Annotated in this window: 174 protein-coding genes, 2 pseudogenes, 2 riboswitches and 2 other annotated features; of the genes and pseudogenes, 125 read left to right on the forward strand and 51 right to left on the reverse strand. The window is 40.6% G+C overall.

What is annotated here, in order from left to right; all coding sequences use genetic code 11:
• Positions 1-48: 48 nt before the first annotated feature.
• The 16 genes from ACWF5P_RS15865 to ACWF5P_RS15940 all read left to right on the forward strand — a co-directional run bounded on the left by ACWF5P_RS15865 (position 49) and on the right by ACWF5P_RS15940 (position 18,254).
• Positions 49-1,458 (forward strand): GH1 family beta-glucosidase, encoded by a 1,410-nt coding sequence (locus tag ACWF5P_RS15865; protein WP_434168946.1) that lies wholly within the window; start codon positions 49-51, stop codon positions 1,456-1,458.
• 511 nt (positions 1,459-1,969) lie between these two features.
• Positions 1,970-3,610 carry a sulfate permease gene (locus ACWF5P_RS15870; protein ID WP_434168948.1) on the forward strand — a complete coding sequence of 547 codons (1,641 nt, stop codon included), beginning with the start codon at positions 1,970-1,972 and terminating at the stop codon, positions 3,608-3,610.
• An 85-nt stretch (positions 3,611-3,695) separates the two neighbouring features.
• Positions 3,696-4,109: a MerR family transcriptional regulator gene (locus ACWF5P_RS15875; RefSeq protein WP_157831082.1), complete on the forward strand. Its 414-nt coding sequence runs from the start codon at positions 3,696-3,698 to the stop codon at positions 4,107-4,109.
• A 228-nt stretch (positions 4,110-4,337) separates the two neighbouring features.
• Positions 4,338-5,852: a carboxylesterase family protein gene (locus ACWF5P_RS15880; protein ID WP_434168949.1), complete on the forward strand. Its 1,515-nt coding sequence runs from the start codon at positions 4,338-4,340 to the stop codon at positions 5,850-5,852.
• A 32-nt stretch (positions 5,853-5,884) separates the two neighbouring features.
• A complete protein-coding gene (kynU, locus tag ACWF5P_RS15885; protein WP_434169627.1) occupies positions 5,885-7,171 on the forward strand; it encodes a kynureninase in 1,287 nt (428 codons plus the stop codon).
• Positions 7,172-7,185: 14 nt separating this feature from the next.
• Entirely contained in the window at positions 7,186-8,535 is a 1,350-nt protein-coding gene (locus ACWF5P_RS15890; protein ID WP_101224059.1) for an amino acid permease, read from the forward strand.
• Positions 8,536-8,552: 17 nt separating this feature from the next.
• Positions 8,553-9,398, forward strand: coding sequence for a tryptophan 2,3-dioxygenase (kynA, locus tag ACWF5P_RS15895; RefSeq protein ID WP_452445067.1), 846 nt, complete (start codon positions 8,553-8,555; stop codon positions 9,396-9,398).
• A gap of 23 nt (positions 9,399-9,421) precedes the next feature.
• Positions 9,422-10,075 (forward strand): nicotinate (nicotinamide) nucleotide adenylyltransferase, encoded by a 654-nt coding sequence (gene nadD / locus ACWF5P_RS15900; protein ID WP_434168951.1) that lies wholly within the window; start codon positions 9,422-9,424, stop codon positions 10,073-10,075.
• 252 nt (positions 10,076-10,327) lie between these two features.
• The gene (locus ACWF5P_RS15905; protein WP_452445068.1) at positions 10,328-11,359 is read left to right on the forward strand and encodes a sulfate ABC transporter substrate-binding protein; all 1,032 of its coding nucleotides are present in this window, start codon (positions 10,328-10,330) and stop codon (positions 11,357-11,359) included.
• 67 nt (positions 11,360-11,426) lie between these two features.
• Positions 11,427-12,266, forward strand: a complete 840-nt coding sequence (gene cysT, locus ACWF5P_RS15910; protein ID WP_434168953.1) for a sulfate ABC transporter permease subunit CysT — start codon at positions 11,427-11,429, stop codon at positions 12,264-12,266.
• Positions 12,267-12,276: 10 nt separating this feature from the next.
• The gene (gene cysW, locus ACWF5P_RS15915) at positions 12,277-13,161 is read left to right on the forward strand and encodes a sulfate ABC transporter permease subunit CysW (protein ID WP_434168954.1); all 885 of its coding nucleotides are present in this window, start codon (positions 12,277-12,279) and stop codon (positions 13,159-13,161) included.
• A 10-nt stretch (positions 13,162-13,171) separates the two neighbouring features.
• Positions 13,172-14,236, forward strand: coding sequence for a TOBE-like domain-containing protein (locus ACWF5P_RS15920; RefSeq protein WP_434168955.1), 1,065 nt, complete (start codon positions 13,172-13,174; stop codon positions 14,234-14,236).
• Between the two features lie 513 nt (positions 14,237-14,749).
• Positions 14,750-16,126, forward strand: coding sequence for a C40 family peptidase (locus ACWF5P_RS15925; protein WP_311735923.1), 1,377 nt, complete (start codon positions 14,750-14,752; stop codon positions 16,124-16,126).
• Between the two features lie 196 nt (positions 16,127-16,322).
• A complete protein-coding gene (locus ACWF5P_RS15930; RefSeq protein WP_101224426.1) occupies positions 16,323-16,757 on the forward strand; it encodes a hypothetical protein in 435 nt (144 codons plus the stop codon).
• A complete protein-coding gene (locus tag ACWF5P_RS15935) occupies positions 16,745-17,044 on the forward strand; it encodes a YxcD family protein (protein ID WP_076366987.1) in 300 nt (99 codons plus the stop codon). Before ACWF5P_RS15930 ends, ACWF5P_RS15935 begins: the two co-directional genes overlap by 13 nt.
• A gap of 235 nt (positions 17,045-17,279) precedes the next feature.
• A complete protein-coding gene (locus ACWF5P_RS15940; protein ID WP_434168956.1) occupies positions 17,280-18,254 on the forward strand; it encodes an aldose 1-epimerase in 975 nt (324 codons plus the stop codon).
• A gap of 40 nt (positions 18,255-18,294) precedes the next feature.
• Here ACWF5P_RS15940 and ACWF5P_RS15945 read toward each other — a convergent pair whose 3' ends face one another.
• Complete coding sequence (locus ACWF5P_RS15945; protein WP_434168957.1) at positions 18,295-19,683, reverse strand: amino acid permease; 1,389 nt, start codon at positions 19,681-19,683, stop codon at positions 18,295-18,297.
• A gap of 524 nt (positions 19,684-20,207) precedes the next feature.
• Between ACWF5P_RS15945 and ACWF5P_RS15950 the strand changes: the two genes are divergently transcribed.
• From ACWF5P_RS15950 to ACWF5P_RS15960, 3 genes are all read left to right on the forward strand, one after another.
• Positions 20,208-20,375, forward strand: coding sequence for a YezD family protein (locus ACWF5P_RS15950; RefSeq protein WP_101224050.1), 168 nt, complete (start codon positions 20,208-20,210; stop codon positions 20,373-20,375).
• Positions 20,376-20,806: 431 nt separating this feature from the next.
• Complete coding sequence (locus ACWF5P_RS15955; RefSeq protein WP_434168958.1) at positions 20,807-21,592, forward strand: serine hydrolase; 786 nt, start codon at positions 20,807-20,809, stop codon at positions 21,590-21,592.
• Between the two features lie 84 nt (positions 21,593-21,676).
• Positions 21,677-22,282 (forward strand): YdcF family protein, encoded by a 606-nt coding sequence (locus tag ACWF5P_RS15960; RefSeq protein ID WP_452445069.1) that lies wholly within the window; start codon positions 21,677-21,679, stop codon positions 22,280-22,282.
• Positions 22,283-22,316: 34 nt separating this feature from the next.
• Here the strand turns inward: ACWF5P_RS15960 and ACWF5P_RS15965 are convergent, their stop codons facing one another.
• A complete protein-coding gene (locus tag ACWF5P_RS15965; RefSeq protein WP_101224047.1) occupies positions 22,317-22,577 on the reverse strand; it encodes a hypothetical protein in 261 nt (86 codons plus the stop codon).
• Positions 22,578-22,865: 288 nt separating this feature from the next.
• Here ACWF5P_RS15965 and cspC point away from each other — a divergent pair, with 288 nt between their 5' ends.
• Positions 22,866-23,066, forward strand: coding sequence for a cold shock protein CspC (cspC, locus tag ACWF5P_RS15970; RefSeq protein ID WP_034314312.1), 201 nt, complete (start codon positions 22,866-22,868; stop codon positions 23,064-23,066).
• A gap of 124 nt (positions 23,067-23,190) precedes the next feature.
• Here cspC and ACWF5P_RS15975 read toward each other — a convergent pair whose 3' ends face one another.
• Complete coding sequence (locus ACWF5P_RS15975; protein WP_164855016.1) at positions 23,191-23,358, reverse strand: hypothetical protein; 168 nt, start codon at positions 23,356-23,358, stop codon at positions 23,191-23,193.
• A gap of 715 nt (positions 23,359-24,073) precedes the next feature.
• On the opposite strand from ACWF5P_RS15975, the gene ACWF5P_RS15980 reads away from it, so the two are divergent.
• From ACWF5P_RS15980 to ACWF5P_RS16010, 7 genes and pseudogenes are all read left to right on the forward strand, one after another.
• A complete protein-coding gene (locus ACWF5P_RS15980; protein WP_452445070.1) occupies positions 24,074-24,577 on the forward strand; it encodes a hypothetical protein in 504 nt (167 codons plus the stop codon).
• 31 nt (positions 24,578-24,608) lie between these two features.
• Positions 24,609-24,932, forward strand: a complete 324-nt coding sequence (locus tag ACWF5P_RS15985; RefSeq protein WP_434168960.1) for a DUF4176 domain-containing protein — start codon at positions 24,609-24,611, stop codon at positions 24,930-24,932.
• Entirely contained in the window at positions 24,916-25,257 is a 342-nt protein-coding gene (locus tag ACWF5P_RS15990) for a hypothetical protein (RefSeq protein WP_148357100.1), read from the forward strand. The genes ACWF5P_RS15985 and ACWF5P_RS15990 overlap by 17 nt, the downstream gene beginning before the upstream one ends.
• Before the next feature lie 22 nt (positions 25,258-25,279).
• On the forward strand, positions 25,280-25,849 hold the full coding sequence (locus tag ACWF5P_RS15995) for a hypothetical protein (protein WP_434168961.1): 570 nt from the start codon (positions 25,280-25,282) through the stop codon (positions 25,847-25,849).
• A 251-nt stretch (positions 25,850-26,100) separates the two neighbouring features.
• Positions 26,101-26,427, forward strand: coding sequence for a tyrosine-type recombinase/integrase (locus ACWF5P_RS16000; protein WP_434169628.1), 327 nt, complete (start codon positions 26,101-26,103; stop codon positions 26,425-26,427).
• Between the two features lie 294 nt (positions 26,428-26,721).
• Positions 26,722-26,949, forward strand: a pseudogene (locus ACWF5P_RS16005) (class I SAM-dependent RNA methyltransferase); the annotation flags it as partial.
• Between the two features lie 683 nt (positions 26,950-27,632).
• Complete coding sequence (locus tag ACWF5P_RS16010) at positions 27,633-27,884, forward strand: hypothetical protein (RefSeq protein WP_057278949.1); 252 nt, start codon at positions 27,633-27,635, stop codon at positions 27,882-27,884.
• Between the two features lie 464 nt (positions 27,885-28,348).
• Here ACWF5P_RS16010 and ACWF5P_RS16015 read toward each other — a convergent pair whose 3' ends face one another.
• Both ACWF5P_RS16015 and ACWF5P_RS16020 read right to left on the reverse strand, forming a co-directional pair.
• Positions 28,349-29,581, reverse strand: coding sequence for an aminopeptidase (locus ACWF5P_RS16015; RefSeq protein WP_452445071.1), 1,233 nt, complete (start codon positions 29,579-29,581; stop codon positions 28,349-28,351).
• A gap of 293 nt (positions 29,582-29,874) precedes the next feature.
• Positions 29,875-31,362, reverse strand: coding sequence for an aldehyde dehydrogenase family protein (locus tag ACWF5P_RS16020; protein ID WP_101224044.1), 1,488 nt, complete (start codon positions 31,360-31,362; stop codon positions 29,875-29,877).
• 272 nt (positions 31,363-31,634) lie between these two features.
• On the opposite strand from ACWF5P_RS16020, the gene ACWF5P_RS16025 reads away from it, so the two are divergent.
• Entirely contained in the window at positions 31,635-32,840 is a 1,206-nt protein-coding gene (locus ACWF5P_RS16025; protein WP_101224043.1) for an MFS transporter, read from the forward strand.
• A 39-nt stretch (positions 32,841-32,879) separates the two neighbouring features.
• Here ACWF5P_RS16025 and thiE read toward each other — a convergent pair whose 3' ends face one another.
• From thiE to tenA, 5 genes are read right to left on the reverse strand one after another with little or no spacing between them, the layout of a single operon-like run.
• A complete protein-coding gene (gene thiE / locus ACWF5P_RS16030) occupies positions 32,880-33,512 on the reverse strand; it encodes a thiamine phosphate synthase (RefSeq protein ID WP_434168962.1) in 633 nt (210 codons plus the stop codon).
• The gene (thiM, locus tag ACWF5P_RS16035; protein WP_434168963.1) at positions 33,493-34,308 is read right to left on the reverse strand and encodes a hydroxyethylthiazole kinase; all 816 of its coding nucleotides are present in this window, start codon (positions 34,306-34,308) and stop codon (positions 33,493-33,495) included. The genes thiE and thiM overlap by 20 nt, the downstream gene beginning before the upstream one ends.
• A complete protein-coding gene (gene thiD / locus ACWF5P_RS16040) occupies positions 34,305-35,111 on the reverse strand; it encodes a bifunctional hydroxymethylpyrimidine kinase/phosphomethylpyrimidine kinase (RefSeq protein ID WP_101224040.1) in 807 nt (268 codons plus the stop codon). The genes thiM and thiD overlap by 4 nt, the downstream gene beginning before the upstream one ends.
• Positions 35,080-35,601 carry an energy coupling factor transporter S component ThiW gene (gene thiW, locus ACWF5P_RS16045; protein ID WP_434169630.1) on the reverse strand — a complete coding sequence of 174 codons (522 nt, stop codon included), beginning with the start codon at positions 35,599-35,601 and terminating at the stop codon, positions 35,080-35,082. Before thiW ends, thiD begins: the two co-directional genes overlap by 32 nt.
• Before the next feature lie 15 nt (positions 35,602-35,616).
• Positions 35,617-36,306: a thiaminase II gene (tenA, locus tag ACWF5P_RS16050; RefSeq protein WP_260356979.1), complete on the reverse strand. Its 690-nt coding sequence runs from the start codon at positions 36,304-36,306 to the stop codon at positions 35,617-35,619.
• 89 nt (positions 36,307-36,395) lie between these two features.
• A riboswitch (TPP riboswitch) is annotated at positions 36,396-36,501 on the reverse strand.
• Positions 36,502-36,658: 157 nt separating this feature from the next.
• A riboswitch (SAM riboswitch) is annotated at positions 36,659-36,763 on the forward strand.
• Positions 36,764-36,938: 175 nt separating this feature from the next.
• Between tenA and ACWF5P_RS16055 the strand changes: the two genes are divergently transcribed.
• The gene (locus ACWF5P_RS16055) at positions 36,939-37,127 is read left to right on the forward strand and encodes a Fur-regulated basic protein FbpA (RefSeq protein ID WP_034314291.1); all 189 of its coding nucleotides are present in this window, start codon (positions 36,939-36,941) and stop codon (positions 37,125-37,127) included.
• Between the two features lie 253 nt (positions 37,128-37,380).
• Positions 37,381-37,575 carry a Spo0E family sporulation regulatory protein-aspartic acid phosphatase gene (locus ACWF5P_RS16060; protein ID WP_434168964.1) on the forward strand — a complete coding sequence of 65 codons (195 nt, stop codon included), beginning with the start codon at positions 37,381-37,383 and terminating at the stop codon, positions 37,573-37,575.
• 68 nt (positions 37,576-37,643) lie between these two features.
• On the opposite strand, the gene ACWF5P_RS16065 is transcribed toward ACWF5P_RS16060, so the two are convergent.
• A complete protein-coding gene (locus ACWF5P_RS16065; RefSeq protein WP_260356980.1) occupies positions 37,644-38,150 on the reverse strand; it encodes a GNAT family N-acetyltransferase in 507 nt (168 codons plus the stop codon).
• Positions 38,151-38,371: 221 nt separating this feature from the next.
• Between ACWF5P_RS16065 and ACWF5P_RS16070 the strand changes: the two genes are divergently transcribed.
• Positions 38,372-39,073: a DUF459 domain-containing protein gene (locus ACWF5P_RS16070; RefSeq protein WP_434168965.1), complete on the forward strand. Its 702-nt coding sequence runs from the start codon at positions 38,372-38,374 to the stop codon at positions 39,071-39,073.
• Positions 39,074-39,115: 42 nt separating this feature from the next.
• Here ACWF5P_RS16070 and ACWF5P_RS16075 read toward each other — a convergent pair whose 3' ends face one another.
• Complete coding sequence (locus ACWF5P_RS16075; protein ID WP_434168966.1) at positions 39,116-40,933, reverse strand: ABC transporter transmembrane domain-containing protein; 1,818 nt, start codon at positions 40,931-40,933, stop codon at positions 39,116-39,118.
• A gap of 204 nt (positions 40,934-41,137) precedes the next feature.
• On the opposite strand from ACWF5P_RS16075, the gene ACWF5P_RS16080 reads away from it, so the two are divergent.
• The 3 genes from ACWF5P_RS16080 (at position 41,138) to ACWF5P_RS16090 (ending at position 42,902) form a co-directional block, all read left to right on the forward strand.
• The gene (locus ACWF5P_RS16080) at positions 41,138-41,620 is read left to right on the forward strand and encodes a DinB family protein (RefSeq protein WP_101224035.1); all 483 of its coding nucleotides are present in this window, start codon (positions 41,138-41,140) and stop codon (positions 41,618-41,620) included.
• 69 nt (positions 41,621-41,689) lie between these two features.
• Positions 41,690-42,229, forward strand: coding sequence for a M15 family metallopeptidase (locus ACWF5P_RS16085; RefSeq protein WP_434168967.1), 540 nt, complete (start codon positions 41,690-41,692; stop codon positions 42,227-42,229).
• 130 nt (positions 42,230-42,359) lie between these two features.
• Positions 42,360-42,902, forward strand: coding sequence for an acyl-CoA thioesterase (locus ACWF5P_RS16090; RefSeq protein WP_101224034.1), 543 nt, complete (start codon positions 42,360-42,362; stop codon positions 42,900-42,902).
• A 204-nt stretch (positions 42,903-43,106) separates the two neighbouring features.
• Here ACWF5P_RS16090 and ACWF5P_RS16095 read toward each other — a convergent pair whose 3' ends face one another.
• Entirely contained in the window at positions 43,107-43,742 is a 636-nt protein-coding gene (locus ACWF5P_RS16095; RefSeq protein ID WP_434168968.1) for a Bax inhibitor-1 family protein, read from the reverse strand.
• A 494-nt stretch (positions 43,743-44,236) separates the two neighbouring features.
• Between ACWF5P_RS16095 and ACWF5P_RS16100 the strand changes: the two genes are divergently transcribed.
• The 8 genes from ACWF5P_RS16100 to ACWF5P_RS16135 all read left to right on the forward strand — a co-directional run bounded on the left by ACWF5P_RS16100 (position 44,237) and on the right by ACWF5P_RS16135 (position 51,460).
• Positions 44,237-45,262 (forward strand): ABC transporter ATP-binding protein, encoded by a 1,026-nt coding sequence (locus ACWF5P_RS16100; protein ID WP_101224463.1) that lies wholly within the window; start codon positions 44,237-44,239, stop codon positions 45,260-45,262.
• Positions 45,240-46,166: an ABC transporter ATP-binding protein gene (locus ACWF5P_RS16105; RefSeq protein WP_101224464.1), complete on the forward strand. Its 927-nt coding sequence runs from the start codon at positions 45,240-45,242 to the stop codon at positions 46,164-46,166. Before ACWF5P_RS16100 ends, ACWF5P_RS16105 begins: the two co-directional genes overlap by 23 nt.
• Before the next feature lie 15 nt (positions 46,167-46,181).
• Entirely contained in the window at positions 46,182-47,147 is a 966-nt protein-coding gene (opp4B, locus tag ACWF5P_RS16110; protein ID WP_101224465.1) for an oligopeptide ABC transporter permease, read from the forward strand.
• A gap of 21 nt (positions 47,148-47,168) precedes the next feature.
• Positions 47,169-48,068, forward strand: coding sequence for an ABC transporter permease subunit (locus tag ACWF5P_RS16115; RefSeq protein WP_434169631.1), 900 nt, complete (start codon positions 47,169-47,171; stop codon positions 48,066-48,068).
• A 19-nt stretch (positions 48,069-48,087) separates the two neighbouring features.
• Positions 48,088-49,851 (forward strand): oligopeptide ABC transporter substrate-binding protein, encoded by a 1,764-nt coding sequence (gene opp4A / locus ACWF5P_RS16120; protein ID WP_434168969.1) that lies wholly within the window; start codon positions 48,088-48,090, stop codon positions 49,849-49,851.
• 109 nt (positions 49,852-49,960) lie between these two features.
• A complete protein-coding gene (locus ACWF5P_RS16125) occupies positions 49,961-50,149 on the forward strand; it encodes a hypothetical protein (protein ID WP_034314269.1) in 189 nt (62 codons plus the stop codon).
• 31 nt (positions 50,150-50,180) lie between these two features.
• Positions 50,181-50,318 (forward strand): hypothetical protein, encoded by a 138-nt coding sequence (locus ACWF5P_RS16130; RefSeq protein WP_348964387.1) that lies wholly within the window; start codon positions 50,181-50,183, stop codon positions 50,316-50,318.
• 95 nt (positions 50,319-50,413) lie between these two features.
• Positions 50,414-51,460, forward strand: coding sequence for a M42 family metallopeptidase (locus ACWF5P_RS16135; RefSeq protein WP_434168970.1), 1,047 nt, complete (start codon positions 50,414-50,416; stop codon positions 51,458-51,460).
• Between the two features lie 159 nt (positions 51,461-51,619).
• Here ACWF5P_RS16135 and ACWF5P_RS16140 read toward each other — a convergent pair whose 3' ends face one another.
• Complete coding sequence (locus ACWF5P_RS16140) at positions 51,620-52,042, reverse strand: pyridoxamine 5'-phosphate oxidase family protein (RefSeq protein WP_434168971.1); 423 nt, start codon at positions 52,040-52,042, stop codon at positions 51,620-51,622.
• Between the two features lie 184 nt (positions 52,043-52,226).
• Between ACWF5P_RS16140 and ACWF5P_RS16145 the strand changes: the two genes are divergently transcribed.
• Complete coding sequence (locus tag ACWF5P_RS16145) at positions 52,227-53,042, forward strand: cyanophycinase (RefSeq protein ID WP_402941566.1); 816 nt, start codon at positions 52,227-52,229, stop codon at positions 53,040-53,042.
• Positions 53,039-55,660, forward strand: a complete 2,622-nt coding sequence (gene cphA / locus ACWF5P_RS16150) for a cyanophycin synthetase (protein WP_434168972.1) — start codon at positions 53,039-53,041, stop codon at positions 55,658-55,660. The genes ACWF5P_RS16145 and cphA overlap by 4 nt, the downstream gene beginning before the upstream one ends.
• Positions 55,661-55,756: 96 nt before the next feature.
• Here the strand turns inward: cphA and yidC are convergent, their stop codons facing one another.
• Both yidC and ACWF5P_RS16160 read right to left on the reverse strand, forming a co-directional pair.
• Positions 55,757-56,542 carry a membrane protein insertase YidC gene (yidC, locus tag ACWF5P_RS16155; protein WP_232782986.1) on the reverse strand — a complete coding sequence of 262 codons (786 nt, stop codon included), beginning with the start codon at positions 56,540-56,542 and terminating at the stop codon, positions 55,757-55,759.
• Positions 56,543-56,570: 28 nt separating this feature from the next.
• Positions 56,571-56,858, reverse strand: a complete 288-nt coding sequence (locus tag ACWF5P_RS16160) for a hypothetical protein (RefSeq protein ID WP_101224472.1) — start codon at positions 56,856-56,858, stop codon at positions 56,571-56,573.
• 305 nt (positions 56,859-57,163) lie between these two features.
• Here ACWF5P_RS16160 and ACWF5P_RS16165 point away from each other — a divergent pair, with 305 nt between their 5' ends.
• A complete protein-coding gene (locus ACWF5P_RS16165) occupies positions 57,164-57,616 on the forward strand; it encodes a hypothetical protein (RefSeq protein ID WP_101224473.1) in 453 nt (150 codons plus the stop codon).
• A 1,015-nt stretch (positions 57,617-58,631) separates the two neighbouring features.
• Here the strand turns inward: ACWF5P_RS16165 and ACWF5P_RS16170 are convergent.
• The gene (locus tag ACWF5P_RS16170; protein ID WP_434168973.1) at positions 58,632-59,453 is read right to left on the reverse strand and encodes a glycerophosphodiester phosphodiesterase family protein; all 822 of its coding nucleotides are present in this window, start codon (positions 59,451-59,453) and stop codon (positions 58,632-58,634) included.
• Between the two features lie 205 nt (positions 59,454-59,658).
• On the opposite strand from ACWF5P_RS16170, the gene ACWF5P_RS16175 reads away from it, so the two are divergent.
• A complete protein-coding gene (locus ACWF5P_RS16175; RefSeq protein WP_452445072.1) occupies positions 59,659-60,975 on the forward strand; it encodes an MFS transporter in 1,317 nt (438 codons plus the stop codon).
• Positions 60,976-61,028: 53 nt separating this feature from the next.
• Here ACWF5P_RS16175 and ACWF5P_RS16180 read toward each other — a convergent pair whose 3' ends face one another.
• Positions 61,029-61,445, reverse strand: coding sequence for an organic hydroperoxide resistance protein (locus ACWF5P_RS16180; protein ID WP_434168975.1), 417 nt, complete (start codon positions 61,443-61,445; stop codon positions 61,029-61,031).
• Between the two features lie 191 nt (positions 61,446-61,636).
• Here ACWF5P_RS16180 and ACWF5P_RS16185 point away from each other — a divergent pair, with 191 nt between their 5' ends.
• From ACWF5P_RS16185 to ACWF5P_RS16195, 3 genes are read left to right on the forward strand one after another with little or no spacing between them, the layout of a single operon-like run.
• Entirely contained in the window at positions 61,637-62,020 is a 384-nt protein-coding gene (locus tag ACWF5P_RS16185; RefSeq protein WP_101224476.1) for a GntR family transcriptional regulator, read from the forward strand.
• On the forward strand, positions 62,017-62,916 hold the full coding sequence (locus ACWF5P_RS16190) for an ABC transporter ATP-binding protein (protein WP_101224477.1): 900 nt from the start codon (positions 62,017-62,019) through the stop codon (positions 62,914-62,916). The genes ACWF5P_RS16185 and ACWF5P_RS16190 overlap by 4 nt, the downstream gene beginning before the upstream one ends.
• On the forward strand, positions 62,891-64,858 hold the full coding sequence (locus tag ACWF5P_RS16195) for a DUF6449 domain-containing protein (RefSeq protein ID WP_452445073.1): 1,968 nt from the start codon (positions 62,891-62,893) through the stop codon (positions 64,856-64,858). The genes ACWF5P_RS16190 and ACWF5P_RS16195 overlap by 26 nt, the downstream gene beginning before the upstream one ends.
• Positions 64,859-64,962: 104 nt before the next feature.
• Here the strand turns inward: ACWF5P_RS16195 and ACWF5P_RS16200 are convergent, their stop codons facing one another.
• Positions 64,963-65,166 (reverse strand): cold-shock protein, encoded by a 204-nt coding sequence (locus ACWF5P_RS16200; RefSeq protein WP_061462203.1) that lies wholly within the window; start codon positions 65,164-65,166, stop codon positions 64,963-64,965.
• An 867-nt stretch (positions 65,167-66,033) separates the two neighbouring features.
• Here ACWF5P_RS16200 and ACWF5P_RS16205 point away from each other — a divergent pair.
• Together ACWF5P_RS16205 and nhaC are read left to right on the forward strand one after the other, a co-directional pair.
• Positions 66,034-67,608, forward strand: a complete 1,575-nt coding sequence (locus ACWF5P_RS16205; protein WP_076366909.1) for a peptide chain release factor 3 — start codon at positions 66,034-66,036, stop codon at positions 67,606-67,608.
• A gap of 477 nt (positions 67,609-68,085) precedes the next feature.
• Positions 68,086-69,486, forward strand: coding sequence for a Na+/H+ antiporter NhaC (nhaC, locus tag ACWF5P_RS16210; RefSeq protein WP_434168977.1), 1,401 nt, complete (start codon positions 68,086-68,088; stop codon positions 69,484-69,486).
• Between the two features lie 112 nt (positions 69,487-69,598).
• Here the strand turns inward: nhaC and ACWF5P_RS16215 are convergent, their stop codons facing one another.
• On the reverse strand, positions 69,599-70,792 hold the full coding sequence (locus ACWF5P_RS16215) for an FtsW/RodA/SpoVE family cell cycle protein (protein WP_434168978.1): 1,194 nt from the start codon (positions 70,790-70,792) through the stop codon (positions 69,599-69,601).
• A 633-nt stretch (positions 70,793-71,425) separates the two neighbouring features.
• Here ACWF5P_RS16215 and ACWF5P_RS16220 point away from each other — a divergent pair.
• From ACWF5P_RS16220 to ACWF5P_RS16235, 4 genes are all read left to right on the forward strand, one after another.
• Positions 71,426-72,985 (forward strand): aldehyde dehydrogenase family protein, encoded by a 1,560-nt coding sequence (locus ACWF5P_RS16220; protein ID WP_434168979.1) that lies wholly within the window; start codon positions 71,426-71,428, stop codon positions 72,983-72,985.
• Positions 72,986-73,244: 259 nt separating this feature from the next.
• The gene (locus tag ACWF5P_RS16225; RefSeq protein ID WP_434168980.1) at positions 73,245-74,027 is read left to right on the forward strand and encodes a TerC family protein; all 783 of its coding nucleotides are present in this window, start codon (positions 73,245-73,247) and stop codon (positions 74,025-74,027) included.
• A 354-nt stretch (positions 74,028-74,381) separates the two neighbouring features.
• Entirely contained in the window at positions 74,382-75,125 is a 744-nt protein-coding gene (gene sigI / locus ACWF5P_RS16230; protein WP_434168981.1) for an RNA polymerase sigma factor SigI, read from the forward strand.
• Positions 75,122-76,399, forward strand: a complete 1,278-nt coding sequence (locus tag ACWF5P_RS16235) for an anti-sigma-I factor RsgI family protein (RefSeq protein WP_434168982.1) — start codon at positions 75,122-75,124, stop codon at positions 76,397-76,399. The genes sigI and ACWF5P_RS16235 overlap by 4 nt, the downstream gene beginning before the upstream one ends.
• A gap of 56 nt (positions 76,400-76,455) precedes the next feature.
• On the opposite strand, the gene ACWF5P_RS16240 is transcribed toward ACWF5P_RS16235, so the two are convergent.
• Positions 76,456-76,647, reverse strand: coding sequence for an alpha/beta-type small acid-soluble spore protein (locus tag ACWF5P_RS16240; RefSeq protein ID WP_034314196.1), 192 nt, complete (start codon positions 76,645-76,647; stop codon positions 76,456-76,458).
• Positions 76,648-76,881: 234 nt separating this feature from the next.
• Here ACWF5P_RS16240 and ACWF5P_RS16245 point away from each other — a divergent pair, with 234 nt between their 5' ends.
• From ACWF5P_RS16245 to ACWF5P_RS16310, 14 genes are all read left to right on the forward strand, one after another.
• Positions 76,882-78,234: a TrkH family potassium uptake protein gene (locus tag ACWF5P_RS16245; protein ID WP_101224485.1), complete on the forward strand. Its 1,353-nt coding sequence runs from the start codon at positions 76,882-76,884 to the stop codon at positions 78,232-78,234.
• Between the two features lie 197 nt (positions 78,235-78,431).
• Positions 78,432-79,754: an ATP-binding protein gene (locus ACWF5P_RS16250; RefSeq protein WP_434168983.1), complete on the forward strand. Its 1,323-nt coding sequence runs from the start codon at positions 78,432-78,434 to the stop codon at positions 79,752-79,754.
• A gap of 105 nt (positions 79,755-79,859) precedes the next feature.
• Complete coding sequence (locus ACWF5P_RS16255) at positions 79,860-81,089, forward strand: acyl-CoA dehydrogenase (protein WP_452445074.1); 1,230 nt, start codon at positions 79,860-79,862, stop codon at positions 81,087-81,089.
• Positions 81,086-81,859 (forward strand): SDR family oxidoreductase, encoded by a 774-nt coding sequence (locus ACWF5P_RS16260; RefSeq protein WP_452445076.1) that lies wholly within the window; start codon positions 81,086-81,088, stop codon positions 81,857-81,859. The genes ACWF5P_RS16255 and ACWF5P_RS16260 overlap by 4 nt, the downstream gene beginning before the upstream one ends.
• A gap of 37 nt (positions 81,860-81,896) precedes the next feature.
• The gene (locus ACWF5P_RS16265) at positions 81,897-83,507 is read left to right on the forward strand and encodes a long-chain-fatty-acid--CoA ligase (protein ID WP_402942927.1); all 1,611 of its coding nucleotides are present in this window, start codon (positions 81,897-81,899) and stop codon (positions 83,505-83,507) included.
• A gap of 72 nt (positions 83,508-83,579) precedes the next feature.
• Positions 83,580-84,143 (forward strand): TetR/AcrR family transcriptional regulator, encoded by a 564-nt coding sequence (locus ACWF5P_RS16270; protein WP_260356997.1) that lies wholly within the window; start codon positions 83,580-83,582, stop codon positions 84,141-84,143.
• Between the two features lie 43 nt (positions 84,144-84,186).
• On the forward strand, positions 84,187-85,074 hold the full coding sequence (locus ACWF5P_RS16275) for a 3-hydroxyacyl-CoA dehydrogenase NAD-binding domain-containing protein (protein WP_434168985.1): 888 nt from the start codon (positions 84,187-84,189) through the stop codon (positions 85,072-85,074).
• Positions 85,071-85,850 (forward strand): enoyl-CoA hydratase, encoded by a 780-nt coding sequence (locus ACWF5P_RS16280; RefSeq protein ID WP_434168986.1) that lies wholly within the window; start codon positions 85,071-85,073, stop codon positions 85,848-85,850. Before ACWF5P_RS16275 ends, ACWF5P_RS16280 begins: the two co-directional genes overlap by 4 nt.
• A gap of 16 nt (positions 85,851-85,866) precedes the next feature.
• Positions 85,867-86,268, forward strand: a complete 402-nt coding sequence (locus tag ACWF5P_RS16285) for an acyl-CoA thioesterase (protein WP_101224492.1) — start codon at positions 85,867-85,869, stop codon at positions 86,266-86,268.
• A 19-nt stretch (positions 86,269-86,287) separates the two neighbouring features.
• A complete protein-coding gene (locus tag ACWF5P_RS16290) occupies positions 86,288-87,349 on the forward strand; it encodes a phosphotransferase (protein WP_434168987.1) in 1,062 nt (353 codons plus the stop codon).
• Between the two features lie 3 nt (positions 87,350-87,352).
• The gene (locus ACWF5P_RS16295; protein WP_434168988.1) at positions 87,353-88,111 is read left to right on the forward strand and encodes a 2-phosphosulfolactate phosphatase; all 759 of its coding nucleotides are present in this window, start codon (positions 87,353-87,355) and stop codon (positions 88,109-88,111) included.
• Between the two features lie 28 nt (positions 88,112-88,139).
• Complete coding sequence (locus ACWF5P_RS16300) at positions 88,140-88,919, forward strand: SDR family oxidoreductase (protein ID WP_434168989.1); 780 nt, start codon at positions 88,140-88,142, stop codon at positions 88,917-88,919.
• 17 nt (positions 88,920-88,936) lie between these two features.
• Complete coding sequence (locus tag ACWF5P_RS16305) at positions 88,937-89,716, forward strand: enoyl-CoA hydratase/isomerase family protein (protein ID WP_402941623.1); 780 nt, start codon at positions 88,937-88,939, stop codon at positions 89,714-89,716.
• 16 nt (positions 89,717-89,732) lie between these two features.
• Positions 89,733-90,710: a zinc-binding dehydrogenase gene (locus tag ACWF5P_RS16310; RefSeq protein WP_434168990.1), complete on the forward strand. Its 978-nt coding sequence runs from the start codon at positions 89,733-89,735 to the stop codon at positions 90,708-90,710.
• Positions 90,711-90,770: 60 nt separating this feature from the next.
• On the opposite strand, the gene ACWF5P_RS16315 is transcribed toward ACWF5P_RS16310, so the two are convergent.
• Positions 90,771-91,106 (reverse strand): DUF3905 domain-containing protein, encoded by a 336-nt coding sequence (locus ACWF5P_RS16315; protein ID WP_101224497.1) that lies wholly within the window; start codon positions 91,104-91,106, stop codon positions 90,771-90,773.
• 123 nt (positions 91,107-91,229) lie between these two features.
• Between ACWF5P_RS16315 and ACWF5P_RS16320 the strand changes: the two genes are divergently transcribed.
• Together ACWF5P_RS16320 and ACWF5P_RS16325 are read left to right on the forward strand one after the other, a co-directional pair.
• Complete coding sequence (locus tag ACWF5P_RS16320) at positions 91,230-91,388, forward strand: hypothetical protein (RefSeq protein ID WP_094246584.1); 159 nt, start codon at positions 91,230-91,232, stop codon at positions 91,386-91,388.
• Positions 91,388-91,534: a hypothetical protein gene (locus ACWF5P_RS16325; RefSeq protein ID WP_157831111.1), complete on the forward strand. Its 147-nt coding sequence runs from the start codon at positions 91,388-91,390 to the stop codon at positions 91,532-91,534. The genes ACWF5P_RS16320 and ACWF5P_RS16325 overlap by 1 nt, the downstream gene beginning before the upstream one ends.
• 37 nt (positions 91,535-91,571) lie before the next feature.
• On the opposite strand, the gene ACWF5P_RS16330 is transcribed toward ACWF5P_RS16325, so the two are convergent.
• Positions 91,572-93,332 (reverse strand): B12-binding domain-containing radical SAM protein, encoded by a 1,761-nt coding sequence (locus tag ACWF5P_RS16330; protein WP_452445088.1) that lies wholly within the window; start codon positions 93,330-93,332, stop codon positions 91,572-91,574.
• A gap of 193 nt (positions 93,333-93,525) precedes the next feature.
• Positions 93,526-94,551, reverse strand: coding sequence for an acyltransferase family protein (locus ACWF5P_RS16335; RefSeq protein ID WP_434168991.1), 1,026 nt, complete (start codon positions 94,549-94,551; stop codon positions 93,526-93,528).
• Between the two features lie 272 nt (positions 94,552-94,823).
• Between ACWF5P_RS16335 and ACWF5P_RS16340 the strand changes: the two genes are divergently transcribed.
• Both ACWF5P_RS16340 and ACWF5P_RS16345 read left to right on the forward strand, forming a co-directional pair.
• Positions 94,824-96,983, forward strand: coding sequence for a PAS domain S-box protein (locus tag ACWF5P_RS16340; RefSeq protein WP_434168992.1), 2,160 nt, complete (start codon positions 94,824-94,826; stop codon positions 96,981-96,983).
• 609 nt (positions 96,984-97,592) lie between these two features.
• Positions 97,593-97,832, forward strand: coding sequence for an aspartyl-phosphate phosphatase Spo0E family protein (locus ACWF5P_RS16345; protein WP_434168993.1), 240 nt, complete (start codon positions 97,593-97,595; stop codon positions 97,830-97,832).
• A 304-nt stretch (positions 97,833-98,136) separates the two neighbouring features.
• On the opposite strand, the gene ACWF5P_RS16350 is transcribed toward ACWF5P_RS16345, so the two are convergent.
• The 3 genes from ACWF5P_RS16350 to ACWF5P_RS16360 form a co-directional block, all read right to left on the reverse strand.
• On the reverse strand, positions 98,137-98,868 hold the full coding sequence (locus ACWF5P_RS16350) for a ZIP family metal transporter (RefSeq protein ID WP_101224502.1): 732 nt from the start codon (positions 98,866-98,868) through the stop codon (positions 98,137-98,139).
• 113 nt (positions 98,869-98,981) lie between these two features.
• Complete coding sequence (locus ACWF5P_RS16355) at positions 98,982-100,205, reverse strand: MFS transporter (RefSeq protein WP_452445077.1); 1,224 nt, start codon at positions 100,203-100,205, stop codon at positions 98,982-98,984.
• Positions 100,206-100,347: 142 nt separating this feature from the next.
• Entirely contained in the window at positions 100,348-101,841 is a 1,494-nt protein-coding gene (locus tag ACWF5P_RS16360; protein WP_452445078.1) for an ATP-binding protein, read from the reverse strand.
• A gap of 156 nt (positions 101,842-101,997) precedes the next feature.
• Here ACWF5P_RS16360 and ACWF5P_RS16365 point away from each other — a divergent pair, with 156 nt between their 5' ends.
• The 3 genes from ACWF5P_RS16365 (at position 101,998) to ACWF5P_RS16375 (ending at position 105,864) form a co-directional block, all read left to right on the forward strand.
• Positions 101,998-102,435 carry a MarR family winged helix-turn-helix transcriptional regulator gene (locus ACWF5P_RS16365; RefSeq protein ID WP_452445079.1) on the forward strand — a complete coding sequence of 146 codons (438 nt, stop codon included), beginning with the start codon at positions 101,998-102,000 and terminating at the stop codon, positions 102,433-102,435.
• Positions 102,436-102,651: 216 nt separating this feature from the next.
• On the forward strand, positions 102,652-104,346 hold the full coding sequence (locus tag ACWF5P_RS16370) for a M3 family oligoendopeptidase (protein WP_452445080.1): 1,695 nt from the start codon (positions 102,652-102,654) through the stop codon (positions 104,344-104,346).
• A gap of 477 nt (positions 104,347-104,823) precedes the next feature.
• Complete coding sequence (locus tag ACWF5P_RS16375) at positions 104,824-105,864, forward strand: YkvI family membrane protein (RefSeq protein WP_101224506.1); 1,041 nt, start codon at positions 104,824-104,826, stop codon at positions 105,862-105,864.
• Positions 105,865-105,916: 52 nt separating this feature from the next.
• Here ACWF5P_RS16375 and ACWF5P_RS16380 read toward each other — a convergent pair whose 3' ends face one another.
• The gene (locus tag ACWF5P_RS16380) at positions 105,917-106,531 is read right to left on the reverse strand and encodes a hypothetical protein (RefSeq protein WP_452445081.1); all 615 of its coding nucleotides are present in this window, start codon (positions 106,529-106,531) and stop codon (positions 105,917-105,919) included.
• Positions 106,532-106,720: 189 nt separating this feature from the next.
• Positions 106,721-106,897 (reverse strand): YkvS family protein, encoded by a 177-nt coding sequence (locus ACWF5P_RS16385; RefSeq protein WP_064505160.1) that lies wholly within the window; start codon positions 106,895-106,897, stop codon positions 106,721-106,723.
• Between the two features lie 454 nt (positions 106,898-107,351).
• Here ACWF5P_RS16385 and ACWF5P_RS16390 point away from each other — a divergent pair, with 454 nt between their 5' ends.
• A complete protein-coding gene (locus tag ACWF5P_RS16390) occupies positions 107,352-107,546 on the forward strand; it encodes a hypothetical protein (protein ID WP_101224508.1) in 195 nt (64 codons plus the stop codon).
• Between the two features lie 63 nt (positions 107,547-107,609).
• Here the strand turns inward: ACWF5P_RS16390 and ACWF5P_RS16395 are convergent, their stop codons facing one another.
• Positions 107,610-108,086, reverse strand: coding sequence for a sigma-70 family RNA polymerase sigma factor (locus ACWF5P_RS16395; protein WP_434168997.1), 477 nt, complete (start codon positions 108,084-108,086; stop codon positions 107,610-107,612).
• Between the two features lie 852 nt (positions 108,087-108,938).
• Positions 108,939-109,724, reverse strand: coding sequence for a thermonuclease family protein (locus ACWF5P_RS16400; RefSeq protein ID WP_434168998.1), 786 nt, complete (start codon positions 109,722-109,724; stop codon positions 108,939-108,941).
• Positions 109,725-109,900: 176 nt separating this feature from the next.
• Between ACWF5P_RS16400 and ACWF5P_RS16405 the strand changes: the two genes are divergently transcribed.
• The 7 genes from ACWF5P_RS16405 (at position 109,901) to ACWF5P_RS16435 (ending at position 115,947) form a co-directional block, all read left to right on the forward strand.
• The gene (locus ACWF5P_RS16405; protein ID WP_434168999.1) at positions 109,901-110,533 is read left to right on the forward strand and encodes an ATP-binding cassette domain-containing protein; all 633 of its coding nucleotides are present in this window, start codon (positions 109,901-109,903) and stop codon (positions 110,531-110,533) included.
• Positions 110,533-111,318: an ABC transporter permease gene (locus ACWF5P_RS16410; RefSeq protein ID WP_230177609.1), complete on the forward strand. Its 786-nt coding sequence runs from the start codon at positions 110,533-110,535 to the stop codon at positions 111,316-111,318. The genes ACWF5P_RS16405 and ACWF5P_RS16410 overlap by 1 nt, the downstream gene beginning before the upstream one ends.
• 213 nt (positions 111,319-111,531) lie before the next feature.
• Complete coding sequence (locus ACWF5P_RS16415; RefSeq protein ID WP_034314127.1) at positions 111,532-111,798, forward strand: phosphocarrier protein HPr; 267 nt, start codon at positions 111,532-111,534, stop codon at positions 111,796-111,798.
• Positions 111,798-113,516: a phosphoenolpyruvate--protein phosphotransferase gene (gene ptsP / locus ACWF5P_RS16420; protein ID WP_434169000.1), complete on the forward strand. Its 1,719-nt coding sequence runs from the start codon at positions 111,798-111,800 to the stop codon at positions 113,514-113,516. The genes ACWF5P_RS16415 and ptsP overlap by 1 nt, the downstream gene beginning before the upstream one ends.
• Positions 113,517-113,823: 307 nt before the next feature.
• On the forward strand, positions 113,824-114,609 hold the full coding sequence (locus tag ACWF5P_RS16425) for an SDR family oxidoreductase (RefSeq protein WP_434169001.1): 786 nt from the start codon (positions 113,824-113,826) through the stop codon (positions 114,607-114,609).
• A 38-nt stretch (positions 114,610-114,647) separates the two neighbouring features.
• A complete protein-coding gene (locus tag ACWF5P_RS16430) occupies positions 114,648-115,517 on the forward strand; it encodes an NAD(P)-binding domain-containing protein (protein WP_434169002.1) in 870 nt (289 codons plus the stop codon).
• A 64-nt stretch (positions 115,518-115,581) separates the two neighbouring features.
• Positions 115,582-115,947, forward strand: a complete 366-nt coding sequence (locus ACWF5P_RS16435) for a hypothetical protein (protein WP_452445082.1) — start codon at positions 115,582-115,584, stop codon at positions 115,945-115,947.
• A 98-nt stretch (positions 115,948-116,045) separates the two neighbouring features.
• Here the strand turns inward: ACWF5P_RS16435 and ACWF5P_RS16440 are convergent, their stop codons facing one another.
• A complete protein-coding gene (locus ACWF5P_RS16440; protein WP_434169003.1) occupies positions 116,046-117,194 on the reverse strand; it encodes an aminotransferase A in 1,149 nt (382 codons plus the stop codon).
• A gap of 156 nt (positions 117,195-117,350) precedes the next feature.
• On the opposite strand from ACWF5P_RS16440, the gene corA reads away from it, so the two are divergent.
• Together corA and ACWF5P_RS16450 are read left to right on the forward strand one after the other, a co-directional pair.
• Complete coding sequence (corA, locus tag ACWF5P_RS16445) at positions 117,351-118,325, forward strand: magnesium/cobalt transporter CorA (RefSeq protein WP_434169004.1); 975 nt, start codon at positions 117,351-117,353, stop codon at positions 118,323-118,325.
• Positions 118,326-118,678: 353 nt separating this feature from the next.
• A complete protein-coding gene (locus ACWF5P_RS16450; RefSeq protein WP_434169005.1) occupies positions 118,679-119,584 on the forward strand; it encodes a chemotaxis protein CheW in 906 nt (301 codons plus the stop codon).
• A 54-nt stretch (positions 119,585-119,638) separates the two neighbouring features.
• Here ACWF5P_RS16450 and ACWF5P_RS16455 read toward each other — a convergent pair whose 3' ends face one another.
• Together ACWF5P_RS16455 and ACWF5P_RS16460 are read right to left on the reverse strand one after the other, a co-directional pair.
• On the reverse strand, positions 119,639-120,145 hold the full coding sequence (locus tag ACWF5P_RS16455; protein WP_434169006.1) for a YkyB family protein: 507 nt from the start codon (positions 120,143-120,145) through the stop codon (positions 119,639-119,641).
• A gap of 290 nt (positions 120,146-120,435) precedes the next feature.
• Positions 120,436-120,747: a hypothetical protein gene (locus ACWF5P_RS16460; protein WP_434169633.1), complete on the reverse strand. Its 312-nt coding sequence runs from the start codon at positions 120,745-120,747 to the stop codon at positions 120,436-120,438.
• Between the two features lie 162 nt (positions 120,748-120,909).
• Between ACWF5P_RS16460 and ACWF5P_RS16465 the strand changes: the two genes are divergently transcribed.
• Both ACWF5P_RS16465 and crcB read left to right on the forward strand, forming a co-directional pair.
• Positions 120,910-121,290, forward strand: a complete 381-nt coding sequence (locus tag ACWF5P_RS16465) for a fluoride efflux transporter FluC (protein WP_101224518.1) — start codon at positions 120,910-120,912, stop codon at positions 121,288-121,290.
• Positions 121,287-121,649: a fluoride efflux transporter CrcB gene (crcB, locus tag ACWF5P_RS16470; protein WP_434169007.1), complete on the forward strand. Its 363-nt coding sequence runs from the start codon at positions 121,287-121,289 to the stop codon at positions 121,647-121,649. Before ACWF5P_RS16465 ends, crcB begins: the two co-directional genes overlap by 4 nt.
• Before the next feature lie 169 nt (positions 121,650-121,818).
• Here crcB and ACWF5P_RS16475 read toward each other — a convergent pair whose 3' ends face one another.
• Positions 121,819-122,682, reverse strand: a complete 864-nt coding sequence (locus tag ACWF5P_RS16475) for a metallophosphoesterase (protein ID WP_101224520.1) — start codon at positions 122,680-122,682, stop codon at positions 121,819-121,821.
• A gap of 163 nt (positions 122,683-122,845) precedes the next feature.
• On the opposite strand from ACWF5P_RS16475, the gene ACWF5P_RS16480 reads away from it, so the two are divergent.
• The gene (locus ACWF5P_RS16480; RefSeq protein WP_230177602.1) at positions 122,846-124,702 is read left to right on the forward strand and encodes an SLC13 family permease; all 1,857 of its coding nucleotides are present in this window, start codon (positions 122,846-122,848) and stop codon (positions 124,700-124,702) included.
• On the opposite strand, the pseudogene ACWF5P_RS16485 reads toward ACWF5P_RS16480, so the two are convergent.
• Positions 124,703-124,907, reverse strand: a pseudogene (locus tag ACWF5P_RS16485) (transposase); the annotation flags it as partial.
• 438 nt (positions 124,908-125,345) lie between these two features.
• Between ACWF5P_RS16485 and ACWF5P_RS16490 the strand changes: the two are divergent.
• From ACWF5P_RS16490 to ACWF5P_RS16500, 3 genes are all read left to right on the forward strand, one after another.
• Positions 125,346-126,551 (forward strand): EAL domain-containing protein, encoded by a 1,206-nt coding sequence (locus tag ACWF5P_RS16490; protein WP_241590442.1) that lies wholly within the window; start codon positions 125,346-125,348, stop codon positions 126,549-126,551.
• A gap of 74 nt (positions 126,552-126,625) precedes the next feature.
• On the forward strand, positions 126,626-126,853 hold the full coding sequence (locus ACWF5P_RS16495) for a hypothetical protein (RefSeq protein WP_101224523.1): 228 nt from the start codon (positions 126,626-126,628) through the stop codon (positions 126,851-126,853).
• 182 nt (positions 126,854-127,035) lie between these two features.
• Positions 127,036-127,521, forward strand: coding sequence for a DUF3993 domain-containing protein (locus ACWF5P_RS16500; RefSeq protein WP_452445083.1), 486 nt, complete (start codon positions 127,036-127,038; stop codon positions 127,519-127,521).
• Positions 127,522-127,612: 91 nt separating this feature from the next.
• Here ACWF5P_RS16500 and ACWF5P_RS16505 read toward each other — a convergent pair whose 3' ends face one another.
• Together ACWF5P_RS16505 and ACWF5P_RS16510 are read right to left on the reverse strand one after the other, a co-directional pair.
• The gene (locus tag ACWF5P_RS16505; protein ID WP_061462251.1) at positions 127,613-127,846 is read right to left on the reverse strand and encodes a glutaredoxin family protein; all 234 of its coding nucleotides are present in this window, start codon (positions 127,844-127,846) and stop codon (positions 127,613-127,615) included.
• Positions 127,847-127,938: 92 nt separating this feature from the next.
• Positions 127,939-128,898: an MBL fold metallo-hydrolase gene (locus ACWF5P_RS16510; protein WP_434169009.1), complete on the reverse strand. Its 960-nt coding sequence runs from the start codon at positions 128,896-128,898 to the stop codon at positions 127,939-127,941.
• Between the two features lie 183 nt (positions 128,899-129,081).
• Between ACWF5P_RS16510 and ACWF5P_RS16515 the strand changes: the two genes are divergently transcribed.
• From ACWF5P_RS16515 to ACWF5P_RS16530, 4 genes are all read left to right on the forward strand, one after another.
• Entirely contained in the window at positions 129,082-129,321 is a 240-nt protein-coding gene (locus ACWF5P_RS16515; RefSeq protein WP_034314086.1) for a YkuJ family protein, read from the forward strand.
• Between the two features lie 115 nt (positions 129,322-129,436).
• Positions 129,437-129,583 carry a hypothetical protein gene (locus ACWF5P_RS16520; protein ID WP_202190634.1) on the forward strand — a complete coding sequence of 49 codons (147 nt, stop codon included), beginning with the start codon at positions 129,437-129,439 and terminating at the stop codon, positions 129,581-129,583.
• Positions 129,584-129,705: 122 nt separating this feature from the next.
• Positions 129,706-130,146 carry a cyclic-di-AMP-binding protein CbpB gene (gene cbpB, locus ACWF5P_RS16525; protein ID WP_101224526.1) on the forward strand — a complete coding sequence of 147 codons (441 nt, stop codon included), beginning with the start codon at positions 129,706-129,708 and terminating at the stop codon, positions 130,144-130,146.
• A gap of 129 nt (positions 130,147-130,275) precedes the next feature.
• Positions 130,276-131,781 carry a DHA2 family efflux MFS transporter permease subunit gene (locus ACWF5P_RS16530; RefSeq protein WP_434169010.1) on the forward strand — a complete coding sequence of 502 codons (1,506 nt, stop codon included), beginning with the start codon at positions 130,276-130,278 and terminating at the stop codon, positions 131,779-131,781.
• 38 nt (positions 131,782-131,819) lie between these two features.
• Here the strand turns inward: ACWF5P_RS16530 and ACWF5P_RS16535 are convergent, their stop codons facing one another.
• A complete protein-coding gene (locus ACWF5P_RS16535) occupies positions 131,820-132,557 on the reverse strand; it encodes a sulfite exporter TauE/SafE family protein (RefSeq protein ID WP_452445084.1) in 738 nt (245 codons plus the stop codon).
• Between the two features lie 113 nt (positions 132,558-132,670).
• Between ACWF5P_RS16535 and ACWF5P_RS16540 the strand changes: the two genes are divergently transcribed.
• The 4 genes from ACWF5P_RS16540 to ACWF5P_RS16555 all read left to right on the forward strand — a co-directional run bounded on the left by ACWF5P_RS16540 (position 132,671) and on the right by ACWF5P_RS16555 (position 136,311).
• Positions 132,671-133,555, forward strand: a complete 885-nt coding sequence (locus ACWF5P_RS16540) for a LysR family transcriptional regulator (RefSeq protein ID WP_063231999.1) — start codon at positions 132,671-132,673, stop codon at positions 133,553-133,555.
• Between the two features lie 124 nt (positions 133,556-133,679).
• Positions 133,680-134,390 carry a 2,3,4,5-tetrahydropyridine-2,6-dicarboxylate N-acetyltransferase gene (gene dapD, locus ACWF5P_RS16545; RefSeq protein ID WP_230177595.1) on the forward strand — a complete coding sequence of 237 codons (711 nt, stop codon included), beginning with the start codon at positions 133,680-133,682 and terminating at the stop codon, positions 134,388-134,390.
• A 75-nt stretch (positions 134,391-134,465) separates the two neighbouring features.
• Entirely contained in the window at positions 134,466-135,590 is a 1,125-nt protein-coding gene (locus tag ACWF5P_RS16550) for an N-acetyldiaminopimelate deacetylase (RefSeq protein ID WP_427574172.1), read from the forward strand.
• A gap of 58 nt (positions 135,591-135,648) precedes the next feature.
• Positions 135,649-136,311 carry a potassium channel family protein gene (locus ACWF5P_RS16555; RefSeq protein WP_284702805.1) on the forward strand — a complete coding sequence of 221 codons (663 nt, stop codon included), beginning with the start codon at positions 135,649-135,651 and terminating at the stop codon, positions 136,309-136,311.
• Positions 136,312-137,049: 738 nt separating this feature from the next.
• Here ACWF5P_RS16555 and rnjA read toward each other — a convergent pair.
• Both rnjA and ACWF5P_RS16565 read right to left on the reverse strand, forming a co-directional pair.
• Positions 137,050-138,720, reverse strand: a complete 1,671-nt coding sequence (gene rnjA, locus ACWF5P_RS16560; RefSeq protein ID WP_034314071.1) for a ribonuclease J1 — start codon at positions 138,718-138,720, stop codon at positions 137,050-137,052.
• A gap of 3 nt (positions 138,721-138,723) precedes the next feature.
• Entirely contained in the window at positions 138,724-138,933 is a 210-nt protein-coding gene (locus ACWF5P_RS16565) for a DNA-dependent RNA polymerase subunit epsilon (RefSeq protein ID WP_034314070.1), read from the reverse strand.
• Between the two features lie 883 nt (positions 138,934-139,816).
• Here ACWF5P_RS16565 and ACWF5P_RS16570 point away from each other — a divergent pair.
• The gene (locus ACWF5P_RS16570; protein WP_434169012.1) at positions 139,817-140,584 is read left to right on the forward strand and encodes a Cof-type HAD-IIB family hydrolase; all 768 of its coding nucleotides are present in this window, start codon (positions 139,817-139,819) and stop codon (positions 140,582-140,584) included.
• A gap of 49 nt (positions 140,585-140,633) precedes the next feature.
• Here the strand turns inward: ACWF5P_RS16570 and def are convergent, their stop codons facing one another.
• Positions 140,634-141,188: a peptide deformylase gene (def, locus tag ACWF5P_RS16575; protein WP_434169013.1), complete on the reverse strand. Its 555-nt coding sequence runs from the start codon at positions 141,186-141,188 to the stop codon at positions 140,634-140,636.
• 239 nt (positions 141,189-141,427) lie between these two features.
• Positions 141,428-141,583, reverse strand: coding sequence for a YjcZ family sporulation protein (locus tag ACWF5P_RS16580; protein ID WP_063231991.1), 156 nt, complete (start codon positions 141,581-141,583; stop codon positions 141,428-141,430).
• A gap of 213 nt (positions 141,584-141,796) precedes the next feature.
• Here ACWF5P_RS16580 and ACWF5P_RS16585 point away from each other — a divergent pair, with 213 nt between their 5' ends.
• The 7 genes from ACWF5P_RS16585 (at position 141,797) to ACWF5P_RS16615 (ending at position 149,479) form a co-directional block, all read left to right on the forward strand.
• Positions 141,797-142,456 carry a YkyA family protein gene (locus tag ACWF5P_RS16585; protein WP_434169014.1) on the forward strand — a complete coding sequence of 220 codons (660 nt, stop codon included), beginning with the start codon at positions 141,797-141,799 and terminating at the stop codon, positions 142,454-142,456.
• A gap of 644 nt (positions 142,457-143,100) precedes the next feature.
• Entirely contained in the window at positions 143,101-144,216 is a 1,116-nt protein-coding gene (pdhA, locus tag ACWF5P_RS16590; RefSeq protein WP_434169015.1) for a pyruvate dehydrogenase (acetyl-transferring) E1 component subunit alpha, read from the forward strand.
• A 3-nt stretch (positions 144,217-144,219) separates the two neighbouring features.
• A complete protein-coding gene (locus ACWF5P_RS16595) occupies positions 144,220-145,197 on the forward strand; it encodes an alpha-ketoacid dehydrogenase subunit beta (protein ID WP_034314063.1) in 978 nt (325 codons plus the stop codon).
• Between the two features lie 120 nt (positions 145,198-145,317).
• Positions 145,318-146,676 (forward strand): dihydrolipoamide acetyltransferase family protein, encoded by a 1,359-nt coding sequence (locus tag ACWF5P_RS16600; RefSeq protein WP_101224535.1) that lies wholly within the window; start codon positions 145,318-145,320, stop codon positions 146,674-146,676.
• 3 nt (positions 146,677-146,679) lie between these two features.
• Entirely contained in the window at positions 146,680-148,092 is a 1,413-nt protein-coding gene (lpdA, locus tag ACWF5P_RS16605) for a dihydrolipoyl dehydrogenase (RefSeq protein WP_101224536.1), read from the forward strand.
• 257 nt (positions 148,093-148,349) lie between these two features.
• A complete protein-coding gene (locus ACWF5P_RS16610; RefSeq protein ID WP_306804763.1) occupies positions 148,350-148,607 on the forward strand; it encodes a hypothetical protein in 258 nt (85 codons plus the stop codon).
• A gap of 44 nt (positions 148,608-148,651) precedes the next feature.
• On the forward strand, positions 148,652-149,479 hold the full coding sequence (locus ACWF5P_RS16615; protein WP_452445085.1) for a polysaccharide deacetylase family protein: 828 nt from the start codon (positions 148,652-148,654) through the stop codon (positions 149,477-149,479).
• Positions 149,480-149,506: 27 nt separating this feature from the next.
• Here ACWF5P_RS16615 and ACWF5P_RS16620 read toward each other — a convergent pair whose 3' ends face one another.
• The gene (locus ACWF5P_RS16620; protein ID WP_230177589.1) at positions 149,507-149,941 is read right to left on the reverse strand and encodes a DUF1885 family protein; all 435 of its coding nucleotides are present in this window, start codon (positions 149,939-149,941) and stop codon (positions 149,507-149,509) included.
• Between the two features lie 375 nt (positions 149,942-150,316).
• Here ACWF5P_RS16620 and ACWF5P_RS16625 point away from each other — a divergent pair, with 375 nt between their 5' ends.
• Positions 150,317-150,442 carry a GapA-binding peptide SR1P gene (locus tag ACWF5P_RS16625; RefSeq protein WP_072272684.1) on the forward strand — a complete coding sequence of 42 codons (126 nt, stop codon included), beginning with the start codon at positions 150,317-150,319 and terminating at the stop codon, positions 150,440-150,442.
• A gap of 145 nt (positions 150,443-150,587) precedes the next feature.
• Here ACWF5P_RS16625 and ACWF5P_RS16630 read toward each other — a convergent pair whose 3' ends face one another.
• A complete protein-coding gene (locus ACWF5P_RS16630; RefSeq protein ID WP_434169016.1) occupies positions 150,588-152,045 on the reverse strand; it encodes an aminotransferase class I/II-fold pyridoxal phosphate-dependent enzyme in 1,458 nt (485 codons plus the stop codon).
• A 412-nt stretch (positions 152,046-152,457) separates the two neighbouring features.
• Here ACWF5P_RS16630 and ACWF5P_RS16635 point away from each other — a divergent pair, with 412 nt between their 5' ends.
• The 9 genes from ACWF5P_RS16635 (at position 152,458) to trpA (ending at position 160,921) form a co-directional block, all read left to right on the forward strand.
• A complete protein-coding gene (locus ACWF5P_RS16635; RefSeq protein ID WP_452445086.1) occupies positions 152,458-153,417 on the forward strand; it encodes an NAD(P)H-dependent flavin oxidoreductase in 960 nt (319 codons plus the stop codon).
• 56 nt (positions 153,418-153,473) lie between these two features.
• The gene (locus tag ACWF5P_RS16640; protein ID WP_063596342.1) at positions 153,474-153,749 is read left to right on the forward strand and encodes a UPF0223 family protein; all 276 of its coding nucleotides are present in this window, start codon (positions 153,474-153,476) and stop codon (positions 153,747-153,749) included.
• A gap of 69 nt (positions 153,750-153,818) precedes the next feature.
• Positions 153,819-154,049: a binding site (T-box leader), on the forward strand.
• A 35-nt stretch (positions 154,050-154,084) separates the two neighbouring features.
• Positions 154,085-154,321, forward strand: a binding site (T-box leader).
• A gap of 170 nt (positions 154,322-154,491) precedes the next feature.
• Positions 154,492-155,886: an anthranilate synthase component I gene (gene trpE / locus ACWF5P_RS16645; RefSeq protein ID WP_434169018.1), complete on the forward strand. Its 1,395-nt coding sequence runs from the start codon at positions 154,492-154,494 to the stop codon at positions 155,884-155,886.
• Positions 155,883-156,488: an anthranilate synthase component II gene (locus ACWF5P_RS16650; RefSeq protein WP_230177587.1), complete on the forward strand. Its 606-nt coding sequence runs from the start codon at positions 155,883-155,885 to the stop codon at positions 156,486-156,488. The genes trpE and ACWF5P_RS16650 overlap by 4 nt, the downstream gene beginning before the upstream one ends.
• Before the next feature lie 27 nt (positions 156,489-156,515).
• Complete coding sequence (trpD, locus tag ACWF5P_RS16655; protein ID WP_101224543.1) at positions 156,516-157,538, forward strand: anthranilate phosphoribosyltransferase; 1,023 nt, start codon at positions 156,516-156,518, stop codon at positions 157,536-157,538.
• Positions 157,538-158,314: an indole-3-glycerol phosphate synthase TrpC gene (trpC, locus tag ACWF5P_RS16660; RefSeq protein ID WP_434169019.1), complete on the forward strand. Its 777-nt coding sequence runs from the start codon at positions 157,538-157,540 to the stop codon at positions 158,312-158,314. The genes trpD and trpC overlap by 1 nt, the downstream gene beginning before the upstream one ends.
• 10 nt (positions 158,315-158,324) lie before the next feature.
• Positions 158,325-158,939, forward strand: coding sequence for a phosphoribosylanthranilate isomerase (locus tag ACWF5P_RS16665; RefSeq protein ID WP_434169020.1), 615 nt, complete (start codon positions 158,325-158,327; stop codon positions 158,937-158,939).
• Between the two features lie 4 nt (positions 158,940-158,943).
• Complete coding sequence (trpB, locus tag ACWF5P_RS16670) at positions 158,944-160,149, forward strand: tryptophan synthase subunit beta (RefSeq protein WP_230177582.1); 1,206 nt, start codon at positions 158,944-158,946, stop codon at positions 160,147-160,149.
• On the forward strand, positions 160,142-160,921 hold the full coding sequence (gene trpA, locus ACWF5P_RS16675; RefSeq protein WP_230177581.1) for a tryptophan synthase subunit alpha: 780 nt from the start codon (positions 160,142-160,144) through the stop codon (positions 160,919-160,921). Before trpB ends, trpA begins: the two co-directional genes overlap by 8 nt.
• A gap of 192 nt (positions 160,922-161,113) precedes the next feature.
• Here the strand turns inward: trpA and ACWF5P_RS16680 are convergent, their stop codons facing one another.
• Positions 161,114-161,734, reverse strand: a complete 621-nt coding sequence (locus ACWF5P_RS16680; protein WP_434169022.1) for a YktB family protein — start codon at positions 161,732-161,734, stop codon at positions 161,114-161,116.
• A gap of 194 nt (positions 161,735-161,928) precedes the next feature.
• Between ACWF5P_RS16680 and ACWF5P_RS16685 the strand changes: the two genes are divergently transcribed.
• Both ACWF5P_RS16685 and ACWF5P_RS16690 read left to right on the forward strand, forming a co-directional pair.
• On the forward strand, positions 161,929-162,126 hold the full coding sequence (locus ACWF5P_RS16685) for a hypothetical protein (RefSeq protein WP_034314018.1): 198 nt from the start codon (positions 161,929-161,931) through the stop codon (positions 162,124-162,126).
• Between the two features lie 410 nt (positions 162,127-162,536).
• Complete coding sequence (locus ACWF5P_RS16690; RefSeq protein WP_402941692.1) at positions 162,537-163,340, forward strand: inositol monophosphatase family protein; 804 nt, start codon at positions 162,537-162,539, stop codon at positions 163,338-163,340.
• Positions 163,341-163,452: 112 nt separating this feature from the next.
• Here ACWF5P_RS16690 and ACWF5P_RS16695 read toward each other — a convergent pair whose 3' ends face one another.
• Entirely contained in the window at positions 163,453-163,635 is a 183-nt protein-coding gene (locus ACWF5P_RS16695) for a YlaF family protein (protein WP_034314013.1), read from the reverse strand.
• Between the two features lie 124 nt (positions 163,636-163,759).
• On the opposite strand from ACWF5P_RS16695, the gene typA reads away from it, so the two are divergent.
• From typA to ACWF5P_RS16710, 3 genes are read left to right on the forward strand one after another with little or no spacing between them, the layout of a single operon-like run.
• A complete protein-coding gene (gene typA / locus ACWF5P_RS16700) occupies positions 163,760-165,607 on the forward strand; it encodes a translational GTPase TypA (RefSeq protein ID WP_241590418.1) in 1,848 nt (615 codons plus the stop codon).
• A 22-nt stretch (positions 165,608-165,629) separates the two neighbouring features.
• Positions 165,630-165,938 carry a YlaH-like family protein gene (locus ACWF5P_RS16705; RefSeq protein WP_034314008.1) on the forward strand — a complete coding sequence of 103 codons (309 nt, stop codon included), beginning with the start codon at positions 165,630-165,632 and terminating at the stop codon, positions 165,936-165,938.
• Between the two features lie 4 nt (positions 165,939-165,942).
• Complete coding sequence (locus ACWF5P_RS16710; RefSeq protein ID WP_101224732.1) at positions 165,943-166,227, forward strand: hypothetical protein; 285 nt, start codon at positions 165,943-165,945, stop codon at positions 166,225-166,227.
• 40 nt (positions 166,228-166,267) lie between these two features.
• Here ACWF5P_RS16710 and ACWF5P_RS16715 read toward each other — a convergent pair whose 3' ends face one another.
• From ACWF5P_RS16715 to ACWF5P_RS16725, 3 genes are all read right to left on the reverse strand, one after another.
• Positions 166,268-166,699: a hypothetical protein gene (locus ACWF5P_RS16715; RefSeq protein WP_101224548.1), complete on the reverse strand. Its 432-nt coding sequence runs from the start codon at positions 166,697-166,699 to the stop codon at positions 166,268-166,270.
• Positions 166,683-166,883 (reverse strand): YlaI family protein, encoded by a 201-nt coding sequence (locus ACWF5P_RS16720; RefSeq protein WP_072272690.1) that lies wholly within the window; start codon positions 166,881-166,883, stop codon positions 166,683-166,685. Before ACWF5P_RS16720 ends, ACWF5P_RS16715 begins: the two co-directional genes overlap by 17 nt.
• Before the next feature lie 173 nt (positions 166,884-167,056).
• Positions 167,057-167,656, reverse strand: coding sequence for a YhcN/YlaJ family sporulation lipoprotein (locus ACWF5P_RS16725; protein WP_434169023.1), 600 nt, complete (start codon positions 167,654-167,656; stop codon positions 167,057-167,059).
• Between the two features lie 266 nt (positions 167,657-167,922).
• Here ACWF5P_RS16725 and ACWF5P_RS16730 point away from each other — a divergent pair, with 266 nt between their 5' ends.
• Entirely contained in the window at positions 167,923-169,254 is a 1,332-nt protein-coding gene (locus ACWF5P_RS16730) for a PhoH family protein (RefSeq protein WP_434169024.1), read from the forward strand.
• A 64-nt stretch (positions 169,255-169,318) separates the two neighbouring features.
• On the opposite strand, the gene ACWF5P_RS16735 is transcribed toward ACWF5P_RS16730, so the two are convergent.
• On the reverse strand, positions 169,319-169,822 hold the full coding sequence (locus ACWF5P_RS16735; RefSeq protein ID WP_101224551.1) for a hypothetical protein: 504 nt from the start codon (positions 169,820-169,822) through the stop codon (positions 169,319-169,321).
• 221 nt (positions 169,823-170,043) lie between these two features.
• Between ACWF5P_RS16735 and ACWF5P_RS16740 the strand changes: the two genes are divergently transcribed.
• Complete coding sequence (locus ACWF5P_RS16740; protein ID WP_034313996.1) at positions 170,044-170,325, forward strand: YlaN family protein; 282 nt, start codon at positions 170,044-170,046, stop codon at positions 170,323-170,325.
• The last annotated feature ends 338 nt before the right edge of the window (positions 170,326-170,663 follow it).

Consider the following 170,663-nt stretch of genomic DNA (forward strand, 5'->3'; position numbering starts at 1 on the left):
ATATATTATTATAAATTTAATAAGAGGGTATGAAATGGAGGGTTATAATTGAAGTTTCCACACGATTTTTTATTAGGAGCAGCTTCCGCTTCTTTTCAAATAGAAGGAGCATGGGATGAAGATGGTAAAGGTATAACGAATTGGGATGTCTTCTCGAAGATACCGGGGAAAACATATGAAGGTACAAACGGTGATGTAGCGATAGACCATTATCATCGTTACAAAGAAGATATTAAATTAATGGCAGAGATGGGACTTGAATCATATCGGTTTTCCATTTCATGGGCACGTATTTTGCCAACCGGTGACGGGGAAATCAATGAAAAAGGTTTGGAATTTTATAATAATGTTATTAATGAATGTTTAAAATATGGGATTGTTCCATTTGTTACGCTGTATCATTGGGATTTGCCTTTGACGCTTGAACAAGATGGGGGATGGACGAATAAGCGAACAGCTGAAGCATTCGTCAAGTATGCGGAGATTTGTTTTCGCGCATTCGGAGACCGCGTCAAACATTGGATCACGTTTAATGAAACGGTTATGTTTTGCGGTTTAGGGTATTTAAAAGGAGCGCACCCGCCTGGAATCCAAAACGATGAAAATAAATACTTTCAAGCGACACATTACGTTTTTTATGCACATGCCAAAGCGGTAGAGGTATACAAGGCACTGAATCATTACGGTGAAATTGGGATTACCCATGTATTCCTGCCAGCTTATAGTATTGATGACAAACATGAGAATGTATTAGCTGCTAGGCATGCCAATGAATATGAAACTTTTTGGTATTATGACCCAATTTTAAAAGGTGAATATCCAGCTTATGTGGTTGAGCAATTAAAGGAGAAAGGCTGGACACCAAGCTGGACCGAAGAAGAACTGGATACGCTAAAAAGAAATGCGGGGAAAAATGATTTTATCGGACTCAATTATTACCAGCCCATTCGTGTGGAAAAAAATGGGGAAGTCATTTCAAACATGGAGCATTCAAGAGAAACATCCACTCTAGCTCCAGGAAACCCGTCTTTTGATGGCTTTTATCGGACCGTGAAAATGGAAGATAAAACATATACAAAATGGGGCTGGGAAATCTCACCTCAAGGATTCTTAGATGGGCTGCATATGTTAAAAGAGCGTTATGGTGATATTAAAATGTATGTTACAGAAAACGGACTTGGTGATGAGGATCCGATTATCGATGGTGAAATAGTGGATGTTCCCCGTATTAAATATATTGAGGAGCACTTAAAAGTGATTAAGCGGGCAATCAACGAAGGCATACATTTAAAAGGATATTACGCATGGTCTGTCATTGATCTATTAAGTTGGTTAAACGGGTATAAGAAGCAATACGGATTTATTTATGTGGATCATCATGATCAGTTAAACCGGAAAAAGAAGCTGTCGTTTCATTGGTATAAACATATTATCGAGACGAGAGGAGAAGAGCTGTAAACTGAAAGAAAACTTATATAGAGCCTTGAGTTTTTATAGAGCATGTTTTGAGCAATCTTTCTCAAAACATGCTTTTTCTATTGGCCATTAATCAAGTTTTCCGGTATGGGGAATTAGTCCAAAGTTCAAACCTCCTGATTCATAGTCTGAATCTCCGGCTTCAAATTAACTAGACTGGAAACATGGTCCCGGATTGTAATATAAATGTAAAAATATGCAAAAAGTTGTAAACAAATGTTAACGTTACTAACAATGTACAGTTTTACGTTTTACTGTATAATGTTGAAGCGTGGTAGAGGCCATGTCAAATAACTTAACATAAGGAGATTACATATGACGATTATTTCTTAGCTTTGAAAAGTCCCCCCGCATGGTTTGTCCCGTTGAAAAAACCTACAATAGTCAGATTAATTTTGATCAAGCAACTCCCTCTAAAATGAAAGAAAGTCATTTTTCCTGATGATGGTAGATCCCAACTAAAAAAACGACTAAGGATGTGAGTTTTAAAAAGATGATAAAAGATTCTAGATTTAAAGGGTATAATATGAAGGGTTTTCAAAAGGACGTAACGGCAGGATTGGTCGTAGGTGTTGTGGCCATCCCTTTAGGATTGGCTTTTGCAATTGCTTCAGGCGTCGAACCGATATACGGGTTATATACGACCATCATCGCAGGAATCCTCATATCGATTTTGGGTGGCTCCAAGTATCAAATTGGAGGGCCAACCGGGGCGTTCGTTCCTTTATTATTTGGAATCGTTATGCAATATGGGTATGAAAGCCTGCTAATTGCCGGGTTTTTAGCGGGGATTATGTTAGTCCTGATGGGTCTGCTTAAGTTAGGCAATTTGATGAAGTTCATTCCCCGTCCCGTCATCATTGGATTTACAACAGGAATTGCGATAATAATCTTTTCAGGGCAAATTGCCAACTTCTTTGGTATGAAAGTGGAAAAACATGAAGCGTTCATGGATAACATGAAGGAACTGGTGATTAAAGCAGACACGATCAATCTATATAGTGTGATTGTTGCGATTATATGTTTTGTCGTCATACTGCTGGCACCTAGACTTTTGCCACGAGTGCCAGGACCGCTTCTGGGTTTGCTGATTTCCACAATTGCAGCTTACTTTTTATTTCCCGATAAGGTGGCTACGATTGGTTCTACGTATGGAGCGATTCCGAAAGGTTTTCCGCAATTCCAAGTGCCGGAGCTATCAGTGGAAGTCATTATCACACTCCTTCCCGTTGCTTTTACGATTGCCTTGTTAGGCGGTGTCGAGTCATTGTTATCCGCTACCGTGGCCGATAACATGGGGGGGACCAAGCATGATAGTAATAAGGAATTGGTTGGGCAAGGAATCGCGAACATCGCGACCCCATTCTTCGGGGGGATACCTGCGACAGGTGCCATTGCCAGGACAGCTACCAATATAAAAAGCGGGGCAGCCTCCCCGATGTCCGGAGTCATTCACGGAATTGTCGTTTTACTGGTTTTGCTGGTGCTTTCTCCATATGCAGCGCATATACCTTTGGCTAGCATGGCGCCCATATTGATGTTTGTTGCCTGGAATATGAGTGAAAGAAAGGAATTCGCTCATGTATTGAAAACGAAGACGGCGGATTCTGCGGTTTTGCTAGTCACCTTCCTCGTCACAGTCTTCACTGATTTAATCATGGGGGTAGGAATTGGCTTATTGATTGCCTTCATCACCTTCATTGCAAAAATGAGCCACACGTTAAAAGTCAGGGAAAGAAGTCATGAGATTACCGAGATAGTCCCAATTGATAATTCGGATTCAAAGATCAATGTGTATAACTTGGAAGGTCCCCTCTTCTTTGGTTCGATAGACGTCCTGGAGTCTTCGATATTGGAGAACTTGGATAATAAGACGAAAGTGTTGGTAATAAGCATGCGCCGGGTAACATATATGGACACTTCAGCAGAGGCTGCACTATTGGCGATTGTTAATCGCATCGGAAAATATAAGGGGAAATTAATCATTTCCGGAATTCAGCAGCAACCCAAGGAATTGTTACTCAGCACTGGTCTGTATCATAAAATAGATAAACAGCACTTTTTTAATTCGAAGGAAGATGCCCTGTATTTTGCCAAGAAGCAGTTGAAGGGCAATTCGGATAAAGTAGTCTAATAGTTTCATCCTCGAAGTCACCTTTTTGGATAGTTATGTTATAGTATCGTTAACAGTAGATTTTTAAAAGAAGGTGACTATCTGGGTGAATATATATCGGATTGGCCAGCTTGCTGAACTTGCGAATGTTTCGAGAAGAACCATTGACTATTACACACAATTAGGAATGCTGAACTATGAAAAAACTGGGTCAAGATATCGGTATTACACAGAAGATGCTTTAAATCGTCTTCAAATGATTAATCGGTATAAAGAACAGAATATGCCTTTGACTGAAATCAAGGAACGGTTACAAGTCTGGTCTGAAACCACTGTTGATTCTGAGCAAGTGCTCTTGATGGTGGACAAGCTATCTACAGACCTTAAAGGACTGGAGAATGAATTGCTGGAATTAAAGCCTTTATTGGAACAGCTCGATGAACAGCAATTAACATATGCTGCACAACAGCTTTCCGTTCGGGGCAGCTCTTTATTGAGTATCCTTGCCATGCTCGCCTAAGCTTTTTGCCAAGTTCAACAAAAAAGACCTGATTGGGTCTTTTTTTGTTAACTGGCCATTTAATGAAAACTTCAAACTCATGAGGATAACCTGACTTTATATACGATAGCGGTACTTTATTTTGGAAGAACGGAGTCTATAGATCTTTTTTCAATAAAGATGAAGGATATAAGGGAATGGAAAAAGAAGAACTTAAGTATCTACTACTATATGAAGAGGTGAAAGGGAATGATTGGATCGATAGTTACGACGGTAAAAGGACATCTTCAAGGTACTATGGAAAACGATATATGCGTTTGGCGTGGAGTCAGGTATGCGAAAGCGCCGATTGAGGGTCTGCGTTTCCTCTCGCCGGAGCCAGTTGATAAGTGGAGCGGTGTCCTGGATGCTGTGGATTTTGGTCCGATTCCCCCGCAGCCGATGGATCGGGCGGTAAGGACAGGAATGACGGGAAATGAAAAAATGGATGAGGATTGCTTGTTCCTGAATATTTGGTCGCCTAGGGCAGATGATAAAAAACGCCCGGTCATGGTGTGGATTCCTGGAGGAGCATACATAACGGGAGCTGGATCCCTTGATATGTACAATGGACATTTACTGGCTAAGAATGGAGATGTAGTCGTAGTAAGCATCAACTATAGGCTGGGGGCACTGGGATATCTGGATTTTTCCGAGTTTGCAGTTGATGGGGAAATATTTGAAACCAATTTAGGTTTACGTGATCAAGTTGCGTCTCTGGAATGGGTTAATGAAAATATAGAAGCGTTTGGCGGCGACCCTGATAATGTTACGATATTTGGTGAATCAGCTGGTGGCAATGCGGTGACGACTTTACTTACTGTTCCTTCAGCTAGAGGTCTTTTTAAACAGGCCATTGCGGAAAGTCCTGCTCCGACATCTGTTTACGGAAAAGGATTTGCTCGCCAATTCAGTGAAAGGTTCCTTGAAATATTGGGCATTGGAAAGGATGAAATCCACCGCTTAAAGACGCTTCCAGTTCAAGAGATTGTCACGGCTTCCTACCAACTCTTGCAGGAAAATTCACAGGCCATGCCGGGCTCATTATCATTTGGACCTGTCGTAGATGGTGACTTCCTGCCCGATTATCCACTAGATTCGATTCGATCCGGAAAAGCAAAGGGAATACCCTTGCTTATAGGAACAAATAGGGACGAAGCGACGTTATTCGACCAGATGGATCCCCCATTAATTCCAACTAATTCGGTGATGATTCAGAAAATGTTCGATAACACTGATCCAGAGGCGAAAGAACGAATTACGAATGCTTATTTAAACTACCCAGAAAAGGAAGCTGTGCTTGGCATTGGCCGTGATGCGACTTTCCATATTCCCTCGGTTTGGTATGCGGAGGCATACAGCCGCTTTGAAAAAACATGGATGTATCGTTTTGATTATAAAACGGCGGCAATGCGCATAAGTAAATTAGGGGCGACGCATGGTATGGAAATCCCTTTTGCTTTCCAGACTTTTGACTCGGCATTTGGGAAACGGATTGTTTCATATGGTTCAAGGTCAGCTGCCCTGAAGGTTTCCCATAGAATGCAGGGCCATTGGGTCAACTTTGCGAAATATGGAAACCCCAATCCCCCGGAAGGAGAAATCTGGCCGAAATATGATGAAAGAAATCACTACACAATGATTTTTGATAAAAAGGATTATATTGAAAAAGATCCTGACAGAATGATAAGGTTGGCATGGGAAGGGGTAGGGATCTACAAGTGAAAAAAAGTGGCTTGGAAGGAAGCGGGGAGAACATGGATATCAATAATTTCATGTCAACGAAAGAGTATGCGAAAACTTTGGATCAGGAAGATCCATTAGTTTCTTACAGAGAGGAGTTCTACTTGAACCCCGGAATGATTTATATGGATGGCAACTCATTGGGACTTTTATCGAAGCGGGCTGAGAAAAGTTTAATGAAGTCATTGGAAGATTGGAAAAGGTATGGAATCGATGGGTGGACGGAAGGCACCGAGCCCTGGTTTTACTTTTCTGAGAGATTGGGTGAATTGAGTGCCCCGTTGGTAGGAGCTTTAGAGGATGAAGTGATAATGGGAGGGTCGACTACAGCTAATCTGCATCAGCTTGCGGCCACTTTTTTTGAACCGAGAGCTGGCAGGAATAAGATTTTGGCGGATGAACTAACCTTCCCGAGTGATATCTATGCACTTCAAAGCCAGCTCCGATTGCATGGGCTTGATCCTTCGGCACACTTGGTTCAGGTGAAAAGCCGAGATGGTAAATTCCTTGAAGAAGAAGACATCATTGAAGAGATGAACGAGGAAATAGCGTTGATTGTACTTCCGACGGTTTTATATCGAAGCGGACAGATCCTTGATATGGAGAGGTTAACAAAGGAAGCGCATGCGCGTGGAATCATGATAGGATTCGATGCCTGTCATTCCGTGGGGGCCATCCCGCATTTGTTTGACAACTGGGAAGTGGATTTCGCGTTTTGGTGTAATTATAAGCATTTGAATGGCGGACCAGGATGTGTAGCGGGGTTATATGTGAACCGTAAGCATTTTGCAAGGATGCCCGGGTTGGCTGGATGGTTTGGGTCGCGGAAAGATAGGCAGTTCGATATGGAACATACCTTTACCCAGGCAAATTCGGCAGGTGCCTTTCAAATTGGAACTCCCCATATATTAAGCATGGCCCCCCTTTTAGGCTCGCTTGAAATGTTTGCGGAAGCGGGGATAGAACAAGTCCGGAAGAAATCCTTGAAGCTGACTCAATATCTTATGGATTTAGTACATTCGGAATTGACGGGATATGGATTTGAGATTGGGAGCCCAAGGCATGAAGCAAAAAGGGGCGGTCATATCATCCTTGAACATCCAGAAGCTGCAAGAATATGTAAAGCATTGAAACAAGAGGCCATCATTCCCGATTATCGTGAACCGAATATGATTCGTTTAGCACCTGTTGCTCTTTATACCTCTTTTCAGGAAGTCTATGAAACTGTACAGGTGCTTAAGAAGATCATGGACGGCAGAATATATGAAAACTATGAAAATAAAAGGGGAATCATTGCCTAGAATGGGAGCAACATATGGAGAAAAATAAACTGCATCGTGAATTATCATCGAATCAAATCACCATGATAGCCATGGGATGTGCAATTGGCACCGGGTTATTCTTGGGTAGCGGCCTTGCGATTTCAACGGCAGGTCCAAGTGTACTTATCAGCTATGCAATAGGTGCATTCATTGTCCTTCTGCTGATGGGCTGTTTGGCGGAAATGACTGTAGCCTATCCAACATCGGGATCCTTTGGTACCATTGCTGAAAAATATATAAGTCCATTTGCGGGTTTTGTTGTGAGGTATTCATATTGGATAGCGAATGTTCTTGCCATTGGTGTCGAAGTGAGTGCCATCGCTGTTTATATGAAATATTGGTTCCCGGCTGTACCTGGAAGTGTTTGGATTTTCCTTTTTGCTGCACTGCTAATCTATGTAAATGCGACGAGTGTCAATACATTCGGGAATTTTGAGTATGTATTTTCAATGATCAAGATAAGCGCCATTGTCATATTCATTCTACTTGGCGCCTATGTGGTGATTGGCGCAGGACCTTCAAGCGGGATCGGTGTAGAGAACTATGCCAATGATGGAGGTTTTATGCCTTTCGGCTTTTGGGGGCTCTGGGTCGCCATATTCATTTCGCTCTTCAGCTTTTTAGGAACTGAGTTGATTGCGGTGACGGCGGGAGAAGCAAAGGATCCGGATATAGCCGTCCCTAAAGCTTTGAAGGCTACTGTCTTCAGGCTTGCCACTTTTTATGTACTGACTATCGGGATCATGTTAATGATTGTTCCCTGGCAATCTGCCGGTATTGACAAAAGCCCATTTGTTAAGGTAATGGAAATCCTGAATGTTCCCGGGGCATCGGGAATAATGAATTTCATTATTTTAACCGCTGCTTTATCCGCTATGAATAGTCAATTATATGCCTCCACCAGAATGATATTTTCGTTATCCGAGCAAAAGCAGGCTCCAGCCCTATTTCAAAAAGTGAGCAGGAAAGGTGTCCCGGTAAGGGCACTTCTCATATCCACTTTAGGAATATTTCTTGCTGCAGGAGTAAAGGTCCTGCTTCCGGATACTTCATATGCATTCATGATGGGGATATCAATGTTCGGAGCCATTTTAACCTGGTTCATGGTGTTCATTTCCCATTTATATTTCAGGAAGAGATGGGAGAAATCAGGTGGCCGCAAATTACCGGTTAAAATGTATGGATTTCCATATCTAACGATTCTTGGTGCATTACTTTTGTTTGCTTTGACGGTATCTACCTGGTTCACTGGCCCATTTAAAATCGTGCTCCAGTTCGGGGTTCCTTGGCTGATCTTTCTTTGCATCATTTATTTTTTGATGTCGAAATTCAAAAGAAAGTAAAGGGAAAGAGGGATAGTATGGATAAGGGTCCAAGAGATGAACATCGTTTGGAAGAAAGTATGGTAACTGATTTTGAAAAAGATATGTCCTATGAGGACTATCTGCATTTAAATCAAATTTTATCAAGTCAGCATCGACTTTCCGGCCATCACGATGAAATGCTGTTCATCATCATTCACCAAACAAGTGAATTGTGGATGAAATTGATAATCCATGAATTGACTGCGGCAACTGATCATATTGAGGCAGGACATTTGGAGCCTTCCTTTAAGATGCTATCCAGAGTGGCCAGGATCCAACAGCAACTAGTTCAATCTTGGAATGTGCTTTCGACCTTGACGCCATCCGATTATATGGAATTCCGGGAGAAACTAGGAAACTCTTCAGGGTTTCAATCATTTCAGAACAGGTTGATAGAATTTGCGATGGGTCAAAAGAATTCGCAAATATTGGCCGTTTTCCGTCATCAGCCCGAGCTTTATGAGTCGATGATGGCAGCCTTGAATAAACCAAGTATTTATGATGCGGCTTTAGGTGCTTTGGCTGCATTAGGGCTTCCTATTGATCAATCGGTCCTGAAGAGGGATTGGTCTTTAATTTATCAGGAAAATGCAAGTGTTGAAAAAGCATGGCTGACCGTTTACCGCGATGTGCATAACTACTGGGATTTGTATGAGCTGGCCGAAAAACTCGTTGATATTGGAAGTCAACAACAATTCTGGAGATTCAATCATATGAGTACTGTAGAACGGATCATCGGTAATAAAAAGGGAACTGGCGGATCGTCAGGTGTAAGTTATCTGAAGAAAGTGGTCGAACAGCCATTTTTTCCTGAGCTTTGGACATTAAGGACCAAACTGTAAGCTTTGACTGGGGGGATATCAGGATGGGCAAAATTGGAGTTTATGGATCTTCCTTCGATCCGGTCACGAACGTGCATTTATGGACAGCATCCACCATTGCGCATCGTGCTAAGCTAGACAAGGTGATTTTTTTACCTTGCTCAAATGGCCGTATCGATAAACAGATGAAAACGAGCAATGAACACCGTTGGGAAATGCTCAAGCTGGCAATAGGGGGCAACCCGTTATTCGAAGTCAGTGATTATGAAATTAATGAACGTGCCGGGACGAGTAAACAATATACTTGGTATACGATGGAATATTTTAAATCACGATTTCCAAAGGACGAAGTTTACTTCATAATGGGTGCAGATTTACTTGAAGATATTGATAATCAGGTGCTGCCGGTACACTTACGATGGAAATTCAGGGAAAAACTGATTGCAAATCATAAATTCATCGTCATGGCACGGGATGGGATCGATATGCTGAAAATCATATCCAAAAGTCCATTGCTAAGGAATTATGATGATGGAAATACATTTCACCTTATTGATAAAGGCCTTTCCATGGAAATCAGTTCTACATATATAAGGGATGAATTCGCGATGGGCGGGGAACCAAGGTATTTACTGCCTGATCAGTGTTATCAGTATATCTTGGACAATAGGCTGTATCAACAAGCTTCAGATTCATAATAAGTATAAAAAGGGCTCGATCTCCCCGTTGGATTGAGCCCTTTTCATGTGATGGAATTCTTAAACTTGCAAAATGTGAATGAATTTAAATAAAAGGACATGAAATACCTAGTTGACAACTGGGTAAACTTTGCTTTATGGTAATGATATACAAAAAAATACTTGCTGATCAGAGAACTGAAGGCATACTATCTCCTGAATAATTGAAAGGGAAATAGCATGCCTTTTTTGTTGTAAAAAAGGGGGAAGCTCATGAAAAAGGTAATGTTTTTAATAAGTTTGATTTTAGCATTCGGTGTACTTGCGGGATGCAACTCGGAAAAAACGGAAGGCGGCGGGACATCAAAGTCAGTCGAGCTTTTGAATGTATCATATGATCCGACAAGGGAATTGTACCAGGAATTCAATGAAGCGTTCGTGAAGCACTGGAAAGAAGAATCCGGTCAGGATGTAACGATTCAGCAATCACATGGCGGATCTGGTAAACAGGGCAGGGCAGTTATTGATGGATTGGAGGCGGATGTCGTTACATTGGCATTGGCTTATGATATTGATGCCATTTATGAAGCTAGTAATTTGTTAGCGAAGGACTGGCAAAAACGTTTACCGGAGAACTCGACACCATACACATCAACCATTGTGTTTTTGGTAAAAAAGGATAATCCTAAAGGCATTAAAGATTGGGATGATCTGATTAAAAAGAATGTATCCGTCATTACTCCAAATCCAAAGACAAGCGGAGGGGCAAGGTGGAATTACCTGGCTGCCTGGGCTTATGCGGAGAAAAAGTTCGATAATGACGAAACAAAAGTGAAGGATTTCATGAAAAAACTTTATCAGAATGTTGAAGTCCTGGATTCAGGGGCACGCGGTGCAACGACCACTTTTGTGGAAAGGGGAATTGGTGACGTATTAATCGCTTGGGAGAATGAAGCCTATTTAACCCTGGAAGAATTCGGTGATGACAAATATGAAATCGTCAATCCTTCAATCAGTATATTAGCAGAGCCGCCGGTAGCTGTTGTCGATGAAGTGGTCGAGAAAAAAGGAACAAAGGAAGTGGCTGAAGCTTACCTGGAATACCTCTATACGGATGCCGGTCAGGAAATTGCCGCGAAAAATTTCTATCGTCCGAGGGATGAGAAGGTTCTTGCCGAATATGAAGATCAATTTGCCAATATCGATATGGTGACTGTTGATGATACGTTTGGCGGCTGGAAAAAAGCCCAGGAAACACATTTTAATGATGGTGGCACATTTGACGAGATTTATCAACAGCAATAAGCATGAAGGAGAAGATGGCTTTAACATCTTCTCCTTCATAAATCAGAAAAAGGGTTGAGGCGAAGCGATGAATATAGTGACTGAAGGTAAACAGACGAAAAAGAGGACCATACCCGGTTTTGGATTGACGATGGGTTTTACGCTGCTGTATCTCTCCATCATCGTTTTGATCCCGTTATCGATGGTTTTTCTAAACACATTTTCAATGGGGTTCCGGGATTTTTGGGAGACCATAACTGAACCAAGGGTTCTCGCTTCTTATAAATTGAGTTTCATGACAGCGTTAACTGCGGCCTTTGTGAACGCAGTTTTTGGTGTGTTAATTGCCTGGGTGCTTACTCGTTATGAGTTTCCCGGCAAACGGATCATCGATGGACTGGTTGATTTGCCTTTTGCCCTCCCGACTGCCGTGGCAGGGATTACGTTGACCACCTTGTATTCACCGAACGGATGGATCGGGCAATTTTTCAGCTTTAAGGTCGCTTTCACTCCCGCAGGGATCATCATCGCCCTAATATTTATCGGTCTTCCATTCGTGGTGCGGATGGTTCAACCGGTGCTTGAAAATATCGAAAAAGGGATGGAGGAAGCATCTGCCTCTTTAGGGGCGAATCGAATGCAGACATTCATTAAAATTATCTTCCCGGAATTGATTCCAGCGATATTGACGGGTTTTGCACTTTCTTTTGCGAGGGCACTTGGAGAGTATGGGTCAGTTGTCTTCATTGCCGGAAATATGCCGTTTAAAACGGAGATTTCCCCGCTGATCATCATGACAAAGCTTGAACAGTATGATTATGAAGGTGCAACAGCTGTTGCAGCCGTCATGCTCATTATTACATTTATAATCTTATTCACCATCAATATCTTACAATGGTGGACCAGCAAAAGATATTCAGGGAAGTAGGAGGGATATGATGGAACATGATAATTCAGTTGTTGCAAATGCGAATCACCCAGTCATTACTACGAGAAACGCAACTAAAGAGCCTAAATCCATACAGTGGATCCTCATATCCATTGTATTGCTATTTCTCACTTTGTTTTTAGTCGTCCCATTAATCGCGATCTTTGTAAAAGCATTTGAAAAAGGTGCCGAAGCTTATTTTGCGGCCATTGTCCACCCTGATGCCGTGGCTGCGATTAAGTTAACATTGATCGTTGTCCTCATCACCTTGCCACTCAATGCCATATTTGGAGTGGTTGCCGCGTGGACCATAACAAAATATGATTTCAAGGGAAAAAACTTCTTAATAACATTGATAGATTTGCCTTTTTCCGTTTCACCCGTCATTGCCGGGTTGATTTTTGTCCTTCTGTTCGGCTTGCATGGAACACTTGGTCCACTGCTGCAATCTCTTGACATTAAAGTGATCTTTTCAATACCAGGGATTGTCATCGCCTCCATTTTCATTACCTTCCCATTCATTGCGCGCGAATTGATCCCGCTCATGCAAAACCAGGGGACGTCTGAAGAAGAGGCATCACTCACGCTGGGTGCGGGAGGGTTTAAGACATTTTGGTATGTGACGCTTCCAAATATAAAATGGGGACTTCTATATGGGGTCATCCTTTGCAATGCAAGGATAATCGGGGAGTTTGGAGCTGTATCGGTCGTATCGGGCCATATACGTGGCATGACCAATACGATGCCGCTACATATTGAAATCTTATACAATGAATATCAATTTTCGGCCGCTTTTGCCGTTGCATCCCTGATGTCCATTTTTGCAATCATAACCTTGATTATTAAGAGCTTCATAGAGTGGAAAACTGACTTTAAATCAACCAAAGCGAGATAGGAGGAATGAAATGAGTATCATCATTGAAAATGTTACAAAATATTACGGGGCCTATCAAGCACTCCGGAACATCGATCTGGAAATAAAGAGCGGTGAACTTGTAGCCCTGCTTGGCCCTTCAGGATCGGGAAAAACGTCATTACTGCGTATCATCGCGGGTCTTGAACAGGCTGAGAACGGAAAGATCCTTTTTAATGAAGAGAATTACACGCATAAACATGTAAAAGATCGAAATGTGGGTTTCGTCTTTCAGCATTATGCCCTTTTTCGCAATATGACCATTTTTGATAATATTGCCTATGGATTAAAGGTCCGACCTAGAAAAATAAGGCCGAGTAAAGAAGTTATTGCACAAAAGGTTACCGAATTGCTTCAACTCGTCAAGCTGGAAGGATATAAAGATCGTTATCCATCGCAATTATCAGGCGGCCAGCGCCAGCGTGTCGCTTTGGCAAGGGCACTTGCCGTTGAACCGAATATCCTCTTGCTTGATGAACCATTCGGGGCATTGGATGCCAAGGTTCGCAAAGAACTTCGGCGTTGGCTAAGAAGACTTCATGATGAATTCAATGTTACAAGTGTATTCGTGACGCATGATCAGGAAGAGGCGATGGATGTTGCTGATCGGGTCGTTATCATGAATGAAGGGAAAATTGAACAGATTGGAACTCCGGAAGAAGTTTATGATCACCCGGAAAATCCATTCGTTTATGATTTTCTTGGCAGTGTCAATCTTTTCAAGGGCAACGTTCACCAAGGGAAATTGGTAACTGGGAATGTGGAAATGAATGCCCCGGACAGTGAAGATGGAGCGGGAACTGGTTATGTAAGGGCGCATAACTTTATCATGGAAAGAGAACCAACGGAAAAGGGTTCGATCGCATCCATAATTGACCACATTCATACAATTGGCCCCATCGTCCGGATAGAAGTCATTCGTCAGGATACAAACGAACCGCTGGAAATTGAACTGACGAAAGAACAATATATGAATCTGGAAATAAGCAAAGGAGAAAGGGTATTCGTCCGACCGAAAGAATTGAAAGTATTTGTCGACTTTATGGCTGGAATTTAAGGATGGGTCGAATATTGACGGAAAAACCGCTGATGAGCGGTTTTTTTTGGTGAATGCTAGCAGCCCTTCCCGTATGAAGGGTAAATGAGCTGCAATCTGTTCCAAAAGGGCTACCGTGCATTCACAGTTGGTGAGTTTTTGCCTGCCAATAGTCTATGGTCCCTTGGTGCTAAACACTAGATAGAAAGTCTTGCATCAGATTACGAAGGTGATTATGTAAGATATTGGATGTTTTATCTCGTGGAAAAGTCGAATTTTTATGTTTAATGTTAAAATTGAAATATAATTGTAATATTGTTATTACGCATTTGACAAAATCTGATGATATACTACGACTTAGATGAAAACATAGTAGAGTTTAAGAAATGTATTTAATATTATCTCAACCTTAGAAGATTACATAAAGAGTAAAAAAAATAGAGAAGAGTTCCCAGCAATTTATTTTGACTAATCATTTTTCATAGAGAAAAAGAAGTGGGTCGATGGAAATGCAAGGGGAGGAAAGCAGGGGAAATGAGTTTGAAGAAAAAACTTATCGTATTGAACACGACAATTATGCTTGGATTAGGAAGCGCTTTTGCCATACCGTCTGTAAAAGCTGAATCTATCACGGATATTCAATCGCAACGCACAGGAATACAATCAGATATTTCAGAGGCAGAACAAGTTATTCAACAATTGAAAAAAGAACAATCGAAAATGAATGCCCAAATTGCCCAGATCGAATCGGCAATGAAAGAAAATGATCAAAAAATCAAAGATACTAAACAAGAAATTAAAGACACCGAAAAAGACATAGAATCTTTAAAGAAAGAAATTAAAGCGTTGGAAGAAAGAATCGCAAAACGCGAGGAAGTCTTGAAAGAGCGCGCGCTTTCATTCCAAGAGAGCGGCGGGGACGTTGAGTACCTAGAAGTTGTTTTAGGCTCTAAAAGCTTTGGTGAATTCGTTAATCGTGTTGGAGCGGTAGCCACTATCGTGGAAGCTGACCAACAGATTCTTAGCGAGCAGGAAGCGGATAAAGCTGACTTAGAGAAAAAACAAGCGACCGTTGAGAAAAAATTGCAAAGCCTTAAGGATATGGAAGTAGAGCTTAAAGGCATGCAATCCCAAATTAAAGATCAAAAAGCTGAAACTGTCAACATGAAGGCTAAGATTGTAAAGAAGGAATCGGAAACAGAAGCACTAAAACAATCTTTAGAGAATAAAGATGCCGGTTTAGAAGCACAAATAGCATCCATCCGTGAAAATATCAAAAAAGAGGAAGAACGTAAAGCAGCAGAGAAAGCAGATCTTGACCGTGCTGCTGAAGAAGTGAGTTCTTCAAATTCTTCCAGTGAAGGATCATCAAGCTCTTCTAGGGAAGAATCAACAAGTTCTTCTAAAGGCGAAGTTTCGGCAAAAAGCTCATCTAAAGGTGAATCATCTTCAAATTCATCTGAAAACAGTTCTGCTGCAAAACCTGCAGCCAGTAAAACTGAAACATCAAGCAAACCAAGCAGTGCAAATACAGGCTCTGCCATTACAGCAGGTTATAAATATATCGGTAACTCCACATATAAATTTGGTGGCGGAAGAACGGCATCCGATATCGCTAACGGTCTTTTCGATTGTTCAGGATTCGTTGCATGGGCTTATAAACAAGCTGGTGTGAACCTTCCAGCAAGTACGGATGCATTGAAAGGTGCAGGACGTCAAGTATCTAAGAGTCAAATACAACCTGGAGATTTAGTGTTCTTCAATACCTATAAAACTGATGGACATGTCGGTATTTATGTCGGCGGCGGCAAATTTATCGGTTCCCAAAGTTCAACAGGTGTTGCAATCGCCAATATGGAAAGCGGATATTGGGCAGGTGTATTCAACGGCCGTGTCGTTCGTGTAAACTAATAGTTCTATAATAAGCAGGGGAGAAAATGCCCCTGCTTATTTTTTTTGAAAAAAATCGAAAAAAATGAAACTTATTTTGAAATTCAACGTAAATACTATAAGATAAAATAAGGATAGGTGATGTGGACTTCAGTAACTCTGGGAAAACATATAAAGAAACATCATTCCATACTATAAACGGAGGCAAAAAAACATGATGAAAAAATTTATGGCTGCATTACTTACAATTACACTAGCATTCTCGCCAGTCGGCACTTATGTATTCCAGGATCATACGGAATCAGTCGATGCAAGGGGTTACAAGTCAGGAAAAAGAAGCTTTAACAGCAACAACAATAATAATTCGAATTTCCAAAATAAAGAAACGAAGAAGTCAGATGCTACTACTACTAATAAAGCTAAGAGTGGAAACACATTCACAAAAGGCGGCTTAATGAAAGGAATTATGCTAGGTGGATTGGCAGGTTTACTTTTTGGAAGCCTATTCGCCAATATGGGAATGCTTGGTTCTATACTTGGTCTATTAATCAACGTGTTGGCGGTTGTGGTATTAATCGTTGTAATCCGTAAAATATTCACATATTTCAAAGATAAGAAGAAGAAAGAGGATACAAACCCATGGAGAGGCTAAAGATATCCGAACAAGATATCATCAATGCGGTTTGTGTTTACATTGCCCGTAAAAAGCAAGTACAGCCCAATGAGGTGGAAGTGGAGTTAATGTATGATGATGATTATGGCTTTTCGGCGGAAGCGTTTGTCGATGGCCGAAAACAAGTGTTAATTACCATCAACTTGATAGAAGCGCTTCGCTTATGGCTGGATGAATATATGAATAAAGATCCATACTCGGGTATTGAACTTGTTTTGGATGATGAAGAAGGCATAGTGGCTTTAGTAAGTGAAAGTAATAGATAAATAAAAAAAGGATGCCGTAACGGCATCCTTTTTTTATTTAATAAGGTACAACTTGATCGATGTGAGGGAAAAAGATAATAGAGAAATAGAAAAATAGCAAACAAAGCATAATGCTAGATTGCCAACACATATTTTAAACACAGATAGATTATAATGAATTATATTTTCCATTTGTTGCAAAAAATGGTCTGCGGAAGTAGGATGGATATATGTTCAAGTCAAAGGAGGAGAATAAGTGACAGGTTACATGGAAGATATCACTTTTTTAAATGAAAAGGCCATAAAGTTCGGCAATGAAAAAGTGGAAGCGATACTTGCGCCATCTTTAGGAAGCAATCTGCTTTCGTTTAAGTACAAGCAAAAGGATATTGAGGTGCTGCGAACTCCGGTTAGTCTGGAAGAGTATAAAAAGGCTCCCATTTTATACGGAATGCCTATCTTGTTTCCTCCTAATCGAATTGAAGCTGGTCAATTTACATATAAGGGGACTGTGTATAGGTTTCCGGTCAATGAAACGGAAAAATTTAATCATATACATGGTTTTTTACATGACAAGCCTTGGAAAGTCTGCAAAAAGGAAGTGAACGGGAAAGAAATTGTCATTAATACTGAATTTTCAAGCAGTGAGTTTGATTTAAAAGATAGCTTTCCACATGATATCACTGTAAATATGTCTTTAACTTTAAGGGATGAATCATTGGATATACAATTGGAAATCACCAACAAGGGCAATGAACCCTTTCCGTGGGGGGCAGGTTATCATACAGTATTCAATTTTCCATTTGGACCAGGGGGGAAATTAGAGGATTGCAGAATATCCCTTCCCGTCAATAAACATTGGGAGTTGAATGAAAGGTCATTGCCCACTGGTGCAATTCATGAAACGGCCGATACACTGGAAATCCAAAACGGCTTTAGCTTGGAGGGCAGGCTGTTTGATGACCTATTTGGCTATGATGAGGAAAGAGCCCTCGAGAACGAGTGCATTCTCACTGACCAAGGGGCAGGCATACAGGTCATCTATCATGCTGATCAACACTTTAAGTTTTGGGTATTATTCAATCAGGAGGGGTTCGCCTGTCCTGAACCATATACATGGGTAACGAATGCTCCTAATTTGGATTTGTCTGCGAAATTGACTGGATTGAGGGAGCTAAGATCAGGTGATACGGTTCAGCTGAGAACTAGATTGGCAATAAAGGATATATAAAAAAACACCTTGGCACTTATTAATGCCAAGGTGTTTAAGGTTATGCTTTTTTTCTCATCCAGAGTGGGTATAGGACGATTCCGAATACATATAAGGCAATGCCAAGTATGAATGTATTCATATCGGCTGTACCTGTCTTGATGACCCAGATCGAGTAGATTAAAGCCAGGATGGTGATAATTCCATCACGTACCCTTGAGCCTTTCATGATGTCATAGGTTTCCCCAGTCATGATCAGTTTCAATTGATACAAAACGGATGCAAGATACGGGATCAAGTAAGCGAGTGTAGCGACGATCATCGAAAATTTATAAGCCTCCAAAATCGTACCCGAAATAGTGGAGAATAAGAATATCTGTGTCATGATATTTGTTATTGTCATAGAACGGACGGGTGTGCCATTTTTGTTCGCTTTCGCAAAGTAGGCTGGAAACAAATCCGATTTCGCTGCCTGGTAAGGAACTTCTGAGGCAACGACAATCCATCCGATTGTCGATCCCAATAAGGAAATGACGGCAAGAGCAGCCATTAAATACGTGCCGCTTGAACCAACTACTGCTTGTAGTGCGTCAACAAGCGGTTTTTGTGATATTTTCAACTCGTCTTGTGATATGGCACCCATCGTCAATAAAGTAATGCCGATATAAATGGCAACAGCGATGAGTAAACCAAAAATCGTCGCTTTCTTTACATCATTTTGTGACTTGGCACGGTTTGAAAGCATGACGGCAGCTTCGATACCGATGAAGGCCCATAATGTTGAAATTGCAGCAGCATTCACTTGATCACCTAAAGAGACGGCTGAACCTGCCTTATCATAAAATTCAGCTCCGTTTCCTAGATTGGAAGTATCGAAGATGAATATCGTGATAATGATGAAAAATAAGAATCCAAGCACTTTGGTAACTGTAGCAAAAAGATTCATTTTCCCAGCACTGTTAAAACTTCTTACCAAGATTGCCTGAATCCCCCAAAGGGCAATGGAACATACCGCAAACGTTAATGCTTTACCTAGTTCAAGTTGAAACGAACCTGCAGTATAAATCACTTTCGTACTATGCATCACCGGGAAAAACGTTGATAGGTAACCAGCAAATGAAATGATGACAGAAGCTGTCGCAGCCCAATTCGCAGCCCAATAGCCCCAAGCCATGCTATACCCTGAAACCCTTCCTTTAGCAGGAGATTTAAATAATGATTGAGCATAACTTTGTGGTCCAGCCTTCAAATCCGGTTTTCGGACTGCCAGGTTACCAAACACCAAAGCTATTAGAAAAACCCCCAGTCCAGTAACAATCCATGCCAATGTGGCCCCTAATGGACTGGATACCTGTGCTAATTGAGCAGGGAGCATGAAAATTCCGCCGCCGACCATATTTCCAATTACGAAAGTGGTCAAAATCAATAAACCCCATTTTTTATTTACCATTTATATCGAACCTTTCTTATATACAAAGTGTGTGTTTATACCGACAACTTATACTAAAATAGTATATCTCAAATAGTTTAGTTTGGTAAAGTGGTAAATAAGTAAAATATAAAACGCAGACTAATCAGAAAATTTAAAAGTGTTATTGACAATAGGAGAAAATTGGATTATATTAGTAAATACCAAGTTAATTGGTAAGAATAATATGGTTTGTTGCTTGAATTTTATTTTTCTATAACATAAGCAACTCCCGAATATTGCCGATTAGTCAACTAAAGGCACCCTTACATCTAATCTGTTAGATGGCGGGTGCCTTTTATTTTTTATAGTGAAGGGAGGGGAATATGGAGTTCCTATTAACTGGTTATTCTTATTCGGAAAGTAAAGTGATGAGGATATGATAGGTAAACCAAGTTCCTCAAGAAAACATTGAAAGTGGGAAGCACCTGCGTTTTTCATGGGATCACTTTTAACATTAGGCATGAAACGAAGCTTTATTACCAGTAGTGAAGGGGAGAGATATTATGGAAAAGAAAGAAGAAATGAAAATCAGGCATATCATTTCAAGCTTGGAAGATCTGCAATATGGATCAGTTTTAATAACCGTACATGATGGTAAAATCACACAGGTGGATACAACCGAGAAGAAACGATTCCCATTAGCGAAGAGCCGGGCAGTTAATGCCAGATGAATAATGGTTATTGAGGGAGCTTTCGATATGAAGGCTCTTAAACTATAGACAAAATCGATAATAATTAAGATTGGCTACGTTTTTTTGAGGGAGTGTAAAATATGTTCGTTGATTTCCTCTCCAGGCACTCGCTTTCCGCGGGCGGTCCGGGAGCCTCCTCGGCGCTCTTGGCGCCTGTGGGGTCTCCCTTGGACGCGCTTTTCCCGCAGGAGTCTCGCACCCTCCGTTCCAATCAACTAGTTTAAAAATTCAGACGGACCCCTTTTGTCAATAAACTCGGAGCTTTCGATATGAAGGCTCTTTTTTTATACAAAAAATCATTCAATTTGGAATTTATAAGAAGATTGTACTGCTTTTAACATGGTAGAATAAGTTAGGGTATAAGGATTTTTATAGGGATTATATGATATATAAGGGAGGAACAGGGATAGATGACCTTAAAGACTATAGAACATGATATCTTGGCATTAGTTGAAACATTTAATGGGAGAATCGCATATAAAATTGAAAATGGTCTTGGGGACACGATTGGATATCATGAGAATGAATCCTTTCAATCAGCGAGTTTAATCAAAATACCAATGATCATCGAAGGTTATCGTCAAAGTGAACAAAAGAAAATCTATTTGAACCAACCAGTGACCATCCCGCCTAATGAAGTGACTGGGGGATCCGGGGTGCTGCATGTATTATCGAACAAGGTATTTTTAACTGTAGAGGATTTATTGACATTGATGATAACTGTTTCCGACAATACATCCACGAATATGATGATGAACCTGCTAGGCTTTGAGGAAATCAATCAATGCATCAAGGAACTTGGTTTGAAAAATACTGTCCTCGAACGAAAAATGCAGGATTTTAAGGCACTAAAAGAAGGGCGCGACAATACCATATCGGCGCAAGATACGATCACCTGCTTAAAAGCCATACATACAGGCAACTTTTTAACGAAAGAAAGCCAGGAAAGAATCTTGCGTGTACTTGACAATCAGCAATTAAGGGATAAACTTCCATCACTGATGGGCAGAGGGGTCAAGGTCGCAAGCAAAACGGGCGGAATTCGAGGAGTTGCCCATGATTGCGCAATCATTCGGTCAGAAACACAAACTGTTTATGCTGCAGTTCTTACTGAAGATATGAAATCAGAGGAAGAAAGCCGTCAAGTAATCAGTAAAATTGGAAAATTGATATATGATGACATGGTTACAGAATAAGCTGTTGAATGCAATATTTTTGGAAGAGCGGGAAGTCATTCATGATTTCCCGCTCTGTATTTATGAGGGAGTCAGTCGGAAAGCATGATATATAAGGAAAGAAAAAAACGGGGAAAAACTTTAAAGAAATTTTGTGTAATTAGCGTTATTGCAGTACTGGGGTATTTTGGTTTTTTGCACATGAAAATTCAAGGAACCATTCACCAGCAAATTCCGGGAAATGCCGATTATCTCATTATTCTTGGAGCAAGGGTCAAAGGTTCGGTGCTTTCATTATCCTTACAATACAGGATTGATAAAGCTGCAGAGTATTTATCGGCTAATAAACAGACAGTGGCCATTGTATCTGGCGGCAAAGGGCCGGGAGAAGAAATATCGGAAGCAAAAGCCATGCAACAGGGACTAATCGCCCAGGGAATTGAAGAAGCACGCATCATGATGGAAGACAAATCTACAACAACTCACGAAAATATTGTTTTCTCAAAAGAACTCATTCCTGATACAGCAGCTTCAGGATTGATCGTTAGTAATGACTTTCATATCTACCGGGCAGTAGAAATAGCAAAAAGAGAAGGCTTGGACATGAAGGGACTGCCGGCAAAGACACCAAGAGTGTCACTATTGAAATCATATACCCGTGAATATCTGGCAATTACCAAATACTATATGACCGGTTTAATTGGGAGGTAAATTGGAATTCTTTTAAAGATGTGGGGTGGTTTCATTATTCGACTTCCACGACAACATTAGGCACTTCCCAAAAATCTTTCTCTTGATATAGCTCCTTAAGTGTTTTATAAACGGGATACCCGGTATAGGAAATCTCGACTCGTTCATCAGCATCCACTTCTTCCACATCTATATCATCAACAAAACCAAGTTGATCATCGATTTCCATTAAATAATATCCGAGTGCCTCATACCCGCTATAGGCTACAATAACCTTACTGTCAAAACCGCTATTAGAAACTTTGTAATATTTCATTGAGTGACCTCCTTGTTGTAATTCTTAAAGTGAAAATCGTACGGTTTGTTATTACTCTGATATACCCATTAATTATTATCTGAATCATTAAATTGGATAAATAAAGAAAATAGGAAGGCAAAAAGAATGTGAAGTCACCTTAAAATATCACTGGATAATTTGCTATCTGCATCAATTCATGTTAATCTAATAAAGAATTGTTTTTGGTTGTGGAAGAGGATACTCGTTATTTTCCAAATGATTAAAAATAGTAATACAATGTGTGTTATGCACTAGGAGGCAACAACAATGGAACAAGGTACAGTTAAATGGTTTAATGCAGAAAAAGGTTTTGGATTTATCGAACGCGAAAACGGAGACGATGTATTCGTACATTTCTCAGCTATCCAAAGCGAAGGCTTCAAATCTTTAGACGAAGGTCAAAAAGTAACTTTCGAAGTTGAGCAAGGTGCACGTGGAGCTCAAGCTGCTAACGTTCAAAAAGCTTAATTTTTAAATTAAATCGTAACCTATATGAACAGACTTCCTCGATGGGAGTCTGTTTTTTATTGTGCTATAAAATGAAAGCAAAAAAAATCCCACTCTGACTGAGTAGGTTTTTAGTGACTTGTCATTAAGCTTTTTTTAATTCTTCTTCAAAGAAAAAAGTAGTCGGATGTTCTTTAACAGTATAAGAATATCTTTTCATGTTTTTTACATATGCCCATTTATTAATGGTTACTGATTCATTAGTATCCTGAATAGTTACTGTTTCACCAGTATTATACTTATTGCTTTTCAATTTAGCCACCCTCTTTAATAATAGTATAACATATTTGGCAATGAAAGATGTGTTCAAGATATTCCAATGATATATGAGGTGTGTAAAATCATCAGGCTTTCATTATTTTGAATGATATAAAGAGGAAGTTAAAGTGTGATGTTTTAGCGATTGCAGAAGGAGAAGGGCGGATTGCGTTTTTTTTTGCTTGAACAAGGAATGGATGTCACAGTTTGGATTATGGAGAGTCAGTTTTCGGAAGTATATTTCATTTATCAATTACTGTAGAAAAGCGAAGGCTTTTTTGTATGACCCGGAAGAGTTTTTAGCGACTTTTGAGGGATTGGCGAAGCGAATGAGTCATATTCTCTTTATGGGGGAGGCTGTCCGAAACAAGAGGAATCTTCATAAAGGGGGGGATGACATGTCATTCAGTTTGCTGGACAAAAGCTCAACCCTGTTGGTGATTAAGAAAAGGGAAAATATGTGTGAAATCGTCTGAATAAAAGGAGCAATTGGGCAGGTTTTTACATAGAGAGATTGATTGGAACTAACAATTTTTTTAGGCGTATTTATATGCTTCATTAAAAAGAGGTTTAATATACTCTTAACGCTTTGTAATTTTTAAATGCGGAGGGTCAGAAAGCTATGACAACTATAAAGGTATACTACAGATAAGAAAGGAATAGAAGCTTCGGTAGGTAAAACAGAGAATGATTGGTCTGGGTTTGAAGGTGTGAAAAACGGTAGTGATCAAATTGGTGGAAGCAGCTCATTAACGGGAATCCATGTTAGCGTAGAACATGACACAAGCATAATTGATAGCAGTTTTAACCAAGATATTGGAATGGCGGAGGCTCAAGCCAGTGTAGGCGGTAAAAGTATTCTTCCTGTTGTAAAAGCTGGTGGAGCCGTTTATAATGCAAAAGTGAAATCGCAGCTTGATAAGGAAATTGATTACGTAGGCAGTACCGGGGTAGAAGCTAAAGGGGAAATTCTTAAAGCGAATGCTTACGCTGGAATAGATAATAGTTCTATCGGGTTTGGGGCAAAAGCGGCAGTAGCTGAAGGTGAAGTTTCAGGAATCTTTCCACTTCCTTTTACAGACTATACAATAAAGGGAACAGCTGGTGCTTCAGCATTCGGAGCAGGTGGCGAGGCTAAGATTGGGAAAGAAATTGTACTTGACCTTCGATTATTGATAGGAATTAAGCTTGGATTAAGTTTTGAAAAAGAATAAAAATAATTAGTTTGAAAGGAGCTATTTATTAATGACAAAAGAGGTTAATTCTTTAATTATTGATAAAGGAAATGAATTGTTACCAATAGGGACAATAGTTTTGCTTGATATATTTTCACAACCATTAATGGTTTATGGAAGAATGCAACAACAAGCTGAAAAAGATAGTGTATGGGAGTATGTAGCTTGCCCCTATCCTCAAGGCCACATTTCTGATGAAAGTAACGTTTTTTTTAATCATGAACAAATAAAACAAGTGATTTTTAAGGGATTCGAATCTGAGGGTGAAAAGCTAATGAAAGAAAAGCTAAAGTCACTAGATTTAAGGAAACATTCAGATGAAAAAAATCATTAATTGGTTCATAGAACCATACCAAATAGTAAAATTAGAGTTTCAGTATTTAGCGCAATTAAAAAAGAACGAAACAACCTCAAAAAAGGAAATTAATAGAATATATCAATTGCAAGTTTTTAACGCAATGATGTTCTTAGTGTATTCTTTATTTTTTATAGCCTTTTTTGTATATATAGTTTTGCTTTTTATTGTGAAATGGTATGCACTTTCGGGAATCTTCGTTGGACTTTTAATGATGAGCATCATAAAATTGATCCAAAAGAAGGGATACTTAAAACGTCGGGACGCATTTATAAAAAACGATCCAGCTTTAATAAAATCTTAGAACTAAGAGAGGACAGGTACTTTTGAAAAAATTCATATTAATCATATTTACAATTTCTTTGTTACTTGTAGGTTGTAGTGAGAACTCTTCTTTGGAAAATCAATCCGAAAAAGAAAAGACTAAAACTGAAGCCACATCAAATGGAAACAAGCAATCATTTGAGGATAAACAACAAGAAATTGTTAATTTTATAAACAAGGATATACAAGAAATAGTAAGTTATGAAACAGAAGCAAATCAAGTATTATCAACTGTATCGGGTGATAATTATCATAATGATGAAGAATTATATGAGGTACTTGCAAACAAGGTTATACCGACCTACCAAAAAGCAGTAAATAAAGCAAAAACACTAGTTGTAGAAGTTGAAGAATTAAAACCTTTAAAAGCTAAAATTGAAGAAGCTACAGGTATATATTATGATGCTTTAGTGCTTGAAAAAGAGGGCTTGGAAAAAAAGGATACGGAACTAATAAATCAATCAAATGCCAAAGGGCAAGAATATAAAAAAGTGATAACTGAGTACCATGTAGAGATGAAGAATCTTGCCAAAGAATACAATATCGATTATGAACAAGAATCGGCTAAGTAACTTTAATTTGATTCAAGCTGTGTAAAAAATGATTATTTACCTAGAAACATTAAAACCTAGTCTTTTTTTAAAGATAGAATTAGTAAGCCAAGACTTGTCGATTGTTGAATATCTATTTCATTAAAGAATTCAAATAGAGATTGTTTTGGTATTTAAATACATAAGATTGAACCTATAATAAGTAAATGTGGTTCTTAAAGACCTTGTCATAGAGTAATGCTGACAAGGTCTTTTAATATTGAGTAAATTCTATTAGGCAAGGTAAAAATAATGAAAAAGAGGAAATATTCGGCGGTACAATCTCCCTAACAAAATTCAGGATCAGGGTTTTTAGGTTAAATGATGATGTTGAAAACTTAGCAATAAAGCTAGGGTTACCTACAATTCGTTTTCATGATTTAAGGCATACACATGTTACGATGTTAATCAAACAAAATGTGAATGTAAAGGTCATCTCAGAGCGAGTTGGACATACATCCATTCAGATTACGCTAGACAAGTGTAGCCACGTGCTTCCTAGTATGCAGAAACACGTGGCTGATGAACTTGATAATTTGTTTAAAATTAAAGAAATGTGACCATTTTTGTGACCACTCAAGGTTTTAGACCTTCAAAACCCCTCTATAACAACACTTTATTTAAAACGCCCAATCCCCATTACGGAAGCCAGGTTCCGAAGATTAAAAGGATAAAAATAGAAAAATTAGGAAAAACTACTTTTTTGTGATCGCATGTGACCACTGTGTTACCAGAGAAAGTACAGTTATAATAAGATCTTCCAATCTTAGAGGGAGGCTTATTTGTATTCCTTTTTGTTTATCCAAAGCCATAGTATAAATAAGAAGCAATTGGCAAAGAAATAATCTGGTGAGAATCCTCCATATGGTGAGCGGATTGGGGAGCAGAAAGCGGTAGAGCAAATGTATAAAGAAATGGGTCAAGCTTTCGCTAAGCTTGATAATTGGACCGTTTATATGATTACGTCCCATCCAGATTTTGAAAGATTATATGGCAAATTGGCTACGAAAAAACGGAAGCTATTTAATAGGTTTATACGAACTGATTACTATCAATTTATTGGCTTATTCAAACGACCTTAAAATTCATATAAAAAAGAAGTTCCATTTATTTTTGGAACTTCTTTTTGTATTAAATGAATGGAAACCTTAAATCACGAACTTTCAGACCGACTTTTTAGTATTATTTATTTCATTACAGGAGCGGTCACATTTTTGGTCACTAAGCTGGTCACAACTCCTTTAATAACGCATGTTTTTGGGTTTCAAATGCGGTCACTAAGTTAAACGTCTTGATAACATCACATTCTCATTCACAACCCCTAATTACCTAAACCTTCTTACTAATCCGCCCCACAATCTCCATTAAATCATCAGGGCTATGAAATTCAATCGGCGAAAACCTTTATCGAAATGAATTGTATCAGTTTCTATCATTAATACATACTTCCTATTAATTTCCTTGAATGGAAGCTATCTCCGGAATCAGTTAAGAGTCCTTTGACAGATGTACTGCCAAGTTTCATTCGCAGCTCGGCTTCAGATTATTGCTCAACAATCTGGGCAGTGGCTTCGACGACTTAGTGGATTTCAAAGTGTTCCTGGATTTCCCTATTGGCGCTCGTTTCCTTTTGAATAAGTTGCTAGAATTTTTCTTGAATAATTAGATAATAAATTTGCCTTTTTTGTGTGTAGCATGACAAAAGAACGAACCATGCTGTCTGAAATTGCATTTAATATATTAACAATGAAAAGAGGTGAATTATATGTCTGATTCTGGTTCTAGATCTGTTGATGTAGTTACGATTCTTTGGGAAAGAGCTACGTTAATACCTTTAGCTCAGCGTACAATTGTACAAGCTACAACGATTGGAAGTGCTGCTCCTTGTGCTAACAATTTAGATCCTGGTGATTCCTACAGAGCTGCTGTACGTTGTTTACTTCGAAATAGATTTGTACAAGTATTGAACCTTGACTTCGGGCGAACCGGAGTTGCCGTGTTCATCCGTTTATTCTAGGATATTAATTGGGGGACAAAGTATTTTTGATTTAAAATACTTTGTCTTTTTTATAAATACACAAAAACCACCAGTCTTTAAGATTGGTGGTTTTATCAATTTTACTAATACAGGAATGTTAAGTAGGAAGCGGAACATTATCTTAGTGAATTTCTAGCTGGAGTTGATCCGATTAAATTACCATTTGATCAATTTATTCAAGATTTGTCGATTCAAATGAAATTGAATGTAGCGGTAGTACATATCAAAACTTATATTAGCTTTAATAAATGTTGTATTAACCCTAGACTTGGTAATATAGAATATTTTCAAAGCGGATTGGTTATACAACTATTCAAAATTACGTTATATCAATAGCCACGTGCTTCCTAGTATGCAGAAACACGCGGCTGATGAATAGTGACCATTTCTGTTGAACACTCAAGGTTTTAGACGTTCAAAACCCTAATAGATCAAAGCTCTTCTTAAAACGCCCAATCCCCATTACGGAAGACAGGTTCGGAAGTGCCGTCCTGTTTGATGCCGTCGATGTTCATTTTCTCCGATCCAATCATGAAATCGACATGTGTAAGGCTTTCATTGAGTCCATTTTCTGCAAGCTCTTCTGGACTCATATTTTTTCCGCCTTCAATACAGAAAGCATAGGAGCTGCCGATAGCGAGATGGTTTGATGCATTTTCATCGAATAATGTATTGAAGAATAAAACATTCGATTGAGAAATCGGTGAGTTGAATGGAACAAGTGCCACTTCCCCAAGGTAGTGTGAACCTTCATCCGTTTCAACCAATTGCTTTAGGATTTCTTCCCCTTCTTCGGCTTTTACTTCAATGATTCGTCCTTCCTTAAACGTCACGGAAAAATTATTGATGATGTTTCCGCCGTAACTAAGTGGTTTCGTACTGGAAACCGTACCGTTAACGCCTGTTTTCAATGGAACTGTAAACACTTCTTCGGTTGGCATGTTAGCCATGAATTCATGACCCTGTACGTTAACGCTTCCTGCCCCGACCCAAAGATGTTTGTCGGGTAACTCGATAGTCAAATCGGTTCCAGGAGCCGTGTAATGCAATTTTTGGTAATGCTTATCATTTAAGTAATCAACCTTTTCATGCAGGGTATCATCGTGTTTTTTCCAGGCATCTACAGGATCCTTAACATCAACACGAACTGCTTTGAAAATGGCTTCCCATAGCAGATCAACACGTTTTCCTTCTGCTTCTTCAGGGAATACTTTATCAGCCCAAGCCTTTGAAGGGACCGCAACTATGGACCAGCTTACTTTATCGGATTGCATATACTGACGCCACTTCTTAAGTGCCGTCCCTGATGCTTTTTGGAAGTTGGCAATCCTTTCAGGCTTTACACCTTTTAATAAGTCAGGGCTGGAGGAGATGACGGATAGATAGGCAGCTCCGTTTTCTGCAAGTTCGATCGTTTCTTCTGCGCGCCACTTTGGATATTCGTGGAACACCTCATCCGGAGCCAGTTCATATTTGGTGCGTGAAACAATATCATCATTCCAATTAACGATGACATTGCGCGCACCGTTCTCATATGCCTTTCTTACAATGAGACGCACAAGGTCAGCGCCCTCTAATGTTGTATTTACGACCAGGGTTTGATCTTGTTGGATGTTTACGCCGACTTTTACGGCAAGTTCTGCATATTTTTCTAAATTCGTTTGAAAATCACTCATCATTCAAAACTCCTTTTCCATTTTCTACATTTATAATTGTACTTATTGTGATATAAAAAAGAAACTTTTTACTCTGATGTAAAAATTAATAGTATACGAAGGGTTCATTTGCAACATAAGTTCGCTCAGGCTCCAGCAGCTATTTTGTCTATCTTGCATTTTACCAAAACTAAAGAAGGAAAGACTATTGAAAAGGTTTGAATAGTTGAATAATTCAAGGATTCTGTACAGTGGATCATTGGACTGAAAGAAAGAGGGCCTCTTTGAGACCCTCTTTCTTAATAGTCAAAAAATCACTTGCCCAAATTAATCCAGACGCTTTTCACTTCAGAATAGTTGTCCAGTGCATAAGAACCCATTTCACGTCCGATTCCGGATTGTTTGTAGCCGCCGAACGGGGAAGCTGCGTCGAACGCGTTATAACAGTTCACCCATACTGTACCTGCACGGAGTTTTCCTGCAACATAATGGGCATTGGCTATATCGCTTGTCCATAAGCCGGCAGCCAATCCATATTCACTGGCATTTGCACGGTTAATGACATCATCTAAATCCTCGAATGGCATTGCCGCTATGACAGGTCCGAAAATCTCTTCTTTGGCAATCGTCATATCCTCTTCAACACCAGCGAATATAGTAGGAGAAACAAAGTAGCCTTGTTCACCCGGTTTATTTCCGCCGACAAGAACTTCCGCACCCTCGTTTTTCCCTTTTTCTATATAACCCATTACCCGATTTTGCTGCTCCTCGGAAACAAGCGGTCCAATTTGTGTACTTGGATCCAGACCTATCCCTTGTTTGATGTTTTTTGCATGGCTGGCCATATCGGCAACAACATTATCATAATGTTTCTTTTGAATATAAACCCTTGAACCGGCACAGCATACCTGACCTTGGTTAAACATGACCCCATTCAAAGCTCCAGGGATGGCTTTTGAGAAATCAGCATCAGGCAGGATGATGTTTGGCGATTTCCCTCCAAGTTCCAATGTGACCCGTTTCAATGAATATGAAGCGGAGCGCATGATCAATTTTCCAACTTCGGTCGAACCGGTAAATGCAATTTTATTTACTTGCGGATGGTCGACAAGTGCTTGTCCGGCGGTTTCACCAAAACCGGGAACGATATTGACGACACCATCAGGGAAACCGGCTTCATCTATTAATTCAGCAAGGTAAAGAGCGGAAAGCGGTGTTTGCTCAGCAGGCTTTAATATGACCGTGCAACCTGTAGCGAGTGCCGCTCCCAGTTTCCACATCGCCATAAGAAGCGGAAAGTTCCATGGGATGATTTGGCCGACAACCCCAACAGCCTCGTGTTTTGTATAGTTAAAATAATTTCCGCTTACCGGAATGGTCTGCCCGACAATCTTGGTGGACCAGCCAGCAAAATATCTCATATGTTCTATCGCTAAAGGAATGTCGGCATTGGTCGTTTCATTGATTGGTTTCCCATTATCCAACGTTTCCAATTGAGCTAGTTCAGTTTTATTTTCTTCCATTAAATCGGCTAGTTTATACATAAGCCTACTGCGTGCAGCTGCGCTCATCCTTGACCAAGGACCTTCATCGAATGCTTTGCGTGCAGCTTTGACGGCTAAGTCGATATCTTCTTTATCAGCTTCATAAACATCGGCAAGTTTTTGTCCTGTAGCAGGATTAGGAGTGGAGAAGGTTTTTTTTGAAGCACTTTCTACAAACTGGCCATTAATATAGAGCTTTTTTGGTCCTGTTAAAAATTTTTGCAGCTTTCCACTTACTTCTAACGTTAGATTTGTCATTAATTACCCTCCTGAATAAAATGGTTATCTTGGGCAAAACATGATGACTTATTGTTAACGCTATGATCTATGCCAATTTTTATGATAAATGAAAAAAAGGGAATATTCAATCTATAACATTCGACAGAATATCCAAGGTTTCTTCATCATTTTAAAAATGAAGTATTTTTTTGTCATGACATGTGTATTTACTATAGCAAAAATGAAAGTTAATAGTTAAAATGAATAAGGATAAAATAACAAGAAGGTCTAAAGTTCTTCAGGAGGAATATATGGGAAATGATGCGAAAATGATATCGCAGCGTAAGTTACTTGGTGTTGCGGGTCTTGGATGGATGTTCGATGCACTTGATGTCGGTATGCTTTCTTTCATTATAGTAGCTTTAAGACAGGACTGGAACTTAACCAGTGAGCAGGTTGGCTGGATTGGGAGCATAAACTCCATAGGAATGGCTGTTGGAGCCGTATTCTTTGGTGCGATGGCCGACAGGGTCGGACGGAAGAATGTCTTTATCATTACATTATTATTGTTTTCAATCGCAAGTGGCCTGTCTGCAGCAGTCAGTACACTCAGCTTGTTCTTGATATTGCGATTTTTGATTGGAATGGGACTTGGAGGGGAACTTCCGGTTGCCTCGACATTGGTCTCTGAAAGTGTTGAAGCGAGTAAAAGGGGAAGGGTCGTCGTCCTTCTTGAAAGTTTTTGGGCGGTTGGCTGGATTTTGGCAGCGCTCATATCTTATTTCATCATACCGGCTTATGGTTGGCGGGTTGCATTGTTATTGAGCGCCGTACCCGCTTTATATGCGCTGTATCTGCGCTTGAAACTGCCGGATTCACCGAAGTATACGGAACTTGAAAAAAAGCAGAGACCATCTGTATTAAGCAATATGAAAAGTGTCTGGAAAAAGGAATACTCCCGTCAGACCCTTGTGTTGTGGGTGCTATGGTTTTGCGTGGTCTTTTCTTATTATGGGATGTTTTTATGGCTGCCAAGTGTGATGGTCCTAAAAGGGTTCAGCATGATCCAAAGCTTTGAATATGTATTGATCATGACGCTTGCACAGCTTCCGGGCTATTTTTCAGCTGCATGGCTGATAGAGAAGTTTGGACGTAAATTCGTTTTGATCACATACTTAATTGGAACGGCAGTCAGTGCTTTTTTCTTTGGGTCTGCAGAGGGGCTGGCACTGCTGATAGTTTCCGGAATGTTCCTATCTTTCTTCAACCTAGGGGCATGGGGTGCGCTTTATGCGTATACTCCTGAGCAGTATCCCACAGCAGTTCGTGGTACAGGTGCTGGTTTAGCCGCAGGGATCGGCAGGATCGGCGGTGTCCTGGGACCGTTGCTTGTAGGGTATTTAGTTGCTGCCGGCACCCCGATTTCATCGATTTTCACCATTTTCACAATTGCTATTTTAGTGGGGGCAGTTGCCGTAGCTTTTGGGAAGGAAACAAAGAATACTGTTTTGACATAAACAAAAAAATGGGGGCTGTATTCAGTCCCCATCCTTTTGTTATTTAAAGTCCTTTATGATTTTTATAAGGGATTCGGAGGCAGTCTTAGGACTTTCTGCATTCATGATGGCTGATACGACTGCGGTACCTGACAGCCCGCTAGCAGAAAGGGAGGAAATGTTATCGGCCGTGATACCCCCGATGGCTACGGCGGGAATTGATACGCTGCGGCAAATTTCCTCCAGATCCCCAATTGCCATTAAGGTTGCATCTTGTTTGGTCTTTGTTGGGAAAACGGAACCGACTCCGATATAATCTGCTCCATTTCGTTCGGCTTCTAGAGCCTCTTCAAGATTGGAAACAGATACACCGACGATCATATCTTCAGGAACCATTTTTTTGACGGCAGGCAGTGGAAGGTCATCTTGCCCAATATGAATTCCATCCGCTGCAACAGCAAGTGCTATATCCACCCGGTCATTGATGATAAGGGGAATGGACAGCTCGTTCAATAACTGTTTTAATGCAGAAGCTTTATTATAAAAGGAGAGGGAGGAATTATTTTTCTCTCTAAGCTGTACGATCGAGACTCCTCCTGAAACCGATTCTGAAATGATTTTGGTCAATTCTTCTATTGCCAGGGACTCTTCCGTAACTAAATACAGGCTTAAATCAATTTGGGACTTCTTCATTTATTTTCACCTCATGCATCCAGATTTCCTTATCCATTCTTGATATTGCATCGATTAATCGCACACGAAACGTTCCTGTTCCTTCATCCTCTTGAAGGTTTTTGGCAGCTAGTTCCCCTGAAATGCTCATGGTTGAGATACCGGCAATCGCCGCAGAATAGAAATCATCGGTGACTCCGGAAAAAGTGCCGATAAGAGCAGTGGACATACAACCGGTACCTGTAACATTAGTTAATAGCAGGTTCCCGTTATCGATGATGGACGTACGTTTTCCATCGCTGACCGCATCCTTCGCTCCGCTGACCACGACGATGCAATTCAATTTATTTGCGGCTCGAGCAGCCAGGTCTGCATTGCTGACCGCAAGCTCCTCCGAATCCACCCCGCGAGTAACGGTATCCCCACCCATCAATGAAAGGATCTCACTTGCATTGCCGCGAATGATTTGGAAAGTAACCTTACTTAGGAGCTCTTTCACTTGCTCTGATCGATAGGCGGTGGCACCAACTCCCACCGGGTCCAAAATGACCGGGATATCCAGGTCATTTGCCGTCTTACCGGCAATCTCCATTGCTTCCAAGGCTTTATCATCGATCGTACCGAAATTCAGGACCAATGCATCCGCTAATTTAACCATATCCGCCACTTCTCTTGGGCTCGATGTCATCACTGGTGAACCACCGATGGCAAGGGTGGCATTTGCACAGTCGTTGACCGTAACAAAGTTGGTGATTTGGTGGACGAGTGGTTTTCTTTCTTTTACCTTCACGAATAAATCGGCTGCGGAAACCTTCATATTAAGTCACTCCGTTCTTTTTTTGAATATGAATGAAAATGATGGACAGGACCATGACCTTTACCGATTGAAAAACTATTGCGTATCGCTTCAGAAATATAAGTCTTGGCCTGTTCGATCGACTCTTGCAAGGGCAGTCCATTTGCCAGGTTTGATGTAATGGCGGATGATAAGGTACAGCCCGTACCATGAGTGTTTTTTGTATGTATGCGCTCTCCCTTGATCCAGTGGAAGTCAGTCCCATCATAATAAAGATCATTTGGATTTCCCGCTGCATGGCCCCCTTTAAGTAAAACGGCTTTGGGACCCATTTCTTGTATTGAAATGCATGCCTTGTAGAAATCTTGTTTCGTTCGAATCGACAAGCCAGTAAGCACTTCCGCTTCCGGTACATTTGGTGTTACAAGTGTTGCAAACGGAAGTAAGTCCATTTTTAAGGCGGAGACAGCCTTTTCGTCGAGCAAATGGTGGCCGCTTTTGGAAATCATGACAGGGTCAAGGATAACGATGGCAGGCATGAAGGTTTTAAGGGACGCAGCGACTGTTTCCACGATTTCTTTTGATCCAAGCATGCCTATTTTTACTGCATCGACAGGAATATCTTCAAATATAGCTGCAATTTGGTCCGATATGATAGCTGTTTCAATTGGCTGTACTGAACGGACTTCCATTGTATTTTGTGCGGTTACGGCTGTTATGGCAGACATTCCAAAAACCCCATGTGCAGAAAATGTTTTTAAATCCGCTTGTATTCCAGCACCGCCTCCTGAATCAGAGCCGGCGATGGTTAATGCTGTTTTCATAAAAAAACCCCTTCATATAATTATTTTTTAGAAGTATTTTAAGTAATATGAAAGCTAGAATCGCACCTGCGAATGAACTGAGCATAAAAGCCGGTAAAAAACCAAAAAGAGCAGCTTTTTCTCCTAATAGGAGGATGGCAAGTGGATAACAGGCCATGGAACCGAGAATGCCGGTCCCGATCACTTCACCTAAACAAGCGAATTTTAAGCTTTGTGTTTTTCGATAAAGGATGGCAGCCAAAAGTGCACCGAACATGCTCCCGGGAAAGGCGAATATTGAACCGGTACCAGACATGTTTCTAATGATGGAAACTAGGAAAGCTTGTGTCACAGCATAAGCAGGCCCCAATAGAACGGCCGTGAGGACATTTGACAGATGCTGAATAGGAAAGACCTTTGCAAATCCTGCAGGGATGAAAATAAATGAACTGGTCAGTGTCGTTATAGCCGTTATCATGGCAGTCAACGTCAGTTTCTTGATAGGATTCATCATCATGTCTGCGACCTACAGCGGCCAATCCTGCTCATTTTGAACCATATCCCAGAATAAGTATTCATATCGGGAAGTAACCAAAAAGTGCTTTTCTAATCGAAGAAGTTCCTTTTCTGGCATGCCTTCCGTCAATTCTTCCAACAATGCGATCAGCCACTTGTGTGCTTCCCCGAATTCAGGTGATGAATAGGACCTTATCCAATCTGCGTAGCGATTGTTTTCCAATGCTGCTCCATTTTGTTCTTTTAATAGCAAACCGATTTCATAGTAATCCCAAGCGCATGGCAGGAGACAGGCGATCAAGTCTGCCAATGTCCCATGCTGAGCTGCATTTAGCATGTAACCTGTATAGGCTAGAGTGGTGGGAGTAGGTTCTGTTTCTTCCAATTCCTTGGAACTGATCCCGAATTCGGAAGCATACTGCCGATGGATATCCATTTCCACTTGAAGGGTTTCATTTAAAATACTCGCAAACTTTGCCATGGTTTCGATGTTATGGGCTTTGATGACACCTAAAGCAAAGAGCTTGGAATAATCCATGAGATAGATATAGTCCTGCTTCATGTAATAGGCAAATTTCTTTTCAGGAAGCGTACCATTTCCAATTGCCTGGACAAAGGGATGTGAATGATTCCTTTTCCAAATCTCTTTTGCCCGTGCATGAAGTCTATCACTGAATGTTTCTGTTTTAATATTCTCCATTGTTCATCCTCCTTTAGAATGTTTCCCCTAGATAATGAAAAACCCCGTTCCTGAATACGGAACGGGGTAGATGGATATAGTCTGTAAATGGACGATATCATCCACTTCCCTCCGCCGGTATGAGCCGGTTCAGGTTCAAAGGGTCCGGAAACTATTTCCATCTCAGTCTTAAAAAAGACTCCCCTAGTGGTGTGAATTGTATGTAATTACTGACATCATATCAGAAAGACAAGAAAATGCAACCCGTATTTGAAGAGGGAGCATGTAATGTCCAGGAAAAAAGGGAGAACCAGGTAATTGACTTTTGATAATTATTAGGGTAGAATCATTTCTACATCATTTATATATCGAATTCTTATCCAGAGAGGTGGAGGGACTTGGCCCAAAGAAACCTCGGCAGCGGACCCATTTTGGGAACTGTGCTAAATCCAACAAGCATATGCTTGGAAGATAAGAAGAGCCGTACGGACACAGTCAGCCTCTTCTTGAATTAGAAGGGGCTTTTATTTTTGGGAAATAACGTTTAGTGACATAATAGAAAAGGTATATATAATTTGGTGAAAATCAAACAAGTTGATAAAGTTAGCTAACTAGAAGCAGGCTCTAGGATGACTAGGAAAGGAGCCATTTACATGGCAGAATTATTTAAGAGGATTGAACAGAGGAAGGCAAAACTCATTGAAGAGCTATTGGCCAATGGAGTATACAAAACCTCTGATGAAAGGCACCTTTATGATGCCCCATTAAAAGTGCTTGAAGATGAATATAAGATTGTTATAAATAGACCTAATAACGAGTCACCTTCTGAATGGATGACATAGTAAGCGAAGGACTATATTTTGGGCTCTTGGATAAGGGATATGATGTAAGCATTCACAGTATACACTAGTGGATGCTTTTTTGCGTTTAATAGAAAATGACATAAAATATACATAATTAAAGAATAAAGTAGGTGTTTTGTCACATTTGTCCTATAAAATAACACATTTTATTTCTGAAAAATAGTTGATTTTAACTAGTAGTTTAATTATGATGAAAGTGTAAAAAAATTGAATAAATGGGAGGTGGCATATAATGCCTTACCGTAAAGTAACTATAGAAAGGGTAGAAGAAAAGAGACAGGAAATGATCAAATTGGCAGCAAGTTACGGCTTAACAAGTCTGCTTACTGTTCAGGCCAGTCAAGAATTGGATACGCTATTAAATGCGTTAGCAAGTAAAAGAGAGTCAGAATATTTTTCCCTCCAAAACGCATATCGGTATTTTTAAATTAGCATATTCGACCTGTATTAATTTGAAAAAGCTACTGCTCAAGGCAATAGCTCTAAAAAATTATATTAAATATCGACACGTTTACCAAGAATGATCAAATCCCGCTCAATGCCATCCAGCTCGGCAACTTGAGGTAAATGTGCCCATTCTTCAAACCCGAATTTGGAAAAAAGCTTAAGGCTAGGTATATTGTGGGCGAAAATGAAACCCAATATAGTCTTAATACCTAATTTTGGACTCAATTCAATTGCCTTTTGAATCGAAATTTGTCCGATTCCTTTTCCCCGGAAATAATCATCAATATAAATGCTGATTTCGGCAGTGGAATTATATGCCGGTCGGCCATAGAAGGATTGAAAGCTCATCCATCCAGCAGTTTTCCCTTCTATAGTAATGATATATAGCGGTCTACTTTCTGAATGATGTTCCTCAAACCATTTAACCCTCGATTGGACGGATACAGGCTCCGTATCTGCCGTGACCATTCTTGAAGCAATTGTCGAATTATATATTTCAACAATTCTAGGTAAATCAGATAGTTCTGCCTCTCTAAACTCTATGTGCTCTTCCATGATGTAATCTCCTAACTATCATTTATTCAATCTCCAGAATGAAGGGTAATCCCGTTTTTTTGTTTAAGGGACGGTGAATTGACATCCAATCCATTGAAAGTTTTTTATTATCATACACTTTTTACTCTTTATCTGACAATTCCTTTTTTATGTTAAGTCTGCAGATTTTTTGGGTATGAAAAGGATTAAATACTTCTAGTAAAAAGGCAGAGGAGAACCAAATGAAAAAATTGTCAGTTTTTTTGATTATAGTACTGGTTATATGTTTTGTTGCATATGAATTTCAGGCCTCGGAGTCGGAAGATGTGCAAAGGGTGATGGCTTTTGGAGATTCGTTAACCTATGGAAAAGGGGATAAGGATGGAGAAGGATATATAGAAGGCCTGGAGGATGAATTGAATAACCCGGAATCGGAACAAAAAGTGAGTTTTTGGAATTACGGTATAAAAGGCCAGGAAACGGATGGGGTGATGAAACAGCTTGATGATTACCGCATTAAAACGAAACTTGATGAAGCCGATACTTTCATCGTTTATATCGGAACGAATGACTTGATCAATAGTAACGGCGGGGACTTGGAGAAAATAAGTGATCGAAAAATCAATGAGGGTAAACGGGAGTATATCAGCCATCTGAAAAAGATTACGTCAACACTCATAAAGGCAAACGATAAAGCTGATATTTTGGTAGTGGGACTATATAACCCAATTAAAGGAAATCAAAAACTTGAAAAGCATATTCGCGATTATAACCAGTCAATAAAGGGAATAGCGGATAAAGACAATAGGATGTTATTCATTCCTACGAATGATCTTTTTGAAGATAAAAAGAAAACAGAGTATTTCAGTGATAAGTTACATCCGAATGAAAAAGGGTATCAGCTCATTGCGAATCGGGTTTTGGAAAGTTATGATTTCAAATGAAAGCAAAAATGCACAGGAAGGCATTCTGTGCATTCTTGCTTTCTAGGAATTTAATATGGCTTTTAGTTGAGGGAACTGCAAGTCATGGAGCTGCTTGTATCTGCCATTGTTTTGCAATAACTGTTCATGTGTTCCTTTTTCATGAACCTGCCCTTTTTCCAGAACGATTATTTGATCGGCATCATGAATGGTCGATAAACGATGTGCAATCACAATTGAAGTTCGGTTTATCAATAAACGTGACAAAGCTTCCTGTATCAAATGTTCGGATTCTGTATCCAAGGCCGCTGTTGCTTCATCGAGAATGATGATTTGCGGATTTTTCAAAAGTGCCCTGGCAATGGCAATGCGCTGTTTTTGTCCGCCTGAAAGCTTGACTCCGCGCTCTCCAATTTGAGAATCATAACCATCAGGAAAGGCACTGATAAAGTCATGCGCATTTGCCGCTTTGGCGGATTCGATGATTACATCATCTGTAGCATCAAGTTTTCCATACATGATGTTATCACGGATGGAACCGTTGAATAAAATGATATCCTGGGAGACAACCCCCATTTGTCCCCTTAATGATTTCAGTGATACATTTTTGATATCATGGCCATCCATTTTGATTGTTCCATCTTGCGGATCATAAAATCGGATCAAAAGGCTCGTGATGGTCGATTTTCCTGCACCAGAGGAGCCGACCAGAGCAGTTACTTGACCAGCTTTCATGGTCAGGTTTAAACTGCTAAGCACAGGAACATTCTCATCATAAGAAAAATTAACACTTTGAAATTCAATTTGCTTTTTTATGGAAGGGAGTTCAAGGGCATTTCCCTTGTCACTTATTTCAGGTTGTGTTTCCAATATTTCAGTTATCCGCTCAAAGGCGGCGGCTGATTGCTGGACAATGCTGATGACTCGGCTAAAATTGCGAACGGGACTCTGCAGTAACCTCAAATAGGCGAGGAAGGCCACGATTAATCCTATTGTAAATTCACCTTCCATCACTTGCCAAGCACCGAACACAATGACTGCTACAAGGCCGATATTGTTCAATAAATCAATAATCGGACCGAACATGGAACGTAGTCGAACGGACTTAATGTTTGCAGCCATATTTTCCTGATTACGCTCGGCAAACCGCCTTGATTCGAACTCTTCATTCGTAAAAGATTGAATGAGCCGCATTCCTGAAATGGAATCCTGTAACTGGTTGCTGACATCTCCTGCGGAACTTTGCACAGACCTAAATGACATCCTGATGCGTTTCCCGAATACCCTTGTGATATAGAACATGAAAGGGAATATAAAAAGAAGGACAATGGTCAGCTTCCAGTTAATGAAAAGCATATATACCGCCACGGCAATGAAAGTCACCGTGTCCGTCAATACTTGGAGCATGCTCGAAGAGATGAGCTGCTGCAGTAAATTGACATCATTGGTCAACCGGGACATTAAGTCACCAGTTCGATTTTTGTCAAAGAATTTCATATCCAGTGTTTGAATGTGGTCATACATGCTATTCCGTATATCCATAATAGCTCTTTGACCGACCTTGGAAACGATATAGCTGTTAAAGTAGTTCAGTAACGCCAATAAGATGCTGGCACAAAGAATTCCTGTGCCAATCCAGATTAACAAATCATATCTTTTTTCGGGAATGACTTTATCAATCGTAAACTGCGTCAACTGGGGGATGGAGAACTCAAGCAATGAAATGAAAAGCATGATACATAATATCAAAGTGCAAAACTTCCATTTGGATGGTACCCGATTGAACATTTGTTTGAGCATCAACCATATGCTTCCTTTTGAAGGTATTGCATGCATGGAACTGCGGCCTTTGTGGCTGAATGGAATATGTCCTCCACTCATAGCGATCACTCCTATTTAGACTATCTATGATGAATTTTGAAAGTCATTTGAATTTTACCTTAATGACTATGATAGAGCTTTTCAAAAAATAGACAACTTTTAATCGGTTCGTTTGTGTCAAAAAGTATTATTATTTTACACATTCCTATATGAAATGGAATAATTAAAGGAGATTAGCGAGGCTTATAAGAGGAGATGCTAAAAATGAATGAAAATGAAAAAATCAGGGAAGAGCTTTTAAATGCGGTCAACGGACTATCGGATGAACAGCTGAACGCCCATCCTGAACCTGGACGATGGAGCATCATCCAGGTATTGGATCATTTATATTTAATGGAGAGGGCCATAACAAAGAGCATATCCGATAAATTGAAAAGCAACGATAGCATTCCTGCTGTGGATAAACCGATCGAGCTTACTTTAAATCGTGAAGTGAAGGTCCAGGCGCCGCCATTTGTCATTCCGTCAGAATCATACCAAACTTTGAGTGAAGTTAAGGAAAAGTTGTCCGAATCCCGAAAAGCTTTTGTACAGGTCGTTGACCATGCAAAGGAAATTGATCTCGAACAAAAGTCATTACCACATCCTTTGTTTAAAGATTTAAGCTTGAAGCAATGGATCCCGTTCGTGGGACTTCATGAAAAACGGCATTTATTGCAAATTGAAGAATTGAAAGCAAAGTTATAGAAGAAACTCATCCGTCTTTGGTTGAGTTTTTCACTTTCAGACAGATATTCGTAAAGGAAGGATTTTTCAGTGAAAGCCACTTGGGTAAGGACATTTTTGGTATTGGGCTTTTTAGGATTGTTACTGGGGCTCTTGTTCAAGTATATGCTTCCTCCTGATCTGGATGAAATCGAACTGACTGACGAGCTGAATCCGATCGTCGCCGAAAAAAAGGACGAGCTCATTCAATTGGCTAATGACAAAGGCATCCCGGTTATCATTACGGCGGGGTTCCGGTCTTTAGCCGAGCAAAATGAACTCTATGAAAAGGGCAGATCAGACTCGGGCAACATCGTAACGAATGCAAGAGGTGGCGAATCGCTGCATAATTTCGGTTTGGCGATAGATTTTGCCCTCCTTAACAAACAAGGCGAGGCCATTTGGGATATGAGTTATGACGGCAACGATAATGGAAAGTCGGATTGGATGGAAGTCGTAACCATCGCTAAAGGGTTAGGTTTCGATTGGGGAGGGGATTGGGCAGGGTTCAAGGATTATCCGCATTTACAAATGACATTTGGCTTAAGCCTGCGTGAGCTGCAGCAAGGCAAGCAGCCAATAGGGCAGTGAAAGCGGTTGGCTTCATTATAAGCCGCATAATTTTGACTAATAGCAGGAAAATAAGCATGTGAATTGCTTTACAGGTAAGAATTCGATAAAGTGGACTAGTGAGAATCAGACATAAAGGAGTGCAGTCACCATGGAAGAAACAAAAAATTGCCGGGACTCTTTGGTCATAAAAACAAGCCTTGTCCTCCCGCCGGATACAAATAATATTGGTACGATGTTCGGAGGCAAATTAATGGCATACATTGATGATGTAGCGGCTATATCAGCCATGCGTCATGCTCGAAGCAACGTCGTTACTGCATCAACTGATTCTGTCGATTTCCTGCACCCTATTCACGAAGGAAATGCAGTTTGCCTTGAAAGCTTCGTGACGTATACGGGCAGAACATCAATGGAAATCATCGTAAAGGTGGTTGCAGAGGATTTAGTTACAGGAGCCCGGAATTTATGTGTCATTTCATTCTTGACATTTGTTGCCATTAATGAAGAAGGTAAACCAATTCCGGTTCCGCGTTTGGTTCCTGAAACAGAGATGGAAATGAATTTAAATGAATCAGCAAAACAACGGGCCCAAATTAGGAAAAAACGAAGGGAAGATACACAGTTCATTGCAAGCACTTTCGGTGTGAAACTGCCATGGACCGATCAATCAAATCCAGGATTATATAAATAAGATACGCATCCCTTCTGCCGTTCTTATTAATGATTGAGACCAAATTCATTGTGATTTGGTATTTTATTCATTGCCAGGAGTTTTGGGGAAATCACTACTACCATCTTACAGCTTAACTGTATGGGAAAGAAATGTGAAAAGACGCTTGGATAAGTCCAAGCGTCTTTCTTTTGTTATCTTGTTAGGATTTATACTATTAGCACTTTAGTCATCGCTTGCTAAAATACCAAAGAAGCGCAAGATGTTAATGAATAGGTTAATGAAATCAAGATATAGATTCAAGGCCATGAGCGGTACTTCTTCGGCTGTTACCCCGTAATGCTTCATACGATTGAAATCATATAAAATATAACCACTGAAAACTAAAATCCCGATAAAGGAAAAGACCAGCATGGCTGTAGAGCTTAATGGAGAGAAAATGTTGAAAATGCTAATGACAACTAAAGCTAGCAAGGCAGCAAATAACATTCCTCCCAAGAAAGAAAGGTCCCTTTTGGTGGTTGTGGCATAAATCGCCAGCCCTCCAAATACGACTGTCGTCGTAACACCTGCCAGGATCACCACATTTGCCCCTGCAGCAGCTAGGTAGTGTGCGATGATCGGATAGGTCGTAATTCCAGAAATCAACGTGAAACTATACAAAAATGTGTAGCCGATGGCTTTTTTCTTCCGCAATATAAATGCTCCAATCAACATGGCGATCTCAAGTATCGCTAACGGAAGAAACAACGATGGCGGTACAAGAGTGCCGAGAGCCATCCCTAAAACGGAAACGGCAAGTGATAAAGCGAACGTCCGCATGACCGACGGCATATAAGTTTGTACAGTTTGTGAATACATTCAATCACCTCATCATTTATTTTCTACCGTTTTCTACGAATCTGTTTTAAAAAGGTTTCATTGCATTACATCAAAATTTGGTGTTTTTTTTAAAGTAATGAAATATATATGAAGTAATTACCTTTTTTATGATATTCTTACAAATATACTAATTTTTCTGAAATATTAAAATACTTCTGTCGGAACCATTCCGCAGTACGTAAAAAGACAAGGTCAATAAATGGGCATAATCTTTAAAAAAAGATATCTTGAAATAATAAATTCAAAATTATTGATTCTATATATTTAATCGGACTTCAAAACTTTACTGTATAACAGTTATAAAGGAAATGATTTTTTATTGCAGAAAATTATTCCTAAAGTTATAAAAAATGAAAAAAATGTGATTATTTTCTATAAAAACTATTGTATAAATGTAAAAAATTGATTAAAATTCTAACTAATTATCAGAAGATTAATTATTTTCCCGATAAAATAGTTTAGGGGGAGCAAGGATGAAGAAAGCTATTTTACAAATAGAGAACCTAACTACCTCATTTCGAATCGGTAGCAAATATCATGCAGCGGTGGATGATGTTTCGTTTACGGTGAATGAAAATGAAATTGTAGCAGTTGTTGGAGAATCAGGTTGTGGAAAGAGTGCCTTGGCCTTATCTATCATGCAATTACATAATAAGCAGAGAACGAAATCCGAAGGAAATATCAATTATAAAGGTCAAAATCTACTAAAGTTGAATGATGTGCAAATGAATAAAGTCCGTGGTAAGGAATTGGGTATGATATTTCAGGAACCATTAACGGCTTTGAACCCGCTCATGACCATAGGAAAACAGATCGAGGAGAATCTTGATTACCATACTGAACTCTCCAGTGCTGAAAAAAAGAATAGGACGATTGAACTTTTGACACAAGTGGGAATTCCATATCCTGAACGGACGTACAAGCAATATCCGCATGAGCTCTCGGGCGGAATGCGGCAAAGGGCAATGATATCGATTGCCATTGCTTGCAACCCTGCACTGGTAATTGCAGATGAACCCACGACGGCACTCGATGTTACGATTCAAGCACAAATACTTGATCTGCTGAAGGATATCCAAAGCAGGACAAAAATGGGTATCATCTTAATTACACATGATCTGAGCGTCGTAGCAGAGGTCGCTGACAGGATCGTTGTCATGTATGCAGGTCAGGTAGTGGAAACGGGAAGTGTTAAAGAGATATTCAACAATCCGCTGCATCCATATACAAGGTCGTTATTAAATTCGATTCCTTCGGCTGCAAACGAGAAAAATCGTTTGCACGTTATCGAGGGAATCGTTCCATCGATAGCGAAAATGGATCGGATAGGATGTCGCTTCCAAGATAGGATTCCTTGGATACCTAAGCATGCGCATGAAGAGACACCCCGGCTTCACGAAGTGGGCAACGATCATTTTGTGCGCTGTACGTGCTATAAAGAATTTTATTTTCAAGCTGAAGGAGATGCATCGGCCCATGACATTACTCAAATTAGATAATCTGAAAGTGCATTTTCCAATAAGGGGCGGTTTTTTCAGAAGGGTGGTTGATCACGTAAAGGCCGTGGACGGTGTTTCCTTTGAGTTACAGCAAGGGGAAACATATGGTTTGGTCGGGGAATCCGGAAGCGGCAAGTCCACGACAGGCAAGGCAGTGGTCAAGCTGAATGATGTCACATCCGGACAAATCCTGTTTGAAGGCAGGGATTTAGCATCTTTAAGTAGAAAAGAAATTAAACCATTTAGAAAAGATATCCAAATGATTTTCCAAGACCCGTATTCATCATTGAATCCCAAGAAGAGGGTACTGGACATCATTGCCGAACCGCTGAGGAACTTTGAACGGTTATCACCTTCAGAGGAAAAGAAAATCGTCCAGGACTTCTTGGATAAAGTCGGACTCAGTCCGGAGTCGATTCACAAGTATCCTCATGAATTTTCAGGGGGGCAGCGCCAGCGTATTGGGATTGCCAGGTCTTTGACATTGAAACCTAAACTGATCATTGCGGATGAACCGGTGTCAGCACTGGATGTTTCCGTTCAGGCACAGGTATTGAATTTCCTTCAGGATCTCCAACAGGAGTTCAATTTGACTTATTTATTTGTCGGTCATGACTTAGGTGTAATCCGGCATATGTGTGACCGGATGGGAGTTATGTATCGCGGTAGATTGGTAGAGGAAGGCAAAAGCGAGGAAATCTATGAAAATCCGCAACATATATACACGAAGCGCCTGATTGCCGCCATTCCGGATTTAGAGCCGGAAGTTCGCGAAGATAAAGTGCAGCTTAGAAAAAAACTCACCTCGGAATATGAGTCTACCTACTCAAAATATTTCGATGAGGATGGACGTGCCTACGATTTGAAGCCAATCTCATCGACACATAGAGTCGCATTACAATAAGGAGGTGTAAGGAATATGTGGAAGTTTATCCTAAGGCGTTTATTAGTTATGATCCCGCAGCTCTTTTTATTGAGCATCATCGTTTTCATGATGGCAAAAGCAATGCCGGGAGATGCACTGTCAGGTCAGGAAATCAATCCTAGGGCCAACCCGGCCGAGCTTGATAGGATCAGGGAAGAACTGGGTTTGAATGACCCTTGGTACCAACAATATATAAGGTGGGCATCCAATGCAGTACAGGGGGATTTCGGTATTTCCTATACACATAAGACGCCCGTCATGGATGTTATAGAAGACAGGCTTTGGAACACGGTGTTCCTGGCGTTGGTCACGCTTATCTTTACATATATGCTTGCGATTCCATTAGGCATACTTAGTGGAAGGTATAACGATACCTGGGTGGATAAAACCGTTACGGGTTATAGCTATGTAGGATTTGGCACGCCGATTTTCATTTTTGCTTTAATCATGTTATTCATTTTCGGATTTGCCCTGGATTGGTTCCCGTCTGGCGGCAGTGTCGATTCAAAAGTGGATGAAGGAACATTTGCCTATGTTGTAAGCAAGATCAATCATTTGATTTTACCAGCTTTAAGTACAGCTTTAATTGCAACAACAAGTACGATCCAATATTTGCGAAATGAAATCATCGATAATAAAATCAAGGATTTCGTAAGGACTGCTCGTTCGAAGGGAGTGCCTGAATCAAAAGTATATTCACGGCATATCCTGAGAAATTCCTTTTTACCGATAGCGGCATTCTTAGGTTATGAAATTACCGGATTGATCGGCGGCGCGGTCATAATCGAGACCATTTTCAGTTATCCGGGTCTGGGGCAGCTTTTCCTTAGTTCAGTCAGCCTGCGGGATTTCAGCGTTGTCACGGCCATCGTCATGATGACGGGATTTGCCACTCTGCTTGGCACTCTTCTTTCGGACATCATACTTAGTGCGGTCGATCCGCGCATACGGATAGAATAGGAGCGGGGTGAGCGTATGGAAATGAAAGTAGAAACGGGAAAGAACATACAAGTGAAAGATGTGAGCCCTTCAGGAATCAAAATCATCTGGCAGGAAATCAAAAAGGATAAGCTTGCCATGGGCTCATTGATCATATTAGCAGCCATATTGATTTTTGTTTACGGTGCGTCGTTCTTCATGGACGCCAAGGAAATAGCCAAGGTCGATTTTCTCTCCATTTATATGGAACCATCTTCAGACTATTGGCTTGGAACCGATTATGGCGGCCGGGACGTATTCGGACAACTGATAATAGGTACCAGAAATTCATTCACGATCAGTTTATTCATTACATTATTCACGGCTATCATCGGTTTATCATTAGGGCTTCTGGCTGGCTACTTCGGCGGGGCAACCGATAATGTGATCATGCGCGTTATCGATTTCGTGATTGCACTGCCGCAATTGATGTTCATCATCGTTGTAGTCACGATTGTACCGATCTTCAATGTATATGTTTTCATTTTAATCATGACGATGTTTTTATGGACAGGCAAGGCCAGGCTGATTCGTTCAAAGGCTTTGTCAGAGCGTGAGCTGGATTATATCCACGCCTCACAGACACTCGGGACGCAACATTGGAAAATCATCCTGTTTCAGCTTCTGCCCAATGTCAGTTCACTGATCATCGTTAACTTCATTTTGAATCTTGCTGGCAATATTGGCTTAGAATCCAGTTTGACTTTCTTAGGGTTCGGTCTTCCGGAGAGCACACCGAGTTTAGGTACGCTCATCAGTTATGCTCGTAATCCAGATGTTCTGGAAAACAAGTGGTGGATATGGGTACCCGCATCACTCATGATTTTAGTGTTGATGCTGAGTATAAATTTCGTTGGTCAAGCGTTAAAACGCGCAGCCGATGCTAGACAAAGAAGAGCATAAAAAAAGGGGAGTGTATGATATGAAAATCAAAAGCTACAGTAAGGTATTAAGTGCATTGGCCATTTCGTCTCTACTGCTTGCTGCATGTTCGGATGATACGGAGAAATCGTCAACGAAAGAGAAAAAAGGGAAAGATGTCGAACAGGTCGATACCTCTAAATTCCCGACAAAGACGACGAATCAAGGAGAGCCGATTAAAGGCGGCCATTTAACATATGGTTTGGTATCCGATACCCCGTTTGAAGGGATATTAAACAAGGTTTTCTATCAAGGCGAACCCGATAACCAAGTTATCACATTCTTTGATGAGGATTTATTGGATACAGACGAAAACTATGTATATACAAATGAAGGTGCCGCTTCCTATGAGATTTCGGATGATCATAAAACGGTCACGCTGACGATTAAGGAAAATGTAAATTGGCACGATGGAAAACCAGTGACAGGCGCTGATTTAGAATATGCATACCTTGTCATGGGAAGCAAGGATTACAAGGGTGTACGCTATGATGAACAAATGGCTTTAATTGAGGGTATGGAAGAGTATCATGAAGGGAAAGCGGACAAGATTTCAGGCATTAAAGTCGACGACAAGAAAATCACTTTCACTTTCAAAAAAGCGAATCCTTCCGTCACGACTGGATTATGGACATACCCGCTTCATAAAGAATACTTAAAAGATGTTCCGATTGCAAAGTTGGAATCTTCGGATAAGATCCGTAAAAACCCGATTGGTTTTGGACCATTCAAAGTGAAGAAAATCGTTCAAGGGGAAGCGGTCGAATTCGAAGCTAATAAAGATTATTACCGCGGTGAACCTAAATTGGACAGTGTCACATTAAAAGTCGTGAATCCGTCCGTTGTCGTCAAGTCACTTGAAAACGGTGATCTCGATGTAGCGGAGGTCCTGGCTGAGCAATATGATCAGGCCAAGGAATTGGATAATGTCGAATTATTGGGGAAAGTTGAATTAGCCTATACCTATATTGGTTTCAACTTCGGTCATTATGATAAGGAAAAAGAAGAAAACGTTATGGATGAGAACCCGAAATTCGGTGACAAACGCCTTCGTCAGGCGATGGCTTATGCCATCAATAATGAAGAAGTTGGCGAAAAGATGTTCAAGGGACTTCGCTTCCCTGCCAACTCTGTCATTACACCGAACTTTAAATATAACAATAAAGATGTAAAACCATATGAATATAATCCTGAAAAAGCTAAAAAACTTTTGGATGAAGCAGGATTTGTAGATACGAATAATGATGGCATTCGTGAAGATGCAGACGGAAAAGAGTTCAAGATCAACTTTGCTTCCATGAGCGGTTCCGATGTTTCTGAGCCACTAGCAAGATATTATATCCAACAATGGGAACAAGTTGGTTTGGACGTAGAATTGCAGGATGGAAGGCTGCATGAGTTCAATTCATTCTACGACCTGCTGAAAAAGGATAATGATAAAGTGGATATTTATCAAGCTGCATGGGGTGTCGCTTCCGATCCGGATCCATCAGGAATATGGTCCAGATCTGCAGAATTTAACTATACCCGCTGGGTGAGTGAAAAAAATGATGAGCTTCTTGCTAAAGGGATTTCAGAGGAAGCCTTCGATGATCAATATCGAATCGATACGTATAATGAGTGGCAGGAATTGATCCATGAAGAGGTTCCGGTCATTCCGACATTATTCCGTTATCAATTGGCGGGAGTGAATGAACGTGTGACAGGTTATGATTATCTCGCTGGCCGCCAATATCAGTGGCATAATGTCGGGGTAACGAAATAATTTAATTGATGACAATCGGCTGCCTTTATGGGCGGTCGATTTTTTTGCGTTTCAATGTAGAGGATAAAGGTTATATAGATAATAGTAAGTAATTGGAAGGGTGATATTGATGGAAGTGAGAAATCCTAATGAAACAAAGAGAGAGTTAGAAATATTGTTTACTGAATCGGTTGGCCGTTTACTGAAACCTCTCGAAGAGGAAATCATTGCAGACATTGTAGCCTATCCAGACGAAAAGAGAATTGCCTTCTTGGAATATATGAAGGAAATGTCCAACAAACAAAGACAGTTGAAGTAAGTTGAACTTTCATCATGAAGGAGGTTTTTTTATGAGGAACGAAGATATGGACAGATACAAAGTATGGCGCGATAAGTGGAAAAGAAGAGTGAATATGGAGAACTTAGCGTTATATGGAATTTCAACATTAGTTATGGCCATGTTGCCTGTCCTGGCTTTTATGAGTTAAATCGATTAAAGGACCGCCTTTTGGCGGTCTTTAAATATGTTAAAAGTTGCCATGAAAAGATATAATGAAGCAATAGGAAAGGAGAGATGATACGCATGTGTGTGATCGAAGAAAAAGAAATTGTATCTTACATAAAAGAATTGGTGTCCATACCCAGCCCCTCCGGCTATACAGAGCAAGCCATTAAATACGCGGCTGATTTCATGGAGCAGAGGAAGGTTCCTTACAAGATCACGAATAAAGGGGCATTGCTTGCTTCATTGAAAGGCGAAAATGATGGCAAACATCGTTTGCTGACTGCCCATGTCGATACACTGGGGGCCATGGTAAAGGAAATCAAGGCGAATGGCCGCCTTAAATTGACAATGATCGGCGGTTTCCGCTGGAACTCAGTGGAAGGGGAGTATTGTAAAATCCATACAGCTGACGGAACCATTATCACCGGGACCATTTTAATCAATCAGACCTCTGTCCACGTATATAAAAATGCCGGCGATGCCAAGCGTGATGATGAGACAATTGAGGTCCGGATAGATGCTGTCGTGAAGACAAAAGCGGAAACAGAGGCCATTGGCATTTCTGTTGGAGATTTTGTCTCCTTTGAACCAAGAGTGGAAGTGACGGATACAGGCTTTTTGAAATCAAGGCATTTGGATGATAAAGCTAGCGTTGGCATCCTCCTTCATATCATTGACCTCATTTCCACAGGAAAAATAAAATTGGCATATACGACCCATTTCCTGATTTCCAACAATGAAGAAATCGGCTATGGCGGAAATTCCAATATCCCTGAGAAAACAGTCGAATATCTAGCAGTCGATATGGGCGCGATCGGCGATGGACAATCGACGGATGAATTCAGCGTATCCATTTGCGCAAAAGACTCCTCAGGTCCATATCATTATAAACTGCGTCAGCATTTAGTTTCACTTGCCCAAGCAAATGCCGTCGACTACCGCGTCGATATTTATCCATATTATGGGTCGGACGCTTCCGCTGCAATCCGGGCAGGATATGATGTCGTACATGGTCTGATCGGACCGGGAATCGATGCCTCACATGCCTTCGAGCGGACACATGTTTCTTCATTAAAGCATACAGCCAATCTGATTTTGCACTATATCCAATCAGAGCTGGTGTAATCGTGAAAAAAGCCCGCACTCATGTGCGGGCTTTTAACTGTTTTATAGCGCTATTTTTAGTATAGTACTGTGTTAGTGAAATGCACGTGAATTTCGGTCATTTACTCGTGAGTTTGAGCGTAATACTCGTCAATTGGCGTAAGTACAAAAAATAAAGATTTACAATGATAATTCTTGTGGAGGTTCACCGTTGTTGTTCATCAATCGGATGCTTTCCGGCTTAATTTGCAGGATTAAATAATTCGGATCTTTCGGACCTTCGAACCAATCTTCAAAGGATTCATTCCATAATTTATCCTTCAGATCCTGCGAATCGTTTATTTTCGAGGTACCTGAGATTTCCAGGTAAGAATCGCCCAATCCTTTATTATCATAGCCGATCAGGATATGAACATTAGGATTCTTTTCAATTTCATCAATTTTTTCCGTCTTTCCACTCGTTGGTGTGTATAAAGTTAAATCATCGTTAAAGAATGTCATATAGCGTGAATGTGGTTTGTTGTTTTCAACTGAAGATAAAACTCCTATTTTATGATCACGGATGATGTTCAATACTTTTTCTTTAATTTGGTTTTCGCTCATTTTTGCACACTCCTTTTATTTTTTTACTCTATTACTTTTCCTCTCTTTTCATTAAGTTAAACAAAATTCTACAGTTTCCCATTTTTATGAATGAAGATTGATAGAAGTTGCCATACTAGTCATTATGTGTTCTATTTTGAGCAATTTCATGATGTTAATCCATTTGTAAAGGTGAGTATGATGAATGAATTGTGGTGAATTACTTATCATTGGCGGGGCAGAGGATAAGTGCCTTGAAGGTGAAGTATTAAATAAATTTGTCGAACTTGCAACCCGTAATAGGGATGGCGGAATAGGAATATTGCCTACAGCGAGTGAAATTCCTGAGGAAGTGAGTACAGAGTATATCAAGATTTTCAGGGATTTAGGCGTGGGCAGGGTGGAAGTGATCAAGTTGGATTCAAGGCAGGATGCAGATGACCCAGCAATTTGTGAACAGCTGACATCTTTTTCCGCCGTTTTCATTTCAGGGGGAAACCAAAGCCGATTGTTTGAGCTGATTGGAAAAACCAAATTCCACGATGCCCTTTCTAAAGCCTGGCATAAAGGAATGGTGATAGCAGGGACAAGTGCTGGTGCTTCCATTTTAGGTAAGCATATGATCATTGCTGCTGACACGATGCTGAATGACAATAAGTTAAAGGTTGAGATTGGGATGGGTTTCGGCTTCCTTGACGATTTGATAATCGATCAACATTTTTCCCAGCGTGGCCGATTTGACCGCCTGTTAAGTGCGATAGCAGGGAAAAAGGAAATTATGGGTATTGGCATTGATGAAAATACAGCAATTTTAGTTAAAGACGGTCATTTTGAAGTAGTTGGCCAACATCAAGTATTGGTGCTTGATGGCAGCACAAGTGACTATATCAATATCACATCTTCTGATAATGGCAGTGAAGAGTTGACTCTTTCGGGATTTAACCTACATGCACTAACCAGAGGATACCGTTTTGACCTGCTTGCAAGGAAATTGTTGATGAAAAAGGGGATCCAACAATGATAATCAATCGAGTCCGTTATTTAAAAGGACCTAATTATTTTGCTTATACACCGACGATTTGCATTGAATTGGATATAGGGGAACTGGAACAGAAACCATCTGATTCAATACCTGGATTCAATGAAAAATTGTTAAAGGCACTCCCGAACCTGGGAAGCCACACATGTTCAAAAGGGTATCGAGGCGGTTTCGCCGAAAGGCTGAGAAAAGGAACATGGATGGGACATATATTGGAGCATATGACGATTGAGCTTCAAAACCTGGCCGGGATCGAAGCCATTCGTGGAAAAACGATAATGATGGAAAAGAAGGGCTTTTATTATGTGACCTTTGACTATCAGGAGCCTCACTCAGGTCTTCAAGCTTTTTTAGCAGCAAAAGATATAGCGGAAGCCATCCTGAATGGTGAAAAGCATATAAATGTACAATCTTATGTAAAACAAATAGAGCAGTTATATTATAAAAATAAACTGGGGCCAAGTACCGAAGCCATTTTTAAAGCAGCACAAGCAAAAGGTATCCCTGTCGAGCGAATGGGTGATGAAAGCTTACTGCGTTTAGGAACCGGTACAAGGCAGAAGTATGTCCAGGCGACAATTTCCAGCCAGACTTCGAATATTGCCGTTGAGAATTCATGTGACAAATCATTGACCAAATCAATTTTAAGAGGGTGTGGACTCCCTGTACCTGAAGGGGAAGTTGCCCATTCCATCGAAGATATCTTTGCCTCGGCGGACAGGCTGGGTTTTCCGCTGGTCATTAAACCGTACAATGGGAGGCAGGGGCAGGGCGTCATCACCCATATCAAAAATAAGGATGAACTATTCAATGTAATCAATTGTTTGGAGCCGCATGTGGAGAAGTACATAGTCGAACGGCATATTGAAGGACATGATTATCGGTTACTGATAGTCAACGGTGAACTTATAGCCGCTAGTTTGAGGCTTCCTCCCTTTGTTATTGGCAACGGTAAGGAATCGATACGTAAATTGATAGAAAAGGAAAATTGTAATGATTTGCGGGGAGAAGGACATGAGAAGCCAATGTCAAAGATCCCGCTTACACATACCGTGACGTGTTATTTGGAAAAATCGAATCGGACGCTCGATACCATTCCGAATCAAGGGGAATTGGTTCAAGTTGTCGGCAATGCAAATCTTTCGACTGGTGGAAAGGCAATCGATGTAACGGATCAGGTTCATCCCACCATTAAAAATATGTCGGTTGCTGCCGCGAAAGCGGTTGGTCTGGATATAGCCGGAATCGATTTTATCTGTGAGGATATATCCAAACCAATCGAGCATTCACGGACTGCGATTATTGAAGTGAATGCTGCTCCGGGAATTCGAATGCATCATTATCCGAGCGAAGGGAAAAAAAGGGATGTAGGCAAGGCCATTGTCGATTATTTATTTCCGACTCGGGAAGAGGCAGCTATACCGATCATCGCAGTGACCGGAACAAATGGAAAGACGACAACGACCCGATTGGTTCATTATTTTCTTTCTAATGAAAATACAAAGGTGGGTATGACGAATTCAGATGGAGTATATATCGGCGATGAGGTAATGGATCAGGGTGACTGCAGTGGCCCGGTCAGTGCAAGAATGGTATTGGCCCATCCTGAAGTTGATGTAGCCGTATTGGAAACGGCCCGGGGAGGGATTCTTCGTGAAGGTCTTGCTTTTCGTAAATGTGATGTGGGGATCATTACCAATGTAAGTGAGGATCACCTCGGCCATGATGGAATCGATACATTGGATGATCTCATTAAATTAAAGAGGCTGGTAGCCGAAGTCGTAATGAAAACAGGCTATTGTGTGCTGAATGCAGATGATCCGAATGTAGCAGCCATGAACGCTCATACAGATGGAGAGGTCATTTACACCTCTACTGATGCCACCCAGCCTCACGTGAAGGCTGCGATAAATGGGGGATGTAAAGTTTGGTACGTCAATGAACAAGGTGTAATCTGTCATTCATCTGATGGTGTCATCCGACAATTTATGGATTGCACCAAGATTCCAATAACGATTTCCGGCATGGCACGTCATAATATCGCCAATTTACTTCAAGCGTTAGCCGCAGCCGAGACTCAAGGCATTTCAATGGAAGAACTACGAAGGAAGGCTGCCACATTTATGCCTGATACGAATTTGTCCAAAGGACGTTTCAATTTAAAAAAGTTGAAAGAGCGCACGATCATCATCGACTATGCCCATAATGAAGCAGGATTGAAGGCCATATTCGAAACGGTCAGTGCCTATAACAAAAATCGTCTTATCACTGTTTTGGCAGGACCTGGGGACCGTATTGATGAAGAGCTAATCAGGCTCTCCAAGGAGGCGGCCATGAATTCTGATCTATTCATCATTAAAGAAGACGATGATTTGCGGGGCAGGGAGCCGTTCGAAGTAGCCAGACTGCTTCAGGAAGCTGCCGTAGAAGCAGGGTTACAAAAAGATCGGACCTTAATCGAACCTAATGAATTGGACGCATTCGTAAAAGCGTGGGAAACATCACAACCGGGTGACCTATTATTGTTCTTTTACACGGATTTCGAATATGTAGAGAAGTTTTTCGAAAAGGTTTCAACAAATCCATTGCCGAAGAAATAAAATAGTGAATTTCGCCCTGAAAATCCACTTTCCATCAAGGCTAGCAATTACTCGCGAAAATTTAACTTTATGAAAAAAAAAGCTAATCCAATTGGATTAGCTTTTTTTCATAACCGTTTCATTTGCAGCCGGAACAACGGCATGGTCTTTTTTATATATTCGCTGAAGCACGATGGACTGAACAATCATGAAAATACCTCCGATTGACCAGTATAACGGCAAAGCAGCAGGAGCGGAGAAAGAAATGAATAAAATCATTGCTGGTGAGAGCAGGCTCATCATCTTCATTTGTTTCTGCTGTTCCTCCGGCATTTGTCTCATGGAAATGACCGATTGGAAGTAATAAATGACACCAGCAATAATCGCCATGGCAATATTCGGCTGACCAAGGCTGTACCAAAGGAAACTATGGGTCGCAATTTCATGTGAGCCTTGGATCGCATAATAAAAGCCCATTAGAATCGGCATTTGAATTAAGAGCGGCAAACAGCCCATGTTTAAAGGATTGACTCCATGCTTTTGGTAAAGCTGCATCATTTCCTGTTGAAGGGCCTTTTGTTTAGCTGGATCTTTCGTCTCTTTGATTTTCTGCTGGATTGCAGTCATTTCCGGTTTCAGCCCATTCATCTTCGTTTTCATGCTAAGCTGTGTTTTATATTGCTTGGCAGTCAGTGGAAGCAAGACAAGGCGAATCAAAAATGTCATCATGATGATGCTTAAACCATAGTTGCCATTAAATAAATCAGCATTAAATTCCAACATTTTTGTCATAGGGTTAACCAATGCGGTATGAAATGGACCGCTCGTTGCTGCTGAGCATCCTGTCAATAGGGTCGTTGCCAGAAATAGTACGGCAATTAGAAACATGTTTTTCTTCTTCAATATAATTTCCTCCTCAAATTGTTAGTGGTTAAACAAAGAGAAGGAGGCTTGGCTCATCGGAATCATCTGGTGAATCCTTTTGCCGGATAAATGTGAAGAAGCGCTGTGCACCGCGCCAGTCAAAAATGCTGCCCGCATGAACGGGGGATTTACTTTTATCTGTATGAACGGAAGCTTGATATTTGTCGTTCAAGAGCGATTGCTTTTTATTTAAGAAGTAAAACGCAGCCAGTGGAAAGACAAAGGTAAATAAGTAACCTGCCCATACCGCATGGCGAACGGTCTGATAATCGAATTCTAATAATAATTCCCACATAGGAATCCCTCGTTTTTTCTAAGATAAGAAAATTTGGCCTCCCACAATGATTCAGGGCCTGAAATGACTTTTGACTTTATTGAGTTTAAATCATTAAGAACACTATATCAAATTCTAGTGCAAGAAAGCTAAAAAATACAGGGATTTTTTCAAAAAATAAACAGGGAATATTTTCTGACGCATTATTTTCCGTTTAAAGGTTCAGTAGAACCACAAAGTAGAGACAGTAATTAGGAATGAAAATGCACATATGGCCGTTCGTCTACATACGGATAAAAGAAAGTTCAATTATGAGGTGAAAAAGTATGAAACCATACAATTCATTCTATCAACACCATAACGGTACTGAAAATATCTATCAAAATGCACATCTCCGAAACATGGATAATGATTTCTTGGCGATTCCATATCCAAAACAGATAATGGATGTAAGGACTCCTCCTGGCCCGCCTGGCCCGTCCTATGGGGACCATCCGCCGCCGCGGCCGCCGCACGGAGGAGGCCCGCCTCATATAGCTCCGCCATTATTCACTCCACAACTTCACGATGGAATGTCTAAGGCAATGGACACTGATTCAATGAAAGGGTGTTTATACAAACATACGTATGTTTGGCTTAAAAATGGCCGCTCATTTTGGTTTTACCCCACATATGTCGGCTATAATTCCGTGGCAGGTTATCGATGGAGACGAAGTCAACAGCGATGGGCATATTATGGAACGGACGCGCATGAGATACAATTCTTTCATTGTTATTAAAATAACAATCCGCATTAGCGGATTGTTCAGTTGTGGACAAAAGGGGGTCGAATAAAATGGGTGTGGGTCGAATAAATGCGTGGATGACCGAATAAAGTGGGTCGAATAAAATGATGAACGGTCGAATAAAGTGGGGGGTAGGTCGAATAAAATGGGTGAACGGTCGAATAAAGTGCGGTGTAGGTCGAATAAAATGGTGAACGGTCGAATAAAGTGGGGTGTAGGTCGAATAAAATGCGTGAAGGGCCGAAAAAAGTGTGGTGTGGGTCGAATAAAATGGTGAACGGTCGAAGAAAGTGGGTTGTGGGTCGAATAAAATGATGAACGGTCGAATAAAGTGGGGTGTAGGTCGAATAAATGCGTGAATGGTCGAAAAAAGTGTGGTGTGGGTCGAATAAAATGGTGAACGGTCGAATAAAGTGGGGTGTAGGTCGAATAAACGCGTGAAGGGCCGAAAAAAGTGTGGTGTGGGTCGAATAAAGTGGGGTGTAGGTCGAATAAAATGGTGAACGGTCGAATAAAGTGGGGTGTGGGTCGAATAAAATGGTGAACGGTCGAATAAAGTGGGGTGTAGGTCGAATAAAATGGTGAACGGTCGAATAAAGTGTGGTGTGGGTCGAATAAAGTGGGGTGTGGGTCGAATAAAGTGGGGGTCGAATAAAATGGTGAACGGTCGAATAAAGTGGGGTGTAGGTCGAATAAAATGGTGAACGGTCGAATAAAGTGGGGTGTAGGTCGAATAAAATGGGTGAACGGTCGAATAAAGTGGGGTGTAGGTCGAATAAATGCTTGAATGGTCGAAAAAAGTGTGGTGTGGGTCGAATAAAATGCGTGAAGGGCCGAAAAAAGTGTGGTGTGGGTCGAATAAATGCCTGAACCCCAAAAAAAGTGCTCCGGCTGAAAACAACGGGGAAGTTTTTTTAAGAAGGAGGTTCGGAATGGTCTCACCCCGAACCATGATTATAAAAATTTCTGTAACCCTTATTAGATTAAGAAGGCAAATTCATTGAAAGATTCAATCAAAAAAATAATCAGGAAAATCAGAAATGATCCCATCTAACTGCATCTTTTTGAACATGCGGATTTGTTTTTTATTGTTGACGGTCCATGTATATACTTTCATTCCGTGCTTTTGGATTCGCATTTGCAGTTTCGTACTCAAAATCGTTTGCTTTGGATTCAAAAATGATGCAAACTCGGCAATCTCCTTTAATTTTTGGTCATTAATTCGCCGTTTTATCAAAACGCCCACTTGTATGTCTGGCATTAATTGATGAAACCTTTTCATGGATTCCATATCGAACGAATGAACCATTATCCTATTTTCACTTGTTGAATATTCTTGGAATTTTCCTAATTCTTCTGCAAGTTTCCGTTCAATGCCGGGATAAGCAGATGGATGTTTTAATTCGATTAAGATTCCGACTTTTGACCCGAAATTTTCCAATACCTCACTTAATAAAGGAATTTTTTCGTTTTTAAAACGGGAATGATACCAGCTTCCTGCATCCAGTTCCTTTAATTCGGCAGCCGTGTAATCACGGATGTTCCCTTTGCCGTTCGTGGTTCGATCCAGAGTTGGGTCATGATGAACCACAAGTACATCATCTTTACTAAGATGGATATCCACTTCCAGGAAATCAGCTCCCAATTCAATAGCTTTATTATAAGATGCCATTGTATTCTCGGGGCAATATCCAGATGCACCGCGATGTCCAATTTTAAGTGGTGAATGCTGCATTTTGAAGTCCTCAGGGAAAACACCCTTTGTTCGATTAGAATAGATGGCGAACAGGACAAGTATGGCTACCAAGATAATAAGAAAAAATGCAATCATCTTTCACACTCCTTTTAGGAATTAAAATTCTTAAATATTCTTTAGAAAGAATATAAAGAAGTTTTCAGGACAGCCTCATTTCACAATTTTACATGTTAGCCAGGGAAAAATCATGTTTTACACAATGTTATAATCCCGACTTAAAGGATTTATTGGAAAGGTATGGAATACATATAATTTAAGTATCAATAAGGGGGGAAAGCAGATGGAGTTGCAGGTGAAACCGAAGTCTAAAAAATCGAGGGGGAATTTTGGTTTATATTTTTCCCTGCCCATTCTGTCTTGGGCGTTTTACGATTTTGCCAATACGATTTTTTCTTCTAATATCAATACGATTTTCTTTCCATTCTTCCTCCAGGAACAGATTGGGGAAAATGCCGTTCTTGATCAGATTGCCAGTACCTTCATCTCCTACGCAAATGCGATTGCCAGTTTGTTTCTAGTTTTGTTTTCCCCGCTGTTCGGTGTCATGATCGATCGAACGGGAAAAATGAAAAAATACATTATGATTTTCACACTCATTTCCGTTGTAAGTACATTTTTTATGGGGGTATTTGGAGGGGCGCCGTTCGATGGGAAGCTTCTTGGCATTCCAATTTCCTTGGCGATCGTCATTCTTTTATTTGTGATAGCAAAGTTTTTCTATCATTCGAGTCTTGTTTTCTATGATACGATGATGAGTGATTTAGGCACGAAACAGCAATTGCCGCTTATATCAGGATTTGGCGTGGCGGTAGGCTACCTTGGAACGTTAGTGGGCCTGTCCATCTATCCATTCATAAGTAAAGGGAGTTCACATGAAGCCTTTATTCCCACGGCCATTTTATTTCTGGTTTTTTCCCTTCCATTGTTCTTTTTTTTAAAAGAGTCTCCAAAACAGCAAAAAGCGAAACAATCTTTTTTATCCGGTTATAAGGAAATTAAATCCACATTTAAAGAGATGAAATCCCATCGATCGGTTTTTACATTCATGATTGCTTATTTCTTTTTAAATGATGCAATTGCGACCACTATCGGCATGATGGCCATATATGCCAAGACTGTTGTTGGATTTTCCTCAAGCGGATTCATTTTGCTTTACTTGGTTTCGACAGTATCGAGTATTGCCGGATCGTTTCTGTTTGGATACATCACGCAGTCGAAGGGGCCGCGGCTAGCTGTGACATATGTGGGTGTTCTGCTTTTGGTTGCTTTATTTATAGCGGTCTTTGCACAAACCGCTCTATGGTTCTGGGTTGCCGGAAGTATGTTCGGCATTTCGCTTGGTTCGATGTGGGTGACATCACGGACATATATCATTGAATTGACCCCGGATGAGAAGAGGGGGCAATTTTTTGGACTATTTGCATTCTCAGGAAAAGTCTCTTCAATAATCGGTCCGCTTTTATATGGAACAATAACGTTGGTATTCCATGACCTCGGTACATTGGCGAGCAGGATGGCATTGGGCTCATTGATCATCATGGCGGTAATAGGACTGGGCTTTCTTTTGAAAATGAAGGGATTGGAAGAAGTGAACTAAGAAAAAAGGGAATGGAGCCGGCCTTAATGCCGTATCCATTCCCTTGCATAATCTTATACCAAAATCAAGGTAACATCGACGTTCCCGCGAGTCGCTTTTGAATAGGGGCAGGTCATATGTGCTTTTTTGGCGAAGTCTTCAGCCTCTTCCCTGCTTAGGTCGGGAATAGAAACATCCAATCTTACAGCCAATTTAAAGCCGCCGTCATCCTCATCTTTACCGATCGTGACATTTGCCGTCACGGAAGTATCGACATTTTTCTTTTCTTTTTGCAGAACAAGATTCAAGGCACTGTCAAAGCAAGCCGCGTAACCGGCTGCGAATAACTGTTCAGGGTTTGTGGCGCGCTCACCGGAACCACCTAATTCCTTCGGTGATCTCACATCGAAGTCCAAAATCCCGTCCTCTGATTTAACATGTCCCTCACGACCGCCTTGTACGGCAACTGTAGCTGTGTATAATGGTTTCAATGAAAACAACTCCTTTGTTTATTCTTACTATCATTAGTTCCCTCCTGTAAGTCTTGTTAAACAAAATGAAAGCGAGTTTATGAAGAGTATTGTGTGAAAATGGTTTTAAATTGGTTTTAAATTGGAAGATATTGTTTTATAATTTACTGTATTAGGAGATGTAATACACCCATTTGCAAGGAGGGTTTATGATGTTTGAGCTGGATGTTCAAAATGGAAAGCCGATATATGAGCAATTGATGGATAAGTTAAAGGAACTAATGATCAATGAAGTTTTACAGGAACATAATCAGCTACCATCTATTCGAATATTGGCTCAGGAATTGACCATCAATCCAAATACGATCCAGAAAGCGTACAAGCAGCTTGAATCTGACGGGTTTATATATACATTACCAGGCAAAGGGAATTTCGTAGCTCCTCCTAAATCCTTGAAAAATTCATTGAAAGAAGAAAAGATCAGAAACGAGCTTTCAAGGGTACTCGCTGAAGCTCTTTATATCGGAATCGATAAACATGAAATTTATAGGTTGATAAAGGAAATCAGTCCATTGGCAAAGGGGGGAGATTCATGATTGAAATAAAACAGGTGAGTAAATTATATGAAGGAAAAGAAGCGATCAAAAACGTCACCTTGGTCATACAAAAAGGCTCCATATTCGGGTTATTAGGTTCAAATGGGGCGGGGAAAACGACTTTATTAAAAATGCTTTCAGGCAATCTGATACAGGATGCAGGAGAAGTTCTAATTGATCGATCATACGTGTTTGAAAACCGTGAAGTGAAAAATCGTTGTTTCTTCCTTCCTGATACGCCTTATTTCCTGGCTAACTATACGATCATGCAAATGGCAAGTTTTTATAGTCATATTTATAGTGAATGGAATCAAGACCGTTTCTATCAATTACAGGAAGTATTTCCGATACCCGTACAAAATAAAATTCATAAACTATCGAAGGGTATGCAAAGACAGGTTGCTTTTTGGCTCGCACTCTCGACGATGCCGGAAGTTCTCATCCTGGATGAACCGTTTGATGGGTTAGATCCGGTCATGCGTAAAAATGTGAGGCAGTTGTTGATTCAGGATGTATCGGAAAGGGATATGACGATTTTACTATCGTCCCATAATCTCCGGGAAATTGAAGATTTAGCCGATCATGTAGGGATTTTACATAGGGGTGAGCTTGTGATCCAAAAGGATTTGAATGACTTAAAAGCTGATGTACACAAAGTGCAAATCGCCTTTAAACATAAAATTCCCCACGGTTTATACCGCGGAATTCAAATTCTCAACAAGGAAAGACGCGGCAGCGTGATCGTTTGCATCGTTAAAGGTAAAGAATCCATGATTAAATCGCACTTTAATCAGTTTCAGCCAGAAATACTAGATATTCTCCCCCTTACTCTAGAGGAGATATTCATTTATGAAATGGGGGATATCGGTTATGTCATCCAGAATAACCTGGTTTAATAGAGAATTGATTATCTATATTTTCAGAAGCACTGGCTGGATTGGTTTCCTGTATCTCGTCGGCCTCATATTTGCGCTGCCTTTGGAAATGTTAGCGAATATCTTGAATGAGAACAATGAATATGTGAAATTTGAAAACCTCTTTTCCTGTCAGCAGATGATACAGTTTGTCTTGGTCATCGTTATTCCAGTATTACTTGCCATCTTCCTTTTTCGGTTTTTACAAGTGAAACAAGCCTCTGACTTTATTCATAGTTTACCGATTACTAGACGCAGCATCTACATTCATATGATTGGGACGGGAATTGGCTTCTTGGGTTTGCCGATATTATTTACAGGTTTAATTTTGATACTATTCCACTCGGCAATTGATATAGAAACGCTATATACCATGCCTGATATATGGTCATGGATGGGGACTACATTTATTTTGGAAGCTTTGATCTTTTCTGTTGCCGTTTTAATTGGCATGGTGACGGGATTATCTGCCTTTCAAGGACTGCTGACCTATATTTTTCTTGCTTTGCCGGTGGGGTTGTTTGTACTGTTTGCAGCCAATGTGAAGTTTTTGATAGCAGGATTTTCTGCAGATTATTATCTAGGCTCCAATATGAATGGCATCTCCCCCTTATTAGCAGCAACAGAGATGGAAAAAATAGACTTTTTATCTGTTAATACTTTAATTTATAGTATATTAACCTTACTTTTTCTGATTAGTTCTCTTTTTCTCTATGAGAGGAGAAAACTGGAGCATGTATCGCAGGCATTTGTTTATCCGAAGATTAAGCCATTATTTAAATTCGGCCTGACATTATGCATGATGCTGTTTACAGGACTGTATTTTAGCGAAACGACAAGCCAACCAGGGTGGATTTTCTTCGGATATACCATCGGTTCTTTACTTGGATATTATTTAGGGGAAATGGTCCTGCAAAAGACTTGGCGAATACGGGTCAACAAGAAAGGTTATGCAGCATTTATAGTGGCTATCATTGTGCTGGCACTCATTATAAAAATAGATCCCCTTCAGTATAAGGCCAAGATTCCTGATGAAAAAATGATTAGCCAAATTTATATTGGCAATTCTCCTTTATTTTTTGAAGATGGTGACACATCGGATAACGCTTCCAATTATCTTAAAGAGAAGGAAAATATAGAAGCGATCAGGTTATTGCATCAGGAAATTATCGATAAGGGTAAAAAGGTTTCCATTGGTGAATTGAATGATGGACAATCCGTATTCCTGCTGTATGAACTCAAGAATGGAAAACGGTTAGCAAGGGAGTATCATTTGCAAAACTACGACTCATACAAACCGCTATTGGCTAAAATTTATGAGTCGAATGAATATAAAAAAATGGTTAATGAGTTATTGAATGTTTCTGCTGATGACGTATCTAAAATCAAGATAACGGCGAGCGGACAAGTGGACAAATCAATAACGATCACGGACGGTCAACAGCTGGAAGCAGCCGTAAACGCATTGTCGGAGGATCTGAATAATCAATCGTTCGACCAAATGACATCTTCTTTTGGTACTTATGCCTCCATCGACATTCTTTTGCATAATGACAAAACCATTTATATGAATTGGGACTCTTCATATACTCAGTTTTCAAAATGGATGGAAAGTACCGGACAATCGGAAAAAGCAAGGTTAATGGTTGATGATGTCTCTTATATACTGGTTGCGAAGACCGATTCGAAAGTTTATCATTCGTTTTCTGAAAGTGAAATCGCACAGCAGATTGAACAACAGCCAAACCGCTTGAAAATTAAGACCGCTTCGGAAATCGAGACGGCCATTGATAATGCCCAAATCGATTGGGGCGGGGAGTACTCAGCTGCCTTTTATTATAAAGAAAGCAGAGATGTGGACATCAAGAGTTTTTCTGGTGAACATGTTCCCGGCTTCATTTTGGATCATTTTAATGAAAGATAACGTGAATATGCCGCTTGTACATATAACATATAAAGGAAAGGATGCCGCCCAATCTGGGCGGCATCCTTTTCCATTGTCCATCAATATGTTTGTGTATCTATGCTTTAGAGTTTTACGACGTTTTTAGCTTGGGGTCCGCGGTTTCCTTCTTCGATTTCAAATTCAACCTCTTGACCTTCATCAAGGCTCTTGAAACCTTCTCCTTGAATGGCGGAAAAATGTACGAAAACATCGTCTTCGTTTGGTACTTCGATAAATCCAAATCCTTTGTCACTATTGAACCATTTTACTTTACCTGTTACTGTCATTCGATGAATCCTCCTAAAAAGTTAAAAAATATTAATGGTGATGATTTTACCGTGATGGAAAAATCAATTTCACACATTATCCAGCACCCTCATTCAAGTTAAAATCATCATACGAAGATGCTTGATAATATGTGAAAGCCTCTTATGAGGCAATTTCCATTTTTTTAATATATACCCACCTTTATAAAGGATAAAACAAATGGAATTAATTTATACATTCCCATTAGGGAAAATATTATTAGACAGGTTTTATAAGGGGAAGCATAACGGTATTGTCGCACAGGAGTTTCCTGGATTGAAATTTGACCGGGCCAATAGGAAAAGCCTTTAGAGTGGAGAATAGGAAAACAATTTGGCATTAAAGTTTTTCACGAAAATAATCGGGTATAGGATAAGTAAGAAAGAAAGGACTGATGAAAAATGAAGAAATTATTAAAAAGGGCCCTCATTTTTGCTGCTCCAATCATATTCAAGGAAGTAAAAAAACGCTGGAAGAACAAGCGGAATCAAAAAGCGATTAAACCTGCAAGGTAAATAAGTTAAACCATGAATAAATGAACTGTAACCATATGGATTAAGATAAGGGGCGCTGATTAAGCGTCTTTTGTTTTGCCATCTGAACAAAACCCCTTATGGTGATTCATTCACCTCTACATCTTTCCTTCATATCGTGTTAAAATAGAAAGGTTGATTGAAATGAATGCAGGTAGCCAAGGTTTAAGCCTTATGATATATTTCTTCTTACATATATTGTGTATGATCAGGATTTTTGCATACAAAGAAAGGTTGCCATTCCAATGTAAATAATACAAATGAACCCCCTATAAATTTTTTTATTGATGACTCCAATAATGAAAGGAACATTTTATGACTACTTTAAAAGACGAGGTTCAATCCCGACGGACCTTCGCAATCATCTCTCACCCGGATGCAGGGAAAACGACTTTGACAGAAAAATTATTGCTGTTTGGCGGCGCGATCCGTGATGCCGGAACAGTTAAAGCTAGAAAAACAGGGAAGTATGCAACAAGTGACTGGATGGAGATTGAAAAGCAACGGGGAATTTCCGTTACATCTTCAGTCATGCAATTCGATTATGATGATTTCCGTGTCAATATTCTCGATACACCAGGCCACCAAGATTTCAGTGAAGACACATATCGTACACTGATGGCTGTTGATAGCGCCGTGATGATCATCGACTCGGCAAAAGGTATCGAGGATCAGACGGTTAAATTATTCAAAGTATGCCGGATGAGGGGTATCCCGATTTTCACTTTTATCAATAAAATGGACCGACAAGGTAAAACGCCGCTAGAATTGCTTGCCGAACTCGAAGAGGTATTAGGTATAGAAACATATCCAATGAACTGGCCGATTGGGATGGGAAAAGACTTCGTGGGCATTTACGACAGGTTCAATAATCGGATTGAACAGTTCAAAACGGAAGGGGAAGAGCGTTTCCTTCCATTGAATGACGAAGGTGAACTCGAAGTGGATCATAAACTTAAGGATTCCCAGTTATATGAGCAAACTTTGGAAGAAATCATGCTGTTGACGGAAGCGGGTAACCAATTCTCTGAAGAAAACATTGCGAATGGAAAACTTAGTCCCGTATTTTTCGGGAGTGCTTTAACGACGTTCGGTGTTCAGACGTTTTTGGATGCTTATCTGAAATTTGCACCAGCTCCACAAGCGCGGATGACAACGTCAGGTGAAATGGACCCTGTCAGTAATGATTTTTCTGGTTTCATTTTCAAGATCCAAGCGAATATGAACCCAAAACACCGTGACCGGATCGCTTTCCTTCGCATTTGCTCCGGTAAATTCGAACGTGGGATGAGCGTCAACCTGAGCAGGACAGGAAAACCAATCAACCTTTCTTCTTCCACTCAATTCATGGCTGATGATCGGAACACCGTAAATGAAGCGGTAAGCGGAGATATCATCGGTTTATATGATACAGGTAACTACCAAATTGGCGATACGATTACAACAAGCAAAGACATGTTTCAGTTTGAAAGGCTGCCTCAGTTTACACCGGAACTATTCATGAGGGTAACAGCTAAAAACGTCATGAAACAGAAACACTTCCATAAAGGAATTAACCAACTTGTACAAGAAGGGGCAATTCAGCTCTTCAAAACGGTCCGGATGGAAGAATATCTGCTTGGTGCGGTTGGGCAACTTCAATTCGAAGTATTCGAGCATCGAATGAGGAACGAGTACAATGTTGAAGTCGTGATGGAGCGCATGGGCAGTAAGATTACACGTTGGGCTGAAGATGAAAAGCTTGATGAAAATCTTCATAGCTCAAGAAGCATCCTTGTTAAAGATCGGTTTGATAAATATGCATTCTTATTTGAAAATGAGTTTGCTCTTCGTTGGTTCCAAGATAAAAATCCTGATGTGGAATTATATAATCCAATGGATTTGAAATAATGAAGAAGCCCGTGTTATATACACGGGCTTTCAGTTTGTAGACAAAAGGGTTTCGGAATGGTCCCTTTCGGAAACCCTTTTGATTTTTTTATTGAACTTGGAGCAGTTTTTCAGAATATTTGACCTCCTCGACATTTAGACCATATTTACCCCTCGCCAAGTCCAGATGGCCATCTTTTTCCTTAAAAACAGGCTACATGGTCCTGATCGATCATTGTGAGAAAAAACTGTTCATTATTTAGCGAAGAACAATGAGATAGCCAAGGCATTTCAATTAGCTCAGATAATGATCGAATCACCTAAAAGTAATTATAGGGAAATACACTGGGAAAATTAATATCTACTAAAATAGATTATTATTCCTTTGACAATCTCCTGAAACTCCTTTATATTTAGCTAGTAACTTTAGCGCTTAAAAGCGTTTCAGTAATTATGAGGAGTGAAAAGGTCCGATCCTTACCTCAGAGAATACACAACATGAAAGCGGGGAAAAACATCATGCGTCTTGAAGATGCAAAGCTAAAACTCTCCTTACTTGAAGCAATTGGGGTTTTGGCCATTCTATTCTTAATCATTGCAACTGGTATCATACATTATGGACTTGCCCCCCATATTCCAATAATAGCGGCAATCCTTTTCTTATTTGTTTATGGGAAGATCAAGAAGCTGCCATTTTCAATTATGGAGGCGGCTATAGTCAAAGGTGCAGGTACTGGTATGGGAGCCATTTATATATTCTTTTTCATTGGAATGCTGATTTCCATATGGATGGCAAGCGGGACGATCCCTACCATCATGTTCTATGGGTTTGACTGGATTTCTGGTGAATATTTTTATGCAATCACATTTTTGGTGTGTTCGCTAATTGGGCTCTGTATCGGGAGTTCACTTACAACATCAGCCACTATCGGCGTTGCTTTAATAGGTATGGCGGCGGCGATGGATTTATCGTTGGCGATTACAGCCGGTGCAATCATTTCCGGTGCATTTCTTGGGGATAAAATGTCTCCATTATCCGACTCTACCAACCTTGCATCTGGAACGGTTGGAGCACCATTATTTGAACATATTAATAATATGCTATGGACTACGATTCCAGGTTTTTTAATATCACTTATCATCTTTTACTTCCTTTCACCGAATGTCAAAGTTGCTCGTGTTGAGGAAATCGAAGCCATGACCAAAGCCTTGGAAATGGAAACGAATATAAGCATATGGAGTTTGATTCCGTTTGTCATCGTTCTAATCATGGCTTTGAAAAAGGTGTCAGCCATTCCGACATTGTCGGCAGGAATCATTTCGGCAGCCATCATCGCTTTCATTCAAACGCCTAATTTGACGGTTGCAAAACTGGCAGATATTTTATACGGCGGATTTGTACTCAAGAGTGGAATGGATCAACTTGACTCAATCTTATCGCGGGGCGGAATTGAAAGTATGATGTTCTCCGTTTCGATGGTGTTGTTGGCATTGGCCATGGGCGGACTATTGTTCGAATTGGGAGTCATACCTTCTATTTTAAAAGCGATCCAGGATTCATTGACGAGTGTAGCGAAAGTGATTTCCGCTACTGTATTTGCAGGAATCAGCGTGAATTTCCTGGTGGGTGAACAGTATTTGTCAGTTATACTGCCTGGGAAAGCCTTTCAGCAGAAATATGAAGATTTAGGCTTGCAGCCCAAAACGCTTGCGAGGGTACTTGAAGATGCAGGAACAGTTGTGAATCCTCTGGTTCCTTGGGGTGTCTGCGGTGTATTCCTGACACAGGTATTGGGTGTTTCAACCCTTGAATATGCCCCATTTGCATTCTTCTGCCTGCTTTGTCCTTTACTCAGTCTGATTTCTGGCTTTACGAAAATCGGTATCCATTATAAATAAAAAAAACAGGCGGTCGGGTCTCGACTGCCTGTTTTTTTATGTGAAGTTCCATAACCTTATAGAGAAGGGGACCCCCTGACATGAACAGAAATGTCAGGGGGTATTTGAACGATTATTTTGAGGACGCAATCTCATCTTTTGGGATGGACACGACCTTTTCTTTCTGTTCAAGCAAGTTCATTCGCATAACGACATTTTGGAATATGCCCATTGAAAGCATGAGCAGCAGTAAGGAAGATCCTCCATAACTGATGAATGGAAGGGTGATCCCTGTAATAGGGATAAGTCCAGTCACTCCGCCAACGTTGATGCCGACTTGAATGCCGATCATGGATGAGATGCCGATCAATAAAAGGCTTCCAAATGGATCCTTGCATTTTGCTGAAAGTATATATCCCCTTAAAACGATAAAACCTAGTGTCAATAACACGAACCCCACTCCGAATATCCCGAGCTCTTCTGCAATGACAGACATGATGAAATCAGTATGTGATTCAGGCAGGTATCCGTATTTTTGTACACTGTCACCAAGACCCACTCCAGTAAGGCCGCCGGATCCTATCGCGAAAAGTGAATTTACGAGTTGATACCCGCTTTCTCCTGCCGTTCCGAAAGGATCTGCAAACCCCGTAAAACGAGACATCTTATTTTCAGAAAGAACGGAAGAAAAATTTCCTGTCACTATTACACCTAGTGCAAATATGGCAACGAAAATCGCAGTAATCAAAGAGAGTTTGAATATACTCTTAAAGGACATACCGGATGAAATGATCATGGTACTTGAAATCAGGAAAATGACCGCTGCCGTTCCATAGTCAGGTTGTATTCCGATTAAAAAGCATATGAATACAAGAAAGAAAATCGGCGGGATGACGGCTTTATCAATACTATTGATTCGATCCTGCCTTTTTCCATAAATGGCTGCCAAATAAATAATCATGGCTAACTTGGAAAATTCAGCGGGTTGAATCGACTTTGTCCCTAATTTGAACCAGCTTGTGGCATTTCCTGCTGTATGGCCGAAGATAAAGAGGAGCAAAAGGATACCGGCCATTCCAAACATCATAGACATCAAGAACATTTTGTTTTTGTACATCTTATAAGGAAGAATCATCGTGACGATCATTGCCACGAATGAAATGAGAAAGGCCGTTTTTTGTTTCTCAAAGAAGAAATCCATAGGCATGCCGTATCGAGCAACAGCAGTAATCATGCTCGAACTGTAAATCATGACTAAACCAAACAAACAGAGTAATACGACAGCGATGAAAATAGGGAAGTCGTATGCTTTAATTATTCTTTTCACTTGTGCGCTCACCTCAAATATGTATGCGCGAAAAAATCGCCTTCTTATATAGTAACGGAAAATCGTTTATATAGATAATAATTTTTATTCGATATATGAATTTATCCTCCATAAACCAATATTAAACACTAAAACCGAGAAACTTGTATGCCGGATTTCCTTTTTGCTAATAGCCCAATTCGGATTCCTATACATTATCTTCGATAGCAAACGTGAATACTCCTTTTAATAACTGAAAAATTTTTACTATATATTCCATTTGGCGGTTCTGTTAAGTCTGGAAGATTACTATTTAAGGTTATTTATGGAAAAACCTGATGTGATGAAGTGGATACTGTAAACAAATTTGTTAGAGTGACTCATCTTAAAAGGTATACTTATTTTAGCCCCGGTTATGTGGCACGGAATGGTGCAGGGATTTAATGAAGAGAGCGAACCGGTTGTGAACTTGGTTCCAATGGATTATATTATACAGGCTCCTGCGTCTCTGGCATGATATAAAGAGGGGTGGAAAAACCTCGTACGTTACGTTTAGTGAATTAGGGAAGGCCTACCTCCTTGGTCGATCTTAATTAAAAGCATAAGAATGATAGGGAGTACCAATAAAAATAAGGTTAAGCAAGGGGAGTAGTTATGGAAGAGATATATGACAAGCTGGAAGTGTTTTCTCCGGCAACAGGTGAGAAGATTGCGGAAATCGTGCCAACGCCATTGAAGTCGATTCCTCATATATATAAGAAATCAAGACATGCGTTCCAAGAATGGTCGAATCTTTCCATCAAGGAACGGCTGCACTATTTAAAACGGCTTCGTTTATTGATGGTAGAAAAAATGGATGAAATAGCTGAAGTCATTTCAAAAGATACGGGAAAAGTGAAAATTGAAGCGCTGGTTGCTGATATCATGCCAACGATTGATGCAATAAAGCATATCGAGAAACATGCATTGAAAACTCTTTCCGGACGAAAGGTCACCACTCCGCTCATGTTAATTGGAAAAAAATCTTATATCCAATATATGCCCCGTGGAACGATACTCGTCATTTCACCATGGAATTATCCGCTGCAGCTTTCCATGGTACCCATTCTTAATGCTCTAGCAGCGGGAAATGCAGTCATCGCCAAGCCCTCAGAGGTAACACCTTTAGTTGGGGTTTGCATCGAAAAGCTGTTTCTTGAAGCTGGTTTCCCGGACGGAATTATACAGTTTGCCCATGGAGGAAAAGAACTGGGTGCGGCATTAACTGAGCAAAAGCCTGATTATATATTTTTTACTGGATCTGTAAGGACTGGGAAAATGATTGGTGAGGTCGCAGCTAGACAACTGATCCCAACGACTTTGGAGCTTGGCGGGAAGGATCCGATGATCGTTCTGCGTGATGCCAACCTGGAACGGGCTGTTAACGGGGCGCTTTGGGGGGCTTTTACAAATAGCGGGCAGGTGTGCATGAGTGTTGAAAGGGTTTATGTGGAACGTCCTGTTTATAAGGAATTCCTCATGCTTCTTAAAGAAAAGACGAAGTCCATGAGGCAGGGGGTGCATTCGCAGGATGACATCGGTTCAATGACCTTCCCGGCACAAGTTGATATTGTGGCTGGACAACTGGAGGATGCACTGAATAAGGGGGCCGTACTTGAAGCCGGAATACCTCCGAAAGAGTGGAAAACGGGACAGACCCATTTCATTCCGCCGACGATTCTGTCCAATGTCGATCATTCCATGAAAATCATGAAAGAAGAAACGTTCGGACCAGTATTGCCTGTTGTGCCTTTTGATACGGAGGAAGAAGTGATCGCCCTGGCAAATGAAAGTGAATATGGACTCAATTCCAGCGTTTGGACGATGGATAGTGAAAAAGCAAGCAAAATTGCGTCTCGGTTAGTAACAGGAGCGGTGACGATCAATGATGTGCTGATAACGGTTGCTAATCATCATTTACCATTTGGCGGTGCCAAACAAAGTGGGGTTGGCCGCTATCATGGCGAGCATGGATTAAAGATTTTCTGCCATGAAAAAGCGATCATGATCGATAAAGGTAAAAACAATACAGAAATACAATGGTATCCATATGAAGGGAAATACACGAGTTTTTTATCGCTGTTTCAGAACTACTTTTCTGCCAAACCGAACTGGATTCGTTTCGGCAAAGAATATATGCGATTGATTAAAATTTCCAAAGGGTACAGAAAATGAAATCCATTTATAAAAAAGATTGTTATTTTCATAACGAGCGCGTATACTATGAATATACTTAATAACTGATTTTCCTTTTCAAAGGGGAGTAGCGTTAGGGTTCGCCCTAAAACAAAGTCGTCATTACGTGAATGTTAAACATTCATCGGCTTTGTTGACATGTTTTCATGTTCAGCAAGACCTTTGCCTATATGGCAGAGGTCTTTTTATTTTGCCAATGCCAGTAGGAAGGAAATACTAACTATTGGAGGTTGAATGGATGGAAGCATCAATATTATTGGAATATGGCTGGGTCCTTCTTATCTTGGTTGGATTAGAAGGGATACTTGCTGCGGATAATGCGGTCGTCATGGCTGTCATGGTTAAGCATTTGCCAAAAGAACAACAGCGAAAAGCCTTGTTTTATGGTTTGATGGGAGCTTTTGTTTTCCGCTTTGCAAGCTTATTCCTTATTTCCTTTCTTGTCGAGGTGTGGCAAGTTCAAGCAATCGGTGCGATTTACTTACTTTTCATTGCTTTTCAGCACATTTACAAAAAATACGCTGGTAAAGGTGAGAAGGAAATCACGAAACCTAAAAAGCAATCCGGCTTTTGGATGACCGTGGTAAAGGTTGAAGCGGCTGATATAGCTTTCGCAATCGATTCGATGTTGGCTGCTGTCGCACTGGCTGTTACACTTCCTGAAACAGGCTGGATGAAAGTCGGCGGTATTGACGGAGGGCAATTCGCTATCATGTTCCTCGGCGGCATGATTGGATTGATCATTATGCGATTTGCAGCAAATGGGTTCGTGAAGTTGCTTCATCAGCGTCCTTCCCTAGAAACGGCTGCATTTTTGATAGTGGGTTGGGTAGGAGTGAAGTTGGCGGTACACACACTCGCACACCCTTCACTGGCTGTCATCGATCATCATTTCCCTGAATCAACTCTTTGGAAATCGATTTTCTGGGTCGTTTTGATTGGAATTGCAGCAGGTGCATGGATCATTTCAAGCAAAAAAGAAAAAAAAGAAAAAGAAGAGAAAAAAATACAGGAAGCTTAAAAAAACAGGCGTGCTGGTCACGCCTGTTTTTTTTGCTTTTTCATGTATTTTTGGAGATGACCCTCAAAAGCGCAGGGATGTTTACGAATGATATGTTAAAAGATGTGAATATTAAATTCCGGTTATAAAAATGACAAATGTCCCATTGTATTGGACAAAAATCAGGAAAAAGATAACTTACTGTAATTGCACTGTAATAAACGAGAAAAAACTAAGTATTTTATCATGTTGATATATTATGTGATTTAATTTTTAATGCAAAAATAGTTCTTTTGGTACTGTCTTTTAGACTCCCTCCGCTTAAGATAAGTATGTTGATGCGTATTTTATGTTCAACAGGAGCGAGGTGAGCAAATGCTTGGATTGTTGTTAACAGCATTCAAAAAAAAGCGTTCTTTAGAAGAAACCGTATTGAAAATTCAACAAGGCGATATTAGCCTTCGTAATGATACCATAGAGTCATTCAAACCTTTTATTGCGAAAACAGTGTCATCGGTTTGCAAACGTTACATATACGAATCAGATGATGAATTCAGTATTGGACTGATTGCATTTAACGAGGCAATCGATAAATATTCCCCGGAAAAAGGCCGTTCTTTATTGGCATTTGCCGAAACCCTCGTTAAACGAAGGGTTATAGATTATATAAGAAGCCAGTCCAAACAAAAAGAAGTCCTATTGGATTTATCACTGAATGATGATAATGAGCAAAGCCATATATATATCGATAATGAAAATTCCATCAATGAATACGAGAAGCAGAAGGAATCGGAAAGAAGAAAAGAAGAAATTCTGCTTTATATAAGCCATCTAGAGGATTTTGGTCTGTCATTTGAGGATTTAGTTGAAAACTCTCCCAAACATGCAGATGCCAGGAAGGGAGCTATTATGATCGCTAAATTGTTAATGGAAGATGACGAACTGAAAGAAATCCTGTTTGCAAAAAAGCGGCTGCCCGTAAAACAGCTTGAGGGAAAAGTGGAAGTAAGCAGAAAAACGATTGAACGGAACAGAAAGTACATCATTGCTGTGGCAATCATAATAAACGGAGATTTTTTGTATTTGAATGATTATATAAAAGGGGCTATCGATGAATGAAAAAAGGAGTTATTCTTTCAGTTAATAAGCGATTTGTTACCCTATTGACCCCCGAGGGTGAATTTCTGAAAACCAAAAGGCAGGAACGGGTATATGAAGTGGGTGAGGAAATCACTTTTTCACCTGCTAAACAAAAGTTCACTTTAGCCTTTTCCAATTTTCATTCATCTTTCAAAAAAACGGCCGTGCTAAGCATTGCCTCCACCTTCTTGATTCTGTTTTCGATTCTTCCTTCTTATTTCTCTGGTCCTGTGTCGGCATATATGACGATAGATGTGAATCCAAGCATTGAATTGGAGCTTGACGATGATTTAGAAGTTCTCAAACTTACCGGTTTAAATGAAGACGGCAAGCTTGTGATTGGTCAGCTGAAGGACTGGAAAGGCAAGGATATAAAGACTGTTACAAACCGGATCGTTGAAACGACGAAGCAACTTGGTTATTTGAAAGGAAATAAACAAATTGTGGTTTCCACAACGTTATTGGAAAAAGATAAAGAACTGGATAAGAATTTAAAAGAAGAGATAAAAGAAATTTCTGAGCAGGATAATGTTTCTAACACAAAAATGAAAGTGATCCAGGCAACAAAAAGCGATCGGAAGCAAGCAAGGGAACAAGGCATATCCACTGGTAAGTATCTCGAAAAGAAGTTGAATGAAGATAAGGATAAGGTAAAAGTCAATAAGAGGGAGCCTGCTCCAGCACCAGATAAAAAAGTCGAGGATAAGGTTGTTATTCCGAAAGAGAAGAGCGTAACGCTGAGTACGGAAAACAAATCGGATGGAGAAAAGAAAAAAGAGAATAATGAAATTGAAATAAAGCAAAAGCCGGCCAATGAAGCCAAACCGACTGAACGGAAAAATGCGGGTATGGAAGTTTCCAAAATTAAGAAACAAACTGAACGGGAAGATACAATTGGAAAACGGGATGCAATAAATGGACACAAGGAAAAAAGCAACGAGACAAAAGGAAAATCCGAAAGCGACCACAGCAACCAATCAAAGAACAAGCAGAAAAATGAAAAGAATGATAAAAAGTTCGATGAGAAAAAAGTTTCTTCAGCCAAAGAAAATAATAATGATCATTTAAAGCACGAAAGTAAAAATAAACAAGCTAACCAAGTGAAGCAGGCTAATCGGGATAAGCAAGCAAAACAGCATAAGCAAAATAAACAAGATAAGCAAGCAAAACAGCATAAGCAAAATAAACAAGATTGGGATAAGTCGAAAAGGGGTATCGGCAATAATGGAAAAGGAAATGGACATAATGATTAAAAAGAGTCCAGCATGCAGCTGGACTCTTAGCCATGGATATTTAATTGTGTTAGGAATTATTGACCTTTAAGTTGAGATTGTGCTTGTTGTACAAGGCGTTTCGTAATTTCTCCGCCAACTGAACCATTGGCACGTGCTGAAGTATCGGAACCTAATTGTACACCGAATTCAGATGCAATTTCATATTTGATTTGTTCTAATGCTTGTTCGATTCCAGGAACAAGAAGATTGTTACTGCTGTTAGCCATTTTTAAATCTCCCCTTTACTTTTTCAACGGCTTTTGCCGCTGTAATGATAGTATAAGTAGAATGTCGAGTTTTACTTATATGAGCAGTACCAAACTTATTGGTAAACCTGCCTTTTTGTTGTAAGTAAGTCAGTTTTAAAAGAGAATGGAAAAAAGAATGAAAAAAAGGTAAACTAGATATTTAATGGTTATGTGATTCACATAACTATATAGGAGTAAGAAAGGAAACTCTTTATGTTTGCTATCAAAAAAATATTATCAAAGTTAACACCAGCTCAGCTTATTGTCGGTTATTATTTTTTGGCCGTCACTATCTCGACCGTACTGTTGAGCTTGCCGGTTGCTCTGAAGCCAGGCGTGGAATTTAAATTCATGGATGCTTTATTCACAGCCGTAAGTGCAGTTAGTGTGACAGGTCTGACAGTTGTTAGTTTGCCTGAAGTGTATAATGAGGTAGGCTATTTCATTCTAATGTTCGTTCTCCAATTTGGCGGTATTGGCATCATGACACTCGGAACCTTTTTCTGGCTTATAGTGGGAAAGAAAATCGGTTTGAAGGAAAGGCAATTGATCATGACTGATCAAAATCAATCGAATCTTTCGGGCCTTGTTAAATTATTGATCCAAATCATTCAGATATTTGTCGTAATTGAAATGATTGGAGCTCTCGTTTTAGGTATTTACTTTCTGAATTTTTTTCCAGACTGGAAAGAGGCCTTTTTAAATGGCTTATTTTTAGCCGTAAGTGCCACCACGAATGCTGGTTTTGATATTACCGGTATATCGATGATTCCATTTAAAGACGATTATTTTGTACAGTTCATTACGATTATCCTGCTTACCCTTGGCGCCATTGGGTTTCCTGTTTTAATTGAGCTGAAAGAGTTTTTGTCCAATAGGGCCCGTACTTATAAGTTTCATTTTTCTTTGTTCACGAAGCTGACCTCAGTCACCTTCTTTTCCCTTATAATTGGGGGAACGATCCTGATTTACCTCCTGGAAATAAATGGATTCTTTAAAAATAAGAGCTGGCATGAATCGTTCTTCTACTCTTTATTTATGTCCTCCAATACTCGAAGCGGCGGGTTAGCAACAATGAATGTGAGTGACTTTTCGGAACCGACCCTTTTATTGATGAGCATTTTGATGTTCATTGGAGCATCCCCAAGTTCAGTCGGGGGAGGAATCAGGACAACTACATTAGCCATCATGATTCTATTTTTATGGAATTTTATGAGAGGAAGGCGTTCCATTAAAGTGTTCAAACGGGAAATTCACCCCGATGATATCCGAAAAGCGACTGCAGTTATGATCATGGGATCCCTCCTTTGCATAATGGCGGTCTTCATTTTATCAATTACCGAAAATTTCACTTTGATGCAAATCATTTTTGAGGTATGTTCGGCTTTCGGCTCAGTCGGCCTTTCGATGGGAATAACGCCTGACCTCAGCAATACCGGTAAAATTGTCATCATGATCATTATGTTCATTGGCCGTGTCGGGATAACCTCCCTCCTGTATATCATAGGCCATAAAGAAGTTACGGAAAATTTCCATTATCCAAAAGAACGCGTCATCATTGGGTAAATGATTTAAGTTTAACAGTGACCTTTCCACCCGTGGAAAGGTTTTTTGTGTTGTTTGCAGGAATCATGGATAAAATGTTGAAATTTACCTATAAGTGAGTTTTCCACCATTTCTATTTAAAAGATATGCTAATTTAATCCCTTACTTGGAATTCGATCAGATGAAGTTTAAATCATTTTGGTAAGGAGGTGGAAGAAGTGAAGAAATATACAGGAAGAATCTTTGTCCCTGCCCTTTTCTTCATATTGATTCTGCCCTATATAGGGTGGCTGGGTCATGAAGAACGCAGGTTTTCCGCCTTTGCAGGAATATATTTAATCGTAATTTTGACCATAGCCTGGTGTTTGGGTGCCAACTTTGATCATAAACGTAAAACGATTGCTTTATTGCAGGATAGCGAAGGGCGTTATCGCATTATCTCCAATTACTCCAAAGAACTGGTCAATAGCTTCAATGAGGTTATTTTCCAGACGGATGATAAAGGAAATTGGCTGTACTTAAACCCGGCATGGAAATCGATGAGTGGTGCAACCGTGAATGAATCCCTGGGGCTTCACTTTTCTAAACATATGGATAAAAATTCTTATCAGGATGTATTAAAGGCCTTTGCGGACACCTTTCATCGAGGGAATAAATACTTTCGCGCGGACATCAAACTAAATGCGAAAAAGGGAACAAGTTGGGTTGAAGCATTCGTTAAACTAATTTATGATGACGCTGGGAAATTCATCGGGACGGCGGGCATATTATCGGAAATCAATGAACGTAAACATGCGGAAGAGAAGCTTGTGAGCCTAAACGAACATTTGGCAATCACATCAAGCAAATTATCAACGGCTGCCCAACTTGCGGCAGGGATTGCACATGAGGTAAGGAACCCGATGACAGCGATAATGGGATTCGTGAAGTTGATTAAAGATGGCGGTGCCGAAAAGCAGGAGTACTATGATATTATTTTTTCGGAAATAAATCGAATTGAGCAAGTGCTGAATGAACTCTTGCTGCTATCGAAACCTGCTGAGGCGGTTTTTCTTGAGAAGGATTTAAAGGAAAGCTGCAACCATGTCGTGACGTTGTTGGAGACAAACGCCGTACTGAACGATATTCAAATTCATAAAAATTATGATTCGGAACCTATTTTTATGTACTTTGATGAAAACCAAATCAAGCAAGTACTAATAAACATGATAAAAAATTCCATAGAATCGATGCCGAATGGCGGAAATATTTTTGTAAGCATAAATGGGGAAAATGGGGAAGTTTTTTTGAGCATTTTGGACGAAGGGGAGGGTATTCCGGAAAACTCCCTGCAAAAAGTAGGAGAACCATTTTTTACTACAAAAACATCAGGAACAGGATTGGGTCTTTCCGTTTGTTTTAGAATCATCGAAAATCATGGCGGAAAAGTTTTCATCACAAGTGAACTGAAAAAAGGTACGAAAATCGTATGTATATTTCCCACCGTCCAAAAAAAGGAATATAGTGGGAAAGAAAAGGTCCAGGTACAGGGCGTTGAATGATAAGAAAATAAATGATTTAATTGTTGAAAAAATCTGAATGTTGTGTATATACTTTAAAAGTAATAACATACTAACCGGTCAGTTAATTTAAAAGGAGGATTCAATTTGAACTTTGAGCATACTCAAAAGGTGAAAAACTTGGAAAAGAAGTTAACGGAATTCATGGAAAAGTACGTATACCCAAATGAATCAATATACAAAAAGCAGCTCGAAGCACAGAAGAGCCGCTGGAGTGAAATACCCCCGATATTATCTGAATTGACGGAAAAAGCAAAGGAAGAAGGATTATGGAATTTATTTTTACCTGATAGCGATTACGGTGCGGGTTTAACAAATCTAGAATATGCCCCGCTTTGTGAAATCATGGGTAGGTCGACGATAGGACCTGAAATCTTCAACTGTAATGCGCCGGACACAGGTAATATGGAAGTGTTGGTGCGATACGGTTCGGAGGAACATAAAGAACGCTGGCTGAAGCCCTTGCTTGCTGGGGAAATCCGCTCATGCTTCTCGATGACGGAACCGGAAGTGGCGTCTTCCGATGCGACCAATATCGAATGCAGGATAGAAAAGACGGGTAATGAGTATGTCATAAACGGCCGAAAATGGTGGTCTTCGGGAGCAGGTGATCCTCGATGCAAGATTGCCATCGTCATGGGTAAGACAGATCCTGAGGCGTCCAAGCATGAACAACAGTCAATGATTCTTGTACCGCTGGATACACCGGGTGTCAAAATCGAGAGAATGCTCCCTGTGTTTGGCTATGATCATGCCCCGCATGGCCATGCTGAAATCACTTTTGAAAATGTGAGGGTCCCGGCAACGAATATTCTATGGGGTGAAGGCAAAGGATTTGCAATTGCCCAAGGACGACTCGGACCCGGAAGGATTCATCATTGCATGAGGCTGATCGGCGCTGCTGAAAGAGCACTTGAAGAATTATGTAAGCGCATTCAAAACCGTGTCGCTTTTGGTAAAACATTGGCGAGACAAGGTGTGATCATGGAGTGGGTCGCCGATTCACGGATTGAAATCGAACAAGCGAGACTTCTGACCCTAAAAGCCGCTTATATGATGGATACTGTCGGGAACAAGGAAGCGAAGGCGGAGATTGCCATGATAAAAGTGGTGGCACCAAATATGGCATTGAAAGTGCTGGACAGGGCCATCCAAGGCTTTGGAGCTGCAGGGATCTCCGATGATTTCCCTTTTGCTGCACATTGGGCAAATGCACGGACGTTAAGGCTTGCTGATGGGCCAGATGAAGTTCACCGCTCACAAGTTGCTAAAATAGAACTTCGAAAATACCAACAAAAGCATGAGGTGAAAATATGAAAGTTACCGATTTATTCGATTTGACTGGAAAGACGGCGATCATAACCGGCGGAGGGAGAGGATTGGGAGCACAAATAGCGACTGGCTTTGCCGAAGCTGGGGCGAATGTCGTTCTTTGTTCAAGGAAGAAGGAGGCATGCGACGAAGTTGCTTCACAAATCGAAAAGCTTGGAGTCAAGGCGCTTTCCTTCAAGTGTGATATCACCAATCCGTCAGATGTACAGGAAGTTGTTAACGAAACTTGCCGAGAATTCGGTGCCATCGACATTTTAGTAAACAATAGCGGGGCATCCTGGGGGGCACCGGCCGTCGACATGCCCCTTGAAGCATGGCAGAAGGTGATGAATGTCAATGTAACCGGAACCTTTATCATGAGCCAGACAGCAGGCAGGGTCATGATTGAGCAGGGACATGGGAAAATCATAAATATCGCTTCCGTCGCCGGATTAGGGGGGACCGACCCTAGGGTGCTCGATACGGTCGGATATAATACGAGTAAAGGGGCGGTCATTACTTTAACGAAGGATTTAGCTGTTAAATGGGGTCAGCATAATATCAATGTAAATGCAATCGCACCTGGATTCTTTCCGACAAAAATGACGAAAGGGGTTCTTGAGCAAGGAAAGAATCCTATCTTGGATTCCACTCCGCTAAAAAGATTAGGGAGTGATGATGATTTAAAAGGGGCAGCGGTTTTCCTTGCCTCGAAGGCATCTGATTTTGTGACTGGAAATATCCTGATCGTCGATGGGGGTTCACATGCAAAGTAATGAAAGGTAAGTAAATATGGCTGGAGGGTATGAAATGATGAATGAAAAAAAATGGCTGTCCGTTTATCCTGATTCAATATCAAAGGAAATCAAAGTCCCTGAGTTTCCGATGCAAAGAATCCTTCAAAATGCATCTCAGTCCCATCCAAACAATACAGCTATTACTTTTTATGACCGAAAGATATCCTATCAGGAACTTTTTCATGCGTCGCAAGCCTTTGCTTCAGCCCTGCAAAAAAAAGGTGTTCAAAAAGGCGACCGTGTCGCCATCATGCTGCCTAACTGTCCGCAATACGTCATTGCGTATTATGGTTCGTTGACAACAGGAGCCATTATCACACAAATTAACCCAATGCTGGTTGAAAGGGAGCTGCAGCATATTTTACAAGACTCCGGTGCAGAAACGATCGTGGTATTGGACGGATTATACCCGAAAGTGAAAAGTGTACAGCAACATGCAAATTTGAAAAATATTATCGTCGTAAGCCTGCAGACTTCGGATGCAGATTTTCAGCCTGATGCTTCGTTTGACCAATTCATGAAAACAGGAGATGGCAAAATCAATCCAGTATCAATCGATCCGGAAAATGATATAGCCGTTCTTCAGTATACAGGAGGAACGACTGGCCGTTCAAAAGGAGCGATGCTGACACACAGCAATATTCTGGCCAATGTCGTTCAAACGTATGAATTCTTCAAGCATGAATTAAAAATAGGTACTGAAAGAACGCTGTCGGTCATCCCGCTTTTTCATGTTTTTGGAATGTCGTCCGCAATGAATTTATCCGTGTATATCGCGGGTGACTCGATCATGCTGCCACGATTTGAAATAGAAGAAGTGCTGGAAACGATAAAGCGTGAACAGCCGACCACTTTTCCTGGTGTTCCCACCATGTATGTAGCGTTGACGAATCACCCGAGGGCAGAAGAATATGGAATGGGCTCAATTCAGGTCTGTAACAGCGGAAGTGCACCGATGCCCGTGGAACTGCTGCGTGAGTTCGAACGAAAATCAGGTGCAAAGATATTGGAAGGCTACGGTCTTACGGAAGCTTCGCCAACAACTCATTGTAATCCGGTATTTGCAAAAAGGAAGCCGGGGAGCGTCGGGATCGGAATCCCTTCGACTGAATATAAAGTGATGGACCTGGGAGACGGGACAAAAGAAGTGGCCACTGGCGAAATGGGGGAATTGGTCGTCAAGGGACCACAAGTGATGAAAGGGTACTGGAATATGCCGGAGGAAACGGCGGTAACCCTTAGAGATGGTTGGCTTTATACGGGTGATATCGCCAAAGTTGATGATGACGGGTATCTCTATATTGTCGATAGGAAAAAAGATTTGATCATCGCAAGTGGTTATAATATATATCCGCGAGATGTGGAGGAAGTGCTTTATGAACATCCTGCTGTCCAGGAAGCGGTTGTCATCGGCGTTCCGGATGCGTACCGAGGAGAGTCGGTAAAAGCGGTGCTTGTACTTAAAAATAATAAAACGGCAAATGAGCGGGAAATCATCGACTACTGCCGTGCCAACCTATCGGCCTATAAAGTTCCGCATTTCGTTGAATTTCGTGAAGAGTTACCGAAAACAAATGTCGGAAAGATTTTAAGGCGGGCTTTAAGAGAAGAACTTTCCAGGAAATAAGAGGGCTTTGATAGTACGAAAGCGTATGATATCAATTCAGCTGAAATTTTAACAGATTGCGAGGGTGCTTACATGAAAGAAAAAATGACAGAACATAGCATACGCTTATTTGAAAAGAAGGGCTTTAGTGAAACGTCGATTTCTGATATCGTCGAATCGGTCGGGGTGACGAAGGGAACGTTTTATTATTACTTTACGAGCAAAGAGCAATTGCTTATGGATATTCATCTCGCTTATATAGACGAGTTGCTTAGTGAGCAGGAAATGATCATTTCGGAACCTGGGAAAAGCTGTAAGGATAAGCTTTTCGATATGGTATATATGCTTATAAAAAGCATCAAAACCAAGAAATCCAGCGCAACGGTCTTTTTCCGTGAAATGAAAAATCTAAGTGACGAAAAACTTGCACAAATCCTTCCTAAGCGGGATGAGTTCCGTAATAAAATCGAGCAAGTGCTGATTAGCGGCATCGAGAGCGGAGAACTACGTTCCAATCTCGATGCATCCATCATCTCTTTCGCTATTTTGGGTGTAGCCAATTGGAGCTATCATTGGTTCGACCCAGAAGGTGAAAAAAACGAACAGGAAGTTGCCTCCATTTTTATGGGGATGATTCTGCAGGGAATTGAAGCGTGACCAGGTAACATACTAACCAGTTAGTCGAAGGGAGATAGAAGGCATGGCCAACAAGCAAATTCAATCGATAACCGTAATTGGGGCCGGGCAGATGGGGCATCAAATTGCGATGCTTGCTGCACTTGGAGGGTACGAAACGATTCTTCAGGATGTTCAGGAATTCGCGTTGAATACAGCCAAAGAAAAACTGGACGTCATTTTGACTAAATGGGTTCAAAAAGGAAAATTGTCTGAAGATCGTAAATTGGCTGCTTTTAGCCGTCTTCAATATACTACCGATCTTGAGAAAGCGGCGAGTGGGGCTGATCTGATCATTGAAGCGGTAGTTGAAAAACTTGATGTGAAACAGGAGGTCTTCGCTAAACTTGAAGAATTCGCCCCCGCGGAAACCATTTTTGCTACGAATAGTTCAACAATCGTCAATAGCCTGCTTGCGAGTGTGACGAATCGCCCGGATAAGTTTATTAATATGCATTTCTTTTTTCCGCCTCTAGTTATGGATTGCGTTGAGGTTGTCATGAGTGATCAAACATCGGAGGAAACAGCCGAGCTTGCGATGGAAGTGACAGAGAAAATGAATAGGACAGGAGTTTTGTTGAGAAAAGAGATATCGGGATTCGTAGCCAATAGAATTTTGGGAGCGTTGCAGCGTGAGGCCCTATATTTGTATGAAGAAGGAATTGTGGATTATAAGGATATCGACTTAATTTGCAGGAAAGCTTTAGGCCATCCCATCGGCCCTTTTGAACTGATGGATCTATCAGGTATTGATGTAGGATATTTTGTCATGCAGCAGCGATACAATGAAACTGGAAATCCAGAAGACAAGCCGAATGCTTGTATAGCAGAAAAGGTGAATAAAGGGCATTTAGGAAGGAAGACAGGAAAAGGCTGGTATGATTATCCAAATCAAGGGGTGAAGAATCGATGACAAAATTAATTAGAGTGGTTAAGGAAAATAAGCTTGCGATCATCACCATCGATAATCCTCCATTAAACGTAATCAGTAAACAAGTATTCAGGGACTTGGGAGAAACATTCGATGAACTTTCAAAAGATAATGAAACAGTTGCGGTACTCATAACAGGTGCAGGCAATATCGCATTTGCGGCTGGTGCTGATATAAAAGAATTCCCTAGCATGATGGGGAACCCGAATATGAAGGAAATTGTAAAGGAGGGTCATGCCGTCCTAACCAAAATAGACCAGTTTCCTAAACCTACAATAGCTGTATTAAACGGCCTGACTTTGGGCGGCGGATGTGAACTGGCTCTGGCCTGTGATTTGCGAGTGGCTGAAACACAGGTTCAAATTGGTCTGCCGGAAGTGAAATTAGGCTTATTTCCTGGAGCTGGCGGTACACAGCGTTTGTCCAGACTTGTCGGAAACGCAAAGGCAAAAGAGATTATATTTACCGGTGATCCGCTAGGTGCCATGGAAGCGGAAAAAATCGGGCTTGTCAATAAAGTCGTCGAGCAAGGCTGCGGCTTATCGGAAGCGAAAATCTTGGCCTCACGAATGACAAGGCACTCACTTCAGGCACTTTCGAGAATCAAGAAGGCGATTAATGAAGGAAGTGAAGCCACGCTTGAACAAGGTCTGGAGATTGAAACGAATCTTTTTGAAGAAATCTTCCAAACTGAAGATGTTAAAGAAGGGGTTTCCGCTTTCTTGGATAAACGTAAACCTGCTTTTGTACATCGTTAATTCAAGGAGGGGTCTTATGCATGAATTGGAAGTCGACGTCCGTTTTTCCGAAACGGATGCTTTGGGCCACATCAATAACACAAGCTATTTCATCTACCTTGAAGAAGCGCGCATGAAATTTTTTGAAGCTTTGGGCTTAGCTACGAATGTCGAGTCATGGAACTTTTTGTTAGCCTCCACTAAATGCGACTTTATTGCTCAGGGATATTTCAATCAACTCTTGACCATTCGTTCATCTATAAAAAAGGTAGGGACGAAAAGTTGTGAAATGGCCCATGATATCCTCTGCTCACAAACTGGGGAAATCATTGCTAAGGGAAGTGCAGTTTTAGTTTGTTTTAATTTTTTGAATCAAAAAAGTGAACCTATTCCTGAAATGATTAAAGAAAAACTCATTTCACATCTTGTTCATAATTAGAATGAAGGAGTGGAAGAACATGGTTGGCGATACGATTCCTGTTCGGCCCGGCGAGGAACTGAATATTGGTGCATTAGAAGGTTTCCTAAGAAAAAATGTATTGGACCTTCCAAATGAACCGTTAGAATTGCAACAATTTTCAACGGGCTATTCCAATTTGACTTATCAGCTGAAAATTGGTGAGTGGGAGGCTGTTCTAAGAAGGCCACCGCTTGGCCCTGTTGCGCCAAAGGCACATGATATGAAGCGTGAACATCATATCCTTTCCTCAATCAACCCATATTTTCAAGCGGCTCCCGAGCCTATTCTGTTCTCGGATGATGAATCGATTGCGGGGGCCCCTTTTTTCCTAATGGAAAGGAAACATGGATTTGTAATAGATACCGAATTTCCCAAGGGAATCGAGCCTACTGTTGAAAAGTGCATACAGCTTTCTCATGTCATGGTCGATCGGCTTGCTGATCTTCACTCGATTCCCTATGAGAAAACTGCGTTGGTGGAAATCTCCAAACCTGAAGGGTTCATTGAAAGACAAGTGCGCGGATGGATTTTCCGCTATGAGAGAGCAAAGACAGATGAAATCAAGGAAATTCGACCGCTCATCGATTATTTTCAACAGTATATCCCGAAACATAGCCAGACTTCCATTATCCATTATGACTATAAGATCAATAATGCCATGTTTAACCAGGACCTTACAGAGATGGTTGGTTTATTTGATTGGGAAATGTCCACCGTTGGTGATCCGTTAGCCGATCTAGGAGTGGCTTTAAGCTACTGGACGGAAAGCGGTGATCCGGAACTTATCAAAATCGGTGTGGGTAAAGCATCCGTCACCACTTTACCTGGTTTCCCGACACGAAGGGAATTTATCGAGATGTATGCAGCTAGAAGCGGCAGGGATGTTTCCAACGTCGATTTTTATTTAACATTTGGTTACTTTAAGTTGGCTGTCATTCTTCAGCAAATTTATTATCGATATAAAAAAGGCCAGACTAATGATCCCCGTTTTTCCAATCTCGGAAAAATGGTTAAAAGCTTACTCACTCATGCAGCAAATGTAGCTGCGAAGGAAGTTTAATATATGGAATATATACAAAACATTCATTTGCTGCTAAAAAAAGAAGAGATAGATGGAAAAAAGCTTCAAGAAGGAGAGAAAGTTGCGGTCGTACTTGATGTATTATTAGCGACCACTACGATTATTTCAGCACTTCATGAGGGAGCACGCCAGGTGATACCTGTCATGGATCCAGTGGATGCCTTGGTGAAAAGCCAGGAATTGGACCATGGGGATGTTGTAGTTGCAGGGGAACTAAAAGCTAAGCCGGTTGATGATTTAATGTATCCGAGTCCGACGCTATTGAGTAAGTTGGTACGCGGCAAAACATTAATACTTTCAACGACTAATGGAACGGTTGCGCTGAGAAATTCTGCAGCTGCCAAAAAGGTTTATATCGCATCTTTGTTGAATAATCCGTCTGTTGCAGAAAAAATAAAAAAACATCATAAAACAGAAACGATCATCATCGTTTGCTCGGGAAATTCAGGTGAATTCAGTCTGGAAGACTTTTACGGTGCAGGTCATTTGATAGATTGCCTGATTGCTGGGTCGCAAGGCTCTTTCATACTCAACGATGCAGCAAAGGCTGCCAATGCGCTTTATCGCACGAATAGCGAAAATGCCTTTGATATCCTGAAATCATCATATGTCGGACAGCTGTTTGACAAACATAGTTTGATCGCCGATTTGGAATTGGCGGCGCAAAAAGGTTCGTTGGATCTTGTCCCGGAGTTGGTGGATGGAAGGATCAAAGCTGAATTGAAAAGGCAGGAAACGTAGTTCAAAATCCAGATAAGGAGTGAAGGGGATGAGGTTTTCACAATCAATAGCGGTGGTGACAGGTGCAGGCTCCGGTATTGGGAAAGCTACAGCGATGCGCTTGTCTGACGAAGGGGCAAAAGTGATATTGGTAGGGCGGACGAAAGGAAAGCTGGAGGAGGCTGCTGCAGAAATCAATGCGAGGCATACGATTCCCGTGGCCGACATTTTCCCTGCAGATGTTACCGTCGAGGAGGATGTAATAGATCTGGCCATGTATGTGAAGGAACAATATCGTGACCTTCACATTTTAATCAATAACGCAGGTGGATCAAAGTCCTCGAAGCTTTTGGATACATCTGCTGCTGATTGGGATATGATTCAGCATGTCAATTTGAAAAGTGTCTTTCTTGTTTCCAAGTACTTGGGGAAAGTGATGGAAGAAGGAGCGGGCAGTGGTAATGAAGGCTCCGCCAATCGGGCAATCGTGAATGTGGCTTCACTGTCAGGGCATCAGGCAGGTGCATTCATCCCGCATTACAGCTCTGCTAAAGCAGGTGTCATCAGTTTAACTAAATCATTGGCACTGGAACTCGCTGCAGTCGGCATTCGGGTCAATTCCGTATCACCTGGATTCATTGAAACTCCATTGACGGAGGATGGATTGCAAAATGAAAAATTCGTAAAGTCCATTCAACGGAACACGGCACTGGAAAGAGTGGGGAGAGCGGAGGAAATAAGTAATGTCATTACCTTTGCTGCTTCCCCGGAGGCTTCCTATATGACTGGGACGGATTTATTGGTGGATGGCGGCTGGTTGATCAAATAGAAAAAGGGGATGGGTAAATGTTAAAAGAACACTTATTGACAGAAGTAATCGATAATGTAATGATCCTTACTTTGAATCGTCCTGAAAGTTTGAATGCGTTTAGTCCTGATATGATCGCAAGCTTAACGAAAGCGATTAAGGATGTAAAACATACACCACATATAAGGGCCGTCGTCATTAAAGGGGCGGGAAGGTCGTTCACTGCAGGAGGAGACGTAAAGTCGATGGGGAAGGCCTCTGCAGGTCAATTGTATGATCATGTCGGCAGAATGAACGAATGCATAATGGCTCTCGATGCTTCTGAGGTTCCCGTAATCGCTGCCGTCCATGGATTTGCGGCAGGGGCAGGATTCAATTTGGCACTCGCTTGTGATTTGATCGTGGCTTCCGATGATAGTCAATTTGCCATGAGTTTTTCACAGGTAGGCCTGATTTCTGATGGAGGGGGCTCGTATTTTTTACCTAAGTTAGTAGGGCCCCATCTTGCAAAGCAGCTCTTCTTTTCTGCCGAACCGATTTCTGCGGAGCGCTTATACCAGTTAGGTGTCATTAATTATTTATACCCACTCAATCAACTTGAAGAAGAATCATTGAAACTTGCGGAAAAGCTGGCAAATGGACCGACAAAGGCTTATGGAATGATGAAAAAGCTCGTAAGTCATTCATTTACGGCTACACTTGATGAAATACTCGAACAGGAGCGCATCACGCAAACCTTGATGGCTTCAACAGAAGATCATCTGGAGGGAGTTGCAGCATTCAAAGAAAAGAGAAAACCGGAATTTACAGGGAATTAATAAGGGAGGGATAAAGATGAGAGCCATTCATTTTGAAGAATACGGCGGACCGGAAGTACTGAAATTGACTGAAATGGAAAGACCCGTGCCAACTGGGCATGAAGTTCTGATTGAAATCGATTGTGTCGGCGTCAATTATGCAGATACAGCCAGAAGGGAAGGGCAATATGTAGTACCTACGCCGCTTCCTTTCATTCCAGGTGCGGAAGTGGCTGGCGTTGTGGTGGAAGTTGGTGGAAAGGTGACTAAAATCAAACCTGGTACAAGGGTCGTGAGTTTAATTGAATCAGGTGGGTATTCGGAATACGCCCTATCTGATGAGTTCTCGGCCATTCCGCTTCCTGATGCCATTCATTTCCATGAAGCTGTTGCCCTGCCCCTTCAAGGTCTGAGCGCCTATCATATTTTAAAGACAATGGGACGCATGCAACAGGGGGATACGGTATTGGTCCATGCTGCTGCAGGCGGAGTAGGAACGATTGCTGTCCAGCTAGCCAAAATCTTCGGGGCTGGAAAAGTGATTGCCACAGCCAGCACAGTGGAAAAGTTGAAACTGGCTAAAGAGATGGGGGCAGATGAACTCATCGATTACACGAAAGAAGGATGGGAAATGGAAGTCCGTGAGGTCACGGGAGGAAAGGGAGTCGACGTGGCGCTGGAAATGGCTGGAGGGGATATTTTCAATAAAACATTGAAATGTTTGGCACCCTTCGGACGTCTAGTTGTTTTTGGTAATGCCAGCCGTAAGCCATATACGATGAATCCGCAGCAATTAATGAGGCGCAATCAATCCGTTGTAGGTTTTTTCCTGCCACAGATCATGAAACACCCAGATTTACTGTTGCCCAGCATTCAAGAACTTTTTGCATACGTCGCGTCTGGGGAACTTAAGCTAACCATCGGCGGCATCTATCCAATTGAAAAGGCAGCAGCCGTCCATGAGGAAATGAACGCACGTCAAACAAAAGGGAAGTTGATTTTGCAGGTTAAATGAGAAGAAGGGGGGTGATGCACCCCTTGTATGATAATGGGATTCTTGCCCTTCTAGAACGACTCAATCCGCATCGGTGCTGACATCCTTATCGGGATGCATGAAAGGCGGCTGCGGTGCTCTTTTAGCCTCTAACAATTCACGGTTTTCAGTTGTATTCCAGCCTATATCATTGGTGGGGTGTATCCATTCGTCTCCAGCCATGATTTCCGGATCTGTATCTTCACTCCAATTTTCAAGTGGTGAGTTTTCGGATGCATATTTACTGTCGCCGATGACGACTCCATAATCATTAACGAATGGAGCCTTTGGTTTTATGCCGGTTCCTTTAAAGCTTGGTGCGTTAATTTGGTGCGGTTGTGTATCGTCGATAATTGGTGAATCCAATTTTTTTTTCATATAGCGACTCCCTTTCCGTTTTACGGTTATTTTTCTCGTCTGTCCCTATATTATCCCTGAATAATTTCCGGCATTTTTACCCCACTCTAAAGAAGTAAACTATATTAAAAAGGGTGGATGAAAATGAAACGGAAAGCCAATGTGGATGGTGCTGTCAAAGCAAGTAAAACGCCAAAAAGAAACCAAGCTGAAAATGAATTTTCCAATGAGTTCGCAATGGAGGAAAACGCGATGAAAGGTGCCAACCGCAATTCAAAGCAGGGCAGAAAAGGAAGAAGTTAATGGATAAAGAAAAACGGGACAGCGGGGAAAAGATGGGGGAACATGTACGGACGGAATTTGGAATCGAATTCAGCGGCGATATGAACGCAACAAAAATTTATGAGATTTTGGCAAAAGAAAATAAAAAACGTGAAAGTGATAAGTAAATAAGGACGGACCCAATTCTTGGGTCCGTCCTTATTCTTAAAGTATGATGCTGTCAGATTTTGATTGAGGGAAAATCGTTGATCCCTTACCACTCGGATCAAAATAGGCAAGCATGAACGATGGTTTATCGACGATTGTTCCCTCAGCTAAATACGTTTCCAAATCAAAGGGAAGTGCCTCGAGCAATGTGTGTTTGTGTATTTCCTTTTCATTAAGGGCCAAAGCTGTGAAAGAGGAACCAAGCTGTCCAGGGTTATTCAGAATATCTTCATATATCTCTTTCCGCCCATTTTTATCTAATGAAGCTTCCCACCAAGGTTTACGTGGTTTGTATTTTTGATTGATGAAATAATCCAATTTCATGAGTCCAATAATGTTTTTCAGTTCGGCTGATTCCCGGGAAGCCAAAAACTGCTGTAAACGTCTGAACAAGTCTTCAAGCTGATGTCCGATTCGTGACCACCCTTGTTCATCCCAATAGGTACCGAAATCTTGAAAGAAGTCGAACGGTGATTGAAATACCGTTTGGACAAGATATTCCGTGGTATGGTCCATTCTATGATCGTTCCAGTATTTTTCAAGGACATCTTCAACTTGTTTAATGCGGACAATGTCATCGAAGGATAAAACATTATTCCCCAGGATTTCATAGGGAGCATGTTCGCTGTATATATATTGGTGTTCATCGGCACGTATCCGTAAGCCAGTGCCACGAAGCATCTTTAAGAAACCAAGCTGCATCTCTTCGGGTCTGAGCTCGAAAACATCATTGAAGGTCTTTCTGAAAGAATGATAATCTTCTTCAGGCAAACCTGCAATAAGGTCTAAATGCTGATCAATTTTCTGCCCTTCTTTTACCATGGTTACGGTCCTTGTCAGTTTTTCGAAGTTCTGCCTTCTCATTACTAGATCATTCGTATGATCATTCGTCGACTGTACTCCTATTTCAAAGCGGAACAATCCTGCAGGGGCATTATCATTCAAGAACTGGATAACTTCCGGACGCATGATGTCTGCCGTGATCTCGAATTGGAAAACCACACCGGGAAGATGTTCATCGATTAGGAATTGAAACATTTCCATGGCATAGCTTCGGCTGATATTGAACGTTCTGTCAACGAACTTAATTGTCTTGGCACCATTAGCCATAAGGTACCTGATATCTTCTTTAATCTTTTCTCGATCAAAATACCTGACACCCACTTCAATCGATGAAAGGCAAAATTGGCAGCTGAACGGGCACCCTCGGCTAGTTTCGATATAGGTGACACGTTTAGATAGGTCTCCGCGGTCTTCCTCCAAACGATATGGAGTAGGGAGGGATTTTAAATCAACCTTGCCGTTCTGAGGCTGGATGATTTTTCTCCCATCCTGCCGATACGCAATGCCGCCGACCTTCTTATAGTCATTCGAACCTTCGATTTCAGATAAAAGGGCCTTGAAGGTAACTTCACCTTCGCCAATTACGATGAAATCAGCCCCGGGAATCTGATCAAGCCATTCCCCAACATCATAGGTGACTTCAGGTCCGCCCAGGATGATAACCAATTCTGGATTGATCTTCTTCAGCATGGCTACGACCTTCATTGTTTCCTCGATGTTCCAAATATAGCAGCTGAACCCGATTACGTCAGGTTTTTTGGAATGAAGGTCACCAACTATGTTCATAATCGGATCTTTTATTGTATATTCCGCCAGCTGTACATCATAATCTGGCTTGGCATAAGCTTTTAAATATCGGATGGATAGCGATGTATGGATATATTTTGCATTAAGAGTACTGATTATTATATTCATGTTAAAGGGCGTAAAGTAAACGCCTGACTCCTTTCGTGTACATGTCTTTTTAAGCCAACAAGCACTAACGAGTAATTTTACCATAGCGTGCTTCATTTGAAAAATGAGTTATTGTATTGAAGGGGAATCTTTTCCCTTGAAGGTCGATATGAAATAAAAACGGATAAAGCAGAAAATGCTTCATCCGTTTTATTTAAAAAGCTTGTTTAATATATTCTTTTGTTTTAGTCATGAAACGTTTTGTTTTGGTCGCCTTCAATTCGATGATCGGCTGTGCCATCGTAGCGATCATTTCACTTGATAATAACACCGTAATCAAGAAAGAGAGACCGGCGAGCATGATGAAGCTCTCGGTATTGCTAAAGTATTCCTGTATGGTGCTTTCACGGAAGAACCGAATGAAGAAACCATGCAGCAGATAGACATAAAGGGTTTGTTTACCCCAATTCGTAAAGAAATATTGTCCGCGTGGGATGAATGAAAGGAAGCTGAACACTGAAATTATGCTCAATCCATAAAATCCCAGACGTTTGAACATGGACACGATTGTCGCATCTTCAAGTTCGGCATATGGTTTCGAACCGAGCAGCCATTTATAATTGATATCGGTATTTAAATAAAATCCGATAAAAATCACTAACATGACACTAAGTGAAGCCAAACGAATTTTGGGAGTGAAAAGTTTTTTTAAATGGTCCTTGCTTAAATGGTATCCGATCAAGAACATCGGGAAAAAAACGAATGTCCTGGAAAGACTAAGGTAATTGGAGATATTGTCAATATATCCAATCAATAATGCGATTAAGATGGATAAACCTATGCCTACTGATGGCTTTAGCTTTGAAAAACCAAGCAGCATGATGTTCCAGCAGAATAAACTGATCAAGAACCATAGCGACCATTGGGGATCAAGCAGGTCTACGTTGATGGCAGAACGTTCATATAAAAAATAATAGTAAACGGTATATATCAATTGGAAAATGATGTAGGGTAAAATCAGTTTTTTAGTAATTTTACCTAAATACCCTTTTTGATAAAAACCTTTTGCAAAGAAGCCTGAAACCAGGATAAAGGCAGGCATGTGAAAGGAATAAATAGTTTTATATAAAGCATAAATCGTTTCACTGTCATGTATATACGTATTCAGCAAATGTCCAAAGACGACAAAGGCCATGAGAATGAACTTGGCGTTATCGAAGAAAAAATCACGTTGTTTCATTGTTGCCTCCATTTAATAAATTTTTAAGGTAGCTAGAAAGAAAGCATTGTTATCTCTTATACCCTAAATACCTTGTACGAAATCAATATTTATTAAATTTATTATAAAAATCTTAAATTAAGCTTAACGCGAAGTTTTATAGTATTCAATATACTATCATTTGATATATAGTAAAATTTTGTAATTTTATCGTTTTTCGAAAATACCGAGGAAAATCAAGATGGATGTCGAATAAAGTTTGGTAAGTTGGGGTTTTGATGAGGGGGGTTAATATGAATATCGGTTATGAGAATGAAACGGGATATAAACAGGAAATTATAAAATTGAATAAACAAATCGAAGGGTTTTTGAATATTTTCAATTCAATGTCAGAGCCTTATATTAGGGTTGATGAGGAACTGCGTATCACTTTTGCCAATGATGCCTCATGTGCCCTGCTGGAATCATCGAAAAATCAGCTGGAGTCCATGAAGATAACAGATTTTCTCGATGTCATCCCTTTAAATAATCAGGAAGTGTCAAGTTCCCTAAAAACCTCGAATGAACCTGAAAGGCAAATTATCCAGCTTCATACCGGAGCCCTTAAGCAAATAGAGTTTATGCGTATAGGCGAGCTTTCCGAAGGACAGCAGTTCTATCGTTTGAGGGATGTGACATTGGATGTTTCTTCGTCAAGGGAAACAAGGATGTCAAGGCAGATGTTTTTGGACATTTTTGATACAGCCATAGAAAGTATCGTTCTATTCGACAGTTCAGGAATAATCATGGAAGTGAACCATGCCTTTATCCATGTCATGGGCATCCCGAAAAAAGAGATTGTCGGTAAGAATATGAGGGACCTCATATCCCCTGATTATCGGGGATATTGGGATGAGAGCATACAAAGAGCCTTTTATGAGTCGAACTTCAAAGGAGAGGTAGAGATTAAGGTTGGGGATGAACTGCATCACTTTACTTTTTCCATAAGTTCAACGGTAGGAAATGAATTATATATGTCGGTGCTTCGAAGAATTACAGAATCAAATATAATAGAAAAAAAGTTAGAAACGAGCGAACGGATTTTTGCGGAATTATTCGACCAGTCGATGGATGCGATCATATTCTGGAATGATGATGGAATCATTTTTCGGGTCAATCATTCAGCATGTAAAATATTCGAATCCAGCAGAGAGGATTTGATAGGCAGTTATATCTGGAAATACGTGTACAGCAATAATCACCATTTTGGTCAGATGATGGAAACGTTTGAAAGAGACACCCAAGTTCGGGGTGAGCTGATTTATAAAATGCCTAATAACCAAATTAAATTGCTTGAATTGACTGCCAAAAAACATGAAGGTGACGGGTATAACGTAACGATATTTCGAAATGTCAGTGAGCGCTGGTTGATTGAGAAGGAATTAAGGGATAGTGAGAAGAAGTTCAGGAAGATTTTTGAGGGAACATTAGACGGCTTGATTCTCTGGAATCATGAAGGGTTCACGGATATTAATGAAGCAGGTCAAAAAATATTGGAGATTTCAAAGCGTAAACTGCTTTCTTTATCTGTTAAGGGATTCATCAAAAAAATTCCTGAAAATGCTCCTGTCTTGAACGCTCACATTGAAAATGTTTATAAGCATGAGGTCTACTCATCCATCATTCCAATAACATTCGAAGATGGAAGAGTAAAGCATATTGAATTTTTGACAAGGAAAAATTTATATTCGAACCTGAATTTAAGCATTTTCCGAGATGTGAGTAAAAATCTCGAAATGCAGGAACAGATCAGGAAATCGGATACTTTGAATGTCGTTGGTGAACTGGCGGCCGGAATTGCTCACGAAATCAGGAATCCAATGACAGCCTTAAAAGGTTTTATCCAGTTACTTGAAGATGGTGTCAAGGGGGAGTTTTCCACATATTTTCATGTGATAACATCCGAAATTAAGCGAATCGAATCCATTATCACGGAATTTTTGGTACTGGCAAAGCCGCAGGCACTAAAAATTTTTAAACAGGATGTTCATACAATTTTGAGAGAGACACTAGAATTACTGGCCGCTCAGGCACTGTTGGAAAATATTCAATTCGAGACAGACTTTGAAGAAGAGGAATTTAAGGTTTTATGTGAAGCGAACCAGTTAAAGCAAGTGTTCATTAACATCATCAAAAATGCATTGGAAGTCATGCCGGATGGCGGATCTGTTCAAATTAAAACAAGCCGGTTTTCAGAGAAATACGGCTGCATCTCAATTACCGATAAAGGTATGGGGATTTCAACGGAAATGCTAAAAAAATTGGGCGAACCTTTTTATACGACGAAGGATAGGGGAACCGGACTGGGGCTCATGGTCAGCTATAAAATCATTGAAGAGCACAATGGCTATATAGAGGTGGAAAGCGAAGTGGGAAAAGGGACGAGCTTTCATATTTATTTGCCTTTCGAGTAAAAGATATTTGCGACATTACTGCCGAATAACTGGCTAAGCCTGCTTTGATGTGGCTTGGAAGGCAGTAGGCGGAAAGGGAGCGGATTCTGAGAATAACTAGGACGTTTTTCGTGAAAAAAGGTTCTATCTAATTTATTAAAGGGATTGGAACGGAAAGCGTGTGCCTGGAGTGGACAAATAGTACTTATCCTAAAAAACTGCAGGCAGACTGGCTTTTGTTCGAATTTTCTACAGTCTGGAGAATCCTTTATTGGATTCCTTTTTTTGTTCCATCATTATTATCTTGGAATCACAATTAAGCTCATAAAAAATGTTGTGCTTTCATAAAAGGGAACTGTGCCGAATTAATTAAGCGGAAACTAATAATCCCCTCAAACTGGGTAACTTTCGAATCATTTCTCGGAGCTGGCTTCATATGATTCTTCCTGATCATTATCAGGGTTTTATGGTTAGAAATTTCCGTCATATCCTGTCTGCTGGTGGGTAAAGCTTTATCGCAATTTAAGAAGTTTTGTCTTTTTTTGCGAATCTATTTACATATAAGGCATATTTTGTAATACTTCTTTATTATAATGTAACTTTAAAAGGGCAGGAGTAGTGAATGTTGTTATGAATTCTAGGTGTGCAATGGAAATTTGTTCTGAGATTCGAATGAAGCGTTGGGAAATGATGGAGTTAGCCAAAATGTATGGACTAGGTCATGAGTATACCCTTCGCCAAAGCGAGCAGCTTGATAAACTAATAAATGAGTATTTGATCCTTCAACATCATTCATCGGAAGTGAGAAATAAGCGGGAAGAAATGGTTGTTATAGTGCAGCAGCCCTTTAATGATGACATAACCTATTAAGGGAACTGAATGCGTGCATGACCTTTTAAATTGGCAGGCAGGGAGACAATCCCCTTTTTGCGATTTCTCATGAAGGAACCTTTACGAACATATCATTTAAAACAATTAAAGAAAGACTCATATACACAAGAAATATCTTTGGAATTTTATGGGCTTGGGATATATATCGGGAGAGGTCACCAGAAGGTGTCCTTCATGCATCGGGATTGGTTTAGAGGCCTTATTTTTCTGAATGGATTACACTGATAAATGAAAAGTAAGGGCTGACTCACTTGATGGAGCCAGCCATGGTAGGTGGGGGAAATTACAAAACTTCCAATAAAATTACCATGAACAAAAGGCCGACGATGAAGGAATAGGTTGATGTGCGTTCATTACCATCCCCATGGCTTTCAGGAATCAATTCCTTATAAACGATGAAAAGCATGGCCCCGGCGGCGAAGGCTAGGCCGTATGGAACCAGGAACCCAATGTAAGAGGTTAAATAATAACCCAATAATCCTGTAATTATTTCGATGGTACCGGTTAAGGTTGCTATAAGGAACGCTGTGAGTTTACCAATTTTTTGATTAATTAAAAACAAAGCCACCAGCAAGCCTTCCGGAGCATTTTGCAGGCCGATGGCAAAAGCGATCAAGTTACCTGTATCAGCTGTATCAGACGCATAACTGACCCCGACGGAAAGACCCTCAGGAATATTATGAAGTGTAATGGCAGTGATGATGAGCAAAGCCTTTTCATCGAACTGAATGCCACTTTTCGTATGGCTGAGATCGATATGAGGAATGTTTTTTTCCATGATCGTTAATGTCAATACCCCGAGAAACACTCCAATGACTAGCTGAATATACCCTCCAGTGGCCAGAGACTCCGGGATCAGGCTCAATAACGAAGCAGCCATCATGATTCCAGCGGTGAATGCCAGAAGAGTGTCTCTGAATCGATGTGTGATTGAACCTTGAATGAACAAGATCGGTAACGCACCAAACCCTGTAGACATAGCAGATAGGATGCTGCCTAATAAAACTCCACTCATAAATTTCTCCTTTGTATGGTACTTATCGTTACTTAGTTTAAATTTTTGGGTGAAACAATAATTTATTGTATTTAGACATAAAAAATATGTTCCAGGAAATAACAATTTTGCAGTTACTCTTCTGCATACCATTTTTTCAATGTTTGATCAGTCGGCAGTGACATGCTGATGATTCCCAGCAATGGCAGGAATCCCACTAGCTTAATCATGGATTCGATTCCAATTATATCGGCAATGGCTCCTAATGAAACGGATCCAATGGCACCCATTCCAAAGGCTAACCCTACAGTCAACCCTGCCATCGTTCCGACTTTCCCCGGGACCAATTCCTGTGCGTATATTACAGTGACGGAAAAACTGCTCATTATAATGAATCCCGCCATCAATAATAAGATAAAAGCGGCTGTAGGAGGTATGAATGGTAAAAGTGCTGTTAGTGGCATGCTGGCAGCGAATGAAAAGAAAATGACATTTTTGCGCCCGAATCTATCAGCAAGCGGACCTCCGAAAAACGTACCTACAGCACCAGCGGCCAAAAAGGCAAATAGGAAAAATTGTGCGGATTTTATCGTGAATGAATACTGCTCGATCAAATAAAAACTATAAAAGTTCGTCATGCAAGATACATACCAAGAACGTGCAAAAATAATGAATAATATCAATACCAGGGCTTTTGCCACTTTATGGGACCGCTCTTTATTGATTACTTTCGCAGCAAGCTTTTTAGGCTGGAAGTGAACTAACTTTTGGGAATACCACTTGGCAATATACAGCAATAGGATAACGGCCATTAAGGCAACCAGGGCAAACCAGAGTGCGCCTTTTTGCCCAAAAGGAACAAGTACGATGGCTGTGATGAGCGGGGCAAGTGCCTGCCCGCTATTCCCTCCGACTTGATAAATTGATTGTGCCAGGCCTCTCTTTGATCCGCCTGCCATGTAGGCAACCCTGGAGCCTTCCGGATGGAATATGGCTGACCCTAAGCCCATCAAGATGACTGCACCAAGGATAATGGTATAGTTTGGGGCAAGTGCAAGAATGATGACCCCTATTAAAGTACTGGTCAACCCGATGGGCAATGCATATGGAAATGGCTTTTTATCAGTATAGAACCCAACTGCCGGTTGCAGAAGCGATGAGACGATATTCAGGCAGAATGCAATCATCCCCAGCTGTGTATACGTTAACGACATTGATTTTTCGAGGATTGGGAACATGGCCGGTACGACGGCCTGTAGAGAATCATTCATTAAATGACATATGCCTATGATGATCATGATTTTAAGAGTCATATCCTGTTTTTGCGGTTTTGTTTTAATGGCAGCGATACTTCCCATCTGTTTATTTCCTTCTTCCTGATTGAGATTTTTACCTATTCAATAAATAGATTCAAGAGGCATGCACCGTATGCAGGACATCTTAAAATAAATCGGAATCGTTACTAGTCTTCATAAAAAAATGAAACCCTTCAATGTATTGCTATGAATGTTTTATCAGCGGTAAGCTGATTGTAACGGTTGTACCGATTTGAGGTTTACTTGAAAACTCGATGGTACCGTTAAAAGATTCAATAATTCGTTTACACACAAATAGCCCTAATCCGGTTCCTTCCTTTTTCGATGTATAGAAGGGATCGAACACTTTATCTATATCTTTTTCATTCAGTCCTTGCCCGGTGTCGATGATCATGAGTTTAGCCCATTCATTTTCATGGTGAATTTGAATCTTTAACTTTTTCCCAACTTCCATGGCCTCGAAACCGTTTTTGGCAATGTTAAGAATGACTTGTTTGAGTTGGTCCTTTGTACAATGAACCCGGATCGGCTCCTTTATGATATTCCATTCCACTTCAATATTGAAGTGACGTGCTTCTGATTCTATTATTGGTCTCAATTCAGCAATGATACTGCGAATATCATATAAGGATAAAGTCTGGGCCATTGGCTTCCCTAAAATTAAAAATTCGCTGACGATGCTATTGATCCGTTCAATTTCCTTCATGATGACAGAGTAATAGAACTGATCTTGTTCTTCAGGGTGTTTTTCAACCAATAATTGCACTAGCCCCTTTATGCCGGTAAGTGGGTTTTTTATTTCATGTGCAGTACTGGCAGCTAAAGTACCGACAAAATCCATTTTTTGGCTTTCGTTTAGTAACTTTTGTTTTTTGGTATTCCTGCGAACGATCAGTTCCTCCACGATGATATAGATCATGTGAGTAAAAAAGAAGGTGAAAAAGACAAGCATTAAAAAAACATTCATGTTATTTGTGTTAATCTTATCGGGCACTTTGACCGACAGTGTCCAATCGACTTCGGTCAAAGGGAAATCCACCCATTTTGAATGTCCAGTGAATCCTTCGGCATTCATATCTATAATTCGGGTTTTGTCCTTTGTTTCCAATTTAAAGGTATGACCGGGGTTAAGGATCTTTAATCTTTTTTCCATATGATCCAGTCTGATTTGTGCTAATAAAAATCCTTGCACTTTTCTATCTTGATCCAGAATGGGAGCAAAAATGGAAAAATAATTAAAATCATGGCTATGTAGCTCATTTGTTTCTGCAACAACCGCTTTTTGAGTTTTTAAGGCACGCTCAATATCATTCTGTTCAATTAAATAGTTATGATGGAAATTCTTATTCGTCCCTGAAATGGACACACCGTCGCGATTTAGCCAATACACTCCTGCATACCTGGAATCTGTATCTTTGATCCATTTCAAAAGAAGTTCTGTTTTTTTGTCATCCATATAAAGCATGGAACTGCTAAGGCTAAGCAGCTCAAGGCTTTCCTTCGTTTCACTGATAACTTGATCTATGTATTCTTGATAAACCGTTCCCGCCCATTTAGCTTGTTCCTGTCTTTCTTTTTGAATGGAACGATCTAAATGCATCCAATAAATGATAGAGAGGAAAATTAATGGTAAAATAACAATAAGTAGATATGTGGTGAATTTATGCCTTGTTTTCATGTTTGTCACTACTTTAGCTTTTTTTTCAAGTATATCAAAATGATTGATTAAACAATAGTGCATACTAACAGGGCAGATTGACAAAGAAGTCTTTATGTCATATAATAACTTTTAATTCAAGATATTTTAATTAAAAATTTTTAAGGTTGTGAAGTTATGGAGAATAATAACATCCAACAGTCTTTGAAACTGTTTATCGTGATGTCTAGAGCTCATCGATCCATTAATGATGTAGTAAATAAACATATAGCTGAAGAGGGTTTGAATCCAACAGAGTTTGCAGTACTGGAATTACTTTATCATAAAGGGGATCAGCCTCTTCAGCAAATAGGCGGAAAGATCCTGCTGGCGAGCGGCAGCATTACCTATGTTGTGGATAAACTTGAACAGAAGGAATATCTACAGCGAATTGCATGTAAAGAGGATCGCCGTGTAACCTTTGCAAAAATAACGGATAAAGGAAAGGCCTTCATTGAAGGAGTATTTCCTGAGCATGAAAAAAGAATCGATGATATCATGAGTGTACTTACGCAAGATGAAAAGTCCACCGTGATCGAATTGCTTAAAAAGATTGGGTATTCCGCCCAAAGTTAGCTAAAGAACCAGCACCCGGATTGACAGCAGGTGCTGGTTTTTTTATGTCTGATAAAACCTGAATTTGTTTCGAGGACATAGAGGTTTTTAATAACGCTGTGGCGAATTTTTATATTACGATAACCGTGACAATGATGAATGTGACCTGGATTGGAAACTGTTACTCTGGATTATACAGGAAAAAAATGTTTTTATATCGTGAAAAGGAGCTTACATATGAAATTTAATGAGTATGAATATAAACGTCCTGAAATGGATGAAATTAAAACACGGTTCATGAAAGCTTTGGAAAAGTTTACTGACGCTGCTAATGCCGATGCACAAATAAAAGCCATGGAAGAAATAAATGATATTCGAAATTATGTAGGTACGATGTTTAATTTGGTCTATATACGGCATTCCATTGATACCAATGATAATTTTTATAAAGCGGAGAATGATTATTTAGATGACTTCTCCCCTGAAATGGAAGAGTTAACCTCCAAATTTTACAATGAACTCGTTCGCTCGAAATATCGCAAGGAGCTTGAGTTGAAATGGGGAACTCAACTATTTGACCTGGCAGATGCCCAACTCAAAACTTTTTCGCCCGAAATCATACCACAGCTGCAAAAAGAAAATAAATTATCAAGCGAATATTCACAATTGATTGCCTCTGCAAAAATCCCCTTTGATGGAAAAGAATTAACACTAGCGCAGCTTCAGCCTTTTATGGAGTCCTCGGATCGTGAATTAAGGAAAAATGCAAGTGAGGCATATTACGGTTTCTTTGAAGAAAAGCAGGAGGAATTGGATCGTATATTCGACGACCTTGTCAAGGTGAGGCATGGAATTTCGACAGCGCTCGGTTATGGGAATTTCGTGGAACTTGGGTATTATCGAATGACAAGGACTGATTATGATGCTGAAATGGTTGCTTCATTCCGCAAGCAGGTGAAAGAGGAAGTGGTACCGCTTGTCACCCGGCTGAAGGAACGTCAGCGCGAACGTCTAGGATTGGAGAACCTGAACTATTATGATGAGAATTTCCATTTCAGAACGGGTAATGCCACTCCAAAAGGCGATGCCGGGTGGATCATCGAAAACGGGAAAAAGATGTACAAGGAGCTTTCGCCTGAAACGAATCAGTTTTTCAACTATATGATAGATAATGACCTGATGGACCTTGTGGCGAAGAAAGGAAAAGAGAGCGGAGGCTATTGTACTTTTATAGAAGACTATAAAGCTCCATTCATCTTTTCCAATTTCAACGGAACTTCCGGGGATATAGATGTTTTGACACATGAGGCAGGTCATGCATTCCAAGTGTTTCGCAGCCGTGATCTTGACATTCCTGAGTATTATTGGCCCACATATGAAGCATGTGAAATCCATTCGATGAGCATGGAATTTTTAACTTGGCCATGGATGGAGCTATTTTTCAAGGAAGATACGGAAAAGTATAAGTTTTCCCATTTAAGCGGTGCCCTCATATTCCTTCCGTATGGGGTGGCTGTTGATGAATTTCAGCATTTTGTCTATGAAAATCCTGATGCTTCACCAGTTGAAAGAAAGCAGGCTTGGCGTAAGATCGAGATGGAATATTTGCCGCATCGCGATTATGAAGAAAATGAATTCTTGGAGAATGGCGGGTATTGGCAGCGGCAAAGCCACATTTATCAATCACCTTTTTATTATATCGACTATACATTGGCCCAGATTTGTGCTTTCCAATTCTGGAAAAGGTCGACTGAAAAAGATGAAACGGCTTGGGAGGATTATTTGAATCTGTGCCAACTTGGAGGCAGCAAGTCTTTTCTTGATCTCGTTGAATCTGCGAATCTGAAATCCCCATTTGTTGACGGGACTGTAGAGTCCGTTGTGAAGGTGATAGACGAATGGCTCTCCACTGTAGATGATAAGGCATTATGAAATATCAGGCTTGATGATACGAACTGGATACTTGAAGGAATGGTCTAACTCCGAACCATGATTATAAAAGAAGACTTGGTTATCCTTCATGAACACTTTTTTATATAGAAAGAAACCTTATTATTGGATTGAAGAAATTTTGCGACACACCTGCCGAATTACTGACTAGCCGAGACCCCACAGGCGCCTGCTTTGATGCGGCATGGCAGACAGTCGGCGGCAAAGGGAGCGTATTCCTGAAATCAATTGGAACTTTTATCAATTTGTTTACAGTCTGAACGCTTGGAGATTATTCCAAGCGTTTTTTAAAATCTTTCATACGTTCGGAATGATGATTCACAGTGAAATGCATGAGGAGTTTCAGACTGCACAATGAGAGGAAGTAACCCAGGAAAAAAACAGCCGACGAAAGGAATATTACTCGGCTTGTCTTAAATGTCTCTTCCTTACATATAAATGTAGGGAGGAGGGGAGAGTATGCTGTCAAGGTGGTCAGGGAGTTTTCAGATTGCAGCGGTTTATGTAGGCACAGTCGTCGGTGCAGGATTTGCAACTGGAAAAGAGATTGTCGAGTTTTTTACCCGTTATGGCTTTTATGGTTTTATCGGGATTTTAATAGCAGGTTATATTTTCATTTTCACTGGAACGAAAATCATGCTCATTTCCGCAAGGATCAGAGCATCTTCTTATGAGGAGTTCAATCAATTTCTTTTTGGCAGGAAAATAGCAGGAATTATCAACATCTTCTTCCTTATCATGCTTTTAGGGGTGACAGCTGTCATGATTTCGGGCTCTGGAGCCGTTTTCGAAGAACAACTTGGCGTGTCTAAAAGTATAGGAAGTTGGTCTACGATCATACTGGCATCCTTGGTCCTGATGATGGGCATGCGCGGTGTTTTCACTGTGAACTCGTTTGTTGTACCAATCATGATCTGTTTTAGTTTGATCCTTTTTTTCTCGACTTTGGGTAATGGGGATTTCTTTAAGACCCTTACAAAAGTTCCAGATGAAGTGATCACCGTGAAAATGCTTTTATCACCATTTGCCTATACAGCCTTTAACCTTGCTTTGGCACAGGCTGTGCTGGTTCCGGTTGCTTATGAAGTTCGAGATGAGAAGGTCATTAAACATGGAGCAATCCTTGGAGGGATATTCCTTACGATCATTTTATTGACGGGGCATTTTTCACTTATGACACTTCCTGACGTGAATGGTTATGAAATTCCTTCAGCAGTTATTATGAGAACGGCAGCCAGTCAGTTATATTGGATGTTCATTTTGGTGATTTACGGGGAGATATTCACTTCGGTCATCGGAAACATATATGGATTACAGAGGCAAATCAGCAGTTATATTAAATTGCCAAGCATGCTGATCATAGCGGTGATTTTTTTAATAGCTTTGATCATTAGTGAATTCGGCTATGGAAGGTTACTAGGATATATTTATCCGGTTTTTGGATACATAAGCCTCCTTTTTTTAATTCTGGTCTGGAAAAGCAAGGCGGGGAAGGAGTGATGAAGAACGGGGGGCCTGAACTTAGCCCTCCGCATCAGGGGGGAATCAATGTTCATCCTTTCATCAGCGTCTTAGCCATCTCTAGAAAAGCATCCCGGTAATCTCGATCTTTTTTTGTGAACATAGTTAAGCGGACGGGTGCTTTTTCATCCTTGAGCAATATGGAAGTGATCACATCATCCCCACTTTCCACTTCAAATCCCGTGCCGCCCTCGATTTCAAGTGAAGGATCCCTAATCGTTTCTGAAATGCTTTCCAGCTGGGATTGAACATTTTTTTCCACCTCATCCCAATTGACATCCGACTTCAATAATTCTATTCTCATATAAATGGAGTCATCTTCAGTCAGGAACACAATATCCTTTCCAGGTTCTTCGGCACTTAATCTGAATTGTTGCAAAACATAAAGGCTGAACGGTTGATTATCACTTTTTTTTAAGAACGCTGTTTTTTCCTTTGCTTCCCCGTTAATTGAATATTGCAGGTTTTGCTCCATCAGTCTTATTTTGTTATTGCGATTACCTCCTTGAGAGGTATTGCCTTCGTTCCCCTCTTTTACTGAACCCTCTTGTGGCTCATCTGCATTTTCATCTGTGGTCGTACCGCAGCCAGTCAGCAGAATAGCGGCGAATGTGACACAGCCAATATAACGTGTCCAACGAGTCATTTGTTTCCCTCATCTTTCTGATAGAAATTCCAATCTGAATTTGGATATGTTGCACCACATACAAGTGTTTTGCCCTTTAATGAATTAGACGGAGTAAAATGGAAATGGTTACAAAAAACTGAAGAATCAATTCATACGCTTGCTAAAAAGTAAAAACGGAATGGTATAGAGAAACCATCCCGTTTTGTATTAACCTATGATTTTATAATTTTTATGGTTGACGACGGTTTTCTGTTCAAGTTCCAAATCACGATAATTTTCCATATACGTGACGTCCACGATTACTGAGTTCTCGTTCACTTTCTCGACGATTCCTTTTAAGCCTTCTCTAAATTCAATGATATTTCCAACTTCCGCTTTCTTCATGGTAATCATCCTTTCCCATTTTGTTTCCAATGATCAAAAAGTAACTATGGAGTAATTGGATTATTCGAACATCTTGCCGTTTAGATTTTGACGTGGGAAGTGCCAGTAAGAGAATTAGTTATCTCTCATGTCGGTACAGTAAGCTAAACTTTTAAAGGGAGGTGCGATTCTTGAAATGGACCAGCTGTAATGATATGGCATAATTTGGTATATATTGCAAACGCAGTTATACGTACCAGTATGTAATTCTATGTACAAAATATGCCAATCATTTTACATTATGATATTTTACTATACAGTTTGCACTATTTTAAAGCATACGTAAAGAATAATGTAGCAAGAGGGCCTCAAAAAATTCTGATTTATATTTAGTGGCCTGCTTATGTTAAAATGAAAACGGAATTTCTCCTGTCTGAATATGATGGAACATTTGATAATTAAGGAGGATAATATGATGAATGCAGATGAAGCAAAAGAAGTACTCGATAAACTGGCGAACCGGGAAATGGATGAATTCAGGATAACAAAAGAAGAATTTTTAGCTTTTCGTGAGATTCTTGTTAAAAGGGAAGACTTTAAACATTTTCGGGGGAATGCCCAACATAACGGTGTGATAATTTATACGTATTTAGAAGAAGCGAGAAGTTAATCGATGTAAATAATTTGGGGTGGCTCATGATTGAGCCACCCCAAATTATTTACAATGGAAAAATCACTTGTTCCTTAATTTATTTAAAGCGGACTTTCTCCATGATTTGACGGCTGCTGCAGTGACTTGATAGACCTCAGCGATTTCAGACACTGTTTTATTTTCGAGGTATGTCTGTAAAAGCCAGCGTTGCTGATTCAGTGTCAATCCTTCCGTGTAGGTTAAGATATTATCGATGGCAAAGGCCTCTTCATGCATCGTAAAAGGATCCTTAATCTCTAATATGAAGGAATCAAAGGGTTCAGTGCGGATCTCATATTTATGATGATGCTTTAATTCGTTCAGAATTTTGCCTTTGATTACCGTATAGGCATAGTTGGAGAATTTTCCGTATTCCTCATTGAAATTCCCCAATGACTCCCATAAAGCAATCAAGCCTACTTGAAAATATTCTTCCTTATTTTTATAGATGGAAAGTGAGCGGATAATATGATGGATCATCGGGGTGAATTCCTTCGTTAGTGCTGAGAAATCTTCCATTAAGCAAGTCACCTTTAGAAAGTGCACTTTTCTGTATTCCCGGGTGCTTCTACCATAAATAAAACGATCATATATAGCCAAAATGCGTAACGGAAAAATGGAGGGGGAAAAAGTGGGTTTTAAGGGAGCTGAAAAGAACCTTATTGAAGGGAAAAACTAGATTCAGATAATCTTGAAAAAGGTGACCAAATGAAAAAAACACATCCTGATATTGGATGTGCCGAAACAATTCACTACTATTTTTTTTAGTTTTTCCTCTTCATTCAATGTAAAGCCATACACATGAATGCTCCGTTTGTAGAGAAAAGGGAGCTTGGAAAGGTCTCATTCCGAATTGTGAATATAAAACTTTTTTTGGAGGGGTTGTAAAATTTGGTAGGGCACTCGCTTTTCCCGCAGGAGTCTCACGCCTTCAGTTCCAATCAAATATGTTTTAAAAGATAGAACTCCTTTTGTCTACAAACTGGATAATAACGAAGGTTCGAAAGGCTCTCACCCCGACCATTATTTTAAAGGAAAATAGGTTCCTACTTGTTTCTTTGCTTATTATACATATGATGGAAACTATCTGGATGGAGGCAGGCAGACGGCGGAAAGGGAGCGGATTTCTGAAATCCGCTGGATCTTTTTAAAATAAAAAACTGCAGGCAAACGGATCTTCTTTTAATTTGCCTGCAGTCTGTACATTTAAAGATGTGTAATTTTCCAAATCATCATTTAGTTTTTAAAAATAAGGAAGCGGGGGAGAAAAGCAGTAACGAAATATTTTTGGTTGTATTTCATTTTGTATCACCCCTAAAAAATTCCAAATGCGAGTTCGGAAGCGGGCATATTGATAAACCGTTGAATTTGTTAACTTTGCGATTTTCGGAAACCGGCATCCTGTGCGTCCTGTTCGGTACAAAACATTTCTTCTGGTTTAGTTATTTCGTAATATTGGCCCGAAGGAATGTGATATATTTTATTGCCTTTAGAGTTTATATTCCCTTTAATTTGCGGGTTACTGCAAGATCCAGTCGGATTTTCCACTGTTACTTCTTTTGAATGGGAATCATCAAACCCCTTTGAAGTTGCATAGTTTTCAATAGACCAAATACCGATTTCGTCTCTTTGGGCTTGTTTCTGAGTATCTTCCAATTCTTCAAGATATTTCGTGTTCGGTGCATAAACATAAGCTACCCTTGCCAGTCCTTTTTCCAGCAGGAGTTTATTCACCATTTTGCCATCAACATAAAAATAGGCCAGCAGCCGGCCGTATTTATCCCTTTCACCTATGCCGGTTTCTACTTCCACTTCAGAGCCAGCAGGCATGAGTTCCTTGGCGAACTTGCTTGCTTCAGGTCCAAAAGGCTGAACGGGCTTGGATGGGTGCACGGTTTCTGGAGTATCTACCAAAAGGAGCCTGACCGTTTCTTCATTTCCATTATCCATTTTGATTTTTACTGTATCACCGTCAACAACTTTGATGATCTCGGCTGTGAATGTCTTGCCTTTTTCTTCATTTGAAATTGAATCTTCCTGTTTGGATTGATTAATCTGGTCATCTGATGCTGCCTGGCAGCCAGACAACGTAATCAGGCAAAGTGCAGTCAGGAGAAAAACATTCAGATAAGAATGTAACAAGGAATTTCCGTTCATGATAAGTCCCCCCATTTATTAAGGTGTTTTCCATGTCCGTCATGGATATATTCGGCAGGACTAATACTAACCCATAAAAAAGCGAAAGAAAATGAAAAATTTTACATGCATCGCTACCCCGTATCATGATAGTTTCTTATAATGATATGGTGGAGTAAGGGAGGCAGGCGTGCAAAATGATATTTAGGCTTGAAAATATTAGGTATAAAGGGATTTTGAAAATTGATGATTTGAAAATACCCGCTTGTATGGTTACTTGCTTGACTGGGGAAAGCGGTGCAGGAAAAACCTCACTGCTCCGATTATTGAACAGGATGGATGACCCGGATAGCGGTTCGATCTATTATAAGGATCAGCTGCTGGATAAATTCAACCCGATAGAGCTCCGGCGTAAAGTCACAATGCTTTCTCAGGCACCGTTCACTTTACCTGGTACGATTGAAGAAAATCTTCAGATTGGCCTGGAATTGACGGAACAGGAAAAAAAGGATAAAGCCGAATTGGTTAAAGCACTTGAAACCGTCCAGTTGCAGAAGTCTTTAGACGAGGGGGCGGAGAATCTTTCTGGCGGGGAGAAACAGAGGCTGGCACTGGGGAGGCTACTTTTATTGAAACCCGAGGTGTATTTACTGGATGAGCCGACGTCGGCTCTCGATGAGGAAGCCGAGCTGACGGTCATGAGCCGTTTTTTAGAAGAAGTAAAGCGGGAAAAAGGAACGGTCATCATGATAACCCATTCAAAACAGCTTGCGGACATCTGTGCTGAAAAGAGGATCGTTCTGAAAAAGGCGAAGGAGGGTGACTATTAATGGAGGCGAATGGGATAATAGATATTGAGTTCTGGCGTCTTTGTGCGGCCTACGTGTTTGTAGTAATCCTGCTCATAATCGTGAAATGGCGCGGGATTTCACGGGAAAAGCAAATCGTGCTCGCTACGGTACGGATGACGGTCCAACTCGTTCTCGCCGGTTATGTTTTGACATATATCTTTGAAAATCCCCACCCTTTACTTTCTTTGGGATTTCTATGTGCGATGTCCCTGTTTTCCATCCATAATATTTTTAAGCAAGTGTCCCATACACTTAATAAGAAAATCAAAAGGATGGTTATCCTAAGTATGTTATCAGGTCCCATGGCTGCCTTGTTTTATTTTAATGTGGTCGTGATCCATTTCACCCCATGGTATGAGCCGAGGTATTTCATTCCAATTGCTGGAATGATCGTGGGAAATGCGATGACAGGAGTGACATTGGCGCTTAAAAACCTCCATGATGGGATTAGCAGTAATCGTGAAAAGGTAGAAGCGATGCTGATGCTTGGAGCGACTCCAGCGAGGGCTGTTAAGAAATATGTGGATGCTGCATTCGACTCGGCAGTGCTCCCGACTTTGAACAATATGCTCGGGATGGGGATTATCTTCCTCCCAGGAATGATGACAGGGCAAATCCTGTCGGGGATAAGCCCGCTAATCGCTATTGAGTACCAGATTGCGATACTAATCGGGATTCTCGGAAGTGTTTCATTAACGGTGGTCCTTTTCATTATGCTGAGTTTCAGGGCTTTTTTTACCAAAAATGCACAGCTGTCCATTTAAACATTGAAGAATCTGAAAAGTAATAGTTGCAGTTCCTTCTATATTTTTGTACTATTTTGTAGGTACCAATAGTTTTGGTTTGTTTGTTGGGAATGATAATGCTATCCTGATAAGGAAAAGGGCATTTCTTTTTTTCGTTTCTTTCCTGATGGATGGAGAAAACCCCTTACATAACCTATTTTTGTTAATTTATCTTAAAGGAGATTGATTTATATGGTAGAAAAAACATTTACAGTAACTGCAGAAACAGGAATTCACGCTCGTCCGGCTACATTGCTTGTACAAGCTGCAGGAAAATTTGATTCAGAAATAAACCTTGCTTATAAAGAGAAAAAAGTGAACCTTAAGTCCATTATGGGTGTAATGTCTCTAGGTATTGGCAAAGGGGCGGAAATTACGATTTCTGCTGAAGGAAGCGATGAAAATGATGCACTAAACACACTTGCTGAAACGTTAAACAGAGAAGGATTAGCAGAATAATGTCCACTTTGATTAGTGGAATAGCAGCTTCAAACGGAATAGCCATCGCTAAAGCCTATCGACTGACTGAGCCAGATTTATCGATTGAAAAAAGAAGCATAGAAGATGTCGGGGCTGAAATATCCCGTTTTAAGGAAGCTATTCAAAAGTCAACAAATGAATTGGAGATAATCAGGGATAAAGCCGAAAAAGATCTAGGGGCCGATAAAGCCGCTATCTTTGACGCGCACCTGCTTGTTTTGGCTGATCCGGAACTTATCACTCCAATTCAGGATAAAATACAATCAGAAGGCGTCAACGCTGAGTTTTCCTTAAATGAAACCGCAAGCATGTTCATTACGATGTTTGAACAAATGGATAATGAATACATGAAGGAACGTGCGGCGGATATCCGTGACGTCACGAAACGGGTTCTGTCACATCTTTTAGGTGTTCATATTCCTAATCCGAGCATGATTGCTGAAGAAGTGATCATCATTGCGGAGGATTTGACTCCATCCGATACAGCACAGTTGAATCCGGCATATGTTAAAGGATTTACGACAGATATTGGTGGACGTACATCCCATTCAGCCATAATGGCACGTTCATTGGAAATTCCAGCAGTCGTTGGAGCGAAGTCAGTGACCTCGTCCATTGAAAATGGTGACTTGGTCATAATTGACGGGCTAAAGGGTGAAGTTCACATCAATCCTACTCCTGAACTCGTGAAACGCTACGAAGAGGAGCAGGAAGCCTATGCCATGCAAAAGGCTGAGTGGGCTAAGCTGGTTAATGAAAAAACCGTTACAAATGATGGCCATCATGTGGAATTGGCAGCCAATATTGGTACGCCGAAAGATCTTGAGGGCGTTCATCAAAATGGCGGTGAAGGCATCGGGTTATATCGTACGGAATTTCTTTATATGGGCAGAAATGACTTTCCAAGTGAAGAAGAACAGTTCGAGGCATACAAAGCTGTGCTGGAAGGAATGTCAGGTAAGCCTGTAGTCGTCAGAACGCTTGATATTGGCGGGGACAAGGAGCTGCCATATTTAGAGCTTCCTAAGGAAATGAATCCTTTCCTTGGATACCGTGCTATACGCCTATGCTTAAATGAGCAGGAGATTTTCCGGACTCAGCTCCGTGCCCTGCTTCGTGCAAGCATTTACGGAGATTTGAAAATCATGTTCCCGATGATTGCCACGCTTGCTGAATTCCGCGAAGCTAAAGCCGTTTTGGCTGAAGTTAGGCAGGAATTGCTTGATAATGGTGTTCAAGTTGCCGAAAAAATTGAAGTCGGAATCATGGTTGAAATCCCTTCAACTGCAGTGATGGCGGATATTTTTGCTAAGGAAGTCGATTTCTTCAGCATTGGCACTAATGACTTGATTCAATATACGATGGCCGCTGACCGAATGAATGAGAGAGTATCCTATTTATATCAACCATACAATCCAGCGATTTTACGCCTGGTTAAAATGGTAATAGATGCAGCTCATAAAGAAGGGAAATGGGCCGGAATGTGCGGGGAAATGGCTGGAGATGAAGTGGCCATACCGATATTGATCGGATTGGGCCTTGATGAATTCTCAATGAGTGCCACTTCGATTTTAAAAGCACGTTCTCTAATTAGCCAACTTTCACTTGAAGAGATGAAAAAACTATCTCAGGAAGTTTTAGGGCTGGATACGAATGATAATGTGAAAGAAGCGGTAGTTAACGCTTTGAAGAAATAAATATATCAGGAAAAACGCACCCCATCCACAGAACCTTCGGATGGGGTGCTGTCCTGTAATTCTTGCTTGATTATTTGAGAATAAATGTTTATTGCTTCAAAATGGGGGTAAATAAAAAGCAAGCACAGTTGTTTAGCTCTATTAGGGCAGCTGACATTCTCATTTCCCCCTTTGACGCCGGTTGGGTTATCCAACCGGCTATTTTTTGTAAATAAAAATCACAATAATGATTATTCAGATTTTTCACTTTACGGTTATGACGATATAATGGAATTATGATTTTAAGAAAATGGAGGTTAAATATTATATGGAATTACATTTGGAAAAGAAAAATGCCTTGATTTTAGCTTCAAGTCAAGGTTTGGGGAAGGCTATGGCAGCTGAATTGGTTAAGGAAGGGGCAAATGTCATGCTGGCAAGCCGTGATGGAGAAAAGCTTGCAGCCGTACAAAGGGAATTATCGCAGCTTGGGACGGGGAAAGTTTCTTATAAGGTAACGGATATAACAAAAGCTGAAGATATTAAAAGCCTGGTTGGGCAAACTGCTGAGGAATTCGGCGGTATCGACATTCTTATTAATAACGCCGGAGGTCCTCCAGGGGGTTCATTTACGGATTTCAATGATGAAGAATGGCAACAATCCTTCGAACTTAATTTACTAAGTTTCATCAGGACGATCCGTGAAAGCTTGCCACATTTAAAAAAACAGGGCGGGAAAATCGTTAATATTGCTTCTTCATCCATTAAGGAACCGATTCCAGGATTGATATTATCGAATACATTCCGGACGGCAATCGTTGGATTGTCAAAGACGTTAGCTTCAGAATTAGCACCGGACCGGATTTTGATCAATACAGTCGGTCCAGGAAGAATCGCAACAGACCGCGTTCAGCACCTTGATGAAATGAATGCGGAGAAACATGGCGTCACTCCTGAGGAGGTGACTGAACAATCGATTAACAAAATCCCTCTTGGCCGTTATGGGGAACCCGAGGAATTTGCAAGGTTCGTTACTTTCCTTGTTTCAGGCGCTAATACATATTTAACGGGCCAGTCGTATTTAGTTGACGGAGGAATGATAAAGTCCATTTAAGACTTTTTGAAACAAAATGATTGGGAGGAATCTGCAATATGCAATCGAACAAAGTGATCGGCTTCATAGGTTTAGGAGTTATGGGAAAAAGCATGGCCGCAAATCTTCTTAAGGCGGGATTTGAGGTGTTTGTTTATACAAGGACGAAAGATAAGGCAAGTGAGCTGCTCTCACAGGGAGCGAAGTGGGCATTTGCACCAAAGGAAATTGCGCAGAGAGCCAATGTGATTATTTCCATGGTGGGATACCCTAGTGATGTGGAAGAAATCTATCTGGGGGAAAATGGGCTTATCGAGAACGGGAAACAAGGAACCCATTTAATCGATATGACGACATCCACTCCATCTTTGGCAGTGAAAATTGCAGAAGAAGCCAAGAAAAGGGGCATGGAATCATTGGATGCACCGGTTTCCGGAGGAGATATCGGTGCTCGTGATGCGAAGCTTACGATCATGGTCGGCGGGTCTAGTGAGGCATTTGAAGCTGTCCTGCCCATTTTTGATATCATTGGCAGCAATGTTGTCCATCAAGGCCCGGCTGGCTCAGGACAGCATACGAAAATGTGCAATCAAATCGCCATTGCATCCAATATGATCGGAGTGACTGAAGCGATTTCCTATGCCAAAAAGGCCGGGTTGGATCCGGACCGGGTTTTAAGGAGCATATCATCGGGTTCCGCCGGAAGCTGGTCACTGTCCAATCTTGTGCCGCGAATGGTTGAAGGGGATTTTGAACCTGGTTTTTATATCAAGCACTTTATCAAGGATATGAAGATTGCACTTGATGAAGCGGAAAGAATGGGAATGGACGCTCCTGGATTAAGCCTGAGCAAATCCCTATATGAGGGGCTGGCAGAAGCTGGCGAGGAAAATAGCGGTACACAAGCATTATATAAACATTATAATTAGTGCTAGCATTTCTATATCATGAATAAGCTGATAGCGACAGCCTTTACAAAAAGGAGTGAAAGCTATGGGCGAATTCGATGATATCAATATGAAATTCCAGGAATTAGAAGATGGTCGATATATTGTAAGGATTGAAGGTTTTAAGCGAGAAAAAACCATTCACCAAACAAAGCCCATTCGTTGGGATCTGAAATTAATGAATGAAAGTCCGCTGATACTGCCGGTGAAATTCAGTCATATCGAAACGAATGCCGGTTTTCAGATCCTGATGCGCGAATTGAAGAGTTTAGGTTTTTTAAAGCCGCGCTCCGCAAAGGAATTTGAAGAAGTGATGGCTGATTTACTTGGGTCAATCGTTGAAGTGAGCCTTACCACGACAAATAAGGAAGAGGGATATCGGGAAATTCGTTTCTTACGGAGGTTGTATTAATTGACTGACTTGGTGAAAAACCTTCGGTAGCATACAACTTTGAAAATAGGAAAACGGCCTTCAATTGTTCATTCAATTGAAGGCCGCTTTATTTTCGGTTACTTTATGGCTAAAAAAGCTTCAATACGATCCAAAGCCTTTTCAAGGGTTTCCATGGAATATGCATAAGATATCCTGAAGTACCCTTCACCAAGGGGAGAGAATGCATCTCCAGGGACCACTGCCACTTTTTCCTGTTGAACAAGCTTAAGGCAAAAATCAAGCGAAGAGGCATAGCCTTCAGGCAGCTTTATAAAAAAGTAAAAGGCACCATTTGGTTTGACTACTTCCAGATTCATCGCTTGTAAGCGGCTGAATACGTATTCCCGTCTCCGTGCATACTCAGTCTTCATGGGGATTGCATCATCTCTGCCTGCCGTCAATGCTGCCAAGGCAGCTCTCTGCGATATGGAGGCGGCACAGGTCACATTGTATTGGTGAACCTTCAGGAGATGCTGAGAGATGGCTGCAGGCGCAAACAGAAGGCCGATTCTCCACCCGGTCATGGAATGGGACTTGGACAGTCCGTTCAGGACGATGGTTTGTTCTTTTAAGAAAGTGCCAATCGAAACATGCTCCTGATCGAATACCAGTTCACTGTATATCTCGTCAGCCAATATGAAGATGTCCTTGCCCCTGACAAGTTCGGCAATGTCCAATAATTCTTCGGCAGATAATGTAACCCCGGTCGGATTCGATGGATAGGGCAGAACGATGCACCGGGTATGCTCAGTTATGTATTTTTTAAGTATATCAGCAGTCAAACGAAATCCATTTTTTGTTGTATCGGCATAAACCGGTGTTGCCCCGCACATCTTTATGATGGGTTCGTATCCCGGATATACCGGACCCGGTAATATTACTTCGTTCCCTGGGGTGAGGATCGTCCGGAACGTAATGTCTATGCCTTCGCTGGCACCAGAGGTCACTATCACTTCATTCTCCGGATCATAGTTAAGCTTGTATTTATCCTTTACATAATTTGAAGCGGCTTCCCGTAATTCCAAATAGCCCGCATTGTGAGTATAAACGGTATAGTCATTATCGATGGCATGTTTTGCAGCTTGTTTAATATGCATCGGAGTTGGAAAGTCAGGCTGTCCTATCGTTAAGGAAATGGTGCCTTCGATATCAGCTACCATATTGTAGAATTTACGGATTCCTGATATTTTAACGTCTTTTACTAGAGGGTTTATTAAATGTTCCATCTATGAATATCCTCCCTTTTCTTACTACATGAATTATGTACAATGTTTGACTCATTCATTCTATTTTATCATTTAGTTTGGAGGGGGAGAAAACTTTTTGAGATTAATGAATTAAAGGTATAATGTATGATAAGAAAATTTTGAGGGTTGATACATATGATAAGGACTTGCGCAATAACTTCTAATCATGAAGTCAGTTTTGGTTTACCGCTAACCGAAATGAATAATTCGGATATCGAGTGGTACTGGGTGGATTTTTCCAACCCCACAAACAAGGAAATCGAACTTTTAACCAATCATTTTCACTTTCATCCGCTGGCAATCGAAGACTGCCTGGATGATTTTAACCAACGTCCCAAAATGGATTTTTATGAGGGCTACCAATTTCTTGTGATACATGCTCTAAGGGAGAAGGTATTTAAAGCAGTGGAATTGGATATGTTTGTTGGTGAAAAATGGATAGTCAGTTTTCATAAGGAAGACATGCTTGAACTGGAAAAAGTATGGGAAGAAATTGCTGGTAATAAAATGTTGAAGCAAAGTCCCTTTTTCTTGATGCATAGGATAATTGACAGGATCGTCGATGAATTTTTCCCGCCTGTTTATAAAATAGAAAGCGAATTGGGCAGCATTGAGGAAAATACTGAAAATGACACGATTAACGAATTGATGGATCAGCTTTTCGATTTACGTACAGATATGTCCAAGCTCCGTCGGACCATATTGCCGATGCGTGATTTATTGTACAGAATGATCTCATCAGAGCGTCTGAATTACTTGAAGGATCAGCACCTTTATTTTAATGATGTGTACGATCATCTTCTTAAATTGACTGAAATGCTTGAATCGTATCGAGATTTTTCGTCAGATATCCGAGATAGTTATTTGTCTGTGAACTCTAATAATATGAATTCAACGATGATGACATTGACTGTCATCACTACCATTTTCATGCCGCTGACCTTCATAGTGGGCGTATACGGGATGAATTTTGAATATATGCCGGAATTAAATTGGCATTATGGCTATTTCCTCATTCTTGGAATGATGGGCGGAATTGCCTTGATGATGTTTTTATTCTTTGTTAAAAAAGGATGGCTCAATCCAAAGAAAAGGTCGCGAAGGAGATGAAAAGACCCAACTGACCTGCTATTTTAAGTGGGTTTAGAAGGGCTGCAAGGCGTTATTTGCTGATCCACCCAATATGGAGGTTTTTATCGAAGAGACAGCCTTACGATCGATATGATGGCCGGTATGGCAGTGGTGAATAATGAGAATGGAAAAAGGGACTCTGATGGGTCCCTTTTTAGTTTGGTATTAATAAATAATCACTTCTTGATTCTTTTTTTAGCTGTGCCCTAAACAAAAGAAATATTTAACCGAATTATTAGGTATGAGTTCATTGATGAAACCATGGTATTTTTCCTAGCGGTTAAATGATTTATGGATTATGAAATGAAAAAGTAGAAGGGCGAGATGAAACAATGGAAGCAAATAAAGGAATATTACTTGAAAGTGGAACGAATGAGCTTGAGATAGTGGAATTCGGTCTCGGAAATAATAAATTCGGCATTAACGTAATTAAGGTGAAGGAAATCATCAATCCTGTCCCCATTACGCTAGTCCCGCATTCGCATCCAAATGTGGAGGGGATCATTGAGCTTCGCGGAGAAGTCCTTCCAGTTGTGAATGTGGCGGATGCTTTAGGATTTCCGCCATCTGAAACTCCTGAGCAGGATAAATTCATAGTGGCTGAATTCAATAAGCAAAAAGTGGTTTTCCATGTCCATACCGTAACACAGATCCACCGTATTTCCTGGTCACAAATCGAAAAGCCTTCAGATATGTATCAAGGCCTTGAAAGTCAGATTATCGGAGTAATAAAATTAAATAGTGACATGTTACTATTACTCGATTTTGAAAAAATAATGGTCGAAATCAATCCCGAATCAGGAATAAACATCCAACAGGTTAAAAAGCTTGGTATCCGGCAAAATTCAGACAAGAGAATCCTGATTGCAGAAGATTCTCCATTACTGAGGAAGCTGCTGTTTGATACATTGTCAGAAGCTGGGTTCAAGTACTTGGAGTTTTATGAAAATGGACTTGATGCATTTAATTATCTGGAGAATTTAATTGATTCAGGAAAAGTGGTTGAAGAAGAAGTGCAACTGGTGATTACCGATATTGAGATGCCTCAAATGGATGGGCATCATTTGACTAGAAGAATAAAGGAAAACGGGGAACTCGCTGGATTGCCGGTGATTATTTTCTCTTCTTTGATTACGGACAGCCTGCGTCATAAAGGTCAGGTCGTAGGGGCTGACGCACAGATCAGCAAGCCAGAAATTGCAGAGCTAATAAAGTTGATAGACAGATTGGTATTATGAATGTGAAACGGGCCTGTGAGGCATTACCTCACGGCCCGTTTGGTTTATCAATGATTAATACTTGGAACCTTTTCCTAAAAAGGAGGATGGAAATGGATTGTGGAAAGGTTGCTTGACCGACCCACGCCCGTGAGCCCTTTTCTCGGTGTTGGTAGGGTTAGGTTGTTTTTCACCTGCTTGTCCAACGTAAGATTGCAGGATCTGTTTTGCCTTGGATAATGACAATGCGGCTTTAGGGTTCCGTATGGAGGCTGCCCGGCTGCCGAGGTGGGGTAGTTTTTTCAAATCTTCCTTAGTTGGAGGTAAATGAAAAACATATGATCCGCATTCGACGATGACGTCGGATTGTTGTGCTGCAAAGCGAGGGTTATCAGAGAAATGAAGTCCAATCTTCTTCGCTTTTCCTTCTTGCATAAGCTTGCTTAATGCGAGCCGTTTTAAATTATATAAATTTTTGGGATCCAATGCAGTCTTTGCATGTTTATTGACAATAAACACGGCTTGGGCAATGGAGTTAATCGAAAACTCATCCCTTTCAGAATGTCCTTTCGTTTGGTTCATCATGGAAACTCCTTTTCTTAATAAGGTTAGAAGGACGTTACAAACAGACGTCCTTCAATCAAAACCTGTTCTTATCTATTGGTTGAAATAGAGACGTGTGCGCAACCAGGCAGAAATAGTGAAAAAACAATGCATGTACATCTCTAAGGTATGACCATCATTTCCTAACACTTTACCTTCTATTCATTTTCATATTATACCACTTCAAAATATATAGTGAAGTAAAATTCAATCTGACGGCTTTTGGTCCAAGAAAAAGAAGGCGTTCAATGTCGCCTTCTGTGCAATCCTTATTGAGTGTATATATTGATATTTTCGGATACCCCAGCCTGTGCGCCGAATTGTTGTTGCTGGTAACCCTGAAAGCCTTGATAAGCAGGATAAGCTGGATAAGCAGGGTAAGGAGGGTAAGCGGGCGGGTATGGAGGAGGATATGGAGGATAGACAGGTGGACGGTTATTGAATAGCAACGGTCCAATTGCCAATCCTGCAACAAAAGCTACAGGCGCCAATAGAGGAAAGAAAGGAAAGAAGCGCTCGTCATTCCAATATTCAGGTCCATATTCATTCCTATATGAATTTCTGTATTCGTTCTGTAGCATCATGGTCTGTGGATAGTGGTAGTAAGGAAAATACTGTGTTTGCATAATTAGCCTCCTTTTCTCAAATTCTTTACATAGTATGGTTTTTTTTAAGAAAAGAGCCTGTTTCATCTTAATCTGTTATAATGAGTCTACTTATGAGAAAAATTCGGGGGGACCTAAATGGATCGATTAAAAAGCATCTTTGCAGTCGGTTTTGGAGGAGCGGCAGGAGCAATATTGCGTTATTGCGTAATCTTGACTGCTGGCCATTCCTTCTTCCCGTTTGGAACCCTATTGATAAATATAGTAGGCAGCTTTTTGCTTGGAATGATCAATGGCTATTTCGCCGCGAAAAAGAAGTCGCTTGTTTTTTTAGTGCTGGGCAGCGGGTTTTGCGGCGGCTTCACCACGATGTCCACATTTTCCCAAGAAGTGGTTAATCTACTGCAGACTTCTCTGCCATTGGCGGGACTGTATCTTGGAGCTACGCTTTTATTTGGTTTGGTCGCTGGTTTCCTCGGACTGGGCCTTTTTAATAGACAAAGAGGTGACTCGCTTTGATTGAGTTTCTTTCTGTTTTTATAGGAGGTTTTATTGGGGCGGCCTCTCGATATGTCTTGCAGATTATTTTTAATAGGCTTTTGCCAGCGGTCTCTATACCCATTAGCATTTTACTGATTAACCTTTTAGGTTCCTTCGGGCTGGGATTGGTGTTTCCGCAAAAAGAGAGCTGGGCTTTATCTTTGCAGGTTTTTCTGACGATAGGTTTTCTGGGTGCTTTTACGACCTTTTCGACCTTCAGTATGGAAACGCTTGAACTTATTAGAAAACACCGTTATATAGATAGCCTTATCTATATAACGGTGTCTGTTTTAGGGTGTATCGGCACTTTCCTGTGTGGCTATTTAAGTATGGTATAACCTTTATGGCATTACCGTTGATTCTGGTAAAAAAGACCTGGTTTTCTCGATATACTTCTAATGCTATAATTCATAGGAGTCCATTATAAATGATACATGGCAACAAGTTGTTTTATCCGCACAGGTTTTGTTAATAAGTCTGGCGGTTTTCCCCTGTTTTCGTTTTCTATCATTTTTCGGCTTGTAATTCGTAAACAGTCAACTCCGGACGTGAAAGAAAACGATAGGGGAGACGGGTAGTGCCAAGCCCTCTATTAACATGTAACGTTAATGAATCGATTTCATATGTGCCTTCCCGGTACTTTTCAGCGTATGGAGGAGTTACAAGGGCACCGGCAAACGGAATTTGTACTTGGCCTCCGTGACTGTGACCGCTTATTTGATATTGGATGTCGTAAGTCCTTGATATGTCGGCAAGATCAGGGGCATGTGAAAGCATAATGGTGAACACTTCTTCCGGGATACCGGAAAGGGCTTTTTCAAAATCCGGCTTTCCTAGCATGGCATCATCAACCCCGGCAATGATTATTTCTTCAGCCGTTAATAAGGTTATCTTAGCTGAAGTATTCTGCAACATGGTAAAATGGGATTTTTCCATGATATCACTGTAAATTTCTGAGCCATATCCCCCATGATCATGGTTGCCATAGATGCTGAACTTTCCAAGCGGCGCTTTGAGCTGATTCAAAACGAGAGGGATTTTCTGGTGAGCCTTGTATTTATTAGGCTGGTCCATTAAATCTCCGGTAAAAAAAATAACATCAGGGTCCAGTTGATTTATCTTATTGACAATTGCTTGTAAATCTTTAAGCTGAAATTGAAAGCCTAAATGCGTATCACTGAATTGGACCATTTTCATGCCATGAAAACTTTTTGGGATAAGCGGGTGTCTGATGATTTTGTGCTTGATTTCTAACCATTTCGGCTCCAAATTATGGGCATAATAGTTTCCGCCAATACCTAAACCGGTTATGGTAGCCAATGTACCAAGACTTTTCTTTAAGAATGTTCTTCTTGATATGGGTTTATTCAAATTAATCAACCTATCTAATATAAAAATGTTACTTCCTCATACTAACAAACAATATACATAAATTGAAGAAAATATCTTCTATAAGCCTATGAAAAACATGTAAACTGGGGTTTGATGAAACCGTATCCGGTTTGAAATTGAACATCTATACGGAGGTAACATGATGACCGAACCAATGTTTATTACACTGATTATACTTCTATGCGCGATTGCGCTTTTTATACAAGGAAAATTTCGAGCTGATTTAATTGCACTTAGTGCACTTTCCATACTGGGTTTATTGGGGATTCTTACATTGGATGAACTGGTGGCCGGGTTTGCGAATCAAGTGGTCATCATGCTGGCTGGGCTATTTATCGTCGGTGCCGGCCTGTTAAATTCAGGAATCGTGGAAAAGGCAGGAAATAAGTTGTTAGGTTTATGTGGGGGCAGTGAATGGAAATCGCTGCTTATCGTCATGCTGACTGCAGGAATATTAAGTGCATTTCTAAGCGGAACAGGAATTGTTTCCATACTGCTTCCGCTCGTTATGAGCATGGCCTTACAACAAAAAACAAGTCCGACAAGGTATTTATTGCCCCTTGCCTATGCAAGCAGTATTGGGGGGCTATTAACACTTACCGGTACTCCCTCCAATATGATCGTCGCTGATGTATTACGTCAAAACGGAATAGGGACTTTAGAATTTTTCGACTTTACACCTGTTGGCTTAATCGCCTTTGCAGCAGGGTTATTCTTCATGTTGACACTCGGGCGCCTGTTGCTTCCCGAGAAAACGATTGCCGCGAATAACAGTGTCAAGGGACTGTCTGCAGGGGAGCTTGCCGGCATGTACAAAGTGTATGACCGATTGCATTATCTGCACATACCCGCTACTTCCGATATTGTTGGAGAAAGGCTGTCAGACCTCCAGCTTCCTATTCAGTATGAATTAACTTTGATTGAAATCCAGCGGAAGCCAAAGGACAAACAATTGCCGCTGCTGCAAAGACAGCTGACGATTTCAGCCAGGGCGGATGAAGTTCTTCATCCTGAAGATGTCATTTTGGTGTTTGGAGAAGAAGAAGCAGTCGAGAGGTTGGCACTTAACTATGAACTGGAGTTTAAACATTTCAATACAGAACAAATAAAGAAACATTTTCTTAGCAGTAGATTTGGATTGACAGAAATATTAATCGTCCCGAATTCGGATTATGAAAATCAAACCTTGATAGATGTGCATTTTCGCGAGAAATACCAATGTAATGTGCTGGCAATCAATCGGAATGGCGAATATATTCAAGCGGATGTCGGAACGGAACGCTTGAAACCGGGAGATGCAATCCTGATACATGGAGAATGGGAGAACATTGAGAGGATTTCCTCGGATTTACAGGATGTCATCGTTATTGGAAGTACTTCAGAAGATGGCTCTCCGGTCAACTCCAGGGGGAAAGCATGGATCGCATTGGGAATCACTGCATTGATGGTCATTCTTTTATCGATGGAGTCCGTCCCTGCTGTATTATCGGTACTGACTGCAGCGTTGTTGATGGTGATTACTGGCTGTGTCCGTTCGATGGAGGATGCATACCAAAAGATTAACTGGGAACCTGTTCTCTTGATTGCTGCCATGTTCGGAATAACGGCTGCTTTGGATAATACGGGTGGAGTGAGAATGATAAGTGATTGGCTGGCCGTTTTATTCAGTAATATCGGGGCACACGGCATATTGGCGGTCTTTTACCTCCTGACACTGATACTGAGCCAATTCATCCCATATGGAGCCGCGACAGTAATCATGACGCCCATTGCCCTGACATCTGCGGTGAATCAAGGAATCGATCCGCTTCCTGTGTTTCTATGCCTTGCCGTTGCTGGAAGTTTGGCGTTATCCACTCCAAGGGTTGCCACTACCAACGCGCTTGTCATGACGGCGGGTGATTACAAGCATAAAGATTTTATCATGATCGGGATATCCATACAGATCTTCATTGGTGTTATCATGGTGATCACAATTCCGTGGTTCTTCCCTTTTTGATCAGACTGAAGGCATTGTTCCATTTATGGACAATGCCTTCGGTTTCTTTGAATTAATCGCAGCGAAAGTAAGCATCCCAGCAATCGACAATTTTTTAAGTCCCCTTAAAGTATTCAATGCATACCATGCTTTTCTTTTGCATCTGCGGATACAAGCTCAATCGTTTCTTTACGTTAGCATATATAGGTTTTATATCTTGATGATGACACAGATATGCATCCTCATCACATCAAGTTTTATTAATTCTAAAACCATGAAGACTTTAGGCAAAGGGTTCTATCTAAAAGTTAAACAAAGTTGATTGGAACGGAAGGTACGAGACTCCTGCGGGAAAAGCGAGGCCAGGGGAGACCCCGCAGGCGCAAAGGCGCCGAGGAGGCTCCCGGACCGCCCGCGGAAAGCGAGTGCCTGGAGAGGAAATCAGCGTTCATTGTACAAACCATAAAAAACGGTAGGCATTGTTCCATTTATGGACAATGCCTTTTCGATGTATTTCTTTTCAAAACGATAGGATGAACGGGTATTTTAATGTTCTGAAAAAAGAGTTGTTCAGTAGGAATTAAAATTATTTATTATCAATGCCGGAAACTAATGGTATAATTTTGGCATATTGGTGTTTTCGTAATTAGGGGGAAGATGCATCATGGATACAGAAAAGATATTAAAGAATTTAGACAAGGTGACACCATTCTTTCAACCGATTTTCAGTGCAGATCAACATCAGGTAATCGGGTATGAAATTCTAGGGCGCTATGAGGAACAGGCGGAATATAAAAGCCTTGGCCCTTTTTTTCACGATTCTGCAGTGCCGGAAGAGTATAGGGTGGAAGTGGATAATTACGTACTTGAAATTGCCTTGGAGAGAATAAAAGACTATGGTGAAGATTTTCTTATCTTTATCAACAGAGATCCTAATTTGCTTATGCTGGATCATGGCGAAGAATTCATGGAGATATTACATCGTCATTTTCAACCGGAGGAAATGCACCGGATCGTGCTGGAATTATCAGACACGATCAGTCCGGAAAACTTAGATCCTTTGCAGCATGTGCTTGCTTACTTTAAAACATATGGGATTAAGATAGCTTTAGATCATTTAGGGGAAGATACGCAATTGGACCGAATCGCACAGATTTCTCCGAATATTTTAAAAGTTAACCTGGACCAGCTTCGCATTTCAGGTGGAGATGCCTATCAGGTCATCCTGTTTTCTCTAAGCATGCTTGCACGAAAAATCGGCGCCAATTTACTATTTGAAAACATTGAGTCCGAATACCAGCTTCGCTTTGCATGGAAGAATGGGGGACGATATTATCAAGGGTATTTTTTGGCGAAACCGGAAGGCGAGTTCATTAATAAAGATTTACTTCGTGAAAAATTCCATCAAGAATGTCAGTCTTTCATTTCTTTAGAGACCAAGAAGCTTGAAGCCGTTTATCAAAAGACTTTGCAATTCAACGAGAATATGCAAAACTTCTTAAAGCAGCATAAACGGGCCGGCTCCCATGAAGAGTTTCTTGGAGTTTTGGCGAAAAAGTTGGATTCCGTATGTTTCCGGCTTTATATTTGTGATGAAGAAGGGTATCAAAAATCTCCCAATATCCTCCATAAGGACGGGCAATGGTTAGTCCAACCGAGCTATATGAATAAAAATTGGAGCTGGAGACCTTACTTTCTCGAAAATATCGTAAAGATGCGTAATCGGAAAACAGGAATACTATCCGATTTATACAGTGATATCGAAACGGGAGAAACCATTCGGACCTTTTCATATCCCCTGAATAATAAGGAATACATTTTCTGTGATCTTTCTTATAGTTATTTATATGAAAATGAAGCATTGTTATAAAAAACGATTCATGAATATAATCGCTTTAAATGTGTAACGATAAGCAGAAATGATGCGCTTGGAGGAGACATATTTTGAGCACGTACATCTGGATTCTAATCATAATCGTTACAGTCATGGCGTTATATCTGCTCTTTTATACTTATTCTGTGGCAAGGGCACAGAAAGTGAAAGCCAGATATGATTCGACTATCGATGATACAGTTAAAGAACATCCTTATTTAAAGAACCCGATATTAGTTTCTCTTTTAGTTGGGACGATTTTGGTTGCCGGTTTTATTTTTTACTATGCTTTTCGATAGGTGTAAGAAGAAGATTTCAATATCATGAAATCTTCTTTTTTATTGTGAAGAATGGGCAATGGTTTCAAGGTCTAACGGAGAAATTAATTTTTGTAGTTTGGCTTTGATCTTGACGGGTATTGAAAGACATGGGCAAAAATCCGAATCATTAGGAGAAATTCTATAATTAGGAGATGATTGTAATGAGTAAATATTTAGTTGCTTGTCTTGCTAGCGTCCTTTTATTTTTAAGTGGAGGGTTCACTGCTTCAGCGGAGGGCTTACATAGAGAGGAAGTATTATCCTTAGTACAGGATGCCATGGAGAATCAAGGTTCGATCAGTGAGGAAGTACGTACTAAGGAAGCGATTGAAGGGAAGTTGGATAAACATTTCACAGATGACTTCATCGAGAAGTTCGTCCAAGCGAATGTAGTGAAAGTCGATGGCGGTTATACCGCATTTGGATCAGATTTCGCACCATATTATATCCCATTTTTCAGCTACGACAAAAATACGGAAATTATATATGGGAAAAACGGTGACTTCATTTATGTTCAGGAGGAATTCCAGGACACAGGTGACGGACCTGTATCGATGGAAAAACATGTTGAATCAGTTACTTTGAAAAAGGAAAATGGGGTTTGGAAGATAATGGACGTAAAGTATGGAAGTAAAAAAATGGAATAAGGGATTTAGAGGAAAGTCCTTCAAAGCTGAAAAGTATAGAGGCTGAAATGAAAAAGTCCAAGGAAGGTTACAGCCTTCCCTGGACTTTTTGTTATATATTCAGTTCTTTCTTTATTTCGTCCAATTCAAAACCAATAATGGCTTTCCCATCGATGACGACCGTCGGTGTGGAATAGGCGCCATATTTATTCGTTAGTTCTTTTCGTGCATGTCCATCCGCTTTAATATCTTTTTCTTTGTATACGACATTATTATCATCAAAGAACATTTTCATGATTTTGCAGGGAGGGCAATCAGGTTGGGTATAGAGCGTAACGTCTTTCATTTCATTCCTCCATGTATGCTTTAGGTAAGGGTTACTTTTTCATTATAGAGAATGCCAAGACATTTGAATAGGAAAAAACCTTAAGGACCATTCTACCGATCTTTATCCTGTTTTATCAGGTAGTCTATCAATCCCATGGAACAAACGTTAAGGTCCATGGCAATGATATCAAAAACAGGATGATCAGCGGTGATTCCCTTTTCGCTTAAATGAACAGCGACCTTCGTGAAAATATTTTTACTGGTAGCTGCCACTTGTTCCTCGAAGCCAGCATATTCCCTATATGCCGATTTGGCAGTCTCCACGAATTTAGGCAGCCAGTAATGAAGTTGTTTATAGACTTCATTAGGATTTTCCGATACCCCGTAATGACCAAAATATATACGTTCGACGCCGATGCTTTCATACAATTCCGCTGCAGCAAGCATCGCATCGGGATTAAATTGGTTTGGCGATGTGGACGGTAAGTAAAATTCCAAACCTTCTTCATCGAGTTCACGATAATAGATGCCTACGGTGTCACCTGAAAACATCCCTTTTGAAACTGAATCGAAAATGCTTAAATGATGGTTAGCGTGTCCTGGCGTGTCATAAAAGGTCAACTTGGAATTTTCACTTGTTTTTAGCGATTCCTTATTATGTTTAGTCAGGATTCTATCTATTGGAATAGGTAATATCGGATTGAAAAGCTTGTTGAATTCTTCACCATAGACCGCTTTAGCTCCAGCTATCAAACGTGTTGGATCTTCTAGATGCCGTGCGCCTTTTGGGTGGACGATCACTTTCGCATTCGGACAATGTTGTAAAAAAAGTCCTGCTCCGCCTGCATGGTCCAAATGAATATGGGTAAGAATGATATATGTAATATCTTCGAGGGCGATTCCCAAATGTTCGAGCCCCTTCATTAAGTGGGGGATGGAAGGGCTGGCAGAAGTTTCGACTAAGGTGATGTCTTCATCGGCAATTACATATGTTCCTGTACGATTTCTTCTATCCAAATCAAAACCATCAATCAATGAAATGCGATATCCAAGCTCACTAATGTTTTGCAACTGAATCTACCCCCAGAAAATTTTTCATGTACAAAATCCATTCCTTATTTTATTCTGTTAATAGTGCCATGTAAAGAATGAAGTTTTAAATTATTCTGAATTTATTTCAGCGTGGCTACTGGATAGAAAAGTATGGTATAGTGAAACCTATCGAAAAGGTTTTATTCAGAAAGGAGAGGGAGTATGTCTCAATTACAGGGCATCCTTACCAGATTGAAAAGTCTTCAAGAGCAAGCGAAGGAATCTGAATCTGCTCAACGTTTTTTTGAAATAGATGGTGTGAAAAAGTGCCAGGTTACATATTTCAGCAAAACAGAAATGTTCGAGCTTGAAGTATACAGTGATAAAGGGAAATCATCTAAATATCAATTCGATAATATTGATATGATTACCATTGAAATCTTTGATCTTCTTCAATCTTAAAAAAATCACAAAAAGCCGCCTTCCATTGGAAGCGGCTTTTTTATTTTGAACCGGTCAATTTTTACTTGAATGAAGTAGTGATTTTTACGACATCTTATTAATTGGAGGGATGTAAATGAAAAATCCAATGGTAATATGCCCGGCATGCGGTGAGGAAAGGGAAATGGAAAATGTATTAACCGCACAATCCAACCAAAATGTGATTTACCAATGCCCGGAATGCGGTTTTAAACAGGTTAACATCAAAACTAGTAAGGGCTAAGGGTCTATTGCGGAAATCCCGCCGATTGGGATTTTATTGGTCTAGGAATGAGCCTTTTCCGCTTACATATGTTAAACTATAGAAAGAGCTGTATATAAAAACATATGGTAAGGGGTTTTAACATGATCGGTACTCATGATGGGGATTTATTGGAAACCAGCGTTAAAGACTTAATGATTTCTTCTGAACGCGTGGCCCACGTGCAGGTAACCAATAATTTAGAACATGCACTATTGGTATTAACAAAGAGCGGTTATACGGCCATTCCTGTGTTAGATCCAATGTATAAACTGCATGGTTTAATTAGCACACCAGTCATTCTTGATTCAATCTTGGGACTGGAGCGAATTGAATTTGATAATCTTGAGAATAAAAAAGTTTCCGAAATAATGAATATAGAAATACCTCGCCTGCATATTGAAGATACATTGACCAAGGGTGTGGAATTGTTGATTGATCATCCGTTTGTCTGTGTAGAGAATGACGAACATGTATTTGAAGGTATCTTAACGAGAAGGGCAATCTTGAAAAAGGTATTTAAACAAAATACACCTGATAAATAAGCAAGGCATAAAATGATGGTTAACCTCAAGACTCGCCAGTTGGCGAGTTTTCTTGTTTTTTTACATATTCTACCCAGCTAGTGGTAAAGTCTATAAAAACAATTAAGGTCTAAGGGGAGGATGCGGGAATTGGGCCAAGCAGTGGATAGTGCAAAAGTGCAGAATGAAAAATTGAAACGTCCCTTCATACTAGCTGCCATCATGTTGGCTATGTTTATGAATGCTATTGAAGGAACGATCGTTTCGACGGCAATGCCAGCCATTGTAAGTGATTTAGGTGGTTTTTCACTTTACAGCTGGGTGTTTTCAAGTTATTTGCTAATGAACGCCGTAACAGTCTTGATTTATGGTAAGCTATCGGATATTCTCGGAAGAAAACCTGTCTTATTGTTTGGAATCGTTGTCTTTTTAATTGGCTCCATTCTTTGCGGCTTTGCCGATTCCATGACGGAACTCATCATTTATCGCTTTGTACAAGGATTCGGGGCGGGAGCTGTAGCTCCTGTAGCTTCGACGATTGTTGGTGATATTTATAAAAATGAAGAGAGGGCCCGCGTTCAAGGGTATCTATCGAGCGTTTGGGGCATTTCAGCGGTCATGGGACCCGCTTTGGGCGGCGTGCTCGTTGAATCCCTGACATGGAAGCTTGTCTTTTGGGTTAATGTTCCTTTGGGCTTATTATCTTTTATTGGGATTTGGCTTTTCCTTCATGAAAAAATCGAAAAGAAAAAACGTGATATCGATTACTTGGGTGCAGCGCTATTGACGTTATCCATATCCACTCTTATGGTGATACTCGTAGAAGGAGGAGTGAAATGGTCATGGGCTTCAGCTCCGGTCATTTCCTTAGCATTAGTGGCCATCATCACCTTCATCTTATTCATCCTTCAGGAAAAGAAAGCGGCCGAACCGATGATGCCATTTGAAATTTGGCAGGAGCGTTCGATTCTGATTGCGAACCTTGTATCCCTGACGACAGGGGTGATGATGATTGGATTATCAAGTTTCCTCCCGACATTCGTTCAGGGCGTGATGGAGCGCTCACCCACGGTAGCTGGTTTTACATTGACAGCCATGTCGATTGGCTGGCCGATCGCATCAATGATCTCAGGCAGGTTATTGATGAAAATAGGATTCAAATCAACCTCCCTCCTTGGAGGGTGCTCATTGGTCCTTGGGAGTTTGATCCTAGTATGGATGAAGCCGGAGGCCGGGCCACTGATTGCTGCCATGGGATCATTCTTTGTCGGTGTAGGCATGGGGTTGACTTCTACCTCATTCATTGTCGTCATTCAAAAAACAGTTAGCTGGGAACGCAGGGGCATTGCGACAGCTTCCAATATGTTTATGCGTAATTTAGGTAATACGGTAGGTGCCGCATTGCTTGGAGGAATCATGAATATGAGACTTCAAGCCTATTTGAACGAGCATGCGCCTTCCGGCTCGGGAGTGACGATAAATACGGCTAACAAACTGTTGAACAGTGAAGAACGCATGTCGCTTCCTGAAAATGTGGTGAAGGTTTTACAGGAAGGACTTACATTGTCACTGCAGACGATTTATCTCATTGTTCTAGTCTTCTCTATAATCAGCTTCCTGTTACTTACGAGATTAAGAAAAAATAAGAAGGCATAGAAAAAAAAGGCAGACTCTTTAAATGGAGTTTGCCTTTTTTAAGGAAACGCGACTCTGATGATCAATTGAATCAATAATGCGATCGTGACCGAATGTAAAATGAATTTCAATTGTCGAGTGGAGATTTTTTGAGCCACCCGCAGGGCCAGCTGTGATCCGATTAGGGAACCTATCGTGTAATAAATGGCGATCTCCCAGGCAATGTTACCGGCAAGGAAATAGGTGATGAATGCAGCTGTACAGCTAATGAAAGTTTGGAATCTAGTAAAAGCCAGGGATTGAAGGTAGGTGGCCCCATTTCTTAAAAAGGTATACATGAGCATGGTTGCCTGTCCCGGTCCGAACATACCGTCATAAACACTGATTCCGAATAGGGATGGGTAAACCTTTTTTGGGAGATGCCAATCCGTATCACCGGAAGGTTTCGGTTTTTTTATGAAATTCATGATCAAAGCGACAGTCAAAAGACAGATGGCCAATAGATTCATCGCCTTTTCAGAGAATGAATTAGCAAGCAGCCCGCCACAGAAGCCACCGAAAAGGGCAAATGGGATTAACTGGAGGGCATCCTTCAGTTTTAACTGTTTCTTCTTGAATAAAATATAAAAACTGGAAAAAGAAGAAAACATATTGGAAAACTTGACTGAACCAATAACCTGGTGGATGGGTAAACCTATCAACAAAAGGGATGGCATGCCGATAAGACCGCCGCTCCCGGCCAATGTGCCGACAAAGGATGCTACAAAACTGATGACAAGCAATAAAATGATCGTCAAAGGATATCTACTCCGTTTCTTTTCACTTGTATTATAAGCCGACTTTGTTGATAATAAAATTTAAATAAATTAATTCATCACGATAAGATTTGATTATCAAGAGGTTGGTGTGTATGTCATTTTCAGAATTTCATTTATTATCCGTGCTTGCTCAGGAAATGAATATGAGAAAAGCGGCTGAGCGGCTGTTCGTTTCCCAGCCTGCTTTATCTCAGCGTTTACAATCAATAGAAAAGGATTGGGGCTCGAAACTGTTTTTGCGTTCACAAAAAGGGCTGTCACTGACGCCAGCAGGCGAAGCGGTAATTCGTTTGGCCAATGAAGTCATAGAAAAAGAAGAAAAGGTCAGGGAAAGTATCCAAGCTATGGACCATGAAGTATATGGGACCTTGAAGATAGCCTGCGCCTCGATTGTCGGTCAAAATTGGCTGCCGCAAGTATTGAAAAAGTTCGTCCAAAAATACCCGTATGCCAAAATTTCCTTGATCACTGGCTGGAGCAGTGAGATTTTAAAGTCTTTGTATGAAGGGCAAGTGCATATTGGCATCATAAGGGGAGCCCCGGATTGGAAAGGGGTAAAACAGCATTTATTCACGGATATGCTTTATTTGGTGGATACTGAAATGAAGGAACTGAATCAAGTGTTCGAAACGGACCGGCCATTCATTCAGTTTAAAAGCGATTCTAATTATTACCAGGAAATCCAGGACTGGTGGCATCGTCAATTTAAAACGACACCAAAAAACACCATAGTCGTGGATCAAATCGAAACATGCAAACAAATGGTGTTTAATGGTATAGGATATGCGATCCTGCCAGCCATCACTTTACATGATAAGGATACGAATGTTTTTAAAATCCCTCTACTGGATGGGCATAACCACTCAATCGAACGTGATACATGGCTTTGCGGCTATGAATCTGCCTTTCAGTTAAAGCAAGTTCAGGCATTCACGGAAGTGGTGAAAGAGCATATTCGTGACCAAGGAATGTTATAGGTCCGCCTACGAAAATGACAATAGGGCAGAATAATATATAAGAGTGACATTCAACTTGTCTTGCCGGCTGTTGTCTGGTAAATTTAAAACGAGTAATGATACATATTTAGGAGGTTTACCAGGAATGAATAAAATGGATGCACACGAAATTATTTCTTTTATCTCAAATAGTAAAAAATCTACACCTGTAAAGGTATATGTGAAAGGCGATTTAGAAGGCATGGATTTTGGTCCAGCTTCTAAAACTTTCATTACAGGAAATACAGGGGTTGTATTCGGTGAGTGGTCTGAAGTCGAAGAAGCAATCAAGGCAGCAGGAACAAAAATCGAGGATTATGTAGTTGAAAATGATCGTCGTAACTCTGCCATTCCTTTATTGGACCTAAAAGGCATCAAAGCCCGTATCGAGCCTGGTGCAATAATCCGTGACCAAGTATCCATTGGAGACAACGCAGTCATCATGATGGGTGCATCAATCAATATTGGTTCTGTTATCGGTGAAGGTACAATGATCGACATGAACGCAATACTGGGCGGACGTGCAACAGTGGGCAAAAACTGTCACGTAGGTGCAGGTGCCGTTTTAGCAGGTGTGATCGAGCCGCCTTCCGCACAACCGGTCATTTTGGAAGATGATGTGTTAATCGGAGCCAATGCGGTCGTACTGGAAGGTGTCAAAATCGGTGAAGGTTCCGTTGTGGCTGCTGGTGCAGTTGTAACGAAAGACGTTCCTCCATATTCCGTGGCTGCTGGTATCCCGGCGAGGGTCATTAAACAAATTGACGAAAAAACAAAATCAAAAACAGAAATCATGCAAGAACTTCGTCAACTTTAATTTCTTTAGTGAATATTGCCTGAAGCGTGGATAACTATATCCACGCTTTCTGTATAGGGAGGGAATAACGTGAAAATAAATCCTTTTGCCGAGATCCGGCGTGATTTGCATCAAATACCGGAGATAGGATTCAAGGAATTCAAGACGCAGCAATACCTACTGAATTACATAACGAACCTTGCCCAGGAGCGAATGGAAATCGAAACTTGGCGGACTGGGATATTCGTGAAAGTGAAGGGAAGGAATCCGCGAAAAACTATTGGCTACCGGGCTGATATTGACGGTCTGCCGATAAAAGAGGAAACCGGATTACCGTTCACATCCAACCACGAGGAATATATGCATGCCTGCGGTCATGATTTTCATATGAGCATAGGTTTGGGGTTATTGACATATTTCACTGAAAATCCGATTGATGATGACTTGCTATTCATTTTCCAGCCTGCAGAAGAGGGGCCTGGAGGAGCTGAACCAATGCTTAAATCGGAAACCATGAAAAAATGGAAGCCGGACATGATCCTTGCTTTACATATTGCTCCAGAGTATCCAGTTGGTACGATTGCCGTAAAAGAAGGGCTTCTATTTGCCAATACATCTGAATTATTCATCGATTTGAGGGGGAAAGGGGGGCATGCAGCCTATCCGCATGAAACAAATGACATGGTCATTGCGGCCTGCTCGCTTGTAGGGCAGCTGCAAACAATCGTTTCAAGGAATGTCAATCCACTTGATTCAGCTGTCATTACAGTTGGGAAGATTACTGGAGGCACCGTTCAAAACATTATTGCGGAGACAGCACGGTTAGAAGGCACAATACGCACCCTTAACCCCGAATCGATGGTAAAGGTCAAGTCAAGAATAAAAGCGCTTGTGGATGGTATACAAGTGGGATATGAGTGCTTGGCTGATATCGACTATGGAGCTATGTATCACCAGGTATATAATGAAGAACGGTTGACCAGGGAATTCATGGAATTTACAGAGAAGTCAAATGCTGTTCATTTGCATTGTTGTACTGAAGCGATGACTGGTGAAGATTTTGGATATATGTTAAAGGAGATTCCAGGATTCATGTTCTGGCTGGGGGTTGCATCGGAATACGGATTGCACCACGCCAAGTTAAGTCCTGATGAAAAAGCGATTGAACTCGCGATCAATCACTTGACGGAATATATAACGTTTAAAGGAAGCGAAGCGTAAAAATGCTTTTCAGTACAGAACATGCTCTAAAGAGAGAACGAATCACGTTGGAGGGCTTATTGTGAAAAAAGAATTTGCGGTGATTGGACTTGGCCGTTTTGGAGGCAGCATAGTCAGGACATTAGCTGAAGAAGGATTAGGGGTTCTGGCCATCGATGCTGACGAAGATCGAGTGAATGAATTTGCCAGGATAGCTTCACATGCCGTTGTAGGGGATACTACAGATGAAAATGTGCTTAGAAACATAGGTATTCGTAATTTTGATCACGTCATTGTAGCGATTGGCGAGAATATTCAAGCTAGTATATTGACGACCCTCATGCTTAAGGAATTGGGTGTCGGAAATGTAACGGTTAAAGCGCAAAATGATTATCATGAGAAGGTTCTCCGGAAAATCGGGGCCGATTTTGTCGTGCATCCCGAACGAGATATGGGAAGAAGGATTGCCCATAATATCGTCTCCAATAATATTCTCGATTATTTGGAGCTTTCTGATGAACACTCCATCGTCGAAATTGTTGCCAGCCAAAAGATGAATGGAAACTCGATATTTGACCTTGATATCCGTGCTCACTATGGGCTGAATATCGTCGCGATCAAAAGAGGGAACGAAATAAATGTCTCCCCGCAGGCGAGCGATTTAATTCATAAGGGTGATATATTGATCGTCATCGGCGCGGATTCGGACATCAATCGCTTTGAAAAAAAAATTGTGGAATAAGCAAGCGTCCTGATAAAATCGAGCAGCGCTTTTATCAAAGGAAAACAAAAAGGTTTCGGAATGGTCTCATTCCGAAACTTTTTTGTTTTTTAAATTGGATTTGAAGTAGTTATAGAGAAATAGCCTGCATCGACATTTTTTAATTCCCTTAAGTAGTCCTACGAAAACCATTCTTTTCTTTTACATCTGCAATTACACGCAATATTGTTTCTTTGCGTTTCGCATATAGATTTTACATCGACATAATGATCTTTACTTTCTGTACACTGTGATAAAAGTGAACAAGTCGTACAAATGGGTTTGGATGATTAATACTCTCCATTTTGGTTTATTTCTTCTTGAAAGCGTACTGATAGGCTCGTGTTTCCGGCACTGGCTTTCCACAGGGTGGAATCAACAAATACATGCTTCTTATCAGTTTACTTTCGGAAGCTTTCCATTAAGATGCGATAGAAAATCTATTCAAGTATCCTTATCACCACAAGTTTTAATACTCCTTTTTAAAATAAAAAAGACTGTAGGCAAAAAGAGTTCTATCTACTGTTAAAACAAAGTTGATTGGTGCGAGTGTTCTCTAGACTCCTGCGGAGTACCGCGGCCAAGGGGAGACCCCACAGGCGCCGAGGGGGCTCCCGGAAACCCGCGGAAAGCGAGTGCCTGGAGTGAATTCAACGTTCGAGATTTACAAACCCAAACAAAAAAAGCCCAGCCAAATGATGGCTGGGCTTCTTCTATTATTTATTGCACTTCCATGATGATTGGTAGGATCATCGGACGGCGTTTAGTTTTTTCATATAGGAATGGAGATAGAGTGTCTGTAATTTCATTTTTGATTTCAGACCATTGTGTAGTTTTGCGATCCATCACCTTATTTAGATGCTTGGTGATCAAGGATTGAGCATCGCTGATCAGGTCTCCAGATTCTCTCATATAAACAAATCCGCGTGAAATGATGTCAGGACCCGATGCGATTTTGAATTCCTTCATATTGATGCTGACAACGACGACGACAAGACCTTCCTCGGAAAGAATCCGACGATCTCGGAGAACGATATTACCGATATCCCCGATGCCGCTTCCATCGATATAAACCGAACCTGAAGGGATTTTACCAGCGATTTGTGCTGTGTTTTCACTTAAGGAAAGAACTTCACCATTATCCATGATAAAGCAATTTTCTTCCGGAACTCCGCAATCGACTGCATGGCGGGCATGAAGTTTTTGCATACGGTATTCACCATGGATTGGCATGAAGAATTTTGGTTTTATCAAGCGAAGCATTAGCTTTTGTTCCTGCTGTCCTCCGTGCCCCGATGTATGAATGTCATTCAAAGGACCTGAAATGACGTCTGCTCCTGCACGATATAATTGATTGATCGTTCTGGAAACACTGATTGTGTTACCTGGGATAGGTGAAGAAGAAAATACGACAGTATCACCAGGGATGATTTGAATTTGGCGGTGAGTGCCATTCGCTATGCGCGACAGCGCTGCCATTGGTTCCCCTTGGCTGCCTGTACAAAGGATGGTTACTTTATTCGCAGGCATGCGATTCAATTGCTGTACATCAATAAATGTATCTTTAGGCGCTACGATATAACCAAGATCTTGTCCAATTGATATGGCTGAATCCATGCTCCGGCCAAAAACGGCTATTTTACGTCCGTTAGCCACGGCTGCTTCCACAACTTGCTGAAGGCGATGGATGTTCGATGCAAACGTTGCAAAAATGATCCGGCCGTCAACCTTACGGAAAATGTCTTGAATGGTATCGCCGACACGGCTTTCGGACATAGTAAAGTTCTGCACTTCACTATTTGTGCTATCCGAGAGTAAGCACAATACGCCTTCTTTACCGATTTCCGCCATCTTGGTCAGGTTAGCAGGCTCGCCCACTGGTGTGAAGTCGAATTTAAAATCACCAGTATGGACAATTTGTCCAGGTGGCGTTTTAACGACGATCCCATAAGAATCAGGGATACTGTGAGTTGTGCGGAAGAAAGAAACGGACGTCTTCCGGAACTTGATCACTTCATCTTCACTGATTTCAATCATGGTTGTCTGACGTAAAAGGCCGTGTTCTTCCAATTTATTACGAAGCAGTCCAAGTGCCAGCTTCCCGCCGTATACAGGGACATTCACTTTTCTAAGTAAATAAGGAATCCCGCCAATATGGTCTTCATGACCATGGGTAATGAAAACACCTTTAATTTTATCTACATTTTTCTCTAAATAGCTGTAATCTGGAATCACATAGTCAATACCGAGAAGTTCATCTTCAGGAAATTTAATTCCAGCATCAATGATGATGATTTCATCTTGAAACTGAACAGCATATGTGTTCTTACCGATTTCGCCTAAACCGCCCAGGGCGAATACAGCTGTTTGATCGTTTTTTACAAATTTCATAAATTATAGCTCCAATACTTTGTAATCTTCATTTTGTTTTTCATATTCTAAATATGCTCCGGTTACGGGTAGTACGATTTCTACGTTATAAGGTTCTTTTTTTAATTTTAAACGGACGTCACGAACGGATTCACCTTCGACAAACATTGTTTTAGTATTCTCCCTGATGGGAACCTCTGATATGGTTACTTGATAGTATACCTTAAAAACCATTTTAATCTCTCCTCACTTGTTTGCATTGCTTTTTTCATTATATATAAAAACAACAATTTTTTCATGTTTTTCAACATCATGTAAAAATAAACCCAGCTCCGCCATAAAAACGGAAGGGGTTTGATGAATTAAATATACCAATGTCTAAAAGTATATAAAAAAATAGATGGCAGATTTGGTATCAACCCGATTGTAGCTTCCTCTATCTTATATCCTATCCGTTTTTGCCATGTGTAAAACTTAAATCATCTGATCTTTTTTTCGCAAACGATTTCTTTCTAAATTAATATAGTATCACTGTGTACAGCGTTTCATGAAAAGACAACGACTCATATTTTGATTGAAATATGTATTCACCTGACCATATAAAAGCCAAGAAAGAATGCTTAACAAGAACTTTACAACAAGGAAGAAGCCCTCCGCAAGTTTTTGAAGGGCTGTCCGAAAAAAATTCGCATATGGATGACGGCCAAGGCAGGAATGAGTGGCAAATCATGCGATAGATTTTTTTCTTAAAAGATCATTCCACTGTTTAACAAGCTTTTTACGAAGCTTTTTTAACATGGCGATCACGCTCCCTTAGTTATTATTGTATAGGATTATTCAATAATGTAAATACGTCTTTACAGGTACTTGGCCCATTTTTGAAAAAAAAGGCTCATTCAAACAAGCAACTGGGATTTTAGAGGCAAGAAGGGTGGGAGAAGTGTATTCTGAAAAGCCTTAGCTGGTTTCTAATTAAGAATAGTATATGCCCATTCCTGAATAAAAAACGTAACTTTGAGTTGGATACGGTAGAGTTACTTGACTTATCTTGATGACAATTATTAAATGGGTACATATTAAAAAAGGAAAAAATGAATGAATTGGAAGTGAATCGTTAGTGAAAATCGTATTCTTTGATATTGACGGAACATTGCTTGATCATGAAAAAAAGTTACCTGCTTCAACAAAAAAAGCCATAAAGCAACTGCAGGATAGCGGGGTTTTTGTAGCGATTGCCACAGGAAGGGCTCCCTTCATGTTCGAGTCCTTAAGGGAAGAGCTTGGCATCGATACATTCGTAAGTTTCAATGGACAATATGTTGTTTTTGAAGGGAAAGTCGTTTATAAAAACCCTTTGAGCATACCTGAAATAAAACGGCTCCACGAACATGCTGAAAAAAATGAAATCCCGATCGTTTTCATGAATGAGGAGACAATGAAATCGAGTGTTCCTCATCATAGCCGAATTGAAGAGGCATTAAGCAGCCTGAAGTTTCCCCATCCTGAACATGTGGCAGATTTTTATGAGGACCATGATATATACCAAGCGTTATTATTCTGCTCGGAAGTTGAAGAAGGGAACTTTGTTGGGAATTATGATGACTTTCATTTCATTAGATGGCATGAGTATTCGACGGATGTACTTCCATTCGGGGGTTCGAAAGCTGAAGGCATTAAAATATTAATGGAAAAAGTCGGGTTTGCTCTGGAGGATGTTTACGCTTTTGGAGATGGCTTAAATGATATAGAGATGTTAAAAGTAGCGGGATATGGCGTGGCAATGGGGAATGCCGGTCAACTTGTGAAGCAAGAGGCCGACTTTGTAACGAAGGATGTCGATGATGATGGCATACTTTTTGGTTTGAAGGAGCTTGAATTGATATAAAAAAAACAAAACCCCCGTCCACCAACAGGCGGGGGTTTTGCTTATTACGTTACCTTTCCACCGCAATGGAATTTTTCGGAATGGCATAAGGGTCTTCCGGGTTGATATGATCATAGAACATGATTCCATTAAGGTGGTCGATTTCATGTTGAAAACAAATTGCTGCGATGCCTTTCAGGCGGAGTTGAACCGATTTTCCTTCCAGGTCCGTACCCACAACAGTTATTCGAGCATAACGTGGCACGTAGCCAGAAACGGGACGATTTACGGAAAGGCAGCCTTCTCCGGATGTCAAGTATGCTTTTTCCACTGAATGGCTAATGAGTTTAGGGTTGAAAAGTGCATAGCTATACAGTTGATCATCTTTTTCTTTCAAATGTACTGCAATCATCCTTTTTGAAACATTCACTTGAGGTGCAGCCAGGCCAATTCCTGCCCTTAACCCATATATAGCAGCAATATCGGGCTTCTGGCTGTTTTGGACATATTCCATCAGGCTGGCTAAAAGTTGTTTATCTTCAAATGATGCCGGAAGCGGAACCTCTACCGCGACTTGCCTTAAGATTGGGTCGTCTTCATTAACAAAATCATCCATGGTTAGCATAATCTCTCACCCCATAAAAATTCTAATAATATGTATAGGGTTATTTTAACAAAAAAAATGCTGAAAGTTAATGGATGGCCTAATTAAAGAAAAATGGAAGGAATGGAATCAAATCGATTAATTCCTATTCCAACCATTATTTTATTGCCTGTTGAGGTCTATTTAAAAAAATAAATAATTTTTTGTGAATCAGGGTAAATAGTTAACATTTTCGGGTAAAGGTAATAGTAATTACCTGCTTAGCATAAACACGCGCCGACAATGATTAGCAGAATGAACAGGACAATGATTATAGCGAAGCCGCTTCCAAAGCCGCAGCCTCCACCATCACCATAACCATAGCTGGGTGCAACGGAAACCGGATAACAACATTCCTGGTTGGAACCTCCATACATAATTTCATACCTCCGTTTTTGTATTATTAAAATGCTGACCACTCTGATTTGAAACGGTCCCTACAGCCTATGCAGTATGGTTTAAAGGGTGTAGGCTAGCGCCCAGTAATGAAAAAAACCTGTTCGGAATATTATTGTAACAAGTGTCAGCGGCTTAAAGGGAATTTAGGGAAATATGAATCTTCGAAGAATTATCAGAAGGAGCTGTCTATTTTGAATCGTTTTGGCCCATATGTTATTTTACTTCTTGCTTTAGTGGTCTTGACTGGTTGTTTCAATGGTTCGCCGGAAGAAAGAATCCACAAAATCCTAGAGAAAACTGCAGAAAAGGAAAGTGATTTCACCGAGAATCAAGAGCCTCTTAATGATTTGGAGAAAAAAGAAAAAGAAAAATATGAGAAAATCATTAAACTTGGATTGGATGATTATGAACAGATCGTCGAGCTATCAGATGAAGCAACCAAGAATATCGACCAAAGGGAAGAAATAATTGAAAAAGAACAAAGCAGTATGCAATCCTCAAAAGAACAATTCAATCAGATTGACGAACAAATCGGGAAAATAGATGATGAAAAGATAAAAAAAGAAGCGACTGAAATGAAAAAGGTCATGAGTGAGCGCTATAGCACCTACGATAATTTATATGATGCCTATCAACAAAGTCTGGCTTATGATCGTGAATTATATGAACTGTTTAAAAAAGAGGATTTGAAAATGGATGAATTACAAGTGCAAATCGAGAAAATCAATACTTCTTATACAAAAGTTTTGAAAGCGAATGAGAAATTTAATGCATTAACGGAAAAATCAAATCAAAAAAAAGAAAGTTTTTATGATAGTTCCGGCATAGAAATGGCTGATTCAACAAAATAATATAAATAATGATGGGCTGTGATCCTCAATCACAGCCCATATTTTATTCCATCCAGTCCGATTATGGACTGAAAATTTCTAGAATGATCTTTTTTTGTGTAACCGGATTGATGTGAGCTTTTATACCTGTACTAAAAAAAATCGATAATTAAAAATCTAACAGCAGCGTTATATGAAAGCGTTTGAATATTTTTTTGGAATATTATTCCGATGCCTCAAATGCCTTTAGTTAAAGCGGTTTTGGAATCGATGGGATATGCGGGGGAATTGAAATGTTATCCTTCGCCAACCTTAAATCGATAAAGACGTGAATTTTAATAGTACAGTTGTAAAGTGAAAACTAATACAGAGAAGAAGTGTGAGTGCTGGAAATTGTATTAAATCAAAATTATAAGGAACTCCAAGTGATTGACTTGATGTTAATTCATCTTGTAAACTTAATCTATAAAAATTCTTGTATCATTTTCCTTGATTTTTTTTATGGTACAGAATAAGATTGAGACATATTAAGCATATCCACGTTTGAGGGATTGGTCTTAAGGGGAAAATAAAAGAATGCATTGTGGAAGAAACTAAAAAGCAAACTTTTTTTGCTTTATAGAATAATAATAGCAAACCTTTTTAATGAAAGGATGAGGTGCCAAATGGCTCAAAAAACTAAGCAAGCTAAAATTAATGTTCAAGATCAGCTTAAAAAAGTAGAAGAACAATTTGAAACTTTTCAAATTTTAAATGAAGAGGGAAAAGTCGTTAATGAAGCGGCTATGCCTGAATTAAGTGATGAACAATTGCAAGAATTAATGCGTCGTATGGTTTATACACGTATCTTGGATCAACGTTCCATATCACTGAACCGCCAAGGCAGATTAGGTTTCTATGCACCGACTGCCGGTCAAGAAGCTTCTCAAATCGCTTCCCAGTATGCTTTGGAAAAAGAAGATTTCATTCTGCCTGGTTACCGTGATGTTCCGCAAATCGTTTGGCATGGTCTGCCGCTTTGGCAAGCATTCTTATTCTCCCGGGGACATTTTAAAGGAAATCAAATTCCTGAAGACGTCAATGTCATTTCCCCTCAAATCATTATCGGCGCTCAATATATCCAAGCTGCCGGAGTGGCTCTTGGGTTGAAGAAACGCGGGAAAAAAGCTGTTGCCGTTACATATACGGGTGACGGTGGAACCTCACAAGGTGACTTCTATGAGGGAATTAACTTTGCAGGTGCATTTAAAGCGCCAGCTATTTTCATCGTGCAAAATAACCGTTTCGCAATCTCGACACCGGTTGATTTGCAATCAGCAGCTAAAACATTGGCTCAAAAGGGTGTGGCTGCAGGTATTCCTGGAATCCAGGTTGATGGTATGGATGCGTTGGCCGTTTATACAGCCGTTAAAGAAGCACGTGAACGTGCAATCAATGGTGAAGGCCCTACATTGATTGAAACATTAACTTACCGTTATGGTCCGCATACGATGGCTGGGGATGACCCGACACGTTACCGTACTTCCGAAATGGATAACGAGTGGGAACTGAAAGATCCATTGGTTCGTTTCCGCAAGTTCTTGGAAAACAAAAAGCTTTGGAATGAAGAATTAGAAAACGAAACGATAGAAAAAGCAAAAGACGATATTAAAGAAGCAATCAAATTGGCTGATGCAGAACCTAAACAAAAGGTTACAGACCTAATTGAAATCATGTATGAAGAAATGCCTTATAACTTAAAAGAACAATATGAAATTTATAAAGAGAAGGAGTCGAAGTAAGCCATGGCTCAATTGACGATGATTCAAGCAATTACAGAAGCATTACGTACAGAACTTAAAAATGACGAGAATGTACTCGTTTTTGGGGAAGATGTTGGTCTTAATGGAGGGGTTTTCCGTGCAACGGAAAATCTTCAAAAAGAATTCGGTGAAGATCGTGTATTCGATACACCTCTTGCTGAATCTGGAATCGGTGGATTAGCGGTCGGTCTTTCTTTACAAGGTTTCCGTCCTGTTCCTGAAATTCAATTCTTCGGATTTGTATATGAAGTAATGGATTCCGTAAGCGGTCAGCTTGCTCGTATGCGCTACCGTTCAGGCGGACGTTACAGTGCACCTGTTACAATTCGCTCACCTTTTGGAGGAGGAGTGCATACACCGGAAATGCATGCTGATAGCTTAGAAGGTTTAATGGCTCAGCAACCAGGGTTAAAAGTAGTTATCCCTTCCACTCCTTACGATGCAAAAGGCTTATTGATTTCTGCGATTCGTGATAATGACCCTGTCATTTTCCTTGAGCACATGAAATTGTACCGCTCTTTCCGTCAGGAAGTTCCTGAAGAAGAATATACAATTCCATTAGGAAAAGCGGATGTGAAAAGAGAAGGAACGGATTTATCCATTATTACGTATGGTGCGATGGTGCAGGAATCCATCAAGGCAGCTGAGGAATTGGCTAAGGATGGTCATTCCGTCGAAGTGGTCGACTTACGTACTGTATCTCCATTGGATATCGATACAATCATTGCTTCTGTAGAAAAAACAGGACGCGCTATCGTTGTTCAAGAAGCACAAAAGCAAGCTGGTATAGCAGCGAATGTTGTAGCGGAAATTAACGAACGTGCCATTTTGAGCTTGGATGCTCCAGTACTGCGAGTGGCGGCAGCTGATACAGTATTCCCGTTTTCACAAGCTGAAACAGTATGGCTCCCTAATTATAAAGACATTATTGAAACGGCGACTAAAGTCTTGAAGTTTTAACAATCTTAAGTAATGGAATGAATGTCCTGCTTGGGAAAGTAGTTTTGCATTAACGGTAATGCAAGATAAAGGACTTTATTCAAAGCACTAAGTATGATTTAATATAGGAGGTTGAACTCAGTGGCATTCCAATTTAGACTCCCTGATATCGGAGAAGGTATACACGAAGGTGAAATAGTGAAATGGTTTGTAAAACCAGGAGATAAGATTCAAGAGGATGACGTGCTTTGCGAGGTTCAAAACGATAAGGCCGTCGTTGAAATCCCATCACCGGTGGAAGGTACCGTTGAAGAAATCCTTGTACAAGAAGGAACGGTTGCCGTTGTTGGCGATGTACTTGTAACATTCGATGCTCCAGGTTATGAAAATCTTCAGTTTAAAGGGGATCATGGAGAAGAAGCGAAGGCAGAAGGCGAGAAGAATACGGAGGCCCAGGTTCAAGCAACTGCTGAAGCTGGACAGGAAGTCAAGAAAGAGGCTGCTCCGGTTCAAGAAAATAGCGGAGTAACGGGCGCAGGAGCACAACCACAGGTTGAGGCAGATCCTTCACGACGTATTATCGCCATGCCTTCTGTCAGGAAATATGCACGCGAACAAGGGGTAAACATTCGCGAGATCTCTGGTTCTGGGGATAACGGCCGCATCATGAAAGAAGACATAGATGCTTTCAAAAACGGCAAAACAGCTCCACAGCAACCAGCAGCTCAAAGTGAAGCTTCACAACAAAATGATACGGAAACAACCGAAAAACAAAAAGTTTCAATTCCAGAAGGGCAATATCCTGAAACTCGCGAGAAAATGAGCGGTATGAGAAAAGCGATCGCAAAAGCAATGGTTAAATCCAAGCAGACAGCTCCGCATGTAACATTAATGGATGAAGTCGATGTGACGCTATTGGTTGCTCACCGTAAGAAATTCAAGGAAATTGCTGCAGAAAAAGGAATCAAGCTTACATTCCTACCTTATGTTGTTAAAGCGTTAACAAGTGCATTACGTGAATTCCCTATGCTTAACACATCATTTGATGATGAAGCTAGTGAGATTATCCATAAACACTATTACAATATCGGAATTGCGGCAGACACAGATAAAGGACTGCTCGTTCCAGTTGTAAAAGATGCAGATCGTAAATCAACTTTTGCTATTTCACAAGAAATTAACGAATTAGCGACAAAAGCCCGTGACGGCAAATTGGCTCCTAACGAAATGAAAGGTGCTTCTTGCTCCATTACGAATATCGGTTCCGCAGGCGGTCAATGGTTCACACCTGTAATCAATCATCCAGAAGTTGCCATTCTAGGGATTGGACGCATTGCCGAAAAAGCAATTGTACGCGACGGGGAAATTATCGCCGCTCCAGTTCTGGCATTATCACTGAGCTTTGATCACCGCATGATTGATGGAGCAACAGCTCAACATGCATTGAATCATATCAAAAAGTTATTGAACGACCCAGAATTATTGTTAATGGAGGCGTAAACAATGGTAGTAGGAGATTTTCCAATCGAAACAGATACTTTAGTAATCGGTTCAGGCCCAGGGGGATATGTTGCCGCAATTCGCGCAGCGCAGCTTGGACAGAAAGTAACGGTCGTTGAAAAAGGAACAATCGGCGGAGTTTGTTTGAATGTAGGCTGTATCCCATCGAAAGCTTTGATTTCGGCTGGACACCGTTTCCATGAAGCTCAGCATTCAGAAGATATGGGTATCTTTGCAGAAAAGGTTACTGTTGATTTTTCTAAAGTACAAGCTTGGAAAGGTTCTGTTGTAAAAAAATTAACAGGCGGTGTAAGCAGCCTGTTAAAAGGTAATAATGTTGATGTTGTAACTGGCGAAGCTTATTTCGTTGATGAAAACAGCATCCGTGTTATGAATGAAGACTCAGCCCAAACATATACATTTAAAAACGCAATCATCGCCACTGGTTCATCGCCAATCGAGATTCCGTCATTTAAATATACGAAACGTGTACTTAATTCAACTGGCGCTCTTGCTTTGGAAGAAGTTCCAAGTTCGATCGTTGTAATCGGCGGAGGTTACATTGGAACTGAGCTAGGCGGAGCATTCGCTAGCTTTGGCACTAAAGTGACCATCCTTGAAGGTACGGAGGAAATCCTTTCTGCAGGCTTTGAAAAACAAATGGCAGCACTTGTTAAGCGTAACCTTAAAAACAAAGGTGCTGAAATTGTAACTAAAGCTAATGCTAAAGGCGTGGAAGAAACTGAAACAGGCGTTACAGTTACTTATGAAGTAAAAGGCGAAGAGAAAAAAGTTGAAGCCGATTACGTTTTAGTAACAGTTGGACGTCGTCCAAATACTGCAGAAATCGGCCTGGAACAAGTCGGAATCAAAATGACTGACCGTGGTTTGATCGAAACGGATAAACAATGCCGTACAAGCGTGAAAAACATTTACGCAATCGGTGATATCGTTTCTGGACCTCAGTTGGCTCATAAAGCTTCTTATGAAGGTAAAATTGCAGCTGAAGCCATTGCAGGACATTCATCTGAAATCGACTATCTTGCTATTCCGGCTGTTGTATTCTCTGAACCGGAACTTGCTTCTGTCGGTTACAATGAAAAAGAAGCGAAGGAAGCTGGAATCGAAGCGCTTGCTTCCAAATTCCCATTCGCTGCAAATGGACGTGCTCTTTCCTTAAATAATACGGACGGATTTGTGAAGCTTATCACTCGCAAAGAAGACGGATTGGTTATTGGAGCACAAATTGCAGGACCAAACGCTTCTGATATGATTGCAGAACTTGGTTTGGCTATCGAAGCAGGAATGACTGCCGAAGATATTGCAATGACAATCCATGCACATCCAACTTTAGGGGAAATCACAATGGAAGCTGCTGAAGTTGCCCTTGGAACTCCTATTCACATCATTAAATAATTGTTTTATAAAAGCGTACTGCTAATGCAGTACGCTTTTTTTTGTATTGATTTGATATACAAAAATGAAGGATTTTCTTCACACTTGTTAAATGAAAAGGACAAAAAGGGCATAAGCTATAAAAAGGACTTCTTACTTTTTTCCTTGAAAGGGTTTGAAAAAGTTAATAGAGGATAAAAAATAAGATGAGCGATTTGCTATACGAATATTTTTTGCCAATTAAAAGATCATGGCTGATATATTCATATTAAAATGAGGTGGATCACTTGAAAAACTATCTGGTAATCCTCTTTCAACTAATCGTTTGGAGCGGGTATACATTAGTTGAATGGCTGTCTGTTAACGATCGATTCGTTTTTAAAGTATTCATGTTTCTGGTCTTTTCCTATTTAGCCATCTATATTGGAAAGATGATTTTAAAATCCAATAGACGAACCATGCTTGTTACCGTGATAAGTCTATTATGTTACGGGATTTTACAAATCCTTTTAGAAACGCTGGTACCCGTTTATTGAATTTTTAAGTAAGCCGCAATGACACAAGCAACCACGGAGGAGTCATGATTAACAGAGTAGTAGCAATATTTACATTTGTATCATTTTTGTTGATGGCTTGTAATGATCCGAGTTCCGGTCAAACTGAAAATGAGAATCAAAAAAGTGTTGAAACGGCAACAACGATCCAAGATGAAAGCGATCAAGAGAAAGAGTTGAAAAAAGAAACGTCAAAAACAATTGGCGAAAGGAATGTAAAGGCAAAATATCGGGTGGATAAAGAGAATTGGTCATTTAAACCCATTGGGGATGCAAATCCGAAAGTTGTGTTGTTAACATTTGATGATGCACCTGATAAATATTCCCTGGCAATCGCCCAAACCCTGAAGCGACTTAAAGTACCTGCAATATTTTTCGTGAACGGTCACTTTCTTGAAAATGATAAAAATAAAGCGATGTTAAAAGAAATTCATGAAATGGGTTTTTCTATCGGCAATCATACTTATTCCCATGTGAATTTAAAAGAGTTGACCGAAAAGGAACAGGAGCGGGAAATCATAAAATTGAACAATTTGGTTGAGGGCATTACAGGGGTACGCCCTAAGTACTTCAGGGCGCCATTTGGATCGAATACCGAGCATTCAAAAAAAGTCGCTGAGAAAGAAAAAATGTTGGTCATGAACTGGACATACGGATATGACTGGGAAAAAGAGTATCAGGATAAAAAAGCTTTAACGGAAATCATGTTGAACAGCCCTTATTTAGGAAATGGCGCGAACTTACTGATGCATGACCGGAACTGGACGAGTGAATCGATAGAGGATATCGTGAAAGGTTTTCAAAAGAAAGGTTATGAGATCCTTGGTCCAAAATTAATTGAAACGCCTGCATGAGCCAATTTCGGCATCTGCAGGTTTTTTTTATTTCCTTGGATAATAATACATCACCCGTTTATTGAAGAGGTGAAGCTGTGCCCGTAATTTCTTTGCAAGGAACTTGCACAATTCATTTGCTTTTCCCTTATCACCGAAAGTGGCTGTTTCAGGGAGCGTGAATTGGATATAGGATTGAATCCGCTCAGATCCATCTTCATCCTTAACGACCTCTTGGTCGACGCCTATCAATATCATGTGATATCGATCTTCTTTGGATTGGAGGTATATTGCCTTATCTTTCATTCTTTCCGGTTCTTTCATTTCATAAGGAAATGCCTTCTTATCGTAGTCCCAATCCAGCTGCTTTCCGGTTTTCGCTGTGATCATTCGATAATAGTTCAGTAATTCTTTCACGTCTTCGATGGTTACAGTCCCTTTCGCGGACTCAGGAACAAGTTTGATATAGGCATTTTCAGTCATGTGGATCCCCCTTAAATAGATAGAATGTAAGAATATATTAACATTTTATGGATGTATTATATACTTATCTATATGTAAATGAAAAGGTGAAATTCCTTTTTCACCTTGCTATGCTGAAGCAAGGCGTGTGATGAAATATGTAAAAGCAGCTACAGGGGGCCCTTCGTTTATAAAAAAATCTCGTGTATTAATAAAAAGAATATGTCTAACGAACGATTGAAATCGATTTAATCCAACATGAGGTTTCATTAAATGGGAAAAAGTATATATGTTATACTTTTTAGCTTGAAATTATAAATGTGTTATATTATAATTCATGTAAAGCGGTTACATTACGTCATTGATGCATACAATATAGGGGAAGGGGTTGTAAAAATGGGAACTATCGTATGTCAAACTTGCAATAGCACGATTGAACATTTTGAAGATGAAAAAGTAAGTGTACTATATACACATAATCACAACTGCCAAAGCTGTGATACAGCTGCCTCTGAAAAATAAATCGAAAAAAGGTTTTCAAGATTAATAGAATTTAAGGGTGTTTCAGGATTGTAACCTGGAGCACCCTTTTTATAGAAGCCAGTGCTTAATAATAAAAGGTTCAAAAAAACCAGAGCAGTACTCTGCCCTGGTTTGATGGAATCGATCAATTCTTAATAATGCGTAAATATTTTATTTCTGGGTCTTCTGGGCCTTGAACAGGAAGGCCGGCCTCGATGTTTTTCTGGATGTAATTGATATTATCTTCTGTAATCAATTCACCTGGAATGAAGATCGGGATTCCAGGCGGGTAAACCATGATGAATTCAGCGCTGATTTTGCCGACCGATTCCTCAATGGGCACCACTTCGGTTTCTGCATAAAATGCCTCCCTGGGTGATAAAGCCAGTGGTGGTGTATCAGGAAGCAGGACTTCAATTTTTTCATGTTCAGCAGCCATTTCCTTAAACTCATCCGATAAGTCTCTAAGTGCAGCGATCAGCAGATCCGCTTCTGTTTTTGAGTCTCCAGGTGTTATCAGGCAAAGGATATTGTACAAGTCAGAAAGTTCCACTTCGATATTATGCTTTTCACGAAGCCATTTCTCAACGTCGTATCCGGTGATATTCAATTCCTTAATGGATATGATCAATTTAGTCGGATCATAACTATATGCTGCCTTACTCTCGAGAATTTCGCTGCCAACACAGTATAGATAAGGAATCTCATTAACGGCCTCACGGATATACCCTGCGAGATTGATCGCTTCATCGACCATTTTCCTTCCTACCGTCGCAAGTTGTCTTCTAGCCGTATCCAGTGAAGCCAGAAGGATATAGGAGGTTGAGGTGGTTGTGAGCATGCTCAATATGGCTTGAACACGATTTGCGGAAACCAATCCAGTCTTAACATTTAATATGGAACTTCCCGTCAGTGAACCTCCCAGTTTATGAACACTGGTTGCAGCCATATCTGCTCCAGCTTGCATGGCTGACATCGGCAAGTCTTCGTGGAAGTGAATATGGACACCATGCGCTTCATCTACGAGTACTGGGATTTGGTGGGAATGAGCCACTTCCACTATTTTCTGCAAATCAGCCGAAATGCCGAAATAAGTGGGGTTGATGACAAGCAATCCTTTTGCATCGCTATGTTCGCTTAAAGTTTTTTCAACGGCCTCGACGGTGATACCGTGTGATATGCCCAAATCTTTGTCTATTTCAGGAGTGATGAAAATGGGAACGGCTCCAGAAAATACAATGGCAGACATTACGGATTTATGTACATTCCTTGGAACGATGATTTTGTCCCCAGGTCCGCATACTGTCATGACCATCGTCATGATTGCTCCACTTGTTCCTTGAACGGAAAAGAAGGTGTGATCTGCCCCAAAAGCTTCAGCGGCAAGATCCTGAGCTTGTTTAATGATCCCTTTTGGCTGATGGAGATCATCGAGTGGAGCGATATTGATTAAATCTATGGACAATGCATTTTCTCCAATGAAATTACGGAAATCTGCGTCCATTCCTTTTCCTTTTTTATGACCTGGAATATGAAATTGAACGGGATTTCTTTTTGCATGCTGCAATAAGGCAGTGTATAAGGGTGTTTCATTCTGTGACAATTCTTTGTGGCCCCTTTTCAATAAAATAGGTACGAAATATTTGGGAGCATATACTCCCTTTCTATTAACGATCGTATGTTTCTCCGATTCCATTCAAATGGTTTGTAAGCTTGTGGATAGACATAAAACATATGAATTATAGCACGTCTTATAATAAATGCCTAGAGTGACTTTAATGTCCTGGCTTAATCAATTTATATATGACTTTGTTGTTAAGGGCTCAATAAAATTATCTGCAGTTTATAAATGTCCATTTTCCTAGTATTTACTGGATTTACTTTAGAATTCTTCTTTTATTAATTTGTATGTGCGAGTTTAAAAATTGAACGGGTAAACAATATTTGCCATAATGAAGCTAATGATCATTCAGCTAAATAAACAAACGACCAGAATGAAAAGGGAGATGAGGAGTTTGAAGTGGAAAACGCGTGTGACCGATTTATTAGGCATTCAATACCCAATCGTACAAGGGGGATTGGCTCATTTGGCATATGCAGACCTGGCTGCGGCAGTATCGAATGCAGGGGGGCTAGGGCAGGTAACGGCCATGTCCTTGGACAACCCAGAGCAATTGGTAGATGAAATTAGAAAAACGAAATCATTGACGGATAAACCATTTGGTGTGAACTTTGCAATCGGTCAGCATGGAAGGCCTTATGAACATATGCTGGAAGCAGCCTTGAAAGAGGATATAGCAGCTGTTTCCGTAACCGGCGGCAATCCTGGCCCATTTCTTGATTACGTCAATGGCACCCAGGTTAAAAAACTCGTGCTTGTTGCTGCAAGAAGGCAGGCAATGAAGGCTGAACAGCTTGGGGCAGATGCAGTGATGGTGGTTGGTCAGGAGGGAGGAGGACATTTAGGCCGTGATGATATTGGAACTTCTGTGTTAATTCCTCAAGTTGTGGACTCCGTTAAAATTCCAGTCATCGCCTCGGGTGGTTTTGGCGATGGACGCGGTTTGATGGCAGCAATGGCACTTGGTGCAGAAGGAATCGAGATGGGGACAAGATTCATAGCAGTCAAGGAATGTGTTCATGCACATGAATTATATAAAAATGCCTTGGTTTCCGGCACGGAAAATGATACCGTTATCATCAAGCGGTCCATTGGTGCACCAGCAAGGGTAATTGCTAACAGCTGGACCGATAAGATCCTTGAAATAGAAAAAGAAAACGGCGGATATGAACAATTGAAGGGTTACATAAGTGGAAAAGCGAACCAGCGTTATATCCATGACGGTATTGAGGCTGAAGGCTTTGCCTGGGCTGGACAAGTGATGGGGCTGATACATGATGTACCATCGACTGCTGAACTATTCAGCCGGATTATCGACCAGGCGGAAGCAATTCGTTCAAAATGGGCAGACTGATATTAATGGTCTGCCGGACAACATGAAAAACTATCCAGAAGGAGCGTGTTTAGGGTATGGATTATCAATATCCAATGGATCTTGATTGGTCTACCGACGAAATCGTAGATGTGATTAAATTCTTTGAAGCGGTAGAAAAGGCTTATGAAAATAAAATACAAAAGGAAGAATTCATGAAGGCTTACCGAAGGTTCAAGGAAATAGTCCCCGGTAAGGCGGATGAAAAAAAGTATACGGATGAGTTCGAGTCAGTCAGCACCTATTCAGCCTATCTTGTTATAAAGAAGGCAAAAGGAATCGATGACGGAGAATGGATAAAAATGAAAAATTAAAAATATAATTTTTAGAAAACTCCATTGACTTACTGAAAAGATTGTTTTAACATAATAAACAAGAAAAAGATAAAGGCAGTGACGAAGAAGAGTACCTTAATGATGTTCTGCAGAGAGCCAGTGGTTGCTGAAAACTGGTGAACGAATTTAAGCGAATGGACTTCCGAGCCCCAAACCGAAACGGATGAACGGAGTAGGCTTTGGCGATTATCTCATCGTTAATGGAGATAGGCATGTTAATGCCGTAAAGTGAGCTAATTTAGCTAATTAAGGTGGTACCACGGGTTCCTCGTCCTTTGGATGAGGGCCCTTTTTGCGTTTTTTTGGAAATGATAATTAAATCTATGAATGAGAGTAGTAATCTTTTTAGATGCGTCACAGAGAGCCGGAAAAGGTGGAAACCGGTACGATATAAGAAGATGAATGGACTTATGAGTGGTTTCTTGAAATAAGTAGGGAAACTCGGCTGCCACCGTTAAAGGGTAATCGCAAGAATTTTTCATTCTTGCTTGAGAGGGAAAAATGATGCATTTTTCCAACTTGAGGTGGCACCGCGGTATACCGTCCTCTGCAGACACATATTTGAGTTTGCGGGGGATTTTTTTATTGGAATTTCAATATATATACCTTTTAGAGAAGCATCAAAAAATATCCAGAGGAACTGAAAACTCCGGCACTTGGCCAAAAGGGTTTTCCCTTCGGAGGTTTACAAAAAACGTATAAGAATCGGGAGGGAATTGAGATGAATAATTTGGATGAAAAAAAAATACTCCGTTTTAAAATGGACACAATTGAAGGGGATATCCACACACCCATTGCCATATTTCAGAAATTGGATGGTGACCAGAAGTTTTTATTGGAAAGTTCAAATTCGCATCATGACAACGGCCGCTACTCTTATCTAGGTTCAAAACCGTACTTGGAGGTTACATCAATTGCTGACCAAGTATATGTAAAAGACACCGAAACAGGTGACCAAATCGTAAAGAACATCAATATCATCGAGTTTCTAAAAAACGAATTATTAGTGGAAATAGGAGAGGCTCCCATAAATCTTCCTCCTTTTAACGGCGGCGCAATCGGATATATGGGCTATGATATCATTCGTCTATATGAAAATATAGGTCCGGTTCCTCCTGATTCTCTGCAAATGCCTGATGCTCATTTTCTTTTTTATAAAGAATTGTATATATTCGATCATGTTCTGCAGAAAATCCATCTATTGACTGCGGAAGAAGATAGTGAAAAAAGTTTATTGGAGATGAAGGGGAAAATCAATCAGGCAAGCAAGCCGTCAAAGGAAATATCGTCGGAATATTTGGAATTCGATTCGAATTTCAGTCAGGATGAATTCGAGAAAATGGTCCTTGAAGTCAAAGCGGCGATTGTAGCTGGTGAAGTGTTCCAAGTCGTTTTATCACAAAGGTTTAAAGCGGACTTCGATGGGGAGCCCTTCGATGCTTACCGACGTTTGCGATTAGCCAACCCGTCTCCGTATATGTTTTATATAGAATTTGGCGATTATACAATCATTGGGTCGTCTCCAGAAAGTTTAATCAGTGTTTCATCAGGAATGGTTCATGTTAATCCCATCGCCGGCACACGGCCGAGAGGGAAAACGGATGAAGAAGATAAGGGCTTCGAAAAAAGCCTGCTGATGGATGAAAAGGAACTTGCCGAGCATAAGATGCTTGTTGATTTAGGTAGAAATGATCTTGGCAGGGTTTGTGAAATCGGTTCAATCCACCTTACTGAGGAAATGGAAATTCAAAGATATCAGCACGTCATGCATATTGCTTCGAAGGTTAGCGGAAAGCTTAGGGAAGGGTACACGAGTTTAGATGCCCTTACGGTCTGCCTCCCTGCCGGAACAGTTTCAGGTGCTCCTAAAATCAGGGCAATGGAGCTGATCAATGAACTTGAAAATTGTAAACGGGGGATGTATTCGGGCTCGATAGGCTACATAGGTTTTGGAGGGGATCTTGATATGGCTTTAGCCATTCGGACGATGATCATTAAAGATGGCAAGGCCTATGTACAGGCAGGGGCTGGAATTGTATATGATTCAGATCCCAAAACGGAATATGAAGAAACACAAAATAAAGCACGCGCTTTAATGGAGGTTCACACTAAATGATTTTATTAATTGATAATTATGACTCGTTCACTTACAACCTTTATCAATATTTAGGGGAAGTGGAAAAAGAAATCGTAGTGAAAAGGAATGACGAAATCACCCTTGCGGAAATTGAGGAACTGAATCCAATGGCAATCGTCATTTCCCCGGGACCCGGCAGGCCGGAAGATGCTGGTATCAGTATGGAGATCATCCGCAATTTCTATGAGAAGGTTCCGCTTTTAGGCATTTGTCTGGGGCATCAGGCCATTGGTGCAGTTTTTGGTGCGAATGTGGTTGGAGCGAAACAAATCATGCATGGGAAAACATCGGTAATCGAACATGATGGAACAGGTGTATTTGCTAAACAGGACTTACAATTCCCAGTAATGCGTTACCATTCCCTTGTTGTTGAAAGGGCGAGTTTACCAGACGAACTGACTGTGACGGCAGTAGCACTGGATGATGGGGAAATCATGGCCCTGAAACATCAGGAATTCCCGCTCTACGGTTTACAGTTCCACCCTGAATCTATAGGGACGAAAATCGGCAAGGAATTATTACATCAATTTTATGAGATTGCCGGAACCTTTCAATCAGAGAAGCAACAATCCATTTTATAAAACAAAAAACGACTGGGGGAGTTAGCGGTGAAGGAATATTTAGCGAAGTTAGCAGAGCGTCAAACATTGACGGAAGAAGAGATGAGCAGAGCAGCCCAATCGTTATTTTCAAAAGATATCACCGAAAGCGAAATGGCAGCATTCATCATTGCCCTAAAATCCAAAGGGGAAACGGCAGGTGAAATAGCGAGCCTTGTCAGGGTCATGAGAAAAGAAGCAAGAAGTGTACAAACAAGCTCCCTTAATGTAATGGATAATTGCGGAACGGGAGGGGATGGATCACAAAGCTTCAATATAAGTACAGCATCGGCCTTCGTGCTGGCAGGTGCCGGTGTCAAGGTTGCAAAACATGGAAACCGTAGCATTTCAAGCAAAACGGGCAGTGCGGATGTATTGGAAGAGCTAGGTGTTAATTTGTACTTGGAGCCAGACATGTTAAAAGAACTGTTGGAGGTAAATGGGATCGCATTCTTATTTGCCCCATCGGTCCACCCTAATATTGCACGGATAATGAAAGTGAGAAAAGAACTGAAAATCCCGACGATATTTAATCTCATCGGACCTTTAACGAATCCAGTCCAACTCGATACGCAATTAATGGGAATCAATCGACGCGATATGCTCGAGCTTTTTGCGGAAGTCCTGCATAAATTAGGCAGGAAACGCGCGGTAGTGATAAATGGTGCCGGATTCATGGATGAAGCGAGCCTGCAGGGTGAAAATTCACTCGTGCTATTGGAGCAGGGGGATATTATCCCATTTACGCTGCATCCTGAAGAAGTGGATCTGCCGGTTTATGGAAATGATGCCATTCGCGGCGGTGACGCCAAACAAAATGCCGATATCATGCTCAGGCTTCTCAAGGGGGAAAAAGGGGCCTATCGTGATACCGTTTTATTGAATGCTGGATTGGGATTATTCGCACATGGAACGGCAGCAACGATCAAAAAAGGAATCTCCATGGCCAAGGAAAGCCTTGATAGCGGATCGGCTCTTGCAAAGTTAGAAAATCTGATTGCTTATGGCAATAGAAATAAGGTGGTCATGTAATGGAAAATATTTTAACGAAAATCATCGATCAGAAAAAGGTGGAAGTCGCAAATTTAAAAGAAAGGGGCTTAGGTGATTCGGTCATGGTCAACATAGTCAGGCCATCTTTGGTGGATCATTTGAAAACGGCGAAATCGATGGCTGTTATCGCGGAAATAAAACGGGCTTCCCCTTCAAAAGGGGACATTAAAATCAATGTTAATCCGATCGAGCAGGCCCTTTCATATGAAAGCGGCGGAGCGGCAGCGATATCCGTATTGACGGATGAGGTTTTCTTTAAAGGATCAATTGCAGATTTGAGAAACGTAAGCGAGGCCATACGGATTCCCAGGCTGTGCAAAGATTTCATCATCGATGAAATCCAAATCGATCGTGCTCATCAAGCTGGTGCAACTATCATTCTATTGATTGTGGCAGCACTTTCTAAAGAACGACTTCATGAATTATATCAATATGCAAAAAAGAGTGGGCTTGAAGTATTGACTGAAGTCCATGATGAAGCCGAACTAAAACAGGCTCTCGAGCTGAATGCAGAGCTCATAGGGATCAATAATCGGAATTTAAAGACTTTCAAAGTGGATTTGGCTGTAACTGAACGACTGGCAAAGTTACTTGATCCAACACGCCATATCATTATCAGTGAAAGTGGGATCAAGACAAAAGAAGACGTGATGCGTGTGAAGGAAGCTGGTGCAAAAGCGATTTTAGTCGGGGAGACGCTGATGACTGCATCAAATCTTCCGCACACGATGGCTGAACTGCAAATGAGTATATAAGGAGATTAATATGTTAGTGAAAATCTGTGGGATAAAGACATTGGCTGCCGCTCAGACTGCTGTTGAATCAGGGGCAGACTTCATTGGTTTCATTTTTGCCGAGAGCAGCAGGAAGGTTGAGCCAGAGATAGTGGGAGAATTCGGAGCCAAACTAGCTGGACATGTTAAAAAAGTCGGAGTGTTTGCCAATCAAACTGAACAAGAAGTGATAAAAAATGCCGAAATTGCAGGATTGGATTATATTCAGCTTCATGGTAACGAGCCTGCCAGCTTCGCCCGCAGAATGCCCTTACCGGTGATCAAGGCCTTTGCCGTCAATTCAGAGAAAGACCTTGAAAACCTTCATGAATACCCAGCAGATTATCTATTAGTCGATCTTCCTAAGAGTTCATCTGGAAAGGGATTGACTTTGGATTGGGAAATGATCCGAAAAGCGGAACTGCCACTGGGGAAGGTGATTCTAGCGGGTGGGCTGACTCCGGAAAATGTCGGAAAAGCGATTGATGCCGTATCACCGTTCGCAGTTGACGTAGCCAGTGGTGTTGAAACAAACGGATTAAAAGATGCTGCAAAAATAAAAGCATTTATTAATGAGGCAAAATATACAGCCGGAAAAGAGGAATGAATAGATGAACACTTATACACAGCCTGATAAAACTGGACATTTTGGAGCATATGGAGGCCGTTTCGTTCCGGAAACTTTAATGGCGGCGATTACGGAGCTTGAAGAAGTATATGAACAATCTAAAAATGATCCTGAATTCCAAAGTCAGCTAAGCTATTACCTGAAACAATATATCGGTCGGGAAACACCACTTTATTTTGCGGAGAACTTAACGAGACTGGCTGGTGGTGCAAATATTTACCTGAAGCGCGAAGACCTGAATCATACTGGGGCCCACAAAATAAATAATACGATCGGTCAAGCTTTGCTGACTCAGAAAATGGGCAAGAAAAAGGTGATTGCCGAAACGGGTGCAGGACAGCATGGGGTAGCAACGGCGACTGTGTGTGCATTGCTGAAGTTGGAATGCATCATCTTTATGGGAGAAGAAGATATCAGGAGACAGAAATTAAATGTATTCAGGATGGAGCTTTTGGGAGCCAAGGTCATATCTGTTTCACAAGGAAGCGGGACACTGAAGGATGCTGTGAATGAGGCGTTACGATATTGGGTGGCGAATGTGGATGACACCCATTATATAATGGGATCGGTTCTTGGACCGCATCCATTCCCCGTTATAGTTCGTGATTTTCAAAGCGTGATAGGAAATGAAACAAAGCGTCAATATTCGGAGGCGGTACATTCCCTGCCGGATGCAGTAGTCGCTTGCATAGGCGGAGGAAGTAATGCAATGGGAATGTTTTATCCCTTCATTGAGGATGAAACGGTAAAATTATACGGAGTGGAAGCGGCAGGGCATGGACTTGAAACGCCATTGCATGCTTCAAGTTTGACGAAGGGGAAACCTGGGGTGCTCCACGGGGCATTCATGTATGTGTTGCAGAACGAGGACGGTCAGATCCAAGAGGCGCATTCAATTTCAGCAGGGCTGGATTATCCAGGGGTAGGGCCTGAACATAGTTACTTAAAAGATACAAATCGGGTGGAATATACTTCGGTAACCGATGCGGAAGCTTTAGAAGCTCTAACGTTGCTTTCAAGGGAGGAAGGCATCATCCCTGCTTTAGAAAGTTCACATGCGATTTCCTACGGTTTAAAGCTTGCTAAAGAAATGGAGAAAGGAACAGGACTGGTGATTTGCCTGTCCGGCCGTGGTGATAAGGATGTTGAAACGGTCCAATCGTTGATGGGAGGTAGTAAACATGAATAAATTAACAAACGCGCTTCAAGAATGTCAAACAAAACAGGAAAAAGCATTCATCCCATATATTATGGCAGGAGATGGAGGTCTTGAACGGTTAAAGAGCCAGCTTCTTTTCCTTGAAAACAGCGGGGCGACTGCTGTTGAACTAGGTATCCCATTCTCTGACCCTGTCGCAGATGGACCTGTTATCCAACAAGCTGGCATCCGTTCTTTGGAAAATGGAACAACTTTAAAAGATGTCCTGAAAAAAGTAATGGAAATCAAAAATGATGTGACCATCCCAATTATTTTAATGGGATATACGAATTCAATCCTTGCATATGGACTTAAAGAGTTTACCAATGATTGTCTACAAGCAGGGATTTCCGGGTGCATCATCCCCGATTTACCGATTGAAGAAGAAGCTATCTTTTCATCAATCAAAACTGCAGGAATCGTTCTTATCCGCCTTGTGACACTCACGTCATCGAAAGAGCGTATCACTGAGATTACCGCAGGGGCGGAGGGTTTTATCTACGCAGTTACAGTCAAAGGGATTACAGGTGCCCGTGACGCCTTTGGGGAAGAACTTGGAGGCTATTTAAAGAAGGTAAAAGAGATAAGTCCGGTTCCCGTTCTTGCTGGGTTCGGCATATCAACGCCAAATCATGTACGTGATGCTATACAATACTGCGATGGTGTCATAGTCGGCAGCAAGATCATCGATTGCTTCGAAACAGGTAAGGAAGATCAAATTAGTGACTTGATACAAGCAAGTAAAGGGGTAGTGCAAAAATAGGAATGGAGAGACTCCCGGGCTGCTCGCTGCGGAAAGAGAGTGTCTGGAGGCAACGGTCATATTTTAAAAACCTAAAAAAACTGTAGACAAACTCTATAATGATCGAGTTTGTCTACAGTCTGAGGAGAGCCATAAGGCTCTCCTTTTATCTTAACCGGTTTTTTGTTGGATCCGAATACAAATCAAATGTGTTTAATTTAATTGATATAAGGGTAAAAGATGTTCAAACGCATCTTGAATGGTTTTAATGAAATCATCATCTTTTAACTTTATGGCGTCATCACGGGAAATTTTTATACCGCATAGAATTTCGGCTTTCTTTACCGTTTGCAAACGAGTGAACATTGAATTCAAATCATCTACTCCAAGACCTTCATGATGGATGACATCAGGTTTTGTATGGTCCATTGACCAAACATAATGGGAGGGAATGCTATTCACCAATCGGTCTGCCTGCTGCTCCAGATGCTTTCCGATTTCCGTTTTATTAGGGGCTTCATAAATGACGGCATACCAGATGAACATATGCGTTTCCCATAACCCGATTTGGAAATGCGGCATCATTTTATATCCTCTGCTGTTGGCAGCGAAGGCAACCCATGTATCATTAGGTGGATTCACTGTCCGTCTAGCATGCTTTGCAACGTGAGGGTACATTTCATCACCGGTCATAACTGACAGTTTTTGAGAAAAGTGCTCTCCTAGGGCTTGTAATTTGGGCTGGATTCGTTCTTTTAAAGCATCCATGCGGGATTCCAATCCATCAATTTTAAAAACATCAAAATCACTTGCTGTAAAACTAGCTATATTCATTTTCATCTCTCCTACCGTAATATCTGCACATATTGTAGCATAAGTAAAAGTAAAATTTAAAAAATACGATTTGGGTTGGCTATGTAAAATTACTTATAGGTTAAAGCACAAATTAGTTGCTATTTGTTGTAGGAAATCATATGATAATATAAATTCAGAAAATTACGTTAATTGATGAAGGGAGAATGTTAATTATGAAACAAGTCATGAACCAAGCATTAAAAGCTAAAGAAGTTGAAAGACATAGAGCTGCAGTGTTAAGAATGGAAATGGACTATGAATTAGCAACCCTTTTTGAAGCAATTGGTGAAGAGAATGACCAAAAGAGGTCACAATGCAAGCAAAGGCTTGAACGCATCCGCTTGGAATTGTTAAAACTGAAAGCCTTGTAAATGATTGGCTGCAGAGATCTTGAAGGAGAATGAATAAAGGAAATGAATCAATTTCAATACAAGGAATTTTATTATAGATGAACGGACACTTTATTTTATAAAAAATATTGTGTCCGTTTTTCATTAAATGTCCAAAATATATAAGGTGGGTATTTTATTTTGGTTCGGTCCCATTTAATAAGGAAGGGAGACGTTTAGGTAAAGTGGTTTGAAAAGTATTTCCGCGGGCTAACTCTTGATTGCGAAACCGATTAATGGATGGATGGTCAAGGAACCTTCTTTCCACATATGTTTTTAAAAAATGGAAAATTTAAGATGTTAAAAACTTGAAGGCAAGCTATATTTGCTTTAATCTTTAGAAGTGGATCATTTTAATGTAGTTTCTGATCATAAAGGACGGGGATATTATAATGGCATCGGTCAAGGAAATGGATACATATGCGAAGTTATGGATGAAAGAAGCGGGTACTAGGCTTAGGGCGTCCTTTAAAACCAAGTTGAATATTGAAATGAAAACGAATCCGAATGATTTGGTCACTAATATGGATAAGGGGATAGAAAAGTTTTTTTGCGAAAAAATCGGCGAAGTCTTTCCTGAACACCGCATTTTTGGCGAAGAAGGAATGGGCCATGATATTAAAGACCTAAAAGGTACGGTGTGGATCATCGATCCAATTGATGGAACTTTGAATTTCATTCATCAACAGCGGAATTTTGCAATTTCTCTAGGGGTTTATGTGGATGGCATTGGAAAGATTGGCATGGTTTATGATGTCTTCAGTGATGAATTATATCATGCGGTCAAGGGGCAGGGAGCATTTCTGAATGATCAAAGGCTCCCATCACTTGAAGAGGCATCAGTAAGCAAAGCGATCATTTCCATTAATGCTAGCTGGGTAACGGAAAACCGGAGGATTGACCCGAGTCTTTTGGCACCGCTGGTTCGGGATGCAAGAGGGACACGTTCTTATGGCTCGGCAGCATTGGAGCTGGCATTCGTGGCAGCTGGAAGGATTGATGCATACATTACCATGAGACTCATGCCTTGGGACTTTGCCGGGGGAGTTTTGCTGGTTGAGGAAGTGGGCGGGGAAGTTAGTAATATTAAAGGTGACAAATTGAATTATTTAGAAGGCGACTCACTTTTCGTATCTAAACCCGGGCTTCACAAAGAAGTATTCGATAAATACTTGTCAGGAAACTCCAGCCGTTAGCATCAAGGGCCTTATTGCATACAGGATAAATATCTTGCACGGATGGAATCAAATACTCATTTTGAAATAATTAACAAAAAAACTCGCTGTATGTCAGCGAGTTTTTTTTATATTATAACTTCCCGGCTTCGCGTAATTTCTTCTTCTGAGTGAAACCGAACCCCATTATTCCGCAAAGAATAACGATTGCAGCCAATATTCCAATCAAGCTTTTTTCAGCAATGAAGATGCCAATGGAGCCAATGCTGGATGTTGCCAATACCGCTAATATTAAGAAATTCCATTTAATGTTCATTAATATCACCCCTAATATATCTATTGTACATAATTTCTGTATTTGTTTCTAGTATGTTTGTGATATAATATGTAAGTTAATACTAGTGATACGTTATACACAAACTTTTTTAGGAGTGAATTTTTTGAAATTAAGAGAAAATATTCGTAATATAGCCATCATTGCCCACGTTGACCATGGTAAAACAACGTTAGTGGATCAGTTGCTTAAGCAATCTGGTACTTTCCGTGAAAATGAACATGTGGAAGAACGTGCGATGGATTCTAATGCGATTGAAAAAGAACGCGGAATTACGATTCTTGCGAAAAATACAGCAGTTCAATACCAAGATACAAGGATCAATATTTTGGATACACCTGGTCATGCCGACTTTGGTGGTGAAGTGGAACGGATCATGAAAATGGTTGATGGCGTTCTTCTTGTTGTTGATGCATATGAAGGCTGTATGCCGCAAACTCGCTTCGTGTTGAAAAAAGCATTGGAACAAAAGATCACGCCAATCGTTGTCGTGAACAAAATCGATAAAGATTCTGCACGTCCAAATGAAGTGGTCGATGAAGTAATTGACTTATTCATCGAGCTAGGAGCTGAAGAAGAACAATTAGACTTCCCAGTTGTCTTCACTTCAGGTATTGCTGGTACTGCAAGCTTGGATTCAGATCCTTCTAAACAAGAAGAAGACATGACCCCACTTTTCGAAACAATCGTTGAGACGATCCCTGCACCAATCGATAACTCAGATGAACCGCTTCAATTCCAAGTGGCTTTACTTGACTATAATGATTATGTAGGACGTATTGGCGTTGGCCGTGTATTCCGCGGTAAAATGCATGTAGGTCAACAAGTTTCATTAATGAAACTTGATGGGAAGGTTAAACAATTCCGTGTAACGAAAATCTTTGGTTATATCGGCTTGAAGAAAGTTGAAATCCAAGAAGCCGTTGCCGGTGATTTAATTGCCGTTTCTGGTATGGAGGATATTAACGTAGGGGAAACAGTTTGTCCGACTGAACACCCTGAAGCTCTACCTATCCTGCGTATTGACGAGCCAACATTACAAATGACTTTCCTTGTAAATAACAGCCCATTCGCAGGCCGTGAAGGTAAATTCGTTACAGCTCGTAAAATTGAAGAGCGTTTGAGAAACCAATTGCAGACTGATGTCAGCTTAAGAGTCGAAAATACTGATTCTCCGGATGTCTGGATTGTTTCAGGTCGTGGGGAGCTTCACCTTTCCATCCTGATCGAAAACATGAGACGTGAAGGTTATGAACTGCAAGTTTCTAAACCGGAAGTTATCGTTCGTTTGATTGATGGTGTCCGTTGTGAGCCGGTTGAACGTGTACAAATCGACGTACCTGAGGAGCACACTGGTTCGATCATGGAATCAATGGGAGCCCGTAAAGGTGAATTATTGGATATGATCAACAGCGGAAGCGGTCAAGTTCGTTTACTGTTCACGATCCCAGCTCGCGGACTTATTGGCTATTCAACTGAGTTCTTAACGATTACACGCGGATATGGTATCATGAACCATTCATTTGACAGCTACCAACCAATGGCCCAAGGTCAAGTCGGCGGAAGACGTCAAGGTGTACTTGTATCCATGGAATCAGGAAAAACTACACAATATGGTATTATGCAAGTAGAAGACCGCGGTGTTATTTTCGTTGAGCCAGGTACGGATATTTACGAAGGCATGATCGTCGGGGAACATAACCGTGATAGCGATTTGACAGTTAATATCGTTAAAGCGAAACAAATGACAAATATGCGTTCAGCAAATAAAGACCAAACTTCTTCCATGAAAAAACCAAGAATCATGTCCCTTGAAGAAGCTCTGGAATATTTGAACGATGACGAGTACTGTGAAGTAACTCCGGATTCAATCCGTCTTCGTAAAAAAATTCTAGATAAAAACGAGCGTGAAAGAGCAGCTAAAAGAAAAAAAGTTGCTGTTGAAGAAAAATAAATAGCAAGAGGAGGAGAAAAGATTGGATATCCAAGAGCGATTATCATTTTTTGCAGCATTGTACAGAGTGGATGAAAATCCTGAAGCAGGAATGTGGTATTTATATTTGACGGTCTTTGGATTATGCATCCTTGTCTATCAGTTAGGTTTTGCCAAAAAGTTACCATTGCTAAAAAATGTGGTCATTTATGTGGTAATGGCGCTTGGATGTACCCTTCTTTCTTTCTTTGCGGTGTTTCTTCCTATGGGGGAAGCATTAGTCATCGCTTCGCTTGTTCTGGGGATTTATAGGATCCGTCTTCATAATTCGAGAAAAGAAGAACAGGCTTAAGATGATGAAATCATTACAGGATGCTTTATACAATTGGTTGACGATCAAAGTTGTCTGTGATGCAAGGCCTGATGATACAGCTGCACGCGATACAGAAATGTTTTTCATGCAGATGCTGAAAGACGATCATCAGGTGATAATCGATTCGGTTACAAAGACAGAACCTTTTTATTTCGTCGAGTACCTTTTGGGAGACGAAATGAAAAAGCAACGTTATCCGATTGAATTGATTGATATCATGTTAGACCAAATTCAGTTAGAGCCAGAAAAGTATAAAAATATCGAGTAATGATAAAAAGAACCGTGCGATTTACGCACGGTTCTTTTTTTTATATGGCTTTAGGGAGGAAAAGTCCGTAAAAAAGATGTAAGATTGTCCACAAAAAGAAAGCTGTCAAATCAGAAGGAAGGACAACTTCTGTTTTCGACAGCGCAGATAGTGGGAAGTAAAGCATGATGGCGGGAATGATCGTGATAAAAGCAAGTGCGTATTCGTTCCATCTCCTGAAAATTTTCAAAGGATGAAGAATATAAGCGTAAATAAACGTAATGGCAAGTGAAAAAAGGAGATGGAAAAAGAACAATGATGTCTCACTCCAGGAAACAGCTCCAATTAGAGGAAGGAAATCCACATTCAATAAAAGCTTATACACTTGCTTGCCGGAAAACATTTCTACCCACTTCATTATCAATCCAAGCAGAACTCCATTGATGAGACCAATCAGGCAAACTTTATAAAATATTCTACCATTCATCTTCATTTTTGATCGTCCGGTACAGACGGAAGTTTCCGGTTGCAATCCGTTCGTTCGTACGCTCTTCTATGCGTTGGTTGCATGTATTGCACATATAGGTATGTATAGGACGGTTTCGAAGTTTCTTTGCTTCTGGGCTATCGTCAGGTATAGATTCAATTTGATCGCATATTACACATTTAACCTTCATATTAGTTGAACCTCACTTCAATTCGAATATGCTTTTAAGTATACCAATATTTTTATGGTAAAACGAGGATAAAGTGAAACTGACATTTGAAAGTTTATGTTACTTGGTGCATGGCGGGTATAGACGGCGGGTATAGACAAAAAACCCGAAGATTCACTTCGGGTCAGGAAAATTCATTCTTTAAAGTGATTGGATTGATCATTTTGCTCTTTATCGAGTTCTTTTCTTTCCGTTTCATCATCAAGTTTATTTTTTTCATTTTCAATGTTCTTGGACGGCGTTGGGGTTAAAATATCACCAGGAACCTCAGGAATGACTCGACTTGTGATATCAGCCAGTTCATTTAATATGCCTGTTACGGGTCTGCCGTCTTTAATATCCCTGGCCACCTCCCTGATCCGCTCATTTATATCCGGGTCAGCGACGATGAGGGCATTTGCACCTTCAGGATCATGTTTTAAAGTTTCTCCAACAGAGTACTTTATCGTTCCGACCTGTGAACGCTCAATATCTTGGTCAATATCTATTCCGACGATGGCATATTTGCCAAGTACGACTGCGGTGGCATCGTTCACCTCCGGAATGGATTTAGCCAAACCGGTGAGTCTTTCCGCTGTTTGCTGGCCGGTATTTCTGTCTGCCTCCTTAATGGTCGTATTATTGACTTTCGTTATATTGTTTTTCGTGTTATTTTCAGACACTTCGTTATTATTATCCATTGTGCAACCTGACATCAACAGAACCGCAGCGAGCGGCAATATGATTTTTCGCAATGTAAAACCTCCTTAATGCTCTTTTTTTGTTCCAGCCTGTCCATCACTACCAAGTCTGATGCATATAAGTATAAAATGCAGTGAAACATGGTGTTATCAATGATGGGGATTGCATTCTTTGCTGGAAGTTTTCTTTATAGTCTGTAAATGTTCTTCTATCTTTATGCAAAGGAACATATATTTTATCAACAGTCTCGTCCGCTACATAAATGCTGAGTGTAGTAAATGGTAAGGCATATCCTATAGAGCAGGCAGGAGGCGTCATATTGGGGAAAAAAATCTATGTTTTAGATACGAATGTCCTGTTGCAGGATCCGTATTCGATTTATTCATTCGAAGATAATGAAGTTGTCATTCCAGCAGTCGTATTAGAAGAATTGGATTCGAAAAAAAGGTACATGGATGAAATCGGAAGGAATGCCAGGCAAGTATCGAAATTGATCGATGGCTTTCGGGAAAAAGGGAAGCTTCATCAGAGCATTCCGCTTCATAATGGAGGCAGCATAAGGATTGAACTCAACCATCGTTCATTTCATAAGCTTCAGGAAATTTTTGTGGAGAAAACGAATGATAACAGGATATTGGCAGTCGCGAAAAATTTATCATTGGAAGAAGAGACGAAGGAAGCAGGAAAAACGGTCATTTTGGTTAGTAAAGATACACTCGTCAGGGTCAAGGCTGATGCAATCGGTCTTGAGGCAGAGGACTTTTTAAATGACCGTGTCGTAGAACTGGACCATATTTACGCTGGGCACAAAGAAGTGTTTGTATCGATTGATAATCTGAATAAGTTTTATGAAAAAAGTTTTCTGGCATTGGAAGAACTGACAAAAGATTCATATTATCCAAATCAATTCCTGTTGATGAAGGACACGCTGGGCAGTTCAGCTTCTGCGATAGGGATTGTGGATGAGAATTGCAGGTTAGTTAAGAAATTGATGTATGAAGGGGAACATATTTGGGGAATAAAACCGAGAAATGTCCAGCAGACGATGGCCCTAGATTTGTTGCTCCGTTCGGACATCAAGCTTGTGACGCTCATTGGTAAAGCTGGGACAGGTAAGACTTTATTGGCATTGGCAACAGGATTGATGCAAACTGAAGATTTGTCACAATATAAGAAACTTTTGGTTGCCAGGCCCATTGTTCCGGTTGGTAAAGATATTGGTTATCTGCCAGGGGAAAAAGAAGAAAAATTAAGACCATGGATGCAGCCTATTTTTGATAATCTCGAATTTTTGTTCAATACGAAAAAACCTGGGGAATTGGATGCCATTTTAGCAGGCATGAGTTCGATCGAAGTGGAAGCCCTCACCTATATCAGGGGAAGGAGCATCCCGGATCAGTTCATCATCATCGATGAAGCGCAGAACTTAACGAAACATGAGGTCAAGACCATTTTGACGAGGGTCGGGGAGCGAAGCAAAATTGTGTTAATGGGAGATCCGGAACAAATAGATCATCCGTATTTAGATGAATATAATAATGGTTTGACATATGTGGTGGAAAAATTCAAGACCGAGCGTATTGCAGGCCACGTTAAATTGATAAAAGGGGAAAGATCTGGATTGGCCCAGCTGGCAGCTACGCTTTTATAATGCAATCGGCAAGGGATATCCCTTGCCGATTGCTCTAAAGTTTTTGGCGAGAATGGAATAATTCTTATTTAACAGTGAAAGACCGTACATTTTTTATCGGATCATTGATGTTGGAAGCGTCTCCGAAATAAATTTCCAAAGGACCGCCCTCGGATATTTTAAGCGGCTTTCCTTCCTTGGAAAAGCCCAGGAAAAATTCAAGTGCCGTTTCCAATGGGAATGTAAGCTCCTCATCATCGGTTGTAACGATGACTTCAGTTACCCCATTTTCAGGTTCGGCATTTTTTAAAAAAGGTTCAAAAGGGATGCCGAAAGTCCCTTCCAGCAATCTTTGCTTCTCGAACTTTCGTTCCGTTTTTAATGTGGGTGGCATTATTGCGCCTTCCTGTATTTCTTTTTGCCAATGTTTGGAGGCAGCAATCGTATATTCTTCTAATTCATTGACTTGGACTCTTTCTGCGTGGAAATATGTATTTATTTCAACTTTACGGTCATCAAAAATCCATACTCCGGGATCTAGTGTAATTGGATATTTCACTTTTCCATTTATAAATACGATGGGTTCCAAATATCTCATTCCTTTCTGTTGCTCTTTAATGATTATAATCAATTATAATTGAATTGTCACATCTTCACGATGGTGAACAATTTTCATGGCTGGGTATATTCATTTGAGAGGTGATTGTGTTATCTCAATGGCAAATTGTTTGTCAATGTCCTTGCTTTTTCACAAAACTAAAGGTAGAATTTAAAGATAAGATTTAATCGCTCTGAGCGGGGGGATTTAACATGGCATCTGATATGCTTGTCAATCATCGAGAAAAAGCTTATGCTTTATTAAAAGCAGATGCTGACAAGATTCTAAAACTGATAAAAGTTCAAATGGAAAATCTCACTATGCCTCAATGTCCTTTATATGAAGAGGTCCTTGATACACAAATGTTCGGTCTATCAAGAGAAATTGATTTTGCCGTACGCTTAGGTTTGGTAGAGGAAACCGAGGGTAAATCCCTTTTGGAAACCCTTGAACAGGAATTGTCAGTTTTGCATGAAGCATCATTAAAAAAATAATAGATAAAACATACTAACTCAAACAAATCTCGATGATTGTTTGAGTTTTTTATTTATGTACATAATTATTTAATAGTGTTATACTATATCAAATAGTGACATACTAATTGGTCCTCGGAAGCTCAATTTGAGTTTTTTAATTATTTTGAATTTTTATTTTGATATTGGCAATTTATGGTCCTGTTCCTTTGCTGCGGCATTGGAGTCTTGGAGGGAAATCAGATTTAATTCCTTGTTTTTATATACGAATATATGCAATTTTTTATTTTTTTATTGTATTCAGTTAATTTTAGTATTATTGTTATATTAATTGAATGTTAAATTAAATTGATAATATA

This window comes from Peribacillus sp. NPDC055009 (assembly GCF_053608705.1).

Bases quoted from the DNA above. Each gene is read 5' to 3' on its own strand.
- ACWF5P_RS15870 (WP_434168948.1), top strand. From the start codon at position 1,970: ATGATAAAAGATTCTAGATTTAAAGGGTATAATATGAAGGGTTTTCAA.
- ACWF5P_RS15880 (WP_434168949.1), top strand. From the start codon at position 4,338: ATGATTGGATCGATAGTTACGACGGTAAAAGGACATCTTCAAGGTACT.
- kynU (WP_434169627.1), top strand. From the start codon at position 5,885: ATGGATATCAATAATTTCATGTCAACGAAAGAGTATGCGAAAACTTTG.
- ACWF5P_RS15890 (WP_101224059.1), top strand. From the start codon at position 7,186: ATGGAGAAAAATAAACTGCATCGTGAATTATCATCGAATCAAATCACC.
- kynA (WP_452445067.1), top strand. From the start codon at position 8,553: ATGGATAAGGGTCCAAGAGATGAACATCGTTTGGAAGAAAGTATGGTA.
- nadD (WP_434168951.1), top strand. From the start codon at position 9,422: ATGGGCAAAATTGGAGTTTATGGATCTTCCTTCGATCCGGTCACGAAC.
- ACWF5P_RS15905 (WP_452445068.1), top strand. From the start codon at position 10,328: ATGAAAAAGGTAATGTTTTTAATAAGTTTGATTTTAGCATTCGGTGTA.
- cysT (WP_434168953.1), top strand. From the start codon at position 11,427: ATGAATATAGTGACTGAAGGTAAACAGACGAAAAAGAGGACCATACCC.
- cysW (WP_434168954.1), top strand. From the start codon at position 12,277: ATGGAACATGATAATTCAGTTGTTGCAAATGCGAATCACCCAGTCATT.
- ACWF5P_RS15920 (WP_434168955.1), top strand. From the start codon at position 13,172: ATGAGTATCATCATTGAAAATGTTACAAAATATTACGGGGCCTATCAA.
- ACWF5P_RS15925 (WP_311735923.1), top strand. From the start codon at position 14,750: ATGAGTTTGAAGAAAAAACTTATCGTATTGAACACGACAATTATGCTT.
- ACWF5P_RS15930 (WP_101224426.1), top strand. From the start codon at position 16,323: ATGAAAAAATTTATGGCTGCATTACTTACAATTACACTAGCATTCTCG.
- ACWF5P_RS15935 (WP_076366987.1), top strand. From the start codon at position 16,745: ATGGAGAGGCTAAAGATATCCGAACAAGATATCATCAATGCGGTTTGT.
- ACWF5P_RS15945 (WP_434168957.1), bottom strand. From the start codon at position 19,683: ATGGTAAATAAAAAATGGGGTTTATTGATTTTGACCACTTTCGTAATT.
- ACWF5P_RS15950 (WP_101224050.1), top strand. From the start codon at position 20,208: ATGGAAAAGAAAGAAGAAATGAAAATCAGGCATATCATTTCAAGCTTG.
- ACWF5P_RS15955 (WP_434168958.1), top strand. From the start codon at position 20,807: ATGACCTTAAAGACTATAGAACATGATATCTTGGCATTAGTTGAAACA.
- ACWF5P_RS15960 (WP_452445069.1), top strand. From the start codon at position 21,677: ATGATATATAAGGAAAGAAAAAAACGGGGAAAAACTTTAAAGAAATTT.
- ACWF5P_RS15965 (WP_101224047.1), bottom strand. From the start codon at position 22,577: ATGAAATATTACAAAGTTTCTAATAGCGGTTTTGACAGTAAGGTTATT.
- cspC (WP_034314312.1), top strand. From the start codon at position 22,866: ATGGAACAAGGTACAGTTAAATGGTTTAATGCAGAAAAAGGTTTTGGA.
- ACWF5P_RS15985 (WP_434168960.1), top strand. From the start codon at position 24,609: ATGACAAAAGAGGTTAATTCTTTAATTATTGATAAAGGAAATGAATTG.
- ACWF5P_RS15990 (WP_148357100.1), top strand. From the start codon at position 24,916: ATGAAAAAAATCATTAATTGGTTCATAGAACCATACCAAATAGTAAAA.
- ACWF5P_RS16010 (WP_057278949.1), top strand. From the start codon at position 27,633: ATGTCTGATTCTGGTTCTAGATCTGTTGATGTAGTTACGATTCTTTGG.
- ACWF5P_RS16015 (WP_452445071.1), bottom strand. From the start codon at position 29,581: ATGAGTGATTTTCAAACGAATTTAGAAAAATATGCAGAACTTGCCGTA.
- ACWF5P_RS16020 (WP_101224044.1), bottom strand. From the start codon at position 31,362: ATGACAAATCTAACGTTAGAAGTAAGTGGAAAGCTGCAAAAATTTTTA.
- ACWF5P_RS16025 (WP_101224043.1), top strand. From the start codon at position 31,635: ATGGGAAATGATGCGAAAATGATATCGCAGCGTAAGTTACTTGGTGTT.
- thiE (WP_434168962.1), bottom strand. From the start codon at position 33,512: ATGAAGAAGTCCCAAATTGATTTAAGCCTGTATTTAGTTACGGAAGAG.
- thiM (WP_434168963.1), bottom strand. From the start codon at position 34,308: ATGAAGGTTTCCGCAGCCGATTTATTCGTGAAGGTAAAAGAAAGAAAA.
- thiD (WP_101224040.1), bottom strand. From the start codon at position 35,111: ATGAAAACAGCATTAACCATCGCCGGCTCTGATTCAGGAGGCGGTGCT.
- thiW (WP_434169630.1), bottom strand. From the start codon at position 35,601: ATGAATCCTATCAAGAAACTGACGTTGACTGCCATGATAACGGCTATA.
- tenA (WP_260356979.1), bottom strand. From the start codon at position 36,306: ATGGAGAATATTAAAACAGAAACATTCAGTGATAGACTTCATGCACGG.
- ACWF5P_RS16055 (WP_034314291.1), top strand. From the start codon at position 36,939: ATGGCAGAATTATTTAAGAGGATTGAACAGAGGAAGGCAAAACTCATT.
- ACWF5P_RS16060 (WP_434168964.1), top strand. From the start codon at position 37,381: ATGCCTTACCGTAAAGTAACTATAGAAAGGGTAGAAGAAAAGAGACAG.
- ACWF5P_RS16065 (WP_260356980.1), bottom strand. From the start codon at position 38,150: ATGGAAGAGCACATAGAGTTTAGAGAGGCAGAACTATCTGATTTACCT.
- ACWF5P_RS16070 (WP_434168965.1), top strand. From the start codon at position 38,372: ATGAAAAAATTGTCAGTTTTTTTGATTATAGTACTGGTTATATGTTTT.
- ACWF5P_RS16075 (WP_434168966.1), bottom strand. From the start codon at position 40,933: ATGAGTGGAGGACATATTCCATTCAGCCACAAAGGCCGCAGTTCCATG.
- ACWF5P_RS16080 (WP_101224035.1), top strand. From the start codon at position 41,138: ATGAATGAAAATGAAAAAATCAGGGAAGAGCTTTTAAATGCGGTCAAC.
- ACWF5P_RS16090 (WP_101224034.1), top strand. From the start codon at position 42,360: ATGGAAGAAACAAAAAATTGCCGGGACTCTTTGGTCATAAAAACAAGC.
- ACWF5P_RS16095 (WP_434168968.1), bottom strand. From the start codon at position 43,742: ATGTATTCACAAACTGTACAAACTTATATGCCGTCGGTCATGCGGACG.
- ACWF5P_RS16100 (WP_101224463.1), top strand. From the start codon at position 44,237: ATGAAGAAAGCTATTTTACAAATAGAGAACCTAACTACCTCATTTCGA.
- ACWF5P_RS16105 (WP_101224464.1), top strand. From the start codon at position 45,240: ATGACATTACTCAAATTAGATAATCTGAAAGTGCATTTTCCAATAAGG.
- opp4B (WP_101224465.1), top strand. From the start codon at position 46,182: ATGTGGAAGTTTATCCTAAGGCGTTTATTAGTTATGATCCCGCAGCTC.
- ACWF5P_RS16115 (WP_434169631.1), top strand. From the start codon at position 47,169: ATGAAAGTAGAAACGGGAAAGAACATACAAGTGAAAGATGTGAGCCCT.
- opp4A (WP_434168969.1), top strand. From the start codon at position 48,088: ATGAAAATCAAAAGCTACAGTAAGGTATTAAGTGCATTGGCCATTTCG.
- ACWF5P_RS16125 (WP_034314269.1), top strand. From the start codon at position 49,961: ATGGAAGTGAGAAATCCTAATGAAACAAAGAGAGAGTTAGAAATATTG.
- ACWF5P_RS16130 (WP_348964387.1), top strand. From the start codon at position 50,181: ATGAGGAACGAAGATATGGACAGATACAAAGTATGGCGCGATAAGTGG.
- ACWF5P_RS16135 (WP_434168970.1), top strand. From the start codon at position 50,414: ATGTGTGTGATCGAAGAAAAAGAAATTGTATCTTACATAAAAGAATTG.
- ACWF5P_RS16140 (WP_434168971.1), bottom strand. From the start codon at position 52,042: ATGAGCGAAAACCAAATTAAAGAAAAAGTATTGAACATCATCCGTGAT.
- ACWF5P_RS16145 (WP_402941566.1), top strand. From the start codon at position 52,227: ATGAATTGTGGTGAATTACTTATCATTGGCGGGGCAGAGGATAAGTGC.
- cphA (WP_434168972.1), top strand. From the start codon at position 53,039: ATGATAATCAATCGAGTCCGTTATTTAAAAGGACCTAATTATTTTGCT.
- ACWF5P_RS16160 (WP_101224472.1), bottom strand. From the start codon at position 56,858: ATGTGGGAATTATTATTAGAATTCGATTATCAGACCGTTCGCCATGCG.
- ACWF5P_RS16165 (WP_101224473.1), top strand. From the start codon at position 57,164: ATGAAACCATACAATTCATTCTATCAACACCATAACGGTACTGAAAAT.
- ACWF5P_RS16170 (WP_434168973.1), bottom strand. From the start codon at position 59,453: ATGATTGCATTTTTTCTTATTATCTTGGTAGCCATACTTGTCCTGTTC.
- ACWF5P_RS16175 (WP_452445072.1), top strand. From the start codon at position 59,659: ATGGAGTTGCAGGTGAAACCGAAGTCTAAAAAATCGAGGGGGAATTTT.
- ACWF5P_RS16185 (WP_101224476.1), top strand. From the start codon at position 61,637: ATGTTTGAGCTGGATGTTCAAAATGGAAAGCCGATATATGAGCAATTG.
- ACWF5P_RS16190 (WP_101224477.1), top strand. From the start codon at position 62,017: ATGATTGAAATAAAACAGGTGAGTAAATTATATGAAGGAAAAGAAGCG.
- ACWF5P_RS16195 (WP_452445073.1), top strand. From the start codon at position 62,891: ATGTCATCCAGAATAACCTGGTTTAATAGAGAATTGATTATCTATATT.
- ACWF5P_RS16200 (WP_061462203.1), bottom strand. From the start codon at position 65,166: ATGACAGTAACAGGTAAAGTAAAATGGTTCAATAGTGACAAAGGATTT.
- ACWF5P_RS16205 (WP_076366909.1), top strand. From the start codon at position 66,034: ATGACTACTTTAAAAGACGAGGTTCAATCCCGACGGACCTTCGCAATC.
- nhaC (WP_434168977.1), top strand. From the start codon at position 68,086: ATGAAAGCGGGGAAAAACATCATGCGTCTTGAAGATGCAAAGCTAAAA.
- ACWF5P_RS16220 (WP_434168979.1), top strand. From the start codon at position 71,426: ATGGAAGAGATATATGACAAGCTGGAAGTGTTTTCTCCGGCAACAGGT.
- ACWF5P_RS16225 (WP_434168980.1), top strand. From the start codon at position 73,245: ATGGAAGCATCAATATTATTGGAATATGGCTGGGTCCTTCTTATCTTG.
- sigI (WP_434168981.1), top strand. From the start codon at position 74,382: ATGCTTGGATTGTTGTTAACAGCATTCAAAAAAAAGCGTTCTTTAGAA.
- ACWF5P_RS16235 (WP_434168982.1), top strand. From the start codon at position 75,122: ATGAAAAAAGGAGTTATTCTTTCAGTTAATAAGCGATTTGTTACCCTA.
- ACWF5P_RS16240 (WP_034314196.1), bottom strand. From the start codon at position 76,647: ATGGCTAACAGCAGTAACAATCTTCTTGTTCCTGGAATCGAACAAGCA.
- ACWF5P_RS16245 (WP_101224485.1), top strand. From the start codon at position 76,882: ATGTTTGCTATCAAAAAAATATTATCAAAGTTAACACCAGCTCAGCTT.
- ACWF5P_RS16260 (WP_452445076.1), top strand. From the start codon at position 81,086: ATGAAAGTTACCGATTTATTCGATTTGACTGGAAAGACGGCGATCATA.
- ACWF5P_RS16265 (WP_402942927.1), top strand. From the start codon at position 81,897: ATGAATGAAAAAAAATGGCTGTCCGTTTATCCTGATTCAATATCAAAG.
- ACWF5P_RS16270 (WP_260356997.1), top strand. From the start codon at position 83,580: ATGAAAGAAAAAATGACAGAACATAGCATACGCTTATTTGAAAAGAAG.
- ACWF5P_RS16275 (WP_434168985.1), top strand. From the start codon at position 84,187: ATGGCCAACAAGCAAATTCAATCGATAACCGTAATTGGGGCCGGGCAG.
- ACWF5P_RS16280 (WP_434168986.1), top strand. From the start codon at position 85,071: ATGACAAAATTAATTAGAGTGGTTAAGGAAAATAAGCTTGCGATCATC.
- ACWF5P_RS16285 (WP_101224492.1), top strand. From the start codon at position 85,867: ATGCATGAATTGGAAGTCGACGTCCGTTTTTCCGAAACGGATGCTTTG.
- ACWF5P_RS16290 (WP_434168987.1), top strand. From the start codon at position 86,288: ATGGTTGGCGATACGATTCCTGTTCGGCCCGGCGAGGAACTGAATATT.
- ACWF5P_RS16295 (WP_434168988.1), top strand. From the start codon at position 87,353: ATGGAATATATACAAAACATTCATTTGCTGCTAAAAAAAGAAGAGATA.
- ACWF5P_RS16300 (WP_434168989.1), top strand. From the start codon at position 88,140: ATGAGGTTTTCACAATCAATAGCGGTGGTGACAGGTGCAGGCTCCGGT.
- ACWF5P_RS16305 (WP_402941623.1), top strand. From the start codon at position 88,937: ATGTTAAAAGAACACTTATTGACAGAAGTAATCGATAATGTAATGATC.
- ACWF5P_RS16310 (WP_434168990.1), top strand. From the start codon at position 89,733: ATGAGAGCCATTCATTTTGAAGAATACGGCGGACCGGAAGTACTGAAA.
- ACWF5P_RS16315 (WP_101224497.1), bottom strand. From the start codon at position 91,106: ATGAAAAAAAAATTGGATTCACCAATTATCGACGATACACAACCGCAC.
- ACWF5P_RS16320 (WP_094246584.1), top strand. From the start codon at position 91,230: ATGAAACGGAAAGCCAATGTGGATGGTGCTGTCAAAGCAAGTAAAACG.
- ACWF5P_RS16325 (WP_157831111.1), top strand. From the start codon at position 91,388: ATGGATAAAGAAAAACGGGACAGCGGGGAAAAGATGGGGGAACATGTA.
- ACWF5P_RS16330 (WP_452445088.1), bottom strand. From the start codon at position 93,332: ATGAATATAATAATCAGTACTCTTAATGCAAAATATATCCATACATCG.
- ACWF5P_RS16335 (WP_434168991.1), bottom strand. From the start codon at position 94,551: ATGAAACAACGTGATTTTTTCTTCGATAACGCCAAGTTCATTCTCATG.
- ACWF5P_RS16340 (WP_434168992.1), top strand. From the start codon at position 94,824: ATGAATATCGGTTATGAGAATGAAACGGGATATAAACAGGAAATTATA.
- ACWF5P_RS16345 (WP_434168993.1), top strand. From the start codon at position 97,593: ATGAATTCTAGGTGTGCAATGGAAATTTGTTCTGAGATTCGAATGAAG.
- ACWF5P_RS16350 (WP_101224502.1), bottom strand. From the start codon at position 98,868: ATGAGTGGAGTTTTATTAGGCAGCATCCTATCTGCTATGTCTACAGGG.
- ACWF5P_RS16355 (WP_452445077.1), bottom strand. From the start codon at position 100,205: ATGGGAAGTATCGCTGCCATTAAAACAAAACCGCAAAAACAGGATATG.
- ACWF5P_RS16360 (WP_452445078.1), bottom strand. From the start codon at position 101,841: ATGAAAACAAGGCATAAATTCACCACATATCTACTTATTGTTATTTTA.
- ACWF5P_RS16365 (WP_452445079.1), top strand. From the start codon at position 101,998: ATGGAGAATAATAACATCCAACAGTCTTTGAAACTGTTTATCGTGATG.
- ACWF5P_RS16370 (WP_452445080.1), top strand. From the start codon at position 102,652: ATGAAATTTAATGAGTATGAATATAAACGTCCTGAAATGGATGAAATT.
- ACWF5P_RS16375 (WP_101224506.1), top strand. From the start codon at position 104,824: ATGCTGTCAAGGTGGTCAGGGAGTTTTCAGATTGCAGCGGTTTATGTA.
- ACWF5P_RS16380 (WP_452445081.1), bottom strand. From the start codon at position 106,531: ATGACTCGTTGGACACGTTATATTGGCTGTGTCACATTCGCCGCTATT.
- ACWF5P_RS16385 (WP_064505160.1), bottom strand. From the start codon at position 106,897: ATGAAGAAAGCGGAAGTTGGAAATATCATTGAATTTAGAGAAGGCTTA.
- ACWF5P_RS16390 (WP_101224508.1), top strand. From the start codon at position 107,352: ATGAATGCAGATGAAGCAAAAGAAGTACTCGATAAACTGGCGAACCGG.
- ACWF5P_RS16395 (WP_434168997.1), bottom strand. From the start codon at position 108,086: ATGGAAGATTTCTCAGCACTAACGAAGGAATTCACCCCGATGATCCAT.
- ACWF5P_RS16400 (WP_434168998.1), bottom strand. From the start codon at position 109,724: ATGAACGGAAATTCCTTGTTACATTCTTATCTGAATGTTTTTCTCCTG.
- ACWF5P_RS16405 (WP_434168999.1), top strand. From the start codon at position 109,901: ATGATATTTAGGCTTGAAAATATTAGGTATAAAGGGATTTTGAAAATT.
- ACWF5P_RS16410 (WP_230177609.1), top strand. From the start codon at position 110,533: ATGGAGGCGAATGGGATAATAGATATTGAGTTCTGGCGTCTTTGTGCG.
- ACWF5P_RS16415 (WP_034314127.1), top strand. From the start codon at position 111,532: ATGGTAGAAAAAACATTTACAGTAACTGCAGAAACAGGAATTCACGCT.
- ptsP (WP_434169000.1), top strand. From the start codon at position 111,798: ATGTCCACTTTGATTAGTGGAATAGCAGCTTCAAACGGAATAGCCATC.
- ACWF5P_RS16425 (WP_434169001.1), top strand. From the start codon at position 113,824: ATGGAATTACATTTGGAAAAGAAAAATGCCTTGATTTTAGCTTCAAGT.
- ACWF5P_RS16430 (WP_434169002.1), top strand. From the start codon at position 114,648: ATGCAATCGAACAAAGTGATCGGCTTCATAGGTTTAGGAGTTATGGGA.
- ACWF5P_RS16435 (WP_452445082.1), top strand. From the start codon at position 115,582: ATGGGCGAATTCGATGATATCAATATGAAATTCCAGGAATTAGAAGAT.
- ACWF5P_RS16440 (WP_434169003.1), bottom strand. From the start codon at position 117,194: ATGGAACATTTAATAAACCCTCTAGTAAAAGACGTTAAAATATCAGGA.
- corA (WP_434169004.1), top strand. From the start codon at position 117,351: ATGATAAGGACTTGCGCAATAACTTCTAATCATGAAGTCAGTTTTGGT.
- ACWF5P_RS16450 (WP_434169005.1), top strand. From the start codon at position 118,679: ATGGAAGCAAATAAAGGAATATTACTTGAAAGTGGAACGAATGAGCTT.
- ACWF5P_RS16455 (WP_434169006.1), bottom strand. From the start codon at position 120,145: ATGAACCAAACGAAAGGACATTCTGAAAGGGATGAGTTTTCGATTAAC.
- ACWF5P_RS16460 (WP_434169633.1), bottom strand. From the start codon at position 120,747: ATGCTACAGAACGAATACAGAAATTCATATAGGAATGAATATGGACCT.
- ACWF5P_RS16465 (WP_101224518.1), top strand. From the start codon at position 120,910: ATGGATCGATTAAAAAGCATCTTTGCAGTCGGTTTTGGAGGAGCGGCA.
- ACWF5P_RS16480 (WP_230177602.1), top strand. From the start codon at position 122,846: ATGACCGAACCAATGTTTATTACACTGATTATACTTCTATGCGCGATT.
- ACWF5P_RS16490 (WP_241590442.1), top strand. From the start codon at position 125,346: ATGGATACAGAAAAGATATTAAAGAATTTAGACAAGGTGACACCATTC.
- ACWF5P_RS16500 (WP_452445083.1), top strand. From the start codon at position 127,036: ATGAGTAAATATTTAGTTGCTTGTCTTGCTAGCGTCCTTTTATTTTTA.
- ACWF5P_RS16505 (WP_061462251.1), bottom strand. From the start codon at position 127,846: ATGAAAGACGTTACGCTCTATACCCAACCTGATTGCCCTCCCTGCAAA.
- ACWF5P_RS16515 (WP_034314086.1), top strand. From the start codon at position 129,082: ATGTCTCAATTACAGGGCATCCTTACCAGATTGAAAAGTCTTCAAGAG.
- ACWF5P_RS16520 (WP_202190634.1), top strand. From the start codon at position 129,437: ATGAAAAATCCAATGGTAATATGCCCGGCATGCGGTGAGGAAAGGGAA.
- cbpB (WP_101224526.1), top strand. From the start codon at position 129,706: ATGATCGGTACTCATGATGGGGATTTATTGGAAACCAGCGTTAAAGAC.
- ACWF5P_RS16540 (WP_063231999.1), top strand. From the start codon at position 132,671: ATGTCATTTTCAGAATTTCATTTATTATCCGTGCTTGCTCAGGAAATG.
- dapD (WP_230177595.1), top strand. From the start codon at position 133,680: ATGAATAAAATGGATGCACACGAAATTATTTCTTTTATCTCAAATAGT.
- rnjA (WP_034314071.1), bottom strand. From the start codon at position 138,720: ATGAAATTTGTAAAAAACGATCAAACAGCTGTATTCGCCCTGGGCGGT.
- ACWF5P_RS16565 (WP_034314070.1), bottom strand. From the start codon at position 138,933: ATGGTTTTTAAGGTATACTATCAAGTAACCATATCAGAGGTTCCCATC.
- def (WP_434169013.1), bottom strand. From the start codon at position 141,188: ATGCTAACCATGGATGATTTTGTTAATGAAGACGACCCAATCTTAAGG.
- ACWF5P_RS16580 (WP_063231991.1), bottom strand. From the start codon at position 141,583: ATGTATGGAGGTTCCAACCAGGAATGTTGTTATCCGGTTTCCGTTGCA.
- pdhA (WP_434169015.1), top strand. From the start codon at position 143,101: ATGGCTCAAAAAACTAAGCAAGCTAAAATTAATGTTCAAGATCAGCTT.
- ACWF5P_RS16595 (WP_034314063.1), top strand. From the start codon at position 144,220: ATGGCTCAATTGACGATGATTCAAGCAATTACAGAAGCATTACGTACA.
- lpdA (WP_101224536.1), top strand. From the start codon at position 146,680: ATGGTAGTAGGAGATTTTCCAATCGAAACAGATACTTTAGTAATCGGT.
- ACWF5P_RS16615 (WP_452445085.1), top strand. From the start codon at position 148,652: ATGATTAACAGAGTAGTAGCAATATTTACATTTGTATCATTTTTGTTG.
- ACWF5P_RS16620 (WP_230177589.1), bottom strand. From the start codon at position 149,941: ATGACTGAAAATGCCTATATCAAACTTGTTCCTGAGTCCGCGAAAGGG.
- ACWF5P_RS16625 (WP_072272684.1), top strand. From the start codon at position 150,317: ATGGGAACTATCGTATGTCAAACTTGCAATAGCACGATTGAACATTTT.
- ACWF5P_RS16640 (WP_063596342.1), top strand. From the start codon at position 153,474: ATGGATTATCAATATCCAATGGATCTTGATTGGTCTACCGACGAAATC.
- trpE (WP_434169018.1), top strand. From the start codon at position 154,492: ATGAATAATTTGGATGAAAAAAAAATACTCCGTTTTAAAATGGACACA.
- ACWF5P_RS16650 (WP_230177587.1), top strand. From the start codon at position 155,883: ATGATTTTATTAATTGATAATTATGACTCGTTCACTTACAACCTTTAT.
- trpC (WP_434169019.1), top strand. From the start codon at position 157,538: ATGGAAAATATTTTAACGAAAATCATCGATCAGAAAAAGGTGGAAGTC.
- ACWF5P_RS16665 (WP_434169020.1), top strand. From the start codon at position 158,325: ATGTTAGTGAAAATCTGTGGGATAAAGACATTGGCTGCCGCTCAGACT.
- trpB (WP_230177582.1), top strand. From the start codon at position 158,944: ATGAACACTTATACACAGCCTGATAAAACTGGACATTTTGGAGCATAT.
- trpA (WP_230177581.1), top strand. From the start codon at position 160,142: ATGAATAAATTAACAAACGCGCTTCAAGAATGTCAAACAAAACAGGAA.
- ACWF5P_RS16680 (WP_434169022.1), bottom strand. From the start codon at position 161,734: ATGAATATAGCTAGTTTTACAGCAAGTGATTTTGATGTTTTTAAAATT.
- ACWF5P_RS16685 (WP_034314018.1), top strand. From the start codon at position 161,929: ATGAAACAAGTCATGAACCAAGCATTAAAAGCTAAAGAAGTTGAAAGA.
- ACWF5P_RS16690 (WP_402941692.1), top strand. From the start codon at position 162,537: ATGGCATCGGTCAAGGAAATGGATACATATGCGAAGTTATGGATGAAA.
- ACWF5P_RS16695 (WP_034314013.1), bottom strand. From the start codon at position 163,635: ATGAACATTAAATGGAATTTCTTAATATTAGCGGTATTGGCAACATCC.
- ACWF5P_RS16710 (WP_101224732.1), top strand. From the start codon at position 165,943: ATGAAATCATTACAGGATGCTTTATACAATTGGTTGACGATCAAAGTT.
- ACWF5P_RS16715 (WP_101224548.1), bottom strand. From the start codon at position 166,699: ATGAAGATGAATGGTAGAATATTTTATAAAGTTTGCCTGATTGGTCTC.
- ACWF5P_RS16720 (WP_072272690.1), bottom strand. From the start codon at position 166,883: ATGAAGGTTAAATGTGTAATATGCGATCAAATTGAATCTATACCTGAC.
- ACWF5P_RS16740 (WP_034313996.1), top strand. From the start codon at position 170,044: ATGGCATCTGATATGCTTGTCAATCATCGAGAAAAAGCTTATGCTTTA.